General features: G+C 52.9%; 214 protein-coding genes, 2 tRNA genes, 2 pseudogenes and 1 riboswitch (2 of these 219 cut by a window edge). Of the genes and pseudogenes, 82 read left to right on the top strand and 136 right to left on the bottom strand.

Going from position 1 to position 229,096, the window contains the following annotated elements; genetic code table 11:
• From HC248_RS14895 to HC248_RS14925, 7 genes are all read right to left on the bottom strand, one after another.
• On the bottom strand, positions 1 to 493 hold the beginning of the coding sequence (locus HC248_RS14895) for a catalase family peroxidase (RefSeq protein WP_168923163.1). Its footprint begins 512 nt before the window's first position; only the first 493 of its 1,005 coding nucleotides appear in the window; it begins with the start codon at positions 491 to 493; its stop codon lies off the left edge, out of view.
• A gap of 357 nt (positions 494 to 850) precedes the next feature.
• Positions 851 to 1,831, bottom strand: a complete 981-nt coding sequence (locus HC248_RS14900) for an IS30 family transposase (RefSeq protein ID WP_168921224.1) — start codon at positions 1,829 to 1,831, stop codon at positions 851 to 853.
• A gap of 71 nt (positions 1,832 to 1,902) precedes the next feature.
• Positions 1,903 to 2,871: an IS30 family transposase gene (locus tag HC248_RS14905; RefSeq protein WP_168923164.1), complete on the bottom strand. Its 969-nt coding sequence runs from the start codon at positions 2,869 to 2,871 to the stop codon at positions 1,903 to 1,905.
• A gap of 160 nt (positions 2,872 to 3,031) precedes the next feature.
• Positions 3,032 to 4,279 carry a HupE/UreJ family protein gene (locus HC248_RS14910; RefSeq protein ID WP_168923165.1) on the bottom strand — a complete coding sequence of 416 codons (1,248 nt, stop codon included), beginning with the start codon at positions 4,277 to 4,279 and terminating at the stop codon, positions 3,032 to 3,034.
• Between the two features lie 32 nt (positions 4,280 to 4,311).
• On the bottom strand, positions 4,312 to 5,499 hold the full coding sequence (locus HC248_RS14915) for a tetratricopeptide repeat protein (RefSeq protein WP_168923166.1): 1,188 nt from the start codon (positions 5,497 to 5,499) through the stop codon (positions 4,312 to 4,314).
• A 145-nt stretch (positions 5,500 to 5,644) separates the two neighbouring features.
• A complete protein-coding gene (locus HC248_RS14920) occupies positions 5,645 to 5,884 on the bottom strand; it encodes a hypothetical protein (protein ID WP_168920684.1) in 240 nt (79 codons plus the stop codon).
• Positions 5,885 to 5,917: 33 nt separating this feature from the next.
• Positions 5,918 to 7,531 carry a DUF4331 domain-containing protein gene (locus tag HC248_RS14925; RefSeq protein ID WP_168923167.1) on the bottom strand — a complete coding sequence of 538 codons (1,614 nt, stop codon included), beginning with the start codon at positions 7,529 to 7,531 and terminating at the stop codon, positions 5,918 to 5,920.
• A gap of 1,347 nt (positions 7,532 to 8,878) precedes the next feature.
• Here HC248_RS14925 and HC248_RS14930 point away from each other — a divergent pair.
• Positions 8,879 to 9,931, top strand: a complete 1,053-nt coding sequence (locus HC248_RS14930) for a porin (RefSeq protein WP_168923168.1) — start codon at positions 8,879 to 8,881, stop codon at positions 9,929 to 9,931.
• Between the two features lie 162 nt (positions 9,932 to 10,093).
• On the opposite strand, the gene HC248_RS14935 is transcribed toward HC248_RS14930, so the two are convergent.
• From HC248_RS14935 to HC248_RS14945, 3 genes are all read right to left on the bottom strand, one after another.
• Positions 10,094 to 11,041 (bottom strand): LysR family transcriptional regulator, encoded by a 948-nt coding sequence (locus tag HC248_RS14935; RefSeq protein ID WP_168923169.1) that lies wholly within the window; start codon positions 11,039 to 11,041, stop codon positions 10,094 to 10,096.
• 345 nt (positions 11,042 to 11,386) lie between these two features.
• Positions 11,387 to 11,581 carry a DUF2905 domain-containing protein gene (locus HC248_RS14940; protein ID WP_168923170.1) on the bottom strand — a complete coding sequence of 65 codons (195 nt, stop codon included), beginning with the start codon at positions 11,579 to 11,581 and terminating at the stop codon, positions 11,387 to 11,389.
• Between the two features lie 11 nt (positions 11,582 to 11,592).
• Positions 11,593 to 12,702: a class I SAM-dependent methyltransferase gene (locus tag HC248_RS14945; RefSeq protein WP_168923171.1), complete on the bottom strand. Its 1,110-nt coding sequence runs from the start codon at positions 12,700 to 12,702 to the stop codon at positions 11,593 to 11,595.
• A gap of 109 nt (positions 12,703 to 12,811) precedes the next feature.
• Between HC248_RS14945 and HC248_RS14950 the strand changes: the two genes are divergently transcribed.
• Genes HC248_RS14950 through HC248_RS14965 form a run of 4 tightly spaced genes read left to right on the top strand, consistent with a single transcriptional unit; the run spans position 12,812 to position 15,623 of the window.
• Positions 12,812 to 13,597, top strand: a complete 786-nt coding sequence (locus HC248_RS14950; protein WP_168923172.1) for an SDR family oxidoreductase — start codon at positions 12,812 to 12,814, stop codon at positions 13,595 to 13,597.
• An 8-nt stretch (positions 13,598 to 13,605) separates the two neighbouring features.
• Positions 13,606 to 13,974, top strand: coding sequence for a dihydroneopterin aldolase (locus tag HC248_RS14955; protein ID WP_168923173.1), 369 nt, complete (start codon positions 13,606 to 13,608; stop codon positions 13,972 to 13,974).
• A gap of 5 nt (positions 13,975 to 13,979) precedes the next feature.
• The gene (ttcA, locus tag HC248_RS14960; RefSeq protein WP_238342648.1) at positions 13,980 to 14,954 is read left to right on the top strand and encodes a tRNA 2-thiocytidine(32) synthetase TtcA; all 975 of its coding nucleotides are present in this window, start codon (positions 13,980 to 13,982) and stop codon (positions 14,952 to 14,954) included.
• Positions 14,955 to 14,978: 24 nt separating this feature from the next.
• The gene (locus HC248_RS14965) at positions 14,979 to 15,623 is read left to right on the top strand and encodes a histidine phosphatase family protein (RefSeq protein ID WP_168923882.1); all 645 of its coding nucleotides are present in this window, start codon (positions 14,979 to 14,981) and stop codon (positions 15,621 to 15,623) included.
• A 25-nt stretch (positions 15,624 to 15,648) separates the two neighbouring features.
• Here HC248_RS14965 and ruvB read toward each other — a convergent pair whose 3' ends face one another.
• Positions 15,649 to 16,710, bottom strand: a complete 1,062-nt coding sequence (ruvB, locus tag HC248_RS14970; RefSeq protein WP_168923175.1) for a Holliday junction branch migration DNA helicase RuvB — start codon at positions 16,708 to 16,710, stop codon at positions 15,649 to 15,651.
• Between the two features lie 170 nt (positions 16,711 to 16,880).
• Complete coding sequence (ruvA, locus tag HC248_RS14975) at positions 16,881 to 17,453, bottom strand: Holliday junction branch migration protein RuvA (protein WP_168923176.1); 573 nt, start codon at positions 17,451 to 17,453, stop codon at positions 16,881 to 16,883.
• Between the two features lie 114 nt (positions 17,454 to 17,567).
• Here ruvA and HC248_RS14980 point away from each other — a divergent pair, with 114 nt between their 5' ends.
• Both HC248_RS14980 and ybeY read left to right on the top strand, forming a co-directional pair.
• Positions 17,568 to 18,599 carry a PhoH family protein gene (locus HC248_RS14980; protein WP_168923177.1) on the top strand — a complete coding sequence of 344 codons (1,032 nt, stop codon included), beginning with the start codon at positions 17,568 to 17,570 and terminating at the stop codon, positions 18,597 to 18,599.
• Positions 18,589 to 19,041 carry an rRNA maturation RNase YbeY gene (ybeY, locus tag HC248_RS14985; protein ID WP_168923178.1) on the top strand — a complete coding sequence of 151 codons (453 nt, stop codon included), beginning with the start codon at positions 18,589 to 18,591 and terminating at the stop codon, positions 19,039 to 19,041. Before HC248_RS14980 ends, ybeY begins: the two co-directional genes overlap by 11 nt.
• 148 nt (positions 19,042 to 19,189) lie before the next feature.
• On the opposite strand, the gene HC248_RS14990 is transcribed toward ybeY, so the two are convergent.
• From HC248_RS14990 to HC248_RS15000, 3 genes are read right to left on the bottom strand one after another with little or no spacing between them, the layout of a single operon-like run.
• Positions 19,190 to 20,122, bottom strand: coding sequence for a substrate-binding periplasmic protein (locus HC248_RS14990; RefSeq protein ID WP_168923179.1), 933 nt, complete (start codon positions 20,120 to 20,122; stop codon positions 19,190 to 19,192).
• 1 nt (position 20,123) lies between these two features.
• Positions 20,124 to 20,486, bottom strand: a complete 363-nt coding sequence (locus tag HC248_RS14995) for a c-type cytochrome (protein ID WP_168923180.1) — start codon at positions 20,484 to 20,486, stop codon at positions 20,124 to 20,126.
• Positions 20,483 to 22,150: a PQQ-dependent dehydrogenase, methanol/ethanol family gene (locus HC248_RS15000; protein ID WP_168923181.1), complete on the bottom strand. Its 1,668-nt coding sequence runs from the start codon at positions 22,148 to 22,150 to the stop codon at positions 20,483 to 20,485. The genes HC248_RS14995 and HC248_RS15000 overlap by 4 nt, the downstream gene beginning before the upstream one ends.
• Before the next feature lie 231 nt (positions 22,151 to 22,381).
• Between HC248_RS15000 and HC248_RS15005 the strand changes: the two genes are divergently transcribed.
• Together HC248_RS15005 and HC248_RS15010 are read left to right on the top strand one after the other, a co-directional pair.
• Positions 22,382 to 23,632: a helix-turn-helix domain-containing protein gene (locus tag HC248_RS15005; protein WP_168923182.1), complete on the top strand. Its 1,251-nt coding sequence runs from the start codon at positions 22,382 to 22,384 to the stop codon at positions 23,630 to 23,632.
• Positions 23,633 to 23,902: 270 nt separating this feature from the next.
• Positions 23,903 to 25,075: a Fic family protein gene (locus tag HC248_RS15010; protein WP_168923183.1), complete on the top strand. Its 1,173-nt coding sequence runs from the start codon at positions 23,903 to 23,905 to the stop codon at positions 25,073 to 25,075.
• Here the strand turns inward: HC248_RS15010 and HC248_RS15015 are convergent.
• The 3 genes from HC248_RS15015 to HC248_RS15025 are packed head-to-tail and all read right to left on the bottom strand — an operon-like array spanning position 25,072 to position 28,232.
• Entirely contained in the window at positions 25,072 to 26,343 is a 1,272-nt protein-coding gene (locus HC248_RS15015; RefSeq protein ID WP_202882389.1) for an FAD-binding domain-containing protein, read from the bottom strand. The genes HC248_RS15010 and HC248_RS15015 overlap by 4 nt on opposite strands.
• A gap of 5 nt (positions 26,344 to 26,348) precedes the next feature.
• A complete protein-coding gene (locus HC248_RS15020; protein WP_168923184.1) occupies positions 26,349 to 27,065 on the bottom strand; it encodes a DsbC family protein in 717 nt (238 codons plus the stop codon).
• Between the two features lie 36 nt (positions 27,066 to 27,101).
• A complete protein-coding gene (locus tag HC248_RS15025; RefSeq protein WP_168923185.1) occupies positions 27,102 to 28,232 on the bottom strand; it encodes an FAD-dependent monooxygenase in 1,131 nt (376 codons plus the stop codon).
• Positions 28,233 to 28,339: 107 nt separating this feature from the next.
• Between HC248_RS15025 and HC248_RS15030 the strand changes: the two genes are divergently transcribed.
• The 3 genes from HC248_RS15030 (at position 28,340) to HC248_RS15040 (ending at position 31,391) form a co-directional block, all read left to right on the top strand.
• Positions 28,340 to 29,263 carry an MOSC domain-containing protein gene (locus HC248_RS15030; protein WP_168923186.1) on the top strand — a complete coding sequence of 308 codons (924 nt, stop codon included), beginning with the start codon at positions 28,340 to 28,342 and terminating at the stop codon, positions 29,261 to 29,263.
• Positions 29,264 to 29,580: 317 nt separating this feature from the next.
• Positions 29,581 to 30,672, top strand: coding sequence for a redox-regulated ATPase YchF (gene ychF / locus HC248_RS15035; protein ID WP_168923187.1), 1,092 nt, complete (start codon positions 29,581 to 29,583; stop codon positions 30,670 to 30,672).
• Positions 30,673 to 30,686: 14 nt separating this feature from the next.
• Positions 30,687 to 31,391: an rRNA pseudouridine synthase gene (locus HC248_RS15040; RefSeq protein ID WP_168923188.1), complete on the top strand. Its 705-nt coding sequence runs from the start codon at positions 30,687 to 30,689 to the stop codon at positions 31,389 to 31,391.
• Positions 31,392 to 31,418: 27 nt separating this feature from the next.
• On the opposite strand, the gene HC248_RS15045 is transcribed toward HC248_RS15040, so the two are convergent.
• Complete coding sequence (locus HC248_RS15045; RefSeq protein ID WP_168923884.1) at positions 31,419 to 31,916, bottom strand: YqaA family protein; 498 nt, start codon at positions 31,914 to 31,916, stop codon at positions 31,419 to 31,421.
• 150 nt (positions 31,917 to 32,066) lie between these two features.
• Between HC248_RS15045 and dusB the strand changes: the two genes are divergently transcribed.
• The 3 genes from dusB (at position 32,067) to purH (ending at position 35,013) form a co-directional block, all read left to right on the top strand.
• Positions 32,067 to 33,113, top strand: coding sequence for a tRNA dihydrouridine synthase DusB (gene dusB / locus HC248_RS15050; RefSeq protein WP_168923189.1), 1,047 nt, complete (start codon positions 32,067 to 32,069; stop codon positions 33,111 to 33,113).
• Positions 33,110 to 33,346, top strand: coding sequence for a Fis family transcriptional regulator (locus HC248_RS15055; RefSeq protein WP_168923190.1), 237 nt, complete (start codon positions 33,110 to 33,112; stop codon positions 33,344 to 33,346). The genes dusB and HC248_RS15055 overlap by 4 nt, the downstream gene beginning before the upstream one ends.
• Before the next feature lie 95 nt (positions 33,347 to 33,441).
• Positions 33,442 to 35,013 carry a bifunctional phosphoribosylaminoimidazolecarboxamide formyltransferase/IMP cyclohydrolase gene (purH, locus tag HC248_RS15060; RefSeq protein WP_168923191.1) on the top strand — a complete coding sequence of 524 codons (1,572 nt, stop codon included), beginning with the start codon at positions 33,442 to 33,444 and terminating at the stop codon, positions 35,011 to 35,013.
• A 115-nt stretch (positions 35,014 to 35,128) separates the two neighbouring features.
• On the opposite strand, the gene hemL is transcribed toward purH, so the two are convergent.
• Together hemL and thiD are read right to left on the bottom strand one after the other, a co-directional pair.
• The gene (gene hemL, locus HC248_RS15065) at positions 35,129 to 36,463 is read right to left on the bottom strand and encodes a glutamate-1-semialdehyde 2,1-aminomutase (RefSeq protein ID WP_168923192.1); all 1,335 of its coding nucleotides are present in this window, start codon (positions 36,461 to 36,463) and stop codon (positions 35,129 to 35,131) included.
• Positions 36,444 to 37,436 (bottom strand): bifunctional hydroxymethylpyrimidine kinase/phosphomethylpyrimidine kinase, encoded by a 993-nt coding sequence (gene thiD / locus HC248_RS15070; RefSeq protein ID WP_238342836.1) that lies wholly within the window; start codon positions 37,434 to 37,436, stop codon positions 36,444 to 36,446. The genes hemL and thiD overlap by 20 nt, the downstream gene beginning before the upstream one ends.
• Before the next feature lie 149 nt (positions 37,437 to 37,585).
• Here thiD and HC248_RS15075 point away from each other — a divergent pair, with 149 nt between their 5' ends.
• The 6 genes from HC248_RS15075 to HC248_RS15100 all read left to right on the top strand — a co-directional run bounded on the left by HC248_RS15075 (position 37,586) and on the right by HC248_RS15100 (position 47,650).
• Entirely contained in the window at positions 37,586 to 37,747 is a 162-nt protein-coding gene (locus HC248_RS15075; protein WP_202882478.1) for a rubredoxin, read from the top strand.
• Positions 37,748 to 37,966: 219 nt separating this feature from the next.
• Positions 37,967 to 38,380, top strand: a complete 414-nt coding sequence (locus HC248_RS15080; protein WP_420371991.1) for a response regulator — start codon at positions 37,967 to 37,969, stop codon at positions 38,378 to 38,380.
• Entirely contained in the window at positions 38,380 to 38,745 is a 366-nt protein-coding gene (locus tag HC248_RS15085) for a response regulator transcription factor (RefSeq protein WP_168923194.1), read from the top strand. Before HC248_RS15080 ends, HC248_RS15085 begins: the two co-directional genes overlap by 1 nt.
• Positions 38,746 to 38,762: 17 nt before the next feature.
• Positions 38,763 to 39,293, top strand: coding sequence for a chemotaxis protein CheW (locus HC248_RS15090; RefSeq protein ID WP_168923195.1), 531 nt, complete (start codon positions 38,763 to 38,765; stop codon positions 39,291 to 39,293).
• Between the two features lie 23 nt (positions 39,294 to 39,316).
• A complete protein-coding gene (locus tag HC248_RS15095) occupies positions 39,317 to 41,569 on the top strand; it encodes a methyl-accepting chemotaxis protein (protein WP_168923196.1) in 2,253 nt (750 codons plus the stop codon).
• A 3-nt stretch (positions 41,570 to 41,572) separates the two neighbouring features.
• Positions 41,573 to 47,650 carry a hybrid sensor histidine kinase/response regulator gene (locus HC248_RS15100; RefSeq protein ID WP_168923197.1) on the top strand — a complete coding sequence of 2,026 codons (6,078 nt, stop codon included), beginning with the start codon at positions 41,573 to 41,575 and terminating at the stop codon, positions 47,648 to 47,650.
• Between the two features lie 114 nt (positions 47,651 to 47,764).
• Here the strand turns inward: HC248_RS15100 and HC248_RS15105 are convergent, their stop codons facing one another.
• Positions 47,765 to 49,231 (bottom strand): cryptochrome/photolyase family protein, encoded by a 1,467-nt coding sequence (locus tag HC248_RS15105; protein ID WP_168923198.1) that lies wholly within the window; start codon positions 49,229 to 49,231, stop codon positions 47,765 to 47,767.
• 56 nt (positions 49,232 to 49,287) lie between these two features.
• Between HC248_RS15105 and HC248_RS15110 the strand changes: the two genes are divergently transcribed.
• The 8 genes from HC248_RS15110 (at position 49,288) to HC248_RS15145 (ending at position 56,190) form a co-directional block, all read left to right on the top strand.
• Complete coding sequence (locus HC248_RS15110) at positions 49,288 to 49,875, top strand: YqgE/AlgH family protein (protein ID WP_168923199.1); 588 nt, start codon at positions 49,288 to 49,290, stop codon at positions 49,873 to 49,875.
• Positions 49,876 to 49,885: 10 nt separating this feature from the next.
• Positions 49,886 to 50,284, top strand: coding sequence for a Holliday junction resolvase RuvX (gene ruvX / locus HC248_RS15115; RefSeq protein WP_168923200.1), 399 nt, complete (start codon positions 49,886 to 49,888; stop codon positions 50,282 to 50,284).
• Positions 50,281 to 50,787 (top strand): bifunctional pyr operon transcriptional regulator/uracil phosphoribosyltransferase PyrR, encoded by a 507-nt coding sequence (gene pyrR / locus HC248_RS15120; RefSeq protein WP_168923201.1) that lies wholly within the window; start codon positions 50,281 to 50,283, stop codon positions 50,785 to 50,787. Before ruvX ends, pyrR begins: the two co-directional genes overlap by 4 nt.
• A 41-nt stretch (positions 50,788 to 50,828) precedes the next feature.
• On the top strand, positions 50,829 to 51,791 hold the full coding sequence (locus HC248_RS15125; protein ID WP_168923202.1) for an aspartate carbamoyltransferase catalytic subunit: 963 nt from the start codon (positions 50,829 to 50,831) through the stop codon (positions 51,789 to 51,791).
• Positions 51,788 to 53,116, top strand: a complete 1,329-nt coding sequence (locus HC248_RS15130; protein WP_168923203.1) for a dihydroorotase — start codon at positions 51,788 to 51,790, stop codon at positions 53,114 to 53,116. Before HC248_RS15125 ends, HC248_RS15130 begins: the two co-directional genes overlap by 4 nt.
• A gap of 62 nt (positions 53,117 to 53,178) precedes the next feature.
• Positions 53,179 to 53,925: a lysophospholipid acyltransferase family protein gene (locus HC248_RS15135; protein ID WP_420372026.1), complete on the top strand. Its 747-nt coding sequence runs from the start codon at positions 53,179 to 53,181 to the stop codon at positions 53,923 to 53,925.
• Positions 53,926 to 54,040: 115 nt separating this feature from the next.
• Entirely contained in the window at positions 54,041 to 54,613 is a 573-nt protein-coding gene (locus HC248_RS15140; protein ID WP_168923204.1) for a hypothetical protein, read from the top strand.
• 167 nt (positions 54,614 to 54,780) lie between these two features.
• Positions 54,781 to 56,190 (top strand): MFS transporter, encoded by a 1,410-nt coding sequence (locus tag HC248_RS15145; RefSeq protein WP_168923205.1) that lies wholly within the window; start codon positions 54,781 to 54,783, stop codon positions 56,188 to 56,190.
• A 57-nt stretch (positions 56,191 to 56,247) separates the two neighbouring features.
• Here HC248_RS15145 and HC248_RS15150 read toward each other — a convergent pair whose 3' ends face one another.
• The 5 genes from HC248_RS15150 to HC248_RS15170 form a co-directional block, all read right to left on the bottom strand.
• Entirely contained in the window at positions 56,248 to 57,192 is a 945-nt protein-coding gene (locus tag HC248_RS15150; protein WP_168923206.1) for an ABC transporter ATP-binding protein, read from the bottom strand.
• Positions 57,189 to 57,830: an ABC transporter permease gene (locus HC248_RS15155; protein WP_168923207.1), complete on the bottom strand. Its 642-nt coding sequence runs from the start codon at positions 57,828 to 57,830 to the stop codon at positions 57,189 to 57,191. Before HC248_RS15155 ends, HC248_RS15150 begins: the two co-directional genes overlap by 4 nt.
• Positions 57,820 to 58,443 (bottom strand): ABC transporter permease, encoded by a 624-nt coding sequence (locus HC248_RS15160; protein WP_168923208.1) that lies wholly within the window; start codon positions 58,441 to 58,443, stop codon positions 57,820 to 57,822. The genes HC248_RS15155 and HC248_RS15160 overlap by 11 nt, the downstream gene beginning before the upstream one ends.
• A 12-nt stretch (positions 58,444 to 58,455) precedes the next feature.
• Entirely contained in the window at positions 58,456 to 59,340 is an 885-nt protein-coding gene (locus HC248_RS15165) for a glycine betaine ABC transporter substrate-binding protein (protein ID WP_238342650.1), read from the bottom strand.
• 295 nt (positions 59,341 to 59,635) lie between these two features.
• Entirely contained in the window at positions 59,636 to 59,983 is a 348-nt protein-coding gene (locus HC248_RS15170) for a hypothetical protein (protein WP_238342651.1), read from the bottom strand.
• Between HC248_RS15170 and HC248_RS17745 the strand changes: the two genes are divergently transcribed.
• Positions 59,976 to 60,242, top strand: a complete 267-nt coding sequence (locus HC248_RS17745) for a hypothetical protein (protein WP_238342652.1) — start codon at positions 59,976 to 59,978, stop codon at positions 60,240 to 60,242. The genes HC248_RS15170 and HC248_RS17745 overlap by 8 nt on opposite strands.
• A 271-nt stretch (positions 60,243 to 60,513) precedes the next feature.
• On the opposite strand, the gene HC248_RS15175 is transcribed toward HC248_RS17745, so the two are convergent.
• The 7 genes from HC248_RS15175 to HC248_RS15205 form a co-directional block, all read right to left on the bottom strand.
• Positions 60,514 to 60,588 (bottom strand) — tRNA-Arg (locus tag HC248_RS15175).
• A gap of 85 nt (positions 60,589 to 60,673) precedes the next feature.
• Positions 60,674 to 64,690 carry a translocation/assembly module TamB domain-containing protein gene (locus HC248_RS15180; RefSeq protein WP_168923209.1) on the bottom strand — a complete coding sequence of 1,339 codons (4,017 nt, stop codon included), beginning with the start codon at positions 64,688 to 64,690 and terminating at the stop codon, positions 60,674 to 60,676.
• Complete coding sequence (locus HC248_RS15185; RefSeq protein WP_238342653.1) at positions 64,690 to 66,648, bottom strand: autotransporter assembly complex protein TamA; 1,959 nt, start codon at positions 66,646 to 66,648, stop codon at positions 64,690 to 64,692. Before HC248_RS15185 ends, HC248_RS15180 begins: the two co-directional genes overlap by 1 nt.
• Positions 66,649 to 66,668: 20 nt before the next feature.
• Positions 66,669 to 67,907, bottom strand: coding sequence for a vWA domain-containing protein (locus HC248_RS15190; protein ID WP_168923210.1), 1,239 nt, complete (start codon positions 67,905 to 67,907; stop codon positions 66,669 to 66,671).
• A gap of 13 nt (positions 67,908 to 67,920) precedes the next feature.
• Positions 67,921 to 68,511 (bottom strand): GNAT family N-acetyltransferase, encoded by a 591-nt coding sequence (locus tag HC248_RS15195; RefSeq protein ID WP_168923211.1) that lies wholly within the window; start codon positions 68,509 to 68,511, stop codon positions 67,921 to 67,923.
• Position 68,512: 1 nt separating this feature from the next.
• Positions 68,513 to 68,761 carry a hypothetical protein gene (locus HC248_RS15200; protein ID WP_168923212.1) on the bottom strand — a complete coding sequence of 83 codons (249 nt, stop codon included), beginning with the start codon at positions 68,759 to 68,761 and terminating at the stop codon, positions 68,513 to 68,515.
• 14 nt (positions 68,762 to 68,775) lie between these two features.
• On the bottom strand, positions 68,776 to 69,630 hold the full coding sequence (locus HC248_RS15205; protein ID WP_168923213.1) for an AAA family ATPase: 855 nt from the start codon (positions 69,628 to 69,630) through the stop codon (positions 68,776 to 68,778).
• A 209-nt stretch (positions 69,631 to 69,839) separates the two neighbouring features.
• Here HC248_RS15205 and HC248_RS15210 point away from each other — a divergent pair, with 209 nt between their 5' ends.
• A complete protein-coding gene (locus HC248_RS15210) occupies positions 69,840 to 70,505 on the top strand; it encodes a c-type cytochrome (protein WP_168923214.1) in 666 nt (221 codons plus the stop codon).
• An 89-nt stretch (positions 70,506 to 70,594) separates the two neighbouring features.
• On the opposite strand, the gene HC248_RS15215 is transcribed toward HC248_RS15210, so the two are convergent.
• A complete protein-coding gene (locus HC248_RS15215; RefSeq protein ID WP_168923215.1) occupies positions 70,595 to 71,029 on the bottom strand; it encodes a DUF1841 family protein in 435 nt (144 codons plus the stop codon).
• 226 nt (positions 71,030 to 71,255) lie between these two features.
• Between HC248_RS15215 and HC248_RS15220 the strand changes: the two genes are divergently transcribed.
• Positions 71,256 to 71,477 (top strand): hypothetical protein, encoded by a 222-nt coding sequence (locus HC248_RS15220; protein ID WP_168923216.1) that lies wholly within the window; start codon positions 71,256 to 71,258, stop codon positions 71,475 to 71,477.
• A 30-nt stretch (positions 71,478 to 71,507) separates the two neighbouring features.
• Here HC248_RS15220 and HC248_RS15225 read toward each other — a convergent pair whose 3' ends face one another.
• Positions 71,508 to 72,311, bottom strand: a complete 804-nt coding sequence (locus HC248_RS15225; protein ID WP_168923217.1) for an IclR family transcriptional regulator domain-containing protein — start codon at positions 72,309 to 72,311, stop codon at positions 71,508 to 71,510.
• A gap of 121 nt (positions 72,312 to 72,432) precedes the next feature.
• On the opposite strand from HC248_RS15225, the gene HC248_RS15230 reads away from it, so the two are divergent.
• From HC248_RS15230 to pcaF, 3 genes are read left to right on the top strand one after another with little or no spacing between them, the layout of a single operon-like run.
• Positions 72,433 to 73,149 (top strand): 3-oxoacid CoA-transferase subunit A, encoded by a 717-nt coding sequence (locus HC248_RS15230; protein ID WP_168923218.1) that lies wholly within the window; start codon positions 72,433 to 72,435, stop codon positions 73,147 to 73,149.
• 28 nt (positions 73,150 to 73,177) lie between these two features.
• Positions 73,178 to 73,831, top strand: coding sequence for a 3-oxoacid CoA-transferase subunit B (locus HC248_RS15235; protein ID WP_168923219.1), 654 nt, complete (start codon positions 73,178 to 73,180; stop codon positions 73,829 to 73,831).
• A gap of 46 nt (positions 73,832 to 73,877) precedes the next feature.
• Complete coding sequence (gene pcaF / locus HC248_RS15240) at positions 73,878 to 75,083, top strand: 3-oxoadipyl-CoA thiolase (protein ID WP_168923220.1); 1,206 nt, start codon at positions 73,878 to 73,880, stop codon at positions 75,081 to 75,083.
• An 85-nt stretch (positions 75,084 to 75,168) separates the two neighbouring features.
• Here pcaF and HC248_RS15245 read toward each other — a convergent pair whose 3' ends face one another.
• On the bottom strand, positions 75,169 to 76,149 hold the full coding sequence (locus HC248_RS15245) for an IS30 family transposase (RefSeq protein WP_168920864.1): 981 nt from the start codon (positions 76,147 to 76,149) through the stop codon (positions 75,169 to 75,171).
• A 427-nt stretch (positions 76,150 to 76,576) separates the two neighbouring features.
• Here HC248_RS15245 and HC248_RS15250 point away from each other — a divergent pair, with 427 nt between their 5' ends.
• Positions 76,577 to 77,002 (top strand): transcriptional regulator, encoded by a 426-nt coding sequence (locus HC248_RS15250; RefSeq protein WP_168923221.1) that lies wholly within the window; start codon positions 76,577 to 76,579, stop codon positions 77,000 to 77,002.
• A gap of 802 nt (positions 77,003 to 77,804) precedes the next feature.
• Here the strand turns inward: HC248_RS15250 and HC248_RS15255 are convergent.
• Together HC248_RS15255 and tyrS are read right to left on the bottom strand one after the other, a co-directional pair.
• Complete coding sequence (locus HC248_RS15255) at positions 77,805 to 78,719, bottom strand: cation diffusion facilitator family transporter (protein WP_168923222.1); 915 nt, start codon at positions 78,717 to 78,719, stop codon at positions 77,805 to 77,807.
• A gap of 145 nt (positions 78,720 to 78,864) precedes the next feature.
• Entirely contained in the window at positions 78,865 to 80,097 is a 1,233-nt protein-coding gene (tyrS, locus tag HC248_RS15260; protein WP_168923223.1) for a tyrosine--tRNA ligase, read from the bottom strand.
• A 305-nt stretch (positions 80,098 to 80,402) separates the two neighbouring features.
• Here tyrS and HC248_RS15265 point away from each other — a divergent pair, with 305 nt between their 5' ends.
• Entirely contained in the window at positions 80,403 to 81,767 is a 1,365-nt protein-coding gene (locus HC248_RS15265; protein WP_168923224.1) for a M23 family metallopeptidase, read from the top strand.
• 63 nt (positions 81,768 to 81,830) lie between these two features.
• Complete coding sequence (locus HC248_RS15270; RefSeq protein WP_168923225.1) at positions 81,831 to 82,964, top strand: anhydro-N-acetylmuramic acid kinase; 1,134 nt, start codon at positions 81,831 to 81,833, stop codon at positions 82,962 to 82,964.
• Between the two features lie 152 nt (positions 82,965 to 83,116).
• Here HC248_RS15270 and erpA read toward each other — a convergent pair whose 3' ends face one another.
• From erpA to rplM, 3 genes are all read right to left on the bottom strand, one after another.
• On the bottom strand, positions 83,117 to 83,482 hold the full coding sequence (gene erpA, locus HC248_RS15275; RefSeq protein WP_168923226.1) for an iron-sulfur cluster insertion protein ErpA: 366 nt from the start codon (positions 83,480 to 83,482) through the stop codon (positions 83,117 to 83,119).
• A gap of 191 nt (positions 83,483 to 83,673) precedes the next feature.
• Positions 83,674 to 84,066 carry a 30S ribosomal protein S9 gene (gene rpsI / locus HC248_RS15280; protein WP_168923227.1) on the bottom strand — a complete coding sequence of 131 codons (393 nt, stop codon included), beginning with the start codon at positions 84,064 to 84,066 and terminating at the stop codon, positions 83,674 to 83,676.
• A gap of 10 nt (positions 84,067 to 84,076) precedes the next feature.
• The gene (gene rplM / locus HC248_RS15285; RefSeq protein WP_168923228.1) at positions 84,077 to 84,505 is read right to left on the bottom strand and encodes a 50S ribosomal protein L13; all 429 of its coding nucleotides are present in this window, start codon (positions 84,503 to 84,505) and stop codon (positions 84,077 to 84,079) included.
• 240 nt (positions 84,506 to 84,745) lie between these two features.
• On the opposite strand from rplM, the gene HC248_RS15290 reads away from it, so the two are divergent.
• Positions 84,746 to 85,708: a 23S rRNA (adenine(2030)-N(6))-methyltransferase RlmJ gene (locus tag HC248_RS15290; protein ID WP_168923229.1), complete on the top strand. Its 963-nt coding sequence runs from the start codon at positions 84,746 to 84,748 to the stop codon at positions 85,706 to 85,708.
• A gap of 100 nt (positions 85,709 to 85,808) precedes the next feature.
• On the opposite strand, the gene metF is transcribed toward HC248_RS15290, so the two are convergent.
• The 3 genes from metF to ahcY all read right to left on the bottom strand — a co-directional run bounded on the left by metF (position 85,809) and on the right by ahcY (position 89,256).
• The gene (gene metF / locus HC248_RS15295) at positions 85,809 to 86,636 is read right to left on the bottom strand and encodes a methylenetetrahydrofolate reductase [NAD(P)H] (RefSeq protein WP_168923230.1); all 828 of its coding nucleotides are present in this window, start codon (positions 86,634 to 86,636) and stop codon (positions 85,809 to 85,811) included.
• 54 nt (positions 86,637 to 86,690) lie between these two features.
• The gene (locus tag HC248_RS15300; protein ID WP_168923231.1) at positions 86,691 to 87,716 is read right to left on the bottom strand and encodes a TlyA family RNA methyltransferase; all 1,026 of its coding nucleotides are present in this window, start codon (positions 87,714 to 87,716) and stop codon (positions 86,691 to 86,693) included.
• A gap of 97 nt (positions 87,717 to 87,813) precedes the next feature.
• The gene (gene ahcY, locus HC248_RS15305; protein ID WP_168923232.1) at positions 87,814 to 89,256 is read right to left on the bottom strand and encodes an adenosylhomocysteinase; all 1,443 of its coding nucleotides are present in this window, start codon (positions 89,254 to 89,256) and stop codon (positions 87,814 to 87,816) included.
• Between the two features lie 104 nt (positions 89,257 to 89,360).
• Positions 89,361 to 89,433, bottom strand: a riboswitch (S-adenosyl-L-homocysteine riboswitch).
• Positions 89,434 to 89,493: 60 nt separating this feature from the next.
• Between ahcY and HC248_RS15310 the strand changes: the two genes are divergently transcribed.
• A complete protein-coding gene (locus HC248_RS15310; RefSeq protein ID WP_168923233.1) occupies positions 89,494 to 90,300 on the top strand; it encodes an HAD-IIB family hydrolase in 807 nt (268 codons plus the stop codon).
• Between the two features lie 34 nt (positions 90,301 to 90,334).
• On the opposite strand, the gene HC248_RS15315 is transcribed toward HC248_RS15310, so the two are convergent.
• Both HC248_RS15315 and uvrA read right to left on the bottom strand, forming a co-directional pair.
• Entirely contained in the window at positions 90,335 to 91,306 is a 972-nt protein-coding gene (locus HC248_RS15315) for a tripartite tricarboxylate transporter substrate binding protein (RefSeq protein ID WP_168923234.1), read from the bottom strand.
• Positions 91,307 to 91,461: 155 nt separating this feature from the next.
• Positions 91,462 to 97,344, bottom strand: a complete 5,883-nt coding sequence (gene uvrA, locus HC248_RS15320) for an excinuclease ABC subunit UvrA (RefSeq protein WP_168923235.1) — start codon at positions 97,342 to 97,344, stop codon at positions 91,462 to 91,464.
• Between the two features lie 269 nt (positions 97,345 to 97,613).
• Here uvrA and HC248_RS15325 point away from each other — a divergent pair, with 269 nt between their 5' ends.
• Both HC248_RS15325 and HC248_RS15330 read left to right on the top strand, forming a co-directional pair.
• Positions 97,614 to 98,291 (top strand): helix-turn-helix transcriptional regulator, encoded by a 678-nt coding sequence (locus HC248_RS15325; protein ID WP_168923236.1) that lies wholly within the window; start codon positions 97,614 to 97,616, stop codon positions 98,289 to 98,291.
• Positions 98,292 to 98,297: 6 nt separating this feature from the next.
• Positions 98,298 to 98,861 carry a DUF6036 family nucleotidyltransferase gene (locus HC248_RS15330; protein ID WP_168923237.1) on the top strand — a complete coding sequence of 188 codons (564 nt, stop codon included), beginning with the start codon at positions 98,298 to 98,300 and terminating at the stop codon, positions 98,859 to 98,861.
• 283 nt (positions 98,862 to 99,144) lie between these two features.
• Here HC248_RS15330 and HC248_RS15335 read toward each other — a convergent pair whose 3' ends face one another.
• The 9 genes from HC248_RS15335 to HC248_RS15375 all read right to left on the bottom strand — a co-directional run bounded on the left by HC248_RS15335 (position 99,145) and on the right by HC248_RS15375 (position 110,006).
• Positions 99,145 to 100,803, bottom strand: coding sequence for an MFS transporter (locus HC248_RS15335; protein ID WP_168923238.1), 1,659 nt, complete (start codon positions 100,801 to 100,803; stop codon positions 99,145 to 99,147).
• Positions 100,804 to 100,993: 190 nt separating this feature from the next.
• On the bottom strand, positions 100,994 to 101,662 hold the full coding sequence (locus HC248_RS15340) for a 2-hydroxychromene-2-carboxylate isomerase (RefSeq protein ID WP_168923239.1): 669 nt from the start codon (positions 101,660 to 101,662) through the stop codon (positions 100,994 to 100,996).
• A 41-nt stretch (positions 101,663 to 101,703) separates the two neighbouring features.
• Positions 101,704 to 102,492 carry a YbaK/EbsC family protein gene (locus tag HC248_RS15345; protein WP_168923240.1) on the bottom strand — a complete coding sequence of 263 codons (789 nt, stop codon included), beginning with the start codon at positions 102,490 to 102,492 and terminating at the stop codon, positions 101,704 to 101,706.
• Positions 102,492 to 103,400 carry a hydroxymethylglutaryl-CoA lyase gene (locus HC248_RS15350; RefSeq protein WP_168923241.1) on the bottom strand — a complete coding sequence of 303 codons (909 nt, stop codon included), beginning with the start codon at positions 103,398 to 103,400 and terminating at the stop codon, positions 102,492 to 102,494. Before HC248_RS15350 ends, HC248_RS15345 begins: the two co-directional genes overlap by 1 nt.
• Positions 103,401 to 103,405: 5 nt before the next feature.
• Positions 103,406 to 104,335: a 2-hydroxyacid dehydrogenase gene (locus HC248_RS15355; RefSeq protein ID WP_168923242.1), complete on the bottom strand. Its 930-nt coding sequence runs from the start codon at positions 104,333 to 104,335 to the stop codon at positions 103,406 to 103,408.
• A gap of 13 nt (positions 104,336 to 104,348) precedes the next feature.
• Positions 104,349 to 106,340 (bottom strand): acetyl/propionyl/methylcrotonyl-CoA carboxylase subunit alpha, encoded by a 1,992-nt coding sequence (locus tag HC248_RS15360; protein ID WP_168923243.1) that lies wholly within the window; start codon positions 106,338 to 106,340, stop codon positions 104,349 to 104,351.
• A 28-nt stretch (positions 106,341 to 106,368) separates the two neighbouring features.
• Complete coding sequence (locus HC248_RS15365) at positions 106,369 to 107,160, bottom strand: enoyl-CoA hydratase/isomerase family protein (protein WP_168923244.1); 792 nt, start codon at positions 107,158 to 107,160, stop codon at positions 106,369 to 106,371.
• A 99-nt stretch (positions 107,161 to 107,259) separates the two neighbouring features.
• Positions 107,260 to 108,393, bottom strand: coding sequence for an acyl-CoA dehydrogenase family protein (locus HC248_RS15370; protein ID WP_168923245.1), 1,134 nt, complete (start codon positions 108,391 to 108,393; stop codon positions 107,260 to 107,262).
• Between the two features lie 5 nt (positions 108,394 to 108,398).
• Positions 108,399 to 110,006: a carboxyl transferase domain-containing protein gene (locus HC248_RS15375; RefSeq protein WP_168923246.1), complete on the bottom strand. Its 1,608-nt coding sequence runs from the start codon at positions 110,004 to 110,006 to the stop codon at positions 108,399 to 108,401.
• A gap of 182 nt (positions 110,007 to 110,188) precedes the next feature.
• On the opposite strand from HC248_RS15375, the gene HC248_RS15380 reads away from it, so the two are divergent.
• Entirely contained in the window at positions 110,189 to 111,205 is a 1,017-nt protein-coding gene (locus HC248_RS15380; RefSeq protein ID WP_238342654.1) for an AraC family transcriptional regulator, read from the top strand.
• Between the two features lie 119 nt (positions 111,206 to 111,324).
• Here HC248_RS15380 and HC248_RS15385 read toward each other — a convergent pair whose 3' ends face one another.
• The 16 genes from HC248_RS15385 to HC248_RS15460 all read right to left on the bottom strand — a co-directional run bounded on the left by HC248_RS15385 (position 111,325) and on the right by HC248_RS15460 (position 128,476).
• Entirely contained in the window at positions 111,325 to 111,990 is a 666-nt protein-coding gene (locus HC248_RS15385) for an HAD family hydrolase (RefSeq protein ID WP_168923248.1), read from the bottom strand.
• 14 nt (positions 111,991 to 112,004) lie between these two features.
• Positions 112,005 to 112,403 carry a YchJ family protein gene (locus HC248_RS15390; protein ID WP_168923249.1) on the bottom strand — a complete coding sequence of 133 codons (399 nt, stop codon included), beginning with the start codon at positions 112,401 to 112,403 and terminating at the stop codon, positions 112,005 to 112,007.
• Entirely contained in the window at positions 112,390 to 113,571 is a 1,182-nt protein-coding gene (locus HC248_RS15395) for an acetyl-CoA C-acyltransferase (RefSeq protein WP_168923250.1), read from the bottom strand. The genes HC248_RS15390 and HC248_RS15395 overlap by 14 nt, the downstream gene beginning before the upstream one ends.
• An 87-nt stretch (positions 113,572 to 113,658) precedes the next feature.
• Positions 113,659 to 115,470: a bifunctional isocitrate dehydrogenase kinase/phosphatase gene (gene aceK, locus HC248_RS15400; protein WP_168923251.1), complete on the bottom strand. Its 1,812-nt coding sequence runs from the start codon at positions 115,468 to 115,470 to the stop codon at positions 113,659 to 113,661.
• A gap of 3 nt (positions 115,471 to 115,473) precedes the next feature.
• A complete protein-coding gene (gene can / locus HC248_RS15405) occupies positions 115,474 to 116,190 on the bottom strand; it encodes a carbonate dehydratase (RefSeq protein ID WP_168923252.1) in 717 nt (238 codons plus the stop codon).
• Positions 116,191 to 116,211: 21 nt separating this feature from the next.
• Positions 116,212 to 117,393 carry an isovaleryl-CoA dehydrogenase gene (locus HC248_RS15410; RefSeq protein WP_168923253.1) on the bottom strand — a complete coding sequence of 394 codons (1,182 nt, stop codon included), beginning with the start codon at positions 117,391 to 117,393 and terminating at the stop codon, positions 116,212 to 116,214.
• Between the two features lie 113 nt (positions 117,394 to 117,506).
• Positions 117,507 to 117,914 (bottom strand): MerR family transcriptional regulator, encoded by a 408-nt coding sequence (locus HC248_RS15415; protein ID WP_168923254.1) that lies wholly within the window; start codon positions 117,912 to 117,914, stop codon positions 117,507 to 117,509.
• 596 nt (positions 117,915 to 118,510) lie between these two features.
• The gene (locus tag HC248_RS15420; RefSeq protein ID WP_168923255.1) at positions 118,511 to 119,248 is read right to left on the bottom strand and encodes a response regulator; all 738 of its coding nucleotides are present in this window, start codon (positions 119,246 to 119,248) and stop codon (positions 118,511 to 118,513) included.
• 304 nt (positions 119,249 to 119,552) lie between these two features.
• Positions 119,553 to 120,521 carry a M48 family metallopeptidase gene (locus HC248_RS15425; RefSeq protein WP_168923256.1) on the bottom strand — a complete coding sequence of 323 codons (969 nt, stop codon included), beginning with the start codon at positions 120,519 to 120,521 and terminating at the stop codon, positions 119,553 to 119,555.
• Positions 120,522 to 120,547: 26 nt separating this feature from the next.
• Positions 120,548 to 121,318: a lysophospholipid acyltransferase family protein gene (locus HC248_RS15430; RefSeq protein WP_168923257.1), complete on the bottom strand. Its 771-nt coding sequence runs from the start codon at positions 121,316 to 121,318 to the stop codon at positions 120,548 to 120,550.
• Between the two features lie 61 nt (positions 121,319 to 121,379).
• Positions 121,380 to 121,961 carry a D-glycero-beta-D-manno-heptose 1,7-bisphosphate 7-phosphatase gene (gene gmhB, locus HC248_RS15435; protein ID WP_168923258.1) on the bottom strand — a complete coding sequence of 194 codons (582 nt, stop codon included), beginning with the start codon at positions 121,959 to 121,961 and terminating at the stop codon, positions 121,380 to 121,382.
• Between the two features lie 39 nt (positions 121,962 to 122,000).
• Entirely contained in the window at positions 122,001 to 124,106 is a 2,106-nt protein-coding gene (gene glyS, locus HC248_RS15440) for a glycine--tRNA ligase subunit beta (protein ID WP_168923259.1), read from the bottom strand.
• Positions 124,107 to 124,111: 5 nt separating this feature from the next.
• Positions 124,112 to 125,026: a glycine--tRNA ligase subunit alpha gene (glyQ, locus tag HC248_RS15445; protein WP_168923890.1), complete on the bottom strand. Its 915-nt coding sequence runs from the start codon at positions 125,024 to 125,026 to the stop codon at positions 124,112 to 124,114.
• A 134-nt stretch (positions 125,027 to 125,160) separates the two neighbouring features.
• Positions 125,161 to 126,831 (bottom strand): apolipoprotein N-acyltransferase, encoded by a 1,671-nt coding sequence (lnt, locus tag HC248_RS15450; protein ID WP_168923260.1) that lies wholly within the window; start codon positions 126,829 to 126,831, stop codon positions 125,161 to 125,163.
• 3 nt (positions 126,832 to 126,834) lie between these two features.
• A complete protein-coding gene (locus HC248_RS15455; protein ID WP_420372027.1) occupies positions 126,835 to 127,617 on the bottom strand; it encodes an HlyC/CorC family transporter in 783 nt (260 codons plus the stop codon).
• A gap of 154 nt (positions 127,618 to 127,771) precedes the next feature.
• The gene (locus HC248_RS15460) at positions 127,772 to 128,476 is read right to left on the bottom strand and encodes a GNAT family N-acetyltransferase (RefSeq protein WP_168923262.1); all 705 of its coding nucleotides are present in this window, start codon (positions 128,474 to 128,476) and stop codon (positions 127,772 to 127,774) included.
• Between the two features lie 176 nt (positions 128,477 to 128,652).
• Here HC248_RS15460 and phhA point away from each other — a divergent pair, with 176 nt between their 5' ends.
• A complete protein-coding gene (gene phhA, locus HC248_RS15465) occupies positions 128,653 to 129,528 on the top strand; it encodes a phenylalanine 4-monooxygenase (protein WP_168923263.1) in 876 nt (291 codons plus the stop codon).
• A 65-nt stretch (positions 129,529 to 129,593) separates the two neighbouring features.
• Here phhA and HC248_RS15470 read toward each other — a convergent pair whose 3' ends face one another.
• The gene (locus HC248_RS15470) at positions 129,594 to 130,490 is read right to left on the bottom strand and encodes an esterase/lipase family protein (RefSeq protein ID WP_168923264.1); all 897 of its coding nucleotides are present in this window, start codon (positions 130,488 to 130,490) and stop codon (positions 129,594 to 129,596) included.
• Positions 130,491 to 130,629: 139 nt separating this feature from the next.
• Here HC248_RS15470 and HC248_RS15475 point away from each other — a divergent pair, with 139 nt between their 5' ends.
• A complete protein-coding gene (locus HC248_RS15475) occupies positions 130,630 to 131,562 on the top strand; it encodes an MBL fold metallo-hydrolase (protein ID WP_168923265.1) in 933 nt (310 codons plus the stop codon).
• Positions 131,563 to 131,656: 94 nt separating this feature from the next.
• Here the strand turns inward: HC248_RS15475 and slmA are convergent, their stop codons facing one another.
• The 9 genes from slmA to rfbB all read right to left on the bottom strand — a co-directional run bounded on the left by slmA (position 131,657) and on the right by rfbB (position 139,764).
• Positions 131,657 to 132,295, bottom strand: a complete 639-nt coding sequence (gene slmA / locus HC248_RS15480) for a nucleoid occlusion factor SlmA (protein ID WP_168923891.1) — start codon at positions 132,293 to 132,295, stop codon at positions 131,657 to 131,659.
• 207 nt (positions 132,296 to 132,502) lie between these two features.
• Entirely contained in the window at positions 132,503 to 133,924 is a 1,422-nt protein-coding gene (locus tag HC248_RS15485) for an ATP-binding protein (RefSeq protein ID WP_168923266.1), read from the bottom strand.
• A complete protein-coding gene (locus HC248_RS15490) occupies positions 133,921 to 134,610 on the bottom strand; it encodes a response regulator transcription factor (protein ID WP_168923267.1) in 690 nt (229 codons plus the stop codon). Before HC248_RS15490 ends, HC248_RS15485 begins: the two co-directional genes overlap by 4 nt.
• Positions 134,611 to 134,719: 109 nt before the next feature.
• Positions 134,720 to 135,619, bottom strand: coding sequence for an acetylglutamate kinase (gene argB / locus HC248_RS15495; protein WP_168923268.1), 900 nt, complete (start codon positions 135,617 to 135,619; stop codon positions 134,720 to 134,722).
• A gap of 12 nt (positions 135,620 to 135,631) precedes the next feature.
• Positions 135,632 to 136,006: an H-NS histone family protein gene (locus HC248_RS15500; protein ID WP_168923269.1), complete on the bottom strand. Its 375-nt coding sequence runs from the start codon at positions 136,004 to 136,006 to the stop codon at positions 135,632 to 135,634.
• A gap of 349 nt (positions 136,007 to 136,355) precedes the next feature.
• On the bottom strand, positions 136,356 to 136,904 hold the full coding sequence (rfbC, locus tag HC248_RS15505; RefSeq protein ID WP_168923270.1) for a dTDP-4-dehydrorhamnose 3,5-epimerase: 549 nt from the start codon (positions 136,902 to 136,904) through the stop codon (positions 136,356 to 136,358).
• Positions 136,904 to 137,788 (bottom strand): glucose-1-phosphate thymidylyltransferase RfbA, encoded by an 885-nt coding sequence (gene rfbA, locus HC248_RS15510; RefSeq protein ID WP_168923271.1) that lies wholly within the window; start codon positions 137,786 to 137,788, stop codon positions 136,904 to 136,906. The genes rfbC and rfbA overlap by 1 nt, the downstream gene beginning before the upstream one ends.
• Before the next feature lie 12 nt (positions 137,789 to 137,800).
• Complete coding sequence (rfbD, locus tag HC248_RS15515) at positions 137,801 to 138,691, bottom strand: dTDP-4-dehydrorhamnose reductase (RefSeq protein ID WP_168923272.1); 891 nt, start codon at positions 138,689 to 138,691, stop codon at positions 137,801 to 137,803.
• A complete protein-coding gene (rfbB, locus tag HC248_RS15520; RefSeq protein WP_168923273.1) occupies positions 138,688 to 139,764 on the bottom strand; it encodes a dTDP-glucose 4,6-dehydratase in 1,077 nt (358 codons plus the stop codon). Before rfbB ends, rfbD begins: the two co-directional genes overlap by 4 nt.
• A gap of 288 nt (positions 139,765 to 140,052) precedes the next feature.
• Between rfbB and HC248_RS15525 the strand changes: the two genes are divergently transcribed.
• A complete protein-coding gene (locus tag HC248_RS15525) occupies positions 140,053 to 140,697 on the top strand; it encodes a TetR/AcrR family transcriptional regulator (protein WP_168923274.1) in 645 nt (214 codons plus the stop codon).
• A 242-nt stretch (positions 140,698 to 140,939) separates the two neighbouring features.
• Positions 140,940 to 141,713 (top strand): tetratricopeptide repeat protein, encoded by a 774-nt coding sequence (locus HC248_RS15530; protein WP_168923275.1) that lies wholly within the window; start codon positions 140,940 to 140,942, stop codon positions 141,711 to 141,713.
• Between the two features lie 67 nt (positions 141,714 to 141,780).
• On the opposite strand, the gene HC248_RS15535 is transcribed toward HC248_RS15530, so the two are convergent.
• Both HC248_RS15535 and HC248_RS15540 read right to left on the bottom strand, forming a co-directional pair.
• Complete coding sequence (locus HC248_RS15535; protein WP_168923276.1) at positions 141,781 to 143,262, bottom strand: sensor histidine kinase; 1,482 nt, start codon at positions 143,260 to 143,262, stop codon at positions 141,781 to 141,783.
• Complete coding sequence (locus tag HC248_RS15540) at positions 143,259 to 143,984, bottom strand: response regulator transcription factor (protein ID WP_168923277.1); 726 nt, start codon at positions 143,982 to 143,984, stop codon at positions 143,259 to 143,261. Before HC248_RS15540 ends, HC248_RS15535 begins: the two co-directional genes overlap by 4 nt.
• A 97-nt stretch (positions 143,985 to 144,081) precedes the next feature.
• Between HC248_RS15540 and HC248_RS15545 the strand changes: the two genes are divergently transcribed.
• From HC248_RS15545 to HC248_RS15555, 3 genes and pseudogenes are all read left to right on the top strand, one after another.
• Complete coding sequence (locus HC248_RS15545; protein ID WP_168923278.1) at positions 144,082 to 144,711, top strand: cytochrome b/b6 domain-containing protein; 630 nt, start codon at positions 144,082 to 144,084, stop codon at positions 144,709 to 144,711.
• Positions 144,708 to 145,499 carry a molybdopterin-binding protein gene (locus HC248_RS15550; RefSeq protein ID WP_168923279.1) on the top strand — a complete coding sequence of 264 codons (792 nt, stop codon included), beginning with the start codon at positions 144,708 to 144,710 and terminating at the stop codon, positions 145,497 to 145,499. The genes HC248_RS15545 and HC248_RS15550 overlap by 4 nt, the downstream gene beginning before the upstream one ends.
• A 90-nt stretch (positions 145,500 to 145,589) precedes the next feature.
• Positions 145,590 to 145,931 (top strand): annotated as a pseudogene (locus tag HC248_RS15555) (pentapeptide MXKDX repeat protein); the annotation flags it as partial.
• Here HC248_RS15555 and HC248_RS18020 read toward each other — a convergent pair.
• Positions 145,890 to 145,979, bottom strand: a pseudogene (locus HC248_RS18020) (hypothetical protein); the annotation flags it as partial. The pseudogenes HC248_RS15555 and HC248_RS18020 overlap by 42 nt on opposite strands.
• Between HC248_RS18020 and HC248_RS15560 the strand changes: the two are divergent.
• On the top strand, positions 145,978 to 147,270 hold the full coding sequence (locus tag HC248_RS15560) for a cytochrome c biogenesis protein DipZ (protein ID WP_168923281.1): 1,293 nt from the start codon (positions 145,978 to 145,980) through the stop codon (positions 147,268 to 147,270). The pseudogene HC248_RS18020 and the gene HC248_RS15560 sit on opposite strands and share 2 nt — an antisense overlap.
• 76 nt (positions 147,271 to 147,346) lie before the next feature.
• Here the strand turns inward: HC248_RS15560 and HC248_RS15565 are convergent, their stop codons facing one another.
• On the bottom strand, positions 147,347 to 148,786 hold the full coding sequence (locus tag HC248_RS15565) for an NCS1 family nucleobase:cation symporter-1 (protein ID WP_168923282.1): 1,440 nt from the start codon (positions 148,784 to 148,786) through the stop codon (positions 147,347 to 147,349).
• 441 nt (positions 148,787 to 149,227) lie between these two features.
• Between HC248_RS15565 and HC248_RS15570 the strand changes: the two genes are divergently transcribed.
• The 3 genes from HC248_RS15570 to HC248_RS15580 all read left to right on the top strand — a co-directional run bounded on the left by HC248_RS15570 (position 149,228) and on the right by HC248_RS15580 (position 153,046).
• Positions 149,228 to 149,896 (top strand): GntR family transcriptional regulator, encoded by a 669-nt coding sequence (locus tag HC248_RS15570; RefSeq protein WP_168923892.1) that lies wholly within the window; start codon positions 149,228 to 149,230, stop codon positions 149,894 to 149,896.
• 112 nt (positions 149,897 to 150,008) lie between these two features.
• A complete protein-coding gene (gene uraD / locus HC248_RS15575) occupies positions 150,009 to 151,784 on the top strand; it encodes a 2-oxo-4-hydroxy-4-carboxy-5-ureidoimidazoline decarboxylase (RefSeq protein WP_168923283.1) in 1,776 nt (591 codons plus the stop codon).
• The gene (locus tag HC248_RS15580) at positions 151,781 to 153,046 is read left to right on the top strand and encodes a M20 family metallopeptidase (RefSeq protein ID WP_168923284.1); all 1,266 of its coding nucleotides are present in this window, start codon (positions 151,781 to 151,783) and stop codon (positions 153,044 to 153,046) included. The genes uraD and HC248_RS15580 overlap by 4 nt, the downstream gene beginning before the upstream one ends.
• Before the next feature lie 134 nt (positions 153,047 to 153,180).
• On the opposite strand, the gene HC248_RS15585 is transcribed toward HC248_RS15580, so the two are convergent.
• Complete coding sequence (locus HC248_RS15585; protein ID WP_168923285.1) at positions 153,181 to 154,512, bottom strand: heavy metal sensor histidine kinase; 1,332 nt, start codon at positions 154,510 to 154,512, stop codon at positions 153,181 to 153,183.
• Entirely contained in the window at positions 154,509 to 155,195 is a 687-nt protein-coding gene (locus tag HC248_RS15590) for a heavy metal response regulator transcription factor (protein WP_168923286.1), read from the bottom strand. The genes HC248_RS15585 and HC248_RS15590 overlap by 4 nt, the downstream gene beginning before the upstream one ends.
• Positions 155,196 to 155,352: 157 nt before the next feature.
• Here HC248_RS15590 and HC248_RS15595 point away from each other — a divergent pair, with 157 nt between their 5' ends.
• The 6 genes from HC248_RS15595 to dinD all read left to right on the top strand — a co-directional run bounded on the left by HC248_RS15595 (position 155,353) and on the right by dinD (position 163,466).
• Positions 155,353 to 155,781: a DUF4148 domain-containing protein gene (locus tag HC248_RS15595; protein ID WP_168923287.1), complete on the top strand. Its 429-nt coding sequence runs from the start codon at positions 155,353 to 155,355 to the stop codon at positions 155,779 to 155,781.
• A 1,726-nt stretch (positions 155,782 to 157,507) separates the two neighbouring features.
• Positions 157,508 to 157,921 (top strand): DUF4148 domain-containing protein, encoded by a 414-nt coding sequence (locus tag HC248_RS15600; protein WP_168923288.1) that lies wholly within the window; start codon positions 157,508 to 157,510, stop codon positions 157,919 to 157,921.
• 1,304 nt (positions 157,922 to 159,225) lie between these two features.
• Entirely contained in the window at positions 159,226 to 159,684 is a 459-nt protein-coding gene (locus HC248_RS15605; RefSeq protein WP_168923289.1) for a type III secretion system chaperone, read from the top strand.
• Between the two features lie 45 nt (positions 159,685 to 159,729).
• Entirely contained in the window at positions 159,730 to 161,802 is a 2,073-nt protein-coding gene (locus tag HC248_RS15610) for a hypothetical protein (protein ID WP_168923290.1), read from the top strand.
• Positions 161,803 to 161,805: 3 nt separating this feature from the next.
• Entirely contained in the window at positions 161,806 to 162,318 is a 513-nt protein-coding gene (locus tag HC248_RS15615) for a hypothetical protein (RefSeq protein ID WP_168923291.1), read from the top strand.
• A 302-nt stretch (positions 162,319 to 162,620) separates the two neighbouring features.
• Entirely contained in the window at positions 162,621 to 163,466 is an 846-nt protein-coding gene (dinD, locus tag HC248_RS15620) for a DNA damage-inducible protein D (protein ID WP_168923292.1), read from the top strand.
• 203 nt (positions 163,467 to 163,669) lie between these two features.
• On the opposite strand, the gene HC248_RS15625 is transcribed toward dinD, so the two are convergent.
• The 15 genes from HC248_RS15625 to HC248_RS15695 form a co-directional block, all read right to left on the bottom strand.
• The gene (locus tag HC248_RS15625; protein ID WP_168923293.1) at positions 163,670 to 164,305 is read right to left on the bottom strand and encodes an HAD-IB family hydrolase; all 636 of its coding nucleotides are present in this window, start codon (positions 164,303 to 164,305) and stop codon (positions 163,670 to 163,672) included.
• Positions 164,296 to 165,837 carry an ArnT family glycosyltransferase gene (locus HC248_RS15630; protein WP_168923294.1) on the bottom strand — a complete coding sequence of 514 codons (1,542 nt, stop codon included), beginning with the start codon at positions 165,835 to 165,837 and terminating at the stop codon, positions 164,296 to 164,298. The genes HC248_RS15625 and HC248_RS15630 overlap by 10 nt, the downstream gene beginning before the upstream one ends.
• Positions 165,834 to 166,811, bottom strand: a complete 978-nt coding sequence (locus HC248_RS15635; RefSeq protein WP_238342655.1) for a lysylphosphatidylglycerol synthase transmembrane domain-containing protein — start codon at positions 166,809 to 166,811, stop codon at positions 165,834 to 165,836. Before HC248_RS15635 ends, HC248_RS15630 begins: the two co-directional genes overlap by 4 nt.
• A complete protein-coding gene (locus HC248_RS15640) occupies positions 166,811 to 167,677 on the bottom strand; it encodes a decaprenyl-phosphate phosphoribosyltransferase (protein ID WP_168923295.1) in 867 nt (288 codons plus the stop codon). The genes HC248_RS15635 and HC248_RS15640 overlap by 1 nt, the downstream gene beginning before the upstream one ends.
• A 312-nt stretch (positions 167,678 to 167,989) precedes the next feature.
• The gene (locus HC248_RS15645; protein ID WP_168923296.1) at positions 167,990 to 168,736 is read right to left on the bottom strand and encodes an RNA polymerase sigma factor FliA; all 747 of its coding nucleotides are present in this window, start codon (positions 168,734 to 168,736) and stop codon (positions 167,990 to 167,992) included.
• A 36-nt stretch (positions 168,737 to 168,772) separates the two neighbouring features.
• Positions 168,773 to 169,456: a MinD/ParA family ATP-binding protein gene (locus HC248_RS15650; protein WP_168923297.1), complete on the bottom strand. Its 684-nt coding sequence runs from the start codon at positions 169,454 to 169,456 to the stop codon at positions 168,773 to 168,775.
• A complete protein-coding gene (gene flhF / locus HC248_RS15655) occupies positions 169,453 to 172,092 on the bottom strand; it encodes a flagellar biosynthesis GTPase FlhF (protein ID WP_238342656.1) in 2,640 nt (879 codons plus the stop codon). Before flhF ends, HC248_RS15650 begins: the two co-directional genes overlap by 4 nt.
• Entirely contained in the window at positions 172,089 to 174,179 is a 2,091-nt protein-coding gene (gene flhA / locus HC248_RS15660; RefSeq protein WP_168923298.1) for a flagellar biosynthesis protein FlhA, read from the bottom strand. Before flhA ends, flhF begins: the two co-directional genes overlap by 4 nt.
• Positions 174,176 to 175,318 carry a flagellar biosynthesis protein FlhB gene (gene flhB / locus HC248_RS15665; RefSeq protein ID WP_168923299.1) on the bottom strand — a complete coding sequence of 381 codons (1,143 nt, stop codon included), beginning with the start codon at positions 175,316 to 175,318 and terminating at the stop codon, positions 174,176 to 174,178. The genes flhA and flhB overlap by 4 nt, the downstream gene beginning before the upstream one ends.
• A 110-nt stretch (positions 175,319 to 175,428) precedes the next feature.
• On the bottom strand, positions 175,429 to 176,085 hold the full coding sequence (gene cheZ / locus HC248_RS15670) for a protein phosphatase CheZ (RefSeq protein ID WP_168923300.1): 657 nt from the start codon (positions 176,083 to 176,085) through the stop codon (positions 175,429 to 175,431).
• Position 176,086: 1 nt separating this feature from the next.
• Complete coding sequence (gene cheY, locus HC248_RS15675; protein ID WP_168923301.1) at positions 176,087 to 176,482, bottom strand: chemotaxis response regulator CheY; 396 nt, start codon at positions 176,480 to 176,482, stop codon at positions 176,087 to 176,089.
• 111 nt (positions 176,483 to 176,593) lie between these two features.
• Positions 176,594 to 177,670 carry a protein-glutamate methylesterase/protein-glutamine glutaminase gene (locus tag HC248_RS15680; protein ID WP_168923302.1) on the bottom strand — a complete coding sequence of 359 codons (1,077 nt, stop codon included), beginning with the start codon at positions 177,668 to 177,670 and terminating at the stop codon, positions 176,594 to 176,596.
• Positions 177,667 to 178,326: a chemoreceptor glutamine deamidase CheD gene (cheD, locus tag HC248_RS15685; protein WP_168923303.1), complete on the bottom strand. Its 660-nt coding sequence runs from the start codon at positions 178,324 to 178,326 to the stop codon at positions 177,667 to 177,669. Before cheD ends, HC248_RS15680 begins: the two co-directional genes overlap by 4 nt.
• A complete protein-coding gene (locus HC248_RS15690) occupies positions 178,323 to 179,204 on the bottom strand; it encodes a CheR family methyltransferase (protein ID WP_168923304.1) in 882 nt (293 codons plus the stop codon). Before HC248_RS15690 ends, cheD begins: the two co-directional genes overlap by 4 nt.
• Before the next feature lie 290 nt (positions 179,205 to 179,494).
• A complete protein-coding gene (locus HC248_RS15695) occupies positions 179,495 to 180,655 on the bottom strand; it encodes an EAL and HDOD domain-containing protein (RefSeq protein WP_168923305.1) in 1,161 nt (386 codons plus the stop codon).
• 350 nt (positions 180,656 to 181,005) lie between these two features.
• On the opposite strand from HC248_RS15695, the gene HC248_RS15700 reads away from it, so the two are divergent.
• Together HC248_RS15700 and HC248_RS15705 are read left to right on the top strand one after the other, a co-directional pair.
• Positions 181,006 to 182,904 (top strand): PAS domain S-box protein, encoded by a 1,899-nt coding sequence (locus tag HC248_RS15700; RefSeq protein ID WP_168923306.1) that lies wholly within the window; start codon positions 181,006 to 181,008, stop codon positions 182,902 to 182,904.
• Between the two features lie 84 nt (positions 182,905 to 182,988).
• The gene (locus HC248_RS15705) at positions 182,989 to 183,969 is read left to right on the top strand and encodes an IS30 family transposase (protein WP_168922266.1); all 981 of its coding nucleotides are present in this window, start codon (positions 182,989 to 182,991) and stop codon (positions 183,967 to 183,969) included.
• On the opposite strand, the gene HC248_RS15710 is transcribed toward HC248_RS15705, so the two are convergent.
• Genes HC248_RS15710 through HC248_RS15720 form a run of 3 tightly spaced genes read right to left on the bottom strand, consistent with a single transcriptional unit; the run spans position 183,960 to position 186,034 of the window.
• Complete coding sequence (locus HC248_RS15710) at positions 183,960 to 184,202, bottom strand: hypothetical protein (protein WP_168923307.1); 243 nt, start codon at positions 184,200 to 184,202, stop codon at positions 183,960 to 183,962. The genes HC248_RS15705 and HC248_RS15710 overlap by 10 nt on opposite strands.
• On the bottom strand, positions 184,195 to 184,581 hold the full coding sequence (locus HC248_RS15715; protein WP_168923308.1) for a response regulator: 387 nt from the start codon (positions 184,579 to 184,581) through the stop codon (positions 184,195 to 184,197). The genes HC248_RS15710 and HC248_RS15715 overlap by 8 nt, the downstream gene beginning before the upstream one ends.
• Complete coding sequence (locus HC248_RS15720; RefSeq protein WP_168923309.1) at positions 184,574 to 186,034, bottom strand: ATP-binding response regulator; 1,461 nt, start codon at positions 186,032 to 186,034, stop codon at positions 184,574 to 184,576. The genes HC248_RS15715 and HC248_RS15720 overlap by 8 nt, the downstream gene beginning before the upstream one ends.
• A 353-nt stretch (positions 186,035 to 186,387) precedes the next feature.
• Between HC248_RS15720 and HC248_RS15725 the strand changes: the two genes are divergently transcribed.
• Entirely contained in the window at positions 186,388 to 187,824 is a 1,437-nt protein-coding gene (locus HC248_RS15725) for an LbetaH domain-containing protein (protein ID WP_168923310.1), read from the top strand.
• Here the strand turns inward: HC248_RS15725 and HC248_RS15730 are convergent.
• The gene (locus tag HC248_RS15730; protein ID WP_238342838.1) at positions 187,821 to 188,579 is read right to left on the bottom strand and encodes a SpoIIE family protein phosphatase; all 759 of its coding nucleotides are present in this window, start codon (positions 188,577 to 188,579) and stop codon (positions 187,821 to 187,823) included. The genes HC248_RS15725 and HC248_RS15730 overlap by 4 nt on opposite strands.
• A gap of 18 nt (positions 188,580 to 188,597) precedes the next feature.
• Positions 188,598 to 189,578: an IS30 family transposase gene (locus tag HC248_RS15735; protein ID WP_168920864.1), complete on the bottom strand. Its 981-nt coding sequence runs from the start codon at positions 189,576 to 189,578 to the stop codon at positions 188,598 to 188,600.
• Positions 189,579 to 189,690: 112 nt separating this feature from the next.
• Here HC248_RS15735 and HC248_RS15740 point away from each other — a divergent pair, with 112 nt between their 5' ends.
• Together HC248_RS15740 and HC248_RS15745 are read left to right on the top strand one after the other, a co-directional pair.
• The gene (locus HC248_RS15740) at positions 189,691 to 190,029 is read left to right on the top strand and encodes an STAS domain-containing protein (protein WP_168923312.1); all 339 of its coding nucleotides are present in this window, start codon (positions 189,691 to 189,693) and stop codon (positions 190,027 to 190,029) included.
• Positions 190,030 to 190,211: 182 nt separating this feature from the next.
• Positions 190,212 to 190,892: a response regulator transcription factor gene (locus HC248_RS15745; protein ID WP_168923313.1), complete on the top strand. Its 681-nt coding sequence runs from the start codon at positions 190,212 to 190,214 to the stop codon at positions 190,890 to 190,892.
• Between the two features lie 641 nt (positions 190,893 to 191,533).
• Here HC248_RS15745 and HC248_RS15750 read toward each other — a convergent pair.
• The 18 genes from HC248_RS15750 to rplN all read right to left on the bottom strand — a co-directional run bounded on the left by HC248_RS15750 (position 191,534) and on the right by rplN (position 200,462).
• Positions 191,534 to 191,610 (bottom strand) — tRNA-Met (locus tag HC248_RS15750).
• A gap of 24 nt (positions 191,611 to 191,634) precedes the next feature.
• Positions 191,635 to 192,033: a 50S ribosomal protein L17 gene (gene rplQ, locus HC248_RS15755; RefSeq protein WP_168923314.1), complete on the bottom strand. Its 399-nt coding sequence runs from the start codon at positions 192,031 to 192,033 to the stop codon at positions 191,635 to 191,637.
• Between the two features lie 83 nt (positions 192,034 to 192,116).
• Positions 192,117 to 193,106, bottom strand: a complete 990-nt coding sequence (locus tag HC248_RS15760; RefSeq protein ID WP_168923315.1) for a DNA-directed RNA polymerase subunit alpha — start codon at positions 193,104 to 193,106, stop codon at positions 192,117 to 192,119.
• Positions 193,107 to 193,199: 93 nt separating this feature from the next.
• Complete coding sequence (rpsD, locus tag HC248_RS15765; protein WP_168923316.1) at positions 193,200 to 193,823, bottom strand: 30S ribosomal protein S4; 624 nt, start codon at positions 193,821 to 193,823, stop codon at positions 193,200 to 193,202.
• Positions 193,824 to 193,968: 145 nt separating this feature from the next.
• On the bottom strand, positions 193,969 to 194,373 hold the full coding sequence (gene rpsK / locus HC248_RS15770; RefSeq protein ID WP_168923317.1) for a 30S ribosomal protein S11: 405 nt from the start codon (positions 194,371 to 194,373) through the stop codon (positions 193,969 to 193,971).
• Between the two features lie 13 nt (positions 194,374 to 194,386).
• Positions 194,387 to 194,752, bottom strand: a complete 366-nt coding sequence (rpsM, locus tag HC248_RS15775; protein ID WP_168923318.1) for a 30S ribosomal protein S13 — start codon at positions 194,750 to 194,752, stop codon at positions 194,387 to 194,389.
• 24 nt (positions 194,753 to 194,776) lie between these two features.
• The gene (gene rpmJ, locus HC248_RS15780; protein WP_028820150.1) at positions 194,777 to 194,890 is read right to left on the bottom strand and encodes a 50S ribosomal protein L36; all 114 of its coding nucleotides are present in this window, start codon (positions 194,888 to 194,890) and stop codon (positions 194,777 to 194,779) included.
• A gap of 127 nt (positions 194,891 to 195,017) precedes the next feature.
• Positions 195,018 to 196,337, bottom strand: a complete 1,320-nt coding sequence (gene secY / locus HC248_RS15785; protein ID WP_168923319.1) for a preprotein translocase subunit SecY — start codon at positions 196,335 to 196,337, stop codon at positions 195,018 to 195,020.
• 30 nt (positions 196,338 to 196,367) lie between these two features.
• A complete protein-coding gene (gene rplO, locus HC248_RS15790) occupies positions 196,368 to 196,799 on the bottom strand; it encodes a 50S ribosomal protein L15 (RefSeq protein WP_168923320.1) in 432 nt (143 codons plus the stop codon).
• A 13-nt stretch (positions 196,800 to 196,812) separates the two neighbouring features.
• On the bottom strand, positions 196,813 to 196,995 hold the full coding sequence (gene rpmD, locus HC248_RS15795; RefSeq protein ID WP_168923321.1) for a 50S ribosomal protein L30: 183 nt from the start codon (positions 196,993 to 196,995) through the stop codon (positions 196,813 to 196,815).
• A 26-nt stretch (positions 196,996 to 197,021) separates the two neighbouring features.
• Positions 197,022 to 197,540 carry a 30S ribosomal protein S5 gene (rpsE, locus tag HC248_RS15800; protein ID WP_168923322.1) on the bottom strand — a complete coding sequence of 173 codons (519 nt, stop codon included), beginning with the start codon at positions 197,538 to 197,540 and terminating at the stop codon, positions 197,022 to 197,024.
• Between the two features lie 18 nt (positions 197,541 to 197,558).
• The gene (rplR, locus tag HC248_RS15805) at positions 197,559 to 197,924 is read right to left on the bottom strand and encodes a 50S ribosomal protein L18 (RefSeq protein WP_168923323.1); all 366 of its coding nucleotides are present in this window, start codon (positions 197,922 to 197,924) and stop codon (positions 197,559 to 197,561) included.
• Between the two features lie 11 nt (positions 197,925 to 197,935).
• The gene (gene rplF, locus HC248_RS15810; protein ID WP_168923324.1) at positions 197,936 to 198,469 is read right to left on the bottom strand and encodes a 50S ribosomal protein L6; all 534 of its coding nucleotides are present in this window, start codon (positions 198,467 to 198,469) and stop codon (positions 197,936 to 197,938) included.
• A 23-nt stretch (positions 198,470 to 198,492) separates the two neighbouring features.
• Positions 198,493 to 198,888, bottom strand: coding sequence for a 30S ribosomal protein S8 (gene rpsH, locus HC248_RS15815; protein ID WP_168923325.1), 396 nt, complete (start codon positions 198,886 to 198,888; stop codon positions 198,493 to 198,495).
• Positions 198,889 to 198,906: 18 nt separating this feature from the next.
• A complete protein-coding gene (rpsN, locus tag HC248_RS15820) occupies positions 198,907 to 199,212 on the bottom strand; it encodes a 30S ribosomal protein S14 (protein WP_168923326.1) in 306 nt (101 codons plus the stop codon).
• Positions 199,213 to 199,221: 9 nt separating this feature from the next.
• Positions 199,222 to 199,761 carry a 50S ribosomal protein L5 gene (gene rplE / locus HC248_RS15825; RefSeq protein ID WP_168923327.1) on the bottom strand — a complete coding sequence of 180 codons (540 nt, stop codon included), beginning with the start codon at positions 199,759 to 199,761 and terminating at the stop codon, positions 199,222 to 199,224.
• Between the two features lie 2 nt (positions 199,762 to 199,763).
• Positions 199,764 to 200,084, bottom strand: coding sequence for a 50S ribosomal protein L24 (gene rplX / locus HC248_RS15830; RefSeq protein WP_168923328.1), 321 nt, complete (start codon positions 200,082 to 200,084; stop codon positions 199,764 to 199,766).
• Between the two features lie 9 nt (positions 200,085 to 200,093).
• The gene (gene rplN, locus HC248_RS15835) at positions 200,094 to 200,462 is read right to left on the bottom strand and encodes a 50S ribosomal protein L14 (protein WP_007869247.1); all 369 of its coding nucleotides are present in this window, start codon (positions 200,460 to 200,462) and stop codon (positions 200,094 to 200,096) included.
• A gap of 345 nt (positions 200,463 to 200,807) precedes the next feature.
• Between rplN and proC the strand changes: the two genes are divergently transcribed.
• Both proC and HC248_RS15845 read left to right on the top strand, forming a co-directional pair.
• A complete protein-coding gene (gene proC / locus HC248_RS15840) occupies positions 200,808 to 201,638 on the top strand; it encodes a pyrroline-5-carboxylate reductase (RefSeq protein WP_168923329.1) in 831 nt (276 codons plus the stop codon).
• Positions 201,625 to 202,041 (top strand): hypothetical protein, encoded by a 417-nt coding sequence (locus tag HC248_RS15845; RefSeq protein ID WP_168923330.1) that lies wholly within the window; start codon positions 201,625 to 201,627, stop codon positions 202,039 to 202,041. Before proC ends, HC248_RS15845 begins: the two co-directional genes overlap by 14 nt.
• 71 nt (positions 202,042 to 202,112) lie before the next feature.
• Here HC248_RS15845 and ubiA read toward each other — a convergent pair whose 3' ends face one another.
• The 4 genes from ubiA to recG all read right to left on the bottom strand — a co-directional run bounded on the left by ubiA (position 202,113) and on the right by recG (position 206,752).
• Positions 202,113 to 202,964 (bottom strand): 4-hydroxybenzoate octaprenyltransferase, encoded by an 852-nt coding sequence (gene ubiA, locus HC248_RS15850; protein ID WP_168923331.1) that lies wholly within the window; start codon positions 202,962 to 202,964, stop codon positions 202,113 to 202,115.
• Entirely contained in the window at positions 202,961 to 203,461 is a 501-nt protein-coding gene (locus HC248_RS15855; RefSeq protein ID WP_168923332.1) for a Dps family protein, read from the bottom strand. Before HC248_RS15855 ends, ubiA begins: the two co-directional genes overlap by 4 nt.
• Positions 203,462 to 203,533: 72 nt before the next feature.
• Positions 203,534 to 204,523, bottom strand: a complete 990-nt coding sequence (locus HC248_RS15860) for a LysR substrate-binding domain-containing protein (protein ID WP_168923333.1) — start codon at positions 204,521 to 204,523, stop codon at positions 203,534 to 203,536.
• 51 nt (positions 204,524 to 204,574) lie between these two features.
• Positions 204,575 to 206,752: an ATP-dependent DNA helicase RecG gene (recG, locus tag HC248_RS15865; RefSeq protein ID WP_168923334.1), complete on the bottom strand. Its 2,178-nt coding sequence runs from the start codon at positions 206,750 to 206,752 to the stop codon at positions 204,575 to 204,577.
• A gap of 17 nt (positions 206,753 to 206,769) precedes the next feature.
• Between recG and queA the strand changes: the two genes are divergently transcribed.
• The 6 genes from queA to HC248_RS15895 are packed head-to-tail and all read left to right on the top strand — an operon-like array spanning position 206,770 to position 213,561.
• The gene (gene queA / locus HC248_RS15870; RefSeq protein WP_168923335.1) at positions 206,770 to 207,822 is read left to right on the top strand and encodes a tRNA preQ1(34) S-adenosylmethionine ribosyltransferase-isomerase QueA; all 1,053 of its coding nucleotides are present in this window, start codon (positions 206,770 to 206,772) and stop codon (positions 207,820 to 207,822) included.
• A gap of 23 nt (positions 207,823 to 207,845) precedes the next feature.
• A complete protein-coding gene (gene tgt / locus HC248_RS15875) occupies positions 207,846 to 208,991 on the top strand; it encodes a tRNA guanosine(34) transglycosylase Tgt (protein WP_168923336.1) in 1,146 nt (381 codons plus the stop codon).
• A 3-nt stretch (positions 208,992 to 208,994) separates the two neighbouring features.
• Entirely contained in the window at positions 208,995 to 210,236 is a 1,242-nt protein-coding gene (locus tag HC248_RS15880; RefSeq protein WP_168923337.1) for a glycosyltransferase family 9 protein, read from the top strand.
• Positions 210,218 to 210,757 (top strand): GtrA family protein, encoded by a 540-nt coding sequence (locus HC248_RS15885; protein ID WP_238342657.1) that lies wholly within the window; start codon positions 210,218 to 210,220, stop codon positions 210,755 to 210,757. Before HC248_RS15880 ends, HC248_RS15885 begins: the two co-directional genes overlap by 19 nt.
• Positions 210,735 to 212,513, top strand: a complete 1,779-nt coding sequence (locus HC248_RS15890; RefSeq protein ID WP_168923338.1) for an ArnT family glycosyltransferase — start codon at positions 210,735 to 210,737, stop codon at positions 212,511 to 212,513. Before HC248_RS15885 ends, HC248_RS15890 begins: the two co-directional genes overlap by 23 nt.
• A gap of 40 nt (positions 212,514 to 212,553) precedes the next feature.
• Positions 212,554 to 213,561 (top strand): aldo/keto reductase, encoded by a 1,008-nt coding sequence (locus HC248_RS15895; RefSeq protein WP_168923339.1) that lies wholly within the window; start codon positions 212,554 to 212,556, stop codon positions 213,559 to 213,561.
• Between the two features lie 4 nt (positions 213,562 to 213,565).
• Here the strand turns inward: HC248_RS15895 and HC248_RS15900 are convergent, their stop codons facing one another.
• Genes HC248_RS15900 through HC248_RS15910 form a run of 3 tightly spaced genes read right to left on the bottom strand, consistent with a single transcriptional unit; the run spans position 213,566 to position 217,864 of the window.
• A complete protein-coding gene (locus HC248_RS15900) occupies positions 213,566 to 215,524 on the bottom strand; it encodes an MFS transporter (RefSeq protein WP_168923340.1) in 1,959 nt (652 codons plus the stop codon).
• Positions 215,525 to 215,554: 30 nt separating this feature from the next.
• Entirely contained in the window at positions 215,555 to 216,847 is a 1,293-nt protein-coding gene (locus HC248_RS15905) for an FIST signal transduction protein (protein WP_168923341.1), read from the bottom strand.
• 54 nt (positions 216,848 to 216,901) lie between these two features.
• Positions 216,902 to 217,864 carry a PhaM family polyhydroxyalkanoate granule multifunctional regulatory protein gene (locus HC248_RS15910; protein ID WP_168923342.1) on the bottom strand — a complete coding sequence of 321 codons (963 nt, stop codon included), beginning with the start codon at positions 217,862 to 217,864 and terminating at the stop codon, positions 216,902 to 216,904.
• 181 nt (positions 217,865 to 218,045) lie between these two features.
• Between HC248_RS15910 and HC248_RS15915 the strand changes: the two genes are divergently transcribed.
• Positions 218,046 to 218,459, top strand: coding sequence for a VOC family protein (locus tag HC248_RS15915; RefSeq protein ID WP_168923343.1), 414 nt, complete (start codon positions 218,046 to 218,048; stop codon positions 218,457 to 218,459).
• A gap of 34 nt (positions 218,460 to 218,493) precedes the next feature.
• Positions 218,494 to 219,093: a MarC family protein gene (locus tag HC248_RS15920; RefSeq protein WP_168923344.1), complete on the top strand. Its 600-nt coding sequence runs from the start codon at positions 218,494 to 218,496 to the stop codon at positions 219,091 to 219,093.
• A gap of 13 nt (positions 219,094 to 219,106) precedes the next feature.
• On the opposite strand, the gene HC248_RS15925 is transcribed toward HC248_RS15920, so the two are convergent.
• Positions 219,107 to 220,099 (bottom strand): fumarylacetoacetate hydrolase family protein, encoded by a 993-nt coding sequence (locus tag HC248_RS15925; RefSeq protein ID WP_168923345.1) that lies wholly within the window; start codon positions 220,097 to 220,099, stop codon positions 219,107 to 219,109.
• 238 nt (positions 220,100 to 220,337) lie between these two features.
• Here HC248_RS15925 and HC248_RS15930 point away from each other — a divergent pair, with 238 nt between their 5' ends.
• Both HC248_RS15930 and HC248_RS15935 read left to right on the top strand, forming a co-directional pair.
• Positions 220,338 to 221,474, top strand: a complete 1,137-nt coding sequence (locus HC248_RS15930; protein WP_168923346.1) for a DUF3108 domain-containing protein — start codon at positions 220,338 to 220,340, stop codon at positions 221,472 to 221,474.
• A 43-nt stretch (positions 221,475 to 221,517) separates the two neighbouring features.
• Positions 221,518 to 221,799, top strand: a complete 282-nt coding sequence (locus HC248_RS15935) for a BTH_I0359 family protein (protein ID WP_168923347.1) — start codon at positions 221,518 to 221,520, stop codon at positions 221,797 to 221,799.
• A 51-nt stretch (positions 221,800 to 221,850) separates the two neighbouring features.
• On the opposite strand, the gene HC248_RS15940 is transcribed toward HC248_RS15935, so the two are convergent.
• Entirely contained in the window at positions 221,851 to 222,966 is a 1,116-nt protein-coding gene (locus tag HC248_RS15940) for an AbrB family transcriptional regulator (RefSeq protein WP_168923896.1), read from the bottom strand.
• Between the two features lie 46 nt (positions 222,967 to 223,012).
• Between HC248_RS15940 and HC248_RS15945 the strand changes: the two genes are divergently transcribed.
• Positions 223,013 to 223,897 carry a ChaN family lipoprotein gene (locus tag HC248_RS15945; protein ID WP_168923348.1) on the top strand — a complete coding sequence of 295 codons (885 nt, stop codon included), beginning with the start codon at positions 223,013 to 223,015 and terminating at the stop codon, positions 223,895 to 223,897.
• 89 nt (positions 223,898 to 223,986) lie between these two features.
• On the opposite strand, the gene aptA is transcribed toward HC248_RS15945, so the two are convergent.
• Positions 223,987 to 225,327, bottom strand: a complete 1,341-nt coding sequence (gene aptA, locus HC248_RS15950; protein WP_168923897.1) for an omega-aminotransferase AptA — start codon at positions 225,325 to 225,327, stop codon at positions 223,987 to 223,989.
• A 142-nt stretch (positions 225,328 to 225,469) separates the two neighbouring features.
• Here aptA and purU point away from each other — a divergent pair, with 142 nt between their 5' ends.
• The 4 genes from purU to HC248_RS15970 all read left to right on the top strand — a co-directional run.
• Positions 225,470 to 226,318 carry a formyltetrahydrofolate deformylase gene (gene purU / locus HC248_RS15955; RefSeq protein ID WP_168923898.1) on the top strand — a complete coding sequence of 283 codons (849 nt, stop codon included), beginning with the start codon at positions 225,470 to 225,472 and terminating at the stop codon, positions 226,316 to 226,318.
• Between the two features lie 10 nt (positions 226,319 to 226,328).
• Complete coding sequence (locus HC248_RS15960; RefSeq protein WP_168923349.1) at positions 226,329 to 227,252, top strand: LysR substrate-binding domain-containing protein; 924 nt, start codon at positions 226,329 to 226,331, stop codon at positions 227,250 to 227,252.
• 84 nt (positions 227,253 to 227,336) lie between these two features.
• Positions 227,337 to 228,839 (top strand): FAD-linked oxidase C-terminal domain-containing protein, encoded by a 1,503-nt coding sequence (locus HC248_RS15965; protein ID WP_168923350.1) that lies wholly within the window; start codon positions 227,337 to 227,339, stop codon positions 228,837 to 228,839.
• 18 nt (positions 228,840 to 228,857) lie between these two features.
• Positions 228,858 to 229,096, top strand: partial view of a CidA/LrgA family protein gene (locus HC248_RS15970; RefSeq protein ID WP_168923351.1) — the 5' portion only. Its footprint extends 139 nt past the window's final position; the window shows 239 of its 378 coding nt (coding positions 1-239); the start codon lies at positions 228,858 to 228,860; its stop codon lies beyond the right edge, outside the window.

Below are 229,096 nucleotides of genomic sequence, written 5' to 3' on the forward strand. Positions count from 1 at the left end.
CAGGATTGGCATCGCTAAAGGCCTTGAGCTTGGCCGCATCCGGCTTACCGGTGGCCGGGTCAGGACTGCGGGCCTGAATAAAGGGCACGAAGTGCTCTGGTTTACTGACGAAGTAGACCGGCGCCGAGATGTTGGCAGTCATCCAAATATCGCCCGTGCTAGGCGTTAACTGCAGGGCAAGACCCCGCACGGAGCGCGCCTTGTCGTTAGCCTTTGGACTCGTACCACCGACTGAAAAACGGGCAACAACTGGGACTTTTTCACCACTAAAAACCGTTGCTGACGACAAGTTGCGCGCCACTGTATTACCGACAAAATAACCACTGGCGCAAACGCCTTTAGCCTGCGCGCGGCGAAACATAGCTTGTTTTCCCGCTAAACCTTCCAGCGCGTTAACCTGGGCTTCGGGCATAGAAACTTGAGCCTGAATCGGGGCACTTAAGCTAACGCCAACAGCGGCTAAAGCAACAACAGTCCACAACATTTTTGACATGAAGATATCCTTTTAAATTAAAACTAGCCAAATCGAAAACAAAGTTTTTACAAATTAATTATTTGAAAATTTGGAGAAAAATTTAACTGACTTTAAAAAAAATTTACCAAACTTTGACGTAATGTTGCTTGAGCTTAACGTGAAAACTGTCGACGTAACTTTAATATTTTTCGATCAAATACAAAATAATTTTTTTACTTTGTTGTCACTTTAATTTGCGCAGAAATTAAAGCCATTAACCAAATCTAAAGCATTAAAAATACTGCGCTATAAACCAAAGCGCAGTATTTTCTTGATTGGCGGATTCAAGCTTGAAGTGCAACAGGGTGTTAGTTGGACTTTAACTCTTCGGCGGATTCAAGCTTGAAGTGCAACCGTATGCTGATAGGACTCTAACTGTTCCATAAAAACCTGATGCGGCGTTCGATACCCTAAACATTTTCTAGGACGATGATTGAGCCTGTGCATCGCTAAAGCAATGTCATCGTCGGTGATGCAATTAAAGCGCATCCCCTTTGGGAAAAACTGGCGAATCAAACCGTTCATATTCTCGTTCGCCCCACGCTCCCACGAGGCGTATGGATGGGCGAAAAAGAAATCTGCACTCAGCGCAGAAGCTATTCGTTCATGCTGGGCAAATTCCTTGCCGTTATCAGTCGTGAGAGTGTGCACGCAATGAGCGAACGGTTTGAGTAAAGTGATTAACGCGTCCCCTACGGCTTGCGCTGTTTTGAATGGCACGTGGAAAATTATTGAATAGCGAGAGACACGCTCATTAATCGTCACTAGTGCTTGCTTCTGCCCGGCACCAATCACCAGATCAGCCTCCCAGTCGCCAAAGCGCGCACGCTCAAGCACGATGTCGGGTCGCAGTTCTATTGAGACCTGGCGAGAGATGGTGCCGCGCCGTTCACGGCCACTGCTGCGTTTTTTTCGCGTCTTCTGGCAACGCAGTGTTTTATGCAAGGTGCCGCCCGCGCGTTTGTCAGCGTAGATGTACTGGTAAATGCTCTCATAGCTAACACCGGGTTGGTGGCTAGCTTCGAGGTGGCCGCTGATTTGCTCGGGGCTCCAAGCCTCAGCCAACTTTTCCTCCACTACAGCCCATGTCGAGTCAGCAACTCTAGGACTATTGGCGCAGGCAAGTCTACGTTCTTGGGCTTTGTCATTTGCCTGCTTAGGGCGATAGCCTCGTAGACCGCGGTTACGACGCAACTCACGGCTGATGCTCGATTTATCACGGTCCATCATTTTTGCAATTTCACTTTGATTGAAGTTTGCTTTGACGAGGATTGCAATCTGGTAACGTTCGTCACGGGTGAGGTGTGTGTAAATCATTCTGGGCAACTTTGACTTGGTAGTCGGGAAGCTTGGATGCTCTCACATCTCACCCACCCGTACGGTTAATTTCAAAGTTGCACTTCAGACTTGAATCCGCGTTCCATAAAAACCTGATGCGGTGTTCGATACCCCAAACATTTTCTAGGACGATGATTGAGCCTGTGCATCGCTAAAGCAATGTCATCGTCGGTGATGCAATTAAAGCGCATCCCCTTTGGGAAAAACTGGCGAATCAAACCGTTCATATTCTCGTTTGCCCCACGCTCCCACGAGGCGTATGGATGGGCGAAAAAGAAATCTGCACTCAGCGCAGAAGCTATTCGTTCATGCTGAGAAAATTCCTTGCCGTTATCTGTCGTGAGTGTGTGCACGCAATGAGCGAATGGTTTAAGTAAAGTGATTAACGCGTCCCCTACGGCTTGCGCTGTTTTGAATGGCACGTGGAAAATTATTGAATACCGAGAGACACGCTCGTTAATCGTCACTAGGGCTTGCTTCTGCCCGGCACCAATCACCAGATCAGCCTCCCAGTCGCCAAAGCGCGCACGCTCAAGCACGATGGCGGGTCGCAGTTCTATTGAGACCTGGCGAGAGATGGTGCCGCGCCGTTCACGGCCGCTGCTGCGTTTTTTTCGCGTCTTCTGGCAACGCAGTGTTTTATGCAAGCTGCCGCCCGCGCGTTTGTCAGCGTAGATGTACTGGTAAATGCTCTCATAGCTAACACCGGGTTGGCATCGAGCTTCGAGGTGGCCGCTGATTTGTTCGGGGCTCCAAGCCTCAGCCAACTTTTCCTCCACTACAGCCCATGTCGAGTCAGCAACTCTAGGACTGTTGGCGCAGGCAAGTCTACGTTCTTGGGCTTTGTCATTTGCCTGCTTAGGGCGATAGCCTCGTAGACCGCGGTTACGACGCAACTCACGGCTGATGCTCGATTTATCACGGTCCATCATTTTTGCAATTTCACTTTGATTGAAGTTTGCTTTGGCGAGGATTGCAATCTGGTAACGTTCGTCACGGGTGAGGTGTGTGTAAATCATTCTGGGCAACTTTGACTTGGTGGTCGGGAAGCTTGGATGCTCTCACATCTCACCCACCCGTCCGGTTAGTTTCAAAGTTGCACTTCAGACTTGAATCCGCGATTTCTAAAAATGCGTTTGCGATGGTGGCAAGTCGTCTTTAATTACCCGTTGGTAGAACTTAAATTACCCGTTGGTAAAACCACCAACTAGCCAACAAGATCAAAAGGCCAGAACCTCCGCGCACCACCACTGGCGCATACCAGCTACGGTTTAACAGTGGCTGCGACACCAGCACCCAAGCGCTAACAGCAATTAACTGACCCGCCTCTACGCCCAAGTTAAAGCCGGCTAACGCCCACGGTAGCAAACCGGTGGGTGCAGCAGCTTCTAACATCAAGCCGGCAAAACCATAACCGTGGATCATGCCGAACAGCAATGCCAACACATCAACACGAATCCAAGGTACAGGCCTTATGTTGAGCAAAGCCGTTACTGCGATAGTGACGGCAATCATGGGTTCGACCCAACTTGGCGAGGCGCTTGTTAGCCCCAGTGTTGCCAGTATTAAAGTAATCGAGTGGCCTATAGTAAAAGCCGTTATCGTGAACAGCAAGGTGCGCCAAACATTGCGCACAGAAGCTGTCGAATGCAGCAACACGCGCGGCTTTTCCCCACCTGGCCAGCGCAGCAATAATTGCAAAGGCAATACCAGCGCTAACAAAAATGCCAGATGGTCATAGCCCTCTAGTAGGTGGTGCACACCCAATAAAAAATAATCTTTTAACGTTGACCACTGACTGGAATTGGCCAGTGCGGCGCCAGCGCTTAGATTAGGGCTTTGATTAATATTTGCACCGGATGTGGCCGCTGCGCTGTCAAGCGCAGGACTGAGCAGCACGCTGCTCGCTTGCAGTGGCGATGCAGTACTTAAAAAGTCTTTACCGCTGATTTTTCCGGCCAACAGCAGTCGGTGATTGGCATCTTGCGCAGCAAGTAGCGTGTATTTAAATGCCACTGGTTGCGTCAGTGCGCAATTGGCAAGCGCAGTCGCGCGTATGTATGCGCCGTCGCTGCGGCGCTCAACACCAGCAGCTTTCCAATCGAGTGAGCAGTCAGTATTGCCAGTGCTTGATTTATCTAACTGAGCAGTCTGATTAAAAAGCGTCAACACATCCGGCATCACGGCCTTGAGCTCTCCCCAACTCACCTTGCCGTCGCTGTTGGCGTCTAAAGGCAGCACGGCATCCAAATCTTTGATCGCTACCGACAGTGTGAAAGACAAGCTGCGGGTGTCGCCTTGGCTGGCTTGCTCGAGCTGTTGAACATCGAGATAGGCATCACTGCCCTTATGCGCCCAAGCCGCTGAAGTACTTAGTAAACCGAGCAACAACACGCTGCGGCAATGACGAGAAAAACGGGTCAACATGGTCTGGCTTCTTAGTTTTGTAAATCTAATCATCACGAAGCGGCCTTGCTTAAGAGACCAGTTATTCGATTATCTTTTAAGCCGGTTGCGCGTAGCTGCGCGCTCAGCGCATTCTGCGCTGCGCTGTCTTTAGTTTGCGCCGCACTTGCGAGCGCTATCCACCAATCGATCGGCTCTTTTTGTAATTGCAAATTTTTTGTAGCGATCTTTAGCGCGCTAGCCGCATCGTCGTCAAGCCAGAGTGCTGTCAGAGCTAATTCACGGCCGTGCAGATAAGGGTCATCACCGCGGCGCACCAACTCTGCAACCCGCTCAGTGAGCAGGCTGCGAATGGCCTTCCAGCGCTCATCACCCATGCGTTTGTAGGCAGTGGCGCGGCGCAGCAATACCGCGTCCGTCTCGGGCGCTTTTTCTAACGCAGTCAGGGCTTTTTGGTTATTGCCCCCGCGCAGTAAAAAATCACTGAGTGCAATTGATGTGTATAAATCTGATTCCAGCGCCAGAGAGTTTTCGAAAGCACGCCCTGCAGCCGGCAGGCTTCCCGCACGCTCTTGGCTTTCCGCCAGCAATCCCAGTAACCAGCTGCGTTGGCCACTGTCTAATGATCGGTCTATCAAGGCTTGCAAGCCTGTTGCGGCCTCGCTTTGTCGGCCTTGCAAAGACTCAGTCTCAAGTCGGCAGGCTTGGGCATGCAGACCTTGACCGGCAAGCGCTACTGAATCGCACGCTTTAAGCGCATCCGGGTAGCGGCCAGATAAACGCTCTAGCGCCGCCAAATTTAACCAGCCTTGCGCACTATCCGGTGCTCGCACCAGTGCTGCTGTGAGAGTCTTACGGGAGGCATCAAATTCATGCCGACCTTGCTGCACCGTGGCTTGCAATACGGCCAGCTCGGTCGGTGCATCCGGCTTATCCCACCAAGCGCCAAGCACTGCCTGTGCACGACCCCAGTAGCGGGTGTCACCGGTTTGGCGAGCGATAGTTATATCTTGCCTGGCTTGCAGCACGGCGGCGGCGGGCGAGATTTTTTTACTCGCTGCGGCGGCTGTAGAACCTGCATTGACTCGTGCGGGACGGGCTTGGGTAATGCCGGGCAAAACTTCGAGCACCTCGTCATCGCGACCCGGCGTTAACAAGCTAACGGCGACGGCATTCAAACCCGTAGATAGCAGCGAAAAAGCTAAAAGCCATCGAAGAGAAATGGAAAAACGAGAATTCATAAAGTGGTATTTCAACATTTTCTTCTCAGCTCAAAGCCAGTGAGAAATTTAAGAACAAAAAATTTAGGCAAAAGAAAAGCCGGACGTTAGTATCACCAACGACCGGCCTGACTGCTTTGACACTACATCAAAACCTTGGTAAAGCTTACTGCGGCGTAGGTGACGCCGTCTCAGAAGTCACCAAATTGAGGTTATTAACATCAACCGCTTGCACCGTCTCACTGGTGTTAGCAATCAACCCATTCATAAAGTTGATTAAAGCCGAGAGTGACTGACCGATATCAGCAGCGATACCGCCACCGCCGCCACCACCACCGCAACCTGCTAACACGACGGTTGCTAGCAATATACCGGCGAGGCATTTTTTACTAGATATTTGCATCATTTATTCCTTTGCAATTTATGGTGAGCCTAAAACTTACTGCGAACCACTGTTAGGCGTGTTCAGGTAAGGAAAGCTGGTGAGAAACCGCACATTAGCCTGATCTACACCGTCATGGATGTTGGCGGCATTAGGCAAACCGTTAGATGCAGTAGTAGCCATCAAAGTGGACAGTGCAGTTGCATCGCACTTGGAAGTGAGTGACGGTACGTTAGGCACTGAGTTCAGCTTCAAACCATCGCCGGAACCATTGATCGCGCACAAGCCACCGACCATTGCAACCAATGCAATATCAACAACGTCGTCTTTTGGACGGCGACCGTTTGGAAAGCCTGCATTGTCTGTACCGCCTGGTGTCAGTGCATTACCAGCAACACCCAAACGATTTTGGTTAGCGAATGGCACTGGCGCTACGGCCAGATTCAAACGCAACATTTCTGACGGGGTTGGATTTGCTGGCTTGTTAACGCCGGTAATACCAGTCAGGAAAGTCGTAACCAAATCGGTACGTGGCAAGTTCTTAGGCGCGACATCCGCACCCAAGACAACGCTCAGAAGCGCTGGCAGAGTCGGATTAGTCACGTAGTTAAGAAACTGACCGTCGTCCTTTGGCATAGAGGCGTTGAACTTGTCTTTGTCTGGCAAGCCAATCACCAACTCATTAATCAAAGGGTTACCCAAACGCGATACCTGAGTCCAAGCACCACCGACTTTAGAGCCATTGGTATTGCCAGCACCAGGTGCTGGATTGATCAGCTGCGCTTGACGCACGCTGGCAGTTGTCCAGCCACCGATAACGGTCTCATTGCCGGCAGTCAAACAGCCCTTATTCACTTCCATCGCGATACTGGTGACGTTTAATTTTTGAATATCATTATTTCCACCACCGCCACCAGCGATGTCTTTTTGGGCCGGATCTAACAAGATACCCGCTGGCGCATTGACTAAGTCGAACACCACGCCGAGGTTAACGGCAAAACCTTCAGCGCGTTGACCGACAAATATCTTGGCTTGATCCATACCGGCTGGGCAGCCAGGAATGGTGACGGTGTGAATGTGCTTGGCGGCATAGCCAGCATAGTCAGCAATGGTTTTGCTACCGATATTGTCAACCGGCTTTTCAAAGGTAGTGCTCAGGCCAGACGTTTTAAATACGTCTTGCGCTACACCAGTGCGGCGATCGCCGCGCACGACTTTGACCGTATAAGTTTCGTTAACGTTAAGGTTAGCGTCATTAAGATTAGACACTGCGCCGGCTTGAATCAGTGGAATAGCCACTTGTTTAGAGCCGATTGGCAGGGCAATCGACTTCAGAGTGTTTTTAAAGCGAAACTGAAAAGTCAGGTGTTCTTTGGCGTCGCCCACGTTGTCGAGATTAATCTCATACAGCGCGTTAGGATCCATTTGGAAATAGTTAGGGCCGCCGTACGGAGCTTGCAGCGGCTGGTAGTTGGCGATCAAAGTCACGAAATCAGAACGACCACCGGTGCCATTAGCTGCAACACCTTCGTAACTGCGAAACATATAGAAATCGGTGCCATCAACTTTTGGCGAACCCGTGATGAAAGGAGCTTCACGGTGGCTAGAAGCCATGGCTGCCCCACTGACAGCAAGTAAAAGGCAAGCCTTGAAAAGGCGGGAATATTTCATTTGCATTGTCTATCTCCAGTTAAGTTGGATCTCAAAAAAAACCGGCCGCTGATTGCTGATTGTTCTCGGCATTAGCTTCCGATATCTAGTTTACGCAGTGATTTACTAAATGGATTCATATCTTTACAAAAGAGTACACAATTTATTACACATAAGCGAAACTCAGTACTTTATAAATATTTTTACTAAGCAGAAGTGCATCTTTTTTGTAAAACAAAAGAGCTCAAATGTGAATTTGATTTGCCATTACGAATGGCATTAAGACTATATGTAACAAATTACTTCAATGAAAATATTTTGATCGACTGCAACGTGGCGCGGAAAAATATTTACAACTATCGTTAAAAATTTAGAAGCCTAAGCAATCTACGCTGTTACAAGCTCTTTTTATTCATTTCGCTATGGGCTTGTTTAGCGACATCTCTCCATATCTCTACCTGTTAAGCCGAAAAATCATGATGTGCAGTTCAAAAGCTGACATACACACGTTATCAATTAGTGTTTCATTACGAATTTTTTTTGTAAGTATCGACAACTCTTTTATGGTGTTTATCAACGAGATCGCGATACATATAGTATTCGTCGAGCTGACTTCATTAAGCCCTTAGCCAAAGTCAGTTATCAGCTTTTCCACAAACAGTAACTAACTGAAATCATGTGGCAAAAAAATTCGTATGCAGACAAAGCATGGGTTACAGACAGTCAACCCGATAGCCACACATGAGATGAAACTCTCGCGAATATTATTAGCCACGTGTTTAATGCAGTCGTTTACGAATGCGGCACATGCTAAAAAACACTCTTCGAAATAACCGCAAACAAAGCTTAGTTGGCGAAAACCATACTGACATCGCCGTCACACCTCAGTGACACAGGTTTGATTCGCCGGCAGCCCAGATAAAGCGCGATCCTTCACGTAACCGCCATTTCTTCTCCGCCGATGCCACACGACTACAACACGCAGAGCCAAATAAAAGCTTACGCAGCAGCAGCAGCGACAAATTAAAAAGTACGAAACCGTGTTGGCGTCGATTGGGCGGATGGTTTTAGCACGCACAAAAAAAGACAAGACTATTGTGCAGATGCTACAAATCCGCCCGAATCAAAAAAGGTCGAATTGAAAAAAATCTCAACCGCAATCTCAATCTATGCAAGCTTATTAACGATGTCTAGGGATAACCCGGAACATCAAAAACTGCATAGCTGTCTTATGTTTTACAGCCTTCCTTGAAGCTCTCTACAACAGCAAAATAAAAGTTCATCTTTTAAAGGGTGAGGGCGAGAAAATGGCAGTCGGACTGTCGCTCGTCAATAGATGATTCAAAAAAATTACGGAGACATTTCTACATGAAAAAAATATTGACTGCATTTGGCGTTTTGTTGGTAACTGGCAGTGCATTTGCACAATCGTCTGTCACTCTTTTTGGTGTTGTTGACACTGCGTTTAGCTACGGCTCTGGTAGCACGTCAAATATGAACTCCATAAGTTCCAGCGGCAATGCCTCAAGCCGATTTGGTTTTAGAGGTATTGAGGATCTGGGCGGCGGGCTCAAAGCAGGTTTCTGGCTTGAAGGCGCAATCGCTGTAGATACTGGATCTGGCGGAACCACCAATATTAATAATTCAAAAGCTGATGTAGCAGGCCTGTTTGGTCGTCGATCAACCGTCAGCCTGATAGGCAACTTAGGCGAGGTCAGAATTGGCCGTGACTACACCGCCAACTACTTAGTCCAATTCACAGCCGATCCTTTTGGATCAATTGGTACCGGCGCAAGTCAAGTTTTTGTAGGCCGTGTTGGTGGCGCAACAGCCATTCGAGCCTCCAATATGGTCGGTTACTTCACTCCCGACACATTGGGTGGTTTTAAAGGACAAGCCCAGTACTTTTTTGGAGAAAACTCCACAAGCAATGCGAATAGAAAAAATGGCGATGGCTACTCACTTAGCGGTGCATACACAATTGACTCTTTCTATCTCGCGGTGGGAAACGGCACCACCAAAGACGAGCAGACGACTACATTTGGCGAAGTTAAAAACAACACCATTACCGCGTCTTATAAAATTGATAATGGAAAAATCAGCGCCGGTTACGCTGAAGAAAAAGTCAATATGATTAAACCGGTTAAAGCATCAGGCTACATTCTCAGCGGTATTTATCGCCACGGTTTAAATGACTATAAGGCGTCAATTTCCACCTACAGAACCGATATTTTAGGGGACCCAAAAACAAACAAATTCGCCATTGGAATAGTTCATAGTCTGTCCAAGCGAAGCGTTTTGTACGGCACCTTAGCCAGAGTGTCAAATAATGGTGGCGCTGCTATTTCGCTCAACAGGTCTATCACCGAGGCTAATCAGTCGTCGACTGGTATTGATTTAGGTATTCGTCACAGCTTTTAAAACACCAGCATAGGTTTAACGGTTTCCGAGGTTTTAGCTTTATTTAAAAAAATCTAAAGCCTCAAAATCTCGGAATTTTTAACTCAATAATTAACGAAGCATTTAAGTCACTTTAAAAGTGACCCACATAGACGGCGTGAATAGTTTTAACTCTCTCGTGTTTTACAAGCCGCAACCAGCTTCTTTTTCTATGCCGCGTTTGATCAGCATTCTCACTGTCGATACCGCTTTACTAGAGCCTTTGGATTTCCCAAAAACCATGGTGACTATTCGCTGCATGACGGGAGAGATAATACGTGAGGCCTGCAAGCGGCCGGCTTGAACATCCTCCCACACCGCATAAATGGGCAGAACGGCATATAGACGCTCTTCAGTCACTAAGTAGCGAATTAAAGGCAGTGAATCGACCTCGACCTTGGTATCTAGTGTGATTTGGTGATTTTTCGATAATGCATTTAACGCCAAGCGTAGACCCACTTGCGTGCTAGACCAGATAAAGGGTAAGCCATCGAGTTGCGCCAGTTCAATCTCATCAGGCTGCGTCAGCACATCACCAACGGCACCGACAAGATAGTTGTCAATGGTGCAAAGTGCGTCTTCGTTATCAGCCAGATTGCGCTCATCACGGCAAACAATGCCCACGTCAACATGTCCGTCTGCTATCCACGCATCAATTTCTTGGCTTGAACCTTGTAAATTTTTTAACTGGATACTAGGGTACTGACTACTTACCGTTTTAAATAACTTCGCAATTAACGGGTGACTGAGGCTGGGGAGCGAGCCTATGGTGACAACGCCTGCTGGCTCGTTGGCTTGCGTTCTTATCGCCAGCTCCAACTGTTCAGCATTACTTAACAAGTCTTTGACTGATTGGAGAATCCGCTTTCCACAATCAGAAATTTCCATGCCTCTACCCGTGCGATAAAACAAACACACACCGCACATCTTCTCAAGTGCGTTGAGCTTACGGCTGAGCAAAGATTGGCTAGTCCCCAAAGACAAGGCTGCGCGTGTCAAGCTGCCGCATTGTGTGATGGCAAGAAATGCTCGCCATTCATAAAGATTAGAAGTGAGTTCGAGCTCAATAGGCGTATTTTTTTGGCTCTGCATTAAAAATTAAGTGACTTATCTGGTTATATAAAAAATGCATTTTTTTGCGTACACAGATGATTATGCAGTTGTGATTCTCTTGTAAAAAAGTCTTACAAAATTTTTCAAAACATAGTCCTTGTTTAATAATTTTCTGAAGTGAATAAGTGCTAAACGAATCAATTAATTAAAGTCAATTTAAGCAAAATAGTTTAAAAAAAAATTTCTCAAAGAGAAAAACAAATGAGTCAATCCGTAAATAACCTAGGCATTACGTTTAATTTAAATCGAACACGCAACTTCATATTTAGCTGGTGAACGCTGTAAAAATCAATTAATGGTAGTAAGACCCATTGCAGGCCTGCCTCAAACCAACTTAGCAATCCAACTGAGAATAAAACTCAGCAAAATCGTCGACGTCAGCGGCACCGACCAATCTCGCCCAAATAAACGAAAACGCAAATCGCCCGGTAACCGGCCAAAGCCGAGTTTGTTGAGAAATGGCGTCAGCCAGCCGATGAACATCAGGGCTAGAAAAATCACAATCATCCAGCGAATCATGATTTAAATTTTCACAAAGTGTGGCTTCTGTCGCCTTGAGAAAAGCCCAGCGCTTGCCAGCCATTCCAAGGATTATTGGGGTTGTCTGCGGCAAAACCTATCACCTTAAAAAGCTCGCCCATCTCATGCTCGTTAATGAGTTTTTGCAGCATGCTGCGCTCAGCCAGGCTGACATTTTCCATCTGATCGAGCAGTCCGCAATTGAGTAAAAAGCGACCTTGACCGGCGTAGCCCAACACTTGCAAACCGGCTTCTTGGCCGGCCACGGCAATGCCGGTGAAGTTGACATGGGCGGTGATGTCTTTCTCGCCCACATCGGCCAGCGCATCGGCATCCGACTGATGGCTGCGGTGGCACATCACCGTGCCCATGCTGCGCTGCGCATGGAAGTACTCATGCTCGGGGAAACCGTAGTCCAGAAAAAATGCTGCGCCGCGCTCTAAGCGGTCGCCCAAACTGCGCATAAAGCCTTCGGCTTGGGGGTGGATTTCGGTCAGGTAGTCGTGCCTGCCCACTACCTCAATGGGTGGGCGCAAATTAGTGGCGATATCCGCATGCATTAAGCCGCCTTCGTGTATGGCTACGCCGCGCTCAAACCACAAGCTGTTAACACGCGCTAGCAACTTAATAGGCATGGCATCCAACACTTCGTTGCCGACAACCACGCCGTGAATTTTTTCTGGCAAGCTACTTACCCAACGCAGCTTATGCGCAAAGGCCTGCAAACGCTGCTGCTGACGCTCACGCAAACTGCCGGACAGATCAACAATCGTGTAGCTACCCACCGCATCGCCAAGTACCGACAACAATTGTTCGGCCAGCGCGCCTGAACCGGCGCCAAACTCCCACACCTCGTGCGTACCGGTCGCTTCAAGCGCTTGGCGTACTTGATTGGCCAACGCCCGACCAAAATGCGGCGAGAGCTCGGGTGCGGTGGCAAAATCGCTACCGGATTGCGGCATCAAACCGAACTTGCGCGAGGCATTGGCGTAGTAGCCCAAGCCCGGCGTGTACAGCGCCAACTCCATGAATCGGTCAAAACCCAGCCAGCCCCCGGCGGACTTTATGGCCTCTTGAATTTGGATTTGCAACTCGGTCGGTAAAATAGATTCTTTTTTCATACGTACCCCTGCTGCCGATTGTCGGCGATAGCGGCCACCTAGCGCCGCAAATGGCCACTTCTGCTTGCTCGCTGACCTTTCCACTCGGATACCACCTGATGATTTATCGATGACTGCTGCAACACCCGCTCCCGTTGTACTCGTGACCGGCGCCGCCAAACGCCTAGGCCGTGAAATCGCATTAGCGCTGGCCGCCAGTGGCTGGCGTGTTGCCGTGCATTACCGTCACTCTGCAGATGAAGCCATGCACACTGTGGCCGACTGCGCCGCACTGTCTAACGATGCTGACGGATTTGACTGCGACTTGGGCAACGAAGCCAGCGTGCGCGCCTTGCTGCCGCGTGTGATTGCGCGCTTTGGCCAAGTCGATGCAGTGGTGAACAGTGCTTCAGCTTTTGAGCATGACAATGTGAGTAGTTTTGGTTTTGACGCGTTAGAGCGGCACATGCGCAGCAACGTAGGCGCGCCGATTTTGTTGGCCGAGGCGCTGCACCAGCATCTCGGTGGTCGTCAGGCCAAAGGCGCAGTAGTCAATATGCTGGACCAAAAACTTTGGAATCAAAATCCAGACTTTTTAAGTTACACCCTGTCCAAAGCTGCACTAGAAGCGGCCAACACCATGTTGGCGCTGGCTTTAGCGCCGGTGCTGCGCATAGTCGGCGTAGCGCCAGGTTTGACACTCACTAGCCATATGCTGAGCGATGCAGACTTTGAAGCACTGCATAAACTCTCGCCGTTGGGGCGTTCTTCGACGCCGCAAGACGTGGTCTCGGCAGTGAAATTCGCGCTCGACAACCAGTCGATTACCGGCACAACTTTACTCGTCGATGGCGGCCAACACCTGATGAAGTTTGAGCGCGATTTCTCGCTCATGACCAACCACACAAACCCTTGAAAAAATCCATGTACAACACCCGTGGCACCCAAATTTTGACCCTCACCGGTCTACGCTTTGACGCCAACTTAGGCATCTTAGAAAGCGAAAAACTAGCGCCCCAACCGATTCAAGTTGACGCCGAACTCAACTTAGGAACGCAGGCTTTGCTGCCAGATGACGACATCAACAATGTGCTGGACTACCGTAAGGTCAGGCAAATCATCATCACCGAATGCACGGCCGACCATGTCAATTTACTCGAACGCTTAATTGGCAAATTGGCGCACCGCTTGATGCAACTGCCAGGCGTTTTGGGTGTGCGGGTAAAAATCGCCAAGCTTGAAATATTTGATGACTGCGAAGTAGCTATTCGCGTCGAAACCGGACAATGGTAGACCTTATGCAATCAGTAATAAATTCCCCCACTAGCGACGAAAAAAACTGGACTGGCGCACAAGCGGACAGTTCAGCGCGGGTGCAAAACCATCTCAAAATTGAGCGTGAAGACAACAAACTAGAAAAGCGTTTATGCCGCGAAGTTGGCCGCGCGATTGTTGACTACAACATGATTGAAGAGGGCGATAAAGTCATGGTTTGCGTGTCGGGCGGCAAAGACAGCTACGCCATGTTGGACATTTTGCTCAAGCTACAAAAACGTGCGCCGATTAATTTCGAACTTATCGCCGTTAACTTAGACCAAAAACAACCCGGTTTTCCCGAGCACATATTGCCCGAGTATTTAAGCCGCTTAGGCGTGCCGTTTCATATTGAAAACCAAGACACTTACAGCATAGTCAAACGCGTCATACCTGAAGGCAAAACGCTTTGCTCGCTGTGCTCACGGCTGCGCCGCGGCATTTTGTACCGCGTGGCCGGCGAATTGGGCGCGACTAAAGTAGCCCTTGGCCATCACCGCGATGACATGTTGCAAACGTTTTTTCTGAATATGTTTTTTGCGGCAAAACTCAAAAGCATGCCGCCTAAATTAGTCAGTGATGACGGCAAAAATATCGTCATTCGGCCGATGGCTTATGTGACTGAAAAAGACTTGATCCGCTGGTCTGCGGTGCAAGACTTTCCCATCATTCCCTGCACGCTGTGCGGCAGTCAAGAAAACTTGCAGCGCAAACAAGTCGGCAACATGCTGCGCGAGTGGGACAAGAAGTTTCCCGGCCGTCTTGAAAATATGTTTTCCAGCCTGCAAAACATAGTGCCTTCGCATTTGTTGGACACTGATCGTCATGATTTTAAAAATATCAAAACAACCGGTGTTGCCGATGATGATGGCGATAAAGCATTTGATTCGGAAGACTTCAAAGACCCGGCCTTCACGCTGCGGCCCGGTTTGCAAGTCGTCGAACTCAAGACTAGCTAAACCGTTTAAAGCGTAAACCACATGATGCAAGAACCGACCCGAATCATAGCTATTCGCCATGGCGAGACGCACTGGAATGTGGATAGCCGAATTCAAGGCCAGCTAGACATCCCACTCAATGCGCTGGGTCGCAGTCAAGCCAGTCGTTTGGCTCAGGCGCTCAAAGATGAGCCAGTGCGTGCGATTTATGCCAGCAGTTTGACCCGGGCTTGGGAAACTGCGCAATATCTGGGCCGTGCGCTAGAACTCGATGTGGTGCCAGAGCTAGGTTTGCGTGAGCGCGGCTTTGGTGACTTTGAGGGCAAGACTTTTGCCGAAATACAGGCTGAGTTACCCGACCAGTCCCAACTCTGGCGCACCCGCGATCCGCACTTTAGCCCTCTAGGCGGCGAGTCGTTGACGGATTTGCGCCTGCGCGTGTTGGAAGCCGCTAGCCGGCTCGCTGCCCAACACCCGGGCGAGTTGATTGCGCTAGTGGGCCACGGCGGCGTAATGGATGTGCTTTACCGCGCCGCAACCCGGCTGGGAATTCAGGCACCGCGCACGTGGGAGTTGGGCAATGCAGCCATCAACCGTTTGCTTTGGACGCCCGAAGGATTTAGTTTGGTGGGTTGGGCAGATACCAATCACCTGGATGACGATGCGCTCGATGAAACTAGCGTGGCCTAAAAAAGTTTTTAAACTTTTTTAACTTTTAAGACAGCGTCTCATTGCCGCGATTCGGCGGCGTTACACCCAAATGCAAATACGCCGCCAAGGTGGCAATCCGCCCACGCGGCGTGCGCTGCAAAAAGCCTTGTTGAATTAAGTAAGGTTCGATCACGTCTTCAATCGTGTCGCGCTCCTCGCCTATGCTGGCGGCGATGTTATCCAGACCGACTGGCCCACCATCAAAGCGGTGAATCACGGCCTCTAACAACTTGCGGTCCATCACATCAAAACCTTTGGGATCAACGTCCAGCATGGCCAGTGCAAGATTGGCGATCGCCAAGGTGATTTGGCCGTCGCCTTTGACATCCGCATAGTCACGCACGCGGCGCAGCAAGCGGTTGGCGATGCGCGGTGTGCCGCGCGAGCGGCGGGCGATTTCAAAGCCGCCGTCCGCATCCATCGGAGCATTGAGCAAGCCAGCACTGCGTTTGACGATGCGGGCAAGTTCTTCGGGGGTGTAGAACTCCAGCCGGGCGACTATGCCAAAACGATCGCGCAGCGGGTTGGTCAGCATGCCGGCACGGGTGGTTGCGCCCACTAGCGTGAAGGGCTGTAAATCTAGCTTGATACTGCGCGCAGCCGGGCCGTCACCAATCATGATGTCAATTTGATAGTCCTCTAACGCGGGATACAAAATTTCTTCGACGACCGGGCTTAGGCGGTGAATTTCATCAATGAAAAGCACATCGTTTTTTTCTAGATTGGTCAGCAGTGCGGCCAAGTCTTTAGGCTTTTCTAACACCGGCCCGCTGGTCTGGCGCATATTCACGCCTAACTCGTGGGCAATGATGTGAGACAGCGTGGTTTTACCCAAACCGGGTGGCCCAAACAGCAGCACATGGTCAAGCGCTTCACCGCGTTTTTTGGCTGCACCTATGAAAATTTGCAACTGCTCACGCGCTTTGACTTGGCCCACATAGTCGTCAAACAACTTGGGCCTGAGGGCGCGCTCTATCGCCTCCTCGCCGGGCGACGCAGGTGCGGCGGAAATGACGCGTTTGGGTGGTGGCGGGCCGGGCAGGAAATTATCGGTTTGTATGCTCATAGGTAGCTTGCATTGTAGGCAGCGCGGGCTGGGCGCTAGACCTTATTGCTCAAGGCCTGCCTATGTCAGCGGTTTGGTTTTTTGCTCTTAACAGCACTGGCTAGCGCTTGCCTTACCGAGTCTGAGTGGGCGCTTTGCTCGGCTACTTTCGCAGCGCTATTGCACTCAGACTATTTACCCAACGCTTTGAGCGCAAGCTTTATACCGTCGCTCACGCCAATCTCAGAGGGCAAAGCCTTGAGTGCTAAGGCCGCATCGCGGTCGCTATAACCGAGGGCAATCAGCGCCTGCAAGATATCCGATGAGTTGTCGTCTTTAAACGTCGCACTCACGCCAATGTCTGCGCCTAGCTTGCCTTTGAGTTCGAGCAGCAAACGCTCGGCGGTTTTCTTGCCAATGCCGGGTACTTTGATGATGCGGCCGGCTTCTTGACTGGTGATGGCTTGGGCCAAGTCTTGCACGCTCATACCGCTCAGCACACTGAGAGCGGTGCGCGGGCCAACGCCAGAGATTTTGATCAGCTCGCGAAACGCGGCTCGCTCTGGCGAGCTGCCAAAGCCGTAGAGAATTTGGGCATCTTCCCGGACCACGAAATGCGTCAGCAGGCTGACTTTCTCGCCCAATCCGGGCAGGTTGTAAAAAGTGCTCATGGGCACAAGTAGCTCGTAGCCTACGCCATTGCAATCCACCAGAATTTCTGGTGGGTTTTTCTCGGCCAGTTGGCCCTGTATTCTGCCTATCATGTAAGTCCTATTTTTCAGAGTCATTATCAGTCAAGCCGCACGGGTCAAGCAGACAAGCGGACAATGTAGATTGCGCCCGATAACCGTCTAGGCAAAGCCAAGGAAAGTCCACTTTTGATACTACGCCACACCTTCACGCCACCCAACAATACCCGTATGAGCAATCTTTGCGGGGCCATGGATGGCCACATCCGCAGCATAGAAACCGCGCTCGATGTAACCATCGCCCACCGCTTTGAGCAATTCAAAATTGACGGCCACAAAGCCCGCGCCACCCAAGCGCTAGAGGTGCTGCAAGCGCTGTATGAAATCGCCCAGCGCCCGATTCCAGAAGAAACCGTGCAACTCATGCTGGCTGGCGACACGGCTTTGGCTAAAGCGCCTGACGGCAGCAGCGCACTGTCAACAAGGCGCGCCGATTTACGCGCGCGCACTGTCAACCAAGCCACTTACCTAGACAACATCGCCACCCACGACATTACCTTTGGCATTGGTCCGGCCGGCACGGGCAAGACTTATTTAGCCGTGGCCTGCGCTGTCGATGCACTTGAACGCAGCGTGGTGCAGCGCATCGTACTGACGCGGCCGGCGGTTGAAGCCGGTGAGCGTCTGGGATTTTTACCCGGCGACTTAAATCAAAAGGTCGATCCGTATCTGCGGCCGCTGTATGACGCGCTGCATGAACTGATGGGTTTTGAGCGCGTACAAAAAGCTTTTGAGCGCCAACAAATTGAAATCGCGCCGCTAGCTTTTATGCGTGGCCGCACGCTCAACCATGCGTTTGTAATTTTGGACGAGGCGCAAAACACCACGCCAGAGCAGATGAAAATGTTTTTAACCCGCATCGGTTTCGGCAGCCGCGCCGTGGTGACGGGCGACATCAGCCAAGTCGATTTGCCGCGCACCCAACTCAGTGGTTTGGTCGATGCTGAGCGCGTGCTCAAACGCGTCAAAGGCATTGCGATTACCCGGCTCACGAGTGCCGACGTGGTGCGCCATCCCTTGGTCGCACGCATAGTTGACGCCTACGACAAAACTCAGAGTGGCTCAGCTGGGGAGGACTCGGAGGTAGATATTTCTGACGCCCAAGAAGTCGTCATACCGATTGCCAGACCCGGCCGCACCAGGAGCAGAAATGGCACTTAAAGACTTGAGCTTATCGCTGCAATTTGGCGATCTCGATGACGCCGCACTGCACCGCGCCGCCCTGCCGCGCCACAGCGTGACACGCTGGATTCGCCATGCGCTAGACCTAGATGCCGAAATCACAGTGCGCATAGTCGGCGCCCAAGAAGGCCAAGCGCTTAACAATAGTTATCGGCAAAAAGACTACGCCACCAATGTGCTGACCTTTGACTACACCCAAGAGCCCATGATCATGGCCGACTTGGTACTGTGCGCGCCAGTGGTTGCCAAAGAAGCCCAGGAAAACGGCAAAAGTCTGAAAGACCACTACGCGCATTTACTGGTTCACGGCACCTTGCATGCGCAAGGCTGGGACCATGAAACCAGCCAAGAAGATGCCGAAGAAATGGAAGCCAGGGAGACCGAAATTTTGGCCGGTTTAGGCATAGAAAACCCTTACTAAGCTTACTTACTAAGCGTCATTACTAAGCGCGCCTAAAGTCACCTACAAAAAACCACTGTCCGTCTCAGAACTGGCGCGGTCTTTTTGTCAAAACTCAATCTCTGGCGTTACTAAAAATCGGATTGTCTCGAACCGATTCAGCCACGCGTCAAGGCTTGAGTAGCGCCGCCAGTGAAAGTGACTGCACCACCGCGGGATAGCTAGGAACAAGGCGCTGCAAACCAACTTCTTGCGCCCACTGCTGCAACTGCGCTTCGCGCGCAACGACAAGGTTGACTGCCGCGATGACTTCGGGCTTACCAGCCAACGCGACCCAACCCATGTTGATGCCTAAACTTTGGGCTGGTCCTGCGCGCAGACGCAGTGGCGAAGCCGTGCGTTGGCGGTAAACATCCCAAGCGGTGCTGGGCATTAACATTGCGTCGACTCTGCCGCTTTCTAACGCCGCCCAGCGGTCATCTAACTTGCTCATGGACACCATGTTTGGCACCAGTGCGCCGCCTTGATAGGTGGCGATCAACGTACCCTCTAAAGTGCCAGCAATCACGCCTATTTTTTGACCACGTAGTTCACCTAAAGTGTTGGCCCGCGGCGCGTCCTCGCGCTGCACTAACTGCAAGGCCATGCCTTGGTAGGGATCGCTCGCCACCACATGGCCAAGGACCACATCGGCACGCTCACGCGGCCGCTTGGCACCCGGGTAGTCAGGCGTCTTAGCCTTGAGACGACTGGGCGGACCAAGGTCAGCCGCAAGCAAGGGAAAGCCGCTGACCAAATCGCACACACCCGCTGACAGCAGCGCATTGACTTCAACCGCAAAATTAGCGTCTTGTTCCAGTTCAGACTCAAACGGCACTAGGCGCAGGGGTCTACCCAACTCTTGTGCCACGGCCTTTGCCATGCTCACATCAAAACCACTCAATTGGCTTTTGTGCGCCACTGACAAAGGCGCGTTGTCTTCGCTCATGCAAACCGTTAGTACTGGCTTGCTGACGCTTGACTGAGCCAACGCAGCACTGGCAAGACAGCTCAAGGCGGTCATTAAAACGACCCGTCCGAGTTTGAAAGTAACTCTCAACATCTCACATCTCCTTGCCGCCGCGGGTAGAAACATAGGCCCACAACCACTGAATCGCGCCTGGCTCTAGTGCATCCTTAAATGACGGCATATTGTTTTTACCGTGGGTCACGGAGTTAAAAAACCGGTCCGGCGCGTCTGTGGGGAAACGGCGTAAATCGTAAGACGAAGTCCCCGAGCTCACCATGTTGCGGCCATGGCACTGCGCGCAGGTGCGGTCGTACTGGGTTTTGCCTTGGTTCACCAGCGCTTGAGTCGCTGGGCCGGGCGCCGGTATCATAGCGGGGTCGGTATTGGTTTGTGCGTAGGCCGCTTGCGAAGAGGCGGCCAAACACAGTAGCAAAAGATGTAGGCCTCTCATCTTCATTCGACCGCAAACGTCCATACCGAGCCACCAGCCGGCACTTGCGACATGCGCTCATCGCCCAGCAAGGCCCAGACACCACCGGAGCCAGACACCACGCTGACATACTGCTTGCCGTCTTGTACAAAAGTCACCGGTAAACCGATGATGCCGGAGCTGGTCTGGAACTCGTAGAGCTTTTTACCGTTCTCTGCATCCACCGCAATAAACTCACCCGTGGCCGCGCCCGTAAAGACCAAGCCGCCGGCGGTAGACAGAGTGCCCGCCATGCTGGGCTGACCGGGCCACGCCATCTGCCATTTACTCTTGCCAGTCATGGGGTCGAGAGCGCTCAGGAATCCGTGAGGTTCATCCTTGGGCATATTCACGCCACGGTAATTTACGCCCACATACCACTCACCCCTTTTGTATTCGGGTTTGGACAATTGGTAAGGCCAGCTGATATTGAGCGTATTGGCATAGGCCAAGCCGGTCTGAGGATTCCAAGACATCGGCGACCAGTTTTTGCCGCCCAGTACCGAAGGGAAAATTTCTACGTCTTCACCCGCGCGCGCTTTCTTGTCCATCTCGCTGTGCACCGGGCGACCGGTCTTGAGGTCTATGCGATCAGCCCAATTAACTTTCACATACGGATTAGCGGCCAATAACTCACCACTGGCACGGTCCAGCACATACATAAAGCCGTTGCGATTGGCTTGCGTCAACACTTTTCGGTCTTTGCCAGCTATCTTCATGTCAACCAACATGCCTACTTCTGTCGAATCGTAATCGTAGGGATCGTTGGGGCTGAACTGATAGTGCCAGACTAACTCACCGGTTTTGGGCCGAAACGCGACCACTGAGTTGATGTAGAGGTTGTCGCCCTTGCGTACATTGGGGTTCCAAGGACCACCGTTGCCTGTGCCCCAATAAACCAGATCCAACTCGGGGTCGTAAGCACCTGTCAGCCAGGTCGGTGCACCGCCCTTTAGATGGGTATCGCCCGGCCAGGTGTCGCCGCCTTTTTGGTCTGGCGCTGCGGTGGTGTAGAAACGCCAGAGTTTTTTACCGGTTTCAGGATCCCAGCCATCGATAAAACCACGCGTGCCGTATTCGCCGCCAGCGATGCCGGTGATGACAACACCGTTGGCAATTAACGGCGCGCTGGTCATGGCTTGGCCATTTTGATAATCAGCGGCTTTACTCTTCCAGAGCTGCTTCCCGGTTTTGGCGTCCATCGCCACGATATGCGCATCTAAGGTGGCACGAAATAACTTGCCGTCGTAGATTGCGACGCCGCGGTTCAAGATTCCGCAGCAAGCCATTTTGAAAACGTCTTGCGGCAAGTCAAATTCTTGTTTCCAAATTTGCTTACCGGTGACAGGGTTGATGGCCACCGTGGTGTTGTGGGTCGTCACATACATAACGCCTTGGTAGATGATGGGCTGAGACTCTTGACTTTGCGAGTTGTTCAGGCTGTAGGCCCAAACCGGATGCAGCTTGCTGGCATTGCCTTTGTTAATTTGCTTCAGCGAGCTGTAGCGCTGATTGTTGTAACCCATGCCGTAGGTCAGTACATCACCGTTAGTGGCGGCGTCGCGCTTTAAATCGTCAAGGCTTTGCGCGTGAGCACTGCCCAGCGCCAACAGCAACACCGCGCTGCAAAAAAGGGTAGGTTTGATAAACATGTTGTGCATCCTTGTCGTAGTTATTGCTGCATCGCTTTTGTTCGCTCTCATACACATATTAAAAAATTCATCGACCCTGCGCACCAAGGTGTTTTCCCTTGGACACATCTGTTCCGAGTCGGAACAGATGAGCAACTAAAGCGACAGCAACCGAGGGTTTTTCCGGTTACCATGTTGTGGCTAGTTTCCCAAGCTGTAAGTTGTATAAATTGTTCAGAAAGCCTTTGCCACATGAACACCCAAAACCTGCCGACGCAGATTTTTTTTCGCACGCAGGAGCAGCGCACTGCACTGGCGCGAGAGCAATTTTTTGAAGATGGCATACGTCCCTCTGGCCTCGTCAGCGAAACCGTGATTCAGTCTTGGGATAGGTGCCGCCAGCTCGGCCAGCAGCGCGATAAGCTACCGACTTTGGACCCCGTAGGCAGAGCTGCTTTGAGTACTGCGCTGGCCCGCAATGAAAAACTCATGCAAGCGGCCCGCTTGGAGCTCGATCAACTCCAAACGTCGCTCAGCGGCACCCATTGCCGAGTCTTGCTGACCGACGAGCGCGGCGTGATCATGCACGTCTCGCAAGACACGGACGAGGCGAATCAGACGGTGCTGGATAAAGTCTCGCGCGTGGGTGTGAATGTGACTGAAAGCCGCTTGGGCACCGCAGCCACCGGCATAGTGGTGCACACAGGTCATGCCAGCCAAGTCAAGGGCGGTGAGCACTTCTATAACCCGTTTCGCGAATTACAGTGTGCTGCAGCGCCGATTCGTGATATTCATGGCCAGCTTGCAAGTGTTTTAAATCTGTCTACCGAAGCGCATGACTTTGGTTTTGATCCGGCTGCGGTAGTCGGCCTTTTTGCCACCATGATAGGCAACCGACTGCAAGTTTCGCAATCGCCAGAGTTGTTGGTGTTGCATTTCCAAACCGTTCACAGCCTGTTGGGAACACCTATGGAAGGTCTGATGGGAATAGACACAAATGGTCGCGTCATTTGGGTCAACCGCGTCGGCCATAGCTTGCTGGGCGTGGATCAACAAGTAGAGATGCTGCACGTAAATGACGTACTCGGTATCGACTTGCACGCATTGGTAGGCTTGTATGCTGCCAGCCAACGACAGCAGATAAAGTTGCCCAGCGGTCTGAGCATCTGGGTCAAGGCTTTTATGCAGGGCAGCCAAAGCGCTAGTAACTTTCATATGACAGGCGCATCCGCCGCTGCACAAACATCACAAACATCACAAATGCAGGCAAGCGCAACGCTTAGCGTCCCGCCTTTAAAGCCATCGCCATCGCTCAATGCAGAAGATTGCGCACCACTCTCGCCAGCGGCGCAAAGTCATAACGACTGCATCTCGTCGTTGGCGCAATCACAACAACGCCTGATTGGACAAACCTTAATCGATCAGCATGGCAACGTGGCAAAAACAGCGCGTTTGCTAGGCGTGTCACGTGGTTTGGTTTATCGCCATATGCGCAAAAGTTAAGCGGACAAAGGCGTATCGTCATCAAGTAATACTTAGCGATAAAGACCTGAACGAGATAAAAATAGTCTGAGTAAATGGCTTAGTAAGTGGTCTAAGCAAAAGATCTAAGCAAGAGGTCTGACAAAACCTATTCAAAGACGACAAACTCACTTTTTTACTCGCCGCGCGGCCACACAAAACAGCACAGCCGCGCTGAACCAGTACACACATCGGCATAGCTATGATGCGATTACGTCATGCAATCAAATCACTTTTTGATATGATTAGCACATGTATTCAGATCATCAATGGCTTTGGCAGCACTCCGACTGGCCAGTATTTGTGTATGACCACGCGTCAATTGCAGCCTCAATTGCAAGCGCCAAGCATGGCCAAGGCGTGTTGCTGGGCAAGGCCTCGGCGATTGGGCTGGAGGGACTGCAAAGCAATGTTGTTGACGCGCTCACACGGGAGGCGGTCACCACCTCTACGATTGAAGGGGAAACGCTTAATCCGCAGAGTGTTCGCTCATCGATTGCGAAACGGCTAGGACTCGATGTTCACGGCGCGGCTGCGGCAGATCAACACATTGAAGGCCTTGTAGACGTCTTGCAAGACGCCTCGACAAGGCTCGACGAGCCGCTCACCCTAGCGCGTTTGTGCGCTTGGCACGGCGCGCTGTTTCCCACTGGTTACTCCGGTATGCAAAAAATCAAGGTCGCAGCGTTGCGTAGTTCGGCGATGCAAATCGTCAGCGGCCCAGTGGGCAAAAACAAAATTCATTTTCAAGCCCCACCGGCGCAAAGCTTGGCTGAGTCGACGCAAGGCTTTGTGGATTGGTTTAACGCCAGTCACCCAAAAACCGGTACGACGCCTTTAGACGGCATAGTAAGGGCCAGCATTTCTCACCTGTGGTTTGAGACCTTGCACCCATTTGATGACGGTAACGGCCGGATTGGACGGGCTATTTTGCAACTCGCCATAGGTCAAGACATGGGTGCTTCAGGACGCATTATTAGCCTGTCGCGCCAGCTTGAACGCCAGCGCAAGAACTACTACCAACAACTAGAGCAAGCACAGTCGGCGACCTCGATGGACATCACGCCTTGGCTAATTTGGATGATTGGGCAGATCGGCCAAGCCTGCGATTTTGCAGCGCTCAGCGTCGATATTTCTTTGGAAAGAATTAGGTTTTTAGCGAAGATCTCGCAGGTCACACTTAACCCGCGACAAAGAAAATCTTTAACCAAACTGTTAGAAGCCGGCCCGGTTGGCTTTGACGGCGCTATGACCACACGCAAACACGCCAGCCTATGCAAAACCTCAAAACCAAGCGCCGCCAGAGATTTAATCGAGATGGCGAGCGCGGGTGTGGTGCTGAGCGTGGGCGCCGGGCGCTCAACCCGTTACTATTTGGCGATTGAGGGTTGGGGTGAGCTGCCAAATGCCGAAAAAACGGTTTAAAGCAAACTCGAAAAGTCATCCACACCGCGGCGTGAACGTTCATAAAACTTGCTAAAAGACCGGCACGCCATGTTGGGCTCTGGCAATAAACGCGGTACTGCGGTCAAACTGGTTAAATCAGCGAGTGCCTCGCGGTAATGCGGAAATTGGGTGGCTTGCGCTTGCACCTTGCTGCCAAGAGGCAGGCGTAATGTGCTTAAGTCGCCAATCCAAATCGCGTCTGTCACTTGAGTCATGGCGGCGAGCACGAACTGCCAGCGCTTGGCCGACCACGGCAATGCCGTATGCGCCGGCACATCGATCACGCCTAGACGCAGCGCATTACCTTTGCGTGGGGAAAGACTCCAAGGATGAATCAGCTCAAGCATTTTTCCATTATTTCCATCAATCGCATCAATCACTTGTTGTGCTGACTGCTGCCCGTCTTGCACCAGCCATGCACTGTCTGGACTGGCATAAAGTGCAGGTTCTTGAACGCCTTCGCGCGGGCCGAACTCGGCACCCCGACCGGGTCGCTGTCTGGCCAAAATATCCATGGCTTCGTAAGAAATATCTATCGCAGTACCCGACGAATCCCAAGCTGCTTGCGCGTTCGCGGGCGAGTATTTACGCACGTTTTCTGCGTTAAATAAATACGGCTTGGAAGAGAAAGTGCCGGTCACCCACTGCCAGCTCAAATGATTACTGGCTAAGTCACCATCTAACAAATGTGCATACAGCCAGTCGGCGCCAACACGCCAGTGCACCTTGCGCACATGCACCACATAGCTCGCCAACCACATGCGCATGTGGTTGTGCAGATAACCAGTAGCGTAGAGAATGCGCACCGCATTATCAATGGCAGGAACGCCGGTGCGGGCTTGGCGAATATCGTCTGGCAAATGCGCTGCGTAGTGGCCAGACCACGGCGCACTACCGCCTAAATCTTGCAAAACAGCATCGCCATTTTGGCCAGCGTTTTGCCAGACATGGGCAAAAAATTCGCGCCAGCCAAACTCAAACACCAGCTTGTCTTCAAAGCTCAATGGGTAGCGTGCATGCACGGCTCTGGCCGCGTCTTGCAAGCTCAACATGCCGTGAGTGAGGTAAGGCGACAAGCCGGTGACAGCGCCGTCCAACGCGTTGCGACTGCGCGCATAAGTGCTGGGAATAATCGCGTGCAAACGATTAACTATTGACTCTGCATCTGGGCTGAAATGCTGCAGATGAAGCGGTACAGAAAGTGCGTCTAAATCAGCCAACCCGAATTGGGCCGGCGGAAGCGGCAAGCGGCTTATGGCTTGGCCTCAGTGAGATATTTCTCGACCTGTTGCGCATTAATCGCGCCTGGAACGCGCGTGCCATCAACAAAGAAAAGAGTCGGTGTACCGGTGATTTTGTGCTTTTTACCGAACTCAACATTGCGCTCTAGTACGCTGGTATCACAGCTGGCTTTGGGTACGGCAACATCGCGCAGCATCAGGTCTTGCCAGACTTTTCCTTTGTCTTTGGCGCACCACACGTTTTTAGATTTCTCGACTGAGTCGGGCCCGAGTATGGGATACAAAAACATATACAAGGTGACGTCATTGACTTTTTGCATGTCGCGCTCAAAGCGTTTGCAAAAGCCGCAATTAGGGTCTTCAAACACCGCCATTTTGCGTTTGCCGTTGCCATGCACGACCTTGAAAGCATCTTTCAAAGGCAGGGCTGCAAAGTCAATCGCGCTGAGTTTTTCAATTCGCTCTTCAGTCAAATTGCGCTTGGCTTTGGTGTCTATCAAGATGCCCTGAATCAAATAGCTGCCGTCTGCATCGGTGTAAAAAATATCACTCTCGTTGACCCGCACTTCATACAGACCGTTCATACCAGTCTTGCTGACTTCATCGATTTTTGAAAATGCGGGCAGGCGCTCGGCTAGATTTTTGCGGATCGCCGCTTCTTGTGCGACAGCTGAACCCAGACTGGCCAGCAACAAACCCGCGATACAGGCCAACTTTGATAATTTCATTCGTGATGTCGTTTTCAGTAAAAGTGTTGATAAAAATCACAAGCCCGTGGCACGGCGCATGACCCAGCTTTTAAGCGGACCGCTGCGCGCAAACCCACGCATACCCCACTGCCGCAAAGCCTGTAGCGGCCCAGCGCTGTGCGAAAAAGCTGAGTACAAGCCGTCCGTCACCATGCCCATGGCAGCCACATCCGCACGACGCGAGCGCTCATAACGACGTAGCAGTTTCTCATCGCCCAAAGCGCGCCAGTACTCGCGTTCTGCCAAAGTTTTAGCGAGGGCTTGCGCATCGGCCAGCCCTAGATTTAACCCTTGACCGGCTAGCGGATGGATCGTGTGCGCAGCATCGCCCGCCAACGCCCAACCTGGGCCTACCCAGCGATCTGCACTGGCTAGCGCCAAGGGCCAGCAAGCGCGTTTGCTGGTCAAGCTCAGCTGCCCGACGGCTGGACCACAAACTTTTTGTAAGGCGGCACAGAAATCTTCATCCGTCATGGCTTGCAGTGCATCAGCGTGGTCGTTAGAGACCGACCAAACCAAAGCCACGGCGTTTGCGTCTGGGCCAGCGAGTGGCAGCAAAGCCAGTACGTCGCCGCCATCAAACCACTGCCGGGCGACACCTTGGTGCGGCAAGCTGGACTCAAGGTGCGCGGCAATGGCTTTTTGGCCATAGGGTTTGATGCTGTAGCTAGCGCCAAATTCTTCCCGACTACTGCTGTGTTTACCCTCGCAAACGACTTGTAGCGCGGCTTTAACCGGTGCGGTCAACTGCTCGATCTGCGGTGAAAAGCGCACTGCTTGTGCGAGTTGCTGCTCAAGCGTGGGCACATCCACAATCCAAGTCAGCGCTGGCTGGCCGAGTTGACTGGCAGAAAAGTCCAACAAGCTGTCTGCGAGGCTGCTGTCTTGCACCTCTATTTGCAGCACAGGCGTGACAGCAGGCGTCTGATCGAGCAGCGTATCGGGCCAAGAACGCAGATCTTCTAGCAAGGTTTTCGACGCGGCATTGAGCGCATAAGCCCGCACATCGGGGGACGCTGGCGCACTTTGCACCTCAGGCGGCGGACTGACTAATGCGACACGCAAGCGCTCACGCGCAAGGAGTAAAGCGAGGGTGCGGCCAACCACACCATCGCCGCGAATACAAACATCAAATTGCTGGGACATAGTGCATTTTAGGAGGCAAGGCAAAATCAACGCCAAAGTCAATCGTTTGGCCCCGCATTCTCGCCATGCTTTAGGGTTAAGTCTTTCAAACAAAGGAGTTGCAAACCGTGAATGATTCCAATGACGCCAACAGCATCGATAGCGGCTTTTCTAGCGCGTTCAACCTGTTAATTTCTCGCTTAATCGTCTACCCCATCAAGTCCTGCGCTGGCGTTGCGGTGCAGCAAGCCGTGCTGACTGAGACCGGACTGGCGTTTGACCGCGCTTGGATGGTGGTCGACGCTCAAGGCAATTTTCTGACCCAGCGCGACCTGCCGCGCATGGCTTTAATTACACCCAAGCTAGGCCACGAGGAGATGGCGCTGCGCGCCCCCGGCATGTTGACACTACAAATTGCGCTTTTCCGGGCTGAGCAGCCGGTGCAGGTCAATATCTGGGGTGCGGCGTTTAAAGCTTTTGACATGGGGCCGCTGGCAGCGCAGTGGTTTAGCGACTTTTTGGGCGTGACAGCGCGGCTGGTGCGTTTTGATCCGGAACAAACACGGGCCTCCAGCATGGACTGGACAGACGGCGTTGAGGCCCTCAACCAGTTCAGCGATGGCTACCCTTTGCTACTACTGAGCGAAGCGTCGCTAGACGGTCTTAATACCAAACGTAAAGCCGCTGGTTTGACCAGCGCGGACATGCTGCGCTTTCGGCCCAACATAGTGATCGCTGACGCGCCAAACCAACGCCCAGACCTAGCCATGACCGCACACGACGAAGACCGACTGGCGCAGCTAATGGTGCTCACGGCTGAGGGAAAAGTGATTTTAAAACCCGTCAAACCGTGCCCGCGCTGCCCTATTCCCAACATAGACCCGATCAGTGCCGAGATCGACACAACTGTCGGCGACATGCTGCAAAGCTATCGCCAAGACGCCCGTCTAGGCGGCGCAGTTAGCTTTGGCATGAACTTAATCGTCTTGCAAGGCTGGGAACAGACGTTAAAAGTCGGCCAACCAGTCCACGGTAACTATCAGTTTGATTGAGTCGGTTTAGAAAAAGAAATCAACGCCGTCGCTTGATTTCAAAACTCTGAACAGCCGTAAAACCGCTCAGTTGCAGCACGTACAAGCGGCTACATAAGCGCCAGACGAAATCTAACAGCGGGCAAAACGGCATCCGGCTCTGACTGGGTGACAGGGGTCAGTACAATTGCGCCAACTTTCCCGGAACAACACTAGCGCCCAGCGCCCCAGGTTTGTCAGTGCCACCCCCCGGCCTGACCGAATCGGCCAAGGCGCTCTCGCCATGCCACTACACCATCAAGCTGTGCGATCCGGATATTGATACTTAAGGAATTTTTATGAGTTTGAAATGCGGCATCGTGGGCTTGCCCAACGTTGGTAAATCCACCCTGTTTAATGCCTTGACCAAAGCCGGCATTGCAGCCGAGAACTACCCTTTCTGCACCATTGAGCCGAACACCGGCGTGGTCGAAGTGCCGGATGCGCGCTTGCAGCAATTAGCCCTCATCATTGATCCGGAACGCATAGTGCCAGCGATTGTAGAGTTCGTCGACATTGCCGGCTTAGTTGCTGGCGCAAGTACCGGCGAAGGCTTAGGCAATCAATTTTTGGCCCACATTCGCGAAACCGATGCGATTGTCAACGTCGTGCGCTGCTTTGAAGACGACAACGTGATTCACGTGAACGGCCGAGTTGATCCCATCAACGATATCGAAGTGATTCAAACCGAGCTTTGCTTGGCTGACTTAAGCACCGTCGAGAAAAGCCTGCACCGCTATGCCAAGACCGCCCGCTCGGGCGACAAGGAAGCGGCCAAGCTGGTGGTGATTTTGGAGAAGTGCCAAGCCGCACTCAACCAAGGTCTGCCAGTTCGCTCGATTGACTTTGACAAGGAGCAGCAACCCCTGCTCAAGCCGCTGTGCCTGATCACTGCCAAAGCCGCTATGTTTGTGGGCAACGTCTCGGAAAGTGGATTTGAAAACAATCCCTTCCTGGACAAGCTGCGCGCCTATGCCGCGACTCAAAACGCACCCGTGGTCGCAATTTGCGCCAAGATGGAAGCGGAGATCGCTGAGATGGATGACGCTGACAAGGGAGAGTTTTTGGCTGAACTCGGCCAAACCGAGCCCGGTCTGAATCGCCTGATTACCTCGGCTTACTCGCTACTAGGTTTACAAACTTACTTCACAGCAGGCGTGAAAGAAGTGCGCGCCTGGACCGTAGCCGTCGGCGCTAGCGGCCCGCAAGCGGCCGGCGTGATTCACACCGATTTTGAGCGCGGCTACATTCGTGCGCAGACAATTGCCTTTCAAGACTACATCACCTTTAAAGGCGAACAAGGCGCAAAAGACGCAGGCAAAATGCGCAGCGAAGGCAAGGACTACATTGTCAAAGACGGCGATGTGATGAACTTCCTTTTCAGCTCATAAGCTGAGACCAACACATGCAAGAACCGATTCGCCTAGCCAAACGCTTGGCCGAGATGCTCCGCTGCTCACGCAGCGAAGCTGAGCAGTACATTGCCGGCGGCTGGGTGCGCGTTGACGGCACAGTGGTCGAAGAGCCGCAGTTCCGCGTTGCCAACCAAGCCATAACCGTTGACAAAGACGCCAGCTTGCTGGCCTTAGCGCCGGTCACGCTGCTGCTGCACAAACCCGCGGGTTACGTGGCTGACCTGAGCTTAGCGACACGCTCTAAAGACGATAAATCCGGCATACGCCAGCTTAAAAAACACATGACGGGGGCCGAACTGGTCACGCCTTTGGCCTTGCCGGCCAGCGGCTTGGTGGTGTTTAGCGAAGACTGGCGCGTGGTCCGCAAGCTGCGCGAAGACGCGGCGCAAATGGAGCACGAAGTACTGGTCGATGTAGAAGGCGACATCAAATCCGGCGGTTTGGAGCGCCTAAACCGCGCCGACCATGGCTACACCTTTAACGGCCGGCCACTGCCGCCTACCCGTGCAAGTTGGCAGAGTGAGACCCGTCTGCGCTTTGCTGTCAAGGGCGAAATACCTGGCCAGCTGGCTTATCTATGCGAAGCCGTAGGTTTGAAGGTCACCGGCATGCGCAGGCTGCGCATAGGCCAAGTCTCTATGAGCGGCTTGCTGCCCGGTCAATGGCGCTACTTGGCGCCTAATGAGCGGTTTTAAGCCTTCGTTTCGCGTTTGAGCTAAAGCTCAGTGCATGCTAAAGCCGGCGGCAAAAAAGCTGGGAAAAAGCCAGACCAACCCGCCGGTCATGCTCAGGTAGCGCAAAAATTTTCCCACGCACATATACGCCAAACATGGCCAAAACGGCAGTTTGAGCCAACCAGCAACGGCGCATAAGGGATCACCCACAATTGGCAGCCAAGCCAAAAGACAGGCCTTGGGGCCGAGTTTTTCTAGCCAGCGTGCGGCCCAGCCATGGCTGCGGGAGTCTTGGTATTTATTCATCACCTTGTTAGCGCCATAACCCATCCACCAATCGACAGCACCGCCAAGCGTGTTGCCAGCGGTAGCCACCAGTATGGTGGGCCAAAACAAAGACGGATTGAGCTTTATCAGACCCAGCACTGCTGGCTCTGAACCCATAGGCAGCAAAGTAGCTGAAATAAAAGAAATTAAAAAAACCGTGCTCAGACCGTACTCTGGCAGGGAAAGAATATCTAACAGGTGTTGGGTCCAGGCTTGCATTGGCACTGAGTATATGGAGGACACACAAAGCCCTGCGGTGCAGGGACTTGTTCGGGTACTTGACTGCCTCAGCTGAGTTTCAAGTGCTGAAATTTTAGGCAGCTACAATCGACACTCCCCTTTTTTATCCCTTCAAATTTTTACAAATCCATGCTTTTAGGCCCCTACGCCCTAGCCAACAACCTGTTCGTCGCGCCTATGGCCGGCGTGACAGACCGGCCGTTTCGCATCTTGTGCAAACAGCTGGGCGCAGGCTACGCAGTCAGCGAAATGGTGACCTCGCGGCCAGATTTGTGGGACAGCCTGAAGACCTCGCGCCGTGCCAATCATGAGGGCGAGGCCAAACCGATTGCCGTGCAAATCGCCGGCACCGACGCCGTCATGATGGCCGACGCAGCCGCCTACAACATAGACCGTGGCGCACAAATCATAGACATCAACATGGGCTGCCCAGCGAAAAAAGTCTGCAACAAATGGGCCGGCTCAGCCTTGATGCAGGACGAGACGCTGGCGCTGCAAATCATAGAAGCGGTGGTTGCCGCTTGCGCGCCGCGCGGCGTGCCGGTCACCCTTAAGATGCGCACCGGCTGGTGTCAAAGTCATAAAAACGCTGTGGTAATCGCCCGCGCAGCCGAAAGCGCCGGTGTGCAAATGATTGCCGTGCATGGCCGTACGCGTGAGCAAGGCTACAAAGGCGCGGCCGAATATGACACCATAGCCGCGGTCAAGGCCGCGCTGCGCATTCCGGTAGTCGCCAACGGTGACATCAACAGCCCAGAAAAAGCCCGCGACGTACTGGCTTATACCGGTGCCGATGCGGTGATGTTGGGCCGCGTCGCACAAGGCCGACCTTGGATTTTTCGCGAGGTCGCCCACTTCATCGCCACCGGCACGCATTTAGCGCCGCCGCTGGTGAGTGAAGTCAAACGCCTGCTGCTAGACCACTTGCAAGACCACTATCTTTTATACGGTGAGTTCACTGGTGTGCGCAGCGCCCGCAAACACATAGGCTGGTATGTCAACAGCTTGCCGGGTGGCTCAGCGTTTCGCGCGCAGATGAATGGCCTAGAAGATTGCCAAGCACAGCTCGAAGCAGTAGCAGATTTTTTCGATACGCTGGGTCGCAGCACAACGCGCATCCCGGCAGCAGACCAGCCAGCACAAAACAACAACATTGAAGAGCGAATGGCCGCATGAGCAAAAAACAGATAGATGAATGCATTCGAGACAGCTTAGAAGGCTATTTCAAAGACTTGGGCGGCAGCGAGCCGGGCGGCATGTACGACATGATGGTCAACGTGGTGGAAAAGCCGCTACTAGAAGTTGTCATGCAACACGCTGACCAGAACCAGTCGCGCGCCGCCGAATGGCTAGGCCTGAATCGCAACACCCTGCGTAAAAAACTACTTGAACACAAACTGGTCAAGTAACTTTCAACCCAAGAAGCAAAAGCGCTCAAAAGCTTTTCAAAGCTGCCTCGTATGGCGCTTGGCCGATAAAAATTCAAACTAAAAAGATATTAAATATGAACGCACTGATTTCCGTTTCCGATAAAACTGGCGTACTCGAGTTTGCCCAAGCGCTGCATGCGCTAGGCATCAAGCTGCTTTCTACCGGCGGCACTGCCAAGCTGCTGGCCGATGCCGGTCTGCCGGTCACCGAGGTCGCCGAGCTAACCGGTTTCCCCGAAATGCTAGACGGCCGTGTCAAAACCCTGCACCCAAAAGTGCATGGCGGCCTGCTGGCTAGGCGCGACTTGCCCGAGCACATGGCAGCACTCAAGACCCACGGCATTGACACCATAGACCTGCTGGTGGTTAACCTCTACCCGTTTGAAGCCACGGTTGCCAAGCCTGGCTGCACGCTGGAAGACGCGATTGAAAATATCGACATAGGCGGGCCCGCCATGGTGCGTTCGGCGGCCAAAAATTGGCAAGACGTTGGCGTGCTGACCGATGCGTCGCAATACGCTGGCGTGCTGGCCGAACTGACTGACGACGGTAAGCTGACCAAGAAAACCCGTTTCGCGTTGGCTGTTGCTGCCTTCAACCGCATCAGTTTGTATGACGGCGCGATCAGCGACTACCTCTCCGGCATCGCCGATGACGGCAGCCACAGCCAGTTTGCTGGCCAGTCTAACGGCCGCTTTATCAAGGTTCAAGACCTGCGCTACGGCGAGAACTCACACCAGCAAGCAGCGCTTTACCGGGATCTGCATCCTGCGCCTGGCTCTTTGGTCACGGCCAAGCAGCTGCAAGGCAAAGAGCTGTCGTACAACAACATTGGCGACTCTGATGCGGCGTGGGAATGCGTCAAAGGTTTCAGCCAACCGGCCTGTGTCATCGTCAAGCATGCCAACCCTTGCGGCGTGGCCGTTGGCGCGAATGCACTAGAGGCCTATAGCAAGGCGTTTGAGACCGATCCAAGTTCTGCCTTCGGCGGCATTATTGCGCTGAACTGCACGCTAGACGGTGCGGCCGCGTTGCAAATTTCCAAGCAGTTTGTCGAGGTGTTGATGGCGCCGGCCTTCACGCCTGAAGCGCTTGAAGTGTTTAAAAACAAAGCCAATGTGCGGTTGCTGCAAATCGATCTACCAGCAGGCGGCGAAACGCCATGGGCACAGGGCCGCAATGCAGTCGATATTAAGCGCGTAGGCTCTGGCCTTTTGATGCAAACCGCGGACAACCACGAGTTGCTGCTGGCCGACCTCAAAGTGGTCAGCAAACGCCAGCCAACACCAGCGCAACTAGAAGATTTACTGTTTGCCTGGAAGGTTGCTAAATACGTCAAATCCAACGCGATTGTTTTCTGCTCCGGCGGCATGACGCTAGGCGTTGGTGCGGGTCAAATGAGCCGGGTCGATTCAGCGCGTATCGCCTCCATCAAGGCGGCCAATGCAGGATTAGTTCTGACCGGATCGGCGGTAGCGAGTGACGCGTTTTTCCCCTTCCGCGATGGACTCGACGTGGTGGTAGACGCCGGTGCGACATCGGTGATTCAGCCCGGCGGCAGCATGCGTGATGAAGAAGTCATTGCGGCGGCTAATGAGCGTGACGTGGTGATGGTGCTGACAGGCGTGCGTCACTTCCGGCATTGAGCTTAGGAGCTAGCGCTTGAGAATTGAAAGTTAAAAAAACTTTGCGCTCTCAATTCTCAAAAAAACACTTTAAAAAAAGCGGATCTGACAGCAGATCCGCTTCCAACTATTGCGTTTAGATTTCAGCGAAAAACTTAGTCGCAGCGGCCAAGGTGATCTCAACATCTTCTGCCGTATGCGCCGCGCTCACAAAGCCCGCTTCAAACAAAGCCGGCGCCAAGTAAATACCTTGCGCCAGCATTGAGTGAAAGAATCGATTGAACAGCGCGCTATCGGTCTTCATTACCGCCGCGTAGTTGTGGGGTAATTTATCGAGCAAGAAAAAGCCCATCATGCCGCCTTCGCTGTCGGTGCTAAAAGGCACGCCTGCTTTGGCTGCCGCAGCACTCATACCCGTCATGAGACTTTGCGTGCGTGCGCCCAGCGCTTCGTAAAACCCTGGCTTGCTGAGCTCGTGCAAAGTCGCTAGTCCGCAAGCAGTGGCGATAGGATTACCAGACAGCGTGCCGGCTTGATAAACCCCACCGAGTGGCGCGAGCTGTTCCATCACATCACGTGTGCCGCCAAAGGCCGCCAGCGGCATACCGCCGCCTATGACTTTACCCATGACTGTCATGTCGGGCTTAAAGCCCGGAATGCTTTTGGCGTAAACGCTTTGGGCGCCACCAAGCGCGACCCGAAAACCGGTCATGACTTCGTCGAAGATAAAAAGCACACCGTACTGGGTGCAAAGCTCGCGGCAGCGCTTCATAAAAAGCACACTGGCGCGCACAAAATTCATATTGCCGCAAATCGGCTCAATCATCAGGCAGGCCGTGCTACTGCCGTGCAGTGAGAAGGCCTCCTCCAGTTCGACGATGTTGTTGTACTCCAGCACCAAGGTGTGCTGCACCACTTCTGGCGGCACGCCGGCGCTTGTTGCGTTGCCAAAGGTTGCCAAGCCAGAACCGGCTTTCACCAACAAGGCATCGGCGTGGCCGTGGTAGCAGCCTTCAAACTTGATGATTTTGCTACGACCCGTCGCACCCCGTGCCAGTCGGATGGCGCTCATGGCCGCTTCTGTGCCTGAACTCACCAGACGCACCATATCTAGCGACGGCACGCGCTCGACAATTTGCTCGGCCAGCTCAACTTCACGCTCTGTCGGCGCTCCGTAGGAAAAGCCTTCCAGCATGGCTTTTTGCACCGCCTCAATGACCGCCGGGTGACCATGGCCCAAAATCATTGGCCCCCATGAGCCTATGTAGTCTATGAAACGCTGGCCGTCTGCGTCCCAGAAATAAGCGCCTTGTGCTCGCTGCACAAAGCGCGGTGTGCCGCCAACCGCTTTAAACGCACGCACCGGCGAATTAACGCCGCCGGGTATACGTTTTTTAGCGCGTTCAAACAGCGCTTGGCTGCGGGAGGTTTCGGAATGACCGACAGGATTCTCAGTGTTTTGTAGTGCCATTAGGGGGTAGATCAAAAAAAGGTTTAGTCGGGTTGAGGTCCAGCACGTTGCCTATGATGGCCGGTACGGCCAAGGCGGCTGGGGTAATAGGCGTTTCTGGCGCTTGCTGCGCATTGCTATCCAAGGCTGGATCATCTTCATCTGCTTGAGCCCAGAATAGACGGTCAGGCAAGATATGTCCCATGCCGGGATGAAAGCCTGCATCAAGGCTCTGGTCTAAATAAGTCAAGGCTTCTGAGGTGGCGGTCTGCAAGTCATGGCCATTGGCCAGCAACGCCGTCAGTGCAGCTGAAAGCGTGTCTCCCGCCCCCGTGAACACCGCCTCGAAACGCTCGAATTTTTCACTGTAAAGCACCGACTGCGGTGCGGCCAATACGTTATCTATAAATTGATCCGGCAGCGGTATGCCAGTCACCAACGTGTAGGGCACGCCAAACTCGGCAGCGGCTTTGGCAATATCTTTAGCCGAAGGGCTGCGGTCACTTGGCCACTCCGGCAGCAACCAGCGCCATAGCGTGCTGTGGTTGCCAATTAAAAGCGTAGCTTGGGGTAGTAACAGTTCACGAAAAGCGTCTAGATAGTCGTCTATTTTGTCGTCTTGCCACCACGACAGGCTGGGCATGTAGGCTATTAATGGCAACTCGGCGTAATCACTGGCGATTTCCGCAATCGCCGAGATATTTTCCGGGCTACCAACAAAACCGACTTTGATCGCGCCTGCCGTCATGTCTTCCAAAGCCACTCTGGCCTGCTCTGTGACAGCCTCTTCGTCAAACGCGTAGTGCTCGACAATTTCTGAGCTATCCCGCACGTAAGCACCCGTCACAACAGCCAGGGGATGAGCGCCGGCCGAGGTCATGGCAGTGATGTCTGCGGTCAGTCCGCCGGCACCACTTGGGTCACTTGCATTAAAAGTCATGACGCAAACAGGCGAGCTATCGCTGTCAACGTCACTGGTGTTGTCAAGCGGCATGTCTGGCTTGGTCGACGTTTGCAGCTTGTCCGCTGTAGGAGTTGTAGTTTTTGCCATAGTGCGATTTTGCCTTGTGCGCGAATAAGCAACGCTGCATCTATACAATTGTTGCATTCTATTGGAAGGCAAACTAAGCTGTGACTCAATCAATGACCTGGATGTGCTTAATCTGTGGGTGGATTTATGACGAAGAGACTGGAGCACCAGACCACGGTCTTGCGCCCGGTACACCATGGGCACAAGTGCCTATGAACTGGACTTGTCCCGAATGCGGGGCTCGCAAAGAAGATTTTGAGATGGTTCAGCTGTAAAAAGCAATCCTCAAAAATTTTTATCATCAATTAGGGCTAAGCTAGATCTAACTGTTTATCAGTCAGATTCGACTTAGCCCAATTTTTGTCAGTCAAAGTAATACGCACAAGGACTTTTGTAATTAAGCAGTCATTTCGTGAGCATGTTCAGTTGAAAAAGCTGCGGACAATCGCTAAAGTAAAGGCAAGTACGCCGTAGCTAAAGAGGAGCAAAACCAAGTGAGTATTACAAGTACAAGCGCTGTAAGTTCTGGACTCAAGGTTCTCGTCATCGATGACAGCAACACCATACGTCGCAGCGCTGAAATATTTCTCAAACAGGGCGGCCACGAGGTCATGCTTGCCGAAGATGGCTTTGACGCTTTAGGCAAGGTCAACGACTACCAACCCCATATCATTTTTTGCGACATCTTGATGCCACGACTGGACGGCTATCAGACCTGCGCCATCATCAAGCGCAACATCAAATTCACGAATGTACCGATTGTCATGCTGTCCTCCAAGGACGGTGTCTTTGACAAAGCCAGAGGCCGAATGGTGGGCTCAGAAGACTATCTCACCAAGCCGTTTACAAAAGACCAGTTGTTGCAAACAGTCAAAAATCTGGGCTACGCAAATAATGGAGAAAAGTAATGGCGATTAAAAAAATCTTGATCATTGATGACTCGAAAACCGAGTTGATGTATCTCAGCGATCTACTGATTAAAAATGGCTTTTCTGTCAAGACAGCAGAAAATGCAGAAGACGCGTTTCGCCGCCTCGTTGAAGAAAAGCCTGAGCTGATATTGATGGATGTCGTCATGCCCGGACAAAACGGTTTTCAGCTCACACGTTCCATCTCACGCGACCCTCAGTACGCGGACATTCCCATCATGATGTGCACCAGTAAAAATCAAGAAACCGATAAGGTCTGGGGCATGCGTCAAGGCGCTAAAGACTACATTACAAAGCCGGTAGATGCTGCCGAGTTGCTCGCGAAAATCAAGGCCCTTGGCTAAACCGGTTCGACCCCAAAATGGCAAACCGGCAAGCACTTAAAGATTTGCAAATCCGTCTGGCAGAACGGCTGCAACTAGCCCGTACCGAAGGTGTTGCACCATCGTGGTTAGCGGTTGAAGTTGGTGCAAACCACTATCTGTTTTCAATGGCGCAGGCCGGAGAAATCTTCCCTTGGGTTTCAACCCATCCCGTCCCCTATACCAAGTCTTGGTTTTTGGGCGTAGCCAATCTACGCGGTGGACTGTTTGGGGTGGTCGACTTAGAAAGTCATCTGACCGGACCGGCAGCGGTGCCGCGGCGTGCGGCACCGAACAAAGAATCCATGCTGGTCACTCTGAATGCTTCGCTAGAGGTCAATTGCGCGCTACTGGTAGACAGATTGGCAGGCATGCGCAACCAAAAAGCATTCACCGCGTTCGCCCCAAAACTACCCGAATCGCCCGACTATTTCGGCAACCGCTACACCGACCACGCGGGCGTAGTTTGGCAGGAGATAGACCTGCAGCTATTGGCCCAACAATCGAGTTTTTTGACCCTAGGCGCCTAGCGCGACTCTCTTTAAGGATTCACATGTCTGTGTTGAAAAAAATCCGCCAACTGTTTGCGCCTCGCCCGTCACAGCCCGAAGACATTAGTGACTCGAACTTACTAGGGTCTAATTTACAAGACGCATTTCGCACAGAACCCAGCAACGAAAACTCTTTTGCGGGCCTAAACATGGCCCAGTCCGACGCGGCTGATAGCGCGCAAAACTCAGACCTGATAAACCTACCGCTGCTGGGGCGCAAAAGCGCCGCCCAACACCAGCGCAGCCTACTCATGATGCTAGGCCTGTCGATACTGGTACTGGGCGGCGTTGCCTACAAAGCCGTCAGTCAGGCCGACGCCGTTGCCCAACAGGTCGCCGCCACTGGCCAATCATTGATGCAGTCCCAGCGTCTGGCCAAGTCGGTCTCGCAAGCGTTGGTGGGCAGCGCTCAGGCTTTTCCTGACGTCAAAGAAAGTGCCGAGGTGCTGGCTAAAACTCTGCGCGGCCTAAAGTCTGGGGCAACGTCAATACGCCTTAAACCCGTCGATGCAGCACTGCAAAGTGACGTCGCCAAAGTAATGCCCTTGATGGAACAAGCCGAGAAAAATGCTGCTGTCGTCATGGGCCAACAAGCCATCTTGACTCAAATCAGCGCAGCTCTGCGCACCATCAACCGCCAGTCTTCCGATCTACTGGAAATCGCTGAGACGGTATCCTCACTCAAGCTGCAACAAGGTGCAGCGCCAACTGAGATCTCCGCTGCTGGCCAGCTGGTGATGCTGACTCAGCGAATTGGCAAGTCAGCCAACGAATTTTTAACCACCGAAGGCGTGAATCCCGAAGCCGTTTTCTTGCTGGGCAAAGACTTGAACTCATTCAAAGAAATCGCTCTTGGTTTGCAAAATGGCAGTCCCGAGTTGCGTCTAGGCGGAACCAAAGAGCCTCAAACGCGTGAGCGTCTCGACGCACTGCTGACAATGTTTGAACAAACTCGAGTCCAAGCCAGTGCTATTTTAGGCAATCTGCAGGGTTTGGTGGCAGCTCGGCAAGCCCAGTCCTCAATCATCATCGACAGCGAACCGCTGCGGCGCGGCCTTGAGACGCTGCAGGACAAGTTGTCCTCACAAACCGGTCTGGGTATCGAATCAATCGCCGCGCTGCTGGTCGCTGCTTTATTTGGTCTGAGCTGCGCAATCGCTATTGCACGCGTGCAACTACAAGACAGCCGCCAACGCCAATTACTGGCTGAGCGCCAGCAAATAGAAGCGCGCAGTCAAGAACACGATGCCAAGCGCGTCAACGACGCCAACCAAGCGGCCATTTTGCGACTAATGAACGAATTGCAAACCGTCGCCGAGGGTGATTTGACCCAAGAAGCGACCGTCACTGAAGACATCACTGGCGCGATTGCCGACTCGGTCAACTACACCATCGAAGAACTCCGTCAGCTGGTGGGCAACGTGCAAAACACCGCGAGCCGGGTGGCGCAAACCACTGCCAGGGTTGAGAACACCTCCACGGAACTTCTCGCGGCCTCCACTGAACAGCTGCATGAGATCCGTGAAACCGGTCAATCGGTCCTTGACATGGCATCACGAATCAACGTGGTATCGGCGCAGGCCCAAGAATCCTCCCACGTCGCTCGCCTCTCACTCGTTGCGGCCGAGTCCGGTCTGCAAGCGGTGCAAAACGCCATAGGCGGTATGAACGCCATCCGCGACCAAATCCAAGAGACCTCTAAGCGCATCAAGCGCTTGGGCGAATCGTCCCAAGAAATTGGTGAAATCACCGAACTGATCTCCGACATCACCGAGCAGACCAATGTACTGGCGCTGAATGCCGCCATTCAGGCGGCCTCCGCCGGTGAGGCCGGCCGAGGCTTTTCTGTAGTGGCCGAGGAAGTACAACGCTTAGCCGAACGATCGGCTGACGCCACACGACAAATTTCTGCACTCGTCAAGGCGATTCAAACCGACACCCAAGACGCCGTTGCCGCCATGGAGCGCTCTACCCAGGGCGTGGTGGAAGGCGCCAAGCTATCCGACAACGCCGGCACAGCGCTCACCGAGATTGACCGCGTATCGCGCCGATTGGCCGAGCTGATTGAGCAGATTTCAAACTCTGCTTCACGCGAAGCGGAATCGGCCAATATTGTGGCCAGCAACATCCAACACATTTTTGCGGTGACCGAGCAAACCGGCGAAGGCACGCGATCTACCGCCGAGCAAGTGCGTGATCTGTCTCGAATAGCCGATGAGTTGCGCAAGTCTGTATCCCGGTTCAAGATTGCCTGATTTATGCAAGACGCCACCCTGAACCAAGATTTCAACGATAACGAGATCGACAGTGACCTCGGCCCGTTAGCATGGGTACTCGATGAGCTCAAAAAGTCACTTGACAGCGCCGCCAAATCGCTAAGACGCTTCGTCAGGGAGGCTGAGGCGGCTCAAGGCTTAGACAGCGCAGCGCTAGACACCGATCAGCTCAGAATTGCTCAACTACAACTACAACAAGCTGTTGGCGCGCTAGAAATGGTGGGATTCAGCTATCCAGCGCTGTTGCTGCGCGGCATGGAAACGGCTATAAAGCGGTTTGTACAAAAGCCTGGACTGTGCAGCAAGGACGCCATACACCGCATAGAGCGGGCCAGCTTTGCTTTAACCGATTACCTCGATGCAGTCTTAGCAGCCAAGCCCTTGTCGGCTGTCGCGCTGTTTCCGCAGTATTGCGAAGTCATGGAGTTAAGCCAAGCCGAGCGCATTCACCCCGCCGATCTGTGGGCCAATGACTGGCGCTGGCTCTCTCCAGAGCTGTCACTACCGCCATCTGGTGGTACTTATGACACGGCAACCCGCGCCGTATTTGACCGCTCGGTGTTGCAAATCATGAGGGGCGCTTTGGATCCAGCAGCGCTCGACCTTCAGACTCTTGCGCTGAGCCTAGCCGCCGGCGCAGCAACAAAAGAGCCGCGGATTTTTTGGTTGATTGCCGCCGCTTTTTTTCAAGCCCTATACCAAGGCCTGATTGACGCCGATATTTATGCCAAACGCACAGCTTCGCGCCTGCTGCTGCAATACGCAGCATTTAGCCAGAACGACACAAACATCAATGAGCGACTGGCCCAAGACCTGCTGTTTTTCTGTGCCCAAGCAGTTCCCCCGCACGCAAGCGATACGCCAGTACTAACGGCAGTGCGCGCCGTCTATCAGTTGTCCAGCGATAAGCCAGTCGATTACACGCGAATACAGTTCGGCCGCTTCGATCCAGCGCTGCTAAGCCAAGCGCGTAAGCGCATCGCCTCGGCCAAAGAGACCTGGTCTTCGATTTGCGCCGGCGATAGTAATAAATATAAGCTAGTGCTAGAGCAGTTCAACCTAGTGACTGAGTCGCTATTGAAGTTACACCCACCCAGCGAGCCCTTAGCCAATGCCTTAATCCATGCAGTTGAGGTGACCACACACACGGCTCAAGCACCCAGTACAGAGCTAGCCATGGAGGTCGCGACCTCTGTGCTTTACCTTGAGGCGGCGCTTGGCGATCTGGATCCGCACGACCCACAACTCGCCTCCCGCATTGCCTATCTGGCAGAACGCCTTGTGCAGGTGCAAAACGGTGGCGCGGCGCAACCGCTGCAATCTTGGATGGAGGAGTTATACCGCCGAGTCAGTGACAAACAAACCATGGGCAGCGTGGTCGGCGAACTGCGCCTTGCGCTGGGCGTTCTGGAAAAGTCGCTAGACCTATTTTTTCGAAATTCGCAGGACAAAAACGTCTTGCGCCAAGTACCAAACCAACTCGCGCAGATGCGCGGCGTGCTGTCAGTACTAGGCCTAGATCAGGCGGCTCAAGCGGTGCAGCACATGCGCATTGGCGTAGAGGAAATGCTGATCGAAGAAACCACTCTGCCCGGTGAGTTCGCCGCTCATACGCTGGCCAACTTTGAGCCTTTGGGCAACAACCTTAGCGCTCTGAGTTTCCTGATCGACATGCTGAACTACCAACCAAAGTTAGCAAAAAAACTATTCGTCTACGACGAACTCAAGGGCGAACTTCGGCCTAGCATGGGCCGCGCCAAACGCGCCGACTCGCTAATTGCCAGCGTCACAGTTAGCCGCGAGATGCCGGCTGACCCAGCGAAAACGTCACCCGCATTCGACATAAACGATGACGGCTTAGTGTTGATCCCCGCGCCAACCCTTGCCGCGTCAGCATTATCAAATGCTAATACTGCGACCGGAACTGTCATCAGTGCGCCAGTTGTCGATACTGGCTCTCAAACGAATACCGAGCCCGTCATAGCGCTAGAAACACCAATTTCTCCTGCGCAGAAAAAACAAAACGCTGCGCTGCAACAGGACGATTGGCAAGAAGACGATTTGCGCGATATTTTCCTCGAAGAAGCCCGAGAAGTCTGTGCCAATGGCCAAGCAGCGCTAGCAGCGCTGGTTGACTCACCTCGCGACATCAGCCACCTGACCATTTTGCGGCGCGTATTTCACACGCTTAAAGGTAGCTCGCGCATGGTCGGGCTGAACACTTTTGGCGAAGCCGCCTGGTCAGTCGAACAACTGCTCAACCGTTGGCTGGCTGAACAAAAGCCGGCAACTCTAGAGCTCAGAGAAATTTGTATAGAGTCACTGAATGGCTTTTCCAGATGGGTCGACGACATCGCTGCGGGAAGCGACAGCGACTGGTCAGCAACGACTTTTAGCGCCGTTGCTGACGCCATGCGATTGCACGACCAGCGACTGCCGCTAGACCTACCGATCTCAGCGCCGACGAGCTCGCCTCAGAGGTCGGATACGTCTGACTCATCCAGCCTCAAGCTGGTCCAAGTCGAGCCAGCCCCGCATGCAATGACGGGTGACGAGATGCTTAACTTTACGCTCTCGCAGTTAGACACCATGCCGACGTCAGTCCTAGATCAGCCGCCCTCGCCGGAGCCAGATCAAAAAGAATTTGTAGAACCGTTGACCCGCTTGCCGCAAACGCTACAGAGCGATGAAGAAGAAAGCCAAGCCGCAAAAAATATATCCGACCAAGCCGAGTTTCTTGACTTTCCCGATTTCACGCCAGAGCTTGACGACCTAGCGACTAACCAAGATGCATTGGCTCTCAGCTCGGAAAATGAAAGCGTCGAGCTAGAGCTGTCCAACGCCGACTTTGACTCGCATTTTCTAAATGTGGCGCAGTCCTCGGACACACTGGTACCTAAAGAAACCGCAGCCACACCAAAAGCCACCGAGAGTGAAGACCACGGCGAGCACATTGACAGCAATGCCGATCAAACCAAAGTTATTGGTGATTTGCGCATCAGCATACCGCTCTACAACGTATTCCTGAACGAGGCCGATGAGTGGTCGCGCCGCTTAGTTACAGAAATGTCAGAGTGGTCTTTAGAGCGCCAACATCCTGCCGGCGACAAGCTTGTCACATTAGCCCATTCGCTAGCGGGGAGTTCCGCCACTGTGGGGTTTCACAGCCTGTCATCAATTGCCCGCGCGCTCGAGCATGGACTGCAAAAATCGCAAGCGCACTACGACCTCAGCGAAGATACATCGCACATAGATTTATTCGTCAGAACCGCCGAAGAAATACGCCGCTTGCTGCATCAGTTCGCGGCCGGTTTTCTGAAAACACCCGATCCAGCTTTGTTGGCAAAACTCAAAGCGCTTGACTACCCAGAGCTGCCGCCTATGTCGGCAACGCAGGACGCGGACTATGAGTCCGAAACCAGCAGCGACCTTGGGCAATTCAGCATCAAGCCCGTATTAGCCACCCCGCTCTCAACGCCAGCTTTGCCTTTGCCTTTGCCGATTAAAGCCGTGTCAGAAGTCGAGACATTTACGCCCGCTTTTGAGCATGCAAAAGTGTTTGCCCTCGAGGGTCTAAATTTGGATCTAAATCTGGATTTGGATTTGGATTTGGATTTGGATTTGGATTTGGATTTGGATCTGGATCTGGACTTAGACCTTAAAAACGATGACATCGACGCCAAAGATGCAATCGATGCAGAACTCTTTCCTATCTTTAACGAAGAGGTCGAAGAGCTCATGCCTCAGCTAGGCGGCGCCTTGCGCCAATGGTCTGTCAGACTGGACAACTTGGGCGCACGCTCAGAAGTGCTGCGCCTGCTTCACACCCTCAAGGGCAGCGCACGTCTAGCCGGTGCAATGCGACTGGGTGAGATGGCGCACCGCATGGAGTCTGAAATTATTTTTCAAGGCTCGGATGCCGCTGCCGGCCAAGACTTCGACAGCCTGCTCAGTCGCTTCGATACGATGCAGCAATGCCTTGAAGGCTTGCGCGCAGCCGGAAAAGCTAGCCCGACTCACGAGCCGCGCAATGCCGAAAAAATTGCTGAACCCACTGCGAGCCCAAGAGACATAAGCCTAATGTCTGACGCCGCTGCGCTGATGACAGAGGCCAGCCATTTGCCGATCCCAGCACCGCAGGCCATAAAGCTGCAGCCGCTGCATCAAGCCGCATCAGCCAACGTCCGGGTGCGCTCACAGCTTCTAGACAGGCTGGTCAACCAAGCCGGTGAAATCATAATTACGCGCTCGCGGCTTGAAATAGCACTGGACCAGTTGCGCAGCGCTTTAGGTGACATGACAGGTAATTTAAACCGCTTGCGCCAGCAACTGCGTGAGATCGAGTTACAGGCCGAAACGCAGATGCAGTCAAGGCTGGCGCAAGTTAAAGATCAGGTCGACTTTGATCCCCTGGAGTTTGACCGTTTCACTCAAGTTCAAGAGCTGACTCGCATGATGGCTGAGACGGTGAACGACGTCGCAACCGTACAGCGTACCTTGCAAAGTACCGTGCAATCGACTGAGGATGAGTTGGTCGCCCAAGCCCGGCAGACTCGACAATTGCAGCGCGATTTGCTACGCACCCGGATGGTGGAATTCGACTCCATCTCAGAGCGGCTTTATCGCTTGGTACGTCAAGCGGCTAAGGAATCGGGCAAAAAGGTAAAACTAGATCTGCTGGGCGGCAACATGGAAATGGACCGGGGCATGTTAGATCGCCTGACACCGGCCTTTGAGCATTTGCTGCGCAACTGCGTGGCCCACGGGATAGAAAGTCCAGAGCTGCGCGTGCGCTCTGGCAAAGACGCCGCCGGACTCATCACCATCGATGTGCGTCAAGATGGCAATGACGTTTCATTAACGATTAGTGATGACGGAGCGGGCCTCGATTTGGGCCGCATCAAAGAAAAAGCGCTGGCCTTAGGTTTGATGTCGCAAGAGCAAACACTCTCAGACAATGAAGCGGCTAATTTGATTTTTCAACCCGGTTTTTCGACTGCCACCAAACTCACCGAACTCTCTGGCCGAGGCATAGGTCTTGACGTAGTGCGCACCGAAGTAAATGGCGTTGGCGGCAAAATAGAAACCCTCACCCAAGCCGGCCAAGGCACGCATTTCAAGCTGGTGTTGCCGCTAACTACGGCCGTGACACAAGTCGTGATGATGCGTGCAACTGCGCTGAACTGGGGTGTGCCCGCCAATCTAATAGAGACGGTGCGCCGCACCAGCGCCAAAGAGTTACAGCAAGCCTACGACACTGGCCAGCTCGATGTGGGAGGCCAGCTGATACCGTTTTTTTGGGCCGGCGCTTTGCTACAGGCGTCGCAGCGCAGCACCGAAATACAGAAAAAAACTACGCCGGTTGTGATTTTGCGCAGCGCCTCACAGCGCATTGCTCTGCACGTCGACGAAGTCATGGGCAACCGTGAAGTGGTGGTAAAAAATCTCGGTCCACAACTGTCTCGCTTACCAGGCTTGGCCGGTATGTCGGTGCTGGCATCGGGCGCGGTAGTGCTGATTTACAACCCAGTCGCACTGGCTGCTATTTACGGCCAACAAGCCAAGCGCTGGAGTGCCGACAGCGCCGAGTCAAGCATGTCGGAATCGCTCACCAGTACAAAATTATCTGGCGCACAAGACTCGCCAACACCAGACTTTTTACCACTTGCTCAGCCCAGTCTTGCGCCGCTGATCTTAGTCGTCGACGACTCCATCACCGTGCGGCGCGTAACCCAGCGGCTGCTGCAACGGGAAGGCTATCGCGTGGCCTTGGCGGCGGACGGCTTGCAGGCCTTGCAATGCCTGCAAACAGAAGTTCCTCAAGTGGTTTTGTCAGATATCGAAATGCCGCGCATGGATGGGTTTGATTTAGCGCGCAATATTCGCGGCGATTCACGTCTGGCGGCACTACCCATAATCATGATCACTTCGCGCATTGCAGAAAAACACCGAGAACACGCGATGGACTTGGGCGTCAACCACTATCTGGGCAAACCGTTTTCAGAAGATGAGTTAATGACATTGGTACGGCAATATTGCACTGCAACGCCCACCACTTAAAGCTGACAAGCAAGCCCATCAATTGCCCAAAACCTGCGCCATAAAAAAACAAAAAAAAATGCAGTACTGAACCAATACTGCATTTCTCAAATTGGTATTTTCAGACTGATTTCTCTAGGTCTTTTTGACCACTGCATAGCGCGTCAAAGTCAACGCTCTCGCCTCGTCATGCTTTACCACCGGCAGGGGATAGTTGTCACCTAAGCGAACATCTGCCGCCGCCAACTCTAGCGGCCCAGCCAGCCACGGGCAGTGCAAAACCTTGGTGGGCAGTCCGGCCAGCACGGGTAAATAGCGGCGAATAAATTTGCCATCTGCGTCGAATTTTTCGCTCTGACTGGTGGGATTAAAAATTCTGAAATACGGCTGCGCATCACAGCCACTGCTGGCCGCCCACTGCCAGCCACCATTGTTTGACGCCAAATCAAAATCGTTAAGATGCTGGGCAAAATAACGCTCACCCCAGCGCCAATCAAGGCCTAAATCTTTCACTAAAAAACTCGCCACCACCATGCGCAGGCGGTTATGCATATAGCCAGTCTGGTTGATTTGTGCCATCGCCGCATCTACCAGCGGATAGCCAGTACGGCCTTCGCACCAAGCGGCAAACAAGGCCTTGGCAGACGCCCCACTCTCCCACTCAATACGGTCGTAATCAGGTTTAAAGGCTTGGCTAGCTGCGTGCGGAAAATTACTCAAAATCTGCGCGTAAAAATCACGCCAAATTAATTCGCTCAACCACACCGCCGCCCCTTCGCTGTCCTCCTTCATGGCCAGTTGCACCAGCTTACGAATCGAGACTGTGCCAAAGCGCAAATGCACACCCAAGTAGCTAGGCCCCTTGACTGAGGGAAAGTTGCGAGTCTCTTGATAAGCCTGCATGCGCGGCAGAAAATCTGCCAACAAAGTCTCGCCGCCAGATGCACCGGTGGGGATTTTCAAATCTTTGAGATTGCTTGGCTCAAAGCCCAAGGCCTCAAGACTGGGTAACTTGGTTTTATATTTTTTCGGCAAGGCGCTTAAGGCCGAAGCATGTGCGTCTATGGCATAGGGCGAGAGATAGTAGGCATCGACTTTTTTAAGCCAAGCATTTTTATACGGTGTGAATACGCTGTATGGCTTGGACGCCAAGGTGAGCACTTCAGCGCGCTCGAAAATCACGTGGTCTTTAAAACTATGAAAGGCTTGGCCTTGACGGCCTAGTTGCGCCTGCACTTTAGCGTCACGCGCCAGCGCTTGTGGCTCATAGTCGTGATTGGTGAAAACCGCCTCTACGCCCAACTCAAGCGCCAATTGAGCCACGCGCTCGTCGGCTTGGTCATGCAGCACGATCAAGCCCGCGCCCGGCTGCGCATGCTGCGCGCCCAAGGCTTGCAGGCTTTGGTGCAACTCAGCGATGGCGGCGTGAATGAACTCAACCCGGCGGTCCACCCGCGGCAGGCCGTCCAATATCGCACGGTCATAAACAAAAACGCAGTGCACGTGGGCACAAGACTTAAGCGCATGGTGAAGTGCTGCGTTATCGCTGGCGCGCAAATCGCGCCGGAACCAGATCAAGCCGGTAAGGTATTTTTTATCCATGGGGGCATGGTAACGAAAGCCTCGTGTTGACCGAGTAGTGCGGCTAAAATCCAGCCATGGCACTCGACATAGAACCGATCAATCTGACACATCATTTCCTCATAGCCATGCCAGGCTTGGAGGACTCTCTTTTCACTCGCAGCGTTATCTACATGTGCGAACACTCTGGCCGCGGAGCGCTAGGGCTGGTCATCAATAAACCCAGCGACATCAGTTTGAAAAAACTTTTCGACAAAGTCGAATTGCCGCTCAACCGTGAAGACCTCAGCGACGCACCAGTTTTCCAAGGCGGCCCAGTGCAGACCGAGCGCGGCTTTGTACTGCACGAGTCCATGATGCCGGGCATGGAGTCGGTTTACGCCTCAACCATGCCAATTCCAGGCGGGTTAGAGATGACTACATCAAAAGATGTCCTCGAAGCTTTATCCCAAGGCAACGGTCCACGCCGCATTTTTGTTTCACTGGGCTACTCGTCTTGGGCCCAAGGTCAGCTCGAATCTGAAATTGCCGACAATAGCTGGCTGACAGTAGCCGCCGATACCGCGCTAATTTTTGACACGCCTATAGAGCAACGCTACGACAAAGCCATCGCCTTGCTCGGCTTTGAGAGCTGGATGATTTCCCCCGACGCCGGCCACGCGTGAGCCCGCGTTCATGACACCGACTGCCGGCCTGCAAACTTTTTTGGCCTTTGATTTCGGTCTCAAACGCACTGGCGTTGCCACCGGCAATATTCTTACCCGCAGCGCCACACCTCAGTCGACCATCAAAGCCGAAGGCGATGCGCGCTTTCCCCTGATCGCACGCCGCATTCAAGAATGGCAGCCCGATGCCTTAGTCGTCGGCATTCCGTTTCACCCCGATGGCGCGAGTCATGAAAATACCTTACGCGCGCAAAAGTTTGCGCGCCAATTGCGCGGCCGTTACGGCCTACAGGTATTTGAAGTGGATGAGCGCTACAGCACGACCGAGGCGATTGCCTCGGGCGCCCCCGATGCCGATGCGGCGTCTGCCTGCATCATCCTAGAGCAGTATTTAAGGAGTATTGAATGACCAGTCTGACGCTTGACGCGCAAGCGCTTTACCAAGAGCTTCTCAAAGCCATGCGGCAAATGCTGGCGGCATATACGCAGCCGCCGTTACTCGTCGGTGTTGCGTCTGGCGGCGTTTGGTTGGCCGAACGACTGCATGCTGATTTGGGCTTAGCCGGCAAACCCGGCGTGCTCTCCTCAAGCATGCACCGCGATGATTTTTCTAAACGCGGCTTGGCACCAAGTGAGCCCACGCTGCTGCCCATAGATGTCAATGGCGCGCATCTCATAGTGGTCGATGACGTGCTCTACACCGGCCGCACGGTAAGAGCCGTGCTCAACGAATTATTCGACTACGGCCGCCCCGCCAGCGTCAAGCTAGTGGTACTGGTAGACCGCGGCGGGCGCGAGTTACCAGTGCAAGCCGACTTAGCCATTGCGCGGGTTTATCTGCCTGACTCGCAAAGCCTAGAACTAGCCCGTAGCCCAGACGGAGACTTGAGTTTTCAAGTCCAAGAACGCTGATGCTTTCTTTCCATTTATTTCATTTTTCTGGAGCGTAAGACGTGCTGTACAAACGCAATCCCCAACTCAATAAAAACGGTGAGTTAATTCACCTGCTCTCGACCGAAGGCCTGTCCCGCGACCTGCTTACCCACATCTTGGACACGGCTGCGAATTTTGTCAGCGTGAGCGACCGCGAGGTCAAAAAAGTCCCGCTGCTGCGCGGCAAAAGCGTGTTCAATTTATTTTTTGAAAACTCCACGCGCACCCGCACTACGTTTGAGATTGCCGCCACCCGGCTCTCGGCGGATGTGATTAACCTGGACATCGCGCGCTCCTCCGCCTCCAAGGGCGAGTCGCTGTTAGACACCATCGCCAACCTCAGCGCCATGGCTGCCGACATATTTGTCGTGCGCCACAGCGAGTCTGGCGCGCCCTACCTAATCGCCCAGCACGTAGCGCCGCATGTGCATGTGATCAATGCCGGTGACGGCCGGCATGCGCACCCGACTCAGGGTTTGCTCGACATGTATACGATTCGGCATTACAAAAAAGATTTTTCAAACCTCACCGTGGCCATAGTCGGTGACGTGCTGCATTCACGCGTAGCGCGCTCAGACATTCATGCGCTAACCACCTTGGGTTGCGCTGAAGTTCGCGTGGTGGGCCCTAAAACCATTGTGCCGGCCGAGATGGCACAAATGGGCGTGCGGGTTTGCAACACGCTTGAAGAAGGCATTCGCGGCGCTGATGTGATCATCATGCTCAGGCTGCAAAACGAGCGCATGACAGGCGCTTTGCTGCCTAGCAGTCAAGAGTTTTTCAAAAGCTTTGGTCTGACCATGGAGAAGTTGCAATTGGCAAAATCCGATGCCATCGTGATGCACCCGGGTCCGATTAATCGTGGGGTTGAAATCGACTCAGAAGTGGTTGACGGCGCGCAGAGCGTGATACTGCCGCAAGTGACTTTCGGCATCGCCGTACGTATGGCGGCCATGACTATTGTGGCGGGGAATGAAGCATGAAAATCTTGATTAAAAACGGTCGTGTCATAGATCCCGCCTCAGGCTTTGACGCGGTCTGCGATCTGGCGATTGCGGGCGGACGCATCATTGGCATTCAAAATTTGCCGGTTGATTTTTTACCGAATAAAACCATAGACGCAAGCGGCTGCATAGTCGCACCCGGCCTGATCGATTTATCGGCCCGACTGCGTGAGCCCGGTCACGAACACGAGGGCATGCTGGAAAGCGAACTCGCCGCAGCAGTTGCGGGCGGCGTCACCAGCGTAGTTTGTCCACCCGATACCGACCCAGTGCTGGACGAGCCAGGTCTGGTGGAGATGCTGAAGTTTCGCGCCGAAAAACTGCACCAAAGCCGCGTCTTTCCGCTCGGTGCTCTAACCCGCGGCCTCAAAGGCGAAGCCTTAACCGAAATGGCCGAACTCACCGAAGCCGGTTGCGTCGCTTTTAGCCAAGCCGAAGTGCCGTTAGCCAATACCCAAGTGCTGCTGCGCGCCTTGCAATACGCGTCTAGCTTTGGTTACAGTGTCTGGCTCAGGCCGCAAGAACTTCATCTCGGCCATGGGGTTGCCGCCAGCGGTGCGTTTGCCACTCGCTTAGGTCTGTCCGGCGTTTCAGTGGCGGCCGAAACCATTGCCTTGCACACGATTTTTGAGCTCATGCGCTCAACCGGTGCGCGGGTTCATTTGTGCCGTATCAGCAGCGCCGCCGGTGTCGCATTGGTAGCCCAAGCCAAAGCCGAAGGCCTCAATGTCAGCTGCGATGTGAGCATCAATAGTCTGCATTTAATCGACAGCGACATTGGCTACTTTGACAGCCGCATGCGGCTAGAGCCGCCACTGCGCCAACAGCGCGACAGAGATGCTATCTCAGAAGGCCTAGCAAATGGCACGATTGACGCGCTGGTATCTGACCACACGCCAGTCGACGAAGATGCCAAGACGCTGCCATTTGCAGAAGCTGAGCCGGGCGCTACTGGACTGGAGTTACTGCTTTCCATGGCGCTTAAATGGAATGCGTCCCTGCCTAAAGACAGCGAAGGCGGTTTGCTGCGCGCTCTGGCTGTGCTGACCTGCGAGCCAGCCCGCGTACTGGGAATTGCCTTAGGCAGTTTAGAAGCCAGCGCCGGCCGACTGGTCAAAGGTGGCGTAGCAGACATCTGCATCATAGATACGGCGGCCGAATGGATGGCCACGCCAACGGCGCTGCGCAGCCAGGGCAAACACACGCCGTTCTCTAGCTACCTGCTGCCAGCGCGAGTGCGCTACACATTGGTCGGCGGTCAAGTGGCCTATCACTTGGCAGATCACACTGAGTCAAGCGTGTGAGGCTAGATCACCAGGCTGACCAAAAAGTCAGTCCCAAAGCCGGGCATAAGTTCAGTCATAAGCTGCATGCTTGCATCAAAGCTTTGCGGGCTTTTTTGCATATTGCGGTCGGCTTTGTCACCATCGCTTTGCTGTTTCCCAGGCTATCCCAAGCGCAGCGGGAAATGCGCATTCAAGTATGGTCCCGTCAGCTACTGACCTGTCTAGGCATAGGCTTAGTCGTCAATGGCGAGCCGGCGCGTAACGGGCCTGCGCTTTTAATGGCCAACCACATTTCATGGCTAGATATCAGCGCCTTGCATTCAGCTGGCTTTTGCCGCTTTGTCTCAAAGGCCGACATTATGCAGTGGCCGTTTATCGGCAAGTTAGCCATTGGCGTAGGCAGTCTTTTTATAGAGCGTACGTCGCGTCGCGACGCGATGCGAGTCGTTCAGCACATGACGGAACGCCTACGCGCTGGCGACGTGTTGGCGGTTTTCCCCGAAGGCACGACTAGCGACGGCCAAAGCCTACTGCCGTTTCATGCCAATTTATTTCAAGCGGCGATTTCAGCCGAGGCGCCGGTGCAACCGGTGTCGTTGCAGTTTGTCGACAGCACCAGCGGTAAGCCGAGTTTTGCACCTTGCTACATAGACGATGACACGCTAATGGCCTCGTTCTGGCGCACGCTGTGCACGCCGGGCATTAGCGTTGTCATCAGCTATGGCCTGCCGCAATTAGCAAGGGGCCGAGACCGACGCGAATGGTCGCGCGATGTGCGCGCTGAGATTGATGCTTTGCGCCTAAAAAATAGTTTTTCAAGCCTGTAGTTGTGTTCCTACCGAGGATCAATGCCTCGGCCTACCGGGCTGCGAACGCATTGTGTTTATGGTTGTTATTTCAATGCAGCAGTACTGCGCGTAGATTACAAAAACATATATCGCCATGAAAAACAAAATCTTAATTCTCGCCTTTTCCCTGTCCAGTGCGTTGATGGGCAGTGCTATCGCCATGACGCAGGCCGAGTACAAACTTCAGCAGGAACAGATTTCAGCGAGCTACCGCACCAACGTGAGCAAATGCAATTTAATGGCTGGCAACACCAAAGACGTCTGCATGTCAGAGCTCAATGGCGCTGACAAAATTGCCCGGGCCGCTCTGCTGACCAAACAGGAACCTGGCACTGAGCATGATCAAGCTCTGCGTACAACGCGCAACGACGCGGCCTTTGAGACCGCAAAAAAAATGTGCAACGACTTTGCCGGCAATGTGAAAGATGTTTGCATCGAAGACGCCAATGCCGCCCACGTCAGCGCAGAGCAAGACAACAAGCTCGCTAGCGTTGCGGCTGGAAGTGGCGCCAACAAAACTGAAAAACTCAAGACTGCGCAAAAAGACGCGCTCAAAGAAAAACGAGAAGCCGCCTACCTTGCAGTGAAAGTGCGCTGCGACAGTCTAGCCGGCGAAGCCAAAGACAGTTGCGTCAAAGATGCCAAAACCGAGTACGACATGAAGTGATCGCTGACAACGCTGGCATAGCCCGCATCAGGGATATACGACTGGACATATCTAAGTTTTTCTTAGTGATCTTAGAATTACATTCTTGATTTTGCTCTAAGCTTGCCGCTTCACGCCTAGCTGGCTATCACTTTGAAAATCTTTTCTCGCTTTAACCAAGGCAAGCCATGAACGTCCAAGATGGATTGCCGACACGTGCACGCTCGCTAGCACTACTGGTGATCATTCCCGGCATCATCATGGCCGTGCTTGACGGCACGATTGTCAATCTAGCCTTACCCAGCATCTCGCAGCAGTTCATGATTGAACCGGCGCAATCTATTTGGATAGTCAACGCTTATCAAATTGCCACCTTAACCATGCTGCTACCGCTGGCCACGCTCGGCGACATTGTGGGTTACCGCAAAGTCTATCTGGCCGGCATGTTGGTTTTTACATTGGCATCGCTCGCTTGCAGCGCAGCTGATTCACTCACCACACTGTCCTTAGCGCGCATGCTACAAGGCGTAGGGAGTGCCGGCATCATGAGTATTAACAGTGCTTTGGTGCGGCTGATTTATCCGCGCCATATGTTGGGTCGAGGCATAGCCATTAACTCCATGGTGGTCGCTACCACCTCGGTTGCCGGCCCAACCATAGCCGCTGCCGTGCTATCTATCGGCAGTTGGCCGTGGCTATTTGCCATCAATATTCCGATTGGTTTGGCATGCTTTTTTCTAGGCCGGAAGTTTTTGCCGGCTAACCGTGAACTGGCTAGCGGCGCACGTTTTTCTCCACTCGACGTTGTGCTCAATGGACTGATGTTCGGCTTGATTATTTTGGGCATTGATGGCCTTGCCGTGCGCAATCTGCCAGAGCCCGGGCAAGCGGCTGCATGGCTGTGGTTGCCGCTGGCTGAACTGCTGGCAGGGCTAGTCGTCGGTGTGATTTATGTGCGGCGTCAATTGCGCGAAGCCGTGCCGTTATTCCCGTTAGATTTACTGCGTATTCCGATTTTTGCTTTATCCATGGGCACGTCGGTAGGCGCTTTCGCGGCCCAAACACTGGCTTATATAAGTCTGCCTTTTTTACTTCTCGAAGGCTTTGGCCGCAGCCATTGGCAAACCGGTTTACTGCTCAGCGCTTGGCCGCTGGGCATAGTAATGGTGGCACCGTTTGCCGGTCGACTTATAGGGCGCTATGCGGCCGGGCTGCTGGCCGGCATAGGGCTGGCGCTGCTCTCACTCGGTCTTTTGCTACTGGCCTTTTTACCGGCACAGCCGGCCGACGCGAACATTGTTTGGCGCATGCTTATTTGCGGCCTGGGTTTTGGTCTGTTTCAGTCGCCCAACAACCACACGATTTTGACCTCAGCGCCCGAGCACCGCAGCGGCGGCGCCAGTGGCATGCTGGGCACTGCGCGGCTAACCGGCCAGACCACGGGCGCGGTCATGCTGGCCGTCGTATTTAGCAGCTTTAGCGCGCACAGCGGACAAGGTGGATTTGTGGCCTTGTGCATTGCTTCAGCATTTGCAGCGTTGGCAGGCGTTTGCAGTGCCTTTCGTATCAAGGGACAAAATCGTAGTTTGCGGTCTTAGTCTGCTTGGAATTTATCGCTGAAAAAATGGCCGCGTGCAGCGCCATGAGTTGACAGTCTACTCACCGCTTGCGGCGTGGCGTATGGACAGCAGCGTCACACGCCCCGTCTCTAATCCTTGCGCGTCGACTATTCCAGCTTCTTCGGTGCCGGCCATCAACATAGCCGATAAGGCGTCACGCAGTCCGGCAGTTTGCGGCAAACGCGGCGCTTGCCAAGCCGCTGCACCGGCTTGGCAATAAGCACCCACACTCAGCAGCGCGAGACGTTTAAGCGAACGGTCAGTGCCCACAAAGGCCTCGACAAAAGTATTCGCGGGTCGCGCCAACAAACGCTCTGGCGTGTCGTATTGAACCAGTTTGCCCTCGCGCAAAATCGCGATGCGCGTGCCCATGCGTATGGCTTCGTCAATGTCATGGGTGACGAACACAATGGTTTTACCAAGCTCGCGCAGTATGCGTAAAAATTCATCCTGCAGCAGTGCGCGGTTAATCGGATCAATCGCGCCAAAAGGCTCGTCCATCAGCATCACCGGCGGGTCTGCGGCCAAAGCACGCGCCACACCCACACGCTGCTTTTGTCCGCCGGATAAATCGCGAGGAAAGCGCTGTCGATAACGGTCGGGATCTAACTTAACCAGCGCCAGTAATTCATCCACCCGACGATTGATGCGCGCTGCATCCCAGCCCAGCAACTTGGGCACCGTGGCAATATTTTGTGCAATCGTCATATGCGGAAACAAACCGACTTGCTGAATCACATAACCAATCGAGCGACGCAGCGTCACCGCGTCGGTTTGCATGACATCATGGCCATCCACCAAAATGCGACCAGCATCGGGTTCTAGCATTCGGTTAATCATGCGCATAGAGCTGGTTTTGCCGCAACCCGAAGGGCCTATCAACACGCAAATCTCACCGGCCTTGATATGCAGCGACAAGCCATCGACAGCCGCCGGCCCGGTGTTAGCAAAACGCTTGCTCAGGTTTTCAAGAACAATCATGCGCGCAGTCCAGGTGAAGTCATGAGGCGCTGCAATGCGCCAAAAAAGTAATCCGCTAACAATGCCATGAGCGCCACTGGAATCGCACCGACCAGCAACTGCGCCATAGACATGCCAGCAATCCCCGCGGTGATAAAGTCGCCCAACCCGCCGCCGCCAATAAAAGAAGCCAACACTGCACCCGAGATCACTTGCACCGCAGCAGTTCGCAATCCCGCAAACAAAGTAGGCAGTGCCAACGGCAGTTGTAATTTAAAAAGTAGTTCGCGGCGCGTCATTCCCATGCCAATCGCAGCGTCAACCAAGTCCGCGTCGACACCGCGCAAACCAGTAATGCTGTGTGTCAGCAACGGCGGCAAGGCAATTAGCGTGAGGGCAAACAGTGAAGGTGCAAACCCCGTTCCCAACAGCGGCATGAGTAGCGCCAACAATGCCAGCGATGGCAAGGTGCGTAAAACGTTAGCGACATTTACAAAACCAAGCGCGAGACGCTCACGCCTTACCGCGACGATGGCAGCTGGAAAACACAGCATGGCGGCAAGCAGTAGCGCCGAAATTGACAACTGGACATGGGTGAGCAATGCGTCCGAAAATCGGTCCGGGTGCTCCATCAGGTATTGCCATGTCTCAAGCAGCATAACGGCGCCTGAGTTTTTGTTCGGCCAGCGCCAGCAAAATGTCGACGGCTACTGCCAACGCACAAACCGTGAGTGCACCCGTCCAGATCTTGGCCGTGTGGTTGTTAGAAATACCAGTAAAAATAAGTGTGCCCAGCCCGCCCGCACTGATAAAGGCCGCTACCACGGTCACGCTGATGATGGTGACAGCTGCCACACGCAAACCCGCAATAATCAAAGGCAAGGCCAGCGGCAGCTCTATGGCGCGCATAATTTGCCAGCGACTCATGCCCATGCCACGCGCCGCATCCAATACTTCAGCAGAGACTTCGCGCATGCCGGTGACCACACTGCGAATTAAAATCATCATGGAAAAAGCCACCATGGTGATGATGGCGTTGACCCGACCCAAACCAAAAAAGGGAATTAAAAAAGCCAACAAGGCCAGCGTGGGCAGTGTGTAGAAAATGCCGGTGACTGTCATCACCGCTGCATACAAACGTTCACGCCGCGCCGTTAGCATACCAATCAATAGTGAGAGCGCGAATGAAATCACCAGTGCAGTGATTGAAATCGTGATGTGCTGCCACAGCGCAATAAGCACATCAGGCCAGTTGGCCAATAACCACTGCATAACAGTTCGGCCTTACTTGACCAAGCCTTTGGATTTCAGGAAATCATGCGCAACCGCCTTGGGTTCGCGTTTTTCGCCATCAACTTGATAGTTCATCTTCGCCATACTGGACTCATCCAGCAAGGCACTTACGCGGTTAAGAACCGGGCCGATTTTCGGATTCGCGTCCAGCACTTGCTGGCGTATGACGGGCACGACGTAATACGGTGGCCAGAGATTTTTATCATCCTTGAGACGTGTCAAACCGAGCGAGCTAATCATGCCGTCAGTCGAGTAACCATTGACGACTTGAACCTGATCGCTCTGAATCGCTTGGTAGCGAAGACCGACAGCCATCTGCAGATAGTCGCCAAACTCAATGTTGTAAGTCGCCTTCATGGCGGGCAGGCCATCGATACGATCACGAAACTCAGCGCCTGCGCCAAGCTTGAGTTGCTTGGACACACGGGCTAAATCGCTGAGTGTTTTGAGCTGGTATTTTTGCGCCGTCTCGGGTTTAACCACTATGGAGTAGCCGTTGTTCAAATTTGACTGATCAAGCACAGCCAGCCCCATCTTGGCGTAAGCCGCTTTTACCTTGTCGTAAACCGCCTTAGGGTCAGACATAGTCTGAGCCTTAAGCACCACTAACAGCATGGTGCCGGTGTACTCGGGATAAAAATCAATCTGCTTTTCTTCCAGTGCTTTTTGTGCGATCAAAGTGCCGCCGAGGTTGAGCTTTTTCTCGGTCTTGACTCCAGCCGCTTCCAGCGCCTGCGCATAGATTTCAGCCAACACAAACTGTTCGGTGAAATCTTTAGAGCCAACCCGTACTGCTGTTTGAGCTTGCGCGCTTAGGGACAAAAATATAGCTAATGAGAGTGTGCACAGCGCTAATGTTTTATGAATTCGCATCATGATTTCCGGTTCTGGTCTACAGGTGCAAGCATGCAAAGCTGCAGGAAAATTGGCCCCTTACGCCCATCACAGACATGCAAGGAAAAACGAATAGTAGCATGTGCAAAATGCCCTTGTAGCCGACGATTTGCCTCAGGTATGCAGGGAAATTCTCAGGCAAAAATCCTGTCAGTCGTCTTTCTACAAAACATTCAAACACAAAAAAAAGCCCCGCTAGGCGTGGCGCTTAGCGGGGCTTTTTTAACAGTTATGCAAACGGCTTTGGCATTGATGCCGTAGCGCTGCAACAACTCACTTAGGCAGCTTTCACAGCCTTAGCATTTTTACGTGGCGCTTTAGGAGCGGCTGCAGTTGCGACGACGGCAACTTTTGCCGGTACTTTTACTGCGCGCTTGGCTGGTGCTTTAACGGCCGCTTTAACGGCAACTTTTGCAGCTGCTTTAACAGCGACTTTTGCTGGCGCTTTTGCAACGCGCTTGACCGCTGCTTTGGCTGGCGCTTTAACAGCGGCTTTTACAGCGACTTTGGTGGATGCTTTTGCAGGAGCGGACACTGAAGCTTGCGCTTTGATATCGGCGCGCTGAGCTTTGAGCGCATTGATATCGGCAATAACTTTAGTCTTACGCTCGCCAAGTTTGGCCAAGCTAATTGTTATTTTTGCGAGTGCTTTAGCTGTTTTTGAAACCGGTGCTTTTTTGACTGCAACTGGTTTTTGGATTTTGTTAGCAGCCCGTTTTGCAGCAGCAGTTGCTGCCTTAGGAGCCATTTTTTTCGCAGTTACCATTTTTAATTTCCTTTTATTTAGTTCGGCAAAACGTTTTTTAAACCACAAATTTTTAGCCGTCTTATATTTGTGTTGTCTAGATTATCTCGGATATTCATATTTGTCTGTAGAAAATTGATGGCGCATTGTTTTTGCATCATTTTTAAATACTGATCTGTTGCGTCTTACTTCAAACTTAAGCACCTGTTTTTACATAGCGACGGTTTATTCAAGACGAATTTTTAAGTTTTGTTTTTTGCCTATTTCAAGCAATTGATAATTCAGACCAAGCATGGCCTGACGACTTAAAAAGTAAGGATGCAAACGCTCGCGGCAGTGCGAGCCAGCTTGGCTTTAAAAAATTCGGTGTGCTGAAGTTGTGAAGTGAACCTGCGGCGAGGGCCGCACGGTGGTCCCGCCGACGGGAATCGAACCCATATTTCACGCTTAGGAGGCATGCGCACTATCCATTGTGCTACGGCGAGATTGGTGACAAATTTATCAAAAACGACTCTGTTGCGGAGCCGCTAACCATGATTGATTGACATCAAGAACAGCGATTGTATTCGCTCAATCGTAGGGTATGGTGAAGATCAGGTCGACAGCACTTTGTTGGCCAGTTTGTGCGCGTACTGTAAAGCGCTGCGACAAGTTATAAAAAATATACAACGAGCCTAGTGCACCAGATACGCTGCGCTCATAAGCGGCGTAAAAATTTCTCGAAAAACGTTTACCCAGTGTTACCGCGCCAGCCGCAGTACTGCCATCGCTATTAGTACTTGCGCTTTTAAATGAGAGCTCATCTAGTCCAAGCGAGCTAGCCAGACCGCCCGACATACCGCCAGCACTATTTCCCAGTAGCGCCAGCGCAGCTTGTTGTAGCAAAGCTGACTCGGCACCGCCGCTGGCAGACGAGTGACCGAGTACCAACCAAGAAAGTTTCTCAGCATCCGGTAAATCAGGTTGCGCATACAGGCGCACACGCGGCAGCAAAGCAGTGCCAGCAATTTGCACGCCGACTCGCTGCGTCAAATTAGGTCTTATGGCGAGTATGTCTAGCGACGGGTTATCTATTGCGCCGGTAAAGCGCAACAAGCCCTGTTCAACATCGAGTGCTTGACCGTAGGCGCGGTACTGACCGCCCACGGTGTTTACCGTACCAATTAAACGCGGCACGCTGCTACTGCTATCAGCACTGAGTTTTAGCTTGCCAGCAACCAAGGTGTTCAAACCCTTGCCCTGAACCCTAAAGTCTCGGCCCAAGTCAATGTCTACGGCCAGGTTAAAACTGCCTGGCTTAGCCGAGCTAGCCTGCGGCACTTTAGTCTCGGCCGGCACTTTACTACCTGCTGCAATACCCGTGCTGCTACGCACCACCACATCGTCGCCAAGCTGGGGCGTGCCTTCTTCCGGCAACACGATGCGGGCACGGTCAATCACAAGTGCGCCCTCAAGTTTGGTGTCGCTGCCTATCAAGCTAGCCTGAAGATTGCCCGACACAGTCAGTTCTCTGTCCGTACGTATGCTGGCGCGTAAGCGTTCAATTTTTGCGTTTAGTTGAACCTCTGGTTTTCCATTTAGCCAAGCCGCTTGACCTTGCGCACTAAGACGGCCGCCACTGTCCGTCTCACCTGCGCCTTGCAGTGTGAATTCACTGATCAGCATGCGATTACCGTCAAGTGTGGCGCGCAGTCGGCCACGGCCAAACTCTAAGCCATCGACAACCGAGCGCAAAGCCAGATCATTAGCCGACAAACTACCCGAGAGTTGCGGTGCAGCGCGATTGCCACTAATACGTAAATCAGTAGCCAGCGAGCCGCGTATGCGCCAACCGGGCGGCGCCAACACAGACCACACACCTAGGCGCGGCAGTTGCGCACGCAGCTGCCCATCGAGTGGTGCGTCATCTAGCCAGAGCCAACCAGACTCGGCACTGCGTGTAAGCCGGGTGCTGATTTTGCCGTCGGCGCTACCGGCGCGTTGGCTGTCCCAGCGCAAGGCTAAATTGAGTCGCTCGCCATCACTCGCTAACGTGATGCTGGCTTGCCGCACACCGGCAGCAATGCGTGCAGTGCCGCCGGTTTCGCCCTGCACCGTGATGTCGCCGCTGCTGCGCGCAAGACTGGCGTTTAAGCGCAGCGTGTCACTTAGCTGCGCGTCCCACTGAGCATCAAATATCAGATTGCCGTCCAAGCCGGCGTCAGCCAATTGTGGCCCGCCCACCAGTCCTATCCAAGCCAGCGGTAAACCGGTAATTTTGCCGGTACTGATAAATTCACCACTCCGCCAGCGCACCGGTTGCCAGCTAATTTTGGCTGCTGCGGCACTGCTTTTAGCGGTATTGGGTGGACTGAGAAACGCTTGACCTGCAGCGCTTTCAAACCGACCGCCACTGGCCGACGGCGTCCATTTCAAGGCTAAGGATTCTTTGGTCTCTAAGCGCCAAGTGCCTTCACCCAACGCCGGGTCTTGCAATGTCAAACTAAGCTGCGTGAGCGCACCCTGCCAGACACCGGCGCTCTGTCCAGCAGTGGCACCCAGCACAAGTTGCAAGCGCCGCACACCAGCGATAAGTTCAGCGTTGATTTTTAACTGCGCCTGACTTAAGCGGCCAGAAACACTGGCCTGCAGATTTCGCAAACTATAACTGCTGGCTTTGTTTTGCGTCGCCTGAGTCGCTGCGGCAGTGGCGGTGGCGGTATCACTCTTGCTCAAACTAACAGCAGTAGGAGTAGATGTAGCAGCAACCCGAGCCAGCGGATTAGCCGAGCCCGCAGCACGCGCCGCATTGGCAGCGAGCGGGCTGGTCGCCAATGTTTGACGCGCTTGCCAATCCAAACGCGGCAGGGTCAAACTCGCTTGCAGTTGCGGGTCTTTCCAGCCGCCTTGCCACTGCAATTGCAGATCCGCATTGCCACTCGCAATACCGCTGTTGAGCGCCTCTGTCAGCGTTGGCGGCAAGGCTGGCAAGTGCTGCATCCAGCGCAGCGCACTGGCCACGTCGCCCACTTGTAATTGCAACTGACCATTGCCGCTGGCGGGACGTAATTCACCGCGCACACTGGCGTTAAGGCCTGGTGCTTTAAAAATTAAATCTGCTTTGCCAGCAAGCGCTGCTGTTTGGGCTTGCAAGCTGCCGGTGATTTGTGCGTCGTCGGTCTTGAGACTCAACGCTGACAGCGTGAGCGTGCCGCCCGCAGTTTTTGCATTGAAGTTTCCGTTTGCACTGGCGCTTTGCAAATTTAATTGCGCGAGCAATGCTTCACTAGTTTTGGGGTCACTGGTTTTGGCCGCGCGACTGGTGCGAATCGAGGCTTGAAAATCAATGCCATTCAAGCCGCCTCGACTTTGCACACTGGCCTGACCACTGAGCGCCGGTGCGGCGAAATGGCGCATGATTTTTGACGGATTGATATTATCAAGTTGGGCGACCAGCTGCCAGTTGGGCTCTGCCGCATGACTAGCTGGATCACTAGCGGCATCACTACCCACAGCAGCCATCCACTGACCTTGGGCGCTAATTTTTCCGCCGGCGATTTTTGCGTTGAAACTGCGCACCAGCGCTGCACCATTTAGCCACTCGCCGTTTGCCTGCAAACTCTCGACGGGCAGTTTGCTCTGATCCCACGGCCCGGCCAATGCATTACTGGCGTTTATCTGCACCAGCCATGCACTCAGTGCCTGTGTGTCGGCTTTGGGTTCAACACTGGCCGTTCCGCTGAGCAATGTTTGCGGTGCGTTTGGCCAAAGTGCGGCTAAATTGAAATCTTTAAAACTGGCATTCGCCTGCTGCACCGGCTGCGCAGCCCACGGCGTAATACGGGCTGTTAGCGTGGCATTAGGCAGCGATGCAGATTGCGTTTTCGCCAGCAGCGAAGCGGCAATATCAAGCGCTGTCAAAGGCCCTTTGGCGCTGGCTTTAAAGTCTAGCGGCAAGACCTTAGCGCCACCCGGCACGGCAAGCTCGACTGCGCCAAACAGTTCAGCACTGAGGGTTAAAGGAGTGTTACTGCTCAAAGCAACTTGGCCGCGGTAGGAACCACTGGCAAACGCTGCACCGATTAAATCGAGCTGGTGGCGCTGTCCGTCAAACGTATAGCGGCCCTTTATTTGACTGACCTCAATGGGTTTAGAAAGCGCTTGCGAGAAAGTCAATTGCGCCAGTGCAAACTGATCCAAAACTACTGGCAGTGGCAAACCCAAACTAGCCGGTGGCCCGCTTGGTGCAGCATCAGACGACGCTCGCTGATCATCGATCTTGACACTTTCAGCGCTGATATTTTTAAACAAAAGCCGGCCTTGCAACAAAGCCGCAGGCTGCCAAGCTAAATCTAGATTTTTAAGCGCGACGCTCAGGCCATCTTGCTGCCAGAGCAAACCATCTATATGACCGCCATGACGCAAAGAGCCACTCACACCACTCGCGCTTAGCGGCGCGCTTGCGCCCAATTGACTTTGGACTAAACGCAATGCTTGCCCGAGTGAGCCGCTACTTGCAGCCCACCACCACAAAGCCGCGACCAGTAAAACAATCGTCAGCAGCAAACCCGATAAACTGATCGCCAAAACTTTGAATATGCGCCGCATCAAAATACAAATCCCACGCTGGTATGCAAACGAATTTGCTGAGACTTGACGCCATAGGCCAAATCAATTTGTAGTGGCCCAATCGGACTTTTCCAACGCAAGCCCGTGCCTATGCCAACGGCAGGTTTGAAGTCTTGCGGCCTGTCCCCGACTGCACCCACATCCATGAAAAACGTATTTTCAAATTCGGTTGGCAAGCCATTTCTGCGCAAGGGACGCTGCCATTCAATGCTGGCCACTGTCATGTAGCGACCAGGGCCAATCACGCCGGCATGATCGACACCGATATCGCGCAAGCCGTAGCCACGCACCGTGCCGTCGCCACCGGTGCGAAACAGTGCTGAGCTAGGAATGGCAGCATTGCCATTGGCCAGCACCGCCCCAGCCTCGGCGCGCATGGCAATACGTCCAGTCGATAAGGGCGCAAAACTTAACCAACGCCCCACGCTGCGCAGATAGGGTTGGCGTTTTTCGGTTAGCGTCACACCGCCGCCCAATTCAAACCCTAGGCCGTAGCCACGAGAAGGAAATACCTGATCGTCAAAATAACGACCGGTCCAAACAAAGTTGCCACTCAGCGCCGAGCCGTTGCCGACCTGAGCTGCATCGGCCTGCGCCAAACCCACGCCTGTGACTCTGGCGCGGTCAAACTGCACATAAATATTGCGGTCAATTTGATCACCCAACTGAAACCGTCCAAAACGCAAACGCTCAGAATTAGTGATCAAGCGGTTGTCTTCTATGCGTTCAATTCTGGCCAGACCTTGCCAGCGCCAGTTGTCCACGTCCGGCAGTGCCGTCCATTCGGTTTGCAGCGAAGGGGACTTTTGCTCCAATTGCAATTTACTCACGGCTTGCCAGTCGGTGCCGGGCACGCGCAAATGGGTGTGCTCTAAAGATAAGCGCGGCCCGTTGTCGGTTGATGCGCCCACGCCGAGAACGACTTTTTGCAGTTTGGCCTCGCGCACCTGAACTTGTACCGGCACAGCATCAGGTGTGTCGTCTGGATTGATAAAAACCGTTACCGAATCAAAGTAGCCGCTAGCTGCCAGCCTTTGCTGCGCCAACAGCAAAGCTTGCTGGTCGTAAATATCACCGGGGTTTAAGCGCGCTAAACGCGGTACTAGCACCGGGTTATAGCGCTCTATGCCGCTCACCTGTAACTCGCCTAGGCGATACAGCGGGCCCGAATCCAAGGTCAGTGACAGATTCGCGCTGCGCATGGGTGCATCAATATCAGCAAGGCTTTGCGCCAATCGACCGGCGGGATATCGGCGCACAACCAAATCGCGCAAGGCTTGGGTTTTAGCCCCATCCCAGGTTTGCTGAGTGAAGCGTTGGCCAGGCGGCAAACGCCAATTTTGCTCTATCTTTTGGCGTTGCTCTTGCACGCCAGAATCAGCAGAATTGTTAATGTCACCGGTGAACGAAAAAACGGTTTTTGCCACCACGCTAGGTGCGCCGGGCTCGACCACAACCACTATGGAAGGCCTACCACTGGCTGCGCTGACTTGAGTGATATCGACCTCAGGACTGAAAAACCCAAGCGTGCCCACCAGATTGCGCACATTGCGGTCGGCCAGTTGCAGTAGCCGCGCAAGTTCAGCAGCGTCTAAATCGGTCACCGCGCGGTAGCGCTTTAACTCCATGTGCTGCTCAAGCAAACCTTTAAAGGGCTCAGGTGCGCGCACTTCAATATCAAAAGCACTGACCACGGGCTCCGCATCTTTAGCTCCGACTTTACCTTGCGGGGTTGGTACAGGTTTGAGTTCGGGCGGCACTTTTGCGTCGGCCGCAACTGCTGCATTACTGGCCGGCGAGATATCAGCAGGCGTGCTTAATCCAAGCACAGAGCTTTGGGCTCTGACAGGAATCACGCTAGTGAGAAAAAGAGAAATAAGTAGCCAGCCGCAAGCCGCTATCGCGCCTTGGACTGCGCTTGGTTTGGCAGTTGTCACCGCAGAAGTTTAGCGGACAGTTACTTAGAAATTAATCGCATGGCTTCTTCAAGACCTTTAATCGTGAGTGGATACATGCGCTGGGCCAATAGTTGCTGCATCACGCTAATGCTTTGCCTGTACTGCCAGATGCCTTGCAGCTCGGGATTAATCCAGGCGAACTTAGGAAAGGCATTCGTCAATCGCTGCATCCACTCAGCGCCGGATTCCTCGTTGTTGTATTCCACGCTGCCACCGGCTTGCAATATCTCGTAAGGACTCATGGTCGCGTCACCGACAAAAATCAGTTTGTAGTCTTTGTTGTATTTACGAATGATGTCCCATGTCGCAAATTTTTCGCTAAAGCGTCGACGATTATTTTTCCACATGAAGTCATAGACGCAGTTGTGAAAATAATAAAATTCAAGGTGTTTGAATTCGGATTTGACGGCCGAGAACATTTCCTCCACCCGACCAATATGCTCATCCATGGTGCCGCCCACATCCATGAGTAGCAGCACTTTGACGTTGTTATGCCGCTCGGGAATCATCTTGATGTCTAACCAGCCGGCATTCGCCGCGGTTGACTGAATCGTGTCAGCTAAATCGAGCTCTTCGACCGTGCCTTCGCGGGCAAATTTACGCAAGCGGCGCAGCGCCACTTTGATGTTGCGCGTGCCCAGCTCTTGGCTGTCGTCGTAGTCTTTGTAAGCACGCTGATCCCAGACCTTAACGGCGCTTTTGTTACGACTTTTCTCTTGGCCAATCCGTATGCCTTGGGGATTAAAGCCATTTGCGCCGAACGGCGAGGTGCCGCCCGTGCCTATCCATTTACTGCCGCCCTCGTGACGCTCTTTTTGTTCTTCGAAACGTTTTTTAAGCGTTTCCATAAGTTCGTCCCAGCCCATTTTTTCTATCTTGGCTTTCTCCTCTGGGCTGAGTTCAAGTTCAAGATTTTTTCGCAACCACTCAAGCGGTATGTCTTGGGTGAAATCGGCGAGTCGCTCCACGCCTTTAAAGTAACTCGCAAAAGCGCGATCAAACTTGTCGTAGTGCTTTTCATCTTTGACCATAATGGTGCGGCTGAGATAGTAAAAATCGTCTACCGACCAAGCACCATCATCAACGCCATTGAAGCCATTGACGTCATTTTCAGTTTCATTACTGCCACTATTGGGGCCGACAACACCGGCCTGCAAAGCTTGCAGCAACATCAAAAATTCATTCACGGATACCGGCAATTTAGCCGAACGCAAAGTGTAGAAAAAATCAATCAGCATGGTTTTTGCCGGTTTAGTCGGTGCGTTTTTTATTGAGTAAATACAGCAGCTGCGCTTTGGCTTCTGGCCATTCGCCAGCGCGCATGCTATACATCTCGGTGTCTCTGAGTGTGCCGTCACGGCGCAATGCATGACCGCGCAGCACGCCATCTTTTTGAGCGCCCAAGCGTTCAATTGCACGCTGGCTAGCAAAATTAAAGTTATCCGTTCGCCAGCCGACAACATCGCAATGCAACACCTCGAAAGCCTGCGTCATCAGCAGCAGTTTGGTGCAGGTGTTGACATGACTGCGTTGAACACTCGCTGCATACCAAGTAAAACCAATCTCTAGGCGGCTGACCTCCGGCAATATGTCGTGGTAACTGCTGGTTCCGAGCAATCGGCCACTGGCCTCATCTAGCACGGCGAAAGCGGCGCGATTGGGCGTTTGCAATGCGGTCTGAATATAGGCGAGGGTTTCATGCGGTTCGGGTATCGAGGTCACGCGAATTTTCCACAATTCGCCATCAGCAGCCGCAACCTTTAAACCTGACTCATGGGCCAAAGCCAAAGGCACTAACAGCAGGCCGTAGCCGGCAAGGTTTTGGGCTTGCGCAAACGTCATATCAATCCCTGTTTGGGGCTTTGTTGTCGTTGGCTTTGGCTTGTCGACTTTTACGCCAAGTGCGCGCCAGTTGCAGACCAAAACCGCCGCCTAAGCCAACCAGCACAATGCCAAAAATAGCCGCATTACCGTAGCCCGCACCCATGATGTCCAGACCGGCTAGCAGGCCTATGCCGTAGCCCAGCAAAGCGCCGCCCAGGAAACCTATAGCGTCCGACAGACCTTCTATGAGCAGTGTTTTTTGTTTCATGTGGCTTGACTCAATTAACGGTTATTACGCTGCATGAAAACTAATTTTTCAAACAGATTGACATCCTGCTCATTTTTGAGCAAGGCGCCCACCAATGGCGGAACGGCGACTTTGTCGTCTTGGCTTTGCAGGGCTTCTAACGAGATGTCTTCGGCCACTAGCAACTTGAGCCAGTCCAACAATTCGCTTGTCGAGGGTTTTTTCTTTAGCCCCGGCAGGTTGCGCACATCATAAAAAGTCTTCATCGCTGCGGCCAACAACTCTTGTTTCAGCACCGGGAAATGCACGTCGACAATTTTGCGCATGGTGTCGGCATCGGGAAACTTGATGTAGTGGAAAAAGCAGCGGCGCAAAAACGCATCAGGCAGCTCTTTTTCATTATTGGAGGTGATAAAAACCAGTGGCCTGTGCTTGGCACGAATGAGTTCACGGGTCTCATAAACGTAGAACTCCATGCGGTCGATTTCGCGCAGTAAGTCGTTGGGAAACTCGATGTCAGCCTTATCGATTTCATCGATCAACAGCGCCACCGGTGTCTCAGAAGTAAAGGCCTGCCAAAGCACACCTTTGACGATGTAATTATTGATGTCCTTGACCTTAGCGCCGCCGTCTAGCGTGCTGAGCTGGGAGTCACGCAAACGCGAAACCGCGTCGTATTCATACAAGCCCTGCTGCGCTTTGGTGGTGGATTTAATATGCCACTGCAGCAGCGGCAGTCCCATGGATTGAGCGACTTCCTCAGCCAGCATGGTTTTGCCGGTACCCGGTTCGCCTTTGACTAACAAAGGTTTTTTCAGCGTTGCCGCGGCATTAACCGCCAGCATCAAATCTTGGGTAGCGACGTAGTTTTTAGAGCCTTGAAATTTCATCGTATGGTGCCGGGTAAGGATTGCGGTTGCCCGTAAATCACACTATTGTGCGGTCTAGGGCAGTCGATTTACTGTCGTATTTGCGACCCTTTGGAGCGCGTGCAGGATAGCAATTAATCTCAGCAAATTTTTGCTCTGCGCACGCAGATACAATCAATGCCTAACAAGATCATTCTTCACCCGACTTATCAATCGATTGTGCGCGCAAAATGAACAAGCTTTTTACTCTGCTATTTTCTGCGGTTGTGGCCTTCGCGGCGACTTCTAGTCATGCTCAGGAAATCAAGGGCGACGCCGCTGCTGGCGGTACCAAAAACGCCATGTGCATTGGCTGTCACGGGATCGCCGGCTATCAGTCCACATTTCCCGAGGTCTATAAAGTACCTATGATTTCGGGCCAAGGCGCGGCCTACATAGCATCCGCCTTACATTCCTACAAAAAAGGCGATCGCAAACACCCCACCATGCGCGGTGTTGCCACCACATTGAGCGAGCAAGACATTGCCGATCTGGCCGCCTATTACAGCGCACGCGGCGTGGTTGACGGTGTCGAATTGCCGGCCATGCCAGCGATGCAAGCCAATACCCAAGTGCAAGCGCTGTTGGCAAAAGCTAATTGCGCGTCTTGCCATGGCGCTAACTTCAGTAAGCCAATTGACCCGAGCTACCCAAAGCTTGCCGGTCAGCATTCAGATTACTTGCTAGTCGCACTAAAGGCCTACAAGGTAGAGAACAATCCCAATGTTGGCCGTAACAACGCCATCATGGCTAGCATGGCCAAGCAATACACCAATGCTGAGCTCAAGCAGATCGCTGGCTATATTTCATCATTGCCGTCAGATCTCAAAGTAGTGCCGCAAAGCCGTTTTCGCTAAGCCTAGCTAAGCACATACAAAAAGCCGCTTTTTAAGCGGCTTTTTTTTGCACTATCTGCGTTCAGCGTTTAACCATCTCGATTGCGCTATTAGTCCCGCGTAGCGTGCCTTTGCACGCAGTCTATATAAGCAGCACCATCTGGCGGTCGACCTGCGCGCTGACTTTCCCATACCATTTGACCTAGGCAATCCATCGTCTCATGGTGAGCGTGATGCAAAGAGTCACGCCGCGCCGTTAGCAGCTCGACGGCTTGGCGTATTCCGCGCGGCTGATCAATCGAGCATTGCTCGCTGATAGACAGATGCATGGACAGGTGCAGAAATGGATTGGTTTTGCCATCTTCAGCGTCGTACATTTTTTCTAATGCCGCGGCTTCGTTGGAAAAATCAGCATGGTATTCGGGGTGCTCAGCAATCCACAGATCGGCAATAGTCTCTATTGCCTCCATGGGCGCACCGGATTGATTTTTAGCATAGACGGCGCAAAAAAAGCGGCGTACATCGGCTTGTGAGGGCGTAAACATTCTCAAAGAATAGCATGCAAGGCCTAGCCTTACGAACGCGAGTGAAAAGCCAAATTCAAATTTAAAGCACACACAAAAATATGAGCAGCGCTTGCTTGACGCGGCCTCTGGCTACAGTCCTACAGTGGGCAGCTAAGCGACTCATTACATTCAATAGCAAGCGTCTGATTTACGCAATGCAGACGCTAAGCGTGATTAAATTTATAAAAACCTAGGAGTGCTTCACATGAACGCAAGCAAAATTGCCGGCATCATCTTGCTACTGGCCGGTATGGCCGGCCTGTTCACCGGGGGCTTTAACTTCACCCGCGAAAAAACACAAGCCAAGATAGGAACCCTCGAGCTGACGGTGAAAGAAGAGCAAACCGTCAACATCCCGCAGTGGCTCAGCTTTGGCGCGCTGGCACTAGGCGCCGTGGTGTTGGTGATGGGTTTTCGCAAGCCTTAACTTATCGTCAGAGCGGCCAACGCAAACGCATCAAGATGGCGGTGCGCCCAACAGCTGTGAGACTTTTCGAGTGGCCAGCAGCAGCGGCTCCAACATACGGTCTTGCATCACACGGGCACTGGTTCGGTTGGCTTGACCGCTGATGTTGAGCGCCGCCACCGTCTTACCCGCGCGATTAATAACCGGTGCAGCCATGGTGATCAAGCCTTCTTCAAGTTCTTGATTCACCAGACACCAACCCTGCTTTCGCACTTGCGAAATACTGGCAGTCAAATCTTTTAGCGTGGTCAAGGTATGCGCGGTGCGCGCAGTGCGGTCGGATTGGCGCAAACAGTCCAGCATCTCCGACTCACTCAAACCGGCAAGCAGCACGCGGCCCAATGAAGTGCAAAAAGCCGGCAACCGCGAGCCCACGCCTAAGTTGATGCTCATAATTTTGTGTGTAGGCACGCGCAGCACATAAACAATGTCAGTGCCGTCAAGTACGGCTGCAGAGCAAGACTCTCTTACCGTTTCCACCAGCGCTTCCATGCTCGGTTCAGCCAAATTCCAAATCGGCATTGACGAGAGATAAGCAAAACCTAAATCGAGAATACGCGCCGTCAGGGTAAAGCGTTTGCCGTCACTCAGCACATAGCCCAGTGCCTGCAAAGTGAGCAAAATCCGGCGTGCGCCAGAGCGGCTAAGGCCCGAATTTTCGGCTACCTCGCTCAGCGTTTGACTGGGTGCAAGCGCACTAAAGGATCGAATCACTTCGAGCCCGCGTGCAAAAGACTGCACATAACCGTCGCTTGGCTCTAAACCCGAAATTCGGTTTGATGCTGCGTTTGCCATAATGATCTTTCAATTGCGCGTTTCATTATACGAACTTATGTTCTTATGACGAACAATTTACGCCAGTCCGCCCGACAGACGGAACAACTTGCCGGTAATGACTTTTAGAGGATTTGAAAAAATGATCAATAAAATTGCACTGTCTGTAGCCGATGCGCTTGCCGACACCCAAAATGGCGCGACCATACTGATAGGCGGCTTTGGCACTTCTGGTATTCCGATTGAGCTAATTGACGGTTTGCTAGAACAAGGCGCTAGTGACTTAACCGTGGTCAACAACAACGCCGGCAATGGTGAGACCGGACTGGCCGCGCTACTCAAAGCGGGTCGGGTGAGAAAAATCATTTGCAGCTACCCACGCCAAGCTGACAGTCAGGTCTTCGATGCGCTCTACCGCAGTGGCAAGCTTGAGCTTGAACTCATTCCCCAAGGCAACTTGTCCGAACGCATACGCGCAGCCGGTGCCGGCATAGGCGCATTTTTCTCGCCTACTGGATATGGCACAGAGTTGGCCAATAACACCGACGGTTCAGCCAAAGAAACCCGGGAAATTAACGGCAAACACTACGTGCTGGAGCTACCGATTTTTGGCGACGTCGCGCTAATCAAAGCAGAAAAAGGCGACCGCTGGGGCAACCTCACCTACCGCATGGCGGCGCGAAACTTCGGCCCTGTGATGGCCGCAGCGGCGCGCAAAACCGTGGCGACGGTGCATGAAATTGTGGCCTTGGGCGAGCTCGATCCCGAGCACATCATCACACCCGGCATTTTCGTGCGCCAAGTGGTGTTGATAGACCGCGTGGCAACCCAAGCCGGTGGCACCAAGCTTGCGGCATAAGCCGATTTAATTCACACGGGAATCCAACATGACTTACCAAAAACGCAGCAAAGAGCAGCTCGCCATTCGCGTTGCCCAAGACATTGGGGAAGGCAACATCGTCAACCTTGGCATAGGCATGCCAACGCTGGTGGCCAACCACATACCGGCAGATTTAGAGGTGGTGCTGCACAGCGAAAACGGTATTTTGGGCATGGGCCCAGCGCCAGCGCCAGGACTAGAAGACTACGACTTAATCAACGCCGGCAAACAGCCGGTAAGCCTGCTCAAGGGCGGCTCCTACTTTCACCACGCAGACAGCTTTGCCATGATGCGCGGCGGTCATCTGGATATTTGCGTGTTGGGCGCTTTTCAGGTCTCAGCCACCGGCGACTTGGCCAATTGGCACACCGGCGCACCGGGCGCAATTCCAGCCGTAGGCGGGGCAATGGACTTAGCCATAGGCGCGCGCCAAACCTGGGTGATGATGGATTTGCTGACCAAACAAGGTCAAAGCAAGGTGGTCGCTGAGTGCACCTATCCGTTGACTGGCATAGGTTGCGTCAAACGCATTTACTCAGAATTCGCCACACTGGCCTGTACGCCGCAGGGACTGGTGCTGATAGACCTAGTCGACGGTTTAACGCTGTCAGAGCTGGAAGCGTTGATTGGTTTACCCATCTCGCCTGCGCTCACGGTTTGAGCTTTAAGACCGACTATTTTTTTATTCACCCCAAGGAGACCACTTCATGATCAAGCAAGCTTTTATTTGTGACGCTATTCGCACCCCATTTGGCCGCTACGGCGGCGCATTGAGCAGCATACGCACCGACGATTTGGGCGCTATACCGCTGCGCGCACTGATGGCCCGCAACCCCGGCGTCGACTGGCAAGCCGTCAGCGATGTGATTTACGGCTGCGCCAATCAAGCCGGCGAGGACAACCGCAATGTAGCCCGCATGTCGGCGCTGCTAGCCGGTCTGCCAATTGAGCTGCCAGGTGCGACGATAAACCGTTTGTGCGGCTCCGGCTTGGATTCGATTGGTACGGCAGCGCGCGCCATCAAATCCGGCGAAGCCGGCATGATGATTGCCGGCGGCGTGGAAAGCATGAGCCGTGCGCCCTTTGTGATGCCCAAAGCTGAAAGCGCTTTTGGTCGCAACAACGCGGTCTACGACACCACCATAGGCTGGCGCTTTATTAACCGTTTGATGAAAGAAGCTTACGGTGTGGACTCGATGCCAGAGACCGCTGAAAACGTGGCCAGCGATTACAACATTAGCCGCGAAGACCAAGACAAGATGGCTTTGTCCAGCCAGTTAAAAGCCGTGGCCGCACAGCAGGCCGGCTACTTCGATGCCGAAATCACACCGGTAAGCATCGCGCAGAAAAAGGGCGACGCCCTTATCGTGAGTCAAGACGAACACCCACGAGCCACCAGCATGGAGTCACTAGCCCGGCTCAAAGGCGTGGTGCGGCCAGACGGTAGCGTGACAGCCGGCAATGCCAGCGGCGTGAACGATGGCGCTTGCGCGCTGCTACTAGCCGATGAGGTGAGCGCAGCAAAAAACGGTTTGACACCTCGCGCTCGCATCGTTGGCATGGCAACGGCAGGTGTTGCGCCGCGCATCATGGGTATGGGACCAGCGCCAGCGACACAAAAAGTACTGGCGTTGTGCGGCTTGAGTTTGGCCCAAATGGATGTAATTGAACTCAATGAAGCCTTTGCAGCACAAGGCTTGGCAGTGCTTCGCATGCTCGGCTTGCAAGACAACGACCCTCGCGTGAATCCCAACGGCGGCGCCATTGCGCTAGGCCACCCGCTAGGCGCGAGCGGTGCTCGCCTAGCCACGACTGCTGTCAACCAACTACACAAAAGCGGCGGACGCTATGCGTTGTGCACCATGTGTATTGGTGTTGGACAAGGAATTGCTTTGATTTTAGAACGGGTCTAAAAACTGCAAGTCCTGCGGTCAAGCCTGCGCTTGGGACAATTAACCTACTAGAGCGCAGGGGAACCCCTTTTTTTAATCGGCGGATTCAAGCTTGAAGTGCAACCGTATGCTGATAGGACTCTAACTGTTCCATAAAAACCTGATGCGGCGTTCGATACCCTAAACATTTTCTAGGACGATGATTGAGCCTGTGCATCGCTAAAGCAATGTCATCGTCGGTGATGCAATTAAAGCGCATCCCCTTTGGGAAAAACTGGCGAATCAAACCGTTCATATTCTCGTTCGCCCCACGCTCCCACGAGGCGTATGGATGGGCGAAAAAGAAATCTGCACTCAGCGCAGAAGCTATTCGTTCATGCTGGGCAAATTCCTTGCCGTTATCAGTCGTGAGAGTGTGCACGCAATGAGCGAACGGTTTGAGTAAAGTGATTAACGCGTCCCCTACGGCTTGCGCTGTTTTGAATGGCACGTGGAAAATTATTGAATAGCGAGAGACACGCTCATTAATCGTCACTAGTGCTTGCTTCTGCCCGGCACCAATCACCAGATCAGCCTCCCAGTCGCCAAAGCGCGCACGCTCAAGCACGATGTCGGGTCGCAGTTCTATTGAGACCTGGTGAGAGATGGTGCCGCGCCGTTCACGGCCACTGCTGCGTTTTTTTCGCGTCTTCTGGCAACGCAGTGTTTTATGCAAGGTGCCGCCCGCGCGTTTGTCAGCGTAGATGTACTGGTAAATGCTCTCATAGCTAACACCGGGTTGGTGGCTAGCTTCGAGGTGGCCGCTGATTTGCTCGGGGCTCCAAGCCTCAGCCAACTTTTCCTCCACTACAGCCCATGTCGAGTCAGCAACTCTAGGACTATTGGCGCAGGCAAGTCTACGTTCTTGGGCTTTGTCATTTGCCTGCTTAGGGCGATAGCCTCGTAGACCGCGGTTACGACGCAACTCACGGCTGATGCTCGATTTATCACGGTCCATCATTTTTGCAATTTCACTTTGATTGAAGTTTGCTTTGACGAGGATTGCAATCTGGTAACGTTCGTCACGGGTGAGGTGTGTGTAAATCATTCTGGGCAACTTTGACTTGGTAGTCGGGAAGCTTGGATGCTCTCACATCTCACCCACCCGTACGGTTAATTTCAAAGTTGCACTTCAGACTTGAATCCGCGATCCATAATAGTTAATAAGTAGTAACTGAACTTTAATACTCAAAAAGTTTCAGGATTCAGCTTTGACAGTGATCAACACCACTTTTGATGTATTTTAAAACTTGATAAAAGTGAGATAAAAATACATTTAAGGACATGTACTCACAATAAATGTAATAATTATTATTTCAACTAGTTCTGGTGATTTACACAATTGCCATAACAAAGTTGCAATTATTGTTAAAAATAATTAACACTCGCGCTCAATAATTGCAAATCGGCGGATAGTTGCTTAATTAATAAAATTAAAAATATTATGGCCAACAGCTTACTTTTAATCCTTTGACATGAACGAAAAGCTTGAATTCAGCGATCGCCTTCGATCAGCCATACTGGCCGCGGGCTACCCACCGAGGCCCTCTATCGTGGTGCATGAATTCAATACACGCTGGCACGGCGCGTCCATCAGCACACAAGCTGCGTGGAGCTGGCTTAACAATAAATCTATTCCTTTACAGGACAAGATACAGGTACTAGCCGAGTGGTTAAAAGTCGATGCACAGTCGCTGCGCTTTGGCGACTCGGTGCGTCACTCAGTCGGTGAAAGTGGCAAACTCTGGGGTGAAGGCTCTACATATATAGAGCGCGAAGCATTTGATGCGTTTCTAAAACTGCCAACCATGCAGCGTAAAACGGTTAGAGAAGTGATCACCGCCTTTACTTTGGCCTTTCCACACACTCAAGACGTGCAGCCAGACAAAAATATAGGCTAAAAAATATGCTGCTGACAACATAGGCATATAGTTTTCACGCAACCCTTTTCACATTTGCGTAGTTTGAATTTTGCAGCATCACAAGTTTTGTTGGTGCCCAGTTGCGCCTTTAAGCCAACGTCAAAAACACTGTGCCAGCTATGCCTAAAGCGCTCACCTAGTGAAGAAGTCATCCCAAACAAGTGCCGACAAAAACACATCAACTATAAATTGATGCAGACCGGACATTGCCGAGATGAGCAGTACACAGTCAGATCAACATAAAGCCAGCCTTGCGCTGGGCAACTATAAATAGCGTTGTCAAGCCACACCTGATTGGACGCGGATACGTCGAACTAACGCTCCAGCAAGTTAGGCCAGACTTATTTACCGTGGTTAGTATTTTTACTGCCTGAGACAAGCAAACCCAAACGACGCCCACATCTACCTTAAGTGGACGCGCAAGCGTTAAAACCGAATAAGTTAGGTGCGAATACTGGGTTCGCCATGGATTGCTTGAGGCGGCTTCCAACGTGTTCGACCGCTTGCTGCAAGAGCTGTTCGCTGTGACGTTTGCTGATGAGTTTCCTTCTCAAGGTTAGCTTTAAACCTTGAGAGGAAAGGAAAGAAAAGGACAGCACTGTCTACTTTTTTGACTGATGTTCAGTTCAGATTCCGTCGATTTAAGCGCGACGCAGTCAGTCAATTTACTTTTTTAAGAACTCAACAGGATTCGAATAAATTGTCATCTCAAACAACTATTTACGATTACAACGCATGACTTCAAATAACTAAAAACCAAGCTCAGCGACAGACATTGGATTCAATTCGGGTCTTGCTCATCCTCTAAAAACGCTTCCACATCGCTAGGCAACAACTGAATGCTGGCGCGTAAACCCGGCACGGCTTTCATCAAGGCTTGCTCCACATTGGCACGTACCGCAGCAGCTCGGCCCAAGGACCAGCGCGCTGGCATGTGCATATGCATATCGAGAAAACAGCGTTGTCCTGAGCGACGTGTGCTTAAGTGATCAAAGCGAATACTGGGGTGACGAAACTGCTCCAGGGTGCTATCAATATCGGCCAGCAATTCAGGCTCTAGCGCCTCATCCATCAGGCCTTGGGTAGACCGCCAGATGAGCTGACAGCCTTCCCACAAAATATTCAACGCCACGCCTATTGCAACCACTGCATCCAGCCAAAGCCAGCCGGTCAATAGCACCACACCTAAGCCGACGACTACGCCGACTGAGGTCCAAACATCCGTCACCAAGTGCTTGGCATCGGCATGCAAGGCAATAGATCGGTGTAGCTTAGCCGAGCGAAACATCACCCAAGCCAGCAAGCCGTTGAGCACTGAGCTAATGACAGACAGAACCAAACCCCAGCCGAGCTGCTGAACCGGTTGCGGATCAAACATGCGATGAGAAGCAGCCCAGATAATGGCCAGAGCGGCGCCCACAATTAAAGCACCCTCAAAACCCGACGAGAAATACTCGGCCTTATGGTGGCCATAAGGATGATCCTCATCAGCTGGGCGCTGGGCAATGGTCACCATGGCTAGGCCAAACATAGCACTGGCTAAGTTGACAAAAGACTCCATCGCGTCGGACAGCAAACCAACTGAGTCTGTGATGTACCAGGCGCTAGTCTTGAGCACTATGGTGATAACTGCCACAGCCACCGACACCCAAAGCAGGCGCGTGGGGGTGAGTGACTGGGTGCTAGGAAAATTCATGAAGAAATTGTGCACCAAGTAAACCTCGGTTTATTAGACGCAGGCAATACCCTGCAAACATCGCTAGCTCAGGCTAAACAGTAACAGCCGCAGCGCTACTCATAAGGCGATGGCCAGCAAATTGAGCAGTTCAGCGGCAGCGCGATCAACTCAACGTGACGCGCATAAACTTGCGCTTGCCAACCTGCAACACATAGGTGCCAGGCTCTAACTTGAGCGCCTTGTCACTGACCACACCAGAGTCAACGCGTACGCCGCCGCCTTCTATCAAACGACTCGCATCACCGCCAGAAGCAGCCAGACCCGCCGCTTTTAACAATGCACCTATGCCCATGGGCGCGCCGGCAATGCTGATGTCGTCAATCTGGTCAGGTACGCCGCCTTGGCTGCGGTTGATGAAGTCTTGCTCAGCGAGGTCTGCGTCTGCGGCGGAGTGAAAGCGTGCGGTGATTTCCTTGGCCAATGCGACCTTGGCGTCCTTGGGATTACGCCCACCGGCGACTTCGGCTTTGAATGCAGCAATCGCCGCTTCGCTCTGAAAACTCAGCAACGTGTACCACTTCCACATGAGTACATCGGAGATGCTCAGCACCTTGGCGAACATGGCGTTAGGTGCCTCTGAGATACCAATATAGTTATTCTTACTCTTAGACATCTTATCCACGCCGTCTAAGCCTTCAAGCAGTGGCATGGTCAAAATACATTGCGGCTCTTGTCCGTACTCGCTTTGTAAATGTCGACCCACCAGCAAGTTGAACTTCTGGTCGGTGCCGCCCAGTTCCAGATCGCTTTTAAGCGCAACTGAGTCGTAACCCTGCATCAGCGGATATAAAAATTCGTGGATGCTGATGGACTGGCCGCTCTTAAAGCGCTTGCTAAAGTCATCTCGCTCCATCATGCGGGCGACGTTGTACTTGGCGGCTAATTCAATCATGCCGCGCGCACCCAAAGGGTCGCTCCATTCGCTGTTGTAACGCAGCTCGGTTCGGGCCGGGTCTAGCACCAGCTCAGCTTGGCGCTTATAGGTCAGAGCGTTGACTTCGATCTGCTCACGGGTGAGCGCTGGGCGGGTATTGTTACGGCCTGAGGGATCGCCAATCGTGCTGGTAAAGTCGCCAATCAAGAAGATCACCGTGTGACCCAAGTCTTGCAGTTGGCGCATTTTGTTTAGCACGACAGTGTGGCCGATGTGGATATCGGGCGCAGTAGGGTCTAGTCCCAACTTAATGCGCAGCGGCACGCCGGTGGCTTCGCTGCGAGCAAGTTTGCGTAGCCACTCGTCCTGAGGAAGTAGCTCTTCTACGCCGCGCAGGGAGACGGCTAGCGCATGTTTGACACTGTCGGTCACGGGATGTTTTGTAACGGCTTGTTGATTCATAGGGGTTCTTTACAGACTGGGGAGTAGTCCGACAGATATACTTGCTGTTCGCCTACATCCCCTGAACTATTTTAGTGCGTGGTCAAGGCAGCTTTTGCTGACCCGAAGATTGCTAACTGGTTTCAGGAATCAATGTCTAGTTTAGAGTCCAGCAAGGACGGGTTTTACTGCTTTGCAGTGTGGCCTGACCGGCTGGTTTTTTATGCCACCTTCAGTGCGGCCATTGCCGCCTGATTGCAGCCATTGACAGTCGCTCCATGGATAGAAGATCTGGTGGACTGCTGCTGCCCTTTTAGGAATTTGCCTTGCGCCCTGCTACACCTATCCAGCTCTTTCATACAGTGGCTGAGTCTTTACGCCGCCATCCAAAACGTTTCGCCACTGGCCTTGCCGCGCTACTTTTGGGCACTGGCGTGACCGCATTTGGTGTCGCACCAGTCGCCCCCGATGTCGCACTGCTACCGGTGCGCCAAGTGTTAGAAAACGTGCAGGAAATGCCAGTTGCCAAACAATCAGAAGCTCTGGCTGATTTCCGCTTTAACCTTTACCGCAGCGAAACCACTCGCAGAAGTGACAGCGCCGACGCCTTACTCAAACGTCTGAATATTGACGACGCTCAGGCCAGCGCCTTTTTACGCAATGACGAAACCGCGCGCCTATTGTTAGCCGGCCGTCCGGGTAAGAACGTCACCGCCGAAGCCAGCGACAACCAACAACTGCTTAAGCTAAGCACACGCTGGGCCAGCGACGACGAGACCCGCTTTAAACGTTTGGTGATTGAACGCACGCCTGCGGGATTGACCTCCCGCATCGAGACAGCACCCTACACAAGCAATGCGCGACTAGCTAGCGGCAGCATTCAAAGCTCGCTTTTTGCCGCTACCGACGATGCTCAAATACCCGACAGCGTGGCAGTTCAAATCGCAGAGATGTTCTCCACCGATGTTGATTTCCGCCGCGATTTACGCAAAGGCGACCGCTTCAACGTGGTCTACGAAACCTTGGAAGCCGATGGTGAGCAAATTCGTAGCGGACGCGTGCTGTCAGCCGAGTTCGTTAACGCCGGCAAAACTTACCAAGCCATGTGGTTTCAGCCGCCTGGCATGGACAGCGCAGGCAAGCCTAACAAAGGTGGTTACTTCACACTCGATGGCAAAAGCCAACGCCGTGCATTCCTCAGCTCGCCGGTAGAGTTCTCGCGTATTAGCAGCGGATTTTCTATGCGCTTTCATCCAATACTGAAGAAATGGCGTTCCCATTTGGGTACCGACTTTGCGGCAGCCACGGGCACACCCGCACGCACCATTGGTGATGGCGTCGTCACGTTTGCAGGCGTTCAAAACGGCTTTGGCAATGTCGTTTTCATTCAGCACGCCAACCATCACGAAACCGTTTATGCGCATCTGAGCAAAATCAATGTCAAAAAAGGCCAAAAAGTAGACCAAGGTCAAACCATAGGCTTGGTCGGCATGACGGGCTGGGCCACCGGCCCACACCTTCACTTTGAAGTGCGAGTCAACGGCGTACAGGAAGACCCCATGAAGATTGCCAAAAAAAGCATGACTATTCCGCTTTCAGCCGCTGCATTACCGGTGTTCAAACAACAGTCAGCTATCGCCAAACAGCAGTTGTTGGCAGCCGCCAGCATGACGCCTAGAAGCGCTGAATAAATCGATTTTGGCCGTGCGGCTGGTTGTCTCCAGCGGCCGCGGCGACTGCGGCAAAATGCCGACATGAATGATTACTTTATTGGCCTGATGTCGGGCACTTCCTTAGATGGCGTAGACGGCGTTCTGGTTAACTTTGCGACCCAACCGCTGACTGTGATGGCAGTGGCCACAGAGCCATTTGAGCCCAACTTTAAGGCCGAGTTGCTGGCACTCAATAGTCCAGCGGGCAATGAACTGCACCGCGCGGCCTTAGCCGCCAACACCCTTGCGCGCACTTATGCGCGGGTTGTCAGCAGCCTGCTAGCTAGCACTAGCGCCAAAGGGCTTAGCCCAGCCGACATTCAAGCCATAGGTGCACACGGTCAAACCGTCAGGCACCAGCCGCAGACTGCCAACATGGCGGATGGCAACGGCTACACGATTCAACTCAACAATCCCGCCCTTTTGAGCGAGCTCTGCGGCATAGATGTAGTGGCCGACTTTCGCAGTCGGGACATCGCAGCCGGCGGCCAAGGTGCACCCTTGGTGCCAGCCTTTCACCAGCAAGTGTTTGCTCAGGCCGGACGCAGCACTGCCGTCCTCAACCTAGGCGGCATCGCCAACATCAGTCTTTTGCCAGAGAACCCGGCCACATCGGTACTGGGTTTTGACTGCGGTCCTGGCAATGCGTTGATGGATGCGTGGTGCTACACCCACACCGGGCAAGCCTTCGATTCAGGCGGTGCTTGGGCCGCTAGTGGGCAGCTAATACCCGCCCTACTTGACCGCCTGTTGGCAGAGCCGTATCTGGCTTTGCCCGCACCAAAGAGCACCGGCAGAGACCTTTTTAGCTTGAACTGGCTATCCAAGCAGCTAGAACCTTTTACAGACTGCGCAGCGAACGACATTCAAAACACATTGACTGAATTCACTGCTAAAACTTGTATTGATTGCGTGACCCGCTACGCAGCAGGCAGCGATCAATTGATTGTCTGCGGCGGTGGGGCTTACAACCTGTACCTGATGGAAAGGCTGCAAGCGGGCTTACCCAAACTTCGGGTCATGTCTTCACAAGAGCACGGCCTGGGGCCCTTAGAAGTAGAAGCAGCAGCATTTGCTTGGCTAGCGCGCCAGACCCTGCTGCGACTGCCAGGTAACTTACCCAGTGCCACCGGTGCCAAAGGATTGCGCGTACTGGGTGCGATTTATCCGGCATAAAGCGTCTTCTGGCTTTTTGCTTTTTGCTTTTTGCTTTTTGCTTTTTTGCTTTTTTGCTTTTTTGCTTTTTGCTAATCTAATTTAGGATGTAGAGAAAAGCAAAAAGCCGCCCAAAGGCGGCTTTTAATGTTTGCGCAAAAGAGCGCAGAAACTTAGGCTGAGAAGCTAGAGCCGCAGCCGCAAGTGCTGGTGGCGTTAGGGTTTTTAATCACAAATTGCGCACCTTCAAGGTCGTCTTTGTAATCAATTTCAGCGCCTACCAAATACTGATAGCTCATCGCATCAATCAACAGTGACACACCATTTTTAGTCATGGTGGTGTCGTCTTCGTTGGTGATTTCATCAAAGGTAAAACCATACTGAAAACCGGAGCAGCCGCCGCCTTGAACGAACACGCGCAGCTTCAAATCGGGATTGCCCTCTTCAGCAATCAATTCGGCAACTTTTGACGCTGCGCTGTCGGTGAAGACAAATGGGGAAGGCATTTCGGTGGTGACAAGTTCTGCAGCTGCGCTCATGGGGTACTCCGTTGTTCTAGGCTTGATCTAGTGATACTACAGCAAGTGCTTCAACCACAATAGCCGTGCGTATAAAGCATGGCTAATGCGGCATTAAGCAGCATCGACTTAAATAGAAAAAACATATGAAAAAAGCCGCCAGGCATAAAACGCGGCGGCTTTTTTCGGGGCAGCAAAGCTGCAGCGGCGAATTAACGCTTGCTGAACTGCTTGCGACGGCGAGCTGAGCGGAAACCGACTTTCTTACGCTCGACTTCACGTGCATCACGGGTCACGAAGCCAGCCTGGCTCAGAGCCGGCTTGAGGCTTGCGTCATAGTCAATCAGTGCACGGGTAATACCGTGACGGACTGCACCGGCCTGGCCGGACTCACCGCCGCCGTGGACGTTGATCATGATGTCAAACGTCTCGACGTGATTCGTCAGAAACAGGGGTTGACGGCAGATCATGATAGAGGTTTGACGACCGAAGAACACCTGGATGTCTCTGTCGTTAACCGTGATCTTGCCGGTGCCTTTTTTGATAAACACACGGGCGACGCTTGATTTGCGACGGCCGGTGCCGTTGTTCCATTCACCAATCATCTATAGCTCCTTAGATGTCCAGCACTTTAGGCTGTTGAGCGGTATGTGGATGCTCAGCACCACCATAGACCTTGAGTTTTTTGATCATCGCGTAGCCGAGCGGGCCCTTAGGCAGCATGCCCTTGACGGCTTTTTCCAAAGCGCGGCCTGGGTGTTTGGCTTGCATGTCGCGGAAGCTGGTAGCAGTGATGCCGCCTGGGTATCCGGAATGACGATAGTAAATTTTGTCAGTCGACTTAGCGCCGGTGACACGCAGCTGAGCTGCGTTGATGATGACGATGAAGTCACCGGTATCGACGTGAGGCGTGTAAATGGCCTTGTGTTTGCCGCGTAAACGGAGAGCAACTTCGCTGGCTACTCGTCCGAGGACCTTATCGGTCGCGTCAACCACAAACCACTCGTGCGTCACGTCAGCGGGTTTTGCGCTGAAGGTTTTCATGAGATTTTCTTTAAGAAAGGGTTTGTTGGGTTCTTTTCCACGGTCGGCGTTCTTCTGATGAGAACCTCTTAGGTGGGAGCTACAAGAAACATAAGAAAATACTAGTAAATAGATTTACAAATGGTTTTGCATCCTCGCCGCGGAACCACTTTGGCGCTGCGAAGCCCTCGATTATATGAATAATACGTGCCTTGCGCGTATTATTTAAAATATTGTGTCAGTAGCGACTAAAATCCTTGCATGTTTAGTTACCGCCACGCCTTTCACGCCGGCAATCACGCCGATGTACTCAAGCACACAACGCTTATCGCGTTGATGAAATATTTGACCCAAAAAGATGCCGCTCTGACGGTAATCGATACCCACGCCGGAGCCGGTTTATACCGGCTAGACGGCGACTACACCGAGACCAGCGGCGAAGCCAAGGACGGCGTATTTCGCTTATTCCCGGATCCTAAAGCCGTGGTTGAAGTTGTCGCAGGTAAAAAAGCCAGCGCCAAGACCGCCGTCAAAGCACCCTTAGCGCCAGCTCTACAGGCTTATGTTGATGCGCTAAAAGCGCTCAACCCGCAGTTTGCCGGCACCGGTGATCCGGCTCACCTGAAAATTTATCCTGGCTCGCCTTTTCTTGAGCAGCAGTTTCTCAGTGGTCGCGACAAGCTCAAGCTGTTTGAACTGCACCCCACCGATTACAAATCCCTAGCCGGCAATATCGAGCAACTTGGCGTTGGTCGCCAAGTCACTGTAGCGCGCGAAGACGGCTTTGAAGTGCTGAAAACGTTTTTACCACCACCAGCGCGTCGCGCCATGGTTTTGTGCGACCCGAGCTATGAGATGAAAAGCGACTACGCCCGCGTCAGCGCTTGCATGGCGGACGCTGTCAAGCGCTTTGCGACCGGCACTTATGTGGTTTGGTATCCCGTGATTCCGCGTCCTGAAGCACATGACTTGCCGCGCAAACTCAAGACTATCGCCACCCGCGAAGGCCGTAGTTGGCTCAACGCGGTGTTAACCGTTAAATCCAGCAAACTCACGACCGACGAAGAAGGCGAAGTCGTGCGCCCCGGCCTACCCGCCAGCGGCATGTTTGTGATCAACCCTCCACACACGCTCAAGGCCGACTTGCAAGCGGCATTGCCGCAAATGGTTGAGTTATTGGGACAAGACCGCAACGCCAGCTTTTCGCTCACGCACGGCGGATAAAAAAGATTCCTGCGCTGACTTAAGCGCAGGCTTTGAATTTGGGATTTAGGCTGGGCATAAATCCGAAAATGGTCAGTCATACTGGCCATTTTTTCATTGTTTAAAAATGCAGACGCCGGCAAATCTCAAGCGTAGCGGCGCTCTGGTTCATGCTGTAGAAATGAATCCCCGGAACGCCCGCCATGCTGAGCTGGTCACACAAGTCGGTGATCACATCTAGACCAAAACTTTTGATCGATGCCGTGTCGTCGCCAAAGCCTTGCAAGCGCAGACGAATCCAACGCGGAATTTCGGCGCCGCAAGCATCACTAAAACGCATCAGTTGGGTTGAGTTGCTAATTGGCATGATGCCGGGCACAACCGGCACATCCACGCCCAATGCAAAAGCGTCGTCAACAAACCTAAAGTAAGCGTCAGAATTAAAGAAATACTGCGTGATAGCGGAATTAGCACCGGCCTTGACCTTGGTCGCAAACGCCTGCAAATCAGCCTCGGCCGACTTGGCCTGAGGATGAATTTCTGGATAGGCGGCAACTTCAATATGAAACGCATCACCCGTCTCGGCACGAATAAATTCCACCAAATCGCTGGCGTAATGAAATTCACCCGCTGCACCATAGCCGCTGGGCAAATCGCCGCGTAACGCCACCAAGCGTTTCACACCCATGGCGCGCAAGGTAGCGAGTTGCTCGCGCACCAAACTCTTTGTGGCACCAACACATGAAAAATGACTGGCGGCGTCCACGCCCTCGGCCAGAATTTCGCCGACTGCCGCGAAAGTACCAGACTGAGTAGAGCCGCCCGCACCAAAGGTCACCGAACAGAATTCAGGTTTTAGCGCATACAACTCTTGCCTAACCAGGCGCAGCTTGGCCGCACCTTCCTCGGTTTTGGTGGGGAAAAATTCAAAGCTAATAGGCAAAGTCATTACGCGCTCACTTTTGCAATCGGGTCGGTGTCGACAAGTATTGGCTATTGAAAATTATTCTTGCTCTGGCTTGACGCGGCGCTTGGCCCGCGCTGGGCCGTGTTGGCCGGCGTGTGCGGCTTCTGGGTCCTCATGCGGCTCGTACGTCAATGGATGGAGCATGGAGCGCGGCAAACGCTTAGGGGATTGCCGCGGTGGCGCAGCCGCCAGTGGCTGGTCTTCGCCCTCCACTAACAAGCCTTTTTCCGCATGAATAAAAAATTCACGGTTGCCATCGCCGCCAGCAATCGGTGACTCCATCCAGGCCAGCACTTTAAAGCCTAGACCCTCGCAGGTATCACGCAGGCGCTGCTCAACAAACTCAAAATGCACCGGGTCACGCACAATGCCGCCCTTGCCGATTTGGCCGGGCTGGAGTTCAAACTGGGGTTTCACCAGCATGAGTAAATGACCACCCGGCTTGAGTAAGCGCACTACTGCAGGCAATACCAAAGTCAGCGAGATGAAGGATAAGTCGCCGGTTAAGAAATCAAAGGGTTCTAACAAATCGGCAGGCTCAGCGTCCTCGTCGTCATACGAATTTTTACGCTCGTCGACTTCCGAACCATTGAGTTTGATATGCAGAGCGCGGCTGTAGTGTTCCGCCATGTCTTCGGCAGTCAGCGAGCGCGCATTCACGCCCTCAATACACACGACACGCTCGTCGGAGCGCATGCTGGGGTGTAGCTGACCGTGGCCAACATCAACACCCACGACTTGGCTGGCACCGGCTTGCAGCATGCAATCGGTAAAGCCGCCAGTCGATTGGCCTATGTCTAGGCAGCGCAGACCGGTCACGCTCAGGGCGGTGCGGTTTAAAGCACCTTCGAGTTTGAGACCGCCGCGCGAGATAAATTTGGCCTCGGTGTTGTCAAGCACGTGGAGCTCGGCAACATCAGGCACTTCGTCGCCGTTTTTGGCAACGCGTTTCCATGCAGCCTCCACATCGACACGCCACTGCACACCCGAAGCGATCAGGCGCTGGGCCTGGGAACGAGTAGTGGCAAAGCCATGTTCGACGAGAAATAAATCAGCACGCATAGTGGGTTCTTCAAAAAAAACAGTTAATAAATACCAAGCGGCCGGACTGGCTAAACGTTTAGCGCCAGCCCCGGCCACCAGCATTCAATCGGGAAAATCAATACCGGTAGGCATTGGCCTTGTATGGGCCGGCTTTGGACACGCCGATGTAAGCAGCTTGCTCATCGCTGAGTTCGCTGAGCACTGCGCCAACCTTTTTCAGGTGCAGGCGCGCCACTTTTTCATCCAAATGCTTGGGCAGCACGTAGACCTTGCCGGACTCGTACTGGGCTTGCTTGGTGAACAGTTCGATCTGCGCAATGGTTTGGTTTGCAAAGCTAGACGACATCACAAAGCTTGGGTGGCCAGTGCCGCAACCGAGGTTCACGAGGCGGCCTTTGGCCAACAAAATAATCCGCTTGCCGTCTGGGAAAATCACATGATCGACTTGCGGCTTGATTTCTTCCCACTCGCATTTTTCGAGCGAGACCACATCGATTTCGTTATCAAAGTGGCCGATATTGCAAACAATCGCTTGGTCCTTCATGGCGGCCATGTGGTCATAAGTGATGACGTTTTTGTTGCCGGTAGCGGAGACAAAAATATCGCACTTATCGGCTGCGTATTCCATGGTCACGACTTTGTAGCCTTCCATGGCTGCTTGCAGCGCATTGATAGGATCAATCTCTGTCACCCAGACCTGTGCGCTGAGTGCGCGCAGCGCCTGTGCCGAGCCCTTGCCCACGTCACCGTAACCGGCCACGAGAGCGACCTTGCCAGCAATCATCACATCGGTCGCGCGTTTGATGGCGTCAACCAATGACTCGCGGCAGCCGTACAAATTGTCGAACTTGGACTTGGTGACCGAGTCATTGACGTTAATCGCGCGGAAAGCCAAAGTGCCCTTGACCGACATTTCATTTAAGCGCAGCACGCCGGTCGTGGTTTCTTCTGTCACGCCAATGATATTTTTCAGGCGGCGGCTATACCAAGTCGAATCAATCGCGAGCTTGGCCTTGATGGCGTTGAACAAGCAAATTTCTTCTTCGCTACCCGGCTTGGAGATGACGCTGGCGTCGGTCTCGGCTTGGGTTCCCAAATGCATCAGCAGCGTCGCATCGCCGCCGTCATCCAAAATCATGTTTGGGCCTTCTTCGGGCGTGCCCTTGGCGCCTTTAAATTCAAAAATGCGGTGGGTGTAATCCCAGTAGTCATCTAGACTTTCGCCCTTAATAGCGAAGACTGGCGTGCCGGCTTGCGCAATCGCAGCAGCTGCATGGTCTTGGGTCGAGTAGATGTTGCAAGAAGCCCAGCGCACGTCGGCGCCCAAAGCTTGCAAGGTCTCAATCAGCACGCCAGTTTGAATGGTCATGTGCAGCGAGCCAGTGATACGCGCGTTTTTCAGTGGCTGGGAATTGGCGAATTCTTCGCGAATAGCCATCAGGCCGGGCATTTCAGTCTCAGCAATTTTGAGCTCTTTACGGCCCCATGCAGCGAGGGATGGGTCAGCAATAATGCAGTCATTGACTGCGCTGGCGATAGGTTTTAGGACGGCGTTCATGCGGTTCTCCAAAAATGACAAAACATCTAACTGGGCAAAATGGCCACAGGCACGATGCGATTAGAGGCTGTGATGAAAGATCGTTCACCCGGCGTAAAAGCACATGCGGGTGAGCGTGGTTGCAGATGAGTCCTGAGCCTAGTCCACATGGTATGGCTTGCAACGCTCCTCAGGAAGCTACTATTGTAACCAGTAACTAGCCCTTCGCAGATTAGGGGACATGCGAAAATTTGAGGCATGCAAGCACTTGTTAACTGGCCGCTAGAAACGCGGCGCAAAATCACCGGCGTCTTTACTGACATCGACGACACATTAACCACTGAAGGCGTCATCACGCCGGATGCATTAGCAGCGCTAAGCGCGCTCAAAACCGCAGGAGTTGAAGTCATCGCCATCACCGGAAGACCGGTGGGCTGGAGCGAGCCGTTTGCGCGCAGTTGGCCGGTAAACGCCATAGTCGCTGAAAACGGCGCAGTCATCATCACCGCCGCAGCCGATACAGGCATCACCAAGGTTTATCAGCAAAGTGCAGCAATGCGCGCACAAAACTTTGCGCGCATGCAGCAGGTGCTGAAAGAAATCGAGCGCGATATACCCGGCGCAAAACGCGCCACCGACTCGGCAGGACGCGAAACCGATATCGCCATAGACCACAGCGAATTTGCCCAATTAGACCAAGCGCAAATTGAGGCAGTGCTCAAGCGCATGCAAAGCTGCGGCCTGCAAGCGAGCGTCAGCAGCATTCACATCAACGCTTGGTATGGCCAGCACAACAAGCTGCAAGGCGCGCATTGGGTGGTAGAAAAACTGCTGCAACGCCGTCTTGCAAGCGAGATGGACAACTGGGTTTTCGTCGGCGACTCAACCAACGACCAGCTGATGTTTGGCGCTTTTAACAGCAGCATGGGCGTGGCCAATATCGCGCGCTTTGTGCCGCAGCTCACGCACCTGCCGCGCTACGTCACCACAGGTGAGCGCGGTGCTGGGTTTGCGCAGATGGTCACTCAACTGCTAGCAGCACGGGAAACTCACAATACGCATTGAGCGATTCACAAGATCAAGCGCTGCCCGGCCGACATTACTGGGCTTTAGCCAGACCCAGCTTTTCAATCAGCGCTTTCTCACGCGTGAAAGTCACATCCGCAAACTTTCCGTAATCAGCTGAACTCTTGTAAATCGGCAGCATGTCGTAGCGCTCCAGCGCGGTCAAAAATCCGGGCTGCTCCATGGACTGTTTAAACGCATCATGCAAGCGCTTAACCACATCCGGCGGTGTACCGCGTGGACCGGCGATACCGAACGGCGAATTCTGCACAATATTTATGCCCAACTCCTTGAGCGTAGGTGCTGTCGGGAACTTGGCCAACCGAGTTTCCCCCCACGTATTAAGAACGCGCAGCTTGCCCGTTTCGACCAGCGGCGCAAAGCCGGTGGAGTCGGCTGCCGCCATCAAGTGGCCGCCCGAAATAGCTTGCGCCAGATCCGCGCTGCCCTTGTAGGGAATATGTAGCAACTCGATGCCCAACTGCTGTGCGATCAGCTCCATGGTCAGATGCGGACTGGTTAGCGTGCCAGTAGAGCCGTAACTCAGCGTGCCAGGATTCGCACGCGCAAAGCGCACAAAATCAGCCCAATCTTTGATCGGCGAATTCATAGGAACCACTACGCCGAACGCATAGCCAGTGACATTGATGATGTAGCTCAAGTCCTTGACTGGATCCCAATTAATTTTTGTCGTGTACGGCAAGCGGAACACGCCCAGGGGAATCTGCGCCAAGGTATAGCCGTCAGGGCTACTGCTTTGCAGCATTTGCGCCGGCAGCGTACCGCCGGCGCCGGACTTGTTTTCAATAATGACTGGCTGACCCAGAACGCGCGAAGCACCATCGGCCAACGAACGCATGGTCAGATCGGTAGGGCCGCCCGGTGGAAAGGCCACCAGCAGCTTGATAGGTCGGCTAGGAAAGCCAGCCGGCTGAGCCTGAGCTGACGCGCCTAAGGCGGGCAAAGCAAGAGCGGCGGCGGATTGAAGAAGATGGCGGCGTTGCATAAGCGTCGTCCTGACTGTATGAGGTACTCGTGAGTACTGAAGGAAAATAATGCTAATCGATTGAAAGCACCTTTCATTTTGCTTTCAAATTAGCACTGACGCATCAGGGCAAGACCTTAGTTCTGTCGCCTATGCACCACCAGCCCAGACTCTTTTCAAACCCGCGCTAAGACACTGCGCAGCGCATTGCCGGTATGGGTGCGCAATCTCACTACCTCTTCAGGCGGCGCTGCGGCGACCACGCTGCCGCCGGCGTTACCGCCGTCAGGACCTAGGTCAATCACCCAGTCGGCCTCGGCGATCACGTCCAGATCGTGCTCAATCACCACCACGCTGTGGCCGCCATTGACCAAGCGGTGCAGCACATGGATTAGCTTTTCAACGTCCGCCATATGCAGGCCTACAGTGGGCTCGTCCAGCACGTACAAAGTGTGCGGGGCTTTTTGGCCACGTCGGGTGATGTCGTCGCGCACCTTGCTCAGTTCAGTCACTAGCTTGATGCGCTGAGCCTCGCCGCCCGACAACGTGGGAGACGGCTGACCCAACGTCAAATAACCCAAACCTACGTCTTTAAGCAGTTGCAGCGGATGACCAATCGAGGGCATGGAAGCGAAGAAGGTGACCGCTTCATCGACTTCCATTTGCAGCACATCGCCAATGCTTTTTCCACGCCAAGTCACGGCCAGCGTTTCGGGATTAAAACGCGCACCGCTACAGGTCTCGCACAACACTTTAACGTCTGGCAAAAAGCTCATGCCGATAGTGCGCACGCCCGCGCCTTCGCAGGTCGGGCAGCGGCCTTCACCGGTGTTGAATGAAAAACGCCCCGCCGCATAGCCGCGTGCACGCGCTTCCAGCGTGTCGGCAAACAGCTTGCGTATGGTGTCCCAAAAGCCGATATAAGTCGCTGGGCAACTGCGCGGCGTTTTGCCGATTGGCGTTTGATCAACCTCAAGTACACGGTCCACCACGCGGTAACCGTCAATGCTTTCGCAACCAGTCCAAGTGGGGTGTTTACCGGCTGCATCTTCTTCGCGGCCAGCCTTGGTCGAGCGCTGGGAAACGGCTGCGTGGACGTTGCTCAGCATCACGTCTCGGGCCAAGGTAGATTTGCCAGAACCAGAAACACCCGTCACCGCCACCAGTCGGTAGAGCGGGACTTTTATGGATACCGTTTTGAGGTTGTGCAAGTCAGCCTTGACTATGCCCAGCCAAGCGGTGACCGGGTTGACGGCCGCTGGCAGCGCGTTGTGCGCGATGCTGGCGGCAGCGGCATTGGTTTTGATTGCCAGCGCTTTTTGTTCTGCCAGCGCTTTTTTACTCAGTGGTTTTATGACGGGTTTGGCTTCGCCAGCGTCCAATTCAGAACCCAATGCTTCGGGCTCGGGCTCAGCAAAAGGCAGCGTCGGACGACGCGCATGCAGCGGGTGAATCAAAGGGTGAGCTAAATAGCGACCAGTGAGCGATTCAGGCACTGCGGATATTTGCGCCGCCGTTCCCTGCGCGACCAACAGGCCACCACGACTGCCGGCGCCCGGGCCTATGTCGATGATGTTATCGGCACGGCGAATCGTGTCTTCGTCATGCTCGACCACCACCAAGGTGTTGCCGCGCTCGCTGAGTTTTCCCAGTGCGCTAAGCAGTATCTGGTTGTCACGCGGGTGCAGGCCAATGGTTGGCTCGTCGAGCACATAGCAAACCCCTTGCAGATTCGAGCCCAGCTGAGCCGCCAGCCGAATCCGCTGCGCTTCGCCGCCCGACAAGGTGGGCGCGCCACGGTCTAGCGTGAGGTAACCCAAACCCACATCGGCGAGAAACTCTAGCCGGCTCTTGATCTCGGGAATCAGGTCACGGGCAATGCCGGCTTCGCGCCCGGTCAGCGTGAGGGTTTCAACCCAAGCCCGTACATCGGTAACAGAAAGGCGCGCAATCTCGGCAATGCCCACGCCGGCAAAACGCACGGCTCTGGCTTGTGCGTTCAGTCGGGTCCCAGCACAAGTTGGGCAGGCAGCGTCTGTCATATCGTCGGCATCGGCCTCAACAAAGCTTTGTTCACGGCCTTTGGTCTCGTCGTCGCGCACCGAGTCATCAAATACTTTGCGCTGCTCTTTGCTCAAGCGCACGCCAGTTCCTACGCAATCGGGGCACCAGCCGTGTTTGCTGTTGTAGCTAAACAGTCTAGGGTCTAGCTCGGGATAAGACGTCGCGCAAACCGGGCACGCGCGCTTGGTCGAAAACACTTCGATATGGCCCAAAGCTTTGGTGGGAGTGCCCTCTTGCATGGCTAGCTTCAGTCCGTCCAAAGGCGCTAATACATTGACCACGCCTTTGCCATGTTGCAGCGCTGTCGAGAGTGCTTGGCGCAGTGCGGCTTCTTGGTCGGCGCGCACATGAATGTCGGCGACCGGAAGTTCTATCGTGTGTTCTTTAAAACGGTCAATACGCGGAAAACCAGTGGTCGGCACGAAGTCACCGTCAACCCGTAAATGCGTGTAGCCACGCGGTTTGGCCCAATCGGCGAGCTCGTTATACAGACCTTTGCGGGCGATCACCAAAGGCGCGAGCAAACCGATGTGCTTGCCGCGATAAGTCTTGAGCAACTGAGCAGCAATCGAGTCGGCGCTTTGCGGCATCACCGCTGCACCCTCTTTGGTGCAGTGCTGAATGCCTAGCTTGACGTAGAGCAGGCGCAGGAAATGCCAGACCTCGGTAGTCGTGCCCACCGTGGATTTGCGGCCACCGCGGGACAGCCGCTGCTCTATCGCCACCGTCGGTGGAATGCCGTAGACCGCATCTACCTCGGGTCGACCAGCCGGCTGCACAATGCTGCGCGCGTAAGCGTTGAGCGACTCTAAATAACGCCGCTGACCTTCGTTAAAAAGGATGTCAAAAGCCAGCGTCGATTTACCTGAACCCGACACCCCAGTGACCACATTGAACTTGCCGCGCGGAATGTTCACCGACAGGCTTTTGAGATTGTTCTCTTTGGCGTTAACGATTTGAATCAGATTCGAAAACACCGGCCGCTTAGCCGGCGCCCTGGGTTTGATGTCTTGCACCGCATAGATCTTGCCCATGCTTTGCTCGTAATCGCGCAACGCTTTGGCGGTGTGCGAGCTGGGGTGCTCACGCACCGTCTCGGGTGTGCCTTGGGCGACTAACAAACCACCGCCCTCGCCGCCTTCAGGGCCCAAATCTATTAGCCAGTCGGCCGAGCGAATCACGTCTAAATTGTGCTCAATGATGATGAGCGAATGACCCGCATCGAGAAGCTTTCGCAGCGCTCGCATCAGCTTGGCGATGTCGTCAAAATGCAGGCCAGTGGTTGGCTCATCAAACAAAAACAAAATACCGCGGCCAGGTGTTTTCAAAGCCAAAGCTTGTTTGCTGGCGCTTAGCGTTTTGCTGGCATCGGCCAAATAGCCGGCAAGCTTGAGGCGCTGCGCCTCACCACCTGAGAGCGTAGGCACGGGCTGGCCTAGCTTGACGTAGTCCAAGCCGACATCAACGATGGGCTGCAAAGCTCGCACTACTTCGCGGTCTTGGGCAAAAATCAATACCGCTTCGCTGACCGTGAGGTTGAGCACGTCAGACACATTCATAGCAAGGGAACTGGCCTGACCAATCGGTTGGCGCTCAATCGTGACTTCTAGCACCTCGGGGCGATAGCGCTTGCCGTCACAGTCTGGGCAGCGCAAATACACGTCGCTTAAAAACTGCATTTCAACATGCTCAAAACCAGAGCCGCCGCAGGTCGGGCAGCGTCCGTCGCCACCGTTAAAACTGAACTTAGACGCGGTGTAACTGCGCTCACGCGATAACGGGGCTTGGGCAAACAATTCACGCACGGCGTCCCATGCACCGACATAGCTGGCGGGGTTAGAACGTGCGGTTTTTCCAATCGGTGATTGGTCTACAAACACCACATCACTGAGGCGATCAGCACCCATTAGCCGGTCATGCAAACCCGGAGTTTCGGTGGCTTTACCAAACTGGCGCAGCAATGCTGGCGCGAGTATGTCTTGCATCAAAGTCGATTTTCCTGAACCGCTCACGCCGGTCACACAGACCAAGCGTTGCAGTGGAAATTCAATCGTGAGATTTTTAAGATTGTGGTCGCGCGCGCCTTCGAGAATCAAACGCGGCGTGCTCTCAGTCACCGCACGCTTAAAGCCCATGCCAACGCGTTTACGGGAACCCAGATAAGCACCGGTCAAAGTATCCGCATGTTTCAAATCATCCGGCGTGCCGTCAAACACAATCTGCCCGCCCTTCTCGCCGGGGCCCGGGCCCATGTCAATCATGCGGTCGGCGGCCAGCATCACGGCCGGATCATGCTCGACCACCACCAAGGTATTGCCGGCATCGCGCAAGCGGTGCATGGCTTGGGTGATGCGATTCATATCACGCGGGTGCAGGCCGATGGAAGGCTCATCGAGCACAAATAAAGTGTTAACTAGCGAAGTGCCCAGCGCTGTGGTTAGGTTGATGCGCTGCACCTCACCGCCAGACAGCGTGCGGCTTTGCCGGTCTAGCGTGAGGTAACCAATACCCACATCGCAAAGGTATTTGAGCCGAGTTTGAATTTCTTCAAACAGCGACTTCAAGGCTTTTTGTTCAGCGTCATCCGACAACGCTGCAAGCGACAAACTGGCAGAAAACTTTTGCAAACGATCAATCGGCAAATGCATCAAGTCGTGCAAACTCAAACCCGGCATAGCTTCTAGTTGCTCACGGCTCCAGCTCACGCCCACCGGCATGAAACGCTGCGCAGCAGGCAACACTGCATCAGCAGATTCTTTGCTGCCCAAGCGCCATTGCAAAGCTTCAAGTTTTAAGCGAGCGCCGCCACAAACATCGCAAGGCGTGTAGCTGCGGTACTTAGACAGCAGCACACGGATGTGCATTTTGTAGGATTTACTTTCCAGGTATTCAAAGAAACGCTTAATGCCAAACCAGTGCTGGCTCCACTTTCCATTCCAGTTGGGCGATCCATTAATCACCCAGGCTTGATGCGCAGGCGACAACTTATACCAAGGCGTGTCACGCGGAATACCCGCGGCTTCGGCATGGCGCATCAAGTCATCTTGGGCTTCTTTCCAAGCCGGTGTTTGCATCACCTTGATGGCGCCACCGCGTAGCGTGAGCTTGTCATTCGGAATGACTAGTCCGTAGTCCACACCAATCACACGGCCAAAGCCGCGGCAAGTCTCGCAAGCGCCCAATGCAGAATTAAACGAGAACAAAGAAGGCGTTGGCTCGGCGTAACGCAAATCACTTTGCGGGCAATGCAAACCGCTGGAAAAGCGCAGCATTTCTTCTGGCGCTGAGTCCGCATTTTGCAGGTAAACATTGATGCGGCCACCGCGTTTAAGTGCAGTTTCTATGGCTTCAACAACGCGTACTTTTTCGACTGAATGCAAGCGAAAGCGATCGGCCACCACATCGAGTAACTGGTGCGGCCCGGCCGGCGTAGCGACTTCGCGCTGGGCATGGATGCGGGTAAAGCCACTGGCGGACAACCACTGCTCGATTTGCTCCAGACTGGTATTACCCGGCAACTCCACCGGAAAAGTCAGCACCACACGTGGATCTCCATCACGGGTGCGTTCAGCGAGTGCTGCATAAATTGATTCTGGCGTGTCGCTGTGCACTGACTGCGCGGTCTGCCGGTCAAACAGTTGCGCCGAGCGCGCATACAAAAGTTTGAGATGATCGTTCAGCTCTGTCATGGTGCCGACGGTAGAGCGCGAACTGCGCACCGGATTGGTCTGGTCTATCGCAATGGCTGGCGGCACACCTTCGACTTTGTCTACCGCAGGTTTATCCATGCGGTCTAGGAACTGGCGCGCATAGGCCGAAAAGGTCTCTACGTAGCGGCGCTGGCCTTCGGCAAACAAAGTGTCAAACACCAGAGAGGACTTGCCCGAGCCACTCGGCCCGGTGACCACGGTCATCTCATTGGTGCGTATATCCAGATCAATGTTTTTAAGATTGTGCTGGCGTGCACCGCGAATTCGGATTGTTCCCTGTGGCATGAATGACTCTTTTACTGGTGAGGTAAAACATTTTAGACACGCAGGCCGGATGCTAATTCGGGACCGGTAAAGCCCTTTTTTGCGGGCTATAGGAAACCTGCATTTCGTTGAGATGCTGGTTGACGCGCGAGAAAAATCGGCTTGCATTGCGAGGCTTAGTCGTTACAAAAATGCATTGACAGCGCGAAACTTAGCCACACGCCAACCGACGCTGTAATATGTAAAGCATTGTGGACAAATATATGCAGGATGTCTAAAATATCATACATATGCCAGCAGCTTCCTTACTCACCTCCGTTCTCGACCAACAACTTCTTTTGCAACTAGGTGGAAGACTCAAGCGCGCGCGGCTTGAACAAGGACTGACCGCTACCCATTTGGCACAACAAGCCGGTATTTCACGCATGACGCTTGCCGCGATTGAAGCCGGCGAGCCTTCTGCCACTATGGGAAGCTATTTGCGCGTCATGAGTGTTCTGGGCGTCTCAAAAGATCTGGCACTTTTAGCGGGCAATGTGCTGGAAACCTTTGCGCAAGCAAAAGCCTCACCCATCACAAGCCAACCAGTCTTCGCAGTGAACGATGCAGGGCATGAGCTACAAGACTTGCAAAGCCTCATGCTTCACCAAGAGGCGGTTCGTCTGATGCGAAAGCAACCAGAACTGATAAGCCAAGCAGTCGAAACGTTGGAGCGCTGGCGCTCAGGCGGCAAATCGAATTCGCAGTTTCTTTGGGACGAATGGTCCGTTATTTTGCACCGCAGAGCATGGCGACGAGCACTTTCACACACGCGACGCGGTAAAGAATTAAGGCAGGCGTCGCCGCTAGCGACCGTGTTGCCACGCGAAGTCAGACAGCGCATCTTGGATCAAGTCAGTGCGTTGAAAATCGGTATCCCAATTGGCTCGCTTAGCGCTCCAGCAAAGTCTGCTCAAACTAAAAATTAACCATTTATGGAACGTGAACAGCTAGAACACCTGATTCGTGCAGCGGCAGAAGTCACTCAGGAATATGAGCTAATCGTCATTGGCAGCCAGTCTCTACTGGGCTCTGTTCCGCATCCACCTGCAGCGCTAAAAATGTCCATGGAGGCGGATATGTATCCGCTGCACGCGCCAGAAAAGTTTGACCTCATAGACGGTGCGCTGGGAGAAGGCTCTTATTTTCATGACACACACCGCTACTACGCCCAAGGTGTAGGCCCAGAAACCGCCACCCTCCCTGAGGGCTGGCAAACTCGGCTGCATCGGGTGCAGACACAAGCGACTGATCTAAAGATTGGTTACTGCCTAGATGTGACCGACTTGTTTTTATCCAAAGCCTTTGCCAATCGCGAAAAAGACAGGGAGTTCAACATGGCTTTGCTGCGCTACGGCTATGTAACGCTAGCGCAAACCATCGATAAAGTAGCGCTAATGCCTGTGAGCGAAGACAAAAAACGCGACCTAAGAGCTCGCATTCGTCGCTGGGCAAAAATGCTACAGGACAGAGGTTTCAAGTTGCCAGATACGCCGTGACATCACAATCGCAGCGCTTAACCTAGCACCTTGGCAGAAGCAAAAAGTCAGCAATCAATCAAAACAACAAACATGCTCTCGGGCATTTTTTGTATTGCGTTAAAACAGAAATTATCTGCGTCTACGCACCTGCGTTTTCAGTAATAAAAAAAGCGCCTCAATCAAAAATTGAAGCGCTTTTAAAGCTTGGTTTGGCCGCTTCTTAATTGAGCGGCTAGCCATTACGGTGAAGAAATTCTTCAACCCTCATCAAACCCGTTAAGGGCTTGATGATGACGTCAAATTAGTCGTCAGCGTAGATGTCTAAGTCTTTGGTTTCTTTAAGGAACAAAGTACCAATTACAAAAGTAGCGCCAGCGATGATGATGGGATACCACAAGCCGTTATACATATTGCCGGTCTGCGCCACGATAGCAAAAGCCATGGTGGGCAGCAGGCCACCGAACCAGCCATTACCGATGTGGTACGGCAAGCTCATAGAGGTGTAGCGAATACGGGTTGGGAACATCTCCACCAGCATGGCGGCGATAGGGCCGTAGACCATAGTCACTAACAACACCAGATAGAACAATATCGCAGTAACAAGTACCTTGTTAATTTTTGCTGGGTCAGCCTTTGTTGGGTAACCCGCGGCCAACAGATCGCTGGCAACAGCGGCCTTGAACTCAACATCTTTCTTCTTGGCTTCATCGGCAGGCAAGCCTTTAGAAGAATAGCTAGAAATAGCGGTCTGACCAATCTTGATGGTCGCCACAGTGCCCGCAGGTGCGGCCACGTTTTCATAGCTCACAGAAGCACCGGCCAACACTTGCTTGGCAATATCGCAAGAGCTAGTGAACTTGGCAGTACCGGTTGGGTTGAACTGGAACGAGCATTCAGCAGGATCAGCAGAAATCACCACAACGTTGGCCGCTTGCGCTTTAGCCAAATCAGGATTGGCCGCTTTGGTCAATGCAGTGAAGACTGGGAAGTAGGTCAACACAGCCAACAAGCAACCGGCCATGATGATGGGCTTGCGACCAATCTTGTCCGACAGCGTGCCGAAGATCACGAAGAAAGGCGTGGCCAAAATCAAGGAGTAAGCCACCAAAATGTTAGCGGTTGGGCCGTCCACTTTGAGCGCTTGCGTCAGGAAGAACAACGCATAGAACTGACCCGAATACCAAACCACAGCCTGACCGGCGGTCAAACCCACCAAAGCCAAAATTACGATCTTGAGGTTTTTCCATTGACCGAAAGACTCGGACAAAGGGGCCTTAGAAGTCTTGCCTTCGGCCTTCATTTTTTGGAACGCTGGAGACTCATGCATGGACATACGGATAAACACCGAGACACCCAACAACAAGATAGAAACCAGGAAAGGAATGCGCCAGCCCCAATCAGCGAAAGCCGCTTCGCCGAGCGCAGTGCGCACGCCGAGAATAATCAGCAGGCTCAAAAACAAACCCATGGTGGCCGTGGTTTGAATCCATGAGGTGTAGGCACCGCGTTTGCCTTGTGGCGCGTGTTCGGCCACATAGGTTGCAGCACCACCGTACTCACCACCTAGCGCCAAGCCTTGCAGCATGCGCAGTGCGATCAGGATGACGGGAGCGGCCAAACCGATAGAGGCATAGCTTGGCAGCAAGCCGACGATGAAGGTCGACAAACCCATGATCACGATCGTCACCAGGAAGGTGTATTTACGACCAATCATGTCGCCCAAACGACCAAACACTAACGCGCCAAACGGGCGAACGATAAAGCCGGCAGCAAAAGCCAGCAACGCAAAAATAAAGGCTGAACCAGAGTCCAAGCCGCCGAAAAACTGCTTGGCAATAATGGCTGCGAGTGAGCCATAAAGGTAGAAGTCATACCACTCAAACACCGTGCCCAGCGAGGAGGCAAGAATCACTTTGCGCTGCTCAGCGGTCATCGGACTGTTATCGGCTGCAATTGCCATAATTTATGTCTCCAAAATAAAAAGACTTCCTGTTTAGAAGTTGTCTAGATTATTTTGGTTAAGCCTGACCTAGCTCTGACGCGAAAATAACACAAACTTTCACTGGACTTACGCTGGACTGACGGTTTAAGTAATAACCCGTGGAGAACTTTTCAGCATGTGATGAAGTCAAGGGAAAACACTTAAGGGTCTAGGTCTGAGTGCGTTTGACACCCTTACCAACCTGCACAGATTTCTCCCATTCTTGGCCCTCAAACCAGTCTTTATTTTGCAGACATTCACGCAGCATAGGCAAAGCATCAAGCCCCCAGAAAAGCTTGTCATCTACGCAAATAGCAGGCACGCCGAAAACGCCTTTATCAATCGCTTCTTGGGTATTTTTTTTCAGCTCAATTTTGGCGTCTTCATGGCGTAAATCACTGCGCTCAAACTGCGCACTTAGCGCCTGTAGTCGCTGCGGATCAAAGGCCTCTAAGCCGCCTTGCCAGACATGGCGAAAAATAGTTTCTGCAACATAACGGTTGCAGCAACCATCGCTGTCAGCAGGGCTTGCAGCCAGCGCCAATCGCAGTAGCGGCAACGGATTGAAGGGATGTGTCGATGGCATATCTAGCGCTATGTTGTGGGTGTGCGCCAGCCATGACACCTGCCGATAAGTCCAATCGCGTTTGGGCGCAATTTCCGCCGGTCCAAGTTGGCCGTAATGCTTGAGCATGGCGGCAAAAAGCACGGGTTTATAGTGCACCTCACAACTCAGGCCGAGTAGTGCTTTGGGTAGCTGCTCAAACGCTAAATAAGCATAGGGAGAGATGAAGTCAAAATAAAAAGTGATGTGTTTAAGCGCTTTTGATGGATGCATGCACCACTCCTAATTTCTAAACCTTATCCTCAAAGCTTGTCTTACAGGGCAAGCTTTGATAATTGCTGAATGCGCTGCTCAATCAAGCCCCATACCTCACGCTTAGCCACCTCATCCGCGCCACTCCAGCCGCCTATCTCGTTACCGGTGCGAAAGCAGCCTTCGCACAAACCAGTCTTGGCGCTCATAAAGCAAACCGAAATGCAGGGTGAAGGCACTGATTCAAAGTCGTTAATAGAAGCAAGCCGCTGCGACACCAAGGCCATGGCGTGCGACTGTGCACTGAGCCGGCTGGCCATTGGCGCTGGATCGCCCGGCACCGAGCTAGTAACCGCCATATCAGCCACCGGCGCACCGGTCAGAAGTTCGAGTTCTTGCGGCGACATTTCAAACACCGCATTCGGGTGACCCGCAGCCGCCCAGACAGTTTCAAAGCGGAACAGCGAGCGATCAATCAAGGTTAGCACTGGCCCCGCATGGGCAAGCGGCGAAACACCACCAATCGAAAAGCCAGTTTTCGTTTTGACAAAATCTGCATCCGCGCGGCCCAGACGCTTGCCGTCGGCACAAACCAAAGCCTCGACTTTTTTCTCATCCACGCGCTGGTCGCCCGAGGTCACGACCAGTACCGCCGCATCATCTGACTTGCGCCGAAAAATAATGCTCTTAGCAATTTGCCCCAGCGCTACGCCCAGACCATCCGCTGCTTGCTGCGCGGTGCGCGCAGCGGCACCCAACATGATGGGCATATTGGCATGGCCTCTTTCTTGCAACAAATTAGCCACGCGCTGCACGCTTTCAGGCAAAGCTATTAATTCAGAACCGCACATTAAAAAGCCCTTTTGTTGAGCAAAGCCGTGGCCGCGCGCGAGTTGGGTTTGCGGCCTAAAAAGTCGCTGATGAATTGCCCTGCATCGACCAATTTTTCCAAATCTATACCGGTCTCAATACCCAGGCCGTGCAGCATATAGACCACGTCTTCACTGGCCACATTGCCAGTCGCACCTTTGGCGAACGGGCAGCCACCCAAGCCTGCAACCGAGGTATCGAATTGCCAAACGCCTAGCTGCAAAGCCGCCAGCGTATTGCCCAGCGCCTGACCATAGGTGTCGTGAAAATGACCCGAAACATCATCAATAGCGTAGTGCTTTAGAGTTGCCTCAATCGCACGCTGAACCTTGATCGGTGTGCCTACACCAATCGTGTCGGCAATGCCCACATGCTGCACGCCTATGTCTTTCATCATGCTGGCCAGCATGGCCACGCGCTCTGGTGCAATCTCGCCCTCGTAAGGGCAGCCGACGGTGCACGACATGGCGCCGCGCACATAAATACCTTTGTCGCGTGCGGCCTGCACCACCAGCGCAAAGCGTTGAATACTTTCTGCGATAGAGCAATTGATGTTGCGCTGGCTAAAGGCTTCGCTGGCTGCGGCAAACACCACAATCTCATCCGGCTTCGATAACAGCGCCGCTTCTAGGCCCTGCATATTCGGCGTGAGCACTGAGTAGCGCACACCGGTTTTGCGTTTGATGCCAGCCATGACTTCGGCGTTATCAGCCATTTGCGGCACCCATTTGGGCGAGACAAAACTGGTCACTTCAATCTCGCTAAGACCAGCGCTTTGCAAACGGTGCACCAACTCAATTTTGACGGCGGCTGGCACCGGCGATTTTTCATTTTGAAGGCCGTCGCGCGGACCGACATCAACCAGTTTGACTTTGGAAGGCAGATTCATAAACTTCAGTATCCTCTAGACCTATCAACCACGCCGGCCAGACTGGCAATACTCGCCCCGCCCGCTAAGGCCTCAATCTTGCCGGCGATCTGGCTAATACTGGCTTGACGCAAAGTACGCGCCGAAATATGCGGCGTGACGCTAATTTTAGGCTGCGACCAAAAGGCATGCGCTGCGGGCAAGGGTTCGGTGCGAAACACATCTAGCGCCGCACCAGCCATGTGACCGCTGCCAATTAAATCGAGCAAGTCTTGCTCGACCAAATGCGCACCACGCGCCACGTTAATCAGATAGGCGTTAGGCCGCAAACGCGCTAAGTTTTCACGATTCAAAATATTTTCTGTAGCCGGTGTGAGCGGCAGCAAACAAATCAAAATTCGGCTGGCGGCGAGAAATTCTTCAAAACCTTGCGCACCCGAATAGCAGCGCACGTCGGGTATTTTTTTCTCTGATCGGCTCCAGCCATTAACTGGAAAATCAAACTGCGCCAACGTGCGGCTCACACGCTCGCCGAGTACGCCAAGCCCCATCACGCCGATCGGGAAATCCTCGCGCAAGCGCGGCTTGCGGTAAGCCCAACTAGCACTTTGCGCACCGACGGAATAAACATCAAACTCACGCACATGACGAATAACCGCGTGGCAAACAAACTCCGCCATTTGCACCGACATACCCGCATCATCTAGGCGCACCAAAGGCACACCGGCCGGCAATTGCGAGCCTATCAGTGCATCAACACCGGCACCGATAACGAACATGGCTTTTAAATCCGTTTGCTCATCTAAAAATTGTTGCGGTGGTGCCCACAACACCGCATAGTCGGCAACTGGCGCGCCCGGCACCCAGTCATAAACATCAGCGCTTGGCAGGCAAGCTTTAAGACCATCAAGCCAAGGCTGGGACTGCATGCCTTGGCCGCAAAAAACAATACGCATACTTATAACTTTCTCAAACCTTCATGGTGAGCAAATCCGCGCCCTCGGCCACCTGATCGCCTGGCGCATAGAGCAACTCTTGCACCACGCCGTCGGCGGGTGCTGCAATAGTGTGCTCCATTTTCATGGCCTCCATCACCGCCAAAGCCTGACCCTTGACAACTTTGTCGCCAGCTTTGATCGAAAACGACACAACTTTTCCCGGCATAGGAGCGGTCAAGCGGCCGCCGCTGTCATGACTCTCGCCAGCGTGAGCTAACCGGTCTACGTTGACAATCCGGGTTGCGCCAATGCTGGAGAAAATATGCAGTACTTGTTTGTTTTTATAAACCGTGACGACTAAGCGCTGGCCAGCAAACTGCACATCCAGCGTTTGCTGCGCAGCAGAAAAAACCAAAGCGCTACTGACATCACCAACCGACAAAGCCAGTGCGCCGTCATGCAAATATGTCAAGCTAGCGCGCACCGCTTGGTCTTGAAATTCAAAATCAAACAGCCGTGTCAACACGCCATGCGAAGACCAACCGTCACGTCGGCTAAAAGGATCAGCACCTTGTAGCGTGCGTTCATGTTGCAAGGTCTGCGCGACCGCAGCAGCCACCGCCAGCGACAAACCAATCGGTTCCTGATGAAATAAAACAGCCGCCTCACGCGGAATCAATGCCGTGTCTAAATCAGCGTTGGCAAATGAAGCGCTGCGAACCACGTGGCGCAAAAACTGCACATTGGTGCTCAGCCCAACAATGTGAAATTGCGCCAAAGCCGCATCCATACGCGCCAAAGCCTCTTCACGTGTTTTGCCGTGGACTATGAGCTTGGCAACCATGGAGTCGTAAAACGGCGAGACGCTATCGCCTTCGCGCACACCATCGTCTATGCGCACATTGGCGCGCTCAAAACTGGTGCAAATCGGTTTACGGTAAACCAGTAGCGTGCCGGTGGCGGGTAAAAAGTTATTGTCTGGGGTTTCAGCGCAAATCCGCGCTTCAATCGCATGGCCATTGATTTGCAATTCGTGCTGAGCCAGTGGCAGCTTTTGGCCGTCGGCCACGCGGAGTTGCCATTCAACCAAATCTAAGCCGGTAATCGCTTCAGTCACCGGATGCTCGACTTGCAAACGGGTATTCATTTCCATGAAGAAAAAATTCATACTGCCGTCGGATTTTTGCTCGACGATGAATTCAACCGTACCCGCACCCACGTAGTTCACCGCGCGCGCTGCCGCGACTGCGGCTTGACCCATTTGCTCACGCATAGCGGGACTTAAACCGGGCGCGGGCGCTTCTTCCAACACTTTTTGATGACGCCTTTGCACTGAGCAATCGCGCTCAAACAAGTAAACGTAATTGCCGTGGCTATCGCCAAAAATTTGAATTTCGATATGCCGCGGGCGCTGTGCGTATTTCTCAACCAGCACCGCATCATCGCCAAAACTGCTGATAGCTTCGCGCTTGCAAGACGCTAGGGCGGCATCGAAGTCTTCACTTTTTTCCACCGCACGCATGCCTTTACCGCCGCCGCCAGCGCTGGCTTTAATCAGCACCGGGTAACCAATTCGGTCGGCTTGGCTTTTAAGCAAGGCGGATGATTGGTCTTTGCCGTGGTAGCCAGGCACCAAAGGCACGCCAGCTTTTTCCATTAACTGCTTGGACTCAGCTTTTAAACCCATGGCTTTAATCGCAGACGGTGGCGGACCTATGAAGACCAAACCCACATCGGCACAAGCTTGTGCGAAAGCTTGGTTCTCGCTTAAAAAACCATAGCCCGGATGCACGGCTTGCGCGCCAGTAGCCAGTGCGGCTTGGATAATTTTTTCCCAGCACAAATAACTCTCACTGGGCGCACTTGCACCAATGTGCACCGATTCATCGCAGGCTTGTACGTGCTTGGCATTGGCATCAGCGTCAGAGTAAACCGCAACGGTTTTGATACCCATGGCTTGCGCTGTAGCGGCGACGCGGCAGGCGATTTCACCGCGATTGGCGATCAGTATTTTTTGAAACATGATTGATTTCTTTTAAAAAAAGTAACGCTTAAACTGCGCTATCTAACAGCCATGCGGGTTTGCGCTTTTGCAGAAAAGACTGCAAGCCTTCGCGCCCTTCTGGGCTGACGCGCACATCGGCAATCGCTGCGACGGTCATTTCAACCAAGGCTGGCGTAATCTCTTGAGCAGCCACGTCTTGGACTATTTTTTTGCACAAACCAACGGCGACAGGGCCGGTCTGACACAAGGCTTTTGTGATCTCAGCAACTTTGGCATCGAGCTGATCGGCCGTTACGACTTCATGCACAAAACCCATGCGCAAGGCTTGGGCTGCATCGAAACGTTCGGCCGTTAGAAAGTAACGCTGGGCCGCACGCACACCCATGGCGCGAATCACATAAGGGCTGATAGTCGCGGGCGTCAAACCTAGTCTTGCTTCACTCAAACAAAAGAAAGCTGTGTCAACACAAACCGCAATATCGCAAGCCGCTACCAAACCGGTACCGCCGGCGTAAACATCGCCTTGAATCTTGGCAATCGTCGGCTTGGGACAGGCATACAGTGTGGCCATCATTTCGGCCAACTTGGCGGCATCAGCAAGATTTTCTGCATGACTGTAATCGGCCATACTGCGCATCCAGTTCAGATCCGCACCAGCGCAAAACGCCGTGCCGTTAGCCGCTAGCACGATGCAGCGCACATCATCGCGCATCGACAAATCGTTAATTGCCTGAGTCACTTCAAGAATGACTTCATCGTTAAACGCATTGCGCACTTCGGGGCGATTCAAACGGAGTTCGGCAACGCCTGCGTTAACTGTCAAAAGTAAATGTTTCATGGCGTCTTCCCAATAACTACAGCAGCAACTGCGCAAAGCGCGCAGATTTTTTGGCTGGATTTTTCAAAGTAATTTCGCGCAGTGCGCAGCAGTGTTTTATCAGTAGCGCTTGGCGACTTCGTCGAGCATGACCTCTGTTGCGCCGCCACCAATGCCGAGCACACGGGCATCGCGCCAGAGCCGCTCAATTGCGGTTTCGCGGATAAAGCCCATGCCGCCGTGAAACTGCTGGCAAGTGGTCAACACTTCATTGACCAACTCGCCAGTCAAAGCTTTGAGCATGGACACTTCCTGAACAATATCTTTGCCCTGTGTCACGGCCCACGCGCAGTGATACATAAACTGACGCGCAGCGCGGGTCTTGGCGTCCAGCATGGCGATGCGCTGACGTATGACTTGCTTATCCCACAGCGTGCCGCCAAAAGCTTGGCGTTGGCGCACGTGGTCTAGCGTCATTAACAAAGCTTGGTTGCAGTGGCTAACTGCCATGGCGCCCAATGCAATGCGCTCGGTTTGAAAATTTTTCATGACCGAATAAAAACCTTTGCCCTCTTCGCCCAAAATGTTTTCTGCCGGAATCCGCACATTGTCAAAAATCAGTTCTGCGGTGTCGGATGAAAGCCAGCCGGTTTTCTTCAACGCTCGACCGACGCTAAAACCGGGCGTGCCTTTCTCGACAATAAACATACTCATGTCGTGACGCCCTGGGCCAGTCTTGGCGGCGACGAAATACAGGTTGGCCAGCACGCCATTGGTGATGAACATTTTGGTGCCGTTAATCACCCACTCGTCGCCATCGCGTTTGGCGTTGGTGCGCATGCCGGCCACGTCGGAGCCGGCACCGGGCTCGCTGATACCGACGGCAGTAATTAATTCGCCACTCGTCACACCCGGCAGATAGCGGGCTTTTTGAGCATCTGTGCCGGCATGAAAAAGATGCGGACTGGCCATGTCGGTATGGACTAAAACGGTGATGATGAAGCCGCCAAATGTCGATTGTGAAAGCGCTTCGGCAAACACCAAATTGGTCAGCGCATCGGCTTCGCCGCCGCCATGCTCGGCGTCATAAGCCAGACCGAGCAGGCCGGCATCACCCATTTTTTTTAATACTTCGCGCGGCACAAAGCCTTGTTCTTCCCAGGCTGCTGCATAGGGCTCAACTTCACGCGCAATAAAGCGGGCCACTTGCTCGCGCAGTAATTCGTGTTCTGGGGTGAGGTAGATATTGTCCATTTTGATTACATCCTGAAGATGCCGAACTTGGTGTCCGGTATCGGTTGATTAAGGGTTGCAGAAAGTCCCAATGCAAGTACGCGGCGGGTGTCGGCCGGGTCAATCACACCGTCGTCCCAAAGCCTAGCGCTGGAATAGTAGGGATGGGATTGGTGCGCAAACTGGTCTAACACGGGCTGCTTAAAAGCCGCTTCTTCTTCGGCACTCCAACTGCCGCCGCGCAGTTCAATGCCATCCCGCTTAACAGTTGCCAACACGCCAGCGGCCTGCTCGCCGCCCATCACGCAAATCCGTGCATTCGGCCACATCCACAAAAAACGTGGCGAAAAAGCGCGACCACACATGCCGTAATTACCGGCGCCATAACTGCCGCCAATGATGATGGTGAACTTAGGCACTTGCGCAGTCGCCACGGCAGTGACCATTTTTGCGCCGTGCCTGGCAATGCCTTCACTCTCATATTTTTTGCCCACCATAAAGCCGGTGATATTTTGTAAAAACACCAAAGGCACTTTGCGTTGGCAGCAAAGTTCTATGAAGTGCGCGCCTTTTTGCGCGCTCTCAGAAAACAAAATACCGTTATTGGCGATGATGCCGACCGGCATGCCTTCTATGTGGGCAAAGCCGCAAATTAAGGTGCTGCCGAAACGGGCTTTGAATTCTGCAAACTCACTGCCGTCAACAATGCGGGCGATGATTTCACGCACGTCATATGGCTTGCGGGTATCGACTGGCACCACGCCATACAACTCGTCAGCCGCGTGCAGTGGCGGCTGAGATTCACGCAGTGTTTGCTCAACCCGCTTGGTCTTGTTCAGGCTACCGACTGACTGACGCGCCAGCGCTAACGCATGGGCATCGTTTTGCGCCAAGTGATCAGCCACGCCAGACAAGCGGGTGTGCACGTCGCCACCGCCCAAGTCTTCGGCTGAGACGATCTCGCCAATCGCTGCTTTCACCAAGGGCGGTCCGCCAAGAAAAATCGTGCCTTGATTTTTCACGATGATGGTCTCGTCACTCATGGCCGGCACATAAGCACCACCGGCGGTGCAACTGCCCATGACAACCGCAATTTGCGCAATCCCTTGGGCGCTCATATTGGCTTGATTAAAAAAGATGCGGCCAAAGTGATCGCGGTCTGGAAACACCTCATCTTGATTCGGTAAATTCGCGCCGCCGGAGTCAACCAAATAAATGCAAGTGAGGTTGTTTTGTTGGGCGACTTCTTGTGCCCGCAAATGTTTTTTGACGGTGAGCGGATAGTAAGTCCCACCTTTAACCGTGGCGTCGTTGCACACAATCATGCAGTCCACGCCGTTGACCCGGCCTATGCCGGTAATCAATCCGGCGCCCGGCGCGTCGCCTTTATACATGGCGTAGGCCGCGAGTGGTGCGAGTTCAAGAAATGGCGTGCCGGGGTCGAGCAGCATTTGCACGCGCTCCCGAGGCGGTAGCTTGCCGCGCGCAATATGCCGGGCTCTGGCGACCTCACCACCACCACTGGCGGCTTTGGCCACTTGCAGACGCAAATCGTCTACCAAGGCCAGCATGGCACTGGCGTTGGACTGAAAGTCGGCCGAACGCGGATTGAGTTTTGTCTCGATAACTGACATTTATTCTCCAAATTTTTGACCTATTTTTGGTCTATTGGCCGCCTGCGGCCAGCGCACCAACACAAGCCTTCTAGCTTACGCACAAGCGGCGTTGTCAGCCTGCCAGCGAGGTTGCAAATCTTGCCAAACTATTGCAGACTTCCCTTATGCGAAAAAAGACCATCGAGGAAGCGATAAGCACCATGGACTCTCTCCACAATGCCGACAAAGCGGCCACGCCCATCGCTTTTGTCAAAGCCATTGTGGCGGCCTACAAAAATCGATCCATGAGTCCTGCCAAGGCCTTAGCGCTGGCACAGATTGCGCCAGAATTATTGCGTCAATCACTGGCTCACATCACGGCGCGGCAGATGGAGTTACTGTCTGCCGCGGCGATGCAAGAACTCGGCGACGAGGCCTTGGGCGCTTTCTCACGTCGCCTGCCTTGGGGCAGCTACGGCATGCTGGCGCGCGCCTCCATCAGCTCACCGAATTTGGGTGTGGCGCTCAAACGCTGGTGCCGCCACCACAGCTTGTTGACCGATGACATCACTTTAACGCTGAGCCATTCAAACAACATGGCCACGATCACTGTACAGGCCAATGCGCCGCAGCAAGAGTTCGGCTTGGTGCATGTGCTGCGCAATATTCACGGTCTGGCGAGCTGGTTAATTGACTCACGCATTGCGCTAGAGTCGGCACAGTTTCCATTTACCGAACCTGCGCATAGTGCGGTCTATCAACTGATATTTCCGGGACGACTAAGCTTTGACGCGGCGCTTGCTGAACTGCATTTTGATGCGCGTTATCTGGCACTGCCGCTGCGGCGCGACGAAAAAGCTTTGCAGCAAATGCTTAAACGCGCGCTGCCACTAACCGTTCAGCAATACCGGCGCGACCGACTGCTGGTGCAGCAGATCAGGCAAACACTTAGCGCGGACAGCCGCACAGCGCACACCGCGGAAAGCTTGGCGGCGCTTCTCAATATATCCTCGCGCACGCTGCACCGGCAACTTCAAGAAGAAGGTGCATCGCTGCAAAAAATAAAAGATGAAGTGCGAACTGGAAAGGCCAAGGACTTGTTGCTGCGCGGTCACCAGCCCGTCAAGCAAGTCGCCGCAGCGTCTGGTTTTGGCAATGAAAAAAGTTTTATCCGGGCCTTTAAGCAGTGGACGGGTCAGTCGCCAGGGGAGTTCCGTCAGGCTTTGAAAAAGCCTTGATGGCGGTTCATATCAAAGTTTACATCAAGGTTTGAGTGCAACTCAGAACGTGTAAAAAATAAACCCAACAAAACGCTTTTTAACCGCTACGAATCTGGCAAAAAATCCTGCTAATGGACTTAAGCACCCAGTAATCCCGCGAGTTGCGCCATGTCAGAAAAAATATGTTTTGCGCCTGCGTCACGTAGCCTTTGAGCCGGCTCATCACCCAAATGCTCGGGGCTGTATGCATAGACTGTCGCGCCAGCGGCCACACCGGCAGTAACTCCGGTCACCGTGTCTTCGACCACCGCACAATGCACTGGTGCAATACCCAGCGCTAGCGCAGCGGCGAGATAGACATCAGGTGCGGGTTTAGAGCGCGGCATTTCATGGCCACTGAAAATACGCTTTTCAAAAAATGGCATGAGGCCGACTTTTCGCAGTTGCAGTTCTACTTTGAATCGGTCTGCACCTGAGGCGCAGGCGATACGTCCATCAAAGTGGGCGTGTAGCTGCGCTACCGCTGCGTGGATATTTGGCACCGCCTCTAAATCCCGCGTGAGCGCTGCATTGCGGCGATCCCTGAATGCTTGCATCCATGACTCCGTCAGCGGCTGACCACTGCGCTGTTCTATCAATGCGGCCTCATCCTTAACGGCCTTACCGACAAAAATAGCCATGCACTCAGACTGCGTGAGTTGCCAGCCCATCTCGCCGAGCATCTCGCGCAAAATCTGGTTGGTAATCGTTTCACTGTCGACCAACACGCCGTCGCAATCGAATAACACTGCTTGAAAATTCAAAACAAATTCCTTTTTTAGCGTTGCTCGCCGTCAATATAAAACCAGCGTTCTTGTTGGCGCACAAAGCGACTGGTTTCGTGCAAACGCGTCGCGGCGCCAGCGGTTTTAAAACGTGCGACAAACTCGACTTTAGCCTGCTCGCCACTGGTTTGATGACGCCGCACTTCAAGTCCTAGCCAGCGCGCATTGGCATCGAATTGCACCTCTTGCGGACGTGTATCTAGATGCCAAGTCGCCAGTAAATAAGCCGCATCACCCAGCACAAACGCGCTGTAGCGCGAGCGCATCAAGCTTTCCGCATCCGGCGCGGGAAGGCCTGAATAATCACGTAAATACCGGCCACAGCAGTCGGCCAGCAGCAGCGCTTTTGTAGCGCTGAGCCGACCGCAGGGACAAGGTTTAGACCAGTTCAATAGCAACAGCCGTACCTTCACCGCCGCCAATGCACAGGGTTGCAATACCTTTTTTCAGGCCGCGCGCTTGGAGTGCATAAATCAAGGTGACTATAATGCGCGAGCCGCTTGAGCCTACCGGGTGGCCAAGCGCACACGCGCCGCCGTTGACGTTGACGATGTCGTGGTTAAGACCAAGCTCAACCATTGCAGCCATTGGCACAACCGCGAAAGCTTCATTGATTTCCCACAGATCGACGTCTTTCACGCTCCAGCCAATTTTCTTGAGTAGTTTTTGCACAGCGCCCACCGGCGCCGTGGTGAACCACTCGGGTGTTTGCGAGAAAGTGGCGTGGCCGACGATACGAGCCATGGCTTTGAGGCCTAATTCCTTGGCGGTTGATTCGCGCGCCAGCACCAAAGCCGAAGCGCCATCGTTAATCGACGAGCTGGTCGCAGCGGTGATGGTGCCGTCTTTTTTGAAGGCTGGGCGCAGGCTTGGAATTTTCTCTAACTTGACCTTACCCGGTCCTTCATCAATCGACACCACGCTGTCACCGTTGCGGGATTTGACGGTGACCGGTGCGATCTCAGCGGTGAACGCGCCGGTTTCTGTGGCGTGCTTGGCACGCTGCACGCTGATGACAGCAAACGCGTCTTGGGCTTCGCGGGTGAACTGGTATTTCTCAGCGCATTGCTCGCCGAATGTTCCCATAGAGCGGCCTGGCTCATAAGCGTCTTCTAAGCCGTCCAGCATCATGTGGTCATAAATACGGTCGTGACCAATACGCACACCGCTGCGGCCTTTGAGCAAAAGGTGGGGAGCGTTTGTCATGCTCTCCATGCCGCCGCTAACCATCACATCGCGGCTACCGGCGATTAACTGATCGTGGGCTAACAGCGTTGCCTCCATGCCGGAGCCACACATTTTTGACAGCGTGACCGCGCCAGTGCTAGCCGGCAGACCGCCTTTGAAACCGGCTTGACGCGCAGGCGCTTGACCTTGGCCTGCCATCAGGCAATTACCGAACAAAACTTCATCGACTTTTTCCGCCGCAACACCTGAGCGCTCTAACGCGGCTTTGATAGCAACGCCGCCCAAATCATGCGCGGCGAGCGATGCAAAATCGCCCTGAAAAGCGCCCATGGGTGTGCGTGCTGCGCCGAGTATGACTATTGATTCTGACATTTTTATTTCCTTTAAAAAGTTCACGGGCTAAGCCCGCGTGGCCAGTTTGGCCGGGTCAATGATTCGGGATTTTTCGCTTGAAATAATTTAAGGAATAGCAGTTTCATTCAAGCGCATAAAACGCTTTTCGCGCTCATAAGGAAACACGTCGTAGACATGGCCGGCTTGAATGCGCGACTGATGACTTTGCCAAAAAGCCGCGTCAAGCAAGTCGGCATGGTGCTTCATGAACATCTCACGCACGGCGTTGTTGCCGAGTAAAAACGGACCAAAGGTTTCAGGAAAAACATCTTTGGGGCCGACGGGATACCAGATCTCGCCACTCATTTCATCTTCTTCATTACGCGCTTGGGGCACGCGGCGAAATTTGCAATCGGTGATGTATTCGATCTCGTCGTAGTCATAAAACACCACCTTGCCGTGACGCGTGATGCCAAAGTTTTTCCACAGCATATCGCCCGGAAATATATTCGCCGCGACCAAGTCTTTTATCGCATTGCCATACTCGATCACGGCGCGTTCTATCTGGCTCTTGGCTGCCGGTTCGGTCTCACCAATATCAAAGGCTTCTTGCAAATAAATATTGAGCGGAATCATGCGCCGCTCTATGTAGACATGTTTGATGATGACTTCGACATTGCCGTCGCCATCGCGGTCGCTAATTTCTAGTTGACTGGGTGCGAATTTTCTCAACTCTTCAATCAACTCATCGTCAAAACGCATGCGCGGAAAAGCCACCGAGCTGTATTCTTGCGTGTCGGCCATACGCCCAACTCGGTCGTGCTGTTTAACCAGTTGATATTTGCTTTTAATTTGCTCGCGCGTGGTGTCTTTGGGCGGCGGGTAAAAGTCTTTGATGACTTTAAAAACATAGGGAAAAGATGGCAGATCAAACACCAGCATAACCATGCCTTTGATGCCGGGTGCAATGCGGAACTTGTCTGTTGAGTGCCGCAAATGCTGCAAAAAATCGCGGTAAAAAAGTGTCTTACCTTGCTTGGCTAAGCCTAAGGCGTTATAGATTTCTGCACGCGGCATACGCGGCATCATGCTGCGTAAAAACTGAACAAAAGCCGACGGTATGCCCATGTCAACCATGAAGTAGGCGCGTGCAAAGCTGAACAAAATCAGCAAGTCGTCTTCACCAAAAAGAGCCGCATCAATCACCAGCTTGCCGTCGCTATTGTGCAAAATTGGTAAGGCCAGTGGTAACTCGTTAAAGCCGTTAATAATCTTGCCGACCAAATACGCGCCTTTGTTGCGAAAAAATAAACCAGAGAGCACTTGTATCTGAAAATTAGCCCGCAGTTTGACGTCACCCAGTTTGGCGCGCAGAGCGGCGACTACATAGGCGGCGTCGCGCTCCAAGTCTTCGAACTCGTTGCGTAGTTCAAAATCGTTCACCATCTGGCCAACCGTTGCAGCCATGGTGCCTAGGGCTGGATAGTAGGCGCGGTAAGTCGGCTTGGCGCTGGGGTCGTCGTTTTCGATGTACTCGGTACTAACGGCGGGGCGCACAAAGATGAAGTCATTTTGAAAATAACTGCGGTGCAGTATTTTGGTGGTGACGGAGTTAAAAAATGTCTCGGCCAACTCGGGCTGATGGTTGTTTACCGAAAGACCTATGTAGTGCAGTTTGACCTGCTGCCACACATCCATGCTTTGCTCACCGGCTTTGAATTCACGCTCTAGCCGCTTGGACGCTTCGCGCACGCGCAAGTCGTAGAACTCTATTCGCTCACGCTGAGCGCGCTGTTGGCCGTGCCAGTCGGCGGTCTCAAAGCGATGTTTAGCTCGCGCTGACTCCGACCGAAACAGTTGGTAATGGCGATTAAAGCCGTCCATCATGGCCTTGGCAATATCGTAGGCTAGGCCAGAATCAAGACGCTGGGGAAACATTCTTTAACCTTTTGCAATGCTGGCTGCATTTTCTGAACTGGCAATTCTTGGCGTTACCGTATCAGCGTTCCAATTAGTCCAGACCCTATCGATGGCCAGTCGGTACAAGTCGTCCAACTGATCGGAGTTGGCAATCGACATCTGTAAGTCTTGCAACAAACCATCATGTACGCCGAAAGACCAACCATGCACCGTAACCTGCTGGCCGCGCGCCCATGCATCAACCAACACGGTGCTGACGGACACGTTGACTACTTGCTCTATGACATTGATCTCGCACAGCGCATTCGCACGGACTGATTCGGGTAGGCTGTCGAGCAAATGACGGTGGCGGTGGCGCACGTCTTGGATATGGCGAATCCAGTTATCGGCCAAGCCTATGCGCGCGCCGTCTAGCGCAGCCTGAACACCAGAGCAGCCGTAATGCCCGACCACCATAATTTCTTTGACCTTAAGCCGTTCTACGGCGAACTGTATGGCAGACAAGGCGTTAAGGTCTGAGTGAACAACGATATTGGCGACATTACGGTGTACAAACACTTCGCCGGGCTCCAGCCCAGTGATTTGATTGGCCGGCACGCGGCTGTCGGAACAGCCTATCCACATGTATTTAGGCGTTTGCTGCTTGACCAAGCTAGTAAAAAAGCCCGGGCGCTCGGCTTCCATTTGTGCGGCCCAGGCACGGTTATGGGCGAATAGTTCAGCGAGGGAAGATTTCATAAGGGCTATTTTCGCCCAGAGCTAGAGGGTTTGCGCAAACAACTCGCGGCCTATCAGCATGCGGCGTATTTCGCTGGTTCCAGCACCTATCTCATAGAGCTTGGCGTCGCGCCATAACCGGCCCAGCGGGTAGTCGTTGATGTAACCGTTTCCACCAAATATCTGCACGCCTTCGCCAGCCATCCAGGTGGCTTTTTCGGCGCACCACAAAATTACCGAGGCGCAGTCTTTGCGAATCTGGCGCACGTGCTCAAGGCCTAACAGATCAAGATTTTTTGCCACCGTATAAGCAAATGCGCGGCCGGCTTGCAGCACGGTATACATGTCGGCAACTTTGCCTTGTATCAACTGAAACTCACCTATGCTTTGTCCAAACTGCTTGCGGTCGTGGATGTAGGGGATGACGCTGTCCATCACCGACTGCATGATGCCAAGCGGCCCGCCGGTGAGCACGGCGCGCTCGTAATCAAGGCCGCTCATCAAGACTTTAGTGCCGCCGTTTAAACCGCCGAGTATGTTTTGCGCCGGTACTTCAACATTGTTAAACACCAACTCGCCGGTGTGACTGCCGCGCATGCCTAACTTATCTAGCTTTTGCGCAACTGAAAAACCCTTCATGCCTTTCTCAATTAAAAAAGCGCTTATGCCGCGTGCACCGAGTTCCGGTTCGGTCTTGGCATAGACCACCAAAGTATCCGCATCTGGTCCGTTGGTAATCCACATCTTGCTGCCATTGAGCAGGTAGTAGCCGCCCTTGTCTTCGGCTTTTAGCTTCATTGATATGACGTCGCTGCCAGCGCCAGGCTCGCTCATGGCCAGTGCACCCACATGCTCGCCAGAAATGAGCTTGGGCAGATATTTGAGCCGCTGCTCTTGACTGCCATTGCGCTTGATCTGGTTCACGCACAAATTGCTGTGCGCACCATAAGACAGGCCAACCGAGGCGCTGGCACGGCTGAGTTCTTCCATCGCAATCATGTGCGCGAGGTAACCCATGCCGGCGCCGCCGTATTCCTCGCCAACAGTAATACCCAGCACGCCGAGCGCGCCCATTTTTTGCCATAAATCCATTGGGAATTGATCATTGCGATCAATCTCGGCAGCGCGCGGTGCGATTTCTTTTTGGGCAAACTCTTGGACTGCATCGCGCAACGCATTGATGTCTTCGCCGAGTTGAAAGTCTAGACCTGGGAGATTGTTCATGCTGTGGTTTTCCGCTTGCGAGTGGTGGGTAAATACCGAGACTAAACCTTGATTGACGTTGACGTAAACGTCAATTCAAACATCAATTATGACTGATGCACTGTCTAACTGGTTTAGTCGGCGCTAGGTGATTGCTTCTCGCACTTACGTAGCAAGGTTCTTGACTCTTTTTCGTGGCTGCGAATCTCTTCAAGATTGGCTTGCAAATCCACCATCTGAGCTTCTAGTTTTTGACGATGCTCAGCCAATACACTTAAAAATATGCGCAGTTGTGGTGCGGTATCGCGTGGGTTGTCGTAAGAGTCAATAATTTCTTTGGCTTCGACCAACGACAGGCCAAGGCGCTTAGCGCGCAGCGTTAGCTTGAGACGGGTACGGTCGCGTGCACTGTAGACTCGGCTGCGCCCGCCTGGACCTACGCGTTGCGGCTGGAGCAGGCCCATGTCTTCGTAAAAGCGCATAGCGCGCGTGGTCAGATCAAACTCTTTTGCCAGATCGCTGATGGTGAAGGTGGTAGCCATGGTGGTACTGAAAATGCGGTTGGATATTGCTGAGGCACTCATCGCTAAATAAAGTGCATGAAAAGTTAACTGACCGCTATGACAGCTGACGAGAAGCTGGACTTTGATAGTGGCATCTTATTGACGTTTACGTAAACGTCAATTGCAACCGATGTTAACTCATGATTTTTGACTAAGAGCATAGTTTTTTATGCTCTGTTTTGGGTCTGCATTGAATGCAGATTTGTCTCTGAATTTTGAAACTCAACTTCAGGTACAAAAAACCTGACAACGTTCAAATGGGTCTAAATCTAAAGATTCGGCTGCAGCGAAAACTTTCAAAAATAGGTGGCGTTAAACACCCAGAGTAAGCAAAAAACTGGCAATTACTAAAAGCACTTATTGCAAAAAATACAGCTCAACTAGAGTGGTTGTGCATGGCGAGAAATTTCGCACATGAATTGCTTTGGAATGCCGCTATGCACTTTTTAACTTTGCTACAAGCAGAGAACAAAGCGAAAAATAACACTGCAAATTGATGCTATCGAAAAATCAACAAAGAGATTTGAAGTTTATCGATTAGTCGGCTAAGAGCTAATGAATGCTGAGTCAACTAATTAAGCAATGATGTCCAACTCTCCAGACTCATCACGAACAGCCACTTTGCGAGAATTTACTCCCGTGTTAGAGCGCCGATTAACACGCGGCAACACGACACGCCATTTGGCATTGGCGCTAACCAGCGCCGTCACATAGCCTTGCAACCAGTCTAAATTGACGGGTTTTTGTAACATATGGGCTTGGGGTGGCAAGCCTCCGCGACTATCTATTACCTCTGCAGATAGACCGCTGATCACCACAATCAACATATCTGAGAGCTGGGTGTTTCGTTTGAGTGCTTTAAGCATTTCAATGCCGTCAACGCCGGGCATTGACAAGTCTGTAATCAACAAATCTGGCCGCATGCTGGCAATATCCATCAACGCTTCAAGCGCTGAGGGCATGAAAGTGCAGTCGACTGGTAAATCCCAGGCGTCGAATTGAAGTCGATATAAATCACAGGTGGCTTCGTCATCTTCAACCAGCAGTACGCGTAAACGGCTTTGTGGGTCTGGGTTAATGCGTGCTAATTGAGGACTATTTTTGGCTAAATAGGCATTGATGGATTGCAGTGCAATTCGCCGGTGACCGCCCAGCGTCTTCCACGCTTCGATCTCACCCTTTTCTACTAGCGACTGAACAGTCGCCACCGACAAGCCTAGCAACTTGGCGGCATAACTGGTTCCACAGTAATCTTCACTAGAAAAATCAACTGCGGAAATGGCGTCTTCAAAAGACTTTGGATCACGCGACATAAAGATTCACCATAATTGCAACATTATCGTTTTAAGCATTTAACTCAAGTATCGTTAGTAAATAATTGTACGCAAAGTAATTATTAGATTTAAACGGAAAATTTCTGTAAACACCAAGAAACACTAAAACACCAAAAGGTATACTAATTGATAAGTGATAAGTGATAATGTAAAGACGATTTTAAACGTAACTCAAAGTAACTATATTTTGCATTTTTTGTACAATAAGAATTTAACTTTATCAGCGCCGAGACATACACACACTAAGTATTTACAAAAATGACGTCGAAAAACCTCAACACACCTACAACAGCGGCATTCCTTCGATTTTAAGTTGACCCCGTAGCACCGCGTAATCTGGCACTATGGCTGCAACTGTGGCCCAAAAAAGCGGGCTGTGATCCATTACCCGTAAGTGACTTAGTTCATGCACCACCACATAGTCTATGACCGCAGGCTTAAAGTGAATTAACCGCCAATTCAGTCGCAATGAGCCATCTGCACTGGCACTGCCCCAACGCGTGCTGGCATTGGACAGGCTAAGTTTTCGCCACTGCACATTCAAGGCAGGGGCGAAATGGTTAAGCCGCTCTATAAACAAGCTTTTAGCCTGACGCATTAACCAAGCCTGCACCGCATCGCGAATTTGCTCGGCACTCGCGCTGCTAGAAAGTCCAATGTGCAATTCTTGCCGACCCTGATCTTCGCCGTTCTGACCCGAAAAAGCGAATAGTTCGACACGCGGCAGACTTTTTTTGATCGCTGCACCGGGCTCAAGAAAAGCATGACATGAGTCTAGTACCAAAGTAATTGGCTCGCCCAAAAATGGCAGGCTAGCGCCATCCTTCCACTCAATACGACTCGACTCTAGGCGCTGATGGCGCGCCTGAGACTCGTGTAATTTTTTGACAATCCAATCGGCTTTATCCAGCACCGCGGTATCGACATCTGCCAGCGGCACCCACTTGGGCGCGCGCACTGCCAAACCGTCTGGACCCACTGAAAAACCTATGGTTAAGCGCTTGCCGCGCTTGAACTCATAGCCAATCGTCAAGCCCTTAAGGCATATGCTTCGGGTCGCACGGGGATGAGAAAAGCTGGCCAGCACTTGCGTTTGCGTAGGCAAAATCGGCTGCGCCGGTGCAGATGCTATAGGCAGAAGTAAAGGGATAGGCGAAGGCGCTTGAGCCAAGTGCTTAACAGGCGCAACAACAGGTATACCGATAGGCGAAGCCCCAAAAAAATCTAAAGTGAATTGATAAAGCCTATGCATCGAACAAGTTTAGCGTCACAGCGTCTTCAAAAACTTTTGGCAGTATCAAGTCCTGATTTAAGGGCTGGATAGGCGTCGGGGTCTAGTCGGCGCATTTCGGCCTCAATCCACGCTTCGACTTCACGCATCAACTCCTCGGGCTGGCGGCCAATGCTGGAGATAGGCTTACCAATAGAGATGTCGACTATGCCAGGCGTCTTAATAAAGGCCTTGCGTGGCCAGCACTTAGCCGACGTCACGGCAATCGGTATAACCGGCGCGCCAGCCTCAATCGCCAGACGCGTACCACCGCTTTTATAGACGCCTTTTTGGCCACGGGCAATGCGCGTGCCTTCTGGAAACATGATGACCCAAGTGCCTTTGGCCATCAGGCGTTTACCTTGCGCAACGACTCTGTTAAAGGCCTGCGCGCGCAAGCTGCGGTCTATGTGAATCATGTCCATGCGCGACATCGCCCAACCAAAAAATGGCACATATAGCAATTCTTTTTTAAACACATATGCCAGAGGATGCGGCATCAGCGCCGGCATGCAAAAAGTCTCCCAAGTGCTTTGGTGTTTGACCAGCAACACTGCGGCGCTGGTTTTACCTGTGGGCAGGTTTTCCATACCGGTGACACGGTTTTGTATGCCCATGATGACTGTGCCACTGTCCACCGCCAGACGCAGCCAGCGGGCGCACATCCAATAAACCGTGTCGCTGCTGGCGAAAATAGACGCGACCAAGACGGCCAGCGCCCACGGAATGACCGTGATGGCCATCCACAAAAGATGTAAAACTGAGCGGATAAAGGGCATGAAGAAGTCCAAGTGATGGGCGTGACGCTGAAGCAGCGATGTTAAGAGCCGCCAGCGTTAATTAAGCAGCTGGCCGCGGCTGTGCTGCGAGCAGTGCGCTGCGCTGGAGAATAAAGTCGGCAAAAGCCGATAAATCTTTGTGCAGCCGCGTGCCTTGAGGCAGGCCTTCGGGCGCACCGCCGTTTTGATAAGCAGCGGACTTACCAGTCAAAATCAAATGTGGCTCGCAACCCGCTGCCGCGCCCGCTTGCAAGTCACGCAGCGAGTCACCCGCCGTCGGCACACCCAGCAATGGCACACCAAAACGCGTACCAATCTGTTCAAACAAACCCGGCAAAGGCTTGCGGCAAAGGCAGGATTCTTCCGGACTGTGCGGGCAATAAAACACCGCGTCTATGCGTCCACCAACGGCTGCTAGCATCTTGTGCATTTTTGCATGCATGGCATTGAGAGAGGCAACATCAAACAGCCCGCGTCCCAGACCTGATTGGTTAGACGCGATCACCACATGCCAGCCAGCATGGTTGAGCTGCGCAATCGCTTCGAGTGCGCCAGGCAGCGGCATCCATTCATCCGGCGTTTTAACGAAATCGTCGCTATCGCTGTTGATGGTACCGTCGCGGTCAAGAATGAGGAGTTTCATAATTTGTCGCTTGAACTGGTTGTTAATAAAACGCAGAACTTAACTCGCCAGTCGGGACAAGTCTGCCACCCGGTTCATGGCCGCGTGTAGGCAAGCGAGTAGTCCCAAACGGTTTAAGCGCACGTCAACTTCCTCGGCATTGACCATCACACCGTCAAAAAAGGCGTCAACCGGCTCGCGCAAAGCGGCCAAGGTTTGCAGCGAAGCGGCGTAGTCGCCAGCGTCGAATTGAGCGTCTGCCTGCGGCAGCAACTCACGCATACGCGCATGCAGCGCAATCTCGGCTGGCTCGGTTAGTAGCAAGCTACTGACATGGGCATCGACGCCTTCGGTTTTCTTTAAAATATTACCGATTCGTTTATTCGCTGCAGCCAAAGCAGGTGCCTCGGCCAGCGCGGCAAAAACGCGTACAGCAGCCAATCGTTTGGCAACATCGCCTAGGCGCTCGGGCTTGAGCGCCAACACGGCTTCGGCCTCTTGAGCGCTATAGCCTTGCTCGCGCAAGCTGCTAGCGAGACGATCGTAAATAAACTCGGAAAGTTTAGGCGTAGCAGCCGAATCCAGACCCTCAAAGCTGGCCGCCGCATCAGCTAACAAAACCGATAGCGGTAAATCCAATTGGCTTTCTGCCAGCATGCGAACCACGCCTAGCGCATGACGACGCAGTGCAAACGGGTCTTTATCGCCGGTCGGCAAATTGCCTATGCCGAACATACCGGTCAGGGTCTCAAGCTTGTCAGCTAACGCCAAAGCCAAACCGACTTGATTGCGCGGCAACTCGTCGCCGGCAAAACGCGGTTTGTAATGGTCTTCAATCGCGTCGGCGATAGCACTGTCCAAGCCATCATTGAGCGCGTAGTAACGACCCATAGTGCCTTGCAGTTCTGGAAACTCGCCCACCATATCGGTGACCAAATCAGTCTTAGCTAACTGCGCTGCCAATGCCGCTTGCGCGGCCAGTTCAGTACCGCCCAGTTGCAAGCCTATGGCAGCGGCAATACTGGCTACGCGCTGCATGCGTTGGCCTAGCGTACCCAGTTTGTTGTGATAAACCACTTTATCTAACGCAGCAACCCGCGAGGCCAAGGTTTTTTTACGGTCTTGGTCAAAGAAGAACTTGGCATCAGCCAAGCGCGGACGCACCACTCGCTCATTACCGCCAGTGACCGCACTCGGGTCTTTGGGGTTGATGTTGCTGACGACCAAAAACTGATGCGTTAATTTTCCTGCAGCGTCTAGCAGCGGGAAGTATTTCTGGTTCGCCTTCATGGTCAGAATCAAGCACTCTTGCGGCACACCGAGAAACTCTTTTTCAAAGGCGCAAACCAGTACATGTGGGCGCTCTACCAACCCGCTGACTTCATCTAACAAAGCCTCATCTTCAATCACCCGCACACCGCCGCCAATGCGCAGTGCTGCGGCATTGAGTTGGCGCTCTATCTCGGCGCGACGTTCTGCAAAACTAGCGATGACAGCGCCATCGGTTTCCAGTGCCTTGGCATAGCTGTCGGCATGGGCTAGCACTATCGGGTCTAGCAAAGCTTCAAAGCGATGGCCGCGTGTGCTGTTGCCAGCTTGCAGCCCTAGCGCGCTGACCGCGACTACATCTGCGCCATGCAGCGCGACCAGGCCGTGGGCCGGACGCACAAATTTGACGTCGCTCCAGCCGTCGGCCAATTGGTACGTCATGACCTTAGGAATTGGCAACTTGGCAATCGAGTCCAACAAGGCTTTTTGCAAACCTGTTTCAAGGCTGGCGCCGCTCACCAAGCTGTCATAAAACAAGGCTTCGGCCTTGCCGTCGACAGCGCGTTTAAGACCGGCAACAGCAGACGCATCAGCGCCCAGTGCTTGCAATTTTTTTAGCAGCGCTGGCGTAGCGTTGCCGCTGGCGTCCAAGCCGACTGCCACTGGCATGAGTTTTTGCGACACCGCTTTGTCATCGGCCTGGGCTGCGACGCGGGTGATGTGGGCTGCTAAGCGGCGCGGCGAGGCATAGGCGGTCAGCACTGACGCCTCGCTGGTCAAGCCCTGTGCTTTGAGTTGTTCAAACAGCACGCCGGCAAAAGCATCACCGAGTTTTTTCAAGGCCTTAGGGGGCAACTCTTCGACAAAGAGTTCCAGTAGTAAATTTTTTGTAGTCATTGGTTTTAAGCCGCCTTCTTGCTGGTCAAGGCCATTTGCTCAACCCATTCGCGCGGTGCCATGGGGAAACCCAGACGCTCGCGGCTCTCGTAATAGCTTTGCGCCACGCTTCTAGCCAGGTTGCGAATGCGGCCTATATAAGCGGCGCGTTCGGTCACACTAATGGCACCGCGGGCATCGAGTAAATTAAAGCTGTGCGCCGCTTTGAGGACTTGCTCATAAGCGGGCAGAGCCAATTGCTCGGCGATTAAATGCTTGGCCTGTTTTTCATGCGCCGCAAAAGCGGTGAACAAAAAATCGGCATCGCTGTGTTCAAAGTTATAAGTGGACTGCTCGACCTCGTTTTGCTTGTAGACATCGCCATAGCTCAAGCCCTCAGTCCAAACCAAGTTGTAGACGTTGTCCACGCCCTGCAGATACATGGCGAGGCGCTCCAAACCGTAGGTGATCTCACCGGTAATCGGTTTGCAATCTATGCCGCCAACTTGCTGGAAGTAAGTGAACTGCGTCACCTCCATACCATTGAGCCAGACTTCCCAGCCCAAGCCCCAAGCGCCCAAAGTGGGATTTTCCCAGTCGTCTTCTACAAAGCGGATATCGTTTTGTTTAAGGTCAAAGCCCAGCGCTTCCAGCGAGCCCAAATACAGTTCAAGAATATTCGCCGGTGCCGGCTTGAGCACCACCTGATACTGGTAGTAGTGTTGCAGGCGGTTCGGGTTTTCACCGTAACGACCATCTTTTGGCCGGCGGCTTGGCTGCACGTAAGCAGCCTTCCATGGCTCTGGCCCGAGCGCTCTTAAAAAAGTAGCAGTATGAGAGGTGCCAGCCCCCACTTCCATGTCATAAGACTGCAAAAGCGCGCAGCCTTTGTCAGCCCAATAGGTCTGCAGCGTGAGAATAATTTGCTGAAATGTGAGCATAGGTATGAAAGGAAAAATCAAAAGCGCGAGGTCATTGATCAACGGTGTAGCAACCAGTAGATCAATGTAAACGGAGACAGTGAATTACCAAAGGCAATCACCAAAAAGTCTATTTTACGCGGCGCAGCAAGCCGTTAGACACGCCGCCGCCCAAGCCAGGCCAGCAAAGTCAATCCAAGACCTAGCAACCACCAAGGCCACAGCTGCAGACGCGCTACCCACCACGCATAGGGCGTGATGCCATTACGGCCTTGAACCTGCACCGCGAGCGCGCCGCGTGTCTGCGGCGGCAAGCTATGCAAGACCTCGCCGCGGTAATCAATCATGGCCGTGGCGCCGGTATTGGTCGCGCGCAGCATGGGCCGCTCGAACTCTATGGCCCGCATACGCGAGATGTTTAAATGTTGCTCTACCGCTATGGTGTCGCCAAACCAGCCAATATTGCTGACATTAAGTAGCAGGGTTGGCGCGCTTAGGCGATCTTTAAATCGCGCCGCCAAATCTTCGCCAAACAAATCTTCGTAGCAAATGTTCAGCGCGATGCGCTGGCCTTGCCAGTCAAACGAGGGCTGGCTGACATCGCCGCGGCTAAAGTCCGATAGCGGTATGTTGACCAAGGCCAAAAACCATTTGAACAAGGGATGGACGAACTCACCAAACGGCACTAAATGATGCTTGTCGTAGCGGTAAATTGGCTCAGCAGCAGCATTCTCAGGACTTGAAAGAGCAGGTTTAAGACCTATGACCGAGTTGGTATAGCCGCTTTGGCTGTTGCCCAGCGGTATGCCTATCAACGCCGCCATGGGCACTTGGCCAATGGCGGGCGGCTGGTTAAAGCGTTGCAGTAAATTCTCAATATAACCCTCGGGCAGTTGCGCTGGCAGCAGGGGCAGCGCGGTCTCGGGCGTGACGATGAGCGAGCTTTGACTATTCATAAGCTGGTCGCCATACCACTTGAGCGCATCCGGTATGCCGCCGCCAGCTTCAAACTTCTGATCCTGCGCGATATTGCCTTGCAGCAGTGTCACGCTCAAGGCCTGCGTTTGCGGCGTTACAACGCTAAAGCGAGACAAACCAGACGGGCCAATGGCGACTGCCCCACTAACAACTAAGGCCAATAAAACACCAACCGCAAGCAGCGCAGCATTCAGACGCCGAGGCTGACGCAGCAAGCCAGCCAAACTAGCGGCAAACAGCGCTGCGCCAAAGCTAAGGCCATGCACGCCGACCAACTTAGCGAGCGACACAAACGGCCCATCGAGCTGGGCGTAGCCGCCTTCACCCCAAGGAAAACCGGTAAAAAACTGCACGCGTGCGAGCTCTGCCATTAGCCAAAGCGCCGCGAAAAGCAAAGCTCCACCGACAGCGCGGCCACGGCCCAAGGCCAGATAGGCGGCACAGGCCGCGGCGTAATAAAGCCCTAAAAATGCGGCTAAGCCAACAATCGCCAGCACCGCCAGCGGTGAAGCCAAACCGCCATAAGTGTGCAGCGAGACAAACAACCACCACCAACAAGCGCATTGCATGGCAGTCGCAAACAGGCCACCCAGCCAAGCCGCTTGACCCACGCTGACACGGCTTTGCAATGACCAGACCAGCGCCACCAAACTAAGCGGCTGCAGCCACCAAACAGCCTGCCCGTAGTCCAGACCGAGTGCCGAACCAAACTGAAAAGGCCATGCGATGCTAAGCGCATGCGCACAGCCAGCGATGAAGACCAACAGCAGCAGACGCCATGAAGGCAGAGCCACTGTGCTGACATCAGCCCGGGAAACCGGCAGCGCAGCGCTGTCCAGACTAGACATGACTCAAACCTCAACCGCCGCCGGTGAAACTTTAAACCAGCGCACCGCCCCGCCCTTGGTGTGCAGCACGCTAAACAACAGACCCGACAACTCATGCGACTCGCCGCGCTTGGGCACATGGCCCATTTCATGCGCGACCAAACCACCTATGGTCTCGAAATCGGTCTCTGGCAGGGTGACATCGAAGGATTCGTTGACCCGCTCTATGGAGGTATCGCCGCTGACGCGATAAGTGCGGTCAGACAGGCCGAAGATATCGCCCTCGTCCTCGGCGACATCGAACTCGTCCTCGATTTCTCCGACAATTTGTTCGAGTACATCCTCAATCGTGATCAAGCCAGCAACGCGGCCAAACTCATCGATGACTATGGCCAGATGATTACGGTTGCCGCGAAACTCCCTCAGCAATTCGTTCAAGCCTTTGCTCTCAGGCACAAACACTGCTGGGCGCAACAAGGCTTTGATATTCAGGCTGGGCGAGCGCTGAAGTTTGAGTAAATCCTTAGCCATGAGAATGCCAAGTATGTTTTCTTTTTCACCCTCATAGACGGGAAAGCGTGAGTGCGCCGTGTCAATGATGAGGTGAAGCAACTCCTCAAACGGGGCCTCAATGTTGATTAAATCCATGCGCGGGGCGGCAACCATCACGTCGCCGGCCGTCATATCCGCCATGCGGATCACGCCTTCGAGCATCTCGCGGCTCTGGGCGCCTATGACGTTGCTGTCTTGGGCTTGCACCAAGGCTTGAATCAACTCGTCTTTGGAATCGGGACCGGGATGAAGCATCTCAGCCAGACGCTGCAAGAAGCCGCGTCGGTCTTCCTGCTTGGAAGGTCTACTGGGGGGAATGTCGGACACTAGCGGTGTTCGGTAGTTGATAAGTTGTTAGTGTAATGTCTAGAAGCTTCAGACAAGAATCGGCTTGCGCACGAGCTTGGGTTTAGTCGCGTGGGTTGCGCCGGTGTTGTTGCAGCAGGTTTATAAAATCCCAGAACTGCTTGGCTTTGACCTTGAACTGGTAATCGGTCTGCGCCAACTGCTCTTGCGCTATCTCGCTCATCCGCGAGTCAAGGTCGGCAACAGGCACCTTGATAAAGGCTTCGCTCTCTGAGCCGTCTCGCTCTATGGTGGCGCCGGCTTTGCGGGCAATGTTGAGCATCACGGTGTTTTCGCTCAAGGCGTGAATGAACATCATGCTCACACCCTCGTTGCGGGAATGCATCATGGCGCGATCAAACAGGCGTGAGCCGTAACGCCGGCCCCGCGTTAGGCTCGATACTGAAACACCAAATTCAGCACAACTTTGCAGCTGTGGATCAATCGAAAAAGCCAGATGCGCCATCGCAATTAATTCGAGCTTGCGGTTGTAAATACCAAATATTTCATCCCGCTCAAAATTGAGTCCACTGACATAGCGGCCTATCTGCTCGTCGTTAGCGGCATAACCAAAACGGAGATAGCGGTCATGACCACCTAAAGCTAACAGGTGAGCCAAAATACGCCCACGATGGCGTGGGCTGAGAGAGCGTATCGGCACTACCACGGACAAAACCGGTTTAGGAGCAGGCAACTTTTGCGCACCAACACGCAAAAACCGCCGACTCGCGAGCAGTGCTGCCTGAAAAATTGCGCTTGGTGTGTACATATTGCAAATATAAGGGTAATCCCTAGGAATTAAAGACAGAGGGCCTTTTAATTAAACGCAAAAAACAAATTTAGCGTTATTTATGCCAATTTGCCACAAAATACGCCGAACTACCAATTGAGCTCGCCAAACCAGCAGTTGTGAACTCAATCCAAAGCCTCAACATAAGAAAAATCATGACACCAACCGAGCCCAAATCCGGCGCTACACCGACTGTTTACGGCCAATCCGAACGCGCCCCACGTGGCGACTATTCACGGGGTGGTTTGGTCAATACCGATTACACCTGCCCGCAAAATTACGCGATTTATACCGAAGCGGATCACAACACTTACCGCCAGCTGCATGCACGTCAATCGGCATTGCTGCCGGGATTGGCCTGCGACCAATTTATCGCCGCCTTGCCCTTACTCGGCAAGCCAGAACGCATACCGCGCTTTGAAGACATTAACCAGCGTCTGCAACCGGCCACTGGTTGGCAGTTAGTCGCGGTACCCGGTCTGATTCCCGAAGTCGCTTTTTTCACCCTATTGGCGAACCGCCAGTTCCCGGTCACCGACTGGATACGCAAACCGGAGGAGTTTGACTACGTCGTCGAGCCAGATCTTTTTCATGACCTGTTCGGCCATGTGCCCTTGCTGTTCGACCCGGTGTTTGCCGACCATTTACAAGCTTATGGCGTGGGTGGGCTTAAAGCCAATCGGCTGGGCGCTTGCGAGCAGCTGTCACGGCTTTACTGGTTCACCATAGAGTTCGGCCTAATACGCCAGCACGATGGCTTGCGCGCCTACGGCGCTGGTGTTCTTAGCTCGCCGGGTGAGTTAGTTCACGCCGTTCGAGGTGAGCAAACGCAGCGCATCGCACTTGATTTGCTACGCGCCATGCGCAGCCATTACCGTATCGACAGCTTTCAGCCGACGTATTTCGTGATCGACAGCTTTCAGCATTTGTTTGATCTGACCGCACCGGACTTCACGCCGCTTTACGCCCAGCTTTTGGCTTTAGACGAAATTCCACCCGGGCTGATCTTGTCTGGGGAAGAACTGCTCTGAAGTGATGCTTTGACCTTAAGGCATAGGCTGGTCAAAGCGCACACAGCAAGCAAGCATTCATCCGCTCACTCAAGCAGCGCCAAAGATCCCGTCACAACCTCGGGAACAAAAGCCATCTGCACATGTGCCACGCCGTGCAGCAAATGCCTATTCGCACCGGCAATATAGGCCGCAGAAGCAGGAAAAACAATGTTGTCGCTGCTCGAATACCAGCAAGTAAACAAGCGCCGGCGCTCAGGTGTCAGCGCTTGCTCTAGCTTTTTTTGCCACGGGCTGTCTATGCGCATCTGGCCTACATTGGTGCCCAATCCAAAGCGCGCCAGCCAGGTGCCGCGGTGCGGCGTGCCTATCGTGACGATGTGATGCACACGCGTCAAATCAAGCTGACGCCCCAACCAAGCCCTGACCGCGAGACCGCCCATGCTGTGACAAACCAGCAAAGGCGCAAGACCAGTAGCCCGTATCAGTTGCTCGACAGCCGCATCAATTTGCGGCGTGTAGTCGTCAATTGAAGCAAACACTGGTTCTAGACTGAGCGCGACAAAAGCGTGACCGCTGCCTTGCAAACGCGTCATCCAAGGATTCCAAAAACCACGGTTGCAGAAATAACCATGCACAAAAACAACACCGCGCTTACCGGGCAGCACGGATTGAGAACTAATCTGATCGGGAATCGCACGATGCCGAAAGGGCTGAAGCCAGGTAAACACCAAAGGCGCCGTGCGCATCTCACCCAACCAAGCGGCTGCAAGCTGCTGAAAGCTAGGCGGCGCTGCGCCATCTTGGTTGCCAATCACGCGCACCAACAGCAACTCCACCGCCAGAAAAAAAGCGTAGGCAAGCAGCAGCAGCAATAAGCCTGTCAAGGCTAGCCAAAAGTGACTGTCCCGAAAAAAAAGAAACCACGCCAGAGCAACGCCAATCAGACTGAAGGTGATGAATTTTTGAATCAATGCCAGCATGCGTGAACCTGTTATAAAAGAAAAAATATTCAACCCAACAAATGCACCCTATCAAACACTGGCACAACCCGCAGCGCAGCAGATTTAAAAACCAAGCCTGTGGTACGGGTAGTTGCCAGCAACATGAGGTGCAAACGCGATGACATCAGCAAATAGTATGCCGCCACTGCCAAAGGGTATGCAGGTCTTTGAGCGTGGCTGGTTATCAGCCAACAATATTCTTTTCACTGGCGACGCTGGAAGTTTACTGATTGACAGCGGCTACTCTAGCCACTCTGCGCAAACACTTTTGCTACTAGAAGGTGCACTCGGGACTCGTCCACTGGATACCTTGGTCAACACCCACTTGCACAGCGACCATTGCGGCGCAAACGCAGCCTTGCAACAGCGTTATCCAGGCCTTGTGACTCTGATACCACCGGGTCAAGCCGATCTGGTCAGTCGCTGGGATGCTGCCGCACTGACTTACACACCAACCGGTCAGCTATGCCCGCAGTTTGTTTTTAGCGACGTGCTGGAGCCCGGCAGCACGATGCGCTTTGGCGCGCAAAACTGGGAAATTCATGCAGCGCCCGGACACGATACCCACTCGCTGATTTTTTTCGAACCGCAAGCAGGCATTCTTATTTCCGCCGACGCATTGTGGGAAAAAGGCTTTGGCGTGGTGTTTCCAGAACTAGAAGGCGAGCAGGCCTTCGCAGACGTGGCGGCAACGCTGGACGTCATCGCACGGTTAAAACCCAAAATCGTCATTCCTGGCCACGGCAAAAGCTTTCTCTACACCGAGGCCGTCATGGCACTGGCGCGCAAACGACTGGACGGCTTTGTTGCCGATCCTCAGCGGCACGCGCTGTATGCGGCCAAGGTTTTATGCAAATTCAAACTGCTTGAGGTACAGGTGCAGCGCTACGCTGATTTCGCCGCGTGGGCCGAGCAGGCCAGTTATTTCAACCAAATCAGAATGAAGTTTTTCAGTCATCAGCCTATGGCTGAGTGGCTGAGTGAGCTGTGCGATGACTTGGTGCGCTCAGGCGCTGCGACGCGGGATGCGCAACACATTCGTAATCAGTGATAAAAAACTCGTCACGACATTGCGGTGACACCACAGAAAGCGCGCAACCCAGCCTAGCGATGGCCGAGTTAACGTTATCCAAAAGGCGTCAGGGTTAGGCCAAAATCACAGCCAAACTGGCATCGAGATGCTCACTTGGCAAACGCTTAAAACCAGTGCGGGCAAAGCGCTGCAATCGACCGACGATAAAGGCCAGTGCTAACGAGGCGCGAACTTGCGCATCTACTGTAGGCGTAGCGGCACCTGCGGCCGAGGCAAGCTCGCGCAAGTTTTGCCGCAGATCAGCTTCGAGTTTGTCGAAAAACTGATTCATGCGCTCTTGCAGCCTGTCGTTCTCAAAAACCAAAGCATCGCCCACCATGACGCGCGCCATACCGGGGTTTTTTTCAGCAAATTGCAGCACCATAGCGACCAATTTACGGCTACGCGTCAATGGTTCAATTTCACGCTCGGCAATTTGGTTGACTAGCGTGAAGACGCTTTGCTCTATGAACTCAATCAAGCCCTCAAACATCTGCGCCTTGCTGGCGAAATGTCGGTAAAGCGCGGCTTCACTGACTTCAAGTTTGGCCGCCAAAGCAGCCGTCGTAATGCGCTCGGCACCGGGCTGCTCAAGCATGCCGGCCAAGGTCTGAAGTATTTGCACCCTGCGCTCACCCGGCTTGGGCCGCTTGCGTGACTTGGGGTCAGGCGTGACGGGGCTCAAAACGGATTCGGACGCGGGGTCTTGCATAAGAAGGCTCAAGGTGATGGAAAAAATAATGGGGCCAAAGACCAAAACTCTTGCGTTAAAAATACCTGCTGCACTCAAGTGCAAGCGCGGCATAAGTGATGGACACGCAAGAAAACAAAGGTTTTAACACCCAAATTAGCAACCAAATTGGCTGAGTTGGATTCTCGCACAGCGCTATGCGGTCAGAGCGCCTGTGCCGCGGTTGCTTTAACTCGTGCTCTGCGCTGCTGGCTGTGCCTGCAGAACCAAGCGCACGCGTAAGCCGCGTGGTGCGAGACTGCGGGCATAGTCCAGCTCCAGTTGCGACTGATGCGCGCGAGCAATTTCATCAGCGATGGCCAACCCCAAACCATTGCCGTCACCCGCCGTGCCATGCACCCGGTAAAAACGTTGCAAAGCCAGCGGTCGCTCAGCCGGTTCAAGGCCGGGCCCATCGTCCTCCACTTCAAGAAAGACGCGGCTCGGCTCGGCTGGCAGCAAAGCCGGCAATACACCGCAGCGAATCGTCACGCAGCCGCCAATAGCCGTGTATTTGACCGCATTGTCGGCAAGATTAGAAAGCAGCTCAGCGAGCAACCATTCGTAACCACGCGCCTGAGCGGGCAACGCCTCCAGACCCAAATCCAAGCCCTTATCAGTCGCCGCATCCAGGTGTCGATAAAGTACAGATTCGCATAGCTTTTTAAGGTCTACCGCTTGCATGGCCTGCGCGACATGGGTGAAAGAGTCAGCCCGCGAAAGCGCTAAAAGCTGGTTAGCCAACTGCGAAGTACGCCGGGTAGCGCCGCGTAGCTTGAGCAACTTATCTGACGTCAGCGTCACCGCACCAGCCGAAAGGCTTGCAGCCTGAGTCCAGGCTTCGACTTGGGCTTGCAGACCGGCCAGCGGCGTGCGCAGTTGATGGGCAGCATCGGCAACGAAACGACGTTGACCCTCTGCTTGGTCATTCACCAGTCCGAACAAACGGTTTAAAGCGCTCACCAGCGGCTGCACCTCAGCCGGTGTGCTGAGCAAGTCTATGGCACTAAGGTCACGCGGGCTGCGTCGTTCAACCGCCTCCTTGAGGGCGATTAGCGGCCGCAAAGCACGCGCCACCGCCCATTTGACGGCAAAACCGGTTGTCAGTAACAGCAGCAAGTCAGGTAGCAACACCCGCAGCCAAAGTGAGCTAAGCCACTGCTGGCGTGAGTCCGATCCATCAGCGATCTGCAGTATCAACTCGCCAGATCCAGTGGCCACACGCTGTGAGCCAATTCGGTAAGTCACACCGGCAAACTCGGTGCTGACGAATTCTGGCTCTAACGTAGCCGGAAGAACGCCAGCAATCCAAGGCTCGCCAATCAAATAGTTCCCCGCCGAGTCCGACACCCGCACGCCCGCCATACCCACTCTGGCCTTAATAAAAGCGTCTAGCTCTGGCGCCAGCAGCAGCACCGGCAAACTACCCGGCGCGGCCGCGCTAGGCAGTACGGAGTCGGCCAGCAAGGGCAGTAAGTGCTGGAGTTGCGGGTCTTTGCGCAAAGCTGCATTGCCGGCGCTGCGGTAATCCAAATAAATACCTGCCAACGCAAAAATACCCAAGGGCAACAGCAACAGCAACAGCAAGCGGTGCTGAAGGCCTAGCTTCATACGCAGGTGATGGGTAACAGCGGCATCAGCTCAAGGCGGTAACCAAAGCCGCGCACTGAACGCAGAGCTACGCCGTGCGGCTCTAATTTGCTGCGTAAGCGGGAGATAAATACCTCAGTCGCATTGAGCGAAGCACCCTTATCCAAGCCTTGCATGGCTTCAAGCAACTGCTCTTTGCTAACCGGTTTGGGTGCGCTAATGATCAAACATTTAACCGCCCGCCACTCACGTCTACCGAGCTCAATGTGCAGACCTTTGGAGCGCATTTCGTCACAGCTCAAATCAATTTCAAGCACACCAAAACTCAGCGTCTCCCCAGCGCTGGCTTGAGTGCGACGCAGCAGCGCACGCAGGCGGGCAAGCAATTCGGGCAGCTCAAAGGGTTTGATCATGTAGTCATCAGCGCCTAGGTCAAGACCCTGAATGCGGTCTTGCAAGGCGTCGCGTGCGGTCAGTATTAGCACCGGTATGGCCTGGCCCATTTGACGTATACGGCGTGTCAGTTCTAGGCCATCCATGCCAGGCAAGCCAATGTCTATGACAGCGGCGCTAAAAACTGAATCTGACAACATCTGCAGGGCGCGCTCAGCGCTACCTGCCCAGTCGACCTCGTAGCCGGCATCGGTCAAGCCCAGCTTGATTCCGCTAGCGAGCATGAGGTCGTCTTCTACTAAGAGTAGGCGCATAAAACGTCAGACATTAATTGGGCTGGCAACCCGCAAAATTGCGTAAATTTAATACCGCGTTATCTACGGTAGCAACGGTGGTGGCGTTTGCGGGCCGTGACAGGCTCACTTAGTGAGACCGAATCATGGTTCCAAAGGCTTGATCACTGAGTATCTCAAGCAGCAGCGCATGCGGCACGCGTCCGTCGATGATGTGGACTGAGTTAACACCGCTCTTGGCCGCATCCAACGCGCCCTCAATCTTGGGCAACATGCCGCCGGAAATAGTGCCGTCGGCAAACAACCCGTCAATCTCGCGTGCGGTTAAATCGGTCAGCAAATTGCCCGCCTTGTCTAAAACGCCGGGCGTGTTGGTCAGCAGCAGCAGTTTTTCAGCCTGCAGCACTGTGGCCAGCTTGCCAGCTACCAAGTCAGCGTTGATGTTGTAGCTTTCATTTTCTTCACCAAAGCCGATCGGGCTAATAACGGGAATAAAGGCATCGTCTTGCAGCGCCTTGACCACGCTGGGGTCTATGCTGACGATGTCGCCCACAAAGCCGATATCGTGATTGATAGAAGGATTGTCTCTGTCGGTGAGAGTGAGTTTTTTGGCTCGTATCATGCCGCCATCCCGACCAGTCAAACCAACCGCTTTGCCGCCCGCCTGATTGATCAGACCGACGATGTCTTGCTGGACTTGGCCGGCCAGCACCCATTCGACGACTTCCATGGTCTCTTCATCGGTCACCCGCATGCCTTGAATGAAGTGGCCTTTTTTACCCAAGCGGTTGAGCGCAGTTTCTATCTGCGGCCCACCGCCATGCACCACCACCGGATTCATACCGACCAGCTTGAGGAGAACTACGTCCTCTGCAAAATCGGCTTGCAAGGCCGGGTCTGTCATAGCGTTACCGCCGTACTTGATGACCATGGTCTTGCCATGAAACTGACGAATATAGGGCAATGCCTGGGCTAGGATTTCAGCTTTATCACGCGGGCCAATATAGGATAAGTCGGGTTCTTGGGGCATGTTCATTTTTTATCAGCTCTCGTCGGCAGTGATGAGAAATTCTGGTTTGCCGCGGCCTTGCTCTATCAGCGCAGCCAACCAACGTGGAGTCAGACCACGGCCACTCCAAGTCTGGCCATCTGGTCCTTGGTATTTGGCCGCTACCGGCTGGGTATTGCCCTTTTTTGTCAGCGTTTTTCTGACCTTGGCAGGCTTGTCGGTAGGATCTTTTTCGACCTTGGCTGGCTTACTCACCTTAGTTGTTTGCAAGTCCTTGACCGTAATACCAAACGCGTACATTTTCTCGCGAATTTCACGTACGGTTTTGTCAAATTCTTTTGCCTTAATAAGTGATGCTTGCTTTTGCAGTTTTTCGATTTGCGACTGAAGATCAACCAGAGTACTCATGAAAGTTACCTTAATAAAAAAAAGTGGGTGTATAGATGCACGAAAGTACAGCAGTAAAAAATGAATAACTATATGGTCAATATTATTAACGACAAAGTGAGGTCAAAGCTTTAAAACGGGTAATAGTAATAAAAGCTTGCTGCAAGTAACAATAAGCAGCGCGGTGAAATTCGTTAATTTAAAAAATAGTTAATAACTAAACGATAAAGAAAGTACCGATAACGGTTGAATTCAAACCCACAGCTCAACGCAAATTTTGTATTGTTATTATTTTTCTAATCCGTAAAAACTATCTGCAAGTAGTCTAAAAATATTAATCCTGTGGCGAGCAAAATAGCGACAACCGCTATTAACTAAACACTTCTGCATTAAAAAAAGTATCGCCCGCCCTATCCCTGGGCGACAAAACAGGCGTGACGCCGGTATCAGGCCAGTTAATAGCAATCGTTGCATCATTCCAAGCAATACAGCGCTCGTGGACAGGCGCGTAATACTCTGTGGTCTTGTAGAGAAATTCAGCGAATTCACTCAACACTAAGAATCCATGTCCAAAACCAGGCGGTATCCATAATTGTTTTTGATTGACGTCACTCAGCTCAACACCTACCCATTGGCCAAAGTATGCGGAAGATTTGCGCAGATCAACCGCCACATCAAAAACAGCGCCGCGCACAACGCGCACCAGTTTGCCTTGCGGTTGTTTGATTTGATAATGCAGTCCGCGCAGCACGCCCTTGGCAGAACGTGAGTGGTTATCTTGCACAAAATTTTGCGGCTGACCCAATGCAGTCGTAAATTTCGCTTGATTAAAACTCTCAAAAAAGAAACCTCGCTCGTCGCCAAAAACTTGCGGCTCAATTAACACCACATCGGGAATTGCTAATGGCGTTACTTTCATCAAAATACCTTTTCATTGAGCACGCGCAGCAAGTACTGACCATAGCCATTTTTAATCATCGGTTGTGCTAGCGCTTCTAACTGGGCCGCACCAATCCATTTTTGTCTAAAGGCAATTTCTTCAGGACAAGACACTTTGAGGCCTTGACGATTCTCCAGTGTGGCGATGAACTGGCTCGCCTCAAGCAATGACTCGTGCGTTCCGGTGTCTAACCAAGCGTAGCCCCTGCCCATGATCTCTACATTGAGCGCGCCTTGCTCTAAGTAGAGCCGATTCAAGTCAGTGATTTCATATTCTCCACGCGCCGAAGGTTTGAGACTTTTGGCCAGCGCAACGACTTGATCGTCATAAAAGTACAAACCGGTCACCGCATAGTTTGACTTCGCTAGCTTGGGTTTTTCTTCTAAGGACAGCGCTTTGCCAGCCCGGTCAAACTCAACCACGCCATAGCGCTGTGGGTCAATCACATGGTAGGCAAAAACAGTGGCGCCCTGCTTTTGCTGCGTGGCGTCAGCCAGCAAACTAGAAAAATCGTGACCGTAAAAAATATTATCGCCAAGCACTAGCGCGCTGGGTGAATTGCCCAGGAATTTCGCCCCAATCACAAAGGCTTGCGCCAAGCCGTTTGGCGTGTCTTGCACCGCATATTGAAAATGAATACCCCACTGACTACCGTCACCCAATAATTGAACAAAACGCGGCGTGTCTTGCACTGTGCTGATGATGAGCACCTCGCGTATGCCGGCTAGCATTAAGGTGCTCAGTGGGTAATAAATCATGGGCTTGTCGTACACCGGTAGTAGCTGTTTGCTAATTGCCAACGTCGCAGGATGTAAGCGAGAGCCCGTGCCACCAGCCAAAACAATGCCTTTTCTTGTCGTCATAAGCGTTTTTCTTTAAAGGGTTTGAGTCAGCATACGCGTCACGCCGGTTTGCCAATGCGGCAAAGCGAGGTCAAACACGGTTTGCAGTTTTGCACTGCAAAGGCGTGAATTAAGCGGACGCGCAGCCGCTGTTTTGAAGGCACTGCTAGGAACGGCCCTCACTTGACGGGCGGTGAAATGTATATCGGGTTGCAATAAAGCCGCCTGCGCCAGCACAAACTCGGCATAAGCATGCCAAGAGGTTTCGCCGCTAGCGGTCAAATGATAAAGACCACAGTCCTGCGGCCGCTGCAAAACTTGACGTATTGCGTGCGCGCTAACATCGGCCAGTAAATCTGCCCCGGTGGGCGCGCCAAACTGATCGTCAATCACATTTAAGCTGTCGCGCTTCTGGGCCAGCCGCAACATGGTCTTGGCAAAATTGCCGCCGCGTGCAGCGTAAACCCAGCTGGTGCGAAAAATTAAATGCCGGCAGCTTGCGGCTATTACTCGCTGCTCGCCGTCGCGTTTTGACTGGCCGTAGACGCTAAGCGGCGCGGCCACACTGTCCTCAGTCCAGGGCTGATCACCACTGCCGTCAAATACATAGTCGGTGCTGTAGTGCACCAGCAAGGCATTGATTTTGGCGGCTTGAATCGCCAACACTTCAGGCGCTAGCGCATTGAGTGTGTGGGCCAGTTCGGGCTCACTCTCAGCTTTGTCTACTGCGGTGTGCGCTGCAGCGTTAACGATGACGTCTGGCCGTAAACCCTGCACTGTTGCGGCGAGGCCGGACAAATTAGCGATATCGCCACACCAGTTTGTACTGCCGCGTTGGAGCGCAATTAGCTCACCCAACGGCGCTAAAGAGCGCCGCAACTCCCAACCGAGTTGGCCGTTGGCGCCAAGCAGCAATATCTTCATAAGGCAAGCTTTTCTGGTGCTGCAGACTGCTTGCCCCGCCACTCGCGGTAAGCGCCACTTTGCACATTAGCGAGCCAATCGGGATTAGCCAAATACCAAACCACGGTCTTACGTATGCCAGTGTCAAAGGTTTCCTCTGGACGCCAACCTAGCTCGTGCTCAATTTTGCTGGCATTTATGGCGTAGCGCTTGTCATGACCAGGTCTGTCCGTGACATAGCTAATTTGTAGCGCATAACTTTTACCATCCGCTCTGGGACGCAACTCGTCGAGCAAGCGACAAAGCGTTTTAACTATCTCTATATTTAGTTTTTCATTCCCGCCACCAATGTTGTAGACCTCACCTAGCCGACCGTTTTGCAACACCCGGCGTAGAGCGCTGCAATGGTCTTTGACATACAGCCAATCACGCACTTGCCTGCCGTCGCCATAAACCGGCAGCGGCTTGTCAGCCAAAGCATTGACGATGACCAAAGGAATTAGCTTTTCAGGAAAGTGCAGCGGGCCGTAGTTATTGCTGCAATGGGTAGTTAATACCGGCAAGCCGTAGGTGTGGTGATAGGCTCGCACCAAGTGATCGCTGGCAGCCTTGCTGGCGGAGTAGGGACTATTGGGTTGGTACTGATGGGTTTCAGTAAAGGCGGCATCGCCGGGATCGAGTGAGCCGTAGACCTCATCGGTAGAAACATGCAGCAAACGAAATTTAGATTTATCCGCATCCGCCATCGCTCGCCAATAGCCGAGTACGGCTTCGAGCAAGCGAAAGGTGCCGACAATATTGGTTTGTATAAAGTCTTCTGGGCCATGGATGGAACGATCCACATGGGATTCAGCCGCGAAATTAATAATTGCACGCGGCTGGTGTTCGGCCAGCAAACTAGCGATGAGCGCTGTATCAGCAATGTCGCCCCGAATAAAAATATGCCGCGCATCGCCATGAAGAGAGGCCAGACTCTCTAAGTTGCCCGCATAGCTAAGCGTGTCAAGGTTTATCACTGGCTCGTCTGATTTAGAGAGCCAGTCGAGGATGAAATTAGCGCCTATAAAGCCTGCGCCGCCGGTAACTAAAATCATAATTCCCCTGTCATTTCTACCCTGTGAGATGGCTGTTAAAAGCCCTTAATTATTACCCATAGTGTTATCCGCTATATTGAATCCTTGCACACCAGTAATATTAAAAAATTACTTTTAGACATAACTGCTCTATTTCAAACGCAAGGTTTTCGGAAGTTTTCAACATCTAGCGCAAAGCACCCGAATAAAAAAAATAATCAGGAGTCATTAACCGCGTCTGCTCGACTTCCCTAATTACAGCAACATCCGCGCTGGGGTAGAGTTATTCGAATTAAAAGGTAAAGATATATGGCAAAAAAAGCGCCGCGCCGAACTGCCGAACGCATTTTGGATGTCAGCCTTGAGTTGTTCAACCGCTTTGGCGAACCGAATGTTTCGACCACGCTGATTTCAGCCGAGTTAAGCATTAGCCCCGGCAATCTTTACTACCATTACCAAGCTAAAGACGACTTGATTAACCGCTTGTTTGACCGCTACGAACAAAGCCTAAACTCACTTTTAAGCGCTAGTGATGAGGTGCGAAATATAGCGCAGGCTTGGCGCTTTATTCACGCCTTATTTGAGCTGATCTGGCAATACCGTTTTTTATACCGTGACCTGAATGACTTACTGAGCAAAAATCGCCGTATCGAGGTGCAGTTTCAAGCCATACTTATCAACAAGAACCACGCCATCATGACTATGTTCAAAAGTCTAAGCCAAGCCGGTGTGCTGATCATGAACGCCAGCGAAACTGACAACACCGCCACCAGCATGGTTGTGCTGCTCAGTTACTGGCTTAACTTTGAATATGTGCGTGACCCACGTCAAGCGTTGGAGCCGCAAAACGCACAAGTAGCTTTGCGGCGCGGTGCTAACCAGGTGCTCAATTTACTGCATGCTTACCTTGAAAAAAATCATCGCGCAGATCTTCAAGTGCTGATCGCAGCCTAGCTTGGCGCTGCCATCTAACCGTACTTAGAGACAACACAGACAGCAGAGTCAGCGTTGGCCAAGCCCACAACAAATACTTTCATAAAAGGCTAATCCAAGGTATTTTCGATCTATCGACATTGTCTTCGTGAGGAAAAAAATTACTTAACTCTCCACTCAATTGACCTATTGAGCATTTGAATTGAACAAAAAAACTTAGTGCTTGTCAGCGCGAATTCACATAACAACATTAAGACAAAAAAATGACTACCTGGACAAGTTTTCCCTATATAGACGATTACGTTTTTGATGCCACTAGTTTGACGAAAAACTGGGCTCGCCTACACCAGTGCGACTGCGAACCACTGCCGCAAGACAAGGCCGTCATGCAAGCTTGGCTTTTATTTCACAACGGCCACTTTCAGCAAGCAACTCTTGCCGGTATTGCCGCTGGAGGTGACGGCATCACAGCCGCAAATAAAGCCAGCTGCGTTTACGCCAACTACCTTGAGACGCAAGAAAAAACTCGCTTTGAGCTGTTTATGCAAGCCGCTGCGCGCGCCGAGGCACAGCAGGCAGAACAACCCAGTAACGCCAACGCTTGGTTTTGGCAAGCCTATGCACTGGGACGCTATAGCCAAGGCATTAGCGTGACGAAAGCGCTGGCCCAAGGCTTGGGTAAAAAAGTCAAGGATGCACTCGAGCAAACCATTGCGCTGTCCCCACTTCACGCTGACGCTCACATCGCACTGGCCGCCTTTCATGCAGAAGTCATAGACAAAATCGGGCCGCTAATAGGCCGCATGACTTTCGGTGCTAAAAAAGATATCGGTCTGATGCTGTTCCAACGTGCGCTCACTCTCAATCCACATTCCGTCGTCGCGCTGATTGAATACGCCAACGGCCTGATCGCGCTAGAGGGCGATCAAAAAATGCAAGATGCGACTCGACTCTTTGAGAAAGCGGCCAGCAGTCATCCCATGGACGCAGCAGAACGGCTAGCCGTTGAGCTAGCCAGAGGGCAATTGCAGGAGTAGGACAAGTCGTGGGTATTTAACCCAAGCAAGCGTTTTAGTCGGACCGGCCAAAATGCCAAACTTGGTGCTACCTCAGTCCGAATGCAAACACCGCACCTTTTCCATCGCGCGGCACTAACGCTATATCGCTGCCATGCAGCTGCAAAATGCGGCGCACTATCATTAAACCAAGCCCGCCGCTAGGACGACCGCCCCATGAAGAAGAGAACACGGGCCGTGTAAATAGCACCTGTTGCAACTCCTTCGCAATACCCGGCCCGGTGTCGCTGATCTCAACGTCGACGCCGTTATGGCCCTGACCAAGGGTGACGACTATCTCCCCGCCGTCGGGGGTATGGCGGATAGCGTTATCGAGTAGGTTGGTCAGCACTCGTTCAATCAAACCGAGGTCTGCCGTCACGACGGGTAAACCCGGCGCGATCTGCGCGACTAAGCGCTGCTGGCGCGCCTCTGTGGCAAGTTCAAACTTTTGAAAAACGTCTTGCAACAGGTCTGCCAACGCGAAGCGCTCCTTATCCGGTTTGACGTCACCGTATTCGAGTCGCGCCAACTCAAACAACTCCTGCGCTAGGCGCCCGACTTGGCGGCTCTGGCTGAGCGCAATCTCCAGATAGCGACGGCGCTCTTCAAGCTCCAAGGTTTCAACCTTCATCAGCAGCGTCTCCAAATAGCCGTGCAGAGAAGTCAGCGGCGTGCGTAAGTCGTGCGAGATATTGGCAAACAGCTCCCGCCTTTGCTGGTCTTGCGCAGTGAGTTCACGCCACTGCTCAGAGATGCGCTGCGTCATCTGGCGAAAGGCTTGGCTTAAGGTTCCGATCTCGCCACTGTCTTGCGCCGCAAGCCGCTCTAGTGCCGGTGCAGCCTGCTCAAGTGAGGCCATACCGTCGCGTTCGAACTGCTGCACCACACCGGTCAACTCGCGCAAAGGCCGCGTGATGAGGCGAAACGCTGCAAGCCCGGCCATCAACCCAAGCAGAACGACAAGCGCCATAGACCACAACATAGTGCGCAGCACATTGTTGGCCGTCGCAGTGGCCGCGATAGCATCACGATTCTCACCGGACAACACCACATAGACATAACCCGAATCGCGCCCGTTGGCGGTCATCCGCGCGGCGCTAAAGACTTTGCGGGTATTACTCACGCCGCGTGGATCATCGCCCAAAATAGGCAGCGCAGCGCCAGCGAGAAACTGCCGTATTGGCGCGAGATCGACGCTATCGTGTTTTAGATGGCCTATTGGCGAGGCCTGTCCAACAATGGCGCCCGCCCTATCCAGTAGATAGACCTCAACACTGGGGTTAACAGCCATCAGTTGATCGAACAGCACCTTGACCGCATCCGGGTTCAGGCCATCACTTTTCATAAGCGCAGCATTACCGGCAATGTGCGATGCCAAGCCATTTGACAAGCGCTGCGTTACCTCCTGCTCATGTCGCTCGCTGGCCACCACTTGCACCCAGAAAGAAGCGCCACAAGAAATCAATAGCAGCAAGGCGAACACCGCCGAGAGTCGGTGCGACAAGCTCCAGTACAGCGGCGATTTCATGCACTCACCTGATCGACATCAACAGCGCACCACTTATAACCACGACCCCAGACAGTCAGGATTTGGCGCGGCGTAGCGGGATCGACCTCGACCTTAATACGCAGCCGGTTGATATGGGTGTTGACGGTGTGCTCATAACCGTCGTGTTGATAGCCCCAGACTTGGTTGAGCAAATCTAGGCGTGAAAACACTTGTCCAGGGTGGCGTGCAAAAAAGTAAAGCAAATCGAATTCGCGCGGCGTTAACTCTATCGCCTGTCCATCGACGCGTGCTTCGCGCGTCAGCGGATCAACAGCGAGATTTCCCAGCTCTAACAAACCTGAATCCAAGCGCGCGTTATGCGCCAGCGCATCGGTACGGCGCAACAAAGCGCGCACGCGGGCGACTAACTCCAACATAGAAAAAGGTTTCGCCAAATAATCATCAGCGCCTAACTCTAGGCCGAGAATTCTATGCACTTCACTGGATCTTGCACTGATGATGATGATGGGCGTGTAGCGCGTTAGAGCGCGGGCGCGGCGGCAAATTTCTAGGCCGTCAATGCCGGGCAACATCAGGTCAAGAATCAAAGCATCCCAGCTGCCTTTTTGCAATTCAAGTACGCCCGCATGACCGTCGGCCGCATGCGTTACTGCATAGCCTTCGTCGTGCAAATGCATGCGCAGCAACTCGGCAATGTGGGCATCGTCCTCGACAATTAAAACGCGTTTGGTAGATTTCATATCACCGAATTGTGCAGCAATAGAGCCTTTAGAGTTATCACGATTAATTGAACTATTCGTGATGAATTCGTCATGGTCTTAGGCTAATAATCAGACCATGCACAGCCCAACCGTCACCCCAAAATCAAGGCCTATTCACCCGTTGTGGATACGCACCACCCATTGGCTCAACGCACTTGCCGTACTGATTCTAGTAACCAGCGGCTGGCGCATCTATAACGCAGCACCTTTTTTCCCCTTTAATATTCCAGCGGTGCTTACGTTGGGCGGATGGCTTGGCGGTGCGCTGCAGTGGCACTTTGCAGCGATGTGGCTGTTGGCGGCCAATGGTTTGGCTTACCTCGCACTGAACATTGCAAGCGGTCGACTTTTCGTGAAATTTTTTCCCCTAACAATCACCGGCATCTGGCACGACACACTTTCAGCGCTGCGCGGTAAGTTATCGCATGCTGATCCACGCCGTTATAACAACGTACAACGTCTAGTCTACTTATTCGTTATTGTGGATATTGTGCTGTTGGTGTTATCCGGTTTGGTCCTTTGGAAATCAGTGCAATTCGAAGTACTGCGAGAGCTTCTAGGTGGTTACGAGTTATCCCGCCGGATCCACTTTATTTCGATGGCCGCACTGGTAGCTTTCGTAGCGCTTCATCTGCTTATGGTGGCGCTGGTGCCCCGTACGCTTCTCACCATGCTCAGCGGCCGCGCTGGAAAGACCACACCATGAAACTTTTCAAACGTCCCCCACTCATCGGAGTCGATAGCGACGCAGCGCTCTCCGAAGCCCGTGCCTTAATGGCACGACACGTCACGCAACCTTCACGCCGCGCATTTATGCAGCGCTCTCTGACAATGGGTGGCTTGTCTATGCTCACCGGTTGCAGCATCAGTAGCAACGCGGATGTAGAGACGGCACTGAGTCGCATCTCGCGTTTTAACGACACGGTGCAAGGCTGGTTGTTCGATCCAAACAAAATGGCACCGACTTACCCAGAGTCCATGATCACCCGCCCTTTTCCTTTCAACGCCTACTACGGCGAAAGTGAAGTCCGCGAAGTTGACGAAGCCAGCTACAAACTAGAAGTCACAGGCATGGTAGCGGACAAGCGCAGCTGGACATTGCCCGAACTACGCGCCATGGCGCAACAAGATCAGGTCACGCGCCACATTTGCGTCGAAGGCTGGAGCGCTATAGGTAAATGGGGTGGTGTGCCTTTCTCTGAATTTTTGCGCCGTATAGGTGCAGATACGAGTGCGAAATACATAGGCTTTAAATGTGCTGACGATTACTACACCAGCATAGACATGCCGACCGCCTTGCATGCGCAAACTTTGCTCGCGCTCACCTATGGCGGCCAGCCACTACCACCCAAGTACGGCTTTCCGATGAAGCTGCGTATGCCCACAAAGCTTGGCTACAAAAATCCTAAACACATCAAGGCGATTTTCGTCACAAACACCTACCCTGGCGGCTTCTGGGAAGACCAAGGTTACAACTGGTTCGGCGGTAGTTGAGCCCTCTTTAGGGCTTAACGCAACTGGAACGTACGGCTGGGTTCATGTCGAACCGTGGCCTCTTTAAAACTGAAATCTAAGGAAATTGAAATGAACAAGCTCTCTGCAACCCTGATCGCCGCCTGCCTCGCTATTGGTTCCGTCTCTGCTTTCGCTGCAGACGAAATGGCTAAAGATGCAATGGCTAAAGATGCGATGGGTAAAGACGCCATGCATAAAGACGGCATGAAAAAAGATGCCATGGGTAAGGACGCTATGCACAAAGACGGCATGAAGAAAGACGCCATGGGCAAGGACGCTATGCACAAAGATGGCATGAAGAAAGACGCTATGGGCAAAGATGCCATGGCCAAAGATGCAATGAGCAAAGATGCTATGTCTAAAGACGCAATGAGCAAAGACGCAATGTCTAAAGATGCAATGTCTAAAGACAACATGAAGAAGTAAACCGCACCACGCGAATTGACGGAGATCCATCATGGTTTTATTGCTCACACTATCCTATATCGGCGGAGCGCTGACGATTCTGGCGCCCTGTATCCTGCCTATCGTTCCCTTCGTGTTTGCTAAGGTTGATCAACCCTTCGTCAAAAGCGGCCTGCCGTTGCTGGCGGGTATGGCGTTGACCTTTGCGGCAGTGGGTTCGCTCGGCGCCGTCGCGGGTGATTGGGCAATTGCAGCAAACGAGTTCGGCCGCACAGCGGCTATCTTTATGCTGGCCGTGATGGGTGTTGCATTGATTACGCCGCGCTTAGCAGAGCGCTTGACGCGGCCGCTGGTGGCGCTGGGCTCGCGCCTATCGAACGCCGCTACAACGCGTACGCAGCAAGAAAAAAGTCCTGCTGTGCCGTCTTTTTTACTCGGTATTGCGACGGGTTTGCTTTGGGCGCCGTGCGCCGGACCGATTCTCGGCCTGATACTGACCGGTGCCGCTCTTCAAGGGCCAAGCGTCAATACCTCCTTGCTACTACTGGCCTATGGCGCTGGCGCAGTCAGCTCACTGGCGCTGGCACTGCTAGCTGGCAATCGCGTGTTTGCTGCACTCAAGCGCTCGCCAGGCATTGGAGAATGGTTTCGTAAAGGCTTGGGCGTGACCGTACTGGCTGGCGTGGCTGTCATCGCACTGGGGTGGGACACTGGCCTGCTGTCGCAGTCATCAGAAACCGGCATAGCCCTGGAAAAGCGTATTTTCGAACGACTATCCCCATCAGTGATGGAGCAAACGCCGGTATCTACGATAAAACACAAACCTACAAATAGCCCTTTCATGCAGGTTGTGGCCCGTACTACACCAGCACTTGTATTACCGGTTGAAGGACAGATCCCTTCAATAAATGGCGCTGTCGAATGGTTAAACTCCCCGCCACTGACCAACGAGCAACTGCACGGCAAAGTGGTGCTGATCAACTTCTGGACTTTTGGCTGCATTAACTGCCGCAACGCATTGCCCCATGTCCGCGAGTGGTATAGCAAATACAAAGATCAGGGATTAATAGTGATCGGTGTGCATGCACCCGAATTTGCATTCGAAAAAAATATTAAGAATGTTAAGCGCGCCATTGGCGACCTCAACGTAGAGTTTCCAGTAGCAATCGACAATAACTTCACGATCTGGCGTGCGTTTAAGAACAACTACTGGCCAGCAAATTACTTCATCGATGCCCAGGGTCGGGTTCGTTTTCACCACTTCGGTGAAGGCGAATACGAAAAATCAGAGCAAGTTATTCAGCAACTGCTAGAAGAAGCTAAAAAGAGCTCAAGCCCTTTGTAAGAGCACCAGTCAGACTAACTCTAGTCACCAAGCCGGTCTGAATTTGACCGGCTTTTTTAACGCCTGAAATTTCGATTCAATCTTTTGCAAGCTGGACTTTTTTGGTGCGTACGTAATAAATTACGCCCCCTAATGCAGCACCAATAATCCACGCATAGCCAGACAAGTCCTTGAGCATAGGCACCCATACGGTAGCGACTGAAAATACTGCGCCTATTGCGAAGGCAATCACTGCGTTGTCGTGCCAACCGTTTTTGTAGTGGTACTGACCACCCTCCATGTTGTAGAGGTCATCTTGACTAAGAAGCTGTTTGCGCACAACATAGTAGTCAACCATCAAAATACCAAACAGCGGCGCTAGCGTTGCGCCCAGCGTATTGACAAAGCCAGCAATGCCGATTTGACTAATCACAGCTGTCCACAAGCCACCAATGATTAAAGCAAAGCCTGATGTGATCAAGCCGGCTTTACGAAAACTAATTTTTGAGGGTGACAAGTTGGCAATGCCGTTGACCGCAGGAATAAAGTTAGCGACTAAATTAATGCCTACTGTGGCGGCAAAAAAGGTGATGGCTGCGATGATGCTTAACATCACGCTGTCGGCGCGCTCCACGATTTCGGTCGGATTGATGATGGCCTCACCGTAGACAACGGCTGCGCCTGCGGTGGTCAGCAAAGCCAAAGCAGAAAACAAAATCATGTTCATGGGTAAACCCATGAGATTGCCTTTCACCATCGCTGGCTTGTCTTTTGCATAGCGAGAAAAATCGCTGAAGTTAATCATCACGGCAGCAAAGTAAGCCACCATGGTGCCAAAAATAGAAATGAATCCCGTCATCTCAGTACGCCAAGTGGCATTGGGCTTGGCGAAAATCGTTTGCGCAGCAGACAGCAATTTTCCATCTGACTTTGACCACAGCAGCAACACCAAGCCAATCATCACGATGTAGACAAACGGGCCGGCTAAGTTTAAGAAACCTTCAACCCAATTCATGCCGCGCCAAAAGATAAAAATATGAAACACCCAAACGAATAAAAAGGCCACCCAATCGATGCTGCTTAAACCCAAAAACATGGCATCAGTTTCAGCAGATTGGATGCCAGTCACGCTCTTGATCAAGAGTGCCAAAGCAGTTGAGGCAAAGTAGACCTGCGCGCCATACCAAAAAACAGCAACCACCGCACGCAATATCGCTGGCAACTTGGCACCTGAAGTACCCATGCTAGCTCGGGCAAATACGGGGTAAGAAATACCATAACGCTCGCCCGCTGCACCGGACAAATTCACCATAAACATCACGAACAGACCAGCCGTAATTAAGGCGAAGAATGCCGTCCATCCACTGACACCAAATGAGATAAATAAAGACGCCACCAAACTGTAGCCAAACAAGGATTGAATGTCGTTGGCCCAGACATTAAAAATAGCAAACCAGCCCCAAGATTTTTCTTCTCGGGTTACCGGTCTCAGGGCGCTGTTGTCGCGGTTGACGACGTTATTGTTCTCGGGCTGCATGTCTATTCCTTTGGTTAGTCGTTACCGCTCTGAGCCATTAAATTTAATTTGCTTGCTAGCGCATACAAAACTGCATACTTTATTGCATACAAAACAGATCGCTCTGAACTGTATATGCAAAATCTATGCTTGCACCACACCTCAAGGGTAAGTCCTAGGAAAATCAATTCATTTGATCTTCATCGCACTGCTGCCGCTAGGGCGTAAAAGACGGATTTATGCTGCATGCATATTTCATGCCGCGATCAAAACTCAGACTGAAGGTTGCGTCGAAAAAGTAGTCTTTATCTGTCTATTTGACATTCACTAAAGTGCATACAATCATGTTCACAATTTAATAAATGATTAGGGCTTATCTTGGCATCCAACATCACAAAGCTAAAAGCTGTCGACTCACTCAAGCAGGTCAAGCCCGTCAACCGAACGAAGACCAAATCAGCAATTGCTAGCCCGGTGAGCAGCACGCAGCGAATAGTGGCGTCCATCACGACTGCTATTTCTGAGCGCCGCTTGCGTCCAGGCACCAAGCTGTCCGAGCAAACGATTGCAGACCTGTTTAAGGTCTCGCGCACGCTGGTCAGACAAGCACTTAATCAACTCAGTCGTGATCAGCTAGTGGTACTTGAACCCTCACGTGGCGCATTCGTTGCCATGCCTTCGGCGCAAGAATCGCGCGAAGTATTCGACATGCGGCGCGTACTCGAATCTGACCTGACACGAAAGCTTTGTCCGATCATTACCCACGCACAAATTGCCGAGCTGCGCGCTCACCTTCGCGCGGAAAAAGAGACTCTTGCTCACCCAAATGTGGCCGGTCGCACCCATATCTTGGGAGACTTTCATGTTGTGCTGGCCATGATGCTGGGCAACACGGTGCTGACCAAAATGCTTTCAGAGTTATTGACCCGTTCGTCGCTGATAGCCTTGATGTACCAATCCACGCTGTCAGCTACCGAGTCTCAAGAAGAGCATGTCGCCATAGTCGATGCGTTTGAAGCAAGAGACGTCAAGACCGCTGTTCGGCTGACACTTAAACACTTAGACCATTTAGAGGCGACCCTGAGGCTAGACCCATTTGCACCTGACTTGTCACAAGTGCTGCGTGTCTAAACACGCATGACCGTTACCATCCCAAGCGATTGATTTGGCGCATCGCTAATGTTGGGCGGCCAAAAGTCAGCCGTCATTAGTCGTCGAACAACGCATTTGTATAGGAATACGCATGATCACATTGGCAGAACTTAACGCCGCAGACGAGACTCAATTTGTGGTTTTGCTCGATGGCAGTTACGAGCACTCACCATGGATAGCCGAGCGCGCTTGGGCCATGCGCCCATTTAACAGCCTACCTCAACTCAAAAGAGTTCTGGTCGAGGTGGTGCGCGATGCGGACCACGAAGCGCAGTTAGGTCTGATTCGCGCCCATCCGGAAATCACCGGTAAGTCCATGCCAACTCAAACGCGCACCGCTGAGTCAATCAATGCACAAGCTAAAGCCGGCTTGAGCAACTGTACGACCGAGGAGTTTTCGCAGCTTCAGCGCATGAACACCGACTACAACACCACGTTCGGTTTCCCTTTCATTCTGGCCCTGCGCGGCCCGCGCAATACCAGCCTAAATAAAGCCGAAATCATCGCCACTTTTGAACGCCGATTGAATAACCACCCCGATTTCGAACGCGCCGAATGTTTGCGCAATATTCACCGGATTGCAGAGATTCGGCTTAACGACAAGTTCGGCTACGAGACGACTTTAGGAAATGATGTGTGGGATTGGTCAGAGCGCCTGTCTCACTTCAGCGACCCCGGCTATGCCGAACGCGGCGAACTCAGCGTGACTTACTTAACCGACGCGCACAGGGCTTGCGCAGCACGCCTTGCCCATTGGATGCGGACTGACTGCGGCTTTGATTCAGCGGAGATAGACGCCGTCGGTAACGTGGTTGGTGTCTATCACGGCAGCGATCCAAAAGCCAAACGCTTGCTCACCGGCTCACACTACGACACCGTGCGCAATGGCGGCAAATACGACGGCCGGCTAGGTATTTTTGTGCCCATGATTTGCGTGCGCGAACTGCACCGTCAAGGGCGGCGCTTGCCTTACGCGATAGAAGTCGTCGGGTTTTCTGAAGAAGAAGGCCAGCGCTATAAAGCCGTGTTCTTAGGCTCAGGCGCATTGACGGGTACCTTCAATCCCGCGTGGCTTGATCAAAAAGACGTAGACGGCATCACTATGCGCGCCGCCATGGAACACGCTGGCCATTGCCCCGACGACATTGAAAAGCTCAAACGCGATGCCAACCACTACCTCGGCTTTGTTGAGGTGCATATCGAGCAAGGCCCCGTTTTAAACGCCTTGGATTTACCACTGGGAGTAGTCACATCCATCAACGGCAGCGCACGTTTCCTAGGCACGATTCAAGGCGTGGCCAGTCACGCTGGCACTACGCCTATGGGCAGTCGGCGCGACGCTGCAACGGCTGCCGCAGAGTTCGCGCTATACGTTGAGAAACGCGCTGCCGCCGTGCCAGATTTAGTCGCTACCGTCGGCATGCTGGCAGTACCCAACGGTTCTAACAACGTCGTTCCTGGCCGCTGCAACTTTAGCTTGGACGTGCGCGCCACCAGCGACGCCGTGCGCGACAGCTGCGCAGCTGACATCGCCAATGAGTTGGCCCAAATTTGTCAGCGACGTGGTCTGTCATTCACGCTGGAAGAAACCATGGTCGCAGCCGCCGCACCGAGCGCGCCGGCTTGGCAAAAACGTTGGGAAGCTGCGGTTAAGGCGCAAGGCCTGCCGGTTTTCCAAATGCCTAGCGGCGCCGGGCACGACGCCATGAAGCTGCACGAAATCATGCCGCAAGCCATGCTCTTTATGCGCGGCCTGAACGCCGGCATTAGCCACAACCCGTTGGAAGCCATCACCAACGACGACACCGAACTGTGCGTACGCGCATTCCTCAACCTGCTTGACCAACTTGCCACGGAGCTTTCATGAATTCAGACGCGCACTACACCGCCATAGACACTTGGGTAGACGCCCACTTTGATGAAGAGGTGAAGTTTCTTCAAGAACTCGTTCGCGTCCCGACCGATACCCCGCCGGGCAACAACGCGCCGCATGCCGAGCGCACCGCAGAGTTACTAGCTGGCATGGGACTGGCGGCAGAAAAACACGTCGTGCCAGAAAAAGACGTACTCGCAGCAGGCCTGCAAAGCATCACCAACCTCATCGTGCGCAGGCGCTATGGCGATGGTGGCAAGACGATCGCCTTGAACGCGCATGGCGACGTCGTGCCGCCGGGTGAAGGCTGGACGCACGACCCTTACGGCGGCGAAATCGTTGACGGAAAAATCTATGGCCGTGCGACCGCTGTGAGTAAATGCGACATGGCTAGTTTCGCGTTTGCGCTGCGTGCCCTCGAATCCCTAGACGTCAAGCTTTCCGGCAGCATAGAGCTGCACTTCACTTATGACGAAGAGTATGGCGGCGTAGTCGGCCCAGAATGGCTTTTGAGCCAAGGCTTGACGAAACCCGATCTGATGATAGCTGCCGGTTTTAGCTACCAAGTGATAGTGGCGCACAACGGTTGCTTGCAACTAGAAGTCAGCGTTCACGGCGATATGGCGCACGCCGCTATTCCCGACAGTGGCACGGATGCCTTGCAAGCGGCTGTGCATATTCTCAATGCGCTATACGCGCTAAATCACGACTATCTATTGGTTAAGTCCGAGGTCGAGGGCATTACCCACCCCTACCTAAACGTGGGGCAGATCACGGGCGGCACCAACACCAACGTTATTCCGGGAACAGTCACTTTCAAAGTCGATAGACGCATGATTCCTGAAGAAGACCCGGTAGCAGTCGAAGCCAGCCTACGACGCAGCATAGAACAAGCCGCAGCGAGTTTTCAGCCGCCGCGTGGCGGACGCGACATCAAAGTAGAGATTCGGCGTTTGCTGCTGTCGCGCGCCATGAAACCCTTGGCGGGCAACCAGCCCTTGGTAGAGGCGCTACAAAAGCATGCAGAAACAGTTTTTGGTGAAGCTATTCCAGCTCTAGGAACGCCGCTCTACACCGACGTTCGCTTGTACGTGGAGCGCGGAATTCCCGGTGTGATTTATGGCGCAGGTCCACGCACAGTGCTTGAATCCCACGCCAAGCGTGCTGACGAACGCCTGGACCTAGAAGATCTGCGCCGGGCCACCAAGGTAGTGGCCCGCAGCTTGTTAGACCTGAGCATTGCGCAGAAAAACTAGTGTTGTCTGCCCCAACTTCTGCGAAGCAGCCGTTGAAAGTGGGGCACGATATCTAATCTGAAAAAGGCAAAACTGGTGTTTAAATCTCAACCCAGCTTAAGCCACCTCAAGCCACCTCAAGCCACCTCAGACCATCAAGCGATCTTTAAGGACAAACCAATCGACGTCTCGCCATCGACCGACTGCGCAAAAGGCTGACCTCCATGCATGCGCGCAATAGTGGCGACTATGGCCAGACCCAAACCGTGATTACTGCCGGTCTGTACGCGTGATGGATCGGCACGGTAGAAGCGGTTAAATAGGTGCGGCAGATGTTCTTCGCCGATCGCTTGACCGCGATTCACCACAGCCAATCCGACCAGACCCGCGCCCTGTTGCGTGAGCTCAATACGAACCGTGCTGCCAGTTTCTGCATAACGGGTAGCATTACCTAAAAGGTTGGAGATTGCCCGTTTGATGAGCGGGACATCAAATTCTCCCGCCACATCACCGACCAGCTTGACCTGCAATGAGGCGTCCGACAAGGCCGCTTCATGGTAGTCAACAACATCATCAACAACGGCGGCCAAACTCGGCACAAGTGTGCGCCGCGCATTAGAGCCGCGCTCTGATTGCGACAGGAAAAGCATGTCTTTGATGATGGCCGACATGCGGTGCAAATCCTCTAAATTAGAGCCCAGCATATCGCGCGATTCTTCAGAGTAGCCCTCCTTGCGCAACACCAGTTCAGTGCTTGTTATCAAGATCGATAGCGGCGTATTTAGCTCATGCGCAACGTCAGAATTAAAACCCTCCATCTGCTCATAGGCATGCTCTAGTCGGTCTAATAATGCATTGAATTGCTCAACCAGCGGTTGTAACTCACCCGGCTGAGCCGAACCATCAAGTCGTTTGCAGCGCATGTCTGCGGCTAGGCCTTTGGTTTGATCGACCAGTTGCTGCAGCGGCGCATGTCCCCAACGGACAATCAAAAACCCACCCGCAGACACAATCATTGCGCCAAACAGTGCGATTGCAGCCAAAGTCGCCGCCAAACGACTTAAGAGTCTGTCGTCAGCACTGGTATCCATCGCTAACTTTGCGGTCAAGTCGCCATACACATCCGATGGCGAAGACAATAAAAATTTCACAGTATGCGCACGTTCGACGTGCGCTTTAATATGTTTGCAGCTATAAATTAATTGATCATTTTGCTCGCGTAACTCAAGCACCAGATCGGTATGACCTGAAAAATAATCATCTAAGCGGTGCGTTAACTTGGAGACATCGCCGTCAGCCCAGGCCTCATCTAACAAATGAGTGACGACAGCTTGCTTTTGCAGCAGTGAGGTGGCTTGCCTTGCCTCTAAACTCATGGCTATCGTCATGTATAGCGCTACTGATACCAGCGCTAAGCCGATAAAAGTTTGAATAGCAAACCAAGTTGAGAGTCGACGGTCTAACGACCAATTTGCCTTGTGCTTCACGAGGGCCTGTCTTCCAGTATGTAACCCATACCGCGTATGGTGTGCAGCAGCGGACGCTCAAAGGGAATATCAAGTTTGCCGCGTAACCTGCGCACAGCAACCTCAACCACATTGGTTTCACTGTCGAAGTTCATATCCCAAACCTGCTCAGCAATCTGGGTGCGGGACAACACCTCGCCTTGGCGGCGCAGCAGTAAAGAGAGCAAATTAAACTCTTTTGCAGTGAGATCTAAACGTTGGTTGGCGCGAGTCGCTTTACGGCGCAGAAGGTCAACCTCTAAATCAGCCAATTTAAGCATTGTGACTTCAGCCGGCGTCTGTCCAGCGGTGACACGACGCATCAGCACTTTAACGCGCGCCACTAATTCAGAAAAAGCGAAGGGCTTACCGAGGTAATCATCAGCCCCGCCTTGCAGGCCACTGACACGATCTTCGACACGGCTAAGGGCGGTGAGCATTAGCACCGGCGTCTGCTTGCTTTGCCGGAGAGCTGCTAAAACTCCAATGCCGTTGATACCCGGGAGCATTCTGTCCAGCACTATGACGTCGTAATCGCCTTCGACGGCGAGGTGCAAACCATCTATCCCATTGTGGGCGACATCAACGGTAAAGCCCTCCTCCGTTAAACCTTTGCGCAGGTACTCGGCGAGCTTGACCTCATCTTCAATTACTAGAATTTTCATACCTTCATTGTGGCGTAAGCCGGACCATTAGCCGATTACAAATATGTCATCTGGCTGTTGGTGTTCTGTCGAGCGTGGTTTTATAAACTACAACCCATGCAGAAAAGCATAAGCACAGCAAACAGCTGAGTCCCATTTGAATCAACAGGAAATTATCATGAACATTCGTAAATCACTCATTCTTTCTTTAACCGTTGCCGCTTTCGCAGTGCCAGGTATTTCGTCTGCCGCAACAGCATACAACACCGGTGCTATGTCTTACAAAGAGAACTCGCAAAATTCTAAGACTCGTGCGGAAGTAATTCGCGAACTAGAAGCCTCCCGCAAAGACGGTACATTTGAAAATAATGTGAGTAGAGAATACCCTAAGACACAACAGTCACTAGGATCAGAGAAGACTAGAGTGCAAGTTTTAAGCGAATTAAAAGCCGCTCGTCTTAACGGTACATTCGACAGCAACATAGAGAAAAATTACGGCATGGCTCAAAAGTTTTCCTCTACAAGCGACACAAGAATACAAGTTAAGCAGAATCTAGCAATTGCCCGCGCTGACGGTCAGATTCAGGACAACATCAGCAGAAACTAATCTGTCTTAAAACGCATTTGAATCGGGACAAATCTGTCCCCTGATTTAATTTAATAAATGGTTGAGTAAGCTAGGATCGCAAGCATCCTAGCCACTCAGCCATTTTGGCTGTATGCATCAAAATAGCACAGAAATATCAGACTCTAAATAACATAGGTCAAACAATTTTTTGTGGCGCATGACTAAAAGTGAAATTTCGGAAACACCGAGTCAATGTCTATTAAATACTCGCTCAAGAGTGCGCCGCCACAGCACGAAGCGTAGTAGTCACCGCCATCAATTACCGGTGATTCAAAGCACAGCAAGCAGCTTTCACGCGGCGAGAACATAAGCCCCAATACGCTTGCACTACGTTCTAAAAACAGCTACCAGTCAAAACTCACTCAAAAAAAGAGTGGTGAACGAATTGCAAGAAAAATTAATTAACACCTTTATTAAGCATCTCCGCGATCGCACGCTATGGTTCAAGCAAGGCCAAAAATGCTTGATATAAATAACCTAACTTAAAGTAGTTCACAGGTCTACCATTGCTACCACCAACCCTTTACAGCACTTAAATCTTAGCGTTAGACAGTGCGTGATTAGCGATGGTGCGCTATCACTTTGGCTAAAGAGAATAAAGCGAGGAAATAATAATTACAGCACGACTTAAAAGATCGGCGCGAGTGAAGATTCAAGAATAAAAATTAAGCAGAAGCTAGCGGTTGCACGCGTTAACGGTCAAATTTAAGACAACATCAACAAAAAATAAATTGTTCTTAAACAATTGGGCAATCAGGTAAAAATTATTTCAAGTTTTAACTTAAAACTAAAATAATTCGGCGACCAAGACGTAGGCGCATCTTAATCACTCAATCGCATCGTCTATGTAGTTCAAAATAGACTGGGCACATCAGGCCGCAAAAGATAGTCAACACATATTTTTTGCACTGTGCATCACTGCCTTGATGACATTAACAAAACATTGCGTCAAAACACACTCTGCGCAACTCAGGGTCCTGATACTACCAAAACATGTGTTGCAGTCAGCGCAGTATCCAGCAGAGATTCGAAGCACTGCACGCGCTTTCAGCGAACTGATTTCTGCGCCATCAAATAAAGTTGTAATTCGTACTTGAATCGACCAAGAATAAAAATTTATTTGGCGTATAACAGTCTAAAAAAGCACATGCCAGCGGCAATCTGATTACCTACAACGCCATATCTACATAACATTAGTTGTAGTTAAGAGGTAAGAGGTAAGAGATAAGAGATAAGACAAAAAATGCTAGTCGTAGAGCTAATGCGTCAGTCCGCTGCCCGCATGTGCAACGCAATAAATTGCAAAGGCATGAATTAAAGCGAGTGCTTCAAACAATAGTTATTAAAAGACAAAGTCCGATAGTATTCAAACTGCATTCAAATAGCATTCAAAATTCATTCAGATAGCACTTCAGACTTGGCAGCAGAGCATCGCGAAAAGTGGCCCACCCAGTCAATATTTGTTCAGCGCGGCCGATAACGCAGATCAGCCTCTTTTGGGTGCGAAGAAACCAGTATTACCTCAGCAGCAATGACTGAAATGTTGGCCTTTGCATTTTCAAATAAAGCAGAAAATACATAGATTACAAATATGTCATCTGGCTGTTGGTGTTCTGTCGAGGATGCTTTTATAAACTACAACATATGCAATAAAGCATAACCGCAGCAAACCGCTACGGCTCACTTGACCCAATAGGACCCTATCATGAACATTCGTAAATCACTCATTCTTTCTTTAACTATTGCCGCTTTCGCAGTACCAGGCATTTCGTCAGCCATGTCTTCACACACTACCGGTGGCATGTCGCAAAATTCTAATACTCGTGCAGAAGTAATTCACGCACTGGAAGCTGCCCGCAAAGATGGCTCATTGGTGAACAATGTGAGTAGAAGTGATCCTACAACTCAGCAGTCTTTAGGATCGGAAAACACCCGGGCGCAAATTTCGCAGGAACTGCAAGCCGCCCGTGTTAACGGCTCATTGGTAGACAATGTGGAGAAAAGCTATTCCATGGTTCAAAAAAATGCTAGTTCAGACCAGACAAGAATGCAAGTCAAACAAGAGCTAACAGTTGCTCGTGCTGACGGCGAAGTCAAAAACAACATAAGCAGAAACTAAATCAGTTTTAAAGCTTTAAATCAGGAATAAATTAATTACTGGTTTTAAATTTAAAAAAAACGGTTGAGTGATCGATGTGCGAAAGCATCTCGGTCACTCAACCGTTTCGTCTTTGTGCGTCTTAAATAATTAAGGTGTATCGAAACCTAAAAAAACAAAGCTTTAGCTTCAATCATCATCAGTTCAAATCACTGCATACAGCGCTGACAATAGTGATTACAGGCTAGTCAATGCGCGATTGCACATCACACGCGAGTTGAGCAATCAATAAAAAACGTAAGTCACGACAGATAATTCATAGTAAATCTACAAACTTACTTTAAAAAACGACGATGTAAAGCAACCGCACTAATGCCTAGATAAAAGACCATTAGATGACGCGACATAGTCCATCAATAATCGATAGATATGACTTAAACGTCAACTCAACGTCTCTAGTGCATATTTAAAATTACCGTGGTGTAAACCGATTTTTCAGCTTGGTTTTGCATTCGATGAAAGTATTTCATCAGATAAAGTCTCGAGAGACGCAAGCTTTTTTCACGCAATCAGTTACGCACCCGAAAGCCGCCTATATCCGTCAAAATAGTGCTATGGCTATATCTTTTTGAGAACTTTTTTTTATTGATTACCAAAAAGTTAATGTCATCTTTAGTTCGCTGCAAAATTCCACTCTCTGCCCTGGGTACGAGCAGTTAAACAAGTGTCCCGTCGCTGTACTTGCGTTAAGCGACGCTAGTCTGGATGAATATTTCAAACTGATATGCATCAAAGTACCGTCATTCGCATTCAAGTCAACTGTTGATGCGGGCCGGTTTAGTCGATTGGGCTGGATCAGACTGCACTCGCCCCTGTTTCAAAACGACAACAACAATTACGCGCTCGACTTCAAGCGATAAGTCAACTTTATTGACCGATCACGGTGCCTTAAATCTCAAGAAGATATTCATAAAGTGTCGTGTCTTTCGTGGTGTGGAAAAGTTATTTGCAATATTTAATTTTTTGAGCGCGAATGAAATCACACTTAAATCAATAAAGAATTAAAAAATGATGGTTGTGTAGAAAACCGTAGTCATCACTTAAAAAATAAAGCCAGGGTGTGCAGGGCCGTGCTCTGAGCGTTGCAATTAATCGCTTACAGAAGTGCTCTGGATAGCGTAAAAAAATCGTTGACTAGCTCTCTAAATAAATTGAGTGATGACAAATAAACTGTCACTAAATCGTAAAATATAAAGCTAAAAATCTTATGGTTTTGTTGATCACTGTTGTTGTTCTATATAAGTATATGTGACACATTAACAGTTATGGATTTACAACTATTTTTCCAAGTAATCGGCGCGGCAACAAAGCTTGAACTTAACGATCAAGCAAAATCGGGAGGTTGCACCATACATTTCGGCAGCAACTTAGATGTAGTTTTCGAATCCACCGAAGACAAAAAAAATATTCACTTTTTTTCTCAGGTTCTTAAGCTGGACATTACCGCCGAACGGACTAGAAGCCGACTGTTTTCGGCATTGCTACAACTGCATCTTTTAGGTATCGCTACTGAAAATTGTTATTTCGGATTCGATCCAGATTTAGACCGCATTATTTTATTTCGAACCTTGATATTAGAAAACCTTGGGGCTGAACAAGCTGTCCGGGCGGTAGAGGAATTCGTCAATCAGCTCGAACGCTGGCAGGGCGAACTACTCAATGTGGTCGCGCGGCAAAACGGTGCGGAAAATCAGATTCCAATTTTTTCAATGCAGCGCATGTAAACGCCTGCAGCCACTCGGCTGCACCGCTTATTAAAGGGCTTAGCCATGGATAAGATTAACCAACCAACAAGTAGCTTTAGACAAACACTTCGCACAACCGGTGAAGTCGCAAAACTAGCGGCGTTTGTAGCGCTAGAGAGTTCAGAAAAACTCAATAAATTTACCAACTTCGTCACAAGTGGTGCGGTTAACCGGGATACCTTGGCCAAGGGAGTATTGCAGTTTGCCGTGCAAGCAGGCGTTCAATTCGCAGTCAAAGATAAGCTTTTGGGAGAGCGTTCAGCAGAATTAATACCTCAGATTCAGAAAATGCTCATCGACAACAATCTCGCTGAGATGAAAGTGGCCGTCGCAGATTTAGCTCGCACAGGACTGTCTAGTGTCATTAGTAGCAACAGCGGCATTGCGCCAATACGCTCAGGAAAAGCTGCAATCACAGAGCTGTCCAGCCATGCCGTCAGCGAAATCGCCACCCATATTTTGGGTACTAACGCTACTGAAAAATTACTGCACACGGTGGTCAAAGCGCATGGCTGGCAGCCACTAGACAGCTATTTACAAAAAAGTTTTTCATCGATTCCCGCAGGCAATTTCATTGCAAGAAAAATACATGCGCTGTTAGAGCGATCTATTACTCAAAATTCGACTTTTAACACTGGCGAGGATGCTACCTATAAGCTGATGGCAGGCGAGGTGAACGAATTTTTAACCGGTAATAAAAATTACGCAGATCCCTTGCTTGCTTACGTCGGTATAAATAAAGCTAACCTCACTCCATTAGCTGATCGCGCGTCAGAGCTGCTAGCTACCGGTGCAAATATCGCTGCCGAAACCAGTGTGCAAGTAGCCGCAGTCGGTGGTGCCGTAACGGCAGTCGGTGAAGCACTAAGTGATGTCGGCGGGGTACTCCAAGAAGCTGGCGAGCAGTATGCCTTGGCAGCCAATACAGATGTTGAACTAGCTACCGGAAAAGTGCTGGCAAAAACGGGCGAAGTCTTTGTCGCCACTGGCGAAGTTTTTAAACAGACGGAATACGCTGTGTCGGCAAGCAGCCATGGCGTTGCGGCCTTTGGCCAAGCGCCGGCAGCGACAAGTGCCGGTCTGGCCGTTGCCAGCGTGAGGTTAAGCGAAGCCGGCAACACTGAGGGCATTACATCAGCACTCACCGAAGGATTCCAAGCCGCCAGTAGCGGCTTGTCACAAGCGAGTGAGGAATTAAAATTAGCCGGTTCAGAGTTGAGAACCGCTGCGGGTGAAGGACTGAGCGCTGCCAGTACTGCGCTTGTCGCCGCAGCTCAGGGTTTGGTTGCGACTGGAGAAGGACTATCGGCTGTGGGTGTAGCTCTAGCCTCGACAACCGGAGAAAAATTAACCAACGCCAGTGCAATTTTGGTCATAGCAGGTGGAAATCTACTCACTGCTGCCAAACAATCGACAGCAGAAACTAAAGCGACACTTAGCAATACAGTTGCGACTCAAATTGATTCGCTACAAGCGAATTTAATTGGAGAATCTGTCAGCCAAGATTCTCGTCAAGCCTTCGGTAAAGACATACAGACAGCGAGCCAATCAACCAATAAAAGCGAGCCTATGCAGGGGCTCATCAGCAAAATCAACGCGTCTTCACGCGAGCAAGATATCGCGGCAGAATTGATGAAACAAGCAGCAGTAGAAGACGCCTTAGGCAGACCATCAACGTCATCTAACAGCCTAGCCAAGAGCATCAAACAAGCGCAAATTGATGGCCGTATAGACAAGCCGAAAAGCGAGCAACTGCTTGAGGTTGTCGACACAGTATCTTCTCAACAATTAAAGCCTCTCAGCGAGCGAGGAGAAATTGCCGTTGCGCACAACTGGTCGGGACGCTTAGATCGCATAGAAGCATCCAACCACGCCATTTCCCCATTAGAAGATACGCAACGTGAGTTGGCAGTCTCAGTTTTGGCAGCAGTAGCCACAACAACGGCATTAGTCGGCAACTATAAAGTCGCTAGCGCCTATGCACAAAATATAGGTGAACTTAATCTTCAATTACCAGAAAATGCGTACGGCGCCATAGACGCCACTAGCGAAGCGGCGCGCACAGCACTTAATTTTGGTTGGGGCCTTACCTCTTGAGCCATGGGTTACAGCGGCAGTGACACTGGCCCTACGCATGCGCAATCAACTGAGCTGCGACAGCTCTACAACACCTGCGCGAGCAACGAGCAAGCCCTTGAAATATGCAGCCGTTATCTAAGTCCTGAATTAGCCAAAGCCACCTTGGTGCCGTCCATACTAAAAAAAATACAGTTACACGAGAACGGATCTAAATTGTTTGATACTGGATCTGTCAAACTTGAACTGCAAAATATCGAAAATCCAGAGTACAGATTTCAGGTGCAACGCACAGACAACCTAATCACTATAGGCATGGATGCAGTTTGGAAAATAATGCATTTTGGGAATGATGCTAATAGCATGCGCTCGCCCGTTGGCAATGACAGTAGTCAGCTGTCTGCGGGAGCCATCATCACCATTGAAATTGACTCAGCAGGCGGGCCACCCACCATCAATCACACTATTTTAGATGTCGTCGCCACCGTCAATAACGTCATTTCTTTTGATCAAGAAACCGGTGCCCAGCTCGGGTGATTCTCGCGTTAACTTGTTCCGCTTAGATTTCGTCTAGCTTAGACGTCAAGCAGTGCAACAACAGTTTGTACCAAGGCGACTACCGGCATAACTGTCGCCCCAAGCAGCACTGGCATCTAAGTAAAACAGTACGTCTGAACCGTATGCGTAGCCCTTAGAAATCAGGTTATATCTATGCCAGTGGCAAGCGACAGTTGAGCGCATTGAGCGATCTTAAAATATCTCTGCTGTACCAAGTATTTGCCGGCGCGCAATAACAAATGAATAATCGTCATGTTTTTAAATTACACGAAATAAACACCATGACTATTAAGCGCATTACCGATCAACACCACGCTACGTTTGAAAGCATTCGCCAAATCGATCAGCAGGGCAATGAATATTGGTATGCACGTGAGCTTGGACCACTGCTGGACTACCAAGAATGGCGCAACTTTTCGCAAGTGGTAGAAAAGGCCATTCAGGCTTGCCGGTTGTCGGCAAATGCAGTTGCAGACCATTTTGTTGACGTCAACAAAATGGTCTGGATTGGCTCTGGTGCCCAACGCGAAGTTTCCGATGTGCGTCTATCTCGTTATGCTTGCTATTTGATTGTTCAAAATGGTGATCCAGCTAAACCTGTGATTGCTAATGGACAAACTTATTTTGCACTGCAGACGCGGCGTCAAGAACTCAAAGACAACGCTAAGTTTGCACAGCTTTCTGAAGAAGATAAACGCCTCGCCATTCGCAACGAACTGGCCGCGCACAACAAATACCTAGCAGCAGCCGCGAAAGCTGCAGGTGTGACGACGCATTTGGATTACGCAATTTTCCAAGACCACGGCTACCAAGGTTTATATGGTGGTTTAGGCGCGAAAGATATTCATGCGCGCAAAGAATTAAAGCAGAGCCAAAAAATTCTCGACCATATGGGCAGCACCGAATTAGCGGCTAATTTATTTCGTGCGACACAGGCAGAAGAAAAATTAAAACGTGAAAATGTAAAAACTAAACAGCGGGCTAACAGCACCCATTTTGAAGTCGGTAAAAAAGTGCGAAAAACTATTCAGGAGTTAGGCGGCACTATGCCGGAAGCACTTCCTACGCCCGAGAAAAGTATTAAGAAAATTGAAAGCGATAAGAAAAAATTAGCGGGGAAAAAATAACTTTTGCTGCATTATTTTGTGTAAATTTTCTACGGCACACATGATGCTTATTGCTTATTGCTTATTGCTTATTGCTTATTGCTTATTGCTTATTGCTTGTTGCTTGTTGCTTGTTGCTTGTTGCTTGTTGCTTGTTGCTTGTTGCTTATAAAATTTTGAGATTAAAAAATTAATACAGCACTAATGATCGATCAAATTAGCGACTACTCATCCTGCCAAGGCTGGCCCCGATACCACGCATGGGCAGCCATGCGCAGCATGGGCTTGTCGCCATAGGTGTCGCCATAAGCGTGCAATTCAATCGCTTCTAACGGCACTTCAAAACGCAGCGCCAGCCAAGCCTTCAGACGCACTACCTTTTGCTCACCATGGCAATTAGGGCTTTGCATCAGGCCGTTGAACACACCGTTTTTGACCGCCATCTCAGTGCATATCAAATGGTCAAAGCCTAGCTGCTGGGCAACTTCGCGCAGATAGATATCCGGCGAAGCACTCACCATCACGCAGCAGTGACCGGCCTGCTGGTGGGCTAATAATTGCGCCATAGCGTCAGGACGCAGTTGATGCCAGAAGTCTTTTGCCAACCAGCGTTGCGTCCAATCTTTCATCTGCGCCATAGTGCGGCCCTTTAACGCAAGCAACATTAGCTTTTGCTTGGCCTTGTGGTTACTCACTACGCGCAGCGCAAAACCAATCAACCACGGCAAGCACAAAAAAATAACCCACGCAAAACGCGGCCAGCCCAGACCACGAATTAAAAACGGCACAAAGGTGTCGTGCCGCGTCAGCGTGCCATCAAAATCAAATGCTGCTACCACCGGCCTAGGTTTTATTGACATCTCACTTTTCCGCAATAGCGCTCACAAAACGCACAGCCGGTCATTGGTAAAAAAGAAGGAATGCCGTAAAAGTTTTTAAAGATGGCACCCAACACGCCCTCTCGGTAAGCGGGATAGTTAAAACCATGACCTTCTAATGCATAAAACGGCACACCACTTTGCTCAAACTTCAATACTTCAACACGCTCAAAATACGGCTTGAACTGATCTAGTTGTGGTGGGTCCGCTGTGATCACGCGAATTGTCTTGCCCTGATAAAAGGAAAAATCAATCAGTTGATCGTCTTGGCGTGAATGAAATTTTCCAAGCCCAAACACTGGCATATATTGGCGCAATTGAAAGCCAAAAATTGAGGCCGGGGTAAATGCCTCACCCATAAGAGTCACGCCCGGACTTTGCACCTGAGCCATCATTTCAGCAGTCTTATAACTACGCACAATTTGCGGGTACAGCTTGGTGTTTTTCCAGTCGCTCACCGAGGTCATATACAGGCCCGCCACTAGCAACACATGCAGACCAGCAAACCACGCCAAGCCTTTAGTGCAAGCTTTGAATTCATCCGCGGGTAAGGAAAACGCCAACCAAGCAAAACCAAAAGGATAAAACGCCAGCACCCAATGCAAGCCTATGACTTTTTTAAACGACAGCACAGCAAAGAAAATCAAGGGCACTAGCACCACACAAGCGAGTAGGCGCTGCGCTGGAATGGCTTTGGCTGTGCTACTTAAGGCCTTGCGGTATTTGTAGCCCAACCAAAGACAGACGGGTGTAATTAGGTAAGCCATGGTGAGCAAATAAAGCAGTGGTTTACGCCACTCAAACACCTCGGCTGAATTGCGGTTGTAGACATTGAACATGATGTTGGCCCAGCCATGCGACATGTTGTAGGCGATATTAATTCCCGGCCCAGGCAGTGCGCACAGCACCAAAAGCGCAAAACCTAAAAGCCTATCGCGGCGGTAGAGCAAAAAATACATCACGTAGGCCAGCCCCAGCACCACAGCGAAATACTTAGATAAAAACGCAGCGCCTAAAAACAAACCAGACAAGGCATATAGGCCAAAAGTTGCGCGGTCCATTTTGATCCGCTGCTCGGCGCGCAGCAAAGCGGCAACTGACCAAGCCGACCAAAAAATCAGCGGCGTGTCGGTAGTAATTAAAGTGTTGAGCCAATTCAGCGGTGCCAGCCAAAACAGCAGTACAGCCCAAGCCGCACGCTGACGGTTTATGCCCTTTAAGCCCCACCACAGCGCAGCGCCCACGCCTAGTGGCAACAAAATAACCGGCAGCCGCACCGACAAAATTCCATCGCCAAACGTGGCGCGCATCAAAGCTATCAGCCAGCCAACCATAGGCGGATGATCCGAATAGCCCCAATCGGGATACACGCCCCACCAGTAAAAAAATGCCTCATCGCCAGTGATGGGAAAGCTAATGCCAATCCAAACCCGCAGTAATAGAGAGCCAAGACCAGCGAGTAACAGCCAGCGGTAAAAAAAAGACTTGTCAGCAGCGTCAATATCAGTACTCATGAAAATCGTATGTCCTTTGCGATTGCCGCACTATAAAGCAGGGTCAGAAGACCAATGGCAACGGCTAGCCAAAGCGTGAGCAAACGCACCATAACCGTCAGACCTAGCGCCGTGCCCGCAGACGCGCCGTAGGCCAGCAGCAAAGCCGTCAACACGGCTTCCATGCCGCCCAAGCCCGCTGGTAATGCCGAGAGTGCGCCAACCACCATGGCCAGTGCATAAAAGCTAGTGGCCGTCAACCAACTGAAATCCACTTGCAAGGCGCGGCCAATTAGCCACACCGCCAAGCCTTGCGCGGCCCAAGCCACTAGTGTCAAGCCCAGCCACAGCAAGGGTCGCACGCGCAAGCATTGCCAGGCTTGACGCAGCCAGTCAAAGCGCTGCAGCAAACGCTGGCGAAAAAGCATGAGTAAAAATAAACCCACCAGCAGCAACAGACCTAACACCAGCGCCAACACTCCCAGCCAAGGCGGTGCTGCAGCCAGCAGGCCAGTTGAAAGCGCCCAAGGCAGGACCGGCAAACATAGCAACAGCAGACACAGCAAATCAGCCAAACGCTCGGCACCAAATATTGCCAAGCTTTGCGATGCACGCAGCGGCTGGGTCAACATCAAACCACGCACCGCCTCGCCAATATTGCCAGGCGTGGGTGTAAAGGCATAGCCGGCCAAATACAGACGCAAGCCTTGCAGCCAACCAAAACGGCGAGAGTAATGCGCCATCCACAAGCGCCAACGCAGGCCGCGCAATATATAACTCAGCAAGCACAGAGCGGTCGCTTGTAGGCCAGTCCAAGACCATAAAGTTGCGCCTAACAGCGCCCAAGAGGAAGTGCCGCGCCCGCCCCAAACGAGTAACACCAGCGCATACAAACTGGCCGACAGACCCAACACCAGCAGCAGCTTTTTAAACGGCAGGCGCGCTAAGGTTCCGGGTTGGTTGGGCATGGAAGGCTGAGCCTCAGGCAAGGCCATCAAAACCAACGGCTAAGAAAGATCACCAGCCAGCAAACTCCAGCAGCCAAAATCCAAGGGTCGCGCACCAAGTCCCGCGCCACATCTTCACCACTGCCGCGGTGCACTTGATAGGTGTAGCGCAACATACCAAAAATCACCACCGGCACGGTATAGAGCAGGCGATCGCCATGGTGCAGCTGGGCCTGCGCACTGGCCGCAAAAATACCGTAAGTCGTGAGCGTCGCTGTCATGGTCACAGACATGAAAACGTCGAGCAGGGAAGACGGGTAATACGCCAGCACTGCCCGCTGACTGGCCTCGTCCTGAAAGCTCTCCGCCTTACGCTTAGAAAAGCCCAGAAACAGCGCCATAAACATTCCCGTTAGCAGCAACGAACTCGAAGGCGCAATGCCGACCGCCACCGTACCGGCCAACAGTCTGAGCATAAAACCAGAAGCGATGATGCAAACATCTAACACCGGCACCTGCTTGAGGCGCCATGAGTAGGCCATGTTAAGCAGCACATAAATACCCAGCAAGGACAGCAGCATCACGCTGCTAGCAGCCAGCAGCAGTCCTATGACTAGCAGCGCTGCAGCGAGCAGCAAAGCCGATGAGCCAGATACCGCACCACTCGCTAGCGGCCTATGCCGTTTTGTTGGGTGTAGTGCATCACCGGCGCGGTCGTGCCAGTCGTTCATGATGTAGACCATGCTGGAAATCGCGCAAAAAGCGGCAAACGCCTGTAGCACATGAATAGCCATAGGTGCGTCCTGCCAAGACTGACTAAACACCAGACCGGCAAACACAAAGGCGTTTTTAAGCCACTGGTGTGGCCGCATCAAGCGTATCAAAGCGCGTGGATTAAAAGAAAAGTTTGGCATCAGGCAAAAGGCAATGGACAAAAATCGGTGCAACAGGCGAGGGACTCGAGCATAACTGAGGCGAATGAGCGTCACTCACGAGCATGAGTAATCAGGATTATGCAAACCGATTGCGGTCAACGGCGAGACGCTTGGTCGGTCGCAATCGGTATAAAAAGTCGTCAAAGTGGCGCGCAAACCTTTGCGGCTTTTAGCAGCAAACACTGACTTTTTTTCAAACCCTAAGCCTGCCATTTAGTGTCGTTTAAACACGCTTTTTTTCACCCCTTTGCATTACGACTTGACGCAGCGCGAGGCGCTCAGGCACGTCCTCTAAGTGGGGTTGTGCTGCATGAGACTGGCGCGCAGACGGCCGATTGCCTGGCTATGCAGCTGGCAGACCCGTGACTGTGTGACTTCAAGCACCGCACCTATTTCTCTTAAATTAAGTTCCTCTTCATAGTACAAACTGAGCAGTAATTTCTCACGCTCAGGCATTTGTTCAATCGCCGCGATTAAGTGTTTGCGAAAACCTAGTGCCAGCAATTGGGTCAGCGGCTCCTGACGCAAACTTTGACTGATGTGTTGCCTATCCAGAAAGCTGTTTTCACCTGTTTCTTCGTCGCTGCGGTCGTAGTCTTCGTAGTACACCAACTGACAGCCGTGGATCTCAGAGAGTAGGTGCTGGTAAGCGTCCAGCGAGAGTTTGAGTTCAACCGCAATCTCGCCTTCGGTTGGCGCACGGCCGAGTTTTTGCTGCTGCGCGTTAACCGCTGCGGCCACGCCGCGAGAAGACTGGCGCAGCCCACGTGAGACCCAGTCATTGGCGCGCAATTCATCCAACATAGCGCCGCGTATGCGCTGGCTGGCATAGGTTTCAAAGGTTGCGCCCTTGTCGTTTTGATAGCGCTCAGCCGCATCCAACAAGCCCATCATGCCGACTTGAATTAAGTCATCGAGTTCCACATTGGCCGGCAGTTTAGCCAACAGTTGCAGCGCCAACCGGCGCACCAGTGGCGTGTGCAGACTGAGCAAATCGGTAGTGCCCGAACGATCCATTTTTCCTTGCGGGGTATACATCTGGCGTTGTCCTTGTGCGGTCTTGGCCTAGTGCGCTCAGGCCGCCAAAGGCTGGCGCGAAACCGGCGCTGCAGACGACAAAGCGGGCAAAGTCGGCAAGGCAATTGCCGCCGACTGCAAGGCTTTGACCAGCAGCGCAGCAATGGCAAGAAAGTCCTGTGCCACCGTGGTATCGGGGTAAGCCTCAACCGCAGTCGTGTTTAGGCGCTCAGCCTGACTGACACGGCCATCATTGCTGACCACGCCAGCGAGCCCCACATCGAGTTGGAGATAGTGCTCACAGGTGTAAGCCAAGTTCAGCAAAATTCGAGTCGCCGCACCGCGCTCTCCCGCGCGGTTCACCATCACGAATAGTTTTTGCGCTGCACCGGTGTATTGCAGTTTTTTAATACGCGCATAAGCATTGGTAATTGATGCAGGATTGGGCTCTAACACCACTAACACACAGTCGGCGCTAGCGATCAAGTCGGCCTGTGCTTGACGATTATCCAGACCGGCGTCGAGCAGCGTGAACCGGCCTTCGCCGCTAGCTTCAAAGCGGTAGGCGTGCTGATCGAGCAGCAACACACGCTGGCCGCATTGAGACAGTGCGGCGGCAAGATTGCGCGTGACGCTGCTCGCGCCAGCCGACGGTCCGCTGCCGAGCACGGCGATCAGTCGGTCTGGCGTTTTGGCCATCAGACGGCGCAGGCCGTCGGCCTGGTCTTGTAGCGCACTCACAGCAAATTCCTCAATCCCGGCTCAGTCATGCGCAAGTCGCTGTCAGCGCTGGGCAAACTATCCGTCTCAAGCGCATCGAGTAAGACAAAAAGTTTTTCTAAACCTTCGAGCAAACAAGCGCTTGGCACGGGACGGTCTGGTCGCGTGCTGCGACCGGCCAGTTGTGCCAGCGACTTGCGTGCCGGCTCTGCCCAGGGCGCTGACTCGCCCTGCAGGCGATAAACCGTGCTGGCACTCTGGGCGGCGATCATTAAGGTTTTTTCGCCATCGCTACGCACTGCGCTGCTAGCGTCGTGCGATTGACCGGCCTGCTCGACATCGAGTTGCGCAGCACTTTGACGCAGTAGTTTGAAGTAAGGATCAGCCGCAGCCCGCCACAGCGGCCACTGCGCGATTTCGCCGGCTGGCGCATTCAAGTGCGCATTCGCCAGCATATAACTATGGGTTAGCGGCTTGCCGCTTTGCGCGTCACTGATGCGCCTGACAATGCAGCGCAAAGTCACTGGTGTGGTCGGCTCCAAGGCAGCATCGTCAAGGTCTGCCGCACGCAACCAGACCGTGGTTTCAGCCACTGCCAACCAAGCTTTTTTACCCCTATACATGATTGGCTCGGGCGCGACAAAACATAGGCGCTTGGCAAGTTTGGCTAGCGTTACTGGCTTACCGGTTCCGGCGTCCATCACCGCCAAGCTAGCCGGGCAAGAGGCCAGCCAGTCAAGCTGCTGCGCGTGCATGTCGGCCAGCACATTGTCAGCCGGCAAGCGCGCGAATAACTGCACCATGGGTTTGGCGATCTGACTGGCTAAGTCGGCCAAATTGAGATTGTTTGAGGCATCAGCCAGACTCAGTCCGGGCACGGCTAACAACTGACCCGTCTGATCCGACAGCAGCAAGGTAACGAACAGCGCACTCGCCGACTCGGTTGGCGCTATCGCCAAACTGACGGGCGCGCTAACGGCCAGCGCATAACTGCGACAGTTTTGGCTGACCACGCTGCGCGCTTGACTGGCCAAGCTACGTCTGACGGCCGCGGCATCGAAACTGCTGTCGTCGAGTTTTCGCCACAGCAAGCGGGATTCGTCAAAGCCGATGTCGGCGCCGGACAAAGCCGCTGCGTTGGCCGAGAGTTCTTGTGCATTGCTGGTGAGCGCACGGATTAAATGCTGGCACTGTTCGCGCAAACGCTGACTGACGGCCTGCGCTTGGGCAACGCCAGCCTTGGCCGCCTCGGCATGGCTATCAGCCTGGTTGTCGTCTGAAGCAGTCGCGGCAATCGGGACGAAAAATGCGCTCTGACTGCGGGCCTGAAAAACGCTATCAACCAGTGCTGCGCGATCGGCCAGCATTAAGTGCTCTGGCACTTTCTGGCCGCTAGAAATGTAGTGCACCGGCAGCTGATGGCGTATGGCCATGTCAATTAACGCCCCGGGGTGGGTGGCCTCATCGACCTTGGTGAAAATGCAGCCCGCTAAGTCCGATGGCAGCGACTTATCAGCGCTCTGGCGATAAGCATTAACCACTTCATTAAGCGTGTCACCATGACTGGATGCATTGAGCAGCAGCAAGCGTTTAACCGGTCGGCCCGTGCTGCACAGCATGGCGATTTGATCGGACACAGCGCGGTCGCGCTGGCTCATGCCTACCGTGTCTATTAGCACCATGTGCTTGTCGCGCAAGTCGGCCAGCACGCGTTTGAGGTCGGCCGGGTCTTTGACGGCATAGACTGGCACGCCCAGTATTTGGCCGTAAATACGCAGTTGCTCGTAAGCGCCGATCCGATAACTGTCGGTGGTGACCAGCGCGAGCTTGTCAGCACCAAAGCGCATCACGCAGCGGGCGGCAAGTTTTGCGGTGGTGGTGGTTTTACCCACGCCGGTGGGGCCGGTCAGGGCGTAGACGCCGCCTTGACTCATCAATTCGTCCTCGTTTTCCAACACTGGCATCTGACGCATCAGCTCAGAACGCACATAGTCCATGCCGCTGGTATAGCTTTGGCCTAAAGGTAAATCCTTGAGCAGCTGGCGCGCCAGCTGAACGCTAAAGCCAGCACCCAACAAAGTTCGCAGCAAACGGCCACGTACCGGGTCGCGCCTTTGTTGCTCGTTCCAAGCCATGCCTGCGAGCTGCTCTTCAATCATGCCGCGCATGGAGTGAATTTCGAGCCGCATATTTTCATCTTCGTCGCCAACGGGAGGGCTAGCTAAGGACGTGAGGGGAACGGACAAGCCGCGCTCGGCAGTAGCGGCAGTAGCAGCAGTAGCGGCATTAGGGACGTAGCTAGTAATCGACAGCGGCTCGGGCACGGGCACGGGCACGGGTGCTGGTGCTGGTGTTGGCAAGCTAGCAACCTCAACCTCTGGCCTAGCTTCTGGCGTGGTTTGGGCGCTAAGCAGCACTCTAGGCACAGGCACAGGCACAGGCACAGGCACAGGCACAGATTCAGACAAAGCTTGCAACACCGGCATGGCTTGCTGCTCATCTAGCGTGGCAACGATTTCTACACCTCTGGGCGTGACGCGGTTAGACAACACGATGGCGTCAGGGCCGAGTTTTTCGCGCACCAGGCGCAGTGCTTCGCGCGTTGAGGCTGCAACCACACGGCAGTTCAGCGGGCTAAATTCATCAAAGGGTTTCAAGCTCTCGCTCCAATTGTGGCGGTGACTTTAATACTGCGGGAGTCCGGTATCTCGCTATGCGAGAGCACCTTGAGTTGCGGCAGGCTGCGGCGTAGAAAACGCGACAGCAAAATACGCAGCGACGACTGCACCACCAGCACTGGCGGTAAACCAAGCTGGCTTTGGCGTTCAATCGCGGCTTGTGTCTCACGCAACAAACTCTCGGCCAAGCCGGGCTCTAGGCCGCTGCTGTTACTGAGGGCTTGCAGCAGCATGCGGTCCAGCGAGGCGTCTAAGCCAATGATTTGCATCACCTCGTTGTCAGGGAAAATTTGCTGCACTATTGAACGGCCCAATGCCACGCGGATTAGCGAGGTCAGCTCAGTGGTGTCAGTTTGCGTGGGCGCATGTTCGACCAGCACGTCAAGAATCGTGCGCATATCGCGTATTGAGACGCCCTCTTCCAGCAAATTGGCCAGCACTTTTTGCAGCGTGGTGAGCGACAGTGTCTTGGGCACTAAATCCTGAATCAGCATAGGCGACTCTTTGCCTATACGGTCTAGCAATTGCTGCACTTCTTGGCGACCTAGCAGCTCGCCGGCGTGGGTGTGAATCAGATGATTCAAATGCGTGGCGATCACGGTGCTGGCGTCGACCACGGTGTAGCCATAAATTTGCGCTTGCTCGCGCAGGCCGGCGTCAATCCAAATTGCCGGCAAGCCAAAAGCCGGATCGGTGGTAGCCGTGCCGGGCAAGGTAGAGCTGACCTGACCGGGGTTAATCGCCATCCACTGGCCGGGCGTGGCCTCACCATGACCTATTTGCACGCCTTTGAGTTTGACCACATAGGCGTTGGGTTTGATCTCTAAGTTGTCCCGAATATGAACCACTGGCACCAAAAAGCCCACGTCTTGCGCAAACTTTTTACGTATGCTTTTAATCCGGCCGAGCAACTCGCCGTTTTGAGATTTATCCACCAAAGAGATCAAGCGGTAACCGACCTCTAGGCCAAGCGGGTCGACCAGTGAGACATCGTCCCAACTGGCCTCTTGCGATTCGGTGAGCGGCGGTGGCGGTGGTGGCGTGGCCGCTTTAGTCTCAGCCGTTGCGTTGGCTTTGGCCATCACGCGCATGCCTATCCAAACCAGACCGCCGGCGATGATTAAAAAGGCCACATTCGGCATACCGGGAATCAAACCCATCATGCCAATCACGCCAGCCGTGAGAAACAACACCTGCGGGTTGGCAAACAACTGGCCGGTGAGCTGGCCGCCTACGTCCTCATCGGTGCTCACGCGCGAGACGATCACGCCAGCTGCGGTAGAGACCACCAACGCCGGTATTTGCGCAACCAAACCGTCGCCAATCGCCAGCAGCGTGTAAGTCGTACCGGCATCAGTAAAACTCAAATCATGCTGGGCCATGCCGACAATTAAGCCGCCAATAATGTTGATCACCAGAATCAAAAGTCCAGCGACTGCATCACCGCGCACGAACTTGCTCGCGCCGTCCATAGAGCCGTAAAAGGCCGCTTCTTGAGCCACTTCGGCGCGGCGACTGCGCGCCTCGTCTTCGGCGATCAGACCGGCATTCAGGTCAGCATCAATCGCCATCTGCTTACCCGGCATTGCATCGAGCGTAAAGCGTGCGCCAACTTCGGCGATACGGCCTGCACCTTTGGTGATGACCATGAAGTTAATCACCACCAAAATAATAAACACCATCACACCAACGGCGAAATTGCCGCCGACCAAAAAGTGGCCAAAGGCTTCGATCACCTTGCCGGCCGCATCCGGGCCGGTGTGACCTTCCATCAACACCACCCGGGTAGAGGCGACGTTGAGCGACAAACGCAGCAGTGTGGTGAACAGCAGCACGGCCGGAAAAGCCGCAAAGTCCAGCGCCTTCTTGGTGTACATGCTCACCAACAAAACCATGATGGACAAAGCTATGTTGAAGGTAAATAACAGATCGAGCAAAAACGGCGGCAGCGGCAGCACCATCATGCTCAAAATCAACACAATCAGTATCGGGCCAACCAAGCCCTTGCTACTGGGGCCGGCGAAGATCTCGCGCGGCATGCTCATTAACTTGTTTAAGGTGCTCATGCGGGTGTGGCCTGTGGATCCATGTCAAGCGGCACCGGCAAGTCTTTAGGCGTAGTGGGCAAAGTGCCGCCATCACTGGCCACACGGGCAATTTGGTAGGCCCAAGCCAGCACTTCGGCGACAGCCGCATACAGTGGCACGGGTATTTCATGGCCCAACAATGTGTGCTTGTATAGCGCTCGAGTTAGCGGCGGTGCTTCTAGGACGGGGATGTTGTGTTCCCTAGCAATATCGCGAATACGCAAGGCCACCAAGTCCATGCCCTTGGCGATCACACGCGGTGCGCGCATATCGGTGTCATGGTATTTCAAGGCCACTGCAAAGTGGCTGGGGTTGGTGACGATGATGTCGGCTTTGGGCACATCAGACATCATTCGGCGCTTGGCCATTTGCTGCTGTTGGCGGCGAATCTGGGCTTTGACTTGTGGATCACCATCACTTTCCTTTTGCTCTTTGCGCAAGTCCTCCAGCGACATGCGCAGCTTGTGGGCATGGCTCCAGAGCTGGTAGGGCACGTCGATAAGAACGACGATTAACAGCGATCCAATAATCAGCAACGAGGTCTTAGCCACCAACGCCAAGGTATGCGGCAGTGCGGTTTCTAGCTGCTCATGGCCTAGGCCCAAAATAGCGTCTGAATTACTACTGATAACCCAATAAGAGATGTAGCCCACTAGTAAAGATTTGATGATGGTTTTGACCAGTTCGGCCAATGTCTCTACCGAGAAAATACGGCCAATCCCAGTGATTGGATTGAGTTTGGATAACTTAGGCGCTAATGAATCGAAAGAAAACAACCAACCGCCCAGCAACATGGGCGCAAAAAAAGCCGCCAACATCATCATTCCAAGTATCGGCAACACGGCCATGAAGCCGTGAATCACAACTGCTTGGGCTTGCACCAACATGTGTTCGACATCAAAAGCTGAGGCCCGCTCGAATTGCAAACCGTTGCGTAGCGCGCTGTTGAAGTGCTCGCTCATATTTGGACCCAGAGCCCACAGACCGCTCAAACCAGTCAGCAACATCACGAAAGTAACCAGTTCACGCGAACGCGCTATCTGGCCTTCTTCACGGGCTTTTTCTAGGCGTCTGGGCGAAGCCGGTTCGGTTTTCTCGAGATCACTGTCTTCCGCCATCATTGCTCCGGGATGCTGGGCGACACGGCGCCAAGCAGCAGTGATTATTAGGGCGCAGTAGCAGAACCGATCAGCAGAACAACCGGGCTATGGCCATGCTATTTAAGCAATCAAGTTTGCGGTCTGCTCAAACTCTCGAGTAAAGCGTCGACCTCAGCTTGATCATCTACGGCATCAGAACTTCCGCCCATGATTTGTGGGCCGTTTAGCAGTTTGCTTTTATGGCTCGCTGCAGCGAGATTTTTAGCCGGTACGTTATCGAGCAGCAACTGCACCAACTCAGCTTCCAAGTCATGGATCACGTCCAACATTTTCTTGATCACTTGACCGGTCAGATCCTGAAAGTCCTGCGCCATCATGATTTCCATCAGCTGCGCGGTGGTGGCGCTGACTTGCGTCGGTACATCGGCAAGGTAGCTGCGCGTGTCTAATACCAACTCACGGGCTTGGTCCAACTCAACCGGATTGGCAAACCACACATCCCAGCGCTTAGTCAGTGCGCCTGCACTTTTGGATAATTTGAACTGAATCGGCTGGGCTGCATCGACCGAGTTGAGTACGCGCTCAGCGGCTTGCTCAGTCATCTGCGCGACGTAATTGAGACGGTCGCGCGCATTCGGAATCGCCTCTGCTGCGAGGGCTACGCCTTTGTTCAGACCCAGATCACGCAAGCCATCGCTCATATGCTGAGTTAATAAAGCGATGCGGGTGATAAGTTGCTCGGCGGTGTCTCCCGTTGGCGCAAGCGAAGGCGTTGAGCTACTCATGTCAAGCACCTTCTTTCTCGAGTTTTTCGAAAATTTTATTTAACTTTTCTTCCAAGACTATGGCTGTGAAGGGCTTGACGATATAACCGTTGGCGCCGGCTTGGGCGGCAGCGATGATATTTTCTTTTTTCGCCTCGGCCGTCACCATCAGCACTGGCAGCTTGGCCATCGCGGGATCGGCACGAATGGCTTTTAGCATGGCCAAGCCATCCATATTAGGCATATTCCAGTCGGACAGAACAAAGCCGTAGTTGCCACTTTTAAGTTTCTCCAGTCCGACCGCACCGTCTTCGGCTTCATCGACGTTAACGAACTCCAGCTCTTTGAGCAGGTTACGTATGATGCGCCGCATGGTCGGGAAATCGTCGACCACAAGAATTCTTATATTTTTATCCACGCTGACTACTCCAGAAATTTAAGTACTTTATTTAATTTATTCAGGCTTTGGCTGGCCACTCTTGTGACGCCGAGTGGCGCTGCCTTGCTATGTATTACTGCGCACTCAGCACTAGACCCGATTGGCACGCTGCCCAAAAGAGCGCAGGTGATTCAACAGCAAATCGCTAATTTTGTCGACTGGCGCGACATCCACAGTAGCGCCCAACAATATCGCTTCTCGGGGCATGCCAAAAACCACTGAGCTGGCCTCATCTTGCGCCAGCGTATAGGCGCCAGCTTGACGCATACGCAGCAAGCCCTCAGCGCCATCTCTGCCCATGCCAGTCAAAATCACGCCAATAGCATTTGGACCCGCGTGTTTGGCGGCCGAGTCAAACAACACATCGACCGAAGGACGGTGCCGGTTCACCGGCGGGGCTTGGTCGACTTGGGCGATGTAGTTAGCGCCACTGCGGGCGAGCGAGATGTGAAAACCGCCTGGTGCTATATACGCATGACCGGACAAAATGCGCTCACCGTGCACCGCCTCAGACACACCAATACGGCACAAACCATTGAGTCGTTCAGCAAACGAGCGGGTAAAACCCGCCGGCATGTGCTGTGCAATCAAAATGCCGGGACTGTCTGGCGGCAGCGGTTGCAACACCTGGCGAATGGCCTCAGTGCCACCGGTAGAAGCACCAATAATAATCAGCTTTTCGGTGCTCATTAAAGGGCTGCCCAACATGGCTGCCTCGACAGGCGGCGCACCTAGAGTGATACGTTTGGTCGGCAACATTTTTGCATTTGCGGCGATACGAATCTTGCCCGCGATAAGGTCGGTGTAAGACAGCAAACCATCACGAATACCGAGCCGCGGCTTGGTCACAAAATCAATCGCACCAAGTTCCAAAGCACGCAGCGCAGACTCAGAGCCACGCTCGGTCAGCGACGACACCATCACCACAGGCATAGGTCTTAGGCGCATGAGTTTTTCTAAAAACTCAAGACCGTCCATACGCGGCATTTCAACATCTAACGTCATCACGTCCGGGTTGTGCAATTTGACTAAATCGCGCGCTATCAGCGGATCGGAGGCAGTTGCCACCACCACCATATCCGGCTGGCTGTTAATGATTTCAGTCATCAAGCTACGGATTAGCGCAGAGTCATCCACACACAACACGGTTATTTTTTTAACAGTCATAGTGCCCACGCATTTTTATTCGCTAACTTCCGGGCTTTATCAACATCGAACAAATCAGGTTTAACCGCAATTTTAGGCTTGGCTAAAGAGCTGGCCATTGAGCGTTCGGCGCGCTCAACCAATACAACATCCTCGCGCTGCTGAAGTTTTCGCATCGTGACTCGGCCTGTCAATGGAAAGTAATTAATTCGCCGCGGTAAATTTCCGCGCAAGTCTTGGGCGGCGATGTGCACTTGCTCCAGTTGCAGATAGCGCAGTACAAAGTCTGCGTTGCGCTCGCCAATATTGAGCATGGTCATATTCGCCAGTACTGCGCCACCACCAAAAACTTTGGCTTCTAGTCGCTCACGCCGGGCACCGACTTTGAGCAATTCATTAATCAAAATCTCCATTGCAAAAGCGCCATAACGCATGGCAGCGACCGGACTTTTTGAGCCAGGATCCGAGTCTTGGGGCAGCATAAAGTGATTCATGCCGCCCACGCCAGCTTTGCTATCGCGTATGCAGGCCGACACGCAGGAACCCAGCACGGTGGTCAGCACCATGTCTTTTCCAGTCACAAAATACTCGCCGGGTAGCAGCTTGACAGCCGGCGTGTCGAACTCGCGGTCGTGGTAGTGATGCGTCGCCAGCGTCTCGATATGGGAGTCGCTCATAGCGCCGGCCTTGCCGGCAACTTTGGCATAGCCGAGTTAAGCGCATAAACGGTCTGACCGCGCAGCTTAAAGGTCTGGTTGGCGAAACTAAAGTTTTCTGAGTGGCCGGCAAACAGCAGCGCGTGCGGTTTCATCAAGGGCGCAAAACGTTGGAGTATTTTGGCCTGCGTCGGCTTGTCAAAATAAATCATCACGTTGCGACAAAAAATCGCATCGACAGGACTCTTGATAGCCCATTGCGGATCTAGCAAATTAAGCGCCTCAAAACTCACCATAGCGGCGACCTCGGGACGGATTTGGGCCTTGCCGGCATTAGCGCCCGTGCCTTTGAGGAAGAACCGCTTGAGCCGCTCGGGCGAGAGTTTACTCACTTGCTCCATCGTGAAAATTCCGGTCTGGGCTTTGGCCAGCACTTGGGTGTCAATATCGGTAGCCAACACGCGTATGCCGTTGGCGCGGTTGCCCAGCGCTTCAATCAGCGTCATCGCGATAGAGAAAGGCTCTTCGCCGGTGGAGGCGGCCGAGCACCATACGGTCATAGGCAGGGCACAGGTTTTCGCATGCTCGGCGAGCACCGGAAAATGGTGTGCTTCGCGGAAAAAAGCCGTCAAATTGGTGGTCAGGGCGTTGGTAAACATCTCCCACTCGGCGCCGTTGGCGGAACTGTCCAAAATATTTAAATATTTGGAAAAATCACGCAAGCCCAATTCCCGCAGTCGGCGCGAAAGACGGCTGTAAACCATTTGGCGCTTCTGCGTACTTAGCGCGATGCCCGCGCGCTGATAAATCATTTTGCGGACACGTGAAAAATCATCCTCAGTCAGGATGAAGTCGGGCTCGGTAAGCGGTGCGATTACGGTGTTTCGGTTGGAGGTCATAGTTTTCAGGTCATCGAGCGCGAACGTCACACCGACTCAGTCACACAAATCGACTACTGAATGATTTAAGCATATTTACCAAAATGTCATTCGCCGATAAGCAGCCGAAATCGATGCTTGTTTCAGCCATTAAGCAGATTCCGCCAATTGAGGTTGCCGCGTTGCAGACAGCAAAGTGTGGGGACGTAAGCTTTGAAAACTTAGTACGCGATGGGCCGCTATCGCCGCGCATCCTAAGTCCCGGTCCAGCTACGATTTGCGACAGAGTTGGTTTGTAGAGGTCGCATCGGCTAAAGCTTGAGATTTCTGGCCCAAACTAACGCTGAGAGATGTGCTTGATTGACCTGCTCGGCTGTGACCAACAAAGGCACGGCGATGTTGGCGGCCGCGCCGTTTCGGCGCTCGATAGCTTCGGCCAACGTCAGAAAAGGTCCATAGACGCCGCCACGTGAAATCAGCGCTTGGTTGACAGATTCAGACAACACGACTTCTTGAAGCACCTGCTCTATCGGTATGCCCAACAGATGATCGAGCTGCGAAAACATACCCACCACAAAGAGATTTTCAGCCTCACTCTTGGAGAGAAAATCACGTGCCAATAACTCCACGAATCGCCCTCTGATAATCGACAGCTCTAGCAAGGCCGGACTGAAGCCGTCGTTGCTGGTTCTAGCTAGCATCAAAATAAGCCAGCGAAACAGCGGCATGTAGCCGAGCATGGCAACAGCTTGGCGCAAGGACTGAATTTCAACCGTCAAACCAAAACCCGCAGAGTTGATATAACGCAGCAACTTGAAGGAAAGCGTTGAATCGGTTTGCAATATTTTCTCAAGCTCCCGTATGTCAACGTTTTCCTGCACCATCTGCAACAGCCGCAAAATTTGCTGCGTGCCCGAGCTCAATTTGATTGAGGGCTGATACGCACGCGACAAGTTGCAAAGGTTTTCGAATATACACAAACCGTTTTGCTCAGCGAAGGCATTGAACTCAGTCCAACTTGAAATCTGCTCGATCACCACATGGGAGAGCGGATAGCGGTATGAGATTAGTTTGACAACATCAGTGAACTGCTGGTCAGCAGAGTCCATCAAAAAGTAGCCAATGCGGGGCAATAAGATTTCATTTTGCCGCATGAAGTCCAGCGTAGCGCCGCGCACTGCTAAGCCAAAGCCGCGCTTATGCAGGGCTAAAAGCAAGATCACACTGGCGTTGTCCTGCAGCGATTCGGAGCGCATGACCAGCACGGTATTAGCGGGTGTCATGGTCTGAAGACTCTCGGACAGCAAGCTGCTAGAACAAGTGTTTAAAAAACACAGCCCGGACGTGAGTTCAGTCAGCTGCTCAGCCACTATGGCGAGTAATCGGTGGTTATTTTGAGTCGTATCAACCCCTTCTCCATCAGGTTGCTGCCAGCCAAACTGGTATCCCACCACATGCTGCTTGGCATCCATTAGTGGTGCCCTGAAAAGATATTTTTCTTCGACCATCGATTACCGACTAGGTTAAATGTTGATACGTATCAGAAAGATACATAGCAATACTTTAAAGCGCTGTGAGGGAAATATTTTGAAAAAGAAAGCTACTTTTCTACTGTTGTTCTTAGATTGACAAATACCCAAGTCAGATCAATTAGCAAAATAAGCGCGTTTGCATTTGAGCGCAAAAAGCTGCCAAATATACGCAAATAGATTACATACTGATACGATAAGAATACTAAGCATCTACCGAAAAACTTATTTTTACCCAAGGTTGAGGTCAGCTTGTGCAAAGCGCATACAAGCATTTACTGCGACACATACTGATGCAAAAATTATCTCTTCCCAGCCATCCGTCTAATCACTTTCGACTCAGTCTTCGCACCTGGTTATTCATTTTTTCTTTGCTAGCGATGCTGCCGCTGCTGCTGTTTGCCATCCACACGATAAATCGCATCAGTAATGCACAGACAGAATCGGTGCTGAGAAATCTTCAGCGTCAAAGCAAAATACTGACGCATTCAACTCAGAACGAGCTTGATGCAGCGTTTAGTGCCCTCCAGATGTTGGCATCCGGTGCCGAAATTAATCGTACGGCGCTGCCGCGCTTGTATCGTCACGCTAAAAATGTAGTCCAAGATAATCCAGCTTTTACAGCCATCACACTAACCGATGCGAATGAGCAACTGCTTTTCCATAGCGACGCGCCCCTAGAGAAAAGCAACTTAAAGACAAATGATCTTGAACTGACTGAACCGGTCTTTAAAAACGGTCGACCTAATTTATCGAGCTTATCTGGCACGTCGCAAAACGGACGTCCAGTGGTGATACTTTCAGCCCCCATATCGCAAGGTGACAAGCTCGCTTATTGCCTGCGCTTATACCTGGGTCTGGAATCATTCGATCGTCTTTTAGCCAATGAACTCCTACCCTCTGGCTGGGTGGCTGTCATTGTTGATGCAAAAGCTCGCGTCATTGCACGCAGTCTTGAAGCGAATGATTTTTTTACGCCCAACACATTGTCGGATCTGCTGTCGGCGTCGCCGCATAACGATGGCCGTCTGAGCGAAACCACCACGCTTAATGGCACGGTAATGACCACGCTGGTGCGAACCCTTCCCGGCGTCAATTGGCGCTTGGCGGTGGCTGTGCCGACCCAGCAAATGAACGCACCACGCTTACAGCTGCTGCGTGAACTAATGCTACTCACCGGTATGTGGCTGACATTGTCTTTTTTACTGTCGCAAATTCTAGCCACTTACTTGTTACGTCAACTCAAACGGATCACCTCGATGGTGGAAAAGAATTCCGATCCGTCAGTAATTCGCCTGCGCATCAACGAATCGTGGCAATTTATTCAAACCATCGCAATAAACCAACGCAATGCGCAACGGGTAAAAGACAACTTAAGCGACACGTCACGCCAGCGCGATGAAGTTCATGCTTTATATGAACAAGCTCCCTGTGGTTACTACTCTATAGACACTGAGGGGCGGATCATAAGGATTAACCAAACCTTAATCCTTTGGCTGGGCTATCAACTGCACGAAATGCTGGGCTACAAATCAAGTGATTTTCTGGCCGGGGATGGTAGAGACGCATTCAAACAAAATTTTTCCACCTTGTTAGCTCAGAAAAAACTAAAAAATCAGGAGCGTGTTTTTATACGCAAAGACGGCAGCGAAATGCCAGCGCTGATTAGCGCTGAAGTCGTGTTTGACGACGCCGGCCAAGTCGTATTAATACGTGCTGTGGTATTTGACAACACCGAGCGCAAATTAGCCCAGCAGACCCTGGCAGACGCACGGGCGCGCGAGATGGAAACGGGTCGCCAAATTCAACTCACTTTACTGAGCACACCTCAGCTTTCAGCGTATGCCGGCTTATGGTTGTCGACCTTTAGCCAAGCGTCGCGCGGCGTTGATGGCGACTTTCTTGATGTGGTCGCGGTGGGCGACCACCTGTTAGATATAGTCGCCGGTGATGTGATGGGCAAAGGCGTGCCAGCGGCGCTTATGGGTGCGGCCATCAAGCTTCAGTTCAGCCGTAGCAAGTCAGAGCTCTTTGGACAACGCGACACGCGCGAAAATCCACCGCAACCAGCAGAAATTGTGACAGCAGTAAACCGCGCTATTGCGCCGCAATTACAAGTGCTGGGCGCCTTTGCCACGCTGATTTATTTGCGCATCGACACGCAGGAAAATCTTTCGCGGATTCAAGTCTGAAGTGCAACTTTGAAATTAACCGTACGGGTGGGTGAGATGTGAGAGCATCCAAGCTTCCCGACTACCAAGTCAAAGTTGCCCAGAATGATTTACACACACCTCACCCGTGACGAACGTTACCAGATTGCAATCCTCGTCAAAGCAAACTTCAATCAAAGTGAAATTGCAAAAATGATGGACCGTGATAAATCGAGCATCAGCCGTGAGTTGCGTCGTAACCGCGGTCTACGAGGCTATCGCCCTAAGCAGGCAAATGACAAAGCCCAAGAACGTAGACTTGCCTGCGCCAATAGTCCTAGAGTTGCTGACTCGACATGGGCTGTAGTGGAGGAAAAGTTGGCTGAGGCTTGGAGCCCCGAGCAAATCAGCGGCCACCTCGAAGCTAGCCACCAACCCGGTGTTAGCTATGAGAGCATTTACCAGTACATCTACGCTGACAAACGCGCGGGCGGCACCTTGCATAAAACACTGCGTTGCCAGAAGACGCGAAAAAAACGCAGCAGTGGCCGTGAACGGCGCGGCACCATCTCTCACCAGGTCTCAATAGAACTGCGACCCGACATCGTGCTTGAGCGTGCGCGCTTTGGCGACTGGGAGGCTGATCTGGTGATTGGTGCCGGGCAGAAGCAAGCACTAGTGACGATTAATGAGCGTGTCTCTCGCTATTCAATAATTTTCCACGTGCCATTCAAAACAGCGCAAGCCGTAGGGGACGCGTTAATCACTTTACTCAAACCGTTCGCTCATTGCGTGCACACTCTCACGACTGATAACGGCAAGGAATTTTCTCAGCATGAACGAATAGCTTCTGCGCTGAGTGCAGATTTCTTTTTCGCCCATCCATACGCCTCGTGGGAGCGTGGGGCGAACGAGAATATGAACGGTTTGATTCGCCAGTTTTTCCCAAAGGGGATGCGCTTTAATTGCATCACCGACGATGACATTGCTTTAGCGATGCACAGGCTCAATCATCGTCCTAGAAAATGTTTAGGGTATCGAACGCCGCATCAGGTTTTTATGGAACAGTTAGAGTCCTATCAGCATACGGTTGCACTTCAAGCTTGAATCCGCCCTTCGATAAGCATGGCTTGTCTAGCCAAAAGACCCAGTGCCACAAATCCAAAACTTCCTGCTGCACCGGCCAAGCGGTGCAGGGCTGCTAGTCTTGCGGAGGGATTCTGAGCTTGTATTAGTTCTGCCTGTCGCCGAACCAAACCCGCAACAAATTGCTGCTGCAATTGAACGTAAGCCAGCGCTAATGCGTTTTCTTCCCCGTTATCTGGTGTTCGCTTAGCCACGACCATGCTGCCAATAAATTAAGACATCCTTGGGCAGTGTGACTGGATCAAAAGGCTTGACAATAATTCCGGTGGAGCCGTGCTCTAACAAGGCTTCTACTTCGTTGCGCATCGCTTTTGCGGTGAGAAAAACCACTGGTATGCCGCGCATGATTTCAAGTGCTCTCAATTGTTTGAGAGTCTGTGGGCCACTCAGTTTTGGCATCATGACATCGAGTAAAACCAGCTGCGATGCAAAGGTTTGAACTTTTTCTAATGCCTCGTAGCCGCTACTGCACAGGCATAACGTAAATCCGCCCAATCGCTCTAAGCTGAACTTGAGTATTAGGCGTATGTCAGGATCATCTTCCACGCACATCACACGTTTGAGTTCAGTCATTTGGTCTTTCTGTGCGCTGTTTGTACGGTGATTCGACGCGCTCGTGATGAGCGGGTAAGGACACGCTAAAGACGGTTCCTTTTCCGGGTGCTGATTGCACCGAAATGCTGCCACCCATGCGCTCGACCAATACGCGGCTGATGTGTAGACCCAGACCGGTGCCGCTTTGGATACGTCGATCTGAACTATCTGCTTGCGAGAATTTCTCGAACAGGCGGCTGCGAAACGCGGGACTAATACCCGGTCCATGGTCGCGTACGTCTATGCGCCAGCCTTGCCGATTACCGTGCAAGGAGAGGTGTACGGTCTGTCCAGCTTGCGAGTGCTTGATAGCGTTTGATAGTAAGTTGGCCATGACTTGAAGGAAACGGTCCGTGTCGACCATGGCGCGCGCGCGCGGCGCTTGGCTTTCACATTTAAGGTTTACGTTGCCACGTTGGGCATAAGCTTGATTGGCTGCAATTGCTTCTTGCATCAAACTTTCAAGTGATGCTGGCTGGGAATTAAAAATCATCCGCTCGGCTTCGAGTTTGGTTAGATCCAGTACATCGTCAATAAGCCGGCTGAGCCGACTACCATTGCGCTGCGCTACGGTGGCAAGTTCTACTGCCTCTGGAGGCAGTTCACCGGCTGCGCCTGCTGCTAGCAAACTTACTGCGCCCAACACTGATGTCAACGGCGTGCGCAGTTCGTGACTGACGTTCGCGAGGAATTCATCTTTCATACGCTCTATCTGACGCCACTCACTGAGATCGTGTAGCACTATTGTGTGTAAGGTTTGCCCATCTAAATGCCACTGACTGGCCGATATGCCCAACGGGATAGTGTCTTGGCCCTGTGGTTGAAACTTTATTTCTCGGCTCGAGATCAACGTCTGAAGATCGATTCCGGTTAGCGCCTTAACTGACTCGCCCAAAATATGCTTCGCATGGCCCGAGCCAAATAGTTTTTGTGCCGCAATGTTGGCAGCACAGAGTTTGCCGTTAGCGTCGGTAGTGATGACGGCGTCGGCGATGTGCTGATGGATGGCATTTTGCTGTTTTGTCAGTACGGTCTGCTCTGCTTGTAGCGTCAGAATGCGTTGGTATTGACGCAGTTTGACGTTCAGTATTTTCAAATCTATGGGCTTGAATAAGCAGTCGTCTGCGCCGATTGATAAGGCCTTGGTGAAATAGGTGTCTCCGACCAGTGAGGATGTCGCCACCACGGGTAACCAACGATTTGTAACGCGCTCATGAAGCAGTCTAATTACCTCTGAGCAGCCTAGTCCTGGCAACAACAAGTCAAGGAAAACAACGTCAGGTTGTATGTTGTCCAGGTATTCCAGGGTTTCGGTGTCATTGAGAGCTGGCACACCGATATGACCCAAACTTTTCACCTGTTCAAGCAAAGACTGTCGGGATTCGTCCTTCACGTCAGCGATCAAAATCACCAGTTTTTCTCTCGACTGCATCGAAGACCCCAGAGTGTTTTAAGTTTAGTAATTAATTTGTTTTACAAGTTCACAACATTATTATGTGAAATTAAAGCTTAAATGTTACTTAGCGTGACAAATTTACTTAATTCAAGATAAAAAATGATTCGACAAGCAACCTCCACCCAATGGAAAAACCAGTGCAGCCTTCATCGCGCGAGTGCTGGTCAACTGTGCTTGTGTCCCTATCAGTTGCGTCTTCGAGAAGCCGTTATGCAAGTGTTCAGGCACATAGCGGTGCTGGGTCAAACCGATGCTTTTGCTATTGAACCTAGCGCCGCTACAGAGTTAAGGCTATGAGCTTTGAGAACGCTCCTCGGGTTGTGATTTTCATGACCGCTCCACGTGCTGTCGACATTCCTTGCCTTGATAACTCTTTAGCTTGTTTGTTGACGTTTGGTTCCGCCACATTTGCCGAGCGTGTTCTGGACAGCTGTGCGTTGGCCGGTTTTCGCGAAGTAGATATTGTTCTTGGCGAGGATTCAAAATGCGTGCAGGAAGCGTTAAAAGACGACGCACGCTGGGGCATAAAGCTGAACTGGCACTATGTCCCAGTCAGCGCCACACCTTACGCAATACTTCAACGCTTAGCTCTGCGCGATGGACAAAGACTGTTGCTCGGCCACGGCCATCAGTGGGTGTCAGATCGGATTTTGTTCTCTCTGATTAAGTCTTGCGACGTCGCCATGCATATTGCGAAGGCGGTGTCTTGGACGGGCTGGCTTAGCATGGAGCGGAGTTCTGTTGCCTTCATCGACCCGACTATGAATTTCGCTGCGCTGAGTAGATTGGCTGCAGCGACACGTCCCGAGCGCTGCCTCATTGCCCGCTATAGCGAGTTCGCCAATCCTGACAGTGCTTTGTCGTTGCTGCTAACGCAAAATTTGCCCCTTTATGATATGACTGGCGATGCCGTGCCTGAGTCTTGGCTGCGCATGTCTTGGGGCGCGATGAGTCCGGATGCTATCGTTCATCCCCAATCCATCATGACGGGGCCGATACTGGTTGGCCCTGGTTGTTTAATCGCTCGTAACGCCAGGGTCGGGCCAGGAGTAGTTCTCAGCCCTCACGCACTGATCGCACAAGGTGCTGTGGTCAAGGGCTCGTTGGTGTTGGCAAACACTTATGTTGACAGTCGCAGCGTACTTGAGCATTGCTTAGCGCGCGGTAATACCGCACAGATGTGCAACCGAATCGGGGGTCAAGCGGCCAATAGTGATGGCATGAATTCGTCAATGCTGATGGCACAGCCTGTTAGTGCAGGTGTTTTTTGGCAGCTACTGGCGGCATGTCTGGCATTGACATTTCTACCCAGTTTTTTACTTTTGCTGCTCTGGAATTACTTTAGTTTTCAGCCCTTTCTTTGGCAAAAAATGCGAGCTGTATGCTTTTGTCGCCTTGATGCTGGACCGTTGTACTGCTCTGATTTACGTCAGCCGCATTTGTCTAGCGCGCGCTCGGTTTGGCTGGTTGGTTGCTATGGCGCGCTTCTCGATGTCATGCAAGGGCGACGCAGCTGGTTTGGTATGCGGCCACGTACTCAGACTCAGTGGAGCCGCCTAGGTCGCGATTGGCAAAAACTGTTTTTGCAGATGGCACCGGGATTTTTTTATACGCCGGCTTGGGGTGATAACAACGCGGCTCTTGATGCAGATGCACAGGTGGCGGCAAACGCTTATTTGGCTGCACAAAGCAGCTTTGAACGCCGATTAAGTATTTTCAACACATCTGCTCGGAAGGCTTTTATACGCTTGAATTACCTATTTTAAATTGACGTTTGCAGACACAGACGCACGCTATTGACGCCATCTTCGAAGCTGTACTGAATCGGATGAGATATCGCGTTAACAATCTGCAGGCCAAGACCACTTTCTGGATAGGTCGAAAAATCGGTGTCTGCCAGTATTTCTGGACTTTCAAAGCGCGCACCTAAATATTTGAAATCTAGCGCCAAACCTCTGGGCATCGGCTCGGTGATTAGCTCAACAGGCGCTTCTGCTAAAAGATTTTGTCCATGCGCAATCACGTTGGTGAGCAGTTCAACGGCTGCAACGCTGAGCAAGCTGGCATTGACTTCGGACAGCCCACTGTTGAGTGCCTGCTGCACCACAAATTTACGTAACGGCAGCACAGACGCTAGCGATATCGGCAACTCCAGCCGCGCACTGTCTGGACGTGACTGGTGGCGTAGCAGCAGCATGGTCAAATCATCAGTCAGAGTCGCGCCAACTGGCAGCAAGTCGCGGCGAATGGCGTGCAAGGCCATGGCCGGTGATCGGTGGCGTAGCACCTGGCTAATCGCGCTGGCGATGACTGGCTCGCGGCCTAAACGCTCGCCATTCGCCAGCAACGCATCGGCTGCGCCGTCTGAGCAAAGAAACAGCGCATCGTCTTTATTTAGCTCGCAGACATCTTGCGTGAAGCTCTCATCGCTGAGCAGACCCAATGGTGGATGCTGATTAATCAGCCGCCGCGCTGATCCCGATGCGCTTATCTGCAGCGCTTCTTCATGCCCGCAGCCCACCCATGTCAAAAGGCGGATTCAAGCTTGAAGTGCAACCGTATGCTGATAGGACTCTAACTGTTCCATAAAAACCTGATGCGGCGTTCGATACCCTAAACATTTTCTAGGACGATGATTGAGCCTGTGCATCGCTAAAGCAATGTCATCGTCGGTGATGCAATTAAAGCGCATCCCCTTTGGGAAAAACTGGCGAATCAAACCGTTCATATTCTCGTTCGCCCCACGCTCCCACGAGGCGTATGGATGGGCGAAAAAGAAATCTGCACTCAGCGCAGAAGCTATTCGTTCATGCTGGGCAAATTCCTTGCCGTTATCAGTCGTGAGAGTGTGCACGCAATGAGCGAACGGTTTGAGTAAAGTGATTAACGCGTCCCCTACGGCTTGCGCTGTTTTGAATGGCACGTGGAAAATTATTGAATAGCGAGAGACACGCTCATTAATCGTCACTAGTGCTTGCTTCTGCCCGGCACCAATCACCAGATCAGCCTCCCAGTCGCCAAAGCGCGCACGCTCAAGCACGATGTCGGGTCGCAGTTCTATTGAGACCTGGTGAGAGATGGTGCCGCGCCGTTCACGGCCACTGCTGCGTTTTTTTCGCGTCTTCTGGCAACGCAGTGTTTTATGCAAGGTGCCGCCCGCGCGTTTGTCAGCGTAGATGTACTGGTAAATGCTCTCATAGCTAACACCGGGTTGGTGGCTAGCTTCGAGGTGGCCGCTGATTTGCTCGGGGCTCCAAGCCTCAGCCAACTTTTCCTCCACTACAGCCCATGTCGAGTCAGCAACTCTAGGACTATTGGCGCAGGCAAGTCTACGTTCTTGGGCTTTGTCATTTGCCTGCTTAGGGCGATAGCCTCGTAGACCGCGGTTACGACGCAACTCACGGCTGATGCTCGATTTATCACGGTCCATCATTTTTGCAATTTCACTTTGATTGAAGTTTGCTTTGACGAGGATTGCAATCTGGTAACGTTCGTCACGGGTGAGGTGTGTGTAAATCATTCTGGTCAACTTTGACTTGGTAGTCGGGAAGCTTGGATGCTCTCACATCTCACCCACCCGTACGGTTAATTTCAAAGTTGCACTTCAGACTTGAATCCGCGAGGGTTAAAAAATGGAACTAATACATGAAATACAGGGCGACCGTGTGCTGTTAATTCATTATCAAGAAGACAATTTAGATGCCAGCAACGTTCGCACCTTCAGAGATGCCGTCCAAACATTGATGCAAACTCAAACACGAATAGTGCTGGATATGTCACAGCTTAAATTTGTAGACAGTTCAGGCTTAGGTGCACTCATTTCATGCTTGCGCGATGCGAACAGCCGCAAAGGAGACTTTCGTTTATGTGCGATGGCGCGGCCAGTATTCGCACTTTTTGAATTAATGCGCATGCATAGAGTGCTAAGCATTCATGACAGTGTAGAAGAGGCCGTTGACTCTTTCGTATGAAAATGATTGGTGCAGCCTCTTCAAAAAGCATCAATATTAGCCACCAGAATCTTTGAGATACCGACTAACTCGAGCGTCCTTTTGTAGATCTGAGAACCGTTTGAATAGAAATTATTAATTTAAATTTAAGTACTAACTTATGGTTACACTGAAATTCTTGATACAACTTATTTGGAACTATCGTGCACATAGCCATACTGGAAGATGATGCTGACCAACGGGCGTTGATCGGACTTTTGGCAGCAACTGGAGGGCATAGTCATACTGGTTTTTCAACAGTCGCCTCACTGCTTGTTGGTCTTAAACATGAGCATTTCGATGCATTGTTACTTGACTGGATGCTACCTGATGGCAGCGGTGATGAAGCCCTTGACTGGGTACGCAACAATCTGGGCTGGAAGATTGCGATATTAGTTTTGACAGCATGCGACGATGAACTCACAGTGGTTAAAGCTTTGCAAGCTGGCGCAGATGACTTTCTCGTCAAGCCCCCAAAACCGCAGGAGCTACTCGCTAGACTGAAAGCTGCCGCGCGACGTGCAACTCCTGGCGGCCTACCCGTCCTAAGACTGGGTGCTTATGAGATAGACATACCGCGTCATTTGTTATCCATGGACGGACAACCAGTGACGTTAACGCAAAAAGAATTCGATTTAGCCGTCTACTTGTTTCAGAGTCCTGCACGACTTTTGTCGCGCGACCACTTACTAAACAAGGTCTGGGGCATCAATGCCGATGTGGACACCCGCACTGTTGATACACATGTCAGTAGACTGCGCAAAAAGATTTTTCTCGATGGCTCTAAAGGATGGAAAATGACGCCGGTATACGGGTACGGCTACCGATTAGACCGCATTGATTAATCGATTTTCTCAAATCCAAGCAATTTTCTGAACTGCCTCAAATCAAAGAATTGATCCGCTTAAGTCGGTGTTGAAGATTTTTTTCACCACATAACGCGGCAAATCAATCCCTGTTGGCATCTAACTTAAAGAATGAAATATTAAGCAGTTGGAGATACTTAGGCTGCTAACTCACAAGTACATCGCTTGTGTTAACAGCACAGCTGTGTCGGAGTTAGTTGACTATTACGAATCAAGCGATTAGCCCGTCTGATGTGCTTGAGTCTTTATTTCTTGGGTATCAAGAACAAAATTGTTAATGCTGATAATTTTTAGCGCCTAGCTCAGATTTAATCGTCTACACAATTCTCAAATCAAGCTAGCGAAAGCATGGCGTGAGGCACTTCAGACTTGAATCCGCACTTTGTATTATTGAGGTTTTTTAGCCAATAGTGGGCAAAACTTAATTTGTAAAAGTGACAAGAACAATGTCTGTATCCGTCACTTAGCAAAAATTCAATTTAGAGCGTGCAAGCGCGTTTAGTTTGTGTCTTGCTCAAACTTATCACGTTAAAAAATTACTTTAAGTTTTAACTAATTTTGGACAACAAAAAGCCCGAATAAACGGGCTTTTTGTTTACTGAAAATGGTTATTCAGAAAATGGTTGCGCGGGCAAGATTTGAACTTACGACCTTTGGGTTATGAGCCCAACGAGCTACCAGGCTGCTCCACCGCGCGTCAAGTATTTATTATAAACCTAAATTAAGCTTTAGCAGCGTCAATTTCAACTATTTCGCTAACATCAGGGCGATCGACCAGCTCAACTAAAGCCATAGGTGCGTTGTCACCAACACGGAAACCCATTTTCAGGATACGCGTGTAACCACCTGGACGGGTGTTGTAACGTGGGCCTAACACTGCAAAAAGCTTGACAACCATATCGCGGTCGCGCAAACGATCAAATGCAAGGCGCTTATTAGCCAAGCTTGGCACTTTTGCAAGTGTGATCATTGGCTCAACCACACGGCGCAACTCTTTTGCCTTTGGCAAAGTCGTTTTGATGGCTTCGTGCTGCAAGAGCGAATTCATCATATTGCGCAGCATAGCCAAGCGGTGTGAGCTAGTGCGGTTAAGTTTTCTAAGTCCGTGTCCGTGTCGCATGAGAATTTTCCTTTTTTAATTTCCGTGCAGCCGTATCAGGTACTGCAGGTACGTCACCTCATGTTGAGGTGAACATTTTTTGATTAGTGTTTATCTAGCCCTGCAGGCGGCCAGCTTTCAAGACGCATACCTAAAGTAAGACCACGCGAAGCGAGAACTTCTTTAATTTCGTTGAGTGATTTACGACCCAGATTAGGAGTTTTTAACAACTCATTTTCCGTACGTTGGATCAAGTCACCGATGTAGTATATGTTCTCAGCCTTGAGACAGTTGGCGGAGCGAACCGTCAACTCAAGCTCGTCAACTGGGCGCAACAAGATAGGGTCGAACTGCTGTGAGTTGCGTTGAACTGGCGCATCAAATGCAGCCAACTCATTGCCTTCAAGCTGTGCGAATACTGCCAATTGCTCAACCAGAATTTTAGCGGATGCACGAACCGCATCTTCTGCAGTCACAGCACCGTTGGTTTCAATTTCTAAAACCAATTTATCTAAGTCTGTACGCTGCTCAACACGCGCGCTTTCAACAACGTAGCTCACACGTTTAACCGGCGAGAACGAAGCATCAAGAACAATACGTCCAATTGATTTGGTCGACTCGTCGCCATAACGACGTTGGTTACCAGGTACATAACCACGACCATTTTCGACCTTGATTTGCATGTCAATCTTGCCGCCGTGCGACAAATTCACAATCACATGTTCCGGATTGATAATCTCGACGTCATGTGGCGTCTGGATATCAGCGGCAGTAACTGGGCCTTCGCCGTCTTTGCGTAAGCTCAGGGTAACTTCGTCACGGTTGTGAAGTTTAAACACCACGCCCTTGAGGTTGAGCAAGATGTTGATAACGTCTTCCTGAACGCCATCGATGGAAGAGTACTCATGGAGTACGCCAGCGATAGTCACTTCAGTAGCTGCGTGGCCGACCATAGAGGACAGCAAAACGCGGCGCAGTGCATTGCCCAGTGTGTGGCCATAACCGCGTTCAAACGGCTCGAGAGTCACTTTGGCGCGATTAACACCCAGTGGCTCAACATTGATGGTTTTAGGTTTTAGTAAATTAGTCTGCATTCGATCTTCCTCTCAATACCCTCGGCTCGTTACACCGATAAGGCCGGCGAAGTGGGACCCGCGTGGCGGGTATCCCGCCACGCAGGAACTAAATTAGCGTGAATACAACTCAACGATCAACGATTCGTTGACGTCAGCAGCGAACTCGTCGCGGTCTGGAACCTTCTTGAACAGGCCTTCGCCCTTGTCGATGCTCACATCAACCCATGCTGGCATGCCAACTTGTTGGGCCAATTGCAGAGCTTCAGCAACGCGGACTTGTTTCTTCGATTTGTCGCGAACTGCAACCACATCGCCAGCTTTGACCATGTAGGAAGGAATGTTCACCGAACCACCGTTCACGGTGATAGCTTTGTGTGAAACCAACTGACGCGCTTCAGCGCGGGTTGATCCAAAGCCCATGCGGTATACGACATTGTCCAAACGGCATTCCAGAATGAACAACAGATTGGCGCCGGTGTTACCTTTGCGACGATCAGCTTCTTCGAAGTAGCGGCGGAATTGCTTCTCGAGCACACCGTACATACGCTTGACTTTCTGCTTTTCACGCAGTTGAAGACCGTAGTCAGAAGTACGCATACCGGAGGTACGGCCATGCTGACCAGGCTTGGAATCAAACTTGGATTTATCAGCAATAGCGCGACGAGCACTCTTCAAGAAGAGGTCAGTGCCTTCACGGCGGGAAAGTTTGGCCTTGGGGCCTAGGTAACGTGCCACTTGAATATCCTTTTGTCATCTACTGCATCGCTGCAGGAGCCACAGTTCTGTATTTTAAAAAACAGTAATCAATGGCGGTGGGCTTGAGTGAAACGTTCAGGCCCACGCAGACTGTAAACAGTCAGCGCAGGCCAGAACACGGGAATTAAATACGACGACGTTTTTGTGGACGGCAGCCGTTATGTGGAACCGGTGTCACGTCAGCGATCGAATTGATACGAATGCCGAGTGCGCCCAAAGCGCGAACCGAAGATTCGCGACCTGGACCTGGACCTTTGATTTCAACATCAAGGTTTTTAATACCTTGTTCAATGGCAGCGCGGCCAGCAACTTCCGAAGCCACTTGGGCTGCGAAAGGAGTCGATTTACGCGAACCCTTGAAACCTTGACCACCAGACGAAGCCCATGACAAAGCATTGCCTTGACGGTCCGTGATGGTGATGATGGTGTTGTTAAAAGACGCGTGAACGTGAGCGATACCATCGGCAACGTTTTTACGAACTTTTTTACGTACGCGTTGTGACGCGTTATTACTTGGTGACTTAGCCATGTGGTCCTCTCAATTATTTCTTCAACGAAGCTGCTGCCTTACGCGGACCCTTACGGGTACGTGCATTGGTGCGGGTACGTTGACCACGCATTGGCAGACCGCGACGATGGCGGAAACCACGGTAGCAGCCGATGTCCATCAAGCGCTTGATGTTCATCGTGGTCTCACGACGCAAGTCACCTTCAATGGTGAAAAGCGCGATTTGATCACGAATCTTTTCTAAATCGCCATCAGTCAAATCTTTGACTTTTTTGGAGAAAGCAATATCGCAAGCTTCGCAAATTTTGCGAGCGCGTGTGCGACCAATGCCAAAAATAGCAGTCAGACCGATTTCGGAATGTTGCTGCGGCGGAATGTTAATACCAGCTATACGAGCCATGTTCTTCCTCTAAACTTCTTGAAATCAGCCTTGACGCTGTTTGTGACGTGGGTCTGTGCAGATGACGCGCACGACGCCCTTGCGACGAATAACTTTACAGTTACGGCAAATTTTCTTGACCGAAGCTGAAACTCTCATTTCTATTCTCCTAAACTTATCAAAGTGCTTTATTGGCACGAAACACGTTACGCGCCAGCGATAAATCGTATGGCATCGGTTCAACAGCAACCCTGTCACCAGGCCTTGCAGGTATCTGGCTAACCAGTTAACCGCCCGGTGATGTCTTGAAGTTCGCCTTTTTAAGAAGCGACTCGTACTGTTGCGACATCATGTAATTTTGTACTTGTGCCATGAAATCCATAGTCACAACCACAATAATCATTAGCGACGTTCCACCGAAGTAAAACGGCACGTTGTATTTCAGAATCAGAAACTCGGGCAGTAAACACACAAATGTGATGTAGACAGCGCCGGCAAGCGTCAACCGAACCAGTATTTTATCTATGTAGCGAGCAGTTTGATCACCCGGGCGAATACCAGGAATGAACGCACCGCTTTTCTTGAGGTTGTCTGCAGTTTCACGACTATTGAAAACCAATGCCGTATAAAAGAAGCAGAAAAACACAATCGCACCAGCGTAAAGCATGACGTAAATAGGTTGACCTGGTGTCAGCGTGCTGGCTATATCTCTTAGCCAACGCATGCTTTCACCAGTACTAAACCAGCCAACTAAAGTTGCGGGAAGCAAGATGATAGACGAAGCGAAGATGGGAGGTATAACACCAGCCATATTAAGCTTCAAAGGCAGATGGGAAGATTGCCCCCCGTAGACCTTATTACCAACTTGCCGCCTTGCATAATTGACCAGTATTTTACGCTGTCCACGCTCGACGAAAACCACAAAGTAAGTCACCAGAGCGACCACGGCAATGATAAGTATTGCTACTAATATGCTCATTGCACCGGTACGTATCAGTTCAAGTAAACCGCCGGCTGCATTTGGCAGCCCGGCCGCAATACCCGCAAAGATAAGTATCGATATACCGTTACCCAAACCGCGCTCGGTTATTTGCTCGCCCAACCACATTAAAAACATGGTTCCCGCCGTCAAACTCACTACCGCTGTCATTCGAAAACCAAAGCCTGGTGCAAGCACCAAACCAGGAGAGCTCTCGAGTGCCACTGCGATACCCATGGACTGGAACAATGCCAATCCTAAAGTGCCGTAGCGAGTGTATTGAGTAATCTTGCGGCGACCGCTTTCACCTTCTTTTTTCAACTGCTCAAATGTCGGGACGACATAGGTTAGCAATTGCATGATGATGGAAGCGGAAATGTAAGGCATGATGCCCAGCGCAAACACAGTAAAGCGAGATAAAGCGCCACCAGAAAACATATTGAACAAGTTCAATATGCCGCCCTGCTGTCCGCTAAACAATGCTTTAAGTTGCCCAGGATCAATTCCCGGCACCGGGATGTGTGCGCCTATGCGGTACACAACCAGTGCCAGTAGCAAAAACACAAGCCGGCTGCGCAAATCACCGAACTTGCCGGTTTTTGCAATTTGAGCTGAGTTAGTCGCCACGAGTTAGTCCAGTCGAGTTAGTTCTGAAAATCAGGCTACGGAGCCGCCAGCAGCTTCAATAATGGTCTTGGCGCTAGCAGTAGCACCGATTCCATTGAGCTTAACTGCTATTGTCAATTCGCCAGTGTTGATCACTTTAACGTTTTTAGCGATCTGACCCACAAGGCCAGCCGTTTTCAACGCCAAAAGATCGACTTCGGCCAAACCGAGTTGCTCGAGCGACGTGAGGGTTACCTCAGCGTTGAACTTGAGTAAGTGCGATTTAAAACCGCGCTTTGGCAGACGACGTTGCATAGGCATTTGACCGCCTTCAAAACCGACTTTGTGGTAACCACCAGCACGTGACTTTTGGCCTTTATGACCACGTCCAGCTGTTTTACCAATACCAGAACCAATACCGCGTCCAACGCGGCGCTTGGCGTGCTTAGAGCCTTCACTAGGCTTCATTCCATTCAATTGCATTTCGAGTCTCCGCTTAGATAACTTTGACCAGATAACTGATCTTGTTGATCATTCCGCGCACTGCGGGCGTATCCTCTAATTCGCTAACGCTATTGACACCACGCAGACCCAGACCACGCACAGTAGCGCGGTGTGACTCTTTGGTTCCAATCGGGCTGCGAATCAGCTGGACTTTAACTTTATTTTCTATAGTCATTTAAATACTCCTGGAGCCTTTGGCATTTAGCCGAAGATCTCTTCGACCGATTTGCCACGCTTGGCTGCAATATCAGAAGCCGTGGTGGAGTTATTCAGTGCGTCCAGCGTGGCGCGCACCATGTTGTATGGGTTGCTCGAACCATGGCTTTTGGCCACGATATCGGTAATGCCCATGACTTCAAACACAGCGCGCATTGGGCCGCCAGCAATAATGCCGGTACCTTTTGCTGCTGGCATCATCATGACATTGGCTGCGCCCCAATGACCGAAGACATTATGGTGAATCGTGCCGTTTTTCAATGACACTTTGGTCAAATTGCGACGCGCTTCTTCCATAGCCTTTTGCACGGCTGCTGGCACTTCTTTCGATTTGCCCTTGCCCATGCCAACGCGGCCGTCGCCGTCACCTACAACAGTTAGTGCGGCGAAACCGAGAATACGGCCACCCTTCACAACTTTGGTGACGCGGTTGACCGCGATCATTTTTTCCTTCAGACCATCGTCTGGAGTATCGTTTTGTGATTTGCCTTGAAACTTAGCCATACTATTTTTCCAGTCTGCTTAGAATTGCAAACCAGCTTCGCGTGCAGCATCAGCCAGCGCTTTTACGCGGCCATGGTACGCAAAACCAGCGCGATCAAACGCTACTTTTTCTACACCTGCGGCTTTTGCTTTTTCAGCAATGCGCTTGCCAATGGCTTGCGCAGCAGCAACGTTTCCGCCTTTACCGGAGGCGCCGATTTCTTTGCGAACTTCTACTTCTGCAGTAGAGGCAACCGCCAGAACTTTCGTGCCGTCGCCAGAGATAACTGTGGCGTATATATGCAGATTGGTGCGATTCACGGTAAGACGGGCAACACCTTGATTGGCGATGCGGATACGCGTCTGACGTGAACGACGAAGGCGCTGCTCTTTTTTGGTCAACATTTTGCAGCTCCTTATTTCTTCTTGGTTTCTTTAATCGTGATCTTCTCATCCGAATAACGGATGCCTTTGCCTTTGTAGGGCTCAGGAGGACGAACAGCACGAACTTCAGCAGCGATTTGGCCAACACGTTGACGATCAGAGCCTTTGATCACAACCTCAGTAGGGGTTGGGGTCGTAACAGTGATACCAGCGGGCATATCCATAATCACAGGGTGTGAAAAACCAATGGTTAGGTTGAGCTTAGCGCCCGCGGCCTGAGCTTTAAAGCCCACGCCAACCAGATTGAGTTTTTTCTCGAAGCCTTTGGTGACGCCGGTCACCATATTGTTAACGAGCTGGCGAATAGTGCCGCTCATTGCATTGGCTTCACGCGAATCATTAGCTGGCGCGAACGTCAACTTGCCATCGTCATTTTTGACGGTGACGAGTGGGTTCTGAGCCAGCGCCAGGGCGCCGAGGGCACCTTTGACATTGATTTGGTCAGCTTTAAGAGCCACTTCCACGCCAGCAGGCACGGAGACGGGCATTTTTCCTACACGAGACATCTTTTATCCTCTCAATGCCGCCGTTAGGCCACGTAGCAAAGCACTTCGCCACCGATGCCGGTAGCGCGAGCTTTACGATCAGTCATAACACCTTGTGGTGTCGTAACAATTGCCACACCCAAGCCATTCATGACTTGTGGGATGGCGCCATGGCCTTTGTATACGCGAAGGCCGGGACGACTGACGCGCTCAATGCGCTCAATCACCGGGCGACCTGCATAGTACTTCAGGGCGATTTCCAACTGGGGCTTGCCTTCGTTGTCCTTGACGGAGAAGCCATCAATGTAGCCCTCATCCATCAAGACTTGTGCGATTGCAACTTTGACTTTTGACGACGGGATCTGAACGATGGCTTTTTCAACCATTTGTGCGTTCCGAATGCGTGTCAACATGTCGGCGATAGGGTCACTCATGCTCATTTTGTGCTTCCTCTATGCTTACCAGCTTGCTTTGGTGATACCGGGGATATCACCTGCAAATGCTAGTTCACGGATCTTGGCGCGAGCCAGACCGAATTGACGGAACGTGCCACGTGGGCGGCCGGTGATCGCGCAGCGATTACGCTGACGAGTCGGGTTCGCGTTGCGGGGCAGCTTTTGTAACTCCAAACGGGCCAGTTGACGCTCTTCATCGGAGCGCTTGGCGTCGTTCGACGTTGCTTTGAGTTCTGCGTGTTTCTTAGCGAATTTAGCGACGAGTTTGTCGCGCTTGATTTCGCGTTGGAGCAGTGCTTGTTTTGCCATCTTGCGCCTTCAGTTCTTGAACGGAAAACGGAAGGCGGTGAGCAGTGCTTTGCACTCTTCATCGGTCTTAGCCGTTGTAGTGATGCTGATGTTAAGACCGCGCAAAGCGTCAACTTTGTCGTATTCAACTTCAGGGAAAATGATCTGCTCTTTCACGCCGATGTTGTAGTTGCCGCGGCCGTCAAAGGCCCGACCGGAAATACCGCGAAAGTCACGAACGCGGGGCAAAGCCACGGTCACGAAACGATCAAGGAATTCATACATCTGAACGCCGCGCAAAGTCACCATGCAACCGATTGGCAGATCTTCACGGATCTTGAAACCGGCGATAGCTTTCTTAGCTTTGGTAACCACAGGCTTTTGGCCAGCGATTTTGGTCATGTCGCCCACAGCGTTGTCCATGACTTTCTTGTCAGCTACCGCCTCGCTCACGCCCATATTGAGGGTGATCTTGGTGATGCGTGGAACTTGCATTGGGGTGGTGTAACCGAATTTCTCGATTAACGCCGGCGAGATTTTCTCGCGGAATAATTGTTGTAAGCGTGCCATATTTATGCAGCCTTAATTTCTTCGCCGCTGGACTTGAAGACGCGCACTTTTTTGCCGTCAGCCAACAACTTGATTCCAACCCGATCAGCCTTGCCCGACGCAGCATTAAATATTGCTATGTTGGACTGGTGAATCGGCATACTTTTTTGGACGATACCGCCAACAGTGCCTTTGAGGGGGTTTGGCTTGGTGTGTTTTTTCACCAGGTTCAGGCCCTCAATCAGCACATAGCTGTCGTCAATACGCTGCGTGATCGTGCCACGTTTGCTCTTGTCGCGGCCTGTGAGGACGATTATTTCGTCGCCTTTGCGAATCTTGTTCATGGCTTGTCCTTACAGAACTTCAGGAGCCAAAGACACGATCTTCATGAACTTTTCAGTGCGCAATTCGCGCGTGACTGGTCCGAAGATGCGCGTGCCGATTGGCTCGAGCTTGGCGTTTAACAACACTGCTGCGTTGCCGTCGAATTTAACCAGCGAACCATCGCCGCGGCGAATGCCTTTGGCGGTGCGAACGACTACTGCACTATAAACCTCGCCTTTTTTGACGCGGCCACGTGGAGCGGCTTCTTTTATGCTGACCTTGATGACGTCCCCGACGCTGGCGTACCGGCGCTTGGATCCGCCCAGCACTTTGATGCACATTACGGATTTAGCACCCGTATTGTCAGCAACATCGAGTTTGGATTGCGTTTGAATCATTTATGTTTGTTCCCAACTTGCACCAGTTTGCAGCCTTAATTTTGAAGTTAAAGTCACGCACCAGTCAGTCTTGGGCCCGTCGTCCACACCGCGAACCACTCGCAATGCTTCCTTTGGGCAGAAGGTCTCCGCTTTTTAAGAGCGAAGCCCACGATTATGCTCGAGCATTTGCAGTTGTCAACACCGAATGTTGAAATAACCTTTGGAATTTGCACACAAAACAACCAAAAGACTACGGTGACGGGCTGACGAGATAGCCCGCTGCTCGGCAAGTTAGCGGTTTACCATGCTAAAAACTCTGCACTTGATTAGACCTAGCCCATTTTCAACTTAACTTAGCCTTAAATGAGTAACAACACACGTTCCAACCATATCGCCTTCATTGGTGGCGGCAATATGGCCAGCGCCATCATTGGCGGCCTATTAAAACAAGGCCTGCTACCGGCACAAATTCAAGTCATAGAACCGTTCGAAGCCCAACGCCTCAAACTAGTCTCGCAATTCGGTATTGAAGTCCATGCCGCTCCTAGCGACTCACTACTGATAGCCGACATGTTGGTGTGGGCCGTCAAACCGCAAATGTTCCGAGAAGCGGCAATGCAAACTTGCAGCCACTGTCCAAAGGCCTTGCACCTCAGCGTAGCCGCCGGTGTGCGCTCAGACAGCATTGCCCACTGGCTAGACAGTCAATCTATAGTGCGCGCTATGCCGAACACCCCAGCACTGGTCGGCAAAGGCATGACGGCGCTTTACGCGCGCAATGCCGTTACGCCGACACAAAAACAGCTGGTCGATAGTGTCATCGCCACCACCGGAGCGTTTCTTTGGCTGGATGACGAAACCCAGCTAGACGCCGTAACCGCGCTTTCTGGCTCTGGGCCCGCTTATGTGTTTTACTTTATCGAGTCCATGGTCGAAGCCGGCGTACAAATGGGTTTGAGCGCCGCGCAAGCACAGCAACTTGCCATAGGCACGTTTGTCGGCGCCTCCGAGCTGGCCAGTACATCATCAGAGTCACCCCAAATACTGCGTGAACGCGTGACATCCAAAGGCGGCACTACCTATGCGGCACTTAACTCTATGGAGCAAGACGGCGTCAAAGCGTTGTTTATACGCGCCATGCAAGCGGCCAAGCAACGTGCTACAGCGCTTGGCACCGAATTTGGGATGCCATAAAACTTTATACGCAGAGCAGTCAACCACCGCCAGCGAGCCGGCGTTAAAGATAGGTGTTGAAGCAGCCGTTAACCAGTCGCAGGACTGTCGCTACAGCAGCACAGACGCTAAGTCCATGTTCCATCCACCGGAGTCCATCATGAAGAAATTTCTCTCTGTACTTGCCAGCGCAATCGTTCTGGCTCTGCCGCTGACCGTGATTTCCACCCCAGCTGCAGCCCAGACTCCCGCCACTGCAGCTACACCCGCTACTGCCGCTACTGCCGCTACTGCAAAAGTTGAAAAATCAGCCCCGGTGCAAGCGCAAAAACCAGCCATGGAAACCAAGAAAAAAGCTGCCGGCAAACAAAAAGCTAAGCGCACAACTAAGAAAACAGCAGCTAAAAAAACAGCTACTAGCTAATCAGCGTTGAAAATAAAAAAAAAACCTCTGCAAAGAGGTTTTTTTTCGTCCCTAAATTAGCTTAGATGTAGTCAGCTCAAAGCCAAAGCCAAGCCAAGAAACAGCGTCAGTCCAATCCAATGATTTAGACGAAAAGCTTTGAAGCAATCATCTCGCTCACGCTTACGAATAAGCCACACCAGTCGCAAGGACTGAAGCAAAGCTGCCGCAATCGCCAGCAAATAGATCACAGAGTTGACCATGGACCATAAGCTCAAAGTCCAGATCACCAAATAGGCCAAATAACTAAACAGTATGAAGGCCACATCGAAACGGCCTAGCGTGATGGCCGAGGTCTTCATACCAATCAACAAATCGTCATCCCTATCGACCATCGCGTACTCGGTGTCATAGGCAATAACCCAAAACAAATTACCCAGTAAAAGCAGCCAAGCTAGGGTCGGCACTGCGCCTTGCACAGCGGCAAAAGCCATAGGTATGCCAAAACTAAAAGCCACGCCCAGAACTGCTTGGGGCATAGAGATAAAGCGCTTCGCAAAAGGGTAGAGCAAAGTCAACGCCAAGGCTGCAAAAGACCAGTAAATCGTCGCCCGATTAGTGGTGAGAACCAAACCAAAAGCTAACAGCGCTAGTACGCCGCCTAGTGCAAGCGCTTCAGTCACCGAGAGTTTGCCACTCGTCACTGGCCGCAGTGCGGTGCGTTTAACGTGGCGATCAAAATCACGATCAGCGACGTCATTCAGGCAGCACCCAGCGCTGCGCATAAGAATGGTGCCTAAAGTAAATACCAAAACCAAATGCCAGCCTGGAAAGCCGCCCGCTGCCAGCCACAAAGCCGATAGCGTGGGCCAAAGCAGTAGTAGCCAGCCGGCCGGCCGGTCCCAGCGTACTAGCTGCAAATAGAGCTTGGCCTTGGCCTTCACTCTTCGAGCATTGAGCGCAGCATCCACGCGGTTTGCTCATGCACCGTCAGGCGCTGGGTCAGCAAGTCCGCGGTTGGCTCGTCGCCGGCTTTTTGCGCCAAAGGAAACAGTTCGCGCGCAGTGCGGGCAACCGCTTCGTGGCCCTTGACCAAAATACGCACCATCTCTAGAGCCTTTGGCGGCACGGGCGGCGCATCTGGCACTGTGGCCATCGCGCTGAACTGTGCGTAGGAGCCAGGCGCAGCATGACCTAGCGAGCGGATACGCTCTGCCACTGGATCAACCGCAGCCCACAGCTCGGTGTACTGACCCATGAACATCTGGTGCAAGGTATTAAACATAGGACCAGTCACATTCCAATGGAAATTGTGCGTGGTCAGGTACAAGGTGTAGGTATCGGCAAGCACATGGCTAAGGCCTTTGGCGATAGCGGCCCGATCTGCTTCATCGATACCAATATTGATGGCGGGTGCAGGTTTGAAGTCAGTTTTTGACATTATTTCTTCCTTTTAGTTAAAAATACTGGTTAAAGTTTATTTTAAGAACATAGCAAAGTCCTGTGCTTTAGCTCAGGACAGTCGGTTTACACCCGGCAAATCGCAGGCATAAATGGCGTTGCGCAATTCGGCAATTGCCTCATAGCGGGTAAAGCTGTGTCGCCAAGCCAGCACCACACGCCGGCTCGGTACATGGCCTTCAAATGGCAAATAGGTAATTAGCGCCGGTTGCTCGGCAGGCACAGCAGGTACTTCAGACTTAACAAGGCCGCTTTTCAGCGCAGCCTGAGCTGCCAGCGACTCTTTGGGCACACCCAACCGCGGCACCAAGGTAATTCCCATGCCGGCCGAGACCATGTGCTTAATCGTCTCCAGCGATGAGCCTTCAAAGCTCTTATTGATACCGTCGGAGCTGCTGGAAAACCGCGCAAACTCCGGGCAAACCTCCAACACATGGTCACGAAAGCAATGGCCATTGCCCAGCAGCAACATAGTCTCTTTTTTGATTTCCTCTGCGGTAATAGAGTCCCGCGCAGCCAACCGATGGCCGCTAGGCACGGCAGCCATAAAAGGCTCATCGTACAAAGGTGCAATCGCCAAGTTATTGTCGGGGAAAGGCTCGGCCAGAATGGCGCAATCTATCTCGCCATTACGCAGTTGATCAATCAGCTTGACAGTGAAGTTTTCCTGCAGCATCAAAGGCATTTGCGGTGTGCGGGCAATAACTTGGCGCACTAAGTCTGGCAGTAAGTAGGGACCAATCGTGTAGATCACGCCCAAACGCAACGCGCCCGAAAGCGGATCTTTGCCGCGCTTGGCGATTTCGCGTATGGCATCGGCTTGCTCAAGCACGCTCTGCGCCTGACGCACGATTTCTTCTCCCAACGGGGTAATAGTGATTTCGTTGGCGCTGCGCTCGAACAATTTGACCTGTAATTCTTCTTCTAGCTTTTTGATCGCTACGCTAAGCGTGGGCTGGGACACATGGCAGGCATCGGCAGCTTTGCCAAAATGGCGTTCACGCGCCACGGCCACAATGTATTTAAGTTCGGTCAAAGTCATTTGGCGATTGTCATACATTTGATGCAGCACACTTGAGCGGCGGGCCTCTTCTTAGGCTTTGAGATAGTCAGACTTTGCACCCAGCCAACGCAAGATGTGGCGCTGCACCAGTCCGGGATGGCTTTCAAGCAATTGCGGCGCAAGTGCACGGGCCCAAGCTAGCCACTGCGCATCTTCTTCCAAGTCGGCAAAACGCAGCAGCGATGCGCCCGACTGACGCGCGCCTAAAAACTCACCCGGGCCACGGATTTCTAGGTCGCGTCTGGCGATTTCAAAACCATCATTCGTTTCAACCATGGCTTTTAGACGCGCCCTAGCCGTCTCACCCAGTCGCGGCGCATCGCCGGTGCTGTAGAGCAGCACACAAGCCGAAGCCGCCGCGCCACGCCCTACCCGGCCGCGCAACTGATGCAATTGGCTCAGGCCAAAGCGCTCAGCATGCTCAATCACCATCAAACTCGCGTTCGGAACATCAACCCCAACCTCAATCACCGTGGTGCTCACCAACACCGACATTTGGCCTTGATTAAACAAAGCCATGCGGGCTTTTTTCTCCGCCGTTGGCATACGTGAATGCAGCAGACCGACCATGGCATCAGGCAGGGCGGCACTCAAAAGCTCATGGGTTTCGGTGGCGTTAACCAAGTCGATTGACTCGCTCTCCTCTATCAAAGGGCAGACCCAATAAACCTGTCGGCCTTGTTCGACTTGAGCGCGTATGCGATCTATCACCTCGTCTCGGCGCGCATCATTCACAACGCGGGTGATGATGGGCGTGCGGCCTGGCGGCAATTCATCAATCGTCGAGACGTCCAAGTCGGCGTAATAACTCATGGCCAAGGTGCGCGGAATCGGCGTGGCCGTCATCATCAACAAATGGGGTTCCTGCCCACCATCGGTCATCTTGCTGCGCAGCGCCAGCCGCTGAGCGACGCCAAAGCGGTGCTGCTCGTCAATAATGGCCAGCGCCAGATTTTTAAACTTGACTTTGTCTTGAATCACCGCGTGCGTGCCTATGACCAAGCCGGCCTCGCCGCTGGCAATCATGGCCAAAGCCTCGCGTCTGGCCTTGGTTTTTTGGCTACCGGTGAGCCAAGCGGTTTTAATGCCCAGCGGCTCCAGCCAGCTAATGAGTTTGCTGAAATGCTGTTCGGCCAAAATCTCCGTTGGCGCCATCAACGCGCACTGCCAACCGGCATCTATGCAGCGCGCCGCAGCCAGCGCCGCCACCACGGTTTTGCCAGAGCCCACATCGCCTTGCAGCAGCCGGTGCATGGGAATTTGTTTTTGCAGATCTTCGGCGATCTCGTCGCCCACCCGCTGCTGCGCCTGTGTCAATTGAAACGGCAGACCTTCTTGCAATTGCGCCTGCAACGAAGTGTGCAAATCAACGCCCTTCTTGCCCTTGTTTTGCGGTGACCCAGCCAGCGGCGGCGCACGCATGGCGGCGCGCACGCGTCTGGCTTGCAATTGCGAAAGCTGTTGGGCCAACAATTCTTCGGCCTTTAAGCGCTGCCACGCTGGATGACGACGATCCTCCAATATCGCCAGCCCCGCGTCTGGCTTGGGGTGATGCATAAACTGCAAGGCCTCGCGCAAGCTCCAGATTTCTGCGGGCAATTCGCGATTTAAAAAAGCCGCCGGAATCGTCTCCGCCAAATCAGCACGCGCCAAGCCGCTCAGCACTGCCTTGCGCAAATAGCTTTGCGGCAAGCCGGCCACAGTGGAATACACCGGTGTGAGCGAGCCCGGCAACTCGCCACCGGCGAGCTTAAAGCTGGGATGAACCATCTCCCGGCCCACAAAGCCGCCGCGCATCTCGCCGCGTGCTCTGACTCTGGCGCCCACACTCAGGGTTTTTTGATGCGACGGGTAAAAATTAAGAAAGCGCAGCACGCAGCTGTCGCTCCCGTCATCTATCGTCACGCGCAACTGACGCCGCGAATTTAAGCTGATCTGGCTGTCGGTGACAACGCCTTCGACCTGAACCAACTCGCCGTGGCGGGCTTGCGCGATGGCGATGATTTGGGTCTCATCCTCATAGCGCAAAGGCAGGTGCAGGGCTAGTTCAATGTCAGTGCGCAGACCGAGCTTTTCTAGCGACTTTTGCGCATGCGATTTGGCGACTGGTTTGGGCGCAGCTTTTTCAACTGTCGTAGTCGGTCCGGCTGCCGCTTGCGGAAGATCAAAGGCATTGGCAGAGGGGTCGCGTTTAGCGGCTGGCGGCATGGGACAATTGTGCCTCTATGAAGACCCATTTCAGCCTTGCAGATTTTGATTTCGATCTGCCACCCCAACTCATCGCCCAGCATCCCGCAGCGCAGCGCAGCGGTTCACGCCTGCTTGATGGTCGCGCCCCGCTAGCGGTTGATAGCCAGTTCACCCAACTACCCGAATTACTACTGCCCGGCGACCTGCTGGTGTTTAACGACACCAAAGTGGTCAAGGCTAGGCTTTACGGCCAAAAGTCTAGCGGCGGGCGGCTTGAACTACTGATTGAGCGCGTACTTTCACCACACGGCCAAGACAACGAAGTGGCGGTGCATATGAAGGTGAGTAAAAAACCCAAGCCCGGCGCCGTCATGCTGATGGACGGCGGCTTTAGCGCCACGCTAATTGGCCGCTGGCCAAACCCGGAAGGCCCGCTCTACCACTTCAAACTCAGCCAAGACCCGTATGAGGTAATGGAAAGCCACGGCCATGTGCCGCTACCGCCCTACATCACCCACAGCGATTCGGCCGATGATGAGCAGCGCTACCAAACCGTGTTTGCGCGCGCACCCGGCGCTGTTGCTGCGCCCACTGCCGCCCTGCACTTTGACGCCGATATGCTGACTAAGCTGGCCGCGCGCGGCGTGCAAACTGCCAGCGTGACGCTGCATGTGGGCGCCGGAACCTTTCAGCCGGTTAAGGCCGAAAACATAGCCGAGCACGTGATGCACTTCGAGCGCTTTGAAGTGCCAAGCGCTACGCTTGAAGCGATAGCCGCTTGCAAAGCCAGAGGCGGTCGCGTAGTCGCCGTTGGCACGACCACGGTACGGGCACTGGAGTCGCGCGCCAAATTCGGCCCAGATTGCAATGACACCAACATCTTCATCACGCCGGGCTACTCGTTTGCCGTCGTCGATATGCTGCTGACCAACTTTCACTTACCAAAAAGTACACTGATGATGCTTGTTAGCGCCTTTGCAGGCCATGCGCACATCATGGCGCTTTATCATCATGCCATCGCGCAGTCCTACCGTTTCTTCAGCTATGGCGACGCCATGCTGCTGGCACGCACCGCGCCAGCCCCATAAACCTACAACGACAGACTCTTTGCATGCTCGAATTTGAAGTCCTCACCACCGACAAAAGCCCAGGCGTGGCCAGCTATGCCAGACGCGGCCAGCTCACGCTTAACCACGGCGTGGTGCAAACCCCCATCTTTATGCCGGTCGGCACTTACGGCACGGTCAAAGGTGTGATGCCGCAGTCGCTGTTAGACATGGGTGCGCAAATCATCTTGGGCAATACCTTTCATTTGTGGATGCGCCCGGGTCTCGACGTGCTCAAGCAATTCGGTGGCCTGCATAAGTTTGAGAGCTGGAGCAAACCAATACTCACAGACAGCGGCGGCTTTCAAGTTTGGTCGTTAGGTGAGATGCGCAAAATCTCTGAAGAAGGCGTGAAGTTCGCCTCTCCCGTGAACGGCGACAAGCTGTTTTTAACGCCTGAAATTTCTATGCAAATTCAGACCGTACTCAACAGCGACATCGTCATGCAGTTTGACGAATGCACGCCTTACGACACCAAAGGCCACATCACCACCGAGAACGAAGCGCGCATCTCTATGGAGCTAAGCCTGCGCTGGGCCGGCCGCTGTGTCAGCGAGTTTGAAAAGTTAGCCAACCCGAACGCCCTGTTCGGCATTGTCCAAGGCGGCATGTTTGAGAACCTGCGCCAAGAGTCTCTTGATGCGCTGGTCGAGCTAGACCTGCCCGGCTACGCGATTGGCGGCGTGAGTGTGGGCGAGCCCAAAGAAGAAATGCAGCGCATCATGGCGCACACGCCGCACCGTCTGCCAGAGAACAAACCGCGCTACCTGATGGGCGTAGGCACACCGGAAGATTTAATCGAAGGCGTTGCCGCCGGCGTTGACATGTTTGACTGCGTGATGCCGACACGCAATGCGCGCAATGGTCATATGTTCACGCGTTTTGGCGACTTAAAAATTCGCAATGCACGCTACAAAACCGAAGAAGCACCGGTGGACATGAGCTGCAGCTGCTACACCTGCCGCAACTTCTCCCGCGCCTACATGCACCACCTAGACCGCTGCGGCGAAATGTTGGGCCCCATGCTGTCGAGCATTCACAACCTGCACTACTACCTAAACTTGATGCAAGAAGTGCGCGACTCCCTTGACGCGGGTAATTTTGCAAGCTTCACAGCGCAGTTCCATGCCGACCGGGCACGCGGCGTCTAGGCCATGAATATCAATCTGCAACGCTGGGTAGACCGCTGGGTCGGCATTCCCCTGTGCGCTGGCGTCTCGCTGTTTGAATCCATCAAGCAGGGCTTGGTAAAAGCCAAGGCCGAAAAAGTCATCACACCTGAGCCGCGCGCCATCGTCGTGATACTGCTCTCGGAAATGGGCAGCTTGGTGCTGGCCCACGACATGTTTATGCGCCTCAAACAGCGCTACCCAAACGCCACACTGCACGCCTTGCTGTTTGGTAAAAACCGCGAAATTCTAGACTTGATGCAGGTGATGGACCCCGCCAACGTACACACCGTTGACGACAAATCGCTGACCGGTCTGCTCAGCAGCTTGTGGCAGGCCGTGGGCGAACTACGCCGCGCCAAAATCGATGTGGCGATTGACTGCGAGTTGTTCTCGCGCATCAGTAGCTTGCTGTCTTTCGCCAGTGGCGCAGCGCTGCGGGTAGGCTTTCACCGCCGCACACAAGAAGGCTTGTACCGCGGCTCCCACATCAACCGCCGTGTGCCCTACAACCCGTATCAACACATCAGCGCGCAGTTTTTGACCTTGGCCCGCGCCATTGAGTCGACCGCTAACCCCCGCTCCAAGCTGGCCACTACCGTGACACTCGCGGCCAAGCCAGCGCCACAGGTTGAACTCGACGCCGCACTCATCACGGGCATAAGCCAGCGCTTGGCCCAAGACTTCCCCGCTATTGCCGGCAAACCGCTGGTACTGGTCTACCCAGGCGGCGGCATCTTACCGATACGCGCTTGGCCGCTGGCGTCTTACGCCGCACTTTGCGAAGGACTGGTCGCCGATGGTTGCGCCGTCGCTGTAATTGGCCTAAAAGACGACCGCTTGCTGGCGCAGCAATTGGTAGCCGATGTCAAACAATCGTCAAACAGCACGGCAGTCATTGACCTGACCGGCTACACCCGCTCGATTGCCGAGTTGCTAGCGCTGTTTCATGTGGCGCGTCTTTTGGTGACCAATGACGGCGGCCCAGGCCAGTTCGCAACCTTGACACCAATCTGGACCTTGATGCTGTTTGGCCCCGAAACCCCGGCCTTGTATGCACCGCTGACGCCGCGCTGCTATTCGTTTTACAGCCAATACCCTTGCTCGCCGTGCCTGACGGCGTACAACCACCGCAGCTCGTTTTGCGATGGCGACAATCAGTGCCTCAAAGTCATTGCACCAGAACAAGTGTTGTCCAAGTCACGCGAGTGCTTGGCCCAAAGCTGATGTCGGCGCTGCGCGATCTAGGTGAAAAACTCATCCTCCTGCTGCCGGCAAAACTCCAGCCCATGGCGCGTTGGCGCTTTATAAAGTTTGGCATGGTGGGCGCGAGCGGCACGGTGATTAATCTGGCCGTACTGTTTGCGGCGCAGGAGTATTTGTTCCAAAACATCGCCGACTTTCACACCCGGCTGAACTACTCGATAGCGCTGGCCATCAGCTTAGCGACGATTAGCAACTTTTACTGGAACCGGCGCCTGACTTGGCGTGATCGCAGGGCGAACACTGAGTCGCCAGCCATGCTGCTGTTTTTCAAATACGTCGCCGCCGCGGCGCTGTCGATTGCGGTGCAGTCGCTACTGACCAAGTGGCTAGCCATGCATATGCACTACATGGTGGCCAATTTAGTGGCGATTGTTTTGGCCAGTGTTTGCAATTATCTGGCCAACGACAAAATGACTTTTCGCCGTAAGGCCAATGCCGCTATCAAACCTAAAGCCCGCGATGAAACAAAGCCAAAGCACTGAAAACAGCCGTCCCTCAAGTCACTTGATTTGGCTGGGACTAGCACTTGTCGTGGCCTTAGGATATTTGTTTGGCCTGGGCGGCGACCATATTCCGCGCAACGGTGACGAGCTGGTCTACGCGCATATTGCACGCCTAACTGCCGAAAGCGGTAACTGGCTGCCGCTGGTGAGCTCGTTCGACTTTATGCGCAACACCAAGCCACCGTTTTTGTTCTGGCAAGCCATGATTGCTGGCGGCTGGGGCGAGAATTGGTCCTTAATTAACCTGCGTTTACCGAGTATTTTTTACAGCTGGTCTATCGCCCTCATGGTGGGTTTACTGACGCGAAAAATCGTTCGTGAGCAGTCTGCGCCCAGCGCCGCATCAAACCAGCAGGCCTTGAAAATGGGCGCGATTGCGGCGATTGTCTACCTGTCCTTTTTCAGCAGCTACCGCTATGGCCGGCCCTATCTGACCAGCGCGCCCGAGACCTTTTGGCTGTGCGGCGTATTTTTTGCGATTGCCTGGTCGCCGGTCAAACTGCTGGCGTCGCGCTGGAAGTTTCCGCTACTCGCCGGCATAGCCATTGGCATTGGCTGCTTGTATAAATCCTTTGCCATGGTGGTTCCGGTCGGCTTTGGCTTGGCGCTGTGCTATCAAGTAGTCGGCGCCGGTAAAGCGCCGTGGCAACTGCTGCGGCCCGGCATAGTGACTGACGCCATTAAGGTGCTGGCGATTTGCGTCATTGCGCTGGCATTGTTCGGTCTGTGGTTTGCGATTGACCCGCAGCCGGGCGAAGTCTGGCGCGAGTTTGTGGTCGGCGAGAACGCTGGTAAATTCAAATCCGCACCCGGCTACTGGCATGTGGCGCTGGGCAGCGGCGGCATGCTGGTCATACTCACTGGCTACTTTTCTAACGCTGGCTTGTTGTTGCCCGTGTCCATTGGCATGGCGGTTGCGGCCTTTAAAAGCTGGCGCCGCAAAACTGCCGTCAGCCCAGCAGAAAAAATCATGTGGCTCTGGCTGCTGGCACTGGCGTTGGTGTTTATGCTGCCCAACCAACGCTCAACCCGTTACCTGATCGCGGCCATGCCAGCTTTAGGCGTGTTGATCGCGCTGTACTGGAGCCGCATAGGCAAAGTCTGGTTTGGCTTGACGCTGGTGCTGTGCGTGATCGGTTTACTGGTCATGGGCTTGATAGGCTATGGCGCAGTCACCGCCACCGACATGAAAGATATTTACTCGCCACTCTTTTGGCTTTATTTGCTGGCTGTATTACTCGCTTGCCTGCTAGGCATGGTCAGAAAAAACCTGACTCGCTCCATAGGCACGTTGGCCAGCTTTGCAATTTTGTTTTCTCTGGCTTGGGCTAGCGCGCCGTTTAATGGCGAGATCGGCAAGTTCAAAACCGAAACTGTTGCGTTGCTGCGCGGCCAAGTCGTACAAGTGCCCAGCAATTTCAACGGCCACTTTGAGCGCTACCAATTCATGCTGCCAGGCGCAAAAATTACGCCTTACTTCGCAGCCCAACCCGTCGATTTCGAGCCGGTTAATGCGTTGTTCAAAACCAGCCGTTACGCGCTGGTGCAGCGCCGCGTCGGAACGCCGCCTTGCAGCGACTGCCGCATTATTGACACGCGTTGGGACTTGCGTTCACGCCAAGACGAAAAGGACGGCACTATGGCGGCTTTCACATCGCCGCAGACTTATTTCTTTGCCCAAGAATATTTAGTCGAGAGCCTAAAGCCCACACCAACAGAGCCCGTAAAACCGTGAATTTTTTCAGCCCTAAAACGTTTTAAAGAAAGCCGCCGCCATGCAATACCGTCGCCTTGGAAACAGCAACCTAAAAGTCTCGGCCTTGTGCCTAGGCACCATGATGTTTGGCCAGCAAACCCCGCTGGCCGAGGCAGCCAACATCATCGCTTCAGCGCGTGAGCACGGCATTAACTTTATTGACACAGCAGATGTCTATAACAAAGGTCAGTCAGAAAGAGACTTAGGCCAGTTACTCAAAGGTAAAAGAGACGACTGGGTGCTGGCCAGCAAACTCGGCAACCCCATGGGCGAGCCGGCCAACCTCAACCACGGTAACTACTCGCGGCGCTGGCTGATAGAAGAAACCAACGCCATCTTGGCCCGCTTAGAAACTGACTACTTAGATGTTTTATACCTGCACCGCGACTACCTAGACACCAACTTAGAAGAAGCCGTGCGCACCTTGGGCGACCTGATCAGCGCGGGCAAGATTCGCGGTTTTGGCGTGTCGAACTTTCACGGCTGGCGGATTGCAGAAATAGTGCGACTCTGCCGTGAGTTGGGCGTGCCGCAGCCAGTGGTTTGCCAGCCTTATTACAACTTGCTTAACCGCGCACCTGAAATCGAAATTCTGCCGGCTTGCGCCCACTACGGCCTGGGCGTTGTGCCCTACAGCCCGCTGGCACGCGGCGTGCTCACCGGCAAATATCTGCCCGGCCAGCCGCCAGCAGAAAACACCCGTGCCGGCGCTGGCGACAAACGCATTTTAGAAACCGAGTTTCGTGAGGAGTCGCTGGTTATTGCGCAAAAAATCAAGCAGCGCTGCGATGCCAAAGGCCAGGTTGCTGGCCAGTTTGCGGCCGCTTGGGTGCTGGCCAATCCAGTGATTAGTGCGGTGATTGTGGGGCCGCGGATACTTAGCCACCTGGAAGATGTCTACGGCGCGCTAGAGATAAAAATCGACGCCGAGGACGAGGCCTTCATCAACGCTTTAGTGGTGCCCGGCCATGCGTCCAGCCCCGGTTATAACGATCCAGCCTACCCGTTTTTAGGTCGGCCGGTTTAAATTTCTAGGCTTTTAACAGTACCGAGATGCGGGCCCGCAAGTCCTCTGGGCTGGTCTGCGCATCATCCATAGGCGCACCAACGTTGAGACCCACACGGTTCCAAATACCGCGCCGCAGCGGTCTAGTCATGGCTTTGCCGTTTTCAATCCGGCTGAAAAAAGAGCCCCACAAATTCGTCAGCGCCATGGGGATGACGGGAACCGTCAAACCATCGGCTATGGCTTGCTCCAAAATCTTGGCGATACCACCCTTAAATTCTTGCAACTCGCCATTTGGGCTCAGCGCGCCTTCCGGAAAAATCGCCAATAAATCGCCATTGCGCAGCACCTGCGCCGCTGCCTCGAAAGCCGCGGCATACAGCACCGGGTCTTCGCTACGCGGCGCGATCGGAATGGCTTTGGCAAGGCGAAACACCGCGCCCAGCAACGGCAGCTTAAAAATCCGGTGATCCATGACGAAATAAATCGGCCGTGGGCTGGCTGCCATTAACAGCACCGGGTCAACAAAACTCACATGGTTGCAGGCTAGCAGCGCCGCGCCTTGGGTCGGAAGAAAGTCGTCCCCGCTGATTTTGAAACGGTAAATACAGCGCGACACCAGCAGCGCAATAAAGCGCAGCAAATACTCGGGCACCAAGAAAAATATATAAAAAGCCACCACTGCATTGCTCAAACCAACCAAGAGAAAAATCTGCGGTACGCTAAAGCCAGCCGAAAGCAAAGCGCCAGCTAACACGGCACTCACAATCATGAACAAGGCGTTGAGAATATTGTTGGTCGCGATAATTCGCGCCCGGTGACTGGGCTGGCTGCGCAGTTGAATCAGCGCATACATGGGCACGCTGTAAAGCCCAGCAAAAAGACTCAGCAGCGCCAAGTCCAGCAGCACGCGCCAATGCGCCGGCTGCTGTATGAAGGTCACAAAACCCATGAGCGCAGACGGCGGCAGGTTGCGCGAAGCAAAATACAAATCGATCGCGAACACACTCATACCAATCGCGCCCAGCGGCACCAAGCCAATCTCGATATGGCGTTTACTCAGCACCTCGCAGAGCAGCGAGCCGCAAGCAATACCGATAGAAAAAACCACCAACAGCAAAGAGGCGACTTGCTCATCGCCATGCAAAACCTCTTTCGCAAAACTGGGAAACTGACTGAGAAATACGGCACCAAAAAACCACATCCAGCTAATACCCAGCATGGAGCGAAACACCACTTTACTGGTGCTGGCCAATTTGAGATTGCGCCAAGTTTCAGTGACCGGGTTCCAGTTAATCACCAAGCCCGGATCAGTGGCTGGCGCCAGCGGTATAAATTGGGCGACAACTCGGCCCGCTAGCGCCAACAACACACAAGCGGCCGCCACATAGTCAGGCCCGACATTGGGAATGCTCACCAGCAGCCCGCCGGCAACTTGACCCAACAAGATGGCCACAAAAGTGCCCATCTCGACCATGCCATTGCCACCTGTGAGTTCGCGCTCATTGAGGGCTTGCGGAATATAGGCAAACTTAACCGGGCCAAAAAGTGTGGAATGCAAACCCATTAAAAAAGTGCAGGCCAGCAAAATGACCACTTGCAACTGCGGCTGTTTACTCATGAAGCCAGCAGTCGCTAGCAGCATGATGATGACCTCAAGGTTTTTAACCAAACGGATCACGCGGGTTTTTTCAAACTTATCGGTCAGCTGACCGCTGGTCGCGGAAAACAGCAAAAACGGCAGTATGAACAACGCGCCTATGACCAAACCAGCCAGCGAAGGCGGCAGCCAACTCACACTCAACTGATAAGTCACCATGACGGTGAAGGCAAACTTAAACAAATTGTCGTTAGCTGCACCGGAAAACAAAGTCCAGAAAAAAGGCGCAAAACGGCGCTGCCTGAGCAGCATGAATTGGTTCGGATGCACCTGAACGGGCGGGGCAAGCTGTGGATCAGTCAGCGCAGTCGGCTCAAGGCTCATAAAAAAACCTTAAATTTAAGGGGTTTGAATTTATTCCTGCGCGGTAAACACCGTCAACACGCCGGTGTAGCCGTAAAGATTTTGCCGCGCGATTTCACCCCCCGCAAAAAAGCCGACCAGCGGCACATCACCCAACGCACGGCGCACGATTTGCAGTTCTGCACTAGGGCCACCAAAGTGCTGCCCACCGCGGCCGGCGCAACTGACGTAGACCGCACCGGCAATACGGCGCGCAGGATGCGGGATGGACTCCGCTTCAGACGCGCCCAGCACAGTGGCCAGCGCCATTGGCATTTCTTCGGGTTCTAGCTCTTCGCGGATTTCGGCGCAGACACGTACCAAGTCGGCCCGCGCCGCCTCGACATTGCGCTCACAAAAAGTCAGCGTCATGCCTTGTTGCGGCAAATCCGACACCGCTATTCCGCGGCGCACTGGGTCTAAACCTATCAGGTGTCGCACCAGCACGTCAGCGCCAAACTGACCTACATGCTGGATTTGGTGCGCACCCTGTGGGTCTTCTGCATGGCTTAGACCGACCAAAGTTTCACGTACTTTGGCCAAGGCTTCCCGCGGTTGGTCTAGCGTGATGCCAAGGTCGGCCAACAACACATCGAGTGCCGGCTGACCATCCAAGCTGGTCACCACATTGCTGTCGCAAGCGGTGATCACATGCTGGCCGGAAATAGGCCGGCAGCCCTGAGTCACACGCGACATCAAAGCCATGCTGCCCGGCCCGCCACGCGCAAATGCGACGCCGCTTAAACCACCACTGAACACGCCACTGGCCGCGCCTTGACCAGTGACATTGCCATGGCCGCTGAGCGCAAACTGCACGCTGCCCGAGCGACTCGCAGACAGCCCGCCAAACAAATAGCCGCTGTCTGTGCGCTGAGCCATCTCGGCAATCAGCTCAGCCAAATCTGGCGTTGCCGAATCGGCATGCACCAGCGCGGTATGCGCGGTAAAGCGCCCGCTGCTCGCAGGTGGCAGCGGTGAGACGCCAGAAAAGACTCGGTACTGGTCAGAAGGCATGTCTAGCAGCATCACCGCCAACGCGGGTTCGTCAAAATACTCGACATTGTTAGACGCTATGCCGACACCGACGGTGCCGCTCCAGTCAGTGATCTCAGGTAGTTCAGCACTCAGGTGGCCGAGTATGTCTTGTGCTTGAGAGGCGTAATGGTCGGTGATGTAGAGCAGAGCCAAAGTCGGCGCATTGGCATACGTAGGCAAGGCCATTTGTGCGCGCAATTGCGCCAGAACTAGCGCAGCTGCCATAGGCCATTGGGGGTGAGTGGCGTGGCCGTAGGGGAAAAGCTTCATGGCGTGAAATATTCAAAAAAGTTAACAAAGGCTCTTAAAGGCCGCGAGCGAAATTCAAGGTATTGGTTTGATCGTTGGTTTAAGGGCTGTTTTAGCTGCTGACTTAAGTGCCGATTTAATCGCTGGCTTGACAGCCGACTTAGGCTTAGCAGCGCCCGCTTTGGCCGCACCCACTTTAGCGCGTGGTGCTGGTTTTTTAGCCGCTGCCGGTTGCGGCGTGGGCCAAGCTTGACCACTGCGCAAGGGACTGGTTCTCGCACTCTTGCTAGGTTCAAGCTGGCTAGAAGCACTCGATTTTGGGCTTGCCTGATTGCGCTTGGCCTGCTCGGCTTGTTCAGCTTTATGAACCACTTCTTTCATCGCATCGGCAGCAATGCTTTGAAACTGCTGAGTCAGCGCGCCCCACCACTGCATCGGATCAACTACACCGGCTGGCGCGGCGGCGGCTGGTGCAGCTGGTGCAGCTGGTTCGGCGGTGGCAACCGGTGGCGCAGGCGCTACTGGCGGGGGTACTGCGACCGGCTCGACAGAAGCGGCTGGTGCGGCAGGCTTGGCGCTGGGAAAGCCCCAAGCGGGAATCTCCATACCAGCGAAAAGATTGGCGACAGGAGACGCCGGCGTGGCTGGTGTAGCTGGTGCAAAAGGTGCAACAGGCGCGGTCGGTGTAGCGACCGAGGTCGGCACGGCGAGCTTGAAGGCGTTGGCGAAATCGTTCATTTGAAGATTCATGCCTTCAAGTGTGGCCAGCGTCATTTTTTGCACTTCCAGCGCTTGAATCGTCGCCTTGAGCGCGGTCGCATTTTGGTCTAGCCAAAACTGCACCGCCTTTAACTCGGCGATGCGTTTATCGATTTCCTCCACATTCAGTGTCGGCGCCACCCAGCTGCCTAGGTTGGGCATGAGGGAGTTTTTCGGGGCTGCGCTGGCGGCGGATTGTGTGGCTAGATTTTGCAAAAAATCAAAGCCCGGCACGAATTTTCCAAAACCGGCAAAAGAAGAATTATCTGCGTCGCTCATAAATGTGTCTCCTGACTTCTGATTTGATTGTGCATGCAAAGGGATGGACCGCTGTTGTGCCGGGGATAAAACTGGCAAATCGCGCGTCCTTATTGTGCAGCGCAGTCAGACGGCGTCAACCGGGGTTAGCAACGAGATGTTCGTCAACTGAAAACCATTTTCAGCCTGCTAAGCTAAGCGCATGAAAAGCCTGTTTCACTTTGCCTTCAATGTTAGAGATCTTGATGTGGCGCGCCAGTTTTACGGCGGCGTGCTCGGCTGCACCGAAGGTCGCAGCAGCCCTAGCTGGGTCGACTTCGATTTCTTTAGTCATCAAATCTCACTGCATCTGGGCGAGCCGTTTAAGACCGAGCGTACCGGCCATGTCGGTGATCAATTAGTACCCATGCCGCATTTCGGCTTGGTGCTGGCATTGCCCGACTGGCAAGCCATGGCCGATAGGCTAAAGGCCGCCGGTTGCGAGTTTGTACTCGCGCCGCAAGTGCGCTTTGAGGGCCAACCCGGCGAGCAATGGACTATGTTTTTTTGCGATCCGTTTGGCAACCCAATGGAGATCAAAGGCTTTCGCTCGTTGGACACGCTCTACGCGGCCTGAGCCCCTAGTAGCGACTCACATTTACTCGTAACCCATGGCCTATACCTTTGCCTCCGCCACCATACTGCTGCTGCTGATCACCGATCCGTTTGGCAATATTCCGATTTTTGTTAACGCGCTGCGCAACGTCGCGCCCGAGCGCCGCATGCGGGTGATTTTGCGCGAAGTGTTGATTGCCTTTTTGCTGCTGCTGTCTTTCATGTTCATAGGCGACGGCTTTTTGCACCTGATGAACCTGAGCGACTTGTCTATGCAAATCGCTGGTGCTGTGGTGATGTTTTTGATCGCGCTGCGCATGATTTTCCCCTCTGGCACGGTCGAGGCAGACACCATGCTGGGCGAGCCATTGATAGTGCCGCTGGCAATTCCCGCACTCGCCGGCCCATCGGCGCTGGCTACCGTGATGCTGCTGGTGTCACAAGCACCAGAGCGCCGGCTTGAGTGGATTGCTGCGCTCTGCGTGACTATGGCGGTTTGCGCCGTCGTTTTAGTGCTGTCAGAACGCATACAACGCTTGGCCGGCAAGCGCGTGATGATGGCCTTCGAGCGACTCATGGGCTTGATACTGGTGGCCATTGCGGTGGAAATGCTGCTGCGTGGCATCAAACAGTTTGTGCAGCAAATCCAGCTTTAAAATCCGCGCCGGCTTATGGCTCGATCAGCAATGGCACGACTTCTTGCTCAATCGCGCCAAATAAACTCACACCGTCACGCCCCTTGGCTTCAATCCGTATGGTGTCGCCAAACTTCATGTAAGCGGTCTTGGGCGCACCGTCTTTCATCGTCTCCAGCGCGCGTTTCTCAGCAATGCAGCTGTAACCGTGACTGGCATTTTTGTTACTCACCGTGCCCGAGCCTATGATGCTGCCGGCGCGCAAATTGCGGGTTTTGCAAAAGTGAGAGATTAATTCGCCGAAGTGAAAATTCATCTCTGGGCCAGCCTCGCACATGCCGACCTTGCGGCCGTTCCAGCTGCTTTGCAGCGTCAGATGCAAACGCCCGCCCTTCCAAGCGTCGCCCAGCTCGTCGAGGGTGACGGCAACCGGGCTAAAAGCCGTGGCCGGTTTACTCTGCACAAAGCCAAAGCCCTTGGCCAACTCATCCGGCATTAAATTGCGCAGCGATACATCGTTGGCCAGCATCACTAAACGTATGCCGTCAAGTGCCTGCTCAGCGCTAGCGCGCATGCTGACATCGGCGGTGATGACGGCAATCTCGGCCTCAAAGTCAATCCCAAAGGCTTCGCTAGCAGCCAAAATATCATCGCAAGGGCCGAGAAAATCATCGCTGCCGCCTTGGTACATCAGCGGGCTGGTTTGCAGCGACGCCGGCACCTCAGCACCGCGTGCCTTGCGGACTAATTCCACGTGGTTGAGGTAGGCCGAGGCGTCAACCCACTGGTAGGCGCGCGGCAGCGGCGCCATACAGCGTGCCGGCTCAAACGCAAACGCGTGGCGCGCTTTGCCTTGGTTTAGCGCCTCGGACAAGTCTTGCAACTGCGGTGACATAAAGTTCCAGTCATCGAGCACCTGCTGCAGCCGGCTGGCGATGCCGGTCGCATAATGAGTAGTACTGAGGTCGCGCGAGACCACAACCAACTGGCCGTCGCGGGAGCCGTCTTTATAGGTGGCGAGTTTCATGCTTCTCCTGTCATTTTGCTGTGATTTTTTTGTGATTCTGAAAGGTCTGGCCTATGGCGGCAGACGATCTGTCTATGGTTGAGACTGGTTACCAAAAATTCAAACCAAGCCCGCTCAAGCTGAGCGAAATCCATCAATCCAACGATAAATTCTAGTTCACGCGCATGTATGTCTTACTCACTTGCTCAGCCCCTTGCACGGCCAGCCGTTGCGGCGCCGAGTCAAAGGTTTTCCGCCCATGAGTAGTCCCGTCTTTCGCCCGCCTCTGCGGGTCTTTGCCTTACTGATACTGGTAGTGAGCAGCTTGCACTGGCTGATGCTAAAAACCACACCGACTCGCATCACTCCGCCGGTGCCGATGCATAGCGCTCAGACCTTCACGACTCGCAGCATTGTGGTCGAGCGACCAGCAGAGCCAGCCCCTATCCAACCGACAATCCAACCGCCAACAAAAGCCCCCGTCGCAGTGTCTGTCAAAGCGCTGGCCAGCCCCACCAAAGCCAAGCGGCCTGAACCTCAGCCATCAACAGTAGCCGCAATTGACCCAGTGCCAGTGCTTGAGCCGATCAGCGCAAACCCGGACGAAAGCTTGACCGCGCAAAGCCTTGCGCAAGCGGCATCTGAACCCGTACCTCCTGAACCCACAGCAGTCGCAGCGAAAGTACCGAGCCCGCCACCCGCACTGCCAATGCCGGCCGGCCCAGCACCCACCAGCATCAGCGCCGTACGCTTACCCGGCTCGGCCAAGCTGGAATACAAAATGACCGGTCAATCCAAAGGACTGAACTACTTTGCAGATGCCGAATTGAACTGGTTCAACTCTGACGGTCAATACCAAGCCAGCATGATGGTTAGCGCACTGTTTGTAGGCTCGCGCAGCATGAGTAGCGTTGGAAAAATTAACGCCAACGGACTGGCTCCAACACGCTTTGCGGATAAATCAAGAACCGAGGTGGCGGCGCATTTCCTGCCCGAGCAAGGCAAAGTCAGCTTTAGCGCCAACACACCGGATGTCCTCTGGATGCAAGGCGCACAAGACAGGGTTAGCGTGTTTTTACAGCTCGCAGGCATATTGGCGGCAGGTGCAGACGGCAAGGGCACGCGTTTCGCGCCGGGCTCAAGCATCACCGTCTACACGGTCGGCCCACGCGATGCGGATAGTTGGACTTTCAACATCGGTCAAACCGAGCAACAAAGCCTACCAGCAGGCGATATGTCAACCATCAGGTTGACGCGCTTGCCCGGTCGCACTTACGATAAAAAGGTGGAGATCTGGTTTGCCCCGGGCATGGACTACCTGCCGGTGCGAAGCCGCATCACACAAACCAACGGCGACTATGTGGATCAGCAGTTAGAAAAACTCATAAGACCTTGAATTTGGCCGCTTTGTGGCCAAATGAAAATAAAGAAAGCTTTTCATGAACATGCTCTACGATTCCGAATCCTTTGTACTGGTACACATCCACGCTAACGCGCCCGATGAATCAGCCCCAACACCAAGCGTTCCAACCTTGGCCCGCAATGGATTTGAAATTGTGGATAAACGCTCAGGTAAAGAGGTTTATTTAGACGGCTCTTGGGCCGAGATGTTTCAGTTACGGCTCAATGCATGGGAGCAAAACAAGCCAACGCAGCAAGAGATCGAGGACACGCTAGAAGGCTATAGCGGCTTGGCGACTACCCCGGTGTCGCTGCACTGAGCCTGCACTCCACGCATAGACAAAAATCGCCCGCGACCAGCATTCGCGGGTTCACTCCAACGCTTGCGAGTCTGACGGCACTTGATAAAACCACCGATACATGGGTTCTGCCAGCAGCAACACCGCCGCCAAGCGAGTGACATGAAAAGCCGTCACCAAGGGCACGCCTAACTGCAAAACTTTGGCAGTGATAGACATCTCGGCAATCCCGCCGGGCGATGTGCCAAGTAAAATCGTCGCCCAATGCAAGTCCGTCAGGCGTGACAACGCCAGCGCCGCCGCGCCGCAGAGTAGCATCATGACCACAGTAGCTAACGCCACCGATGCCAGCCAGCGCGGCGCTAGCCGCACAAAGCTGCGCCGAAAGCGCACACCCAAACTAATGCCAATCAGTAGTTGCGCCGCATTGCTCATCCACTGCGGTATGGCGGACAAGGACCAGCCGAAAGCCGTCAGCAGCAAAGACGCTAGCAATGCACCAATAAACCAAGCATTGGTACGCTTTAAAAGAATCATTAACCAGCAGCCCAGACCGGTGAGCAACACCAACATAGCCAAGCCTGGCAGCTGCACCACGCGCGGCCCCGACACGGCGGCATCCAGCCCGTGTAAACCCAGCCACTGCAAACCAAACGGGATAGTCAAGGTCACCATCAACACCCGCAAGCTGTGCGCGGAGGCGACCAACTCGGTTTGCCCGCCGTGGCGCTCAGCCATCAGCGTCATCTCTGAGGCCGCGCCAATCGGCGCGGCAAAGTAGCTAGTGGTGCGCGACAAGCCGGCGACATGAAAACGTCCCGGCCCCTCATGCACACGATGCAGCCAAGCACCAAACCCTAACCCCAGTAGTAGCGCCAAGACGATGTTGAGCAGCATCGCCCACCACAACCCCGCCATCAGCGCCACCACCGTTGGCGTGAAGTACAAACCCAAAGCCGCGCCTATGGTCCACTGACCGGCGTTGCGCAGCGGCGTCCAACTTTCAGTCGCGCCGCCCAACATAGAGACGCAGGCGGTACTCACCAAGGGGCCAATCATCCACGGCAACGGCGTGTGCAGGGCGACGCAAACTCGCGCCGACACAAAAGCCAGCAACAGGGTGAAAAAAATGCGTACCGGAGCGGTATTTAAAAGCGCCAACAGGCGTCTGAGAAATGCAAAGGCCATAAAGAGTGTCTCGCGGCTTTGCAGCACAAAGAAGTAGGATGAGGCCATGTTCCCACAATCGCACAGCCCTCGCAGGCAGGCCATCTCACGGCTAGGCCGGTTGCCACATTTGTGGCTCTCGGCAACCCTTCTGGCCGGTTGCGCCAGCGGCATACAAGCGCCCATTCTTAGCCTGCCTGAAGGGCCACAGGCACAAGTCACAGCCAATCGGCTAGAGCGCCTGCTACCGACCGATATTCTTTTATTGGGCGAGCAACACGACGCCGCCGAGCACCAGCAACTAGAGCAGCAAGTCGTCGCCAATCTGGCAGCACGCGGCCTGCTGGCAGCCTTGGCGCTAGAAATGGCAGACGCCGGTGCCAGCACCGCCAAGTTGCAACCCAAAGCCAGCGAACAGCAGGTCAAAGAAGCGCTGCAGTGGAGCGATCAAGGCTGGCCTTGGGCGGCTTACGGCCCGGCGGTGATGACGGCGGTGCGCGCTGGCGTGCCAGTGCTAGGCGCCAACTTAGCGCGCTCATCCATGCGCGCCAGCATGGCCGACACCAGTCTGGATGCGCAATTGCCCAGCGCAGCCTTAAAAACTCAGCAGCAACTGATTCGCGAAGGCCACTGCGACTTGCTACCCGACAGCCAAATCGCACCCATGACGCGGATACAAATTGCCAAAGATAAAAGCATGGCCGACACCTTAGAGCGAGCCAAGGTTGCGGGCAAGGTAGTGGTGTTGCTATCCGGCAGCGGACACACCGACCGCATGCTGGGCGTGCCGCAGCATTTAGCGGCGAGCAGCCGGTTTAAAGCGGTACGCCTTTATGCCGGCAGTCAGCCACAAGAGTCCGCCAGTTTTGATGTGTTCTGGACTACCCCAGCGTTGCCAGAGAAAGACTATTGCGAAGGCTTGGCAGAGCAACTCGCACCCGCCAAACCTTAAAACAGAGGCGCCTACGCAGACCGGACTTTAACGGTCTGCGTGACAGGCATGACAGGCATGACAGCTGCGAGCTAAGCTCAGCTGAGCGATTAAGCGTGCTTGCGAATCGCGTCTGCCACCACCTCGACGATGCGCTCAATATTCGCATTCTCGACGATATAAGGTGGGCAAATCACTATGTTTTCTGCCGCTGGCCTAACCAGCACGCCGTGGTGAAAGCAATGCATGAAAATATCAAATGCACGCTTACCCGGCGCACCCGGAATCGATGACAACTCCACCGCACCAGCCAGTCCCAACGCGCGTATGCCCACCACATTGGGCAAGCCCTTGAGGCCGCTGTGCATGGCGTCGCCCAAGACCTTGCCCATCTGGCCAGCGCGCTCAAACAGGTTTTCTTCTTTGAATAAATTCAGCGTTGCAATCGCCGCAGCACAGGCCACCGGATGACCGGAGTAGGTATAGCCGTGGAAGAACTCAATCGCATGCTCGGGCGCACCGGCGTTAGCCTGCATCATGCTGTCGTAAATGCGGTCAGAGCAAATCACGCCGCCTAGCGGAAAAACGCCGTTGGTGACGCACTTGGCGAAGTTCAGCATGTCCGGCACCACACCGTAAAAGTCGGCGCCAAAGTTGCAACCGAGCCGGCCAAAGCCGGTGATGACTTCGTCAAATATCAGCAAAATTCCATGCTTGTCGCAAATCTCACGCAGGCGCTTGAGGTAGCCCTTGGGCGGCAAATACCAACCCGCACTACCGGCAATTGGCTCGACGATCACGGCGGCGATATTGCTGGGATCATGCAGCGGCAAGATTCGGTTTTCTAGTTCGAGCAACAAGTCTTCTTGCCAAACTTCTTCCACGCCGTTGATGTAAGCATGGTTGACGGGATCATGGATGAACCGCATATGGTCAACCCGCGGCAGCAGCGCTGAACCGTAGACCTTGCGATTGGCCGGAATGCCGCCCACGCTCATGCCGCCAAAACCCACGCCGTGATAGCCGCGTTCGCGGCCTATGAACACATTGCGATGACCTTCGCCGCGCGCCCGGTGATAGGCCAGCGCCACCTTGAGCGAGGTGTCAGCAGCTTCTGAACCAGAATTACAAAACAGCACCTTGTTCAAGTCGCCAGGCGCCATATTGGCAATCATCTCCGCGGCTTTAAAGGCTTGGTCGTTGCTGGCGTTAAAAGCGGTTGCGTAGTCGAGCGTATCGAGCTGCTTTTTAATCGCCTCATTAATCGGTTTGCGGTTGTGGCCTGCGGCTACGCACCAAAGGCTAGAAATGCCATCGAGCACTTGTTTGCCATCATGCGTGGTGAAATGCACGCCGTCAGCAGCGACAAAAACCCGGGGATCTTTTTGAAAACTGCGGTTCGGCGTGAACGGCAGCCAGTGGTGATCCATATTGAAATCCTGATAGGCCACGGCAATATCCTTGAGTTGCTGATAAAAAAATCCGGTCTCAAACCGGTGTGACATGCTTATTTTGCACCCCAGTGGGTATGTGCACGGATTATTGGCACGGCATGCGGCTAGTCGGCGCGCCACCTGCGACAATTCAGGCCTTATGAATCACGCTTATATCTTGACCCTGTCCTGCCCGGACCGCATGGGCATTGTTCACGCAGTGTCTGGCTTTTTGCTAGACAACGGCAGCAATATCGAAGAAGCCGGTCAGTACAACGACCCTGATACCGGCTTATTTTTTATGCGCGTTCAGTTCGCCTGTGACAAGCGCAGCCACGCTGAGTTGCAAGCCGAATTACGCAGCTTTGCCGAGCCCTTCCAAATGGACTACAAGCTGCACGCCACCAGCATGCCCATGCCGACCGTCATCATGGTCAGCAAAGAAGGCCACTGCCTGAACGACTTGCTGTTTCGCTGCAAAAGCGGTTTGCTGCCGATAGACGTGCGCGCCATCATCTCCAACCACCGCGAGTTCTACCAACTCGCCGCCAGCTACAACATCCCGTTTCACCACCTGCCGGTGAACAGCGCGACGAAAGAGCAAGTCGAGGCCAAGCAGTTAGAGATCATCGCTGCTGAGAACGCCGAGCTGGTAGTGCTGGCCCGCTACATGCAGATTTTGTCCAACAACATGTGCCAGCAACTCGCTGGCCGCGCCATCAATATTCACCACTCGTTTTTGCCTAGTTTTAAGGGCGCCAAGCCCTACTACCAAGCGCATCAACGCGGCGTCAAACTAATCGGCGCAACCGCGCATTACGTGACGGCGGATCTGGATGAAGGCCCTATCATCGAGCAAGACGTGGCCAGAGCCGACCACAGCAAGACAGTAGAAAACCTCACTGCCATGGGCCGCGACACCGAAAGTCAAGTGTTGGCTAGAGCCGTCAAATGGCATAGCGAACACCGCGTTTTAATCAACGGCCACAAGACCGTGATCTTTAAATAAGACTAATGCTATGGCCTCTCTTGGACGCATTCCCCCCATACAGTGCTTGCTGACCTTTGAGGCGTTGGCGCGTCTGCGCAGCGTGACACAAGCTGCAGAAGAGCTTTGCGTCACGCCCAGCGCCGTCAGCCACCGTGTCAAGCAGCTAGAGCAGACGGTGGGCACCAAGCTGTTTGGTCGTGCTGATTTTTCGCTCACCATCGAGGGCAGCGAATACCTAGCCCATGTACGCGAAGGCTTGGCGATACTGCAAAAATTTCCCGGTGCGGCCGGCCACAGCGGTGCGCCGGGTAAGCGCAAACTGCGCTTGGCCGTCACGCCGACCTTTGCCCGCTCAATCTTGATTCCGCGCCTGCGCCAGTTCACAGAGGCATATCCCGAAATAGACCTGACGCTGCAAGTGTCCATCCCGCTGCTAGACGTCGAGGCTGAAGACGCCGATCTTGTGGTGCGCTTTGGTACCGGTCGCTACGCCGATGTCGAGCACGTTAAATTGATGAACGACGAGGTCACGCCCCTAGCCTCCCCAGCCTTTTTGCGCGAACACGGCCCGTTTGAAGTGGCGCAAGACCTCGAAGGCCAAAGCCTGCTGCGCTCCCCGCTAGACCCTTGGCGCACTTGGTTCATCGCCCAATCGCTACCTTGGCCAGAACCGGTAGAAGGCTCGCAATTTAATGATATTGGCTTGATGTGCGACGCCGCCGCCGCTGGTATGGGCATTGCATTGACACGCCTCAAACTGGGCGCACCTTGGCTGGAGAACGGCTCACTGGTGCGCTTAGGCAGCAATGCAGTTTTCAGCACCAATATTCTCAGCCCGCATTCGCACTACCTGTGCTGGCGTACCGGCACCATGGACCGCTGGGAATGCGCCGCGTTTGCGGACTGGTTGCGCAAAAGCCTAGGTGCGCCAGAATTGGCACCGGCTCTATAGATTTACAAATTCACACAGGGCATTAATTTTTCTCAACCTCTGGTTCCGACTCTTGCCCTACAGTGGGGGACAAGGACAAAAGCCATGAACGCCCCTCTGAGCACCGAACAGCAAGACCAAATCCAACGCGCCGAGCGCCAAGCCCAAGTAGTCCAGGCATTGACTGCCGTTCTACCCGGCCACGCCCTGCTCTGGAATACCGAAGACACCACCGCCTATGAATGCGACGGTCTGACCGCCTACCGCCAGCGCCCGTTGGTGGTCGCCTTGCCCGAAACTTACGCCGAGATACAGGCCGTACTTAAAACTTGTTACGCGCTCGATGTTCCCGTCGTGGCGCGCGGTGCCGGCACCGGTTTATCCGGCGGCGCCATGCCGCACAAGCTGGGCGTGACACTGTCACTGGCAAAATTTAACAAGATTCTCAAGGTCGATACCTTGGCGCGCACCGCGCTAGTCCAAGGCGGCGTGCGCAATTTAGCGATTTCCGATGCCGCCGCACCGCATGGCCTGTACTACGCGCCCGATCCGTCCAGCCAAATCGCCTGCACCATAGGCGGCAACGTGGCCGAAAACTCGGGTGGTGTGCACTGCCTTAAATACGGCTTAACGGTGCACAACGTCCTCAAGGTCAAGGGTTTTACGATTGAGGGTGATGAAGTCGAATTCGGCAGCGATGCGCTAGACGCAGCGGGTTTGGACTTGCTCAGCATCATCATAGGCAGCGAAGGCATGTTGGCCGTGACCACCGAAGTCACCGTCAAACTCATCCCCAAGCCGCAACTAGCGCGCTGCATCATGGCCAGCTTTGACGACTTGCGCAAAGCCGGCGATGCGGTAGCCAGCATTATTGCGGCCGGTATTATTCCGGCCGGCTTAGAGATGATGGATCAACCCATGACCGCCGCCGTCGAAGACTTTGTTCACGCCGGCTATGACTTGAGCGCCGCCGCTATTTTGCTGTGCGAGAGCGACGGCACGGTAGAAGAGGTCGAAGAAGAAATCGGCCGCATGCGCGAAGTCCTGATGCGCTGCGGTGCTACGGCAATCACCGTGAGCCAAAACGAAGCTGAACGCCTACGTTTTTGGAGCGGCCGCAAAAATGCTTTCCCCGCCTCAGGCCGCATCAGCCCTGACTACATGTGTATGGATTCGACCATTCCGCGTAAACGCTTGGCCGACATTTTGTTGGCAATTGCCGAGATGGAAAAGAAATACGCCCTGCGCTGCGCCAACGTTTTTCACGCGGGCGACGGCAACTTGCATCCCTTGATTTTGTTTGATGCAAATGATGCTGACCAACTCCACCGCTGCGAGTTGTTTGGTGCGGAAATTTTAGAGACCAGTGTCGCCATGGGCGGCAGCGTCACCGGCGAGCACGGCGTGGGAATTGAAAAACTCAACTCCATGTGCGTGCAATTCTCAGCCGAAGAAAACGAGCAGATGTTCGGCGTTAAACGCGCTTTCGATGCCCGCAGCCTGCTCAATCCGGGCAAGGTCATTCCGACCTTAAACCGTTGTGCCGAATACGGAAAAATGCTGGTGCGCGGCGGGAAAATCTCCCACCCTGATTTGCCGCGGTTTTAATTTTTTCGCGCCTCACAAATGCAGTCTTTACGTGGCCTGGCTTGGCTGCTAGCTTTTCAGTCGCTGGGTGAATTGCTATCACGTGGCCTAACCCTGCCGGTTCCGGGGCCGGTGATGGGCATGCTGCTGCTATTGCTGGCGCTGCGCTTTAAAACTGTTAGCGTACCGGTTGGGCAATGCGCCGAGTTTTTACTCTCGCATCTGTCTTTGCTTTTTGTGCCGGTTGGTGTCGGCGTGATGACCCATCTGGGGCTGGT

This window comes from Polaromonas vacuolata (genome assembly GCF_012584515.1).
Lineage (GTDB): Bacteria > Pseudomonadota > Gammaproteobacteria > Burkholderiales > Burkholderiaceae_C > Polaromonas > Polaromonas vacuolata.

Excerpts from the sequence above, each read along its gene's own strand:
- HC248_RS14900 (WP_168921224.1), bottom strand. The coding sequence starts at position 1,831 with ATGATTTACACACACCTCACCCGTGACGAACGTTACCAGATTGCAATC.
- HC248_RS14905 (WP_168923164.1), bottom strand. The coding sequence starts at position 2,871 with ATGATTTACACACACCTCACCCGTGACGAACGTTACCAGATTGCAATC.
- HC248_RS14910 (WP_168923165.1), bottom strand. The coding sequence starts at position 4,279 with ATGTTGACCCGTTTTTCTCGTCATTGCCGCAGCGTGTTGTTGCTCGGT.
- HC248_RS14915 (WP_168923166.1), bottom strand. The coding sequence starts at position 5,499 with ATGAATTCTCGTTTTTCCATTTCTCTTCGATGGCTTTTAGCTTTTTCG.
- HC248_RS14920 (WP_168920684.1), bottom strand. The coding sequence starts at position 5,884 with ATGATGCAAATATCTAGTAAAAAATGCCTCGCCGGTATATTGCTAGCA.
- HC248_RS14925 (WP_168923167.1), bottom strand. The coding sequence starts at position 7,531 with ATGAAATATTCCCGCCTTTTCAAGGCTTGCCTTTTACTTGCTGTCAGT.
- HC248_RS14930 (WP_168923168.1), top strand. The coding sequence starts at position 8,879 with ATGAAAAAAATATTGACTGCATTTGGCGTTTTGTTGGTAACTGGCAGT.
- HC248_RS14935 (WP_168923169.1), bottom strand. The coding sequence starts at position 11,041 with ATGCAGAGCCAAAAAAATACGCCTATTGAGCTCGAACTCACTTCTAAT.
- HC248_RS14940 (WP_168923170.1), bottom strand. The coding sequence starts at position 11,581 with ATGATTCGCTGGATGATTGTGATTTTTCTAGCCCTGATGTTCATCGGC.
- HC248_RS14945 (WP_168923171.1), bottom strand. The coding sequence starts at position 12,702 with ATGAAAAAAGAATCTATTTTACCGACCGAGTTGCAAATCCAAATTCAA.
- HC248_RS14950 (WP_168923172.1), top strand. The coding sequence starts at position 12,812 with ATGACTGCTGCAACACCCGCTCCCGTTGTACTCGTGACCGGCGCCGCC.
- HC248_RS14955 (WP_168923173.1), top strand. The coding sequence starts at position 13,606 with ATGTACAACACCCGTGGCACCCAAATTTTGACCCTCACCGGTCTACGC.
- ttcA (WP_238342648.1), top strand. The coding sequence starts at position 13,980 with ATGCAATCAGTAATAAATTCCCCCACTAGCGACGAAAAAAACTGGACT.
- HC248_RS14965 (WP_168923882.1), top strand. The coding sequence starts at position 14,979 with ATGCAAGAACCGACCCGAATCATAGCTATTCGCCATGGCGAGACGCAC.
- ruvB (WP_168923175.1), bottom strand. The coding sequence starts at position 16,710 with ATGAGCATACAAACCGATAATTTCCTGCCCGGCCCGCCACCACCCAAA.
- ruvA (WP_168923176.1), bottom strand. The coding sequence starts at position 17,453 with ATGATAGGCAGAATACAGGGCCAACTGGCCGAGAAAAACCCACCAGAA.
- ybeY (WP_168923178.1), top strand. The coding sequence starts at position 18,589 with ATGGCACTTAAAGACTTGAGCTTATCGCTGCAATTTGGCGATCTCGAT.
- HC248_RS14990 (WP_168923179.1), bottom strand. The coding sequence starts at position 20,122 with ATGTTGAGAGTTACTTTCAAACTCGGACGGGTCGTTTTAATGACCGCC.
- HC248_RS14995 (WP_168923180.1), bottom strand. The coding sequence starts at position 20,486 with ATGAAGATGAGAGGCCTACATCTTTTGCTACTGTGTTTGGCCGCCTCT.
- HC248_RS15000 (WP_168923181.1), bottom strand. The coding sequence starts at position 22,150 with ATGTTTATCAAACCTACCCTTTTTTGCAGCGCGGTGTTGCTGTTGGCG.
- HC248_RS15005 (WP_168923182.1), top strand. The coding sequence starts at position 22,382 with ATGAACACCCAAAACCTGCCGACGCAGATTTTTTTTCGCACGCAGGAG.
- HC248_RS15010 (WP_168923183.1), top strand. The coding sequence starts at position 23,903 with ATGTATTCAGATCATCAATGGCTTTGGCAGCACTCCGACTGGCCAGTA.
- HC248_RS15020 (WP_168923184.1), bottom strand. The coding sequence starts at position 27,065 with ATGAAATTATCAAAGTTGGCCTGTATCGCGGGTTTGTTGCTGGCCAGT.
- HC248_RS15025 (WP_168923185.1), bottom strand. The coding sequence starts at position 28,232 with ATGTCCCAGCAATTTGATGTTTGTATTCGCGGCGATGGTGTGGTTGGC.
- ychF (WP_168923187.1), top strand. The coding sequence starts at position 29,581 with ATGAGTTTGAAATGCGGCATCGTGGGCTTGCCCAACGTTGGTAAATCC.
- HC248_RS15040 (WP_168923188.1), top strand. The coding sequence starts at position 30,687 with ATGCAAGAACCGATTCGCCTAGCCAAACGCTTGGCCGAGATGCTCCGC.
- HC248_RS15045 (WP_168923884.1), bottom strand. The coding sequence starts at position 31,916 with ATGCAAGCCTGGACCCAACACCTGTTAGATATTCTTTCCCTGCCAGAG.
- dusB (WP_168923189.1), top strand. The coding sequence starts at position 32,067 with ATGCTTTTAGGCCCCTACGCCCTAGCCAACAACCTGTTCGTCGCGCCT.
- HC248_RS15055 (WP_168923190.1), top strand. The coding sequence starts at position 33,110 with ATGAGCAAAAAACAGATAGATGAATGCATTCGAGACAGCTTAGAAGGC.
- purH (WP_168923191.1), top strand. The coding sequence starts at position 33,442 with ATGAACGCACTGATTTCCGTTTCCGATAAAACTGGCGTACTCGAGTTT.
- hemL (WP_168923192.1), bottom strand. The coding sequence starts at position 36,463 with ATGGCACTACAAAACACTGAGAATCCTGTCGGTCATTCCGAAACCTCC.
- thiD (WP_238342836.1), bottom strand. The coding sequence starts at position 37,436 with ATGCCGCTTGACAACACCAGTGACGTTGACAGCGATAGCTCGCCTGTT.
- HC248_RS15075 (WP_202882478.1), top strand. The coding sequence starts at position 37,586 with ATGACCTGGATGTGCTTAATCTGTGGGTGGATTTATGACGAAGAGACT.
- HC248_RS15085 (WP_168923194.1), top strand. The coding sequence starts at position 38,380 with ATGGCGATTAAAAAAATCTTGATCATTGATGACTCGAAAACCGAGTTG.
- HC248_RS15090 (WP_168923195.1), top strand. The coding sequence starts at position 38,763 with ATGGCAAACCGGCAAGCACTTAAAGATTTGCAAATCCGTCTGGCAGAA.
- HC248_RS15095 (WP_168923196.1), top strand. The coding sequence starts at position 39,317 with ATGTCTGTGTTGAAAAAAATCCGCCAACTGTTTGCGCCTCGCCCGTCA.
- HC248_RS15100 (WP_168923197.1), top strand. The coding sequence starts at position 41,573 with ATGCAAGACGCCACCCTGAACCAAGATTTCAACGATAACGAGATCGAC.
- HC248_RS15105 (WP_168923198.1), bottom strand. The coding sequence starts at position 49,231 with ATGGATAAAAAATACCTTACCGGCTTGATCTGGTTCCGGCGCGATTTG.
- HC248_RS15110 (WP_168923199.1), top strand. The coding sequence starts at position 49,288 with ATGGCACTCGACATAGAACCGATCAATCTGACACATCATTTCCTCATA.
- ruvX (WP_168923200.1), top strand. The coding sequence starts at position 49,886 with ATGACACCGACTGCCGGCCTGCAAACTTTTTTGGCCTTTGATTTCGGT.
- pyrR (WP_168923201.1), top strand. The coding sequence starts at position 50,281 with ATGACCAGTCTGACGCTTGACGCGCAAGCGCTTTACCAAGAGCTTCTC.
- HC248_RS15130 (WP_168923203.1), top strand. The coding sequence starts at position 51,788 with ATGAAAATCTTGATTAAAAACGGTCGTGTCATAGATCCCGCCTCAGGC.
- HC248_RS15140 (WP_168923204.1), top strand. The coding sequence starts at position 54,041 with ATGAAAAACAAAATCTTAATTCTCGCCTTTTCCCTGTCCAGTGCGTTG.
- HC248_RS15145 (WP_168923205.1), top strand. The coding sequence starts at position 54,781 with ATGAACGTCCAAGATGGATTGCCGACACGTGCACGCTCGCTAGCACTA.
- HC248_RS15150 (WP_168923206.1), bottom strand. The coding sequence starts at position 57,192 with ATGATTGTTCTTGAAAACCTGAGCAAGCGTTTTGCTAACACCGGGCCG.
- HC248_RS15155 (WP_168923207.1), bottom strand. The coding sequence starts at position 57,830 with ATGCTGCTTGAGACATGGCAATACCTGATGGAGCACCCGGACCGATTT.
- HC248_RS15160 (WP_168923208.1), bottom strand. The coding sequence starts at position 58,443 with ATGCAGTGGTTATTGGCCAACTGGCCTGATGTGCTTATTGCGCTGTGG.
- HC248_RS15165 (WP_238342650.1), bottom strand. The coding sequence starts at position 59,340 with ATGATGCGAATTCATAAAACATTAGCGCTGTGCACACTCTCATTAGCT.
- HC248_RS15180 (WP_168923209.1), bottom strand. The coding sequence starts at position 64,690 with ATGCGGCGCATATTCAAAGTTTTGGCGATCAGTTTATCGGGTTTGCTG.
- HC248_RS15190 (WP_168923210.1), bottom strand. The coding sequence starts at position 67,907 with ATGCTGATTGATTTTTTCTACACTTTGCGTTCGGCTAAATTGCCGGTA.
- HC248_RS15195 (WP_168923211.1), bottom strand. The coding sequence starts at position 68,511 with ATGACGTTTGCGCAAGCCCAAAACCTTGCCGGCTACGGCCTGCTGTTA.
- HC248_RS15200 (WP_168923212.1), bottom strand. The coding sequence starts at position 68,761 with ATGAAACAAAAAACACTGCTCATAGAAGGTCTGTCGGACGCTATAGGT.
- HC248_RS15205 (WP_168923213.1), bottom strand. The coding sequence starts at position 69,630 with ATGAAATTTCAAGGCTCTAAAAACTACGTCGCTACCCAAGATTTGATG.
- HC248_RS15210 (WP_168923214.1), top strand. The coding sequence starts at position 69,840 with ATGAACAAGCTTTTTACTCTGCTATTTTCTGCGGTTGTGGCCTTCGCG.
- HC248_RS15215 (WP_168923215.1), bottom strand. The coding sequence starts at position 71,029 with ATGTTTACGCCCTCACAAGCCGATGTACGCCGCTTTTTTTGCGCCGTC.
- HC248_RS15220 (WP_168923216.1), top strand. The coding sequence starts at position 71,256 with ATGAACGCAAGCAAAATTGCCGGCATCATCTTGCTACTGGCCGGTATG.
- HC248_RS15225 (WP_168923217.1), bottom strand. The coding sequence starts at position 72,311 with ATGGCAAACGCAGCATCAAACCGAATTTCGGGTTTAGAGCCAAGCGAC.
- HC248_RS15230 (WP_168923218.1), top strand. The coding sequence starts at position 72,433 with ATGATCAATAAAATTGCACTGTCTGTAGCCGATGCGCTTGCCGACACC.
- HC248_RS15235 (WP_168923219.1), top strand. The coding sequence starts at position 73,178 with ATGACTTACCAAAAACGCAGCAAAGAGCAGCTCGCCATTCGCGTTGCC.
- pcaF (WP_168923220.1), top strand. The coding sequence starts at position 73,878 with ATGATCAAGCAAGCTTTTATTTGTGACGCTATTCGCACCCCATTTGGC.
- HC248_RS15245 (WP_168920864.1), bottom strand. The coding sequence starts at position 76,149 with ATGATTTACACACACCTCACCCGTGACGAACGTTACCAGATTGCAATC.
- HC248_RS15250 (WP_168923221.1), top strand. The coding sequence starts at position 76,577 with ATGAACGAAAAGCTTGAATTCAGCGATCGCCTTCGATCAGCCATACTG.
- HC248_RS15255 (WP_168923222.1), bottom strand. The coding sequence starts at position 78,719 with ATGAATTTTCCTAGCACCCAGTCACTCACCCCCACGCGCCTGCTTTGG.
- tyrS (WP_168923223.1), bottom strand. The coding sequence starts at position 80,097 with ATGAATCAACAAGCCGTTACAAAACATCCCGTGACCGACAGTGTCAAA.
- HC248_RS15270 (WP_168923225.1), top strand. The coding sequence starts at position 81,831 with ATGAATGATTACTTTATTGGCCTGATGTCGGGCACTTCCTTAGATGGC.
- erpA (WP_168923226.1), bottom strand. The coding sequence starts at position 83,482 with ATGAGCGCAGCTGCAGAACTTGTCACCACCGAAATGCCTTCCCCATTT.
- rpsI (WP_168923227.1), bottom strand. The coding sequence starts at position 84,066 with ATGATTGGTGAATGGAACAACGGCACCGGCCGTCGCAAATCAAGCGTC.
- rplM (WP_168923228.1), bottom strand. The coding sequence starts at position 84,505 with ATGAAAACCTTCAGCGCAAAACCCGCTGACGTGACGCACGAGTGGTTT.
- HC248_RS15290 (WP_168923229.1), top strand. The coding sequence starts at position 84,746 with ATGTTTAGTTACCGCCACGCCTTTCACGCCGGCAATCACGCCGATGTA.
- metF (WP_168923230.1), bottom strand. The coding sequence starts at position 86,636 with ATGACTTTGCCTATTAGCTTTGAATTTTTCCCCACCAAAACCGAGGAA.
- HC248_RS15300 (WP_168923231.1), bottom strand. The coding sequence starts at position 87,716 with ATGCGTGCTGATTTATTTCTCGTCGAACATGGCTTTGCCACTACTCGT.
- ahcY (WP_168923232.1), bottom strand. The coding sequence starts at position 89,256 with ATGAACGCCGTCCTAAAACCTATCGCCAGCGCAGTCAATGACTGCATT.
- HC248_RS15310 (WP_168923233.1), top strand. The coding sequence starts at position 89,494 with ATGCAAGCACTTGTTAACTGGCCGCTAGAAACGCGGCGCAAAATCACC.
- HC248_RS15315 (WP_168923234.1), bottom strand. The coding sequence starts at position 91,306 with ATGCAACGCCGCCATCTTCTTCAATCCGCCGCCGCTCTTGCTTTGCCC.
- uvrA (WP_168923235.1), bottom strand. The coding sequence starts at position 97,344 with ATGCCACAGGGAACAATCCGAATTCGCGGTGCACGCCAGCACAATCTT.
- HC248_RS15325 (WP_168923236.1), top strand. The coding sequence starts at position 97,614 with ATGCCAGCAGCTTCCTTACTCACCTCCGTTCTCGACCAACAACTTCTT.
- HC248_RS15330 (WP_168923237.1), top strand. The coding sequence starts at position 98,298 with ATGGAACGTGAACAGCTAGAACACCTGATTCGTGCAGCGGCAGAAGTC.
- HC248_RS15335 (WP_168923238.1), bottom strand. The coding sequence starts at position 100,803 with ATGGCAATTGCAGCCGATAACAGTCCGATGACCGCTGAGCAGCGCAAA.
- HC248_RS15340 (WP_168923239.1), bottom strand. The coding sequence starts at position 101,662 with ATGCATCCATCAAAAGCGCTTAAACACATCACTTTTTATTTTGACTTC.
- HC248_RS15345 (WP_168923240.1), bottom strand. The coding sequence starts at position 102,492 with ATGTGCGGTTCTGAATTAATAGCTTTGCCTGAAAGCGTGCAGCGCGTG.
- HC248_RS15350 (WP_168923241.1), bottom strand. The coding sequence starts at position 103,400 with ATGAATCTGCCTTCCAAAGTCAAACTGGTTGATGTCGGTCCGCGCGAC.
- HC248_RS15355 (WP_168923242.1), bottom strand. The coding sequence starts at position 104,335 with ATGCGTATTGTTTTTTGCGGCCAAGGCATGCAGTCCCAGCCTTGGCTT.
- HC248_RS15360 (WP_168923243.1), bottom strand. The coding sequence starts at position 106,340 with ATGTTTCAAAAAATACTGATCGCCAATCGCGGTGAAATCGCCTGCCGC.
- HC248_RS15365 (WP_168923244.1), bottom strand. The coding sequence starts at position 107,160 with ATGAAACATTTACTTTTGACAGTTAACGCAGGCGTTGCCGAACTCCGT.
- HC248_RS15370 (WP_168923245.1), bottom strand. The coding sequence starts at position 108,393 with ATGGACAATATCTACCTCACCCCAGAACACGAATTACTGCGCGAGCAA.
- HC248_RS15375 (WP_168923246.1), bottom strand. The coding sequence starts at position 110,006 with ATGTCAGTTATCGAGACAAAACTCAATCCGCGTTCGGCCGACTTTCAG.
- HC248_RS15380 (WP_238342654.1), top strand. The coding sequence starts at position 110,189 with ATGGACTCTCTCCACAATGCCGACAAAGCGGCCACGCCCATCGCTTTT.
- HC248_RS15395 (WP_168923250.1), bottom strand. The coding sequence starts at position 113,571 with ATGTCAGAATCAATAGTCATACTCGGCGCAGCACGCACACCCATGGGC.
- aceK (WP_168923251.1), bottom strand. The coding sequence starts at position 115,470 with ATGTTTCCCCAGCGTCTTGATTCTGGCCTAGCCTACGATATTGCCAAG.
- can (WP_168923252.1), bottom strand. The coding sequence starts at position 116,190 with ATGAAATCTTCCCTCGCTGAACTATTCGCCCATAACCGTGCCTGGGCC.
- HC248_RS15410 (WP_168923253.1), bottom strand. The coding sequence starts at position 117,393 with ATGAACAATCTCCCAGGTCTAGACTTTCAACTCGGCGAAGACATCAAT.
- HC248_RS15415 (WP_168923254.1), bottom strand. The coding sequence starts at position 117,914 with ATGGCTACCACCTTCACCATCAGCGATCTGGCAAAAGAGTTTGATCTG.
- HC248_RS15420 (WP_168923255.1), bottom strand. The coding sequence starts at position 119,248 with ATGTCGCGTGATCCAAAGTCTTTTGAAGACGCCATTTCCGCAGTTGAT.
- HC248_RS15425 (WP_168923256.1), bottom strand. The coding sequence starts at position 120,521 with ATGCATAGGCTTTATCAATTCACTTTAGATTTTTTTGGGGCTTCGCCT.
- HC248_RS15430 (WP_168923257.1), bottom strand. The coding sequence starts at position 121,318 with ATGCCCTTTATCCGCTCAGTTTTACATCTTTTGTGGATGGCCATCACG.
- gmhB (WP_168923258.1), bottom strand. The coding sequence starts at position 121,961 with ATGAAACTCCTCATTCTTGACCGCGACGGTACCATCAACAGCGATAGC.
- glyS (WP_168923259.1), bottom strand. The coding sequence starts at position 124,106 with ATGACTACAAAAAATTTACTACTGGAACTCTTTGTCGAAGAGTTGCCC.
- glyQ (WP_168923890.1), bottom strand. The coding sequence starts at position 125,026 with ATGCTCACATTTCAGCAAATTATTCTCACGCTGCAGACCTATTGGGCT.
- lnt (WP_168923260.1), bottom strand. The coding sequence starts at position 126,831 with ATGTCTAGTCTGGACAGCGCTGCGCTGCCGGTTTCCCGGGCTGATGTC.
- HC248_RS15455 (WP_420372027.1), bottom strand. The coding sequence starts at position 127,617 with ATGCTTCATCCCGGTCCCGATTCCAAAGACGAGTTGATTCAAGCCTTG.
- HC248_RS15460 (WP_168923262.1), bottom strand. The coding sequence starts at position 128,476 with ATGTACACACCAAGCGCAATTTTTCAGGCAGCACTGCTCGCGAGTCGG.
- phhA (WP_168923263.1), top strand. The coding sequence starts at position 128,653 with ATGACACCAACCGAGCCCAAATCCGGCGCTACACCGACTGTTTACGGC.
- HC248_RS15470 (WP_168923264.1), bottom strand. The coding sequence starts at position 130,490 with ATGCTGGCATTGATTCAAAAATTCATCACCTTCAGTCTGATTGGCGTT.
- HC248_RS15475 (WP_168923265.1), top strand. The coding sequence starts at position 130,630 with ATGACATCAGCAAATAGTATGCCGCCACTGCCAAAGGGTATGCAGGTC.
- slmA (WP_168923891.1), bottom strand. The coding sequence starts at position 132,295 with ATGCAAGACCCCGCGTCCGAATCCGTTTTGAGCCCCGTCACGCCTGAC.
- HC248_RS15485 (WP_168923266.1), bottom strand. The coding sequence starts at position 133,924 with ATGAAGCTAGGCCTTCAGCACCGCTTGCTGTTGCTGTTGCTGTTGCCC.
- HC248_RS15490 (WP_168923267.1), bottom strand. The coding sequence starts at position 134,610 with ATGCGCCTACTCTTAGTAGAAGACGACCTCATGCTCGCTAGCGGAATC.
- argB (WP_168923268.1), bottom strand. The coding sequence starts at position 135,619 with ATGCCCCAAGAACCCGACTTATCCTATATTGGCCCGCGTGATAAAGCT.
- HC248_RS15500 (WP_168923269.1), bottom strand. The coding sequence starts at position 136,006 with ATGAGTACTCTGGTTGATCTTCAGTCGCAAATCGAAAAACTGCAAAAG.
- rfbC (WP_168923270.1), bottom strand. The coding sequence starts at position 136,904 with ATGAAAGTAACGCCATTAGCAATTCCCGATGTGGTGTTAATTGAGCCG.
- rfbA (WP_168923271.1), bottom strand. The coding sequence starts at position 137,788 with ATGACGACAAGAAAAGGCATTGTTTTGGCTGGTGGCACGGGCTCTCGC.
- rfbD (WP_168923272.1), bottom strand. The coding sequence starts at position 138,691 with ATGAAGATATTGCTGCTTGGCGCCAACGGCCAACTCGGTTGGGAGTTG.
- rfbB (WP_168923273.1), bottom strand. The coding sequence starts at position 139,764 with ATGATTTTAGTTACCGGCGGCGCAGGCTTTATAGGCGCTAATTTCATC.
- HC248_RS15525 (WP_168923274.1), top strand. The coding sequence starts at position 140,053 with ATGGCAAAAAAAGCGCCGCGCCGAACTGCCGAACGCATTTTGGATGTC.
- HC248_RS15530 (WP_168923275.1), top strand. The coding sequence starts at position 140,940 with ATGACTACCTGGACAAGTTTTCCCTATATAGACGATTACGTTTTTGAT.
- HC248_RS15535 (WP_168923276.1), bottom strand. The coding sequence starts at position 143,262 with ATGAAATCGCCGCTGTACTGGAGCTTGTCGCACCGACTCTCGGCGGTG.
- HC248_RS15540 (WP_168923277.1), bottom strand. The coding sequence starts at position 143,984 with ATGAAATCTACCAAACGCGTTTTAATTGTCGAGGACGATGCCCACATT.
- HC248_RS15545 (WP_168923278.1), top strand. The coding sequence starts at position 144,082 with ATGCACAGCCCAACCGTCACCCCAAAATCAAGGCCTATTCACCCGTTG.
- HC248_RS15550 (WP_168923279.1), top strand. The coding sequence starts at position 144,708 with ATGAAACTTTTCAAACGTCCCCCACTCATCGGAGTCGATAGCGACGCA.
- HC248_RS15560 (WP_168923281.1), top strand. The coding sequence starts at position 145,978 with ATGGTTTTATTGCTCACACTATCCTATATCGGCGGAGCGCTGACGATT.
- HC248_RS15565 (WP_168923282.1), bottom strand. The coding sequence starts at position 148,786 with ATGCAGCCCGAGAACAATAACGTCGTCAACCGCGACAACAGCGCCCTG.
- uraD (WP_168923283.1), top strand. The coding sequence starts at position 150,009 with ATGATCACATTGGCAGAACTTAACGCCGCAGACGAGACTCAATTTGTG.
- HC248_RS15580 (WP_168923284.1), top strand. The coding sequence starts at position 151,781 with ATGAATTCAGACGCGCACTACACCGCCATAGACACTTGGGTAGACGCC.
- HC248_RS15590 (WP_168923286.1), bottom strand. The coding sequence starts at position 155,195 with ATGAAAATTCTAGTAATTGAAGATGAGGTCAAGCTCGCCGAGTACCTG.
- HC248_RS15595 (WP_168923287.1), top strand. The coding sequence starts at position 155,353 with ATGAACATTCGTAAATCACTCATTCTTTCTTTAACCGTTGCCGCTTTC.
- HC248_RS15600 (WP_168923288.1), top strand. The coding sequence starts at position 157,508 with ATGAACATTCGTAAATCACTCATTCTTTCTTTAACTATTGCCGCTTTC.
- HC248_RS15605 (WP_168923289.1), top strand. The coding sequence starts at position 159,226 with ATGGATTTACAACTATTTTTCCAAGTAATCGGCGCGGCAACAAAGCTT.
- HC248_RS15610 (WP_168923290.1), top strand. The coding sequence starts at position 159,730 with ATGGATAAGATTAACCAACCAACAAGTAGCTTTAGACAAACACTTCGC.
- HC248_RS15615 (WP_168923291.1), top strand. The coding sequence starts at position 161,806 with ATGGGTTACAGCGGCAGTGACACTGGCCCTACGCATGCGCAATCAACT.
- dinD (WP_168923292.1), top strand. The coding sequence starts at position 162,621 with ATGACTATTAAGCGCATTACCGATCAACACCACGCTACGTTTGAAAGC.
- HC248_RS15625 (WP_168923293.1), bottom strand. The coding sequence starts at position 164,305 with ATGTCAATAAAACCTAGGCCGGTGGTAGCAGCATTTGATTTTGATGGC.
- HC248_RS15630 (WP_168923294.1), bottom strand. The coding sequence starts at position 165,837 with ATGAGTACTGATATTGACGCTGCTGACAAGTCTTTTTTTTACCGCTGG.
- HC248_RS15635 (WP_238342655.1), bottom strand. The coding sequence starts at position 166,811 with ATGGCCTTGCCTGAGGCTCAGCCTTCCATGCCCAACCAACCCGGAACC.
- HC248_RS15640 (WP_168923295.1), bottom strand. The coding sequence starts at position 167,677 with ATGCCAAACTTTTCTTTTAATCCACGCGCTTTGATACGCTTGATGCGG.
- HC248_RS15645 (WP_168923296.1), bottom strand. The coding sequence starts at position 168,736 with ATGTATACCCCGCAAGGAAAAATGGATCGTTCGGGCACTACCGATTTG.
- flhA (WP_168923298.1), bottom strand. The coding sequence starts at position 174,179 with ATGAGCACCTTAAACAAGTTAATGAGCATGCCGCGCGAGATCTTCGCC.
- flhB (WP_168923299.1), bottom strand. The coding sequence starts at position 175,318 with ATGGCGGAAGACAGTGATCTCGAGAAAACCGAACCGGCTTCGCCCAGA.
- cheZ (WP_168923300.1), bottom strand. The coding sequence starts at position 176,085 with ATGAGTAGCTCAACGCCTTCGCTTGCGCCAACGGGAGACACCGCCGAG.
- HC248_RS15680 (WP_168923302.1), bottom strand. The coding sequence starts at position 177,670 with ATGACTGTTAAAAAAATAACCGTGTTGTGTGTGGATGACTCTGCGCTA.
- cheD (WP_168923303.1), bottom strand. The coding sequence starts at position 178,326 with ATGAGCGACTCCCATATCGAGACGCTGGCGACGCATCACTACCACGAC.
- HC248_RS15690 (WP_168923304.1), bottom strand. The coding sequence starts at position 179,204 with ATGACCTCCAACCGAAACACCGTAATCGCACCGCTTACCGAGCCCGAC.
- HC248_RS15695 (WP_168923305.1), bottom strand. The coding sequence starts at position 180,655 with ATGGATGCCAAGCAGCATGTGGTGGGATACCAGTTTGGCTGGCAGCAA.
- HC248_RS15700 (WP_168923306.1), top strand. The coding sequence starts at position 181,006 with ATGCAAAAATTATCTCTTCCCAGCCATCCGTCTAATCACTTTCGACTC.
- HC248_RS15705 (WP_168922266.1), top strand. The coding sequence starts at position 182,989 with ATGATTTACACACACCTCACCCGTGACGAACGTTACCAGATTGCAATC.
- HC248_RS15715 (WP_168923308.1), bottom strand. The coding sequence starts at position 184,581 with ATGACTGAACTCAAACGTGTGATGTGCGTGGAAGATGATCCTGACATA.
- HC248_RS15720 (WP_168923309.1), bottom strand. The coding sequence starts at position 186,034 with ATGCAGTCGAGAGAAAAACTGGTGATTTTGATCGCTGACGTGAAGGAC.
- HC248_RS15725 (WP_168923310.1), top strand. The coding sequence starts at position 186,388 with ATGACCGCTCCACGTGCTGTCGACATTCCTTGCCTTGATAACTCTTTA.
- HC248_RS15735 (WP_168920864.1), bottom strand. The coding sequence starts at position 189,578 with ATGATTTACACACACCTCACCCGTGACGAACGTTACCAGATTGCAATC.
- HC248_RS15740 (WP_168923312.1), top strand. The coding sequence starts at position 189,691 with ATGGAACTAATACATGAAATACAGGGCGACCGTGTGCTGTTAATTCAT.
- rplQ (WP_168923314.1), bottom strand. The coding sequence starts at position 192,033 with ATGCGACACGGACACGGACTTAGAAAACTTAACCGCACTAGCTCACAC.
- HC248_RS15760 (WP_168923315.1), bottom strand. The coding sequence starts at position 193,106 with ATGCAGACTAATTTACTAAAACCTAAAACCATCAATGTTGAGCCACTG.
- rpsK (WP_168923317.1), bottom strand. The coding sequence starts at position 194,373 with ATGGCTAAGTCACCAAGTAATAACGCGTCACAACGCGTACGTAAAAAA.
- rpsM (WP_168923318.1), bottom strand. The coding sequence starts at position 194,752 with ATGGCTCGTATAGCTGGTATTAACATTCCGCCGCAGCAACATTCCGAA.
- rpmJ (WP_028820150.1), bottom strand. The coding sequence starts at position 194,890 with ATGAGAGTTTCAGCTTCGGTCAAGAAAATTTGCCGTAACTGTAAAGTT.
- rplO (WP_168923320.1), bottom strand. The coding sequence starts at position 196,799 with ATGCAATTGAATGGAATGAAGCCTAGTGAAGGCTCTAAGCACGCCAAG.
- rpmD (WP_168923321.1), bottom strand. The coding sequence starts at position 196,995 with ATGACTATAGAAAATAAAGTTAAAGTCCAGCTGATTCGCAGCCCGATT.
- rpsE (WP_168923322.1), bottom strand. The coding sequence starts at position 197,540 with ATGGCTAAGTTTCAAGGCAAATCACAAAACGATACTCCAGACGATGGT.
- rplR (WP_168923323.1), bottom strand. The coding sequence starts at position 197,924 with ATGTTGACCAAAAAAGAGCAGCGCCTTCGTCGTTCACGTCAGACGCGT.
- rplF (WP_168923324.1), bottom strand. The coding sequence starts at position 198,469 with ATGTCTCGTGTAGGAAAAATGCCCGTCTCCGTGCCTGCTGGCGTGGAA.
- rpsH (WP_168923325.1), bottom strand. The coding sequence starts at position 198,888 with ATGAGCATGAGTGACCCTATCGCCGACATGTTGACACGCATTCGGAAC.
- rpsN (WP_168923326.1), bottom strand. The coding sequence starts at position 199,212 with ATGGCAAAACAAGCACTGCTCCAACGCGAAATCAAGCGCGACAAACTC.
- rplE (WP_168923327.1), bottom strand. The coding sequence starts at position 199,761 with ATGGCACGCTTACAACAATTATTCCGCGAGAAAATCTCGCCGGCGTTA.
- rplX (WP_168923328.1), bottom strand. The coding sequence starts at position 200,084 with ATGAACAAGATTCGCAAAGGCGACGAAATAATCGTCCTCACAGGCCGC.
- rplN (WP_007869247.1), bottom strand. The coding sequence starts at position 200,462 with ATGATTCAAACGCAATCCAAACTCGATGTTGCTGACAATACGGGTGCT.
- proC (WP_168923329.1), top strand. The coding sequence starts at position 200,808 with ATGAGTAACAACACACGTTCCAACCATATCGCCTTCATTGGTGGCGGC.
- HC248_RS15855 (WP_168923332.1), bottom strand. The coding sequence starts at position 203,461 with ATGTCAAAAACTGACTTCAAACCTGCACCCGCCATCAATATTGGTATC.
- HC248_RS15860 (WP_168923333.1), bottom strand. The coding sequence starts at position 204,523 with ATGACTTTGACCGAACTTAAATACATTGTGGCCGTGGCGCGTGAACGC.
- recG (WP_168923334.1), bottom strand. The coding sequence starts at position 206,752 with ATGCCGCCAGCCGCTAAACGCGACCCCTCTGCCAATGCCTTTGATCTT.
- queA (WP_168923335.1), top strand. The coding sequence starts at position 206,770 with ATGAAGACCCATTTCAGCCTTGCAGATTTTGATTTCGATCTGCCACCC.
- tgt (WP_168923336.1), top strand. The coding sequence starts at position 207,846 with ATGCTCGAATTTGAAGTCCTCACCACCGACAAAAGCCCAGGCGTGGCC.
- HC248_RS15880 (WP_168923337.1), top strand. The coding sequence starts at position 208,995 with ATGAATATCAATCTGCAACGCTGGGTAGACCGCTGGGTCGGCATTCCC.
- HC248_RS15890 (WP_168923338.1), top strand. The coding sequence starts at position 210,735 with ATGAAACAAAGCCAAAGCACTGAAAACAGCCGTCCCTCAAGTCACTTG.
- HC248_RS15895 (WP_168923339.1), top strand. The coding sequence starts at position 212,554 with ATGCAATACCGTCGCCTTGGAAACAGCAACCTAAAAGTCTCGGCCTTG.
- HC248_RS15900 (WP_168923340.1), bottom strand. The coding sequence starts at position 215,524 with ATGAGCCTTGAGCCGACTGCGCTGACTGATCCACAGCTTGCCCCGCCC.
- HC248_RS15905 (WP_168923341.1), bottom strand. The coding sequence starts at position 216,847 with ATGAAGCTTTTCCCCTACGGCCACGCCACTCACCCCCAATGGCCTATG.
- HC248_RS15910 (WP_168923342.1), bottom strand. The coding sequence starts at position 217,864 with ATGAGCGACGCAGATAATTCTTCTTTTGCCGGTTTTGGAAAATTCGTG.
- HC248_RS15915 (WP_168923343.1), top strand. The coding sequence starts at position 218,046 with ATGAAAAGCCTGTTTCACTTTGCCTTCAATGTTAGAGATCTTGATGTG.
- HC248_RS15920 (WP_168923344.1), top strand. The coding sequence starts at position 218,494 with ATGGCCTATACCTTTGCCTCCGCCACCATACTGCTGCTGCTGATCACC.
- HC248_RS15925 (WP_168923345.1), bottom strand. The coding sequence starts at position 220,099 with ATGAAACTCGCCACCTATAAAGACGGCTCCCGCGACGGCCAGTTGGTT.
- HC248_RS15930 (WP_168923346.1), top strand. The coding sequence starts at position 220,338 with ATGAGTAGTCCCGTCTTTCGCCCGCCTCTGCGGGTCTTTGCCTTACTG.
- HC248_RS15935 (WP_168923347.1), top strand. The coding sequence starts at position 221,518 with ATGAACATGCTCTACGATTCCGAATCCTTTGTACTGGTACACATCCAC.
- HC248_RS15940 (WP_168923896.1), bottom strand. The coding sequence starts at position 222,966 with ATGGCCTTTGCATTTCTCAGACGCCTGTTGGCGCTTTTAAATACCGCT.
- HC248_RS15945 (WP_168923348.1), top strand. The coding sequence starts at position 223,013 with ATGTTCCCACAATCGCACAGCCCTCGCAGGCAGGCCATCTCACGGCTA.
- purU (WP_168923898.1), top strand. The coding sequence starts at position 225,470 with ATGAATCACGCTTATATCTTGACCCTGTCCTGCCCGGACCGCATGGGC.
- HC248_RS15960 (WP_168923349.1), top strand. The coding sequence starts at position 226,329 with ATGGCCTCTCTTGGACGCATTCCCCCCATACAGTGCTTGCTGACCTTT.
- HC248_RS15965 (WP_168923350.1), top strand. The coding sequence starts at position 227,337 with ATGAACGCCCCTCTGAGCACCGAACAGCAAGACCAAATCCAACGCGCC.